Origin of the sequence: Sphingobacterium sp. N143, from assembly GCF_030325625.1 — a bacterium.
Lineage (GTDB): Bacteria > Bacteroidota > Bacteroidia > Sphingobacteriales > Sphingobacteriaceae > Sphingobacterium.
Window position 1 is genome coordinate 493941 of sequence record NZ_JACAIS010000002.1, and the last position, 196640, is coordinate 690580.

The following is a 196640-nucleotide window of genomic DNA, read 5'->3' on the forward strand; positions in this document are numbered from 1 at the left end:
AACATAATTGTTATCGTTCAGGTATTTATTCGCAAAGTCGACCACATCTTGTTTGGTGATCTTATTCAGCTCATCGGCATAACTTACCACAGAAATCCAGTCCTGACCTGAGGTAAACGCATCCATCAGTGCTTCAGCACGGTCCCCATAGCTTTCATGCTGTTTGATCTCATCTTTCTTCGCATTATTGACAATCGCCGTGATCAGCTCTTCCGAAAATTCACCTTTCCGCAGCTTCGCCAATTCTTGTAACAGTAGCTGTTGCACCTCTTCCAGGCTCTGCCCTTGTCCCGGGTTCCCTTGTAAAAGCAACAACGAATAGTCCTTTAACACATAAGGGAAGGCTCCTGCGCCCAGTAATTTCTGGTTCTTTACCAGGTCCAGATCAATCAGACCAGCAGAACCATTGGTCAAGATCTGGCTCATGAGATTCAATAGCTGTGCATCTTTGGTTGCTGCACCAGGAAAGCGGAATCCCATGAGCATAAATTCAGCATCCGGTCCCTTTACTTCCCGAACAACAGGGGTTAAGATTGGTTTCTCGGGATCAAAGGTGTATGGTGGCACCTCCTTCTGTTTCATAAATGCAAAACTTTGATCTACCTTTTTCACCACTTCGGTAGGATCAAAATCACCAGACATAATCACCCCCATATTATTGGGCACATAATAGGTATTAAAATATTCACGGATAGCCTTTAAAGATGGATTTTTCAAATGTTCCACAGTACCTATCGTCGTCTGTTTACCATAATTGTTATTTGGAAACGCTGCCGCAAACATAGCTTCAACGGCTTTACGGCCATCCTTATCCAAGCTGATATTTTTTTCTTCATAGACAGCCTCGAGTTCGGTATGGAACAAGCGAAGGACAGGATGCCTAAACCGTTCGGCCTGTACAGCTAGATACTTATCCATCACATTACTTGGAATCTGTTCCTGGTACACGGTCTGTTCAAATGAGGTAAATGCATTTGTACCTTCGGCGCCCATTGAAGCCATCAACTTATCGTATTCATTGGCAATGGCATACTTCGCAGCTTCGCCCGAAACACGATCAATTTCTTTGTAAATTGCTTTACGCTGTGTCTCATCTGTAGTACCGTTGTACTTTTCATACAATGCATCGATCTGGTCCAGCAAAGGTTTCTCCTTAGCCCAGTCTTTAGAACCAAACTTATCCGTTCCCTTGAACAGCATATGTTCCAGATAGTGGGCCAATCCAGTATGATCTTTTGGATCAGTTTTGCTTCCGGCTTTTGTGGCAATATACGTTTGAATACGCGGTTCTTTCTTGGTCGGGCTTAAAATAACGGTTAATCCATTTTTGAGCTTGTAAAACCTCGAATGGGTAGGGTCATTGGTTACGTATTTATAGGTATACCCGCCTTCAGATGCTTCTTGCCAATTAAATTTGGCGTTTTGGGCAAACAAAGCACCCCCTGCTGTTGTTAGAGCAAACGTAACAGCAGTAATTTTAAATAGATTTTTAATCATATTTCCTTTTTCTTTTCAATTCAAACTTAGATAAATTGCTTTTCATATGCAATACAGTGACCAACATATAAAGACATTAATCGATTTACCTACAGTGGATTTATAAACACGACTCTCCCTTTGCTGCCACGATATTGTGAAGAAAGGAAATTATATTGTTACAATGGTATATCATTCTTATTTTTGCAGAAATTTAAAAAAACGCTAAACGTTTTACTTCATGAGATCAGAAATACTTGTTTTTGTGATCTTTGTGCTTCTTTCCTTTCGTACAACAGCACAGGTCACTCCCCGAATAGAAAATCAAAAAGATACATCAGCACATCTTGCACCCGCAAAAACAAGATTGATCTTTCAGCTTGAACATGAGAGTGGAGGCGAGCTTAAATTCAATGAAAGAACCAAGGAGACACTCGCAGATTCTTATTACAGTGGCCTCAACTTTCGTGTTGGCTTTCAGACACAGTTTCAGGATTCATTAAAGAGCATCTACAACGAACTGTACAACTACCCTATTTATGGAGTCGGCATCTACAGCAGCACCTTTGGCCAGGAGCACCTTGGGCGCCCCTTTGCTGTTTATGGCTTTGTTGCCATACCAATCAAACCAAAGGTCAATAGAAGATGGAATTTCAATTACAGAATCGCATTGGGCCTTTCGGGCCGGTTCAATCCATATAATGAAGAGGAGAACCCATTCAATCTGATCATAGGGAGCAAAAACAATGTATTTATTGATTTTGGACTCCAGGCCAATTACAGATTAAGCAGAAAATTCCAGGTGGGTGCAGGTGTGGCGTTCCATCATTTCAGCAATGGTGCCCTGGCCTTGCCAAACACAGGGATTAATTTACTTCCGTTGAGTCTTTCCGTGGCCTATACGCCGACAAGCAGACCATTTGATTTCCGGAAAAGCACCATTCCAAAAATGGAAGATACGGAAGAGCTCCACTTCAACTACGCCTTTGGCTTCAAACAGATCGACCGTGAGCATGATAGTCAATATTTCAAATCTACCTTGGGGGCTTATTACAGTAAGCATTTCGGATACAAATGGCGTCTTGGTGCCGGAATGGATGTATTCTATTCAGCCAGTGGAAATGACGAAAAAGTAGCCGGTGAAAAAGCAGGTAAATTCTCAGCCCTGTTTTCATATGGCCCTGCATTCTATATTGACCATGTGTTAAACTCGAGATTATATATCAATGGAAATGTTGGTGTATACCTGCACCGCAACAAGTTCAATGGCGAGAGCGTCCCAGTATACCTTCGAGCCGGAGTTCGCTACAAAGTATACAAAGACTTCTTTGCCGGAGTTTCCATCAAAGCACATGGCGGCAAAGCAGATTTTATCGAATGGACCACTGGCTATGGATTTAAGTTAGGGAAGAAACGTGCAGAAAAGGCAGATGGAATAGATTAAGAATCAGGGCAACCAAGAGAAAAAGAAAAAATTGATATAAAAAAAAGCGTTCGTGATGAACGCTTTTTTGTTGTGGGGATTACTGGATTCGAACCAGTGACCCCTACCTTGTCGAGGTAGTGCTCTAAACCAGCTGAGCTAAATCCCCAAATGAAAAAAAAGCATCAATGCCTGATGCTTTTGTGGAGGCTACTGGATTCGAACCAGTGACCCTCTGCTTGTAAGGCAGATGCTCTGAACCAGCTGAGCTAAGCCTCCGTTTTGGAATGGTGGAGAATACTGGATTCGAACCAGTGACCCTCTGCTTGTAAGGCAGATGCTCTGAACCAGCTGAGCTAATTCTCCGACTTTGTATGGTGGAGGCTACTGGATTCGAACCAGTGACCCTCTGCTTGTAAGGCAGATGCTCTGAACCAGCTGAGCTAAGCCTCCATACTTTTTTAAAGAACGCCGTTCCCTAATTGCGTGTGCAAATATAGCTTAAAAATTCTATTCTCAAAATTATTTTCAAAGATTTTCTCCCCTAAAGACCACAACAAGCTAAAAAACACCCACATAATTTTCCCCCGGATTAATCATAGAACTTCCACGAAACACCAAATCTAAAGTTGGCCGTATTCATCGGATAACGTCTGACCGTATAGTACCCATGTGGATAAAAATTCTGATTTAAAAAATTATAACTCAGAAACATATTCACACGCTGTATATTGGCTGTCAACCATAGATCCATGATCGGATATGTTGAAAATTCGATTTGTTGATAAGCATTGTAAAACTGTCCTGTTCCCATCGAATAATTTGGATTCGCATAAGGTGTGTTGAATTTGGCATCGATACCAATGCTATAGTCAATGACTTTATAAAAGAGATTGCTATAATAAAGGCTATGCCAGGTATATAGTTCTGGGACCGCCAATACATTCTGTTGGTCAGTCTTTTGATACACAACCAGATTGTCAAAAGTAAAACGACGGATTTTGAATTTTTGCCCAACCGTCACTTTCAACAGATTAGCTTTATCCAGTTGGGTCGGATTGATCCATTTATCCTTTTTAGGGTCATTTTGCGCATTTGACAGTTCCGCAAAATAAGTATAATTATTCATCAGGAAATATTCCACTTTTCCATGAAAGCCCAATGCAGGGTTCGCATATTGGAAACCGAGGTTCTGGATTTTTATCTTTTTCAGATCCAGGTCATTCCATTTTCCATAAGTATAGTTCAGGTTATTAAAAACCATTTCTGGAGACTTATTTTGCGAGTAGGCAGAAAGCGTCACCTTACCAATCTTATCCCCCATAGAGATATCGGCCTTTGCTTCATATAAGAAATCACCAATATTATGACCGAAAACGATCTGATTCGCTTTTAAACTAAAATCCAGGCGATCTGAAAACTTATAGCCAAGTTCCCCTTTCACGATTCCGTTTTGATAGAACTGGTCAAAAGCAGTACTATCCGGTAATTTTTTCTTGGGTTCGGGATATAGTGACGGATTGGTATAATAACGCATAGAGTCTATCTGGGTTTGTTCCACCCAGTTCATATCATGCTGGAAAGCCAAATTCAGTTTCGCCTCATTCTTAAAAATTGATTTTCCACGCAGAAAAAAGTTATACTCAAATTCATTGGACACATTGGTAATGGCCGTTTTATCATTATTTAAGTTCAGCGCCTGGTTGTTATAAGGTAATGCCGCATTTCCATCAGCTAAATTCTTAAAAAAACCATAGGTCTGCCTTCTGACCCGGGTATTATGCGCCATGCTGTTTGTCGGATAGATCTGCATGGTCGGCTTCCCTTTGTCTACTGTATCGAGACGACCGAGGTAAAGCGACTGGCGCAAGAACAAAGAATTGTCGCCCCATTTCGTCCTTGGCGTATTGGCTTTACTGGGATCATACAATTTCGGGATAAACCGGTCCGGCGCCTGCCTATTTTCAGGAGCAAAAGGCAGGTTCTCTATCAAGGAGCCATTTTCCATAGCTTCCAGTCGGTTAAAGACCGCACTCACCAACATGTTGTATCGGTTATTTTTTGACTCATACCAGGATGATACCGAAGCCTTCATGTCGGAATATTCCTGAGCCAGATAATAACCGTCCGTCTTCGTTGAATGAAAATCTACGTTCATGTTCCATTGTGGTGTGATATTCTGTGCCACCCTGGCCCGAAAGACCTGATCATCAAAAAAGAACCCTACGGCCGACAGTTCCGAATAACGTGCCCGTGCCCTAAAATACTGAACAGAGTCCGGGTTCAATAGATAGCGTTCCAATGCGGTAAAGCCAGATTGAAACCCAATTGTTTTCTTGGGCTGAAACAACAAGTCACGTGTCGCCAGGCCGTAAGACCCCAGATTCACGCTAGGATTCCAAGGTAAATTTTGAGGATTATAGTACTGATAGTTATGATGTGAAGTATCTATTTGTCGCGTATATGTCCCTTTCTTTAACATGTCCAATGTGGCGTAACGAATATATTTTGAAGACAGGATCACAGAATCCTTTTTTCCATCTTCCTTGGCTCTCGCTGAATCCAGAGCACTGCTCCATTCCTCTGTGCTTTGTGCCATCAGATCCATGGAACAAACCAGTAAGACACACAGTGCGGCTAATACGCGTACGATCAACTTCATCTAAAATAAATATATAGTCTAAATTTACTGCAAAGCTATCAATTCTTTCAAAATTAATGTCATCTTAGGTTCCGCTTTCTCTGCCACTATCACGATTTCTTGTAGAGAGACCGGTTTTAGCCGATCGTGAAAGCCTTCGTCCGTAACAACAGAAATAGCAAACACCGGAAGCGCCATGTGATTAGCCACAATAACTTCGGGCACAGTACTCATCCCCACCACGTCACCTCCAATAAGCCGCATATAACGATACTCAGCCTTTGTTTCCAGATTCGGCCCCGGAGAAGAAACATACACCACCCGATGTGCAGAAATAGCATGTTTTGAAGCGATTTCGAGTGCCTGTTCAATCATTTTATGGTTATAGGGCTCGCTCATATCCGGAAAACGCGGTCCAAATTCAGCTAAGTTTTGTCCCCGCAAAGGATTGTCAGGCAGCAGGTTGATATGGTCTTCAATGATCCCCAGGTCCCCGTTCCTGATTGCCGGATTTAACGATCCTGCGGCATTGGACACAAAGAGCTTCTGCACCCCCAGAATTTTCATGATACGAATTGGAAAGGTGATCTGCTGCATATCATAACCCTCGTAGTAATGCAAACGTCCCTGCATGGCCACAACTCTTCGTCCGCTCAATTTTCCAAAAATCAATTTGCCTGAGTGGAACTCAACTGTAGAAATAGGAAAATTAGGAATATTCGAATACATCAGCTGATATTCGATCTCAATCTCATCAGCCAGTTTACCTAAACCAGTACCTAGGATGATACCGAATTCTGGAGTAAAATCTCCAATTTTTCTACGGATGAACTCCGTAGTCTCGTTTATACTGTGATACATACGTACAAAAAAACTAAGTAACTCAAACTTAACTTAATTTTTCTGCACGTACAAATCAAATATAAAGACTTAATGATGTGAAAGCGCTCCTTCACTCGCCTTGCCCGGTGAGCTGGCCAATAGCATCAAAAAGGTGATAAAACCATTGATAATAATTAAGTCCAGTCCGATAACATAGGGCGTATACACCTCAATGACATATGTTTTCAATATGTATAGCAATGTCGGTGAGAGCACACAGATATAGGGAACAGCTTTATCGAGGACAGCATTTTTGGTGAAGATGCCAAAAACAAACAGCCCCAATAATGGACCATAGGTATAACTGGCAGCGGTAAATATGGCATTGACCACCGAATCATCATTGATCAGCTTGAATATAAGAATCACCAGCAACATCACAATTGAAAAAGCGAAATGTACATAATTACGTTTTTTAACAAGAACAGGATCGTTCGGATTTTCCTTTTTATTGAAATTTAAGAAATCCACACAAAAAGAAGTCGTCAACGCTGTAAGGGCGCTATCGGTTGTGGCAAATGTCGCTGCAGTAAGCCCCATCATGAAGATAATCGCCGGCACGATGGCCAGATGGTTCAGGGCAATCTCAGGATAGAGATAATCCCGTGTGGCCAATTGTGACACGTCAATACCATTCTTTTCTGCATAGATATAGAGCAGTGCACCCACAGCCAAAAAGAAAATATTGATCACCACAAATACACTGGTGAAGGTAATCATATTCTTCTGTGCTTCTTTGATCGTCCCCATGGAGAGATTCTTTTGCATCAGGTCCTGGTCAAGGCCCGTCATGGCTATCGTGACAAAAATCCCCCCTAGAAACTGTTTCCAAAAATTCGCTTTGGTACTGACAAAATCATCCCAGAAGAAGATTTTGGAATAACTACTTTCTTTTACCGCTTCAAATGTGTCCACAATTCCAAAATCAAGACCTTTTGCCATAAAATAGATCGAAAGAATAACTGCTGTCACCAGAAATGTTGTCTGCAAGGTATCCGTCACAATGATTGTCTTTAAGCCCCCTTTATTGGTATATAGCCAGATCAGCACCAGGCAAATGATCACCGTAATGGCAAAGGGCACATTCCAGGTATCAAAAATAAAATGCTGCAGAACGATAGCGACCAGATACAGGCGGAAAGCTGAGCCTATGGTCCGGGAGACCAAAAAAATAGCTGCCCCTGTCTTGTAGGTCGTATGACCAAAGCGTTCTTCCAGATAAGTATATATCGAAGTCAGCTTCATTCGGTAATAAAGGGGGAGAAGCACATAGGCAATGATCACAAAGCCCACCGCATTACCGAGGACGAATTGGAAATAACTGAATTCTGAAGCCCCAACTGCCCCTGGGACAGAAATAAAAGTCACCCCCGAGAGTGCAGTCCCGATCATCCCGAAAGCGACCATATACCATTTTGAATTCCGGTTCGCAACAAAAAATGTTGAATTGTCAGAAGATCCTTTTGAAGTAAAGTGGGCAACAGCTAATAAAACCGCAAAATAGATAACGATAAAGGACAATAATATGATAGGTGACATAATTCGTTTTTAATAGGTGATTTTGTATAGAAGTGTTTTAATGTGTCGCTTGATAGGCCTCAATGGCTTGTCTGACATTGCCAAACTGTTCCAGCAATGCTGCAGCCTCTTCCTCCGTTGCTCCCGTCTGATCCATAATGATACGCACACCCCGTCCCACTAATTTGTGGTTTGACAGCTGCATGTCGACCATTTTATTTCCTTTGACCCTTCCCAATTGAATCATGACGGCCGTACTGAACATATTCAGCACAAGTTTCTGGGCGGTACCTGATTTCATCCGGGTGGATCCGGTCACAAACTCAGGTCCTACGATAACTTCTATTGGATACTGTGCGACAGCAGCAATTGGAGATCCGCCGTTACAGACAATACAGCCTGTCACCAGCCCTTTCTCATTCGCCTTTTTCAGTCCACCGATCACATAGGGTGTCGTACCAGAAGCCGCGATACCGATCACAATATCATTCTCATCGATGTCATAAGCCTCCATATCCTTCCATGCTTGTTCCATATCATCTTCAGCAAATTCAACAGCCTTACGGATAGCCGTATCCCCCCCAGCTATCAGTCCTATGATCCACTCAAATGGCACTCCATAAGTCGGAGGTAACTCAGATGCATCCAAGACGCCCAACCGACCGCTCGTACCTGCACCGATGTAAAAAGTCCGGCCTCCGGCCTTCATCTTCTCCACAGTAACCTTCACCAATGCTTCAATCTGAGGAATTGACTGTTCAACAGCTAGTGGCACAGATTTATCCTCATTATTGATATTAGTCAATAATTCATGTACAGACATCTTGTCCAAATCCTGATAATTCGAATCTTTCTCCGTTGTATTAACCATTCTTAATCTATATAGTAAATTCTTTATTTCATTAAATCGGGCACATCCACAAATCGATAACCCTTTTCTTTTAATCTCTTGATGATATCATCCAGATGATGATATAATTTATCTTGCCGCCGGGGGTCTGTTCCCATATGAATCAATATCAAAAAACCCCGGAGCCCAAATCGTGATTCATAAGACCAAAGCTGCTCCATAATTGCCACCGAAGAAAGGTAACGCTTACCCATTTCTGGATAAGTATAATCTGCTGCTGTCCGCAATCCCGGTGTATAATTGACAGAAAGCAGTCCCATATCCTTAGCCCACGCTACAGTCTGGCGATTATACCACTCATACGAAGGAATATAATAACGCAAGTGATCCGTATGTATTCCCAGCGCCTCCAATTCCCTTAAATTATTGCTCAGATCACTAACAAAAGAATCCTGACCGACCAATAATTTATCCCGATGTGTCCAATCGCTGACCAGAAGATGCTTATCAGAATGTCCTGACACCATATGCCCATCGTGCAGCATCTGCTGGACATAAGGTTTAAACGCAGGATTCCGCATATAATCGCCCGTCAAGAAGAAAGAGCCTTTTACATGATTGAGCTTCAAGCTATTCAGTATTGTTGGTGTCCCTTCAGAAAGATCATGGCCTGTAAAGACCAAAGCTATCTGCCTTTTCGTGGTATCACCACGAACAAGGGCACCATAGCGATCCCATACTACTTTTTTGCATCCGGCTCCTCCAGGGCCTTTCCTTCTTTTGCTGCCAGCAGATAGATCAGTGCGGCAGTACCGTCCATTGTTGGTTCATTGGTACTATAATCGCCATAATCATCATGATAAACAGCTAGGTCACTTTGAAAGTCCGCATAACCATCTGGATTATTCAGCTTGATGCCGATCAAGTTACGGTAAGTGGATGCCATAATAGGGCCATCGACTAAACCGCCATCAATCGGATGCTTGCCCAAATATGTAAAAGCCGAATGTGGGTCAACTGGTGTATCACCCCATGAAGGCAATCCATAAACCATGCTCGTCCCCCAAGGATTTGTACCAAAAAGCCAATCAAAATTGGCCTGGGCCAGCTCATCAAAACGTCCATCATTTGTCAGTTCTTTATACCATAGACATTGGATCGCAAAAGATGCCGTCAGATTATTGCTGCACCAGATAAAAGGGACTCCCCTTAAAAATGCATTCTGCTCCGCCCTACGGTTGACTTCTTCGATACCCTGCCTATAATAAGAAACAATTTCCTCGCGATCTTGCCCCTTTAATACTTTCGCCAATTCATAATGTCCCAGGTTGATAAATGGGTACCATTGATAATGTGCCGCTGTATCCTCTATCATCCAAGGAGTAATTTTCTCCTGCCGCGCATAAGACATGGCCTCCTTGGCAAACTTCTTCTTCTTCGTGACCGACAGTGCCATTGCTGCTGCCAATTGCATATCATCCACCCAGTTATCTTCGGCGTAGATATAAGGCGATTTGACAGAAACAGTCTGTGTTACCCCAGGTTTCAGGTTGGCATAAGCATAAGCGGTCCCTGCTTTCTTAGCGAGCAGTTTGGCATATCGCTTATCATCCTGACCAAACAATGTTGCACCCAAGCGAAAGGCACTACTAAATTTCCCGGCCGTAGAGCTTGTTCCGGTCGTGTTATTCATAAACTTACCACGTTGCTGCGGTTGGCCATCAATAAAGTACACCGGCCGTTCAGTTCCGCGGCCATAAAAAGGATCTTCTCCAGGCATACGCATGCTGGCATGATCCCGGTCATCTGCAATCTGATTATACATCTGATCTGCTTTTGGATGCATCTTGAGCAGCCAGTCCAATCCCCATTTTGCTTCATCCAGCACATCTGCCCGCCCATTTTTTCCATCCAGGCCATTCGCCTGTTTCTGATCTCCAAACACATGCGGAAAATCACGATAGGCCGCCAGCAGGTGAAATGTAGCATTTGCTGAGGTCGTGGCATACTGTAAATAATCAGAAGCATCATGCCATCCACCACCCGCATCAATACGCGAACTATCCGCGATGCCGGCTTTTCCAGCATACAGCGTAAAACCATCATGCGTATGGCAGCTATCTTTCAGGAACGGATTGAATAAAGTACGTTGTTGGCGCATATAGCGCAAGACAAAGTCTGCAGCTCCGGCATATACATCCCTGGCAATTCTAAAAGCAGGGGACTTCACCTCCCCAGCCTGTATATAAAACTGCCCAGTATCCCGTACCGCAGAAAAATCAAAACGAAAACTCTGTACAAAAGGTCCATAAGCACCGTAATCTTTTCCGACCGGGTGAACATAAACCGCTTTACCTGTCTGTGCATTTTTTACTTCAAAAGAACGAAGCTGCCTGATTGATTTCCCGCCCCATACGGCGACCTTTTTACCGGCCGGCGTATAGCCCAATTGGTTTATTCTAATCCATGCATTTTGCTGTGCTTTCGCAAAGTTACAAACAAAACATGCAAAAACAAGCAGAAAAGCTTGACGTAAATTTAAGAAGTTTAGACATTTTTTTATCATAATAAGGCATTTATTTTCAAAAAGATCATTTCAATCGATTGCTTAAAATTGTAATGAGACTATCTTACCATCCATCGTGCTTGCTATCACGGAGTTCTGACCGTTTATTGCGACCGGATTAACCATGCCATTGGAAATTTTATATTGCCACAAGACTTCGCCTGTTTTTGCTTCTACAGCTGACAGCAAACCCGAATGACTCGGCACAAAAACCAGTCTGCGGTTGGTCTTTATTGCTGAGGGAGTCAATTCATAAGGAAGTTTTAGCGCTGATCTCCAAACTACTTCCATATTGTCTGCCGAGCAGGAAATCCCAAGCAGGTCTCCGTCCATTGTTTTTACATATACTTGCTTCTTGGTTGCAGCAAGCCCCATGGATTCCCGCACCCGTATGGTATCTTTTTTTTCACGCCATATTACAGCGCCGTTCTTAGCATTAAGGGCTGTCATATATCGATCCGGTGCAACCACAAAAACACGGTTATTGACCCCCACCGGATTACAGGCTGCCGCAGAAAACATACGGTTAGCATGCCCATTATTCCATTCCCAGGCGAGTTTTCCAGTTTTTGCTTCAAGTGCATAAAATCCATTTCCCCATGAACCAAAAATAATATTGCCCCGATAATAGGTAGGTAAAGTTGAAACAAATCCATTTACATGGTCAAAGCTCCATTTCAATGCACCGGTCTTTACATCCAATGCCCTGAATTTACCATCCGAACCACCAATAAAAGCTATACCATCCCGGATCAAGGGCGAGCCCAGCACAGCTTTATCTGTCTGCACCTTCCAGCGGAGTTTTCCGCTTTGAGCATCCACCCCATAGATACAGTGGTCTGAAGAACCAGCGACCACGATGCCTTTCCAGACCGCCGGTGTGGAATAGACTTTCCCTCCTGTACGGAATGCCCACAATTTTTTACCAGATTTCAGGTCAAGTGCAAAGATATCACCAGCCGTATTGGAGCTGATGACCCGCTCTTTATAGACCGTCAATCCGGCACCGATATCACTTGCATCTTCAAATGTCCAGTTTACCGTTACCTTGTCGGCATACCTGTCATTGACAGCGTAGCTGGGACGTGGGTAGGTCGCTGTTTCATTTTCAAAATGATGATCAAACAAGGACACAACCAACCAAGGGTTATCCTGCGTTCCTACACCCGGAGTACGCTCCTGATAAATTGCTTTCCCTCCCCCTATAGTGACAATATTATATCCTCCGATGTTTTTATTGGCACGCAGGTTAGAGCGTCCCATCACCCCCGGAATCCCTTCCCAGCTGTAAGCTGAATTATTATGACCATGACCACATAGTGCCAGTTGCACATTCCGCGTCTTGACACGCTTCAGTGCATCAAACCAATTATTCAGGGATGAGTCCTGCGGATAATGGTTAATATAGATCAACGGGGTATTCCGGTCCGGATTTGAAGCAAAAATAGAATCCATCCACACCAAGTTCTCACGCGGAATCTGCCCGGGACTCATCCGCATATTCGGACCGGAGTTGGTTCCGATAAATTCAAACCCTTTATGTTTGAAGAAAAACGTCTCGCCACCAAAAACCGTACGAAAGGTATTTGCGCCATTTTCCGACCAGTTGCCATCATGATTTCCAGGAATCACATACCAGGGCAACTGCAAACTATCCAGTATCTGCTTCGCCAGCTTCAGTTCATGATCCGCACCAAATTCGGTAATATCCCCTGAGAGAATCACAAAATCGATATCCCGTACTGTGTTTAAATCTTTTACCGTACGCCGCAAATCCTCCTCACCCGTGGCTCCTCCAACATGCGTATCGGTGACATGAGCAAACTTAAAGGACTGCTGTGCAAAGGCGATGTTAAAAACGCACAATAATGCATAAATAATCCCAATTATTCTTGATTTCATGGTTGGTATTTTCTTAAAAATAGCATTTTCATGCATAAATATAAAATAAAGTCGCACAAAAAAAGCCTTGCCCAACCAAGTGGACAAGGCCAAATAAATATCAAAATAAAATTACCATCCTTTCGTCTGGGTCAATTTATAGCCTTTTGCAGCATATTCATTGACCTGTTCCAACCCTACAGGCGACATATACGAACGATCCGAAAAAGCCTCCCTGTTCTCCGCAGTCTCAACAAGATAGTAACCAATCATCTGTCCTGCATTCGTACCGTCATAAGTGATTACCTTATTATTGGCATCTACCACTTTAAACACTCCTTTTTTGCTTGCGTCCAACAATGCAGGAATATCTTTTTGGGCGTCGATCCAAGGACCGCGGAAATAATCCGGATTTTTATCAAAATTCATGTAATCCAATTTTTTCCATCGTTTGATATCCAGCAAACGGAGTCCCTCGTACACAAATTCCATCCGGCGCTCCCGACGTATTTCCCAGGTCAATGGAGACACATCAGCATCTCTGGATGGGTCATTGGCGATTGCACCGATCTGTAATGGCGCAGTTTTTTGAACGCCTTTTGCTGTTGCTGCCGCATCCAAAGGACGATTACGGATTGCATTAATCGAACGGTCAATATCAGCCTGCGTCACTGCCGCACCCCCAAAAGCTTCCGCTAAGATCTGTTTTGCTTCAACAAAGTTGAGCACAACCTCAGCCAGCCGGATTACTGGCGCATCAGATGTATTGGTACTTGACCCCCATGCAGGTGGATATTTACTACCTAGATAGGTTAACGCTTCTCGTGACGCAAATTTAAAGGCATAAAATAATGTTGATGACGATGTCAGTGGTTTTTCGAAGAAGGAAGCCTCAAAACGCGGATCACGCGTAAGGGACAAATCCTTGATGGAAAAACTAGCCGCATTGGCCACTGCCGAACCCTGCCATGGCTTTCCATCGTTACAAATAAATGATTTTACCAACACTAAATTCGGTGCATTTGTCTGTCCTTCCGTACCATTACTATAAGACCCCACACTATGAGTCACACTTTTCGTAGCGTCATACGCACGATACATGATCACTTCCTGGTTTGCACTTAGATCCTCTGAGGCAAATAAGCTCTTAAAATCACTGGTAAATTTATATGAGCCAGCATTCATGACTATTTCTGCCGCTTTTTGAGCCAGTTCCAGATATTTCTTCGCTCTTTCTTTGTCAATATTATGGTAGTGCAAGAAAGATCCTTCAAATAACATATACCGCGAAATAAATGAAGCCGCAACATATTTATTCAGGTACTGCTTACCATCGCTGATCCGCATATTTTCCAATACATACTGAAAGTCTTCATACACCTTATCCATGACCAGGCCCCGATTATCCCGGTCTTTATACAACAGATCCGTTTCGTTGTCTTTGAGTTCCTTGTCATAATAAGGCACATCCCCAAACACCTCCACCAGTCGGCTATATTCCGAAGCCCTGAAAAAGCGCGCCACAGCCATCCAATGGCGGTATGTCTCTTCATTAATATTCGGCTTGGTCACATTTTCTATACGGTCAATAAAAATATTCGCCTTTCTGATATACACAAAGTTCCATGTCGGCCCCGAATACTCGCGCAGCATCTGCGGTGTTTCCATTAAAGCAATTGTACTTGCAAAATCATTCTTACGTGTGGAAGGAACCGTATTTTCAAAATTATCCTGGATGTTCTTTTTTGTCAGGTCATCTGAAAAGGTATACCCTGTCACGGGTGCGTAAGCTGTCGCAAAGCCTGAGTTATAACCCGTGAAAAAATTCGGATAAAATCCATTCGCATATAAGCGCAGCGCCAGTTCATTCCCCCAGCTACTCTGATCCTCAATACTGGTAAGCTGATCCCGATCCAAGACGTCTTTATTGCACGAAGACAGCAACAATGTTGTGCCCAGTGCCAAAAAAGCTATTTTCTTTGTAAGTTTCATTTTCGTAAATTTTAGAAGTTAACCTGGACACCAAAAGAAACCGATTTGAACATTGGTGTTCCGACACCTGTCCGTCCCGAGTTATAATTCTTGTCATTAAATATAGAAAATCCATTGATCGCCTCTGGATCCACCGGAAGCCCATTCAGTTTATCAAACGTAAAGAAGTTTTCCAACGAGGTATAGATTCTTGCCGATTTGATATAGGCTTTATTTGTCAATGACGACGGCAATGTGTACCCCAACGTGATATTCTTGATACGCATGTAAGACATATCCAACAGATAGCGGGATTGTTTGACCATATTATTCGCATCATTGCTCGCTGCATTATTAAAAGCTCTAGGATAGAATGCAGCGGTATGGTCTGCTGACCAGAAATCATCTGCAATTGCCGAAGGCATAGCACCATCAGACGAATTGAAACCCGGAATGGTCAAAAATCCATTTCCCCAGATCTGACGTTTGCCGACACCCTGTAGAAATGCGGAAAAATCAAAACCTTTGAAGTCCATTCCCAGACGGAAACCATACTCATAGCGTGGTGTCTCATTACCGATAACTTCTAAATCGCCATGATCACTCAGCGTTTCCGCCCCCTTATTGATTTGCCCATCGCCATTCAGATCCACAAATTTTACGTCACCAGGCCCGAACTTAAATTTACTGTCGGTAGCAAAAGTATTATAGGCCGCATTTGGATCCGACAATTTGTTCATTTCTTTATCTGCAACGGTTACCTGAACGATTTTTCCATCCGCACCGTATTCAAAGTCAGCAGCTTGATATAATCTGTCAGTACGATATCCCCAGATTTCACCAATATCTTTTCCAACATAATAATCCGAGATCACCTTGGTATCCGTATATTTCAGGATTGTGGATTTCGCATCAGACAAGGTTCCACGTACATTAAAACCAAAACCATTTTCGAAGCGGTGGTTAAAATCCAATGCCAATTCCCAGCCCTGCGTGCGCAGCGCACCAAAATTCCCTTGTGGTGGTGGAGCGCCAAAGGTAGCGCTGACATTACCGCTAGGCACGATCATATCTTTCGTGTCGCGACGATACCAGTCAAACACAAGTCCAAACTTATTCTTGAACATGCGCATATCCAGACCGATATCTGTCGTTTCGATACGTTGCCAGCCAAGAGTACTTAATACAGCCGATGGCGTGCCAATGTTATAATATTTGCTTCCGTCTGCTCCGAGCCAGTTGATCTCTCCCGGAATCATGGTCGAAGTATACAAACTAGGCAGCACAGTCTGGTCACCGATCGACCCCCAAGATCCCCTAAACTTCAATTGATTCAAGGTCGGCTTGGCCCATTCCATAAAACTTTCCTCCGAGGCTACCCAGCCTGCCGAAAAGGATGGAAACCATTGCCATTTCAGATCTTTAGGGAATTTCGAAGAACCATCGTAGCGGATATTCGCTTCGATCAGATACTTATTTTTGTAAGCATAATTAACACGGCCAAAATAACCTAGCTGAGCTTCCCACAAAGCGTCACCCTTTGCTTGCTGCGAAGAAGTGTTCACCCCAAATCCCAATTGTGGATGTTTAATATCAAGCAAATTGAAGGTTTGGGATGAGTTCATGTCATAATCCAGCGTAACACGGTTGATACCTGCCAAGAATTTAAATTCATGATCATCATCAATATTCAGGTTATAGGTTGTAACCGCATTGATGGTATTGTTACGACGGTTACCCGCGGCACGTAAATAATGATCCGGATTGGCTCCATTGGCGGTATACATATAGTAATTCAGATCATAGGCAGCCATTGCCCCGGCAGCACCAGCAGCAACAACCTGTCCATCTGAATTGACATATACTGGATTTCCAGCGGCATCCTTACGAGCCACACCAGCAATCCAGGAATCTGCCGCAGTAAAACGGGTACCGGGCTGCGTCGTAATTTCTTCCTGGTTTGAGAATGTATAATCAAAATCTACCTTCCAGTTTTTCATGATATTCACTGTAGCTCCCAAATTCAGATTCAGGTAATTATTTTGAAAACTAGCGGTATTTGCCGAGGAAATTTCACTCCATGGGCTCCGGATCATCTTACCGTTTTCATCATAGCCCATTGGATACAAGGAGCTCCAGCGGTATAAATATAACCAAGGATCCGCCGTTGTTGAACTTGTTGTATACGGATATTCTTTTTTGCGTCGCGAGACCATTGCCCCCCCGCGCACGGTTACATATTTATTCAATTCCGTAGACAAGCGCAATGCTGCATTTGTCCGTTTGAACCGGTCATGATCGGTGGGTTTCATCATCCCCGACTGGTTCAGCAAGCCCATACTTAAGGTATAATCTGTCTTTCCAGAAGTACCGGAAACACTCAGATCATGCTGCGATGTGGGAGCCGCCTTACGGATCATATAATCCTCCACGTTGTAGGTCCGCACACCATATTTTTTAGTTGGTTCAGCAGGATTCACATACCAGTCACGTCCATAAACCGTGGGATCGTTGACCCCGATAGAGCCTCCATATTTCTGTTTCCATTCCAGAGCCCGTTCATAGCTTGGACGATTAACCTTATAAAAAGCGCCTGCTTCTGTTTCACCGATCCTTTCTGCAGCCTCCAGCGAATACTTCAGCGCATTTACATCGCCCATATTATAATCTACCGCTGAATTTTGGAATGAAAAGTTATTGTTGTAGCTTATATTAAACGTGTCACCACCTTTTGCTCCTTTTTTAGATGTGATCAACACCACGCCAAAAGCAGCTTTCGCACCATAAATTGATGCCGCCGCCGCATCTTTCAGCACGGTAATCGACTCAACATCAGCGGGGTTCACCAACTGAATACTAGGAATCTCCACATTATCCAATAAGATGAGGGGGTTGGACTGCCCTGCAATCGAACCGATCTGTCCCCTGATTTTCATCACAGGATCAGAACCGACCTCACCACTTGGCACAACCACTGTTAAGCCAGGTGTCGTCCCCTGAATACCACGCCCCACGTCAGCAATGGCACGCCCTTGCAGATTATCCTTTACACTAATAGATGAAACCGCACCGGTCAGGTTGCCTTTCTTTTGCGTACCATAACCAACCACGACCACCTCTTCCAACGATTGATTATCATCAACCAATGTTACATTCAGTGAATTCGATGTCACTGTAACATCTTGTGCCACATATCCCACGGAAGAAAAACGCAATTTGCTCCCCACCGCAGCCGTGATCTTAAAATGTCCCTGCTCATCAGTTTTGGTAGATGCACTGCCGCCAATTACTGACACGCTTACTCCTGAAACTGGCCCCTTTCCATCCGTTACAGTACCCTGTACCGTATTTTGAACCCCTGCTTTCAGCAGACTTGTTGTGTTAAGGCTGCTCAAAACACCTTCTTTCTTTACGAAAGAATAGGATTCAGAAGGAAAACTCAATCCAAGTGCAACAGAAAATAGTACAAATTTTCTCATTGATATAGAGTTTTAAAAAATAAATGATTCTAGTTAATATTGTTAGTTTTTGCTGTTCAAAAAACTGATTTCCCAGCCCATCGGCATTTTAAAATCCTGTTTATTCAAAATCAGGATATAGCAGATATTTTTTACGCATATGCTTATAAGATGCTAAGTCATTCGCCCAGGAAGCCCTGATCTCTTCCTCAGACTTCCCTGCCAGAATCTGTTTCCGCAATTGATCGGTACCCGCAAGTTTGTCGAAAAATTCAGGTCTCGCAAAAAACGTGGATTTATCAGGTGTCTTTTGATAAAAATCAAGTATATACTTTAATGTAAATTTTTGGCTGTCAGGATCGAGTGCCCGCAGATCAACACCGTAATTTATCACATCTTTTCCCTCAACATGTTTCGCCATACCATGACGCTCTCCCGGTGTGAACGTAAAGGAGCCATAGACCGGATTTGTATACCCCAGTACCTGAAAGGGCCAGTCTGTCCCGCGTCCCACAGAGATATCAGTCCCTTCAAACAGGCAGAGTGAAAGATATAAGCGGACCGAAAGGTGATTAGGTAAGCTTGGTGAAGGGATTACAGGCAGGCTATACATCTTTTTATGATCCCAGTTTTGAACTTTTACGATTTGGATATCTGCCTGACGGCCATTTTCAAGCCACTTTTGGCCATTGATCATCATAGCCAGCTCACCAATGGTCAGACCATGGATCATCGCGATCTTATGCCAGGAAACATTCGATTTAAACTTATCATCATGTCTCACAGGGCCATCAACCTGGTCTCCGTTCGGATTTGGACGGTCCAATATGATCAATTTCTTATGGTGTTTTGCACATAATTCCATCACATGATGCAAGGACGTGATATAAGTATAAAAACGAGCGCCCACATCCTGCAGGTCAAAGATCATCACATCAACGGAATTGACGATGGAATCCTGTTTCTTGTTACCTCCATACAAGGTATATAAAGGCAGACCTGTCTTCTGATCGACATCATTACCAAATTTCTCCCCGCGTTCGACATCTCCCCGAAACCCATGTTCAGGCGCAAAAGCAAATTTCAGATCGACCTTATTTTCGATCAATATATCCACCAAATGTTTTTTGTCATGCCCCACAATAGAAGTTTGATTTCCCATAATGCCAACTTTCTTACCTGCCAATTGCGGTAAGTACAAGGCCAGTTGGTCCGCTCCTGGTACAACTTGGTCTGTTGTGCTTTTTGCAACTTCAGCATCCGCAGGCTTGTTGAGCTGGGCAGCATGCCGTGCATGTCCACAAGAAATGAAGGTAACAATGGATACCACAAGGGTTAATTTGAATAAGGTAAATTTCATCATAAATAGATTTTTTGACCGCGCATAAATGCAGTTTTATGCGTGGGTAATTGAAAATCAGAATAAAAGTAAGTAGAACTTTCCGTTTTTTAAACTAAATAACTCATAAAAACGCAAAAGATAGTAAGTATTCACTTACTATAAGTACTCGAAATTAAAGCTAACAACATACAAAAAAGCTTAATGCAACCCCGCAAAATAAATCATAAAACACTATATACAAGCATATTAAATAATAAAAAACATTGAAACTATAATCATTTATGCTTTATTAACGGATATTTTGCTCTATACCATAAGCAGTAGTTAACATTTCATTACAATTACGCAAAACACAGCAAACATGCAAAAAAGTAATATATTGTAACACCGCCATCATCAAGCGCTATATCATGTAAGAAATACCAGCAAGCTAAAGCATAAATAAAAAGGTCATGGCAAATCTACCATGACCTTTTTATTTATGCTATCACAATGGGACCAACTCTCCTATTGAGGCAGTGGTCTCAACTTTAGATCCACCAATTTTCCCCTGAGTGTATTCATAAATTCATCTCCTGGATCATCCTTACTGGTCATATACTTCGGATCAGTTTCTTTCCACCAGGATGTCTTTTTAAAACGTTGATATTCATGATGCCCGATAACATATTCGACAGCATACTTCTTACTGAGGTAGCGAATAAGTTCTTCATTCGCTTTTAACTGCGCGTCAGTCAGCGGATGCTGGCGGCCGCCTATATTCTCAATACCAATCGCACAATAGTTGAGACCGATAGTATGCCGTGCAAAAATAGTATCCGGCAAAAATTGATAGATCGTTCCGTCACGATCGACCACAAACTGGGAAGAGACATTCAGAGCGCTTGCTTTTGTCAGCTCTGGCCGACCTGGAAGCCGCACGGGATTGAAGGTGTTAAAGGTAGCATTCACGCTATTATTAGCAGTCCAGTGCACAACGATCATTTTGGGTTGTATAACTGGATCCGACTGCCTCAAGCCATGTCGGTTTTTCAGATAATCCAGAGACAGCTGTGCCCGCTCCTGATTCCAGATGATGGGTTTTTGCACGATTTCGGGCGATTGGGCAAAAATTACAAAAGGGATGACCGCCAAAAAGAACGATATAAAATATTTCATTGCACTTATATTTAGATAAAGAAAGCCGCAGTTGCGGCTTTCAAATTTAACTTATTCTTTGATATCCCACCAAACCGGGAACGACCAGATATCGTCGCTTAGTGCATTTGGATGTGAAGCTTTTAAATTGTCCGCATTATAATTGATCTCATGGGAAACCTGACGAACCCTTCTGAACTGTTTTCCCTGAGGAATTTTTATCTGAGCTGCAGCAGTCACAGTATATTCATAAGGAACAGCCCAGCCCGGATAGACAGAATTGCTAAAGTCATAGCGTCTCATGTCATTCCAGTTTTGCTGCGAAAACGATAGGGCGATAAATTTTTGGACCATAATCTTAGGCAAAGTTATATCTGCGGCCGTACCGATACCATTCTTTAAAAAGTCATCAATTTTCGTCTGTTCCATCGGAGACTTACTTGGATTAATCTTACCATACGAATTCAGTTTGATATTCATTAAATCCATATGCGCTTTAATCCCTTCCTTGTAAGCATTGAAAGCTCCCGCCCGGTCGCCCTTGTTAAATAGCACTTCAGCTTTGATAAAACACATTTCAGGATATGCAACAAGATGAGTAGGTGCATCTGGACGTGAGTAGAATGTACCCGAGGCCGCAACGGTTCCATCGTCCCATCTCCGAATATCAGATACATCGGCATCATATCCTATAGAGCTACTTCTGAGCGACACGTACACTGTATCACCCCAACGGGCAGTATTTGCGCTATTGATATACCAGGAATGTGGAGCAACCTTTCTTCCATTGCTTTCGATCTCCTCACTTTTATCATTATAAGATGAAGCGACCGGCCCAGCATTCATGCGTATATTCGATTGCATATCGACACCTTTCGTACGGACAAATCGCTTAGGGACTCCAAATTCGGCCCAGGGAAGCATTTTATCTGCACGAGGATCTTCAACACCTTTATTATCAAAGTTGGTCAATATATTTTCATACCATTTGGTCACAAAAGTATTTGAATTCATCCCCGCGTTATTGAATACAATCGAGGTTTTTACCGGATCAGCAAAAAGGATATCTCCAATATTATCTGTTGGATCATCCATATGGGCAATGACCGTGCTTTCCCCGATCGATTTCGCTGCTTTATCTAATGCCGCCAGTATCTCATCAGGTTTATACAAGCTGGTTTTTTTGGATAAATTATTTAACCATCTTGCTTTCAAGCCATAACACATCTTCAACCATTTACTGACATCCCCTCCGTTCCAGCTATCACCTGCTGATAGCGGGGCAGCAGTTTCAGGCTGAACCATATTGAAGTATTCAATGGCTTTGTCGATATCAGCCAGGCACCCCTCATAAATTATTTTTCCGCTATCAAATTTCGGCGTATTTACGGTGCTTAGCGCCTCGGTATAAGGCATCTCACCATACCAGTCTGTCATGAGCATAAAACCCATCGCACGCACAACCCGGAGTGCTCCTAAGTAATGATAAGCATTTTCAGCTTGCGCCTTCTCCTCCATATCCTGGAAGTTGGCTCCAGCCCCCACAAAAAAGAACTGATAGGGCGTAGTTGACATACCCGACATCGGATTCCATCCAGCAACCATACTATTTGATGCCGTACTATTACTGAAAGTCAGTTGCTGTGTCACAAATCCCGCTCGAGTACCCGCGGTCCCCTGTGCATATAAATAATAATGCTGTATCCAGGCTAGACGGCTTTGCACCGAAGCAACTGTACTTGACGGTGTATTCGGATCCACATTGATATCTAACCAATTTTTACTACAAGATGAAAACAACGTTAGAACCAACAGAAATGAGACTATTTTCTTATATTTATTCATGACTCTGCTATCTTAAAATCTAAAATTTACACCAAACATAACCCCAGCTGTACTTGGCACCCCATTATAATCGATGCCAACTGAACTGGATCCGGTGACTCCAGATCCTGCTGCCGATGCTTCGGGATCCAGTCCTTTATAGTTTGTCAGCAACCACAGGTTAGTTCCTGTCAAGGTCGCTGTCAATCCCTTCACAACCTTTGAAATACCGGCATTCTTCAGCACACCATCAGAAAAATTATAGGCAACCGAAATATTACGCAGTCTTAACCAATTTGTTTTTACCATAAAATTGGCACTCTCCCGCGCATAAAAGTCGCTCCAATAATCCTGGATGATTTTTCTTCCGCTCGTTTCCGTACCCTTAATATTGTACATTTCGTCTGCTAAGAAGGTAAATGTTTTATCCTCAAAAACAGGAGCTTCGTCTGTCCCGCCATTACGAACTGCACCTGTCAGCACTAATTGGTCCCGCTCTTCCGTGCGTTTACTCATACCGCTAACGGTCATCGCATAGTCAGTACCATTGTAGATATCCCCACCTATGCGGAAATCAAATAAAAACGAAAGATTAAAGTTTTTATAAGTTAGACTATTATTGAACCCACCTGTCAACTTGGGCTCACGGTTCCCGATATCATATGTGGTCTGATTATCACTCACAGGCATTCCTGTATTGACATCTAATACGACCTTTCCATCTGGTGTACGTGTCCACTTCGATCCCGAAATGCCCATAAAATTACCGCCGTTAAAAGAGGCCGCTTTTGCATTTCCAACTTGCACATCCGTTACATAAAGAATATCCACTCCAGCCAATAAGTTATCTACCGTTCCTTTATTCCTGGACATATTCAACGTAGACTCCCATACAAAGTCTTTCTTCATGATTGGCTTACCCGTCAAGGATAGCTCCATTCCTTTATTGTAAATGTCGCCACCGTTCACTGAGATAAAAATATATCCAGTCGATTGTCCTAGACGTGGAGAAAGGATCTGATTGTATGAATTGTTGGTATAATAGGCATAATCTATCCCTAACCTTCCCTTAAAGAAACGCAATTCAGCTCCCACCTCAAACGAACCTGTTGTTTCTGGTTTTAAGAATGGATTTCCTTTTTGCCAGTTATTGCCAGCACCAACAATTCCACCTAAATATTCCACAGGTTTCCACAGGTATGTATTGGTCACATAAGGATTCGCATCTTTACCCACCCTTGCCCATGAGGCACGTACCTTACCAAAGTCCAACCAATCCGGTCTCGCATCTTTCAGCATTTCCGTAAATACAAAACTACCACCGATGGATGGATAAAAATAGGATCTGTTTTCAACAGGTAAAGTCGATGTCCAGTCATTTCTTCCTGTAACATTCAAAAAAAACATATTTTTATACGAAGCTCTTAATTCGCCATATAGACCAAATAGACGTTTTTTTGAATTTGTAGAAGTAAATTGTTTATTCGCTGCAGCAATATTTTCAAAACTATAGAAATCGTCAACTTCAAAGTGATATCCCATACGCCGATTCGTAGCTATTTTGGTCTGTTCAGAGAAAAAGCCAACCAAAGCACCCAAATCAAAATCACCTACTTTTTTATTGAAATTTGACATTAGATTCGATGACCAATAATTATATTTCAAATCACTTTCCGACATCATCCCTTTCTGCCAAGGTTTCTTAATCGCACCACCACTACCAATAATAGTCGAATTTTTTGTCAGGTAACTATCCATCCCCACACGATACGAAAGACTCCACCAATCAAAAATAGGCATCATCGCATTGATACTACCCGTAATCCGCTCCGTATTATCTCCCAGTATATTTTTATTGATTGTCCAATATGGATTTTCCACATCATCTTCTAAAGGTTGGCGCCCCTCAAACATCCGATATTTAGTACCATTATCGTTCAGATACTTTTTCATGTCGTCGCTGCGGGACCAGCCGTACAAAGATTCCATTGCACCAGTTCCCCCAGAGCCCCACAATCCTGCAGAAGTCAAGGTTTTATCCGTATTGGCAAGTGAATACCCCACATTTGCCCCAACAGTCAGTTTACCAAACTTTTGATCCCCATTAAACCGAAAAGTCGTCTTATCAAAACTGGTATTAGGGACAATACCCTTCTGGTCAAAACGGGAACCCGACAGGTAAAACGACCCATTTTTATTACCGCCCGATAGATTAACAGTATTATCAAAAACGGTCGAATTTTGAAAAAAATCTTTTACATTGTTATAAACGATATCATTATCCCCAAACTTCTCCCCCCAGGATTGTGTAGTATAATCATCTAACAAACCGGCACTATTGTAATAACCACGTTTATATTTACCTTGCTGTTCAGGCAATCGATTGACCCAATTATTGGATACCCGGCTTGAAAAACCGATTTCAGTTCGTCCTTCCTGCCCCTTTTTTGTGGTAATGATAATAGCACCAGCAGCAGCCCTTGAACCATACAAGGCAGCAGCAGCAGGCCCTTTTAATACCGAGACATTATCAATATCTTCTGGATTGATGTCCATGACACGATTGCTATTGGAAGTCGCAGTTGCTTGAGCACCATCGAAGGCACTATTTCCTCCAATAACGGTAGAGTTATCATAGATCACACCATCCACAACAAACAAGGGTTGGTTGTCGCGTTCTAAAGAGGTACCACCCCGTAAAATGATCTGTGCTCCAGCACCTGCCGAACCGGAGGCCTGCGTTACATTAACACCGGCAATCTTACCTGCCAAGGAATTCACCACATTGGCGGTCTTGTTCTTCATCAATTCATCAGCCTTGATATCCTGTACCGCATAGCCTAGTGCTTTCTTCTCCTTCTTGATCCCCATTGCAGTCACAACCACTTCTTCCAAGGCTTCCTCACTGCCTGAAAGCGCAATATTTACCGTCGTCGCTGCACCAATAATTTGTTGCTTTTCCTGCGACCCCACAGCCCTAAAGATCAACACATCACCCGGTTCAGCCTGAATGGAAAAACTACCGTCCGGGTTGGTCTGTGTACTATTGGATTTACCTTTGATGCTTACCGTGACGTTTGCCATAGATCCACCATCTGCAGCATTCGTGACTTTACCCGTAACAGTTTTGGTCTGTGCCCACAAACTGGTAGAAAGCATCACTCCCGAACAAAATAAGAGTAACTTTTTTTTCATGGTATTTAGTTAGTTGTTAATAATTGATTCATAACGGGAGGTTCCAGCCCGAAGGTTTATTTCAATTACAATACAATACTATAAAAAGCTACGTATTTATGCAAGTTTATGCACAACTATTTGAGAAAGAAATAAAAATAAAAGAGTTAACGCAAAATTTACACAAAAAAAAGCCCCAAAACGGGCAATAAATCGATATAAAAACGCATACTATAGCAATAATATGAAAAACTTCCTCCCATACCCTTAATTTTCCCCACCAACAATCCCAAATAAAAGCCACGATAGATTAACTATCGTGGCTTTTATCGGATATTATTTTTAAAACACGGATTAAACAGCAGGTAAGCGCACCTGACCGTGGGGTATTCCAACAGCAATTACTTCTTCAGTGCGATCTTAACATCAAAATGCGCTTTGATATAAGCTTGCTGTTCCTCCGAATCCATTTCCAAATCCTGAATGGCACGGTCTCTTTCTTTGTCGACTTCCATTTTGATCACGCATCGATAAAACCGAAATACATCTTTCTCCGTTTCCAGTATCAGCCGTGGCACACGGGTCGGCTTACCTGTCTCGTCCTTGGCAACCATCGTAAAATACGAAGAATTACAATGTTTTGTCTCCCCTGTCTGTATATTCATGGCTTCAACCCGAATACCTACCTCCATCGAAGAATTGCCCACATAATTTACTGAAGCAATCAGGGTGACCAGTTCCCCCACCTCAATTGGCTTCAAAAAATCAACCTTTCCGACGGAAGCCGTCACACAATAGTGTGCCGAAAACTTGGATGCAACGGCAAAAGCGATCTGGTCCATCAATGATAAAACATATCCCCCATGTATTTTTCCGCCAAAATTAGCATTAGACGGTAGCATCAACTGCGAAATACGGATCACAGAATCGCTAACGGTTTTATAGATTTCTTCCATAACAATAAATTTACTCCGGACAGATCAAAATTCAAAACAAAATTACGGTGTTCCAGGCAACCACGTGGTTTTTAACCAAAAAGAGACAAATATCCCGTGCACAGGCGCATCCCATAAATAGGGCAAGTTTATAACAGGCAAAAAGCAAAAGGGGTATCCGAAATAATCAGATACACCTTTTTCAGATAATACAAAAGTTCTTTATTTGATTTTTTCAGCGATATAAGGACTTTCGTTGCTCAGACGATCGATCGCTTTTACTGCAATGTACTGCAATTTTTTATTATTCAATGCCGTTGGAACATCTTTTGTTGTCACACCGGGCTCCAATATTTCATATTGCCACTCACCACCATAATTTAAATAGAGCACCCATTTGGCAACCTGATCAATCTGTTGGTGCTGCCATTTTAAAAATACATTATTGCCTTGTGGGGTCAGTAACAGCGTAGGTTTCAGTAAAGGGTTTGCATTCAGCCAGGGTGTTGTAGGCACGAGGGCTTTGGAGCGGTAAGGGCCATTCGCAAGCGCCTGGGTCATCGCCGGATTTTTCGTTAATCCAGCCAAGCTCCAGTGGATCACTCCATCGCGGTTGTCTGGCAGAATACTGCGCGCGGCCGCTACCTGATTGACAATTTCCTGGACATATTCAGGGCTACGCTTTCCAACCGTATTGATACCCGGCCAAAGGTGACGTCCCATGGTATTTTCGCTTTCCCACCACTTCAACAAAGCCGTATAACTTTGTCGGGCAGGCTGAATAGGCCAATAGAGCTGCGGAGCAAAATAATCCACCCAGCCCTTATTCAACCAAAGTTTGGCATCGGCATAGAGCATATCGTATTGGCTCGATCCCTGGATCCCTGCCGGAAAACCAGGTTTCCAGATCCCAAAAGGACTGATACCGAATTTTACAAAATTCTTTTCCCGTTTGATGTCCTTATAAATACGCTCGATAAACGTATTCACGCTATTTCTCCGGAAATCGCCACGGGACAGTGTGCCACCATTCCGTTTAAAGGCATTATAACTTTCCGAATCCGGAAAATCCTGACCACCGTTATACTCCGCATAGGGATAAAAATAATCATCAAAATGTACACCATCAATATCATAACGTTTCACAATATCCATCACCACACGCGCAGCATGATCTTGCGTGGACTGTTTGGAAGGATCAAACCAATAATAGCCTTGTCTCAGCTTGACGACAGATTCGGGCATCTTACGCGCCATGGAGGCCGAGGTCACCGCCCCTCCGGTTGTATGATGCGCTCGGTAAGGGTTCAGCCAGACATGCAGTTCGATTCCTCTTTTATGTGCCTGTTCGACCCAAAATTCAAGGGGATCATAATACGGAGAGGGTGCCTGACCTTCAGTTCCGGTCAAAAAATAAGACCAGGGTTCAAGATCACTTTTATAAAAAGCATCTGCCGAAGGACGTACCTGAAAAATAACCGCATTGAAATTATTGTTCTTTAGAAAATCCAGAATACCAATAGCTTCCTGCTGTTGCTCAGCAGTACTCAGGTTATTCTTGCTCGGCCAATTGATATTGGCCACAGAAGCCACCCAAGCAGCACGGAACTCACGTGGCAATGCAGGAAGATCAACGACGATGTCCTTCTTTTTCTCAGCAACAGGTTGTTCCTTGGCTTGTTCTTTCTTCTCTATCGTACCTTTTACACGTTCTCTTTTCGGAACTGAGGGTGGGTCTTTTTTTACAATTTCAACATTGGTGTTGGTATTGACGGGTTCCTGCTTTTTGTTTTTCTTGGACGAACAAGAAGAAAAAAGAAGGAAGGCCGTAGCTAACAATAATAGGGAACGTTTCATCAATCTATAGAAATAGTGTTTCTTTCAAAATAACCTCCAAAACTAAGCTAAATTTTAATAGAAAAGAAATTTGGTGGCCGCTCATGCGCTGTCTGAACACATGTATAACGAATGAAAATACATTTAGTATGCATTTATCCGGTTGCGTAACAAATTTTTCACAAATAAGTTAAAACCGCAATTCCCCTTTAAAGATGACGTATTTTAATTTAAAGTCGTCGGTAAATACGATCAGGTTGGCTAAACTCCCCAGGTTAAGGTTCCCGATATCGCTCCTATGGATCAGTTTGGCGGGATATAAAGTCGACATCCGTATAGCCTCATCCAACGGAATACCGACCTGCTGTACGCAGTTTTTGACGCCCTCAAACAAGGAAATAGCTGCCCCCGATATCGTCCCATCAGGCAAGGCATAATAGCCATCATTCAACACATGCTGATAAATTCCCTTATCGCATGCAGCCACTGCATCGGTGATCATAAACAACCGTTCACCCATCTGCTTTTTGGCAATTTTGACAGCCTCAAAACTCACATGGTGTCCATCCACAATAATACTCGCACAAGCCGTGGGATGATTGAATATCGCCCCTACCAATCCCACTTCCCGATGGTGCAGGGAAGACATCGCGTTAAACAAGTGTGTACTTGTCGGAATCCCCAAGTCATAGGCTCGGGTCCCTTCCTCAAACGTTGCATTGCTATGGCCCACACTGAGCAACAACTGATAACCTTGCAAATATTCCAGTACCTCCGGCGCCATACATTCCGGCGCGATGGTCATCATTTTGACGACCTTGTTTCCAGCGAGCAGCTCTTCGATCAGTTCTCTTGTGGGACTGATGATCAGCTCTTCAGGATGTGCACCTCTTTTTGTAGGATTCAAAAAAGGCCCTTCCAGGTGCAAGCCCAGGAAAGCATCATGATGAAATCCCCCTGCCACCTGTATAGCTTCCTTAAACACTGCCATCGTATTCGTCGCCAATGTCATCATATATGAAGTTGTCCCCTTGTTGATCAGCCCATCAGAAATCCGTTCCAATGCCCCTACACTCAGTTCAGCAGAATATAAATCCTTCCCATCACCATATAATTGGAGGTCGATCAGACCGGCACAGATATTGGCCCCCTGTACATCCAAGTGCTCATATCCCGGAGGAACATGCGCTGCATCCACTAAACCAGCGATCCTTTCTCCTTCCAGAAGCAAAGCCTTTTTCTCGGCAACCTCTTCTCCGGTGTAGATCTTACCACCGGTTATTGCAATTTTTTTCATCTGTATAACTTGTTTTAATGGTCATGAAGTCGTCAAGCACATATTTATTACGCAGGCTTTCCCAACACAAAAAGCAGCTGGCAAGCCCCGTCTATTAAAGTTAGGACTTGTATCTGGATGCCCAAAGTTTTTGCTATTTTAATTTTAACTTTTTAATTTACTGTCGTAACTTAGTTCCATGTACTTTTTTAGAAAGCGCAACACTGACCGCCCGACCAATGGCAGTATCAAAGCCATGCATATCATTAATGCAACGGCCATCATTGTCTTTTTATTGGGCCTGATCTATAAAATATTTTTTTCATCCTAAACACAGCATTCATGTCAAAAAAAGAGATCTTAAACACAGACAAAGCTCCTGCGGCAATAGGCCCTTATAATCAAGCAATCAAAGCGGGGAATACGCTCTATGTATCCGGGCAGATTCCACTGGTCCCTGAGACGATGGAACTGATATCATCAGGTGTAAAAGATGAAGCACATCAGGTTTTAAAAAATATAGAGGCCATCCTGACACATGCAGGATATACATTTCAGGATGTCGTCAAGGCCTCCATTTTTTTAAGTGACATGGGCAACTTTAGTCTTGTTAACGACGTTTATGCTGAATACTTTAAGGAAGCACAGCCCGCGCGGGAATGCGTGGCCGTCAAGACCTTGCCAAAAAATGTCAATGTCGAAATTTCAGTCATCGCCTGGAAAGATTAACCCGTGGTAAATAACAAAGCAAAGCAGGGCCGCGGAAAATATTTCTTCGCGGCTTTTTTTGCCCCTTTCATCTGGGGGTTCATGTCCATACCAATCCGGTGGATACGGGATTATCCTGCCGAAGATATCCTCTATTTCAGGATAGTGACAGCCTTACTCGTCCTCTGGCTGTATCTCCTATTATTCCGAAGAAAGGCCATGGCAAGAGATATCCAAAAGTTTAAAGACTGTTCAAAATCGGATCAGGTACGACAGGTAGGCCTTACCCTATTGGCTTCCCTATTGATATTTGGTAACTGGTTTACCTATATCTATGCCGTCAACCACGTCAGTATTCAATCCGCGGCACTGGCTTATTTAACCTGTCCATTGATTACAGCGGCAGCAGCCTATTTTATCTTAAAGGAAGAACTCCGCCCCTTACAAAAGGCGGCATTGCTGGTCGCCTTCGGCAGTGTCTGCCTGCTGGCCAATGGCTCTCTTCGAGATGTTCTTTGGGCCATTACCATAGCCACCTGTTATGCTTTTTACTTGATTGCACAACGGATATCAACCGGATTTGACAAGCTTCACCAACTGGCCATTCAATTGGCTATATGCGCATGTTTTGTTATACCGCGGCTGCTATACAATCATCATGACATCCCTACACAGCCGCTATTCTGGGTCACGATATTATTTATTGCCATTGTATTTACCATCATCCCGCTCTTTTTAAGCATGTATGCTTTGATTGGTATTTCATCAACCACCACCGGTGTATTACTGTATATCAATCCCTTGATTGCATTCTCTTTGGCAGCAACGTACTTTCAGGAAGCTGTTTCACCCATCAAATATGTAGCTTACAGCATTATCTTGATTGCGATTATTATTTTCAACTGGAACAACATCAAACAGATGGAGAAAAAATCATCTTAAAAAGAATCCCATTACCGATTCATCGCGCCATCGCTATCAGGAAACGCCTTCTATTCTTTGCAGGACGGATGGCCAACAGACACTTATCATCACTACAAAAAAGATACAAAACGCATTGAATATTAAAAACCACAAAAACATAACTTAGTAAAAAACAGACAATTAAACAGAAAAACATTTGATTTGTATCACATTTGTTTCATAAAATTTTTGATTTTTCATCAACAATAGTAAATTAGTGTTCAATTATGGGGGATCACACACTCCCTAGTTCCTCTCTTTTAGGTATTGAATAGCATATAAACTATCTTGTTTTGCTCTCCATTCATTGTTCAATACTGTTTATCCTAACCGACATGCTAAATGGAATTAGCCCATTACACTGAGAAAAATCTACTGTTATGGAAATATGTATATAAAAAACTGAATATAACACATATACTACATGAATAACAAATTATACACGACGCTAAAGGTGCTCGGCATTGTACCAACAATGCTCTTCTCAGCAACTTTACTGCATGCGCAAAGCAACCAAATAAAGGGAACGGTTGTTGACGCTAAAACCAAAGCTCCTATTGCTGGCGCTACCATCAAAGTATTGGGCACTGCCACGGCAAGCTCTACAGATGCCAAAGGAACATTCCAGATTAATGTTGACGACAAAAACCGCGTCTTAAATATCAGTACGATTGGTTACGAAAACAAGACCATCACACTAGCACCTGGTGAAACCACACTGACGGTAAGTCTTGACGAACAGACACAACAACTTGAAAGCGTCGTGGTCACCGCACTTGGTATCAGCCGGGAGCAAAAATCACTGACTTACTCTACCCAACAGGTCAAAGGCGAAGAGCTGAATAAAGTAAAAAGTACCAACTTGGCCAATAACTTGAATGGTAAAGTTGCCGGGGTCAATATCGCCTCCAGTTCTTCTGGTCCAGGTGGTTCTGCAAAAGTAATTTTACGGGGTAACAAATCTGCTTCTGGCAACAACCAGGTTCTCTATGTCGTGGATGGGGTGCCAATCAATAACCAGACCCTGGCCGCCCAGCCTAACGATGTGTTCGGTGGGCAGCGTGACGGTGGGGACCCAATCGCAATGATCAATCCCGAAGATGTCGAAAACATATCGGTACTTAAAGGCGCTTCGGCGGCGGCACTATATGGTAGCCAGGCAGCCAACGGAGTCATCCTGATCACCACCAAATCCGGCAAACAGGGACGTACAACCATCAATTTCTCCTCCAGCGCCCAGATCGAACAAGCCGTATCCTTACCTGAATTCCAGAGTCAATATGGTCAGGGATCACAAGGCAAAAACAGTAATACCAGTGTATTCAGCTGGGGGGACAAAACCGATGGAACCAACCATAACAATGTGGATCAGTTTTTCCGCACCGGAAGCAATTTCACCAATTCATTGACACTGTCAGGTGGTAACGAGAAAAATCAAACCTATTTTTCCTATGCAAATACACTTGCCAAAGGGATACTTCCGGAAAATGACCTGACGCGTCACAATTTCAACCTCAAGGAAAGTGCGACTTTCTTTGATGATAAATTGACCGTGGAAGGTAGCGCCAACTATATTACACAAAAGCTGGACAATGCCCCTACATCAGGTTTCTATTACAGTCCCCTGGTTGGCCTTTATCTGTTGCCCAGAAGCTTGAATATAGCAGACTACAAAAACTACGAAACTTTTAATCCAAACCGTAATCTCAACGAACAAAATTGGTTTACACTCTCGGATGATGAGACTACACAACAAAATCCGTGGTGGATCGCCAACCGCAACTCAACCCGATCTACCAGAAACCGCTTGCTCTTGAACGGTAGTGCAAAATACAAAATCGCACCTTGGATCAGCGTACAGGCCCGAGGTAGTATAGATCGTACCAGCGAGGTCTGGGACCGCAAAGCTTATGCCGGCACACAACATATCCTGGCACGTGAAAATGGTGCTTATAGCTACACCAATACCACCATCACCCAACAATATGGTGATGTGGTCGCCAATATGAACTTCAATATCAATGATAAATTTCAGATCACTGGCTTAGTCGGAACCAGTATTACCGACTGGAAAACAGAAGGTACAGATTTTAACAGTGGTAAAGACGGATTAAAAATCCCGAATCAGTTCTTTATCCAGAACACAACCACACCTGTCACCTCAACCTTATCTGCCAATAGAAGACAGTTACAGTCAGTCTTTGCCTCTGCCAATCTGGCCTACGACAATTGGATCTACCTGGATCTGACTGCAAGAAATGACTGGTCAAGTACTTTGGCCTTTACAGGCACCAAATCGTTCTTCTATCCATCTGCAGGGCTGGGTATCGTACTGAATGACAAGCTGAACCTACCTGAATTTGTCAACATGGCCAAAATACGTGGATCTTACGCCGTTGTAGGTAACGATCTACCGCCATACACCACATTGTTGACCAATACCATGAACCCGTATGCTGTGTTGACGATCAACGACATCGCGTTCCTAAAAACCTTGAAACCAGAGAAAACCAAATCCTTGGAAATTGGTACGGAATGGCGCATGTGGAACAACCGCTTGAATGTAGACCTGACTTATTACAAGACAAACACCACCAATCAGTTCTTCAAAATTGCGGCCGGAAATGCCTCACTTAACAACTACTATGCGGTTAATGCAGGTGATATCCAGAACCAGGGGGTAGAAGCTTTGGTATCATTGGATGCGATCAAGAATGATCAATTCACATGGACAACGAGCCTCAACTTTACGTACAACAAAAATAAGATCGTCAAGCTTGCTGATGACATTACCGAATTCACATTAACAGGTGAAGGACGGAATAACTTTGCTTCCAAGCTGGAAGTGGGCGGTTCTTTTGGAGATATCTACGGTCAGGATTTTGTTCGTGATGACCAAGGAAGAATTCTTATCTCAGAAGATGGCATCCCACAAAAGAACAACGTATATACGAAGCTCGGCAATTCCAATCCGATCTGGCAAATGGGCTGGAACAACAGTTTCAATTATAAGAACTTCAATCTGAGTTTCCTGATCGATGGCAAATTTGACTACGAGGTCATGTCTGTGACTCAATCGTTGCTTGACGGCTATGGCGTATCGAAAGCCAGTGGTGATGCACGTGCAAACGGCGGAGTTGCCGTCAACGGTGTCACACCAAATGGAACAGCAGTCACCAATGTCGATGCCGAGCAATGGTATACCTCCACAGCCGGCATGGGACCTGTCAGCAGTCAATACATTTACGACGGAACGGTTGTCAGGCTGCGCGAACTAACATTCGGTTATGATTTCAACATCAAAGACAGCTTCTTTAAAAAACTTCGAGTCAACGCCGTAGGAAGAAACCTTTTTTACATCTCGAAAAAAGCACCATTTGACCCAGAAGTAACCATGTCAACCGGCAATTCGCTCAGTGGTGTGGATATCTTCATGATGCCTGCGACACGCAACTATGGTTTAACATTAAACGCAACTTTCTAAACGATCAACAATGAAACTGAATATAAAAAATATATCCAAAATCTCCCTGTCACTTTTACTCATCGGTGGTTCACTGAGTAGCTGTACAAAGAATTTTGAGGATTACAACAAAAACAATGTGGGTGTTACGGATGATGACCTGAAAGGTGACGGCCAGGATCTTGTCCTGTTCTTTCGCAACTCACTGATGTCAATCTACAATTTTTCGGGCGCAGGCGACCCGAACTCCTATCAGGTACAGCAAAACCTGAATGCCGATGTGTATTCTGGATTTTTCATGTCCCCTACCCCGTTCAATAGTGGTCAGAACAACCTCAACTACGCCATGGTAAGTGGTTGGAATGGCGAACCCTTCAAAGTACTTTATCTGAATGTGATCAAATCCATTGATAAATTACAGAAGAATGGTCTTCCCGAAACATACCCTGCATTATGGGGAGCAGCCTTGGTCACAAAAGTGGAAGCCGCAAGCCGTGTGACAGATATCTATGGTCCCATCCCTTATAGTCAAGTGGGTCTTTCCAACACGACTCCATATGACAAACAATCGGAGGTTTACAATAGCTTTTTCAAAGAGCTTGACGAGGCTGTAGTGGCATTAAAATCCTACAAAGCTGATAGCCCCATGGCTGAAAAAATCGACCAGATTGACTTGGTGTTTCCAAATACAGACAATCAGGTCCGTTTTAAAAACTGGCTCAAAATAGCCAACTCCCTCCGCTTGCGCCTGGCAATGCGCTTGGTTAAAGTAGATGCCCAATTAGCAAAAACACAGGCCGAGAAAGCATTGGATCCAGCCAATGGCGGTGTCATGGAAACCAATACGGAAAACTTTAAGGTGACCATTCCTGCTGACGGGACTTACAGCAACCCGATCTGGTTCATTTCCAAAAACTGGGCCGATACCCGCATCAATGCAACACTTTCATCCTACATGGTCGGACTGAAAGATCCGCGCACCGCTAAATATATGTCTCCGGTCACCCCTGCTGCAACAGATACCGAACTGAATAAATTCAAAGGTAAATATATTGGTATCCGTGCCGGTGCTGACAATATTGAAAAAGATAAGTACCAAAAACTTTCGGCATTGAATACCGAAGGGACAACACCAACGTTCCTAGCGACAACAGCACCCGTATTGATGACCGCTGCAGAAGTATATTTCCTACGTGCTGAAGCCGCCTTACGAGGCTGGACAAATGCCGGTGGGACAGCACAGTCCCTTTATGAAAAGGGGATTGAAACTTCATTCGCACAATGGGGTGTCACAGCAGGTCTGAGCACTTACCTGAACGACAATACAAGCAAAGCCGCTGCTTACGTAGACCCTTTTAATGCCAAGAACAATGCTGCTGCACCGAGTAGCTTGACCATCAAATGGGATGAAGGCGCTACCAAGGAAGAAAAACTGGAACGCATCATCACCCAAAAATGGCTGGCGATCTTCCCCGAAGGACAGGAAGCTTGGAGTGAATTCCGCCGTACAGGATATCCACGCCTATTCCCAGTGGTTGTCAACAACAGTGCCGGACTGATCGACAGCAAAGTGCAGATCCGTCGATTGCCATTCCCACAAAATGAATACAACACCAACGGAGCCGAAGTACAGGCCGCCATCTCTTTATTGGGAGGACCTGATAACGGTGGCACCAGACTCTGGTGGGATGTCAACAAGGGTAATTTCTAATCGGAGAGCATCCGGAATAAATGTTCAAACGGGGCTATTCAAAACTTGGATAGCCCCGTTTTTTATATAATTTTTACTATCCTGTTCAACGCAAGATCACTATCAACCACCGTGTCTATAATTTACTCTAGTTTAGGCAATATTCGTTTTCACCTGCGGTGAATATAGGCAGATAGCCCGATCGTAGATACTTTGCAAATAGCGGTAGAGGTCTCATAGCGGAAGTAGTCCTCAGACTGATCTCTCGGTTGTAGCAAAGCGCAACGTTCCGTTCAATCATTAATTTTTCGTAATTTAGCCATTCAACAAGAATGGCTGAATTAAGTTTAATTACCCCCATCGAATACCTCAAAGGTGTAGGTCCACAAAAGGCTGATGTACTCAAAAAAGAGCTGCAGGTATTTACCATTGGGGACCTATTGACGCAATATCCTTTCCGATATATCGACCGTACGGAGTTTCATAAAATTCGGAAGCTCCATCCCGATATGATGGCTGCACAGGTCTTAGGCCGCCTAGTTTCGTTACAGCTCGTGGGCGAAAAAAGGACGAAGCGGCTGGTAGGCTCTTTCAAAGACGAAACTGGTTCCATGGAACTCGTCTGGTTCCAGTCCATCCCCTGGCTCCAAAAATCATTGAAGGTGGGGTCTGCCTATATCATCTACGGTAAACCCACTGAATTTAATGGGCAGCTGTCGATCACCCATCCCGAAATGGATCTATACAATCCGCAGGTCAAACAGGTGGGCAATATGAGCCTACAGCCCGTCTACTCCTCAACCGAAAAGCTTAAAAAGTTTAACCTCGACACCAAGGGGATCCAGCGCCTCCAGCAAACGGCACTCGAAACCGTCTATCGGGGGATCAACGAAACACTTCCACATGAGGTGCTTGCAAAACATCAGTTGGTCTCAAGGCAGCAGGCCTTGGCCTCCATCCATTTTCCAAGCAACCAGCAGGAGCTGAATCAGGCGATCAAAAGAATAAAATTTGAAGAGCTTTTCTTCATTCAGCTCAAACTGCTCAATAATAAGCAGCTCAATACCCAGAAGTTTAGAGGCCAGCGGTTCAGTCAAGTCGGTGAAAAATTCAATACCTTCTTTAATGAGCGTCTTCCATTCCCTTTGACAGGAGCCCAAAAACGGGTCATCAAAGAAATACGTATCGACACCAATACCGGTGCCCAGATGAACCGTCTTGTACAGGGCGATGTTGGCTCCGGAAAAACAGTTGTTGCCTTGATGAGCATGCTGCTTGCCGTGGACAACGGCTTTCAGGCCTGTATGATGGCGCCAACAGAAATCCTGGCCACACAGCACTACCATGGACTCAAACAGCTCGTCGGCGAGGATATCGTCAGCATCAAGCTGCTGACCGGATCCACAGGTACCAAAGAACGCCGGCTGATCCACCAGAGCCTGGAAGACGGCAGCCTGAATATTTTGATCGGTACCCATGCCATAATTGAGGATAAAGTACGTTTTAAAAATTTAGGCTTTGTCGTTATTGATGAACAGCATCGTTTTGGTGTGGAACAGCGGGCAAAACTCTGGCGAAAGAATCTTATTCCACCGCATATGTTGGTCATGACAGCGACACCAATTCCACGGACACTGGCGATGACCATGTACGGCGACTTGGACATCTCGGTCATCGACGAACTGCCGGCAGGGCGGAAACCCATCAAGACTGTTCACTTTTTTGAAAGCTCTCGTTTGCGGATGTTTGGTTTCATGCGTGAGGAGATCGCCAAAGGCAGGCAGGTCTATGTGGTATATCCCCTCATCAAAGAAAGTGAAAAACTAGATCTAATCTATCTGGAGGCAGGCCTAGAAAACTTACAACGCGAATTTCCGCTGCCACAGTACAAGATCAGTATTGTTCATGGCAAAATGCCTGTAAAAGATAAAGACTTTGAGATGCAGCGTTTTGTCAAACATGAAACGCAGATCATGGTCGCCACCACTGTTATTGAAGTGGGGGTCAATGTTCCCAATGCCTCGGTAATGGTCATTGAAAATTCAGAGCGTTTTGGACTATCTCAGCTGCACCAGTTGCGTGGTCGTGTAGGTCGAGGTGCCGAGCAATCTTTCTGTATCCTGATGTCGGGCAATAAGCTGAGTAAAGAAGGACGGTTAAGGCTGGATACCATGGTGCGTACCAATGACGGCTTTGAAATTGCCGAAGTGGATTTACAGCTGCGTGGCCCAGGCGATATATCGGGTACACAACAGTCGGGTGTACTTGACCTCAAGATGGCGAATCTAGCCACGGATCAGGCATTGCTCACAGAATGCCGCAACACCGTCATTGCCATCTTTAAAGAAGACCCAATGCTCCAGAGTGAAAAGAATCAGTTGCTCCGGAGTTATTTGGCCAGAAAATCAGATGGTATTGCCTGGGACAAGATTTCTTAATCGCATGTCATTTTCGCAATAAAAATCGGTTAGTCAAGGCCGGGCTTCCTAAAAGCCCCTTATCTTTTTTGTATATAAAACCAAATTTATTTACTTTTGCATCATTATGAACATGATATAGGAAAATATCCCTTCTTTTACTAGGCAAAAGATGGCGACCGAACGCTTACATATTTTGAGTTGCCCTGGTAAGCAAATCACTAGAAACTTATTGGTGAATGAGAATTATGTCCTCTTAGGCATCACTCTTGTTTGGTGCACAAACGCATAAATTCTTAAATTTACCTTTTCAAACAAAACCGAGCTTGCGAGCTCATCGAAGATCATTAAAAAGTGAACGTAATAGACAGAAAAACGGAGACCGGAGATACGCCGAACGTGGAATGTTTTCAATGCGTCACACGAACTACTTAATTGTACAAAATGGCCAGATTTAAAATACACGATACAGCAATAAAACCCGAAACAGCCGTCCTGGTAAGTGTCATCACACCAAGCGTGACGGAAACAAAAGCAAAGGAATACTTAGAGGAACTGGAATTTCTGGTGCAGACTGCCGGTGGTGAGACCAAAGGCATGTTTACACAGAAACTAGGTTTCCCCGACCGTGCGACATTTGTCGGAAGTGGAAAACTGGAGGAGATCAAGGCTTTTGTTGAAGCCGAGGAAATCGACATCGTCGTCTTTGACGATGAGCTGTCTCCTTCCCAGCTGCGCAATATTGAAAAAGAACTGAAACGCAAGATATTGGATCGTTCCAATCTGATCTTGGACATCTTTGCCCGACACGCCAAAACCGCCCAGGCGAAGACACAAGTGGAATTGGCACAGTTACAATACCTTTTACCACGTCTGACGCGCATGTGGACCCACTTGGAACGTCAACGCGGGGGTATCGGTATGCGTGGTCCTGGAGAATCACAGATCGAAACCGATAGACGGATTATCCTGGATAAAATTTCCTTGTTCAAAGAACGCCTTAAAGCCATCGACAAGCAAAATGAGACCCAGCGTAAAAACCGTGGTGAAATGATCCGCGTAGCCTTGGTTGGCTATACGAACGTTGGAAAATCAACGATCATGAATATGATCTCCAAGTCTGACGTGTTGATCGAGAATAAACTTTTCGCCACATTGGATACTACGGTGCGTAAAGTTGTTATCGACAACCTTCCTTTTCTGCTGTCCGATACCGTAGGTTTTATCCGTAAGCTACCGCACCATTTGGTGGAATGTTTCAAATCCACGCTGGATGAAGTTCGGGAAGCCGACGTACTCATCCATGTGGTCGACATCTCACACCCCAACTTTGAGGATCATATCCAGGCGGTAAACGAAACATTGAAGGATCTTAAGGCGCTGGACAAGCCGGTGATTACCGTATTCAACAAAATTGACCTGTACAAACCGGCCATCGAAGAAGGACACGATGGTGAGGAAATTGAGGTCACATTGGATGATTTCCGTAATTCCTGGATGGCGAAAAATTCAGACCCGGCGATCTTCCTGTCAGCAACAAACAAAACGAATATCGAAGAGTTCAAACAAAAGCTTTACGATATCATTGTGAAGATGCACAATGAACGTTATCCTTACAATAATTTATTGTATTAATTTTGACAAACAATGGTGTGAATGAGCTTTGTGCCCATTCACATCTTAAAAAAAATAAGAAATGAACAAAGAGGTGCAGTTTCAAGATTGGGGCCTTGTCGATTATCAAGAAGCCTGGGACAGACAAGAATCCATCTTTAAGGGAGTATTGGACATCAAGCATGACAATAGGGTCAATGCAGCAAGTACCATGACACCCAATTACCTGATTTTTACCGCACACCCTCATGTCTATACCCTTGGAAAAAGCGGCCATGAGGAATACCTCCTTTTGGATGAAAAGGGACTGGAAGAGAAAGAAGCCAAATTTTATAAAATCAACCGTGGCGGTGATATCACTTATCATGGCCCGGGTCAGATCGTCGGCTATCCGATCCTGGATCTCGACAATTTCTTTACTGATATTCACCTATATCTGCGCACATTGGAAGAGGCCATCATATTGACTTGCGCTGATTATGGCATCGAAGCCGGAAGGTATCCAGGGTTTACAGGTGTATGGATAGAACCCGATAAGCCCACGGCACGCAAGATTTGCGCCATGGGGGTACGCGCTTCACGCTGGGTGACCATGCATGGCTTTGCTTTCAATGTCAATACGGATCTCGATTATTTCAGTAATATCATCCCTTGCGGCATCGACGATAAGGACGTCACCTCATTAAAGCGTGAACTTGGCAAAGAGGCCGATATGGAAGATGTGAAAAACAAACTTAAAGGCCATATCGCTAAGCTGTTTGAAATGCAGATCATCTAATTCAGGATTTCAGTATTTTTTGAGGCCCTTTGGAAGCGGGATTTTGATCTCCGTTCCAAAGGGCTTTTTTCTTAACTTGTCTGATCATGAGCACAAAAGAGCCTTCCATCGCCAGCACAGCTGTTGTTGCCTGTAAACATGAAGGATGTATTTCAGCCTATCTTCACGAATCGGCGAACGTCAACAGTAATACATGCACTCATAGCTGGCCAACTTCCCATCGACAAAGCGGAAAATAAATAATCCCGCATCCCCATTCTGCATACGGTACACATGGGGCTCCGAAATCCAATCCGCGGAAAGCAGCTCGCCAAAATGGTTTACAAAATCCTTTTCACCGTAATTGCCATCCATATGCTCTGCCCCCAGGATCAGCTGTTCACCATCACGAAAAAATAGCTTGTACATCGATCCGGCAAGCAGCCCTTTATTATTTTCCTCGAAAGCAACGACCATATTCGGACCTGCATAGCCATACTGAGGTTCCCAGCCACATTCCGGCATGTCGGGAATTTCAGCAACCCGTCGCAAGGCCAATTGTTCCATCTGGGTATCTGTGATCTTCCCGTCCGTTAAGGATATTCCTTTCCACTCAAAATGCAATTTCAGGGCTTTTACTTTTGCCGCGTAAGCCGCAGCTTGAAGCTCATGTTGAAATTTATTGGCCAACAACAATTCAAAATCTATATCCACTTTGACATCCACCACGCCTGCATTGGCATATGACTCTTTCCAATAGGTAAGCGCCTGCTTTAAGTGCGGATAGGTTGTCCAGGCGATTTCACGCAACCGGCCGACCTGTGCCAGCTCTCTCTCCTGATCCTTTCCTTTCACCGCCAAATAGGCTGTGAGTACCTGCTCGTAGGTCAGTTCGGCACCTAAAAATTTCATTTGTATATATTCGGGGTTTTCATGAAAATGGTCACCAACATAGACCCAACCATCCGTATAGAGCGGAACATAGTCAATGCATACCATTTCGTTGAGTCCTGCCCTACGCACTGCGGTGCTTGCAGTTGACGGGGACCTGCGCACACGCAGTTGCGCCACCTGCACATAGTAGTGCGGGCATTGTCCACCACTGTTACCTCGGTAAAAATATTGCAAGGGCTCACCGGGAGACTTCTTCCCAAACATCGCTTTCTGCAACGGCTGCCGTGCTATAAATCCAATATCGCCATTGCTGACCTGCACCTTGTACTGCGTATCGCTAGAGTCCAGCACATACACCGGAGCTTCGGTCGCAAAGATTCCCATGGGGTCCTTCTCGTTGCCACTTTCAGCGTACAGGTATCCCCAGGTTGAGGTGTAACGCGGATGCTCGCCCGCTGGCTGCGCGACAGCCTGCTGCAAAGACCAGCAGACAAGAAAGCAATGTATAATGAATACTTTTTTCAACATAAAACCTAATTCCTTTAATAGGTGGAGCTGCTGGTTCTATTTACATCAACAGCAGGGAACAACCTTCAAATGCATCAGCAGTATTTGCGGTTGCTGATCAGGCAAGCTCCTTCAGCATACGAAAATAACACAAAAAAGAAATCCCTGAAATCACCGGAATCAGGTATTTTTTGTCAAGGCCTACCTGTGCGGCCAACGATCCATTTGTAAGTAAAATCGATGTAAAGATTAACCCTAGGCCTTCGATGCGAAAACGCATATTGATATAATGAACTAATTTACAATAAGTTTACTTCCCGTTCAATAAACTCACCTGCCCTTCTAAAGAATGGATTGTTTTTTCCTGTGCCTTGATCGTTTGCTCCAAGGCATTGACCAACTGTCTATAGATTGCAAGGCCTTCCGTGGCAGGAGGAGCTGTTTCAGCAGGTGGGGCACTTGCCACATCCCTGCCGTCCTTCCGCATCATATTTCCTTCGCCCATCAACAACCAGCCTGGACAAATTTCCGGATGGCGGGTCAATATGGCAATCATCGCATCCGAGCTCAGGGCGGTATGCTTTTGCCCGCCCTTAAAATTTGCATAAGACAGCCCTACATCTTTAAAAAATTCAGTCTTACTGATCCCTTTCGTCTCGGCAATCAGCAGCACACGTTCCTTAACATTCACCCTTACTTCTCCTTTAAAAAATCTCTTGTACTTCAGTACATGTATCGAACTGGTCATCAGCCCCGGATAGCTCGTTTACAACAAATAACCGCATTACAAATAAAATGAACCTGTTTAGGATAAAAATCTATTTATTTTTCAATAATGCGACCTCCCGCTCAAAAGAAGACAATAATCTCTCCAAAGACATTATTGTCTTCTCCTGTGATTTTATCGTGATATTTTGAGAAGCAACCACCTGTTTTAAGGAACTAATAACAGCATTGGTAATCCCTTCCAATTCAGGGCTTAAGTAGGTTTCTTCATCCTCTTTTGTCACAGGTAGGGCTTTCAACATATCTCCCTCTCCCTTAAGTAACCATTCAGAAGAATACAGCGGATATTTCTCAACAATACTGACCAGCCATTTCGATTGTATATCAGTACCATTAGCCAGCGCACGAGTAAAAACCCCCTTACTAGCTCCAATAGTTGCTTCAAAAGCAGATACACTCATTCCCTCGCGATCTGCCACAAGCTTAATTCTCTTCAAAACAGAACTCATTTATGAAAATTTTAATATTAAAAACTTGTTTTGATTAAAAATAGTTCCTAAATTAGCTTTATAGAAGACAATTATAAACTAGCCAATTAAAACCAAAACATTCCTAGCATGAAAAATACGCAAAAGAAACTAAAAGCGAAACATTTCCGCTATTTAAGTAAGGACGTCATCAAAAACCCGATGACATATCTGGAGGATTTTTTTGTCCATGAAACAAGCATTGGCTATTGGGAAAAGGAAATAAATCTGTTGATAAATGCCGCAGCGGTTCCAGAAATGGCAGATCGTAATCATGCTGAGCATGGATATCAATGCAAACTCATGGTCAAGCAGATCGAAGTTGCCTATGTCATTTTCTATCAACAGCAGCTCCCTATACAAGATACCCCATTGGATTTCTTGCCAACACGTAATGATTACTACAATTATGTATTTAATGCTAAATACACAACCCTTGGAAGGTCATCCCCAGTGGACACGATCAGTAAATTCTTTTCGTACCAGTCGCTTGAAAAGTGGTATGGAACGATGGATGACATCATGCATTACTTAACCGTATCCGATTCGGGCAATTATGAATACTTTGGGGATCAAATTATTGCTATTCGAGAGCTATTAATCCGTCTGGCATTTGCCATGTGGGAAATCCATCAGGGCATAGAAGCTTCCGAAAAGGAAAACAAACTACCACAGTTTGAAGATATAATTGATACCTAATATTAGAAAACATCGAAAAAGATAAACAACACACAAACGATTCGGATAGCTTCTTCGTAACAGGCAATCATTTTTGACTAGACTAAAACGATACTGACCAAATCCTTTTGACCGGAGCAGTAGATGAATCGCCAACCAAACAAACCAAATAACTATGACCACCACACTTACCCCTATTATCGAAGCAATCCTTCGTGCCGTAGCTGTCGATGAGATCTACCAATGGACTTATAACCACGACGGCAAAACCTACCACATGCTGCAGGTTAATCTCATGTCGCATGTCGGAATTCGATTTTCTGATGCCCATAACTTGATCAACAAAACGGTCAAACAGTGCCCCGAACTGTATGTCAATGTCAACTTCACACATGAAATACAACAAAAAATCAATCAAGGCCTGGGGCGGGCATACCTGATCTGCCAGCCAGAAAATCGCATCTATCACAACCCTGTGCAGGAAATCACACTTGTATTACCAAACAATACCGTGGAAGAGGTTGTTGAGAAAACAAGATCATATATCGATAAAGAAAAAAGTAAGATCCGATCCTTCATAGATGGCTCCGGCTTCTATTTAGAACATAAAAATCATGCGCATGCAGCCTTCATGCTGCACCAGGCGATAGAGCTTGGATTTCGAACGATAGAGAATATCCTCCTCAATGAGGACAAAAAATCCCATTCACTAAAAAATCACATAAACTATCTCAAAGTATTTGACTCAGCATTGGGCAAGTTAGCGGAAAACAATGCAAATAAGCAGGCTTTAGACAAAATTGATAAGGCTTATATCGATTATCGGTATCAGCAGGACTATATTGTTGACGAGGATCTGTTGGAAACAGCTTACCAGATAGCCTTACAGTTATTAAATTGGCTCTATGATTATAGTGAAATACTTTTCAAAGAGATCAGGACAAAACTCCGCCCCCATCAAACAGAAAACTGTAAGATCGAAAAATGCAAAAACAACCTTGATTTATACAAGAAAAGCTATTGCAATACACATTATCGAGACCTGATTCTAAATGCGTTAGAATACCATTGCACACCTGCCTTGGTCGCTTGCTTTGGTTATGACTCGGATCATCATAAATACCATAATGCGCTCCAAAGTATCAAACAGGATCGCATCGCACATGCTTATTATATTTTTGTCGCTTACGATAGTTTAAATGCTGAACTCAGCAATTTAACACAGCTGATTACAGATCTACTCCCCAAGAATGTCACGCTTACGCTCCTCGTGGAAAACACAGCGTTTTTTACCAAACAGCTCTCAGGCGGCCACCCTTTTTTCCTTTCACTCCTGAAAGTAGGTGACATCTGGTTTCAGCACTCCGCAATAGCGCAGATCGATTTGGATAGCATCACAGCGCCCCAGCTCGACATTGAATATGTACACAAACAATGGGAGAACCGCTATAACAATGCCTGTTGCCTGTATTATGCTTTTGAAAACAATGTACCTCGAAGAGCCGAACCGGTATATTACGCGCTCTCCCAAGCGTTGGAACAGATCTGTCTCGGTGTCATCAATACCGTTCTCCAATACAAACCGCAGCGTGTCAGCATTCCTCTTTTGATGCAACTCTGTAAATTAATAGCTCCTGATGCACACGCAGCTTTTTGCCTGGACAACGAAGATCATCTTACTACTTTCAAAAAAATAGCCCAGGCACAACAACAATTTAGATACAACGCCAATTACCAGGAAGATCCACGCCCAATTATAGGATTGCAGGAGTTGACAAAAAGATTTATCGATCGATGTAATGACGAAATGGAGCGTTATTTTGAAAAATTAAACAGTTAACACGCTGCGCATTTTATAATACAAAAAAATCAATATATATTTGCGCAAACAGTTTAACCAAATTATATTTAATCCTAGAAAATTATGATACCAGACTTATCGAAGGAAGGTATTCTCGATTACGATGCTATCCGTAAAATAATAATAGATTTCGTTCCAACAATTGCAATTATCCGATATGGGGAATGGGTATTTTCAAACACAAAATCGAGGCAGGTTGCTTCTGAAAAGAAACACAGTTCATTAAACCTTTTAGTAATACTAGATGCTGTTCATAGCAAAAGGAATGAATCTGATTTGATCAGCTGTCTACAAAACAGGTTACTTCGTATCACAAAATCAACAGTTTTAATTCATAACCTTGATTTCGTCAATGAAGGGCTATCTTGGGGGCAAGATTTTTTTATTGATATAATCGAGAAGGGAATTACTATTTTCAAGACAAACAACTTTTTACTAAGCACGTATTTTAGAATAAGCCCCAAATTAAGATTACAGCATATTGAAAAAGTCTACAAAAACTTCCACTTAAAAGCTTCAGTATTCCTTGACCTAGCAAATGTGGCTTACTCAAAAAAAAACATTCATATCAGCATATTTATGATACATCAGTCAACAGAACTATTAATGCGGAGCATACTAGTTACACATACGCGTTTTGATCCCATGACTCATAATTTATCGAAATTGGCAGCATACTGTAGGCATATTACCCCTCAAATAAATAATATATTCTTTTCTAAAGGGGAAAATGACATAGAAGAAATGAAAGACTTCCGGGCATTGCAAGAAAGCTATATTTTCGCCCGCTATAAGTTAGATTATCACATCGACAAAAAATTGGTAAAAAGACTATTCAGAAAGGTAAAAAAATTAGAACGACTAAGCGCATCATTACAAATTCGATTGTACAATAAGCTTTCAACGCAATTCTGAATTACGACGGAATATCAACTTGAATGTTATAAAATGTCAAATTCAGATATAAGTATGTCAAATAATTCACGAATAATCGGAAGTATTCCGATTATTAAATAACTATTCTACAAAATAGGTTCTCTGCTGGCATGAAAAATTGAAACAACGTAAATAGTTTGCATACTTTCATCAAACCAGTATATAATAACAAATGGAAATTTATGCAAAGGTGAACATCACAAATTACCCCGACCTTGGATTTGATATAATTCAGGATTCTTGACAATAAACTTGAATTGCAAGTTCAGCTCTTTTAAAAATTGTTTTGCTAGCCCTCGTTTTTGAGAATTATACCAATCACAAGAGTGATATAATTCATCTTCCGCCCGCTTTAAAAGTTTAAGCGTATAGGTCATTCAGCTTTTTTTTAAGATCCTCCCAATCTATTGCTGGGGTCTCCCCTTCTAAAAATTCTTTTTGAGATTGCTCAAAAGAGGCCATTTGCTCAGCAGAAAATGTATTCGTTTCAGACTGTTCATTGATTTGATATTTAATACCAAAGCGATCAAGTATTTCTTTAAGAACTTTAACATCCTTCTTATTCGATATTTCAGCAGTAATTGTAGTCATTTGTATCAAAATTAAATACTTACCTCAACTATACGATTAAATTAGAGAAAATTCACCAGCTAAAAAATGTAGAAACTTAGAGCCTGTAAAATTTTACCGAAATATTATGACGGGCAATTGAGCATTTATCTGTACCCTAAATTTCATCCAACTCTGTACCTGAATTTCAAGCTGTACCCTTGTTAAATTAGCAAAAAAGATATATTGCCATGACAATCGTACATCATCCGTTTTCTGTCAGACAGGTCGATCTTTCTGACCTCTTCCCATTGCAGGAGATTCTTACGAAAAAAGCAGCTCAGCACTATATGCCATTTCTGTTGTTTATTCAACACGAAACCACCGTAGCCGTTGCATCGGTGGTAATAACGGCGAACAATCAACTGACACTAGAAATCTCCGCCCGTCCGACAGTCCCGGAACATCTCAAGGGTATTTTCAGGGAAAAAGCCACACATTATTTTGAGCATCAGATCCACCCGATGTTTGGTACAGAAGAGGCTCTGAAAAAAGGTATCCGCAGGTTCAGTGATTGGGTAGATCAAAACAGAAACAGTAAATTAGCATAAGCATGGAACAGCAACTGTTATATAAGAAAATTGCAAATATCGTAGAGAACCAGATCAAGAACGGTTCTTTGGCCTATGGCGACCGCCTACCCTCTGTTCGCAGCGCCCAAAAACTTTACAATGTAAGCCTGAACACGGCAAAAAGCGCTTATATGGAACTGGAAAGCAGGTCCCTCATTGAATCACGGCCCAAATCAGGCTTTTATGTCAGCCTTGCGGGACAACGACGTATGTCCATCCCTTCCGTTTCTACGTTGAAAATCGATGAAAAGAAACAGGATCCCGCGGCACTGATAGACAAAGTATTTCACTCCCTGGGAGATAAGGAAATCACGCGCTTTTCATTGGGACTCCCCAGTCCTTCACTGCTCCCCATCCAAAAGCTCAACCGATGCATCCTCGAATCGGCTCAAGAGCTGCATGATTATGGCGACCATTACGGCCAGGTGCAGGGCAGCCCCAACCTACGAAAAGAAATCGCCAAATGGTCCCTCGTGCTGGAAGGAAAAATAAGCGATGAAGACCTGATCATCAGCTCTGGTGCGATGAACGCCATCTACAGTTGTTTACGTGCTGTAACCAAACCTGGTGATACCATAGCTGTGGAAAGCCCCTTGTATTTTGGGTTTATCCAGGCTTTTCAAGTATTGGGACTGAAGACCATTGAAATCCCAACACACCCCATCACGGGTATTGAGCTGGAGGCCCTGAAAAAGGTCATCCATAAAATCGATGTTTGCTGTTTTGTCTCGAATTTCAGTAATCCGCTGGGTGCGCTCATGCCAGATGAACATAAAAGGGAGCTTGTCAAGCTCTTGGCTTACCATCATATTCCACTGATCGAGGACGATCTCTATGGGAATGTTTATTTTGGGGCATCAAGACCACGTCCCTGCAAATATTTTGATGAAGAAGGTTTGGTGATGTGGTGTGGTTCTGTCACCAAAGTCCTGGCCCCTAGTTTTCGGATCGGCTGGGTAGAACCAGGCCAATATAAAGACAAAGTACTGAAACAGAAACTCGTTCAGACAATCTCCCAACCGGCCATATACCAAGAGGCAGTCGCCAAATTCCTACAGATCGGTCGCTACGACCATCATCTCAATAGCTTCAGAAAAAAACTGTACAGCAACTACATTAATTTTAGGAACAGTATTGAAGCCCACTTCCCAGAGAACACGAAAATGTCACAGCCTAAAGGTGGCTTTGTGCTTTGGTTAGAACTGGATCCGAAAATAGATACTACCGTACTCTATGATTATGCGATCAAACAAAAATTGAGCTTCGCTCCGGGAAGGATGTTTACCCAACATGACCAGTTCAAAAACTGCATCCGTCTCAACTATGCCGTGGACTGGAATGAAAAGACGGCACATGATCTCATGCGATTGGGGCGTTTCTTCAAAGCAGTACAGTGATTGGAGATCAATCCCAATCTATTTCATCACCATCATTGGACCGGAGGGGTGGCAGCAGATCATTTGAGTCTTCTTGTGAGAAGGTTAGGAGCTCACCATCACGTATTAAAATGGCATCGACCAGTTCTGTGGCCATCAGTGTAGCATCATTAGATAAAAATGTATCTTTTTCATTCGCCTCCATCAACCAGCACCTGATGGTACACAGGCACAAGATTACGACGTCTTGGCGGTCGCCCAGCGAAAAAGATACCGTACGGTCTTTCCGCACGTGATCACGCTGCAGCTCCAAATTTTTACTGACATGAATTTCCATGTCGTTCCGGTCATTGATCTGAATCACGATGCAATACAATTTGATCACAAGTTTAGCCAGTCGACTATTTATGTTTTCAAATTTCTGCAGACTATCTAATGGCACTCTTACCTCGATACTATTTTTTCCCTTATCAAACTTCGATGCTGGGTTATTTACAAAAAACTTACCCAAACTGGTTTTTAGCGAAAAACGAAAGCCTTTTAGTGATGATACATCGCCATAGCCTAAGCGAAGACTGCCCAAATCATGACTCTGGTCATTACGCACAGCTTTATAAAGTGCCTTCTGGAGACGGGTATACGTGAAACGGTCACAGGATCGTTCCTGAATTGGCTTCAGTAGTTTATACAATCGACTGGCAAGTTTATTGGTATATTTAAAATCGTCGCCTGCCAATTGGCTTAATTCACTTACGTTATAGTCTTTCCCTTGTTTTCTATTGGGGTTTTTAGGATTTTCAAAAGAACCGAACATAATTCCCTCGCCTAATTGGTTATGCTTAAAAATACAATTATAATTCAGCATACACAAATAGAGTCCCCTCAATTCCCTTCAAGTGCCCTTAAGTCCCTTCAAGTGCCTACCATGTTCGGCTAAGCTTCGTCTGTGGTTCGGGATTGCCAGGTCCCTCCTTTGGAGCTTGTTCGACTGCTGTTCGACCTGGCTTCGATTATTGTAAGCCAACAAGGCAAACAATAATCAAAAAGCATCCGAACAGCGGGCGAAGCATTCCCCTAGGAGTCTCGTAGCTATACCAAAGAACTCCCGTACAATTGTCGAATAATTGTCGAAACCACATCAAACAGGTTCAACTCAGTTAACAGCTCTTCAATCACTAAGATCCGGCCAACATGCAGCTCAAAACACCTGCTTTAAGTATGCATGGACCATACCAAGTATATACTGCAAAGGCACCTTATCGGTGCCCTTGAAATTAAAAGACGAAGTGCTTTTACTTCGCAGAGAGAAAAGAATCTTTTTTAACGGATCGTTTCAAAGAATTTTTTAGTCTTATAGAAAGCCAACAGCCCAATAATACCAATCATCAACCATAAAAAGTCAACGACAAAGAGATCACGTTGTCCATTGCCAAAGGTATCCCACAGCCAATGACCGGTGACAAAACCATTGGTTATCGGTACCACAAAAGCTAGTATGCTACCAACCAGCAAGGTCTCCCGATTGGTTCTTTTAATACTTTTCCGAACAATATAGTAAACAGAGTATATCAGCCAGCTGTAAAAATAGACCCGATAGATAAAATCTTGGTCAACCGGTGCACTTACTTTAATGGCAATAAAGGTAATCGCTGTCACCGGCAGCATCGTCAGGCAGATTGCTGTAAAGACATTGGCCGCCCAAAAATTAAATTTCCGTTTCCTTGGAATGACATTGTTTTTGTCCCGGGCAACCAGCCAAATCAAAATACCTGAAATAATGACAAGACAGCCCATCACACCAAGGATAAAATAGATTGCCTTCAATGGATACCCTCCATAATCGCCATAATGTAATCTGTACAACAGGCTTTTGACATGATCGGTATAGGTCGCATCATCCAAAGGTGATTTTCCCGCAACAACTTTCTGATCAGCCACTTTGACTGTAAGCACGCCAGAGCCGGCAAAACTTTTATTGAAATGCGGTTCAAGCTCCATGATGACATGCATGTTCGAATCTGCATAGTTCTTTACGGTAATCCGCTGAAAATCACTTTCAGGCCATTTTTTCTTGGCCATGTCCAAAAACGGCGCTATCTTTATCTCCCCCGCTAAGGGTTTATAGGTATAATCATAATTTGTCGCTGCCGCCAGGCCGATATCTTGGTACATTTTCTCCTGGTTGCCTTCGTAAAGCAATTTGCTGAACGGTAACGCCAGTACAGAATTGACGATGAGAAATGCTCCGGTAACGGCAAAAATAAACTGAAACGGAAATCCGATCACACCCAATGCGGTATGCATATCGGTCCACACGGTTTTCCATTTACTGAACGGTCGGAAGACAAAGAAATTGGATACGATTTTTTCCCAGTGCAGCAATAAGCCTGTAATAATCGCAAACAAGAATATGAATGCCGTGATACCAGCCACCAGATAGCCAAAAGGAGCAATCCCCACCCGGATGGGTACTTGGTTGAGCTGTGCCAAGAAATGGAGCCGAAATAAAAATTCGCCCATATCATAGTCCTTCACATAATCGCCCGCCCGCTGGTTAGCAAAGTTATACGTGAAATTCTTCGTATCACCAACAGCTCCTCTTCGCCGGCCCTTCTTTGCCGCCCCCTGTTCATCGGCACCTATTTTTGCCAGGTTTTCTTTGTTTAATATACTATCGTTGGACGCACTGACCCCGACATAGGCCGAGGTCTCTTCCCGATACATGTAAAAGGTAATATCACGTCCATGCAGGTTGGAACTTTCTTTGAGGGAATCCAAAAGCCCATCAAATTGCCGATGGTCCTCCTGATGGGTCTTATAGGAGGTACCGTGTTGCCATGCGGCGATTTCATCTCTAAAAAATGCAAATGATCCCGCAAAGAATATAACATACAAAAGTGCACAGATAATAATGCCACTGATGGTATGTGTGTTAAAATAGATATTATAGTTTCTGATATTCATGGCGTTACATTTTTAACAGATAAGGCAAGGAGAAGGCTACAGTCAGCAGTATATATATTCCCCATATCTTCCAACCATTTTTACAGAGAAAAGCTAACAGAAGCAGAATAGCCCACAGGAGGTAGCCTGTAAAGCCCGCGGTCATGACCACATCCTTTTTTTCAAAAATATTGGTCAAGAAAACGTGAAAGGAAAGCATGACGAAATACCCACCTATAAATCCGGCAGTGATTTTCAGAAATCGCTGAAAGGGTGAACTAAGGTATTTTTTGTTTGCAGGCATAAACGGGTCTTTTAAGTGATCAGAAATTCAAGACAGAGACTAAACAGGTATAGTCCTAGGACATGATATCCCTTCAGATAACGATAGGGGTTCAACAATACCGCGAGGCTCAGCATACACATGAAATAGGCAAAAAATGCAAAAAAACCGGCTTCTCCGCCCTGTAGATATAGGACAATACCAAATGGAAAAAGAAGCAACAGGATGCTCAGGATGCGCACAAACAATGTTTGTGCGCAAAGTTTCTTTAACCAAGTTGGTCGCGGACCAAATTTCACTTTTCTACTGCTGTTGTAAAAAAGGTAGGCCCCAAGAAGAATAACTATTAAAAGTGTGCTATACATCGTAGTAATGATTTATATAGAATCGCTCCGTTAAAATTTATACGTTACCCCCAGTCGGAAATTTCGTCTTGCTTCGACGATATAGGAATAATAATCCACTCCACCGGCTTTTATCGCTGCCGCATTGGCACGGGTGAAAGAACCTGCTGTCAGCAGTTTCCGGTTGTCCAAAAGGTTATTGACCATAACGGAAATATTGTATTTTCCTTTCTGATAGCTGATTCCGCCATCCGTACGCAGATAATTTTTAAAATTGCTCTCTTTTGTTGTGCCTATGGCACGGTCAAACATCCCCTGTACACTTCCCATAAGCCCCAGACCGCGCAAAGCTCCTTGCTGCAAGCGGTAGGATACCCAGGCATTGGCGGTATGTTTTGCCGTATTAGGGGTAATATTTCCAATATTTTCTTCCTTTGTATCCTTGGATATTTTTGAATCTGTCAGTGCGTAGTTCGCATTGACATTTAGCCCTCTCACGATCTCACCTGTAATATCAAATTCGATCCCCTTGGAGGTTGTCTCACCGATCTGCATGGAAAAGAATCCGCCATTTGGGTTTGGATGTGCGGAATCCTCCACCAGTGCATTCTTTCTTTTGATTTGATAAGCACTCAAAGTTGAAATCCATTTTCCTCCACCCCATTCTTTCTTCACACCGGCTTCCATATTGTTACCACGTATTGGTCTAAAGGCATTTCCTTCCCAATCTGTTCCTGACACAGGAACAAAGGACTGATCAAACAATGCATACACGCTTGCCGAAGGAGTGATCATATAGTTTATCCCCGCCCTTGGGCTCCAAATCTTGTCCTTTGCCGGATCCGCACCTGTCTTTGAAACCACACTAGAAGAAGTAAAACGTAATCCCAAAGATAATTTCAAACGGTCTTCGAGGAATGCCATCTCATCATGTACATAAAAAGATGTATATGATGAAGTGGTGATATAATTTTGGCTCTTGGCCCGTTCTTTAATGTCCAAAGTACGGTCAACCTTTGGAAAAACAGATTCAGGAATACCATAAACAGGGTTGTAAACATTTAATGGTTCTCCGGGAATACTTGGCAACAACGAGCTAAAATCGCCCCAGAATTTCTTGTTGCCATAATCCACACCAGCTAAGATCCTGTGTCTGATATTTCCCGTGCGCTCCTCACCATTAAAAGAGAATTGACCAAATTTATTTTCACCATGCTCATCGGCAGTATTATAGTAGCGCGGCATATCTCCTTCTGCTGTCATATAGTTCAACCAGGTACTGGTGGCTTTCATATCAAAGTTAAAATAAGCCGCTTGAGCATGGAATTTCCACTTCTGGCTAAGTTTTCGATCAAGATAAATATAAGCACTATGGTCTCTTAACTTTCCTGGTTCCATCCCTGGGTCTCCATAAAAAAAGTCATTGGCAATATTTGGATCCGCAAAACCTTTTGGCGAAAAGGTATAGTTTCCATTATTCAGGTAAGAAGACCCCTGAAAGGTATATTCTGCTGTTATTGCCGTCAATGAATCGATATTATAGGTGATTACCGGAGCGACGACAAGACGTTTACTATTATTATATTTGGTAAAGAAGCCTTTTTTCTGAGCAGCTACATTCAGGCGGTAAAGCAATTTGTTACTTTTCGTAATCCGACCATCCAAGTCCACTGCGCCACGGTACAGATCAAAACTTCCTGTATTGAATGTCGCCGAACCTTTGGTATGGCCGGTCGGTTTCTTGGTGACCACATTGTAGAAACCTCCCGGTTCGCCACTTGCCAGCATAAATCCTGCCGGTCCCTTCACAAATTCGATGCGCTCGATCATGCTGGCATCTTCGGCCGTAGGGCCCCAGGAAGCTTCGATATTCATGCCGTTACGAAAGGCCGGGATCTTGGACCCCCGCATACGGATATTGGCATACTGATTGTCCCAATGTCCCTGCCGGGTCGCTCCACTGATATTCCGTGTAATACCATCCACAATATCAAAAACCTGTTGATCGGCCATCAGGTCCGAAGAAATGACCTGGATATTCTGTGGCAATTCCAGGATCGGCGTCTTGAGGCGTAATGATCCTGATATACTGTCAAATTTGTAATTCTGGTAATATTTTCCATATACAGATACCTCATCAATGGATTCGGACTGGTCATCTAACCTGATCTGCCCTAAGTGCTGGTCTTCCTGTCTGAGGTTTACCTGGACTTGCTTTTTGCTGTAACCAAAAGCATTGATATCCACTTTATAATCATCTGGTGATAGCTTATCGAACACAAAGCGGCCCTGACTATCGGTACTGGTCGTTAGTCCCAAACTCGTTAAACGGATGGTTGCACCTGAAATAGGTTCGGATTTTTCATTGATAAGTATTCCGTCGATCGTCAGTTTACTTTGGGCCTGGGCCAGCGAAAAAACAGAACTGATCATAGGAATCGCCAGGAAGGATAACGTTTTATTCATGAATAGTTTAATAGTAGATGTATGATATAAATGGATTGATACTAAATATGAGATTTAACATCAATCCATTAAGTAATAGGTATTGCAAATTTATTTTACTTCTAAGAAGGTTGTACTTCCTTGCCACGATGATGTGTAAGGTTTTCCTTCATGTTCACCGCCTTTTTCCGCATAGGTGCTTGCTTCAAGTACATAAGCCCCAGGCCAGACGGCCTCAAATGTGAGCAATCCATTGGCATCGGCCACAAATTCTTTCCCCCAGCCAGTAGATGAGAAAACGGAAACTTTTGCATTTGGAACGACTTGCCCTAAGCTCGTGATCTTAGCCTGAAGGGTTTCTCCTTTTTTGATAGGGGCAGCATGTAATAATTCGATCTGCAGCGGATTTTTTAGTGGGCTGTAATCCAGTGCACTTGCCTTCCCCACAACCACCGGCATCAGGGAAGAAAACTCATACTTGGTCTGACCGCCTAAATCTTTGGGGGCTTTTACCACGGATAGGAAATAAGTGCCTTGAACGGTCGGTTGAAATGAACCGCTGAAATGATCCCCATTATCGGTCAGTTGGAGTTTGACAGGTTCTTTTCCTGGAACATGCAGCATGAGAGCAAAGTCTTTAACGTCGGAATACCACTTTTGGATCTGGTCTCTTTCATTGGTCACATACTCACCATAGTATACTTTTACTTGATGAGCCTGGTTTAAGTTACCATAGGGTGCAGCCTCAATCCAAAGGGCATGAGCGCTGCTGATGTTACTGCTTAACAGTACTGTAAGAAATGTGAAGAGCGAAATTAAAATTTTCATAATATGTTGATTGATGCTTATAGTTCTTCAACTTATTATGGAAGATTTCACAGGTAAAAACGAATTGGCAATGAATAGAATCATAAAATTCGTTATCTTGCGGATTCTTCCATATCATGTATCGGGAGCAACTGTAGCAGCATGGCTGTTACAGTCAACTACATGCAGTTGCCGCTGCCTGTAGATTTGCGCCATGTGATAGATTGCCGTCTATCGCATGGTGCTTTTAGCTCATAATCAGTCAGATCATAAGATCTATTATTTAGACTGATTAAAAACAAAGCAAATATAACAGGAATTATTTGTTTATCAACTATATTTTAAATTTTTAATTATCCGGTTTTCTTTTACCTTTTTTCGCGGCAGCCAAAGGCTCTCCCCTGCAAAAGATATTGCCTCCAGAAATTTCCTGTGTTTTTGATATCCGCTAGCGAATAGTTTGTGCGCTTGGAATAAGGTGGGTTATATCAAACAGTTCGGTCTCTTGATAACGTGTGGCCACATGGAGCCTGATATTATCGCAATGGGGTTCAAAGGTCTGATGCACGAGCTCAACTGTATTATTTTCACCGGAGAGGTGTGTGAGGATCAAGTGTTTAAGACGATCACTCTTATGCTGACTGAACAGTTCGAGGGCAATCCTGTTGGAAAGATGCCCCCATCCGCTGCTGATCCTATTTTTCAAAAAGTACGAATATCGTCCGGTATGCAGCATATTTTCATCATAATTGGATTCCAGAAGCAGCACATCGGCATGCTGGATAACATGCTGTACATTTTCACAGGCTCGGCCAATATCCGTCAGTACACCAATATTATGCGTTCCATCGGAAACAAGGAAACTACAGGGTTCTTTGGCATCATGATATTTGGGAATACCGTATACTTTGAGTCCACCAACTTCAACCACTTGGTCAGGAGTGATAATACGCACCATATGTGGGGGCAGATGCAGTCGGGAACCATCGTAACTGCCCTTGGTGATATAGACCGGCAAATTATACTTCTTCGCGAAGACGGACAAGCCTCTAATATGGTCTGAATGTTCGTGTGTTATAAAAATTGCCTTGATGTGGGTGGGGAGAATCCCCAGGTTGTGCATCCGCAGATGAATATGCTTACTATTGATTCCAGCATCAATCAGAATCGCCGAATCATCTTTGGCGATATAATAACAGTTTCCATTACTACCGGAGGCAATTGCACAATATTTCATCTATAAGGGATAATTTTTCATTGAAATACAACCTGTTGTTCTATGCCACTGCCATGAGCAGCGGGATACGGCCGCAAAAGAAATACTGCGGCCCTAGATTATGCTGTGATGATCTCATCACGGAAACAAAGATACAAAAAACAAGAACTTTAGAAAGCTGTTAACATTCAGGTAAACTCAATGGAATGTGCACCGCCAGGCCTCCATCTGCTGTCTCCTTATATTTGGCATTCATATCCAGTGCGGTTTCCCACATGGTCTTGACGACGGTATCTAGGCTGACCTTTGCTTTGTCCGGATTGGATTGTAGGGCCAATTGTGCTGCAGTAATGGCTTTTATCGCCCCCATGGTATTGCGTTCGATACAGGGAATCTGCACCAGGCCACCGATCGGATCGCAAGTCAATCCAAGGTGATGCTCCATGGCGATCTCTGCGGCCATTAGAACCTGCCGTTGTGATCCGCCCAGCACTTCGGTCAATGCCCCGGCAGCCATGGCTGATGAAACACCGATCTCGGCTTGACAGCCGCCCATCGCAGCTGAAATAGTGGCATTTTTCTTGAAGATAGAGCCGATTTCAGAGGCCGTGAGAATAAATTGAATGATCTTCTGTTCCCGCATGCCATCGTGAAAGGTGATGAAATATTGCAGCACGGCTGGGATAACACCTGAGGCCCCGTTAGTAGGCGCTGTGACAACACGGCCAAAAGACGCATTTTCCTCGTTCACGGCTAGTGCAAAGCAACTCACCCAGTCCAGAATATATTGAAAATTCTGCCCACCTTCACGGATGGCCACAATCCAGGATGCATAGTCTTGATAAGTGCGTCCCTGCATCAATTTTTTGTTCAATTTGGCCGCCCTGCGTTCTACATTCAGTCCCCCCGGCAGCGTTCCTCCGGTATGGCAGCCACGGTAAATGCATTCGTGTATTGTCCGGTAGATATTCAGGACACCGGCAATTGTTTCACTTTCTTCACGCCAGGCACATTCATTTTCCAGGACAAGTTCCGATATTTTCAGTCCTGTTTTCATGGTCCAATGCAACAGCTCCTGCGCGGTGTCTACAGGAAAAGGAAGATCCACTTCTGACAGTACGCTCTCGGTATCATTTTCCTGAACCACAAAACCACCCCCGATGGAATAATAGGTTTCCGTGATCGCCTTACCATTGGCCAAGAAGGCTTGAAAGGTAACTGCATTGGGGTGAAAAGGCAGGCTCTCGGTATATAGGAAGAGAAGATCCTCCTGGTAGGAAAATGGGACAGTCCGCTCACCGGCAACTTCAAGCTCGCCAACAGCTTTTATGTGTTCCACTTTTGGCGTGACCCTGTCCACATCAAATGTCACGGGATCATCACCACTGAGCCCAAGCAGAACAGCAATATCAGTACCGTGTCCGGCCCCAGTTTTCGCTAAAGACCCATAGAGCAAAATCTTGACCTGCTCCACATCGCTCAATACCCCCTTTGTCCGGAGGACATTGGTAAATTGTTGGGCCGCACGCCAAGGTCCTAAGGTATGCGAACTCGATGGTCCGATACCAATTTTAAACATGTCAAAAACGGAAATTTGTTCTTTGCTCATCATCTTTATTATTGCGCTCAGCTTGCCATTCACAGCTTTCGCGAAAACCGCATCTAAATTAGCACAAATAAAGTACAAAGTTGCTTGTATTTACATTATTATCAATTTGAAAACCAAGCTCACATTCTTTTAACAAGTATCCAACAAACATCTTACATTTTTTAGGGAAAAAGTAAGAAATGCTTCCCTATCTTTGCTGGCTATAATTTATAGAATGACGGGAAAAACATATTTATATTCTTATTTTGCTTTTTTTATTTGTTTATTTTCAATTAAAACATATTCCCAACAGCTCCCTAAACGGGAATTTCGTGGTGTCTGGGTCGCAACCATCGGTAACATAGACTGGCCTTCTGTTAAAGCGGGTAATGATGTTGCACGGCAGAAGCAAGAGTTTATCAACTTACTGGAACAACACCGGAATGCAGGCCTGAATGCCATCATCCTGCAAGTGCGTCCGGCAGCGGATGCCTTTTATGCGAAAGGACGGGAACCTTGGAGCAGGTACCTGACCGGGAAGCAGGGGCTTGCTCCCTCACCATTCTATGACCCCTTGGAATTTGCCATTGAAGAAGCCCACAAAAGAGGGATGGAGCTCCATGCCTGGTTTAACCCTTACCGGGCATCAACCACGTTGAACCCGGCCCATTTCTCTGACGACCACATCACCAAGCGCCATCCCGAATGGTTCTTTACCTATGCCGGAAAGAAGCTTTTTAATCCGGGCATCCCGGAGGTCCGTCAATATATCATCGATGTCATCATGGACGTTGTCAAGAATTATGATGTGGACGGTATTCATTTTGACGACTATTTCTACCCCTATCCCGATAGCAGAAATACACCTGTCCCGGATCAGATCACCTTTGGCCGGTACAGCAATGGCATTAAAACGATCGACGACTGGCGGCGTAACAATGTCAATCTACTTGTGCATGAACTTGGTGCCGCCATTAAAAAAGTAAAACCTTATGTCAAATATGGCATCAGTCCTTGTGGGGTCTGGGATAACAAGGAAAATAATGCTGAAGGATCCGAGACACGGGGCTTGAGTGCTTACCGCGAACTCTATGCCGATGGTGTAAAATGGATGCAGGAAGGATGGATTGACTATATCAATCCACAGATCTATTTTCCTTTCAAAAACCGAGCAGCAGCTTATGAGGTATTGGTTTCCTGGTGGCAAAAACACAGCTATGGGCGGCATTTTTATGTCGGTCATGGAGCCTATAGGGTGACCGAACATAAAATCGGCTGGACTGACAAAAGCCAAATCCCGAGGCAGGTACGGCATTTACGTCAAGAGCATGATGTCGATGGCAGTATATATTTCAGCTCCAAATCACTCACCGACAATCTGGCGGGCCTGCAGGATTCTATGCGGAATGACCTATACCGCGCTCCGGCATTACCACCGACGATGCCCTGGCTGGATAGCATCCCGCCTCATGCACCATTTGGCTTATTGGTTAAATCATCACCAAACCGCAGGCTGAATACGCTTTTCTGGCAGAAGCCGGATACTGCACCTGATGGTGAATCTGCCTATGGGTATGTGGTTTATCGCTTTGCTGTAGGTGAACAGGTCAATATCAAAGATCCGAATAAAATTATTTTTATCACCTTTGACAGCAACAAACTTCAGTATACGGACGACGACATCCAGCCACATCATGCCTATAAGTATGTGGTCACCGCCATCGACCGGATGAAAAATGAAAGCAAACCATCGGACAGCAGGGAGGTCAACGAAGTATTATAAGCTTTTGCACCGTACATGCAAGAAATAACCCTCAAGGAATCGCAATGCCGAATTAGCGGAGCGCCCCTGAGGGTTATTTTATAGGATGGCTGTTAGGCCGGATGGGTTCAAAGTAAATTATTTACCTTGTCCGTTTTTAAACTTCTTATTGATGGTGACAGGTAGTTTTCCTTTCGGAACATTTTGCCCCAATATAGTTTTTGCAGCGGCTTTCTGCATAAAAGCATCATTTTGATAAGCCAATAAGATCGTTTTTGCTTTCTTGGATGCCTCGAAACCATCTAGCGCATAGGCATTGGTAAAGCAGGTCAGGATGGATTTTTTTGCAAATTTTTTCATCAGCCCCTGCACCTCTTTATTCAGGGACATGGTAGGCCGTGGACGGACTCTGGTATCATGCACGGCGATAATGTATTGTTTATTCTTCTTGATTTCTTTACGGATACGCTTGATATCATCTTTACTCATGCTGTCGGTGATGAAATATTGGGTTTCATTTGACAGTGCATTGGCCAATTCATTTTGAAATTCCTGGTTGGAACTGATCCCCACATTGATAATCGCTGTGGGCAGGTCTTTATTGAATGACCTGATTTTTTCTGTGGATTTCAGTGCTGTGACCGCTGCATTGGCCAGTTCATCGATCAGCTGAATAGTCGATGTACGATGTAGGTCGGCATATAAGTTCTGCCTTGAAGTAACCTGATATTTATCCAGTCCCAACCATAATTTCGCTGCCAATACGCGTTTGACACGGGCATCAATATCGGTCTGTGCGATACGGCCTTCGGCTATCGCTTTTAGGATAAGGTCGATGGCACGTTTGCTATTTTCGGAAACCTCCAGCAGGTCGTGCCCCGCAATGATCGCCTGTACATCAGCCTCTCCGTTTGGAAAAAATTTCTTTACGCCGTTCATATCCATCGCATCGGTCACAGTAAGCCCTTTAAAGCCCAGTTCATTGCGCAACAGGTCAGTTACAACCTTTTTGGAAATAGAGGATGGCATATGGGGTGTATCGTCTAAGCTCGGAATGTTCATATGGGCCACCATGACTGCGGGAGCCCCTGCTTTAATGAGTTCTTTAAAAGGGTAGAGCTCCAGGCTGTCTAACCTCGCTTTATCAAAAGGCAACTGAGGAAGATCATGATGTGAATCCACATCTGTATCACCATGGCCAGGAAAATGCTTGATCGATGCTAAAATGCCACCTTCAACCATACCGTCCATGTATGCTTTCGCCTTTTTTGCCACATTATATTTGTTATCGCCAAAAGAACGGATACCGATTACCGGATTTTTGGGATTATTGTTGATATCGACATCAGGAGCAAAATTGAAATGCATCCCCATACGATGGAAATCAAGCGCAACCTCACGCCCCATACGGTAAATCAGTTGATCATCCTGTATGGCTCCTAAAGTCATCTGGTAAGGAAAAGACAGTGTCGAATCTGGCATACGCATTCCCAATCCCCATTCGCCATCAAAAGTCACCAGCAAAGGCACCTTGGACAAGGATTGATAACGGTTGAACATATCAACATGCCGTACTGGTCCCCCCTGAAAAACAACAAGACCACCCAAATGTTCATCTTGCACGACCCGGGCTACAGAATCAATGTATTGCTGACCAAGATTTGTATGCGCACGGACCAAAAAAAGCTGGGCGACTTTTTCCTTCGGTGTCAAGGTATGAAATACGGAATCTACCCAAGCATGCGGTGAATTGATGTATTTTACAAAATCTTTCTTATCCTGAGCTTTCAAAAATGAAATTGAGCTGGCCAATGCCAATAGTCCCAGGCTGAGTTTTTTGAACATAAATTAGTTGTATAATGAATTAAAATAGAGTACTAATAACGTCATAATTTTGGATAAAATGAAATTGTTTTTGCAATAATTTAATATAAACACGCATAAAGACGCATTTTCACCGCGAGCAGGATGCTTGTCTTAACCTGGGATCAGAGCCGGGATCAAAAGAATCCCATTGTCCAGCCCCAAATGGATCAGAGCTAAATCAAATTATATTTTTTTTCAAGAAAGAGTGTCAATTCGATAGTTTGTTCCAGTTCACCAATGGCTTCTTTTTTCCATAAGGTATCGATGATCAACAGCAGGAACTGTGTTTCAAATTCAGGGCTTTCGTAGCCAAGTTCTTTAAAAGCCCGATGGATGATCGGTTGCACCGGTTTCATGAATTGTTCGTGTTGTTGCTTGGAGAAAGGATGATGCGACAGGCGTTCCTGCAGTTTCCAAAATATAGGTTCAGCACTGACCAATTTACCTGGTAAATTGATCATCGTGCGCAAAAACTCTTTCGGCTCACGATAGGTCATCATCCCCCGGTGATGGGTAAGCACCTTTCGATACCCAGACTTGATCAAATAGACTAAAAGGGCATCTTTATTGCCAAAATGCTTGAAGATTAAGGCTTCTGAAACACCTGCATTTTGTGCAATGGTTTTGGTAGACGTATTGGTATAGCCCTGATCAGAAAAAAGTAATAAGGCTTCTTTCATAATACGTTCTTTCCTACTCAAAACACTCTCTTTCATATACGATAGTTGTCCAGTTGATTCTAATTCTACTGCAAACTTAGATATATTGCTTTTTATATGCAATATAATTGCGCGTTATATAAAACAATATATCGGTCTCCCCGCTGCCGCTGAGCATCTTTGTTAGATGAGGATATGTATCCAATTTTTCCCTTCACTTAAGCTTATTGTAACTAAAATGATAATAATTCGTAACAAATAGTCCCTTAAATTTGGGGGGGACAAACAATAAACGTCAATAATACATTAAATTAAGCCAATATTCTAAATTAATGAACGCCAATATCTGGGTCACCGTTGTCGTATTTTTCTATTTACTGTTGTTGGGGACAAGCGTTTTTGCTCAACAGCATATTGCGGGGAAGCTCTTGGACAACAGCACTTCAAAGCCTATTTCGGGTGCCAGCGTGACGATTATTTCACGTAAAGATTCCAGTAAATTTCAATTGCCAACAGATATTGTAGGCAGATTTAGCAGCGGCTCATTACCAAACGGAGCGTATATGATCCTGGTGCAGCCTATGGGTTATTCGGCAGACAGCAGCCAGGTTATACTGACCGGGGAGCCAGTTGACGTTCTGTTCAAGCTCAACAATTCAGAAATCGTTCTGGATGAAATCAATATCACGCCCAGTACTGTTCAGGTCAAGGGGGATACCCTGGAATTTGACACCAAAAAATATGTGACACAGGATTTTGCAGATGCCGATGAACTGGTAAAACAGATCCCAGGCGTAGAGATTGACGAGGATGGCAATGTGAAGGCACAGGGAGAGGCCGTCAATAAAATTATTATTGATGGCCGCGAATTTTTCAGCACTGACCCGAAAGTTGCCCTCCGGAATTTACCGGCCGATGTGATTGCCAAAGTACAGATCATAGATGACAAGACCGAGCAGGCCAAGTTCAGCGGGTTTGATGATGGCACGCGGATGAAGGTTATCAACATTGTCACGAAGCCTGAGAAGAGAAAATCCTACTTTGGCAAAATTTCAGGCGGTGTCGGCCCAGAGGAGAAATATGCCATCAACACACAGGTGACAAAAATGAATCCCAAACGTCAATATTCAATCGACATCAATACCAACAACGTCAACCAGCCAAATGGATTTTCCCCCAGGGGAAATAACCGTGGCCGGACAGGACAGGGCATCACAACCCGCTTTAATGCAGGATTCAATTACCTGGATCGTTTTTTTGGGGAGCGGATGGATTTCAATACCAACTATGCCTATCATTATACGGACAACAATATCATCAGCCAGAATAAAACAGACTATACGGCTGGGAACCGGGCCAACCAGCTAACCAACCAGGAACAATTGGGCAACACCTATACAAACAACCATGCTTTGTCAATCAGAGCCAACTGGAAGATCGATTCTCTCCAAAAACTGGATTTCCAGCCCCGTTTTTCTTATCAGAGCGACAATAGGCATAATAGTTCCATGGGCAATACCTTACTGAACCTCACGGAAATACTCAACAGCTCCCAGCGTGACAACAAAAGTCTTGGTGAAAATTTCAATTGGGGTGGGGACCTGACCTATATGCGTCGGCTGGGCAAGCCGGGGCGCACGATCAGTTTAAATCTCAATGGCTCCTTCAGTACCAACAAAAGCAATGCAGCCAACTATGCCTTAAACTCCTATTACCGTGATGGAGCATTCGACCGCGTGGATACCGTTGACAATAGAAACTACAGCAAGGGTGACAACAATGGTTTTCGTTCGAAAGTAGCTTACACGGAAATGCTGGGCAAATATTCCCGCATACAGGGAAACTATACCTTTCGGAATACTGCCCGATATTCTGACCGAAAGACATACGAATTCCTGGCAGAAACGGGGCAAGTGGGGGAATTAAAGGACCGTCTTTCCAATGAGTTTCGCAACGATTTCTTGTACCACAGTGCGGGTCTATCCTATTTATTTAACAAAAAAGACAGCATCCGTTTTCAAATTGGGCTGGACTACCAAAATGCTGCACAGGCCAATGACCGGATATTACCCAGTATACTTGCCACGAAGAGTCACTTCAACAGCCTGCTGCCCAATGTAAATTTCCAGTACAATTTCACAAAAGAAACCCGAATTGAGCTACGCTATAATGCAAAGACCAATACGCCAAGCATCGAACAACTTCAAGATTTTATAGACAACCAGAATCCGCTGCGCATCAGTTCCGGAAATCCCAACCTCAAGCAGGAATATGACCATAATCTTGTCATGCAGTTCCGGTCGATCAACAAAGCTTCGGGCAGAAGCTTTACCTCGGGGTTTACAGCTGATTTTATCCAGCATAAAATCAGCAACACGATCTTTACCACAGACTCGGCCTTTACGATTGCGGAAGATATTGTACTGGGGCCGGGGGGACAATACAGTAAACCGGAAAATTTTGACGGGGTGTATAACCTCAGATGGCATAATAGCTTTGGCTATCGCATCGAACCGCTCAAATTGAACATCAACCTCAACAACAACCTGTATTTTAATCAAAACTACACCTTGCTGAACTTTGAAAAAGTAGATGCAAAAACATATGGCATAAACCAGCGCATCGGCGTAAATACGGCATTCAGCAAAGAACTTATCATCGGGTTGGATTATAACGGAAATCTATCCTATTCCAAAAATTCAGCTACCGAAACATCAAATTATTCGGTCTACAGACATACTGTCGGCAATTCCATCGCCTTGACCTTATTGAAAACCTGGACGTTAAATTCAACATTTAATTACTTATACAATGGCAGCATCTTGAATGCGGCAAGTACCACGAGTTTATTATGGAATATTGCCATCGGAAAGAAGCTGTTCAGGCGTAGAAATGCAGAAGTCAACCTAACGGTATTTGACCTCTTAAATGACAATAAAAACATCAACCAGCAGATCAACGATCTTTGGGTACGTGTCTCGCAATCCAATGCTATCACACGCTATGCCATGCTGAGTTTTACTTACCACATCCGGGGCCTGAGGGGAAAAGGGGGCAAACACTAAAAATCAATCGACCGTAAGCATGTAACCCACCCCCCTGACATTGGTAATCTTGACCCGACTGTCCTGACTCAGGTATTTCCGGATACGACTGATAAATACATCTAGGCTCCGCCCCGTAAAATATTTGTCATGACTCCAATAGGCCCGCATAATATCTTCTCTGGAGATGACTTTGTCTTTTTGCTCGTACAGCTTACGCAGCAGCTCACTTTCACGAAAGGATAGTTTGAGCACCTCTCCCTGGTAGGTCAGCTGATGTCTCAGGCTATCCAAGGTATAATCCCCGATCATCAGTTTTTGTCCAAACAACATCTTGGGGCTATTTTTAAGCAGGGACTCAATCCGCACGACCAGTTCCTCAATCTTGAATGGCTTCTTCACATAATCGTCACCACCAATACGAAATCCTTTAACGACATCTTCTGTCTGTACCTTGGCAGTCAGGAAAATGATCGGGACCTGCGTATCAAGTTCTCTGATCTTTGCTGCCAGGGTAAAGCCATCCATGACCGGCATCATGACATCAATAACCAAGATATCGGGCTTGGCGGATCCGAAGGATTCCAGGGCCTCATGCCCATTGCTGCAATGGACCACAGCAAAACCGTTTGCCTCCAGGCTATCTGCTACAATCATCGCCAGGCTTGGCTCGTCTTCTACATATAAAATATCAATCATGGTAACTATGCGTATTGAGTACTTAGATTTAGACTGTTCAAGCCTAAGGCTTACCAACTTCGTCTTTTATCCTTGTCCGTTATTCTTTGTTCTTTGCTTCTTGTTCTACTTATATCCAAACATCAGTGATCCTTGGTCCCGCGTTTGGGTAAGCGAATGACAAATGTACTTCCTTTGTCCAATTCACTTTGCACAGTAATCCGTCCTTCATGTCTTTTGATCACTTGTTTAACATAGGCAAGCCCCAATCCAAAACCTTTCACGTCGTGCAAATTTCCGGCCGGCACCCTAAAAAACATATCAAAAATCTGCTTGTGGTATTCTGCGGGGATTCCTTTTCCATCATCCGAAATACGGATCTGGACATCGTCCCTTATCTCCTGTATATCGACGATAATATTCGCTTGGTTGCCGGTATATTTAATAGCATTTTCCAGTAAATTATTGATCACATTCTTGAGATGGGATTCGTCGCCGTGGATCTTAATTTCTGTGGGATTGGCAAGCAGTTCTATAACCACTGTCTTGGTTTTATTAAGCTGAGCTACTTCAATGGCACTTTTTGCCATGGCTACCATATCGAAATCCGAAGGTTGCAGCACAAGCCCTCTGGTCGCATCAATGTCCATCTGTAGCACCTTTTCGATCATATTGGACAGATGCTCGAGCTCTCGTTTAGAAATATTCAGATAGCGGTTCATCTTTTCCCTATCATCTTGGACACCATACAGCTGAATAGCCTCCACAGCTGCCATAACGGTAGATACTGGAGTTTTGAGTTCATGGGTCATATTATCCACAAAGTTTTTACGAAGCTCGGCCATCTTGTTTTGTGTCAAAATAGTCTTCATCAAATAGAAAAAGGTACCTAATAACAGACCTATCAGCAGAAAAGAAATCAGCAATTGCCAGCTGAGACTATAGAGCAGGTACTTCCAGTCTTCTTTGAATTTGACAACCAGAAATTCACTTTTGGCAGGATTAACCATCATGGGCCGGGTCCAGGCCAGATTTTTTGCCCTGTATTCGCGCCTAACATCCTTGATTTGTCTATGTGGGATGTTGACTGTACTCAATTCATAAGGAACTGAAATCCCTTTGTTATTTAATGATTCTTTGAATTTCGTATCGATCAGGTTCAGATTACCTGCATTCATTTCAAAGTCGCGGAACAAAAAGGGTGGTATAATTGCATTTTGGTTTTCGCGGTCTTTGACATATATTTTTCTTTTCCTGTCATGATTAGTCCCGGGAACAGGTCTGGCATGGGGCATTTCGGCCCGTACACGGGCTAAGGCGCTATCAAGTGTCGCCCCGGGGAGCAAGGGTTGCAGTTCTTTCTTTACATTGTTGAGCAATTGCACCTGGTCTCCTTCCGGGCCTTCCATCCGGTGGTCCCCATTCTCCGCCTGATACACCTCCTGGACGGCATTGAAAAGTGAACGTTCGGCAGTCGATAGGAAAAGATCCCGGCGATCGGTATAACTACCATAAAGCCAAACCCCCAGCACGATGGTAATCCCCATGCCGATCACAACAATCAATGTGATCAATAATTTAAATCTTCTACCCATAACGAAAACAAATTTAAATTACTAGATTTGCAATCGCTGTGGTAATTAACCATATTTAACAAAATATAACACTGATTAACAGTAAGCATTGATTACTTTTGCACTATTCAAAAATTAATATGATCAAAGACTTTAAGAGACGTAGTATTCAATTTTTACTTCCACTTTTTACACTGGCTGCTTTCGTTGGTTGTAATAAGGATATTTCACTCTCTTTGGACAACTCCAGAGATGAAACTATTGGTGTAGTACCGATTGATACGGTTTCCGTCAAAGTTTCTACTTATCAATTGGATAATATTCCAACTTCTGCGACTGGAACAATGCTTGTTGGGAAAAACAGCAATGCCATTACCGGTAGCGTCAAGTCAACCGCTTATATGCGCTTAGGTGTAGGAACGGTCAGTAACTCCTCCATTCCTGATGATGCGGTATTGGATTCTGTGACATTGGTCCTCACGCCGAACAAATATTATTACGGGGATACGACACAAGTACAGAAGGTGTCTGTGCACCGCGTACTGGAAGACATTACACAAACACAGATAGACCTGACAAAACCTGCTGACGAACGTCCGGTTTTTGTTACCACGGCATCATTATTCAGCAAGCAGAAATTTGAATACGAACAATCTCCGCTAGCGGAACTTTCCTTCAGCCCTCGGGTAAAATCAATTGATTCATTATTCTTTAAGTTCAATAACAGCATCAGCAACGAGTTGTTCACGATGATTAAGAATAATGATAACCGGATCCAGAACAGCACCAGTTTTCAGGAATATTTCAAAGGCCTGGCATTGGTTCCTGACGATAATAACACCGCCATGGTCGGATTTAAAGATACCGTATATCTACAGGTCCATTATTCCTTCCTGAATAATGAAGGGACAAAGTCTGTGGGTAAACAATATTTTTCTATCGACAACAAAGCTTTCCAATACAATCAGATTGAATCGGATCGTTCCGGAACCAAGTTTGCACCGATGACCTTGGCTAATCCGCAGATCTCGAGCAAACAAACCGATGGTTATGCTTTTCTGGAAGGTTCGACCGGGGTTGTAGCAAAAATCGAATTCCCTACGTTATTAGAATTAGTGAATAACCCATCGATTGCGATAAACAAGGCAGAACTTGTTATCGAAGCTGAAAATGGGGCCTTAGCAACGTTTACACAACCCCAGAGTTTGGTGTTAATGATCGCTAATAACAGTGGAAACCCTGTAAGCTTATTGACATCTCCTTATGGTACCACTACACAACAGGTTCCTTTGGTTCCGGGTGATGATTTTGGATCGAATGGTAAATACACCTTTAATTTGATTGAATATTTAGCAAAAATTAAAACAACGGCATACAAAAACACTTCATTATATCTATCTTTACCAACATCGGGGTTGTTTTCAAGTGGAAACAGATTAATATTGGCAAAAGATAATGATAATGATCCCAAAATTAAATTAAACATCCTTTATACTAAATTTTAATAATTTATGAACAAGAAAAATTGGCTACTCGTTTTATTAGCTTTTGTATTTACAGTTACAACTTTCTCTTCTTGTAAAAAAAGTGACGACGACACTTCTGATAAATCAGATGAGTGGTTTGAAAAAGCGGCATTTAAAGGGCCACAAACTTCATCTGCTGCAAGCTTTTTAATAAATAATGTTGCATATGTTTCTACTGGTTTAGCAAGTAACGCAGGTGGTAAACCCTTCCGTGTTCAAGATACTTATGCTTATGATGTAGCATCAAATACTTGGGCGGAGAAAACACCATTTACTGGAGTTGCCAGAAACGGTGCCATCGGTTTCTCCATTGGTAATGTTGGTTATGTTGGTGGTGGTAATGACGGAACGAACAACCTAAAAGATTTTTATAAATTCGATCCTGCTGCTGATGGTGGCAAAGGAGCTTGGTCTCCGATTGCTCCACTTCCTATTGCATTATCAAATGCGGTAGCATTTACGTTGAACGGTGCAGCATATGTTGGAACAGGTGAAACTGTTATCAATGGTGGTACGACTAACACAAATGAGTTCTATAAATATGACCCATCTGCTAATACATGGCAAGCAATCAATGATGCTCCATTTTCTGCTAAAAGAAAAGCGGCATTCTCTTTTGTTTTAAATAATGTTGCTTATGTAGGTGGTGGTATTTCAAACGGTTCATATCCAAAAGATTTCTACAAATTTGACGGTAGCAAATGGACTAAATTGAATGATCTAAACAGAAGTGACAACTCGTATACTTACGACTTAACACGTTCAAATGCTTCAGCATTTGCAATCAATGGTACTCCATTTGTCGTAGGTGGTTACAAAAATGCGGTTATTAATAGTGTTTGGAAATACAATGTAGGTGGTGATTATTGGACAAACGATAACGGTGCTTTTGCAGGATCGGCTCGTCAAGATGCAGTAGGTTTTGCTGTAGGGAACAATGGTTACATCACAACAGGTCTTAACGGTTCAACCCGTTTTGACGATACTTGGATGTTTACTCCGATTTATTAATCGAAATAAATTCAATATAGAAAAAGGGATGAAGTAGCTACTTCATCCCTTTTTTATTGTATATACCCTGCCCCCTATCCGAAGGGACTTTCCATCTGTACCTGTTGCCCCTTTATCGGGCAGCCCCAGATTCTTCTGGGCCTTACGGTTTCGAAAGATATCTTCTGGAACACAAAGACCTGCACATAAAAAAGCCGTATCCTTGATACGGCTTTTTTATGTGCAGGTCGGTCAGCTGTCCGTTACCGTTCAACTGCCTTAATTTCATAGAGGGTATTCCATAATTTCCCAGTCACAAACAGTCGTTTGCCGGCATGGTCATAAGCAATACCGTTGAGCTCATTATCGTAGGCCGCAGTATGTTCATAAATCCCCACCAGATTGATTCTTTCTTCAACAGCTCCTGTCTCCGGATTGATGATGGCAATCACATCCTTCTGATAGACATTGGCATATACTTTACCATCGATATATTCCAGTTCATTCAGCGAATCCACAGGGCCGTTCTCATCATAAACACCAATAACATGCAATTCTTTACCTGTCGTTTTATCTAGAAAGAATAGCTTATTGGACCCGTCCGATTTGATCAAATGCTTGCCGTCATAGGTAAGGCCCCAGCCTTCTTTACTATTTCCATATTTGAAAGCGCTTTCTTTTGTAAACGTATTTTTATCAAACACATAACCTTCTCCTTGCTCCCAGGTCAACATAAACAGTTTATTGTCGACCAGGGTCATTCCTTCGGCAAAAGTTTTCTCATCGAATTTGATTTCCTTCAGTACTTTTCCTGTTTTTAGGTCTACTTTACGGAGATTCGATTCACCATAGCGGCCATTTGACTCGTATAAAATCCCATCTGCAAACTGAAGGCCTTGGGTAAATGCCGCAGTATCGTGTGGAAATTTATTAACGATTTCAAAGCCGTAGTTCTTCGCACTCGCCGGAACCACATAAAATGTGCTTGATACCGAATCGGATTTACCACCGCTGTAGACTAAGGCGGAGATATTACGTGAACCATAAGCCATGTTGTTCGTTTCTACAGTGATCGCGACCGTATCCGTTGAGGACCCTACATGCTTATCATCGACAAAATAAGCCACCGAATCCATGGTAACAGATTCAAATTTCAATTTTAACTGCAATTGGCTTCCCTTTAAAACGGTTTGATTTGTTTCGGGCATCGCAAACTCCAAAGCTGCCTTTTTCGATTTACACGAGGTAAATGCAAGTGCTGCAATCGCAATAAAATAAGTAATCTTTTTCATCTATATCTAATTAGTGATAAGTGTTTGTTTTTCCATGAAAGCAAGCACTTGGTTATTCATTCGCGTTTATCTTCAATCGTACCCTCGGGCCATACTACCACCTGTATGCTGCTCCTGATCAACTATCCCAAAAGGCATCTTTGATATGGGTAAGCTCTATCTCAGGACCTTTTTTTACAGCAATGACATCGAACCGTACTTCCCCAATATAGGCTGTCTTTAGTATGTATGCCTGGGCGGCACGAATCAATCGCCGTTGCTTCTGCACATCCACAAATTCCTGTGGAAGGCCAAATTCCGTACGACTACGTGTTTTTACCTCGACAAATACCAAGGTACGCTGATCCATGACGATCAAATCTACCTCTAAATTCTTAAATCGCCAATTTCTTAACACTATTTTACAGCCCTTTCCGATCAGGTATTCCATAGCCATTTGTTCACCATCTGCGCCTATTTCAAGATGCTTAGCCATATCATTTCTTTTATTTCACGATTGTATTTCCCAGAAAACCGCCCAGTAGGCGCTCTGCCTCCTTCAATTTTTGATATTTAAAGATCAGCACTTCGAGGTTAGCAACGTCCTTTTCGTGTTTCATCTCTTCACGGATATGGTGCATTTCGACTTCAATTTTACGTTTTTTTATCCGGTATATGGCCGTGACAACCAATTGTTTCAGATGTTCGTATTCTTGGGAAACGTAGATCTTACGTTTATCGTCGTTCCAATTTTCACTCAGCGCATATTTACTGGCCACACAATTGATGGCAAGTTCCGAAACCGCAGCATCTGCATTGGAATAAAATTGTTTTGCATCCGGTATTTCATAGTTTTCAGCAGCATCACGGTAGGCCTTTAGGATAAAGGCCGCTGCTTTATCTTTAAATTCGATATCCCCGATATTACCCAGCAATACACCTGCAACAGGGATATTGCCATCACCTTCCCAAGTGGCCAGATAATCTCCATAATTGATCAGAATACGCACGATTTCACGTTCCTGCAGAATTTCGGAGGTCAACTGTACATGAGGCTCCACGCTGCCCCCTGCAGGCATCCCGGCCCGTTCCTCCTCGGTCATGAAGAAATCTGGTGGTGGACCATCCATTCCCATAGCTGGTATACCCGATGCTGGGGGGGGATTCTGTGGCTTCCGGGCGGCCTTCTTTGCCCTATTGAGCCGGATCTTATTTAGTTCGGCCAGCAGGATACGCTCTTCGATATCCAACAGACTGCTACATTCCCGGATAAACACAGAAACTTTGATCTCATCAGGAATCAAGGCGATACTCTCCACAACATCCCGGATTACCTCAGCCCTCTTGATCGGATCATTGTTGGCATCACGAAGTAAAATATTGGTTTTATAGAAGATAAAGTCCTGCTGATTTGATTTGATATATTCCTTAAAGGCAGTAGCCCCAAACTTTTGCACATAAGAATCCGGGTCATTACCATCAGGGAATAGCAATACTTTGACATTTAAGCCTTCTTCCAGCAGCATATCGGTGCCCCGAAGTGAGGCTTTTATACCAGCTTCATCGCCATCATAGAGTATAGTGACATTCTTGGTGAACCTGGAAATTAATTTAATCTGCCCCGTGGTCAATGAGGTTCCAGATGAAGAAACCACATTTTCGACCCCGGCCTGATGGACAGACAGAACATCGGCATAACCTTCAACCAGATAGCAGTTATCTTCTTCCATGATGGCCTTTTTGGCAAAATTCAACCCATATAATACATCTGATTTATGGTATATTTCACTTTCAGGCGAGTTGACATATTTGGCGACTTTCTTATCTGTCTTAAGTGTCCGGCCACCAAAACCAATAATGCGTCCGGTCAGATTATGGATAGGAAACATCACCCGCCCACGGAAACGATCGTAGAGTGACTTGTCATCACGTTCGATCGCCAGGCCACTGGCGGCAAGATAACTGGGATGGAAGCCTGCCTGCTGAGCACTATCCACCAAAGCCGTCCATTCTTCAGGCGAATACCCCAGTTCAAATTTCTTGATGATATCCTCGCGGTACCCACGTTCTTTGAAATAGTTGAGTCCAATGACCTGCCCCATTTCGGTTTTCCAAAGCTGTTCCGTAAAAAATTTACCGGCCCAGGCACTCAGTACATATAGGCTCTCACGTTTATCCTGCGCTGCCAGCTGGGCCGGAGACCGTTCCACTTCCTCAATCTGGATCGAATATTTATCTGCCAGATAACGGATAGCTTCCGGGTAGGAAAACTTTTCCAGCTCCATGACAAATTTGAGTGAATCACCGCCCGCCCCACAACCAAAACATTTGTATATTCCCTTGGATACGGATACGTGGAATGAGGGGGTCTTTTCATTATGAAATGGACAATTTCCGATCAAAGAGGTCCCCCGTTTCTTTAAATCAACGAAGTCGCCCACCACTTCTTCTATCCGTGCTGTTTCCAGTACTTTGTCAATAACTTCTTGTTTTATCAAAACTGCTCCTATTTTTAATGTAAAAATAGCATAAATCTGAGATTTTTTTATCGGTATACCATTATTTGTCGGGATATAACCAGACCTGCATGTTGGAGTGAGCCTTATAACTTTCGATTTTGCATCTTCCTGATAAAACACTGCTGCTGGCAAGGCATAAACAGGATGTGTTATATGGCCCGTAAAAGACAAACCGAGCTTGCATATAAAAAGCAATTTATCTAAGTTTGTTGTTCAATTTATAGCTGATTAAGATCATCAAAATGAGCAAAACCATTAAGAAAATATGCTGTATCGGAGCCGGTTATGTAGGTGGTCCGACCATGTCCGTTGTCGCTAAACAATGTCCACATATTGAAGTCACGATTGTGGATGTCAACGCGGCACGTATTGCTGCATGGAACGACATTAACCTGGACAATCTTCCGGTTTATGAACCTGGCTTACAGGAAATCGTCGCTGCAGCACGTGACCGTAACCTGTTTTTCTCGACTGATATTGAAAAAGCTATTGATGAGGCTGACATGATTTTTATTTCCGTCAATACACCGACCAAAAATTATGGGAAGGGTAAAGGCATGGCTGCGGATTTAAAATATATCGAGCTCTGTGCACGTCAGATTGCTGCAGTGGCCAAAAATGATAAGATTGTGGTGGAGAAGTCTACACTTCCGGTGCGTACTGCCGCTGCATTGAAAAGCATCCTGGATAATACAGGCAATGGCGTGAATTTTCATATTCTGTCCAATCCGGAGTTTCTGGCTGAAGGGACCGCAATACAGGACCTGATCAATCCCGATCGTGTGCTTATCGGTGGGGAAAATGAAGAGGCCCTAGCTGCCCTGGTCGGGATTTATGCTCATTGGGTAGACCGCGACAAGATCTTAACGACCAATTTATGGTCTTCGGAACTGTCCAAATTGACCGCTAATGCTTTTTTGGCCCAGCGTGTCTCTTCCATCAATTCGATATCTGCCCTTTGTGAGAAGACCGGTGCCAATGTCGATGAAGTTTCGAAAGCGATTGGCATGGATACACGGATTGGTGCCAAATTTTTGAAAGCATCAGTCGGATTTGGCGGTTCCTGCTTTCAAAAGGATATCCTCAATCTTGTATACATTGCACGCAGCTATGGGCTCACGGAAGTCGCAGCATACTGGGACCAGGTGATTTTAATGAATGACTATCAGAAACAGCGATTTGCAGATAATATTATCCAGACTTTATATAATACTGTTTCTGGAAAAAAAATAGCGTTCTTAGGCTGGGCATTCAAAAAAGACACCAATGATACCCGAGAATCGGCAGCAATCTATGTCGCAGACTATTTATTGAACGAACAGGCCGAAATTACGGTATACGATCCGAAGGTATCTGCCGAACGGATCTATGCCGACCTCGACTATCTGAACAGCCGCTCCTCAGAAGAGAACAGGGCCCTGGTCAAGGTGGTCAATACTCCTTATGAAGCCTGTGACGACGCCCATGCTATCGCCGTCTTAACAGAATGGGATGAATTTACCACCTATGACTGGCGCAGGATTAAGGAACAGATGAAAAAACCGGCATTTGTCTTTGACGGACGTAAGCTCCTGGACCGTAAGAAACTGGAAGGTCTTGATTTTAAATATTACGCCATAGGCGAGTAAACCGAATCAATACATAAAAGGAACCCTCAGTGATACCGCCCTGAACCGGACGGATATACTGAGGGTTTTGTTTGTGCCTGTTGTCAACGCATAAGGAAAGAGAGATGAAACACAAGCGATACAACAGGACTTTTTATCTTAATTATTTAGCATACCATAAAATTCGTTCATATAATACGACTCCTGAAGGGCATCCCTAAAGTTTTGCCATTGCTCCTCATCAAAGGAAAATACAATATCAGGATACGGCGTCTTCATGATCAAGCGGAATTCACCATCCGGAAACGTGCTGAAGAAGAGTTCGTCACCACTGCTTTTCGTAATATTCAGAAAGTCTAAAAATTTATTCCGCGTAAATGTCAGTACAAAACTCTGTTGCCAGATATAATACGTTTTACATTTATGGCATACACTAATATGGGTATCTCCACGTTGACTTAGCATCTTGGTATCACACATCTTTTATTGTATTTATTTAGACTCATTATAAATAATATCCAAATGTAAGCATTGTTTTTAGAATAACAAGTACTTAAACAAAAAAAAGGCGATATTTTTTTTATATCGCCTTTTTTTTGTTTAATGGGGATTAGTTCAATCCTCTTTTTTTCAATAGATATTTTGGATCGGGATCTGCGCCTCTAAATATACGGTACATTTTTGCAGGGTCGTCTGTCCCCCCCTTTTCAAGGATGTTTTTACGGAAGGATCCCGCAGTTGTCTGATCATACAGGGATTTTTCTTTAAAAGCTGCGAAGGCATCAGAATCCAGTACTTCAGACCAGATATATGCATAATAGCCTGCTGAATACCCACCGGCGAAGATATGCTGGAAATAGGTACTTCTATATCGTGGTATGATAGCATCCATGATACCGATTTTTTTCATCGCTGACTTTTCGAAGGCATTGATATCCTTAGAAATTTCTTTTGTCGTTGCATGATAGTCCATATCGAGCAGTGCTGCCGAAAGATATTCTACTGTTGCAAAACCTTGGTCAAAGGTGCCTGCTTTTTCCATTTTCTGAATCAATGAATCTGGCATAGCCTCTTTGGTCTTGTAGTGTTTGGCATATGTTTTTAATACCTCTGGATCAGCGGCCCAATTTTCCATGATCTGTGAAGGCAATTCGACAAAGTCACGTGACACTGAAGTTCCGGCCATTGATCTGTATCTCACATTGGAAAGAAGTCCGTGCAAAGCATGTCCGAATTCATGGAAGAGCGTTGTGGCTTCATCAAAGGTCAGCAATGCTGGATTTTTTCCTACTGGCTTGGTAAAGTTACAGACGATTGAAATGACTGGCGCAACACGTTTGCCATCTTTAGTGGATTGATTACGGTATGAGGTCATCCAAGCTCCACCTCGTTTTGATTCACGCGGGAAGAAGTCGGCATACAAAAGACCAAGATGTGAACCATCTTTATCTTTCACCTCATATACTTCTACTTCTTCATGATAAGTAGGTACATTGTTCAACGCTACAAAGGTTAAGCCATATAATTTATTGGCTACCGCAAAGGCTCCTTCACGGACCGCAGGCAAGCTCAAATAAGGTTTGATTTGATCTTCATCTAAAGCAAAGCGTTTTTTGCGGATGATCTCCGTATAATATCTCCAATCGTAAGGAGCTACAGCAAAGTCACCGCCTTCGGCTTTAATCTCGTTGGCAATATCAGCTTCCTCACCTTTTGCTTTTGCCAAAGCCGGTGTCCAAAGTTTATTCAATAATGCATAGACATTCTCGGGATTTTCTGCCATGGATTCTTCCAGCACATAAGCCGCGTGCGATGCATATCCCAGTAATTTAGCCTTTTGGAGACGCAGGTTGACTATCTTCTGAATAATTTCTTTATTATCGTTGGTATTATCATGATTACCCCGCATTTGATAGGCCTCCCAGATCTGTTTTCTCAGTTCGCGGTTTTTGGCATACTGCAGAAAAGGCATAATTGACGGGTTCTGTAAGGTAAATACCCATTTATCTTTTTTCCCTTTTGCTGTCGCTTCTTCTGCTGCTGCGATTTTTAGGGATTCGGGCAGGCCTTCCAGCTGACTGGCAGAATCCACAACCAGTTCATAGGCGTTTGTTTCAGCCAACAGGTTCTGTCCAAATTGTGTTGTCAATGTAGAGAGTTCTGCATTGATTTTTTTCATTTTTTCTTTGTCAGCATCTTTTAGATTGGCGCCAGAACGTACAAATCTTTTGTAGGTTTCTTCCAAAAGTTTACTGTCCTGCGAGTCCAGGCCAAGTGTATTGCGGCTATTCCAGACCTCGTTGATCTTACCAAATAATTTGGTATTCATCGAAATTTCATCGGAGTGGCTGGATAATATCGGGGCCAGATCTTTGGCGATTGCTTGGATGCTATCGTTTGTATTGGCACTATTCAAATTATTAAATACTCTGGAAACATCCCCCAACAGGCTACCGGCATTTTCCAGTGCTACGATCGTATTTTGGAAAGTCGCCTTATCGGAATTATTGACAATGGAGTCAATCTCTAAATTATGGACTTTGATGGCCTCTTCAAAGGCAGGTCTAAAATGCTCAGTTTTGATCTTGTCAAAAGGTGGAACATTAAAAGGCGTTTCATAGGCTAATAAAAGAGGATTATCTGTCATCGTTTTTTTCTCCTCACAACCAACAATTGCAGTTGCCACAATCATTAAAAATGGCAAAAGTTGTCTTTTCTTCATATTGTCTGATTATTCCTGATTTTTTTCAAAGATAATAAAATTAGCCAAATACGCAGTGCTTATATTCAATCGTGGAAGACTGCAAAAAAACGTCATCCTATTGTAAAACAAAAACTTATTCGTCAACTTGTTGAAAATATTATATCAATTTTAGTAAAAATATTTTAATGAGCGATATTAACCGTTTCTTTTGGAGATGTGCGGGGGTACATCAAGAAACTCTTGAAAAGTATCCTGAAGAGCATAGCAAGTACACAGCCATAGGTGCTACTATTTTCTTCACGGGATTATTTGCCAGTCTTTCTGGCGGCTATGCCATGTATTTTGTATTCAGTGGAGGGCCCCTGGACTGGCTCCTGGCGATCGTATTTGGCCTGATATGGGGGCTGGCCATTTTCAATATGGACCGCTATATCGTCCTGAGCATCAACAAATCGAAAAGTGGTCTTATCCAGCTGTTACAGGCACTGCCCCGAATTTTGCTGGCGATTCTGATCGGCCTGGTCATTTCTCGTCCATTGGAACTGAAGATTTTCGATAAAGAAATCCGCGAGAATCTGCGGGTGCGCTTTTTAGCGGATCAACGGGCCAAGATAGACACGATCAATAATACGTTCAATAAGAAATATGCACGCGAAATTGGTCTACTACAGACCATGACCCTAGAAAAGGATTCGCTGGAATCCAGTATCAAAACGGACCGCACAAAACTGAACTATGAAATCTTTGGGAATAAAACGACGGAAACATCGGGCGTAATGGGTTATGGTCCGTACGCCAAGATGAAGGAAGAAGAGCTAAAGAAGAAAGAAGCTTACCTGGACTCCTTAAGGTATAAAATAGGAGGACAACAACATGCGATCCGCGAGAAGCAGAAATTTGAGGGTATATTGGATCAAAAAGTATTATCGAATATATCCTTGGACAGTGCTGTCAACGTCGCCGGTTTTGCTGACCGTAATGCTGCTTTAGGGAATTTACGGTATGATGCCAATGGAAAAATAAACGAATCCAATGCCAATGCCGTATTTTTCATTGCCTTGCTTTTTGTGTTTCTGGAATGTCTGCCGGTCATTGTAAAACTGCTTGCCGGACGGGATCCTTATGACAACGAAGTCGAGAACCTCAGAACGCTTCATAACTACGAATCGGACAGCCATTTGGTCATCGAGAAAGAAGCTATTGACCGCTTGAAAGACACTTATGTGGATGTTTCGATCAATAAACGAATGAAAGAGCTGTAAAATTACTCTTCCTCCAAAAATTTGCTGTCAATCTGCTTGTTTGCCTTTGCTCCCAGGCGTTTCAATTTTTCTACTTTCCCGATCACATTACCGGAGCCTGTGGATAGCTTTTTGGTTGCATCTTCATGGCTCTTCAGTGCTCGTTCAAGCTGATTTTGCACTTGTTCCATATCGGCCAGAAAGCTCACAAATTTATCGTATAAGCTTCCGGCTTCTTTTGCAATTTCAATGACATTTCGCGTCTGACGTTCCTGTTTCCATATACTGGCTATGGTGCGCAGGGTGGCCAAGAGGGTGGATGGGCTAACAATAACAACTTTCCGGTCCCAAGCATCACTAAATAGGTCCGGTTTTTGGGCTACAGACATACTCAATGCTGATTCAATAGGCATAAATAGTAAAACGAACTCGGGGGATTCAATCCCATAAAGTTCGTGATAGTTTTTAGCGGACAACTCCTTGACATGATTTTCGACAGATTGCACATGCTGTTTCGCGAAAATAGCACGGTCCTCATCTGTCTCTGCGTTGACCCAGCGCTCATAGGCAACCAATGAAACTTTGGAATCAATGATGAGGTGTTTTTCCTCTGGAAGATCAATGATTGCATCGGGCTGCATGCGTCGCCCCTCGGCGTCCATTAAGGAGACCTGTAGCCTGAACTCGCGGTCTTTCATTAACCCTGAACGCTCCAGGACCCGCTCTAGGATAACCTCACCCCAATTTCCTTGCTTTTTAGTGTCTCCTTTCAGAGCTTTGCTGAGACTGTTGGCCTCATCCTTAATCTTGAGACTCTGCTCAACGAGCTGTTGGACAACCCCTTTGAGGGAATTTCGCTCTGCAGCCTCCTGGTTATAGTTCTTATCAACCTTCTCCTCAAATAGTTTGATCTTCTCTTTTAAAGGGTCGAGGATCAAGCCCAATGAACGATGATTTGTTTCGGTGAATTTCTGGGTTTTCTCTTCCAGTATTTTATTGGCAATGACCTGAAATTCATTGTTAAACTGCCGTTTTATTTCTGCAATTTCATTTTTTTGTTCCTGAAATTTGTCTAATTGTGCTTCGTAAAAGGAACGGGTACTTTCCAATGAACGTTCTGCGACGAGCAGATTTTCCCGCTCTTTATCGAGTTCTTCTCTTAGCATCATGCGCTCCTCGAGAAGGCTTTGCTCCCGTTGCTGCGATCGTGCAAGTTCAATTTTCAGTGCTTCCACTTCTTTGCTGTACTCCTTATCAATGGATGGGCCAGCATTCTTTTTTAAAACCAATATGATCAGAATGACCAACAACAACACAATGCCTGCGAAGAAGAATATTTCCATGATTTAATATATTTTCGGACACAGCATCTCCAGTTTTTCTGGCAGCTGCATATGCTATTGACAAATTTAATTAACCTCCAACTGCGTTTCAAACCCTGCGTTGAGGGGGTAAATGGGGTCGTATTTTTCTGTTTACTGCAATTTTTGATGTGTTTTCCACCATAAATCGGGCATTTCTCCAGATACCGCCATTTGATAATCTTCGTACCGACAGGGGACGAGATAATAGCGTTCATTAACGGATTTGGATCCAAAATAGGGTACCTGCATCCACCAGCGGTCTGATTTTTTGCTTTTTACAAAGACCAGCTCATGGGCTTCATTTTCGAGTGTGGTGCGATAAATAATATACGAGGATTTAGGGTATAAAGGGGTGTCTTGCTTACGGTTATAATATCCATCGATAAAACACCAGATCATTTGGGAAACCAGCATTGCGGTCTGCTCCATAGGATCAAACGTGGGGTTGAATTCATAAAAACCGATCGATGAACATTTATCTGACATACCTGCATATCGAGCCAACTGACAGGCTTCATCGCCATATAAACCATTTGGTATGGCATTGGCATTTCCCGGAGCCTCAGAAGCTCGGATCGCTCCAATATCAAAGCTAATCATGTCTGCTGCACGGATGAGCGGTTCGGACTGATCCATCTTGCCTGCAATCATTCCAACCCGTGTTGCATTGAAAAAAAGCTTGTCATACATGTTAATGGATTCCTTGCTCACCAGATAAGTTTGATAGGCAATCGCATTTAGGTTAAACAAATAATCCGGCTGATGGAGAATAATATGGTTGACATAGGAACGTGAGTTCAGTTCCACATTTTCAGCCTCTTCCTGGTTAAGATCAAAACGGGCATCCACGATGGCAAGCTCTACCTTCCGTTCCAGGTTTTGGTAGCCCAAGTACTGCGCATAGGTCAGATCCTGTCCGCCGCCGATGATAATCGGCAGGATGTCAGCCTTCACCAATTCTTCCACCACAGCTTTTAAAGCGACATAGGTATCTTGAATCGTATTCCCGGCCCGGATATTGCCCAAATCAACAATATTCATCTTATAATCGCCCTGATAGAGCGAATAAAGATGTTTGCGCACCGCATCTGGCGCTTTATCTGTGCCGTTATTATTGATTGATGCCCGATCTTCCAATACTCCCAAAATAGCCAATTGGGGTTTCTCATCCTCTTCCCATGCCGGAAAATCTGTCTCATAAGCCCGAATAACATTCCCGAGCTGGGAGCTTAAAAAACCATGTTCAGGAGAAATATTCGTTATGGAGATCGGACTAAAAAATACGGACAATGATGACATATGCTATAATTTGTTAACACGCCTTATATTTCAAGGCGCAATTCACACAAATATCCATTTATTAACTAACTTTTGAAAACATTATTTTTAACAGTATCTTTATCAAGTGATATTAATAACTGGAGGAACAGGTTTTTTAGGGTCTACACTGATCAGACAATTGATAGACCAAGGGATTGACGTCATTGCTATTAAACGAGCGCAATCGACGATTCCGGCCTCTTTGTTATCCTCGTCGTTAATTCAATGGATCGATGCGGATATCAATAATTATTTTGAGCTGGAAGATGCTCTCGAGGGTGTCACCAAGGTATTTCATTGTGCTGCGTTAGTTTCCTATCAGAAGAAAGATGCCAAAACGCTTTTTAAGGTCAATGTGGAGGGGACAGCAAACATTGTCAATCTTTGTTTGGAAAAAGGCATCCGTTTGCTCCATGTTAGCTCCATTGCAGCCTTGGGCACAAGCAAGGATCATCTACCGGTATCAGAAAAGGACCATTGGGAACATAACCCCACAACCTCCAACTATTCACTTTCAAAATATCAGGCTGAAATGGAAGTCTGGCGCGGAATCACGGAAGGCCTCGAGGCTGTCATTGTGAATCCTTCTGTTATATTGGGAGCTGCGGCCAAGGACAAAGGATCCGGTGCGATTTTCGCCATGATCAATAAGGGACTAAAATTCTACCCAAAAGGCAGCATCGGGGTAGTCGATGTGGAAGATGTCGCAACGATCATGATCCGGTTAATGGAAAAAAGCGATGTTAACGCTGAACGCTATATCATCAACCACCTGAATATCCCGAATAAGGATCTGTTAAGTGTTGCCAGTGTATTGATGCGCAGGCCTGAGCCTACGATTGAAGTCTCCGAAACATTACTTCAAATTGCATCAACTTTTTCCAGCATGCTCTCGGTCTTCAAGAAATCAGATTCTTCCCTTACGAAAGAAACAGCGGCGGCATCGAGTGCAAAATTACAGTATTCCAATGCCAAGGTGCAATCCCTGTTGAACCATTCTTACCGCCCTTTGGAGCAGACATTAAAAGAAATTGCAAATTTGTACAACAAACAGTAAAACTATAACATATTAAACAACCAAACCCTGAACCCATCGTGAGCTTTACAAGCTGTCCATTCGCAGTAGTATGCATACATGATAGTTTCATTTCTTAAACAACGTATTCCAATGAAAAACTATTACATCATTGATTTTGATAGTACCTTTACCCAGGTGGAAGCACTCGATGAACTTGCCAGAATTTCACTTGAAAATCATCCTGACCGTGAATCAATTTATAATGAGATCGAAAGATATACCAATCTGGCTATGGAGGGCAAACTTTCCTTCCGGGAAGCATTGGCCGGCCGTGTCAAGCTACTGAATGCCAACAGATCCCATCTAGATAAGCTGGTATCTCACCTGAAGAAAAAGGTATCCACCTCATTCTCCCGGAATCGTGAGTTTTTCAAAAAACATGCAGATACGGCATGGATCGTGTCTGGAGGGTTTAAAGAATTCATCACTCCTGTTGTTACCCCATATCATATCAAGAAAGAAAATATTTATGCCAATACATTTAAGTTTGATGATGAGGGCAATATTATTGGCTTCGATGAAGAAAACCCATTGTCAAATGAGGGCGGCAAGGTGCAGCTGTTAAAGCAATTGAACATTGAAGGCCGGCTCTTTGGGATTGGTGATGGTTATTCGGACTTTCAATTGAAGGAGTCGGGTTTAATTGAAAAATTCTTTGCCTTCACCGAGAATATCCAACGTAAAAGCGTGACTGAAAAGGCAGATTTTATCACGCCGAGTTTTGATGAATTTTTGTATGTCAATGATTTACCGCGTGCTATTTCTTACCCTAAAAACCGTATCCTTTGTCTGATCGTCGGTGATGTTCCTGAAATAGCAGCCCATATCTTAAAAAGAGATGGTTTCTCAATCCGCACCAAAGATACTTTCGAAGAAAAATATGTCAAAGATGTCGGTATGCTCCTACTTGGAGACCATATCGATATCAGCGATGAACAGCTTCAACGTGCCGACAAACTGAAAACCATTGGGTATTTGGGTGATATCAAAGGTCATATCAGTAGGGATATCTGCAATGCCAAAGGAATTGTGGTATTTGACGATAAGAAAAACAAGAAGAAAAATTCAGAATTCATTCCCCGTCGTATGGCTGAATTTATCAATAATGGTGATACTTACTTAAGTCGTAACTTTCCAAACCTGATATTACCCAAAGTCAAGCAGGTCACCCGATTATTGCATATTCATAAAAATGTTCCGGGTATCATGGCGCATATCAATAAGGTATATGCGCAAAACAACATCAATATCGTTGCACAGTTCCTCATGACCAAAAGTGATATAGGCTATGCTGTAACCGATATCCAGGGTGAATATGACAAGGACCTCTTGAAACAACTGAAACAAATTGAGAATACCATTAAGTTTAGAATATTGTATTAATTGGGGCATGGAGGTTGTGAAGGTGTAACCTTTGTAACCTCCATAACTCCAATAACCACCATCATATACATCCCCAATATGTCTCTACATCAAGATATCGAATTGAAAAAAGCTGTCCTTGACTTGGCCCAAAAAGAAAAGGACAAACTCCTTGTGCGCCTGATCAGCAAAGATAAGATGCTGATGAAACAGCTACATTTTCAATTGCTGGAAGATGAATTTGATCTGGAGGAACGGATTGAAAAATTACGCAAGCAGCTGCATCAATTATTTGACATGGGTACATGCCAAATTGCCAACCTGCCACAGCATAGCAACTTTATTGCCCTCAGTAAGCTGGTAAAACAAGCAAGTGGCCTGGTCAATGAGCATGAGAAAGTGACCAAAGACAAAACCAGTGAAGCGGAGTTCCGCTTTTATATCCTAAAAAGAGTCATCCATGATTTTGACCGGTTATTTGACTCATCTTATCAATCTGCAGCCCATAAATTGCATAAATATATTACAGGGCGTATCAAACATGCTGTGGGCAAATATGATAAACTGCATGAAGACTTCCAGTTTGACTATCGGGAAGATTTTCAGCTTACGCTACATGCTTTTGCTAATACCACACTAAAAAGCTATCTTAGTGAACAGCGAATCGAGCTTGACCTGAATTAATATGAGAAACAGCAAAAATTGGATTAAAATCGGATCTTATCGTGTAAGTGCCTATGAACAGTATAAACTCTTATACTTAATTACATTGCTGACATTATTGGCATTCGCTTACTTATTTTATCTCATCAAGTAAAAGCTACTGTCTGCGGGGAGGCTGGGGTAGAAATAGTCCTGTTTTCAGCGGATGGGGAACTTGTCTTTTTCATTATGGGCTGCATTTCTCAATGCTGTTTTACCAAAAAACTTAGCACCACATACCGTATACTTAAGACTAATTAATTAAATTCGCAATTATTCGAAATTTTTGCTCGTGGGAATTCAAGAAATACTAGAAAAATATAGCCAAAGCGAACCTGTCCAATCGCTGACCATGGCCATGCAGTCCAAGAATCCAAAGATCCAACTCAAGGGGCTTATCGGATCATCAGATGCATTTGTTGCCGTGTCCTCTTATAAGTTGCAAGAACGTCCAATGGTTTTTATACTACCGACACATGAGGATGCTTCTTATTTTCTGAGCGACCTGGAGAGTCTATTGGACAGGCAGGTACTTTTCTTCCCCTCTTCTTACCGCAAGGCCTTTGATTTTACACAGACGGATTCCGCCAATGTCTTACAACGTGCGGAAACATTAAGCTCCCTCAATCATACGTCAGAATTACCTAAAATGGTCGTCACCTACCCCGACGCTATCGCTGAAAAAGTAATCAATCGGACCGATCTCGAAAAAAACACGCTTGAAATCACAGAAAACACAGCTTTGAGCATAGATTTTATCAATGAATTTTTGATTGAATATGATTTTGAACGGGTAGATTTTGTCTATGAACCGGGGCAATTTGCCATTCGTGGTGGTATCGTCGATATTTTTTCTTTTTCGAATGATCTCCCCTACCGTATTGAATTTTTTGGTGATGACATCGAAAGCATCCGTACATTTGACATTGAATCCCAATTATCGGTAAACAAAATCCATAAGGTAACAATCGTACCGAATGTGCAGGCAAAATTTCTGACATCTCAACATATTTCTCTACTGGAGTATATTGATCAGGATGCCTCCATATGGATCAAGGATGCCCAGTTCACCTTAGATATCGTCAAGGACGGACTGAAAAAAGCAAAACAGCTGTGGTTGGGTTTGTCCGACAAGCAGAAGAAAGAAAATCCTGAATGGAATAATCCTGAAAATGAATTTACGGATGAGAAAAATCTGAATGCGCTATTTTTTGACTTCCCTGTCGTTGAGTTTGGAAAACAATTTTTCTATAAGGCGGATGTCAGCCTGAAATTTGACATTCATCCGCAACCATCCTTTAACAAGGACTTCAACCTCTTGATCCATAATTTTAAGGACAATGAAAGCCACCATATTCAGAATCTGATTTTCTCCGATTCTACCAAACAGATCGAAAGAATTTATACGATCCTGGAAGATTTGGATAAGTCGACCACTTTTATTTCAATACATAAGGCCCTTCGGGAAGGATTCCGGGATGACAGTTTAAAATTGGCTTGTTACACGGATCATCAGATATTTGACAGGTATTACAAATATAAACGGAAGAAAGCATACGAGCGTTCACAGGCCATCACCTTGAAGGACCTTCGGGATCTTAAGCCCGGTGATTTTATTACACACATTGATCATGGCGTCGGTCGATACGGTGGACTTGAAAAAGTCGATGTCAATGGCAAATCGCAGGAGATGATCCGTTTGATCTATGCAGACAATGACCTGCTGTATGTCAATATCAATTCGTTAAATCGAATTTCAAAATATTCGGGCAAGGAGGGTACAGTGCCCAAAATGAATAAACTGGGTACAGACGCATGGGATAAGTTAAAGAAAACCACGAAAAAGAAGGTCAAAGACATTGCACGCGACCTGATCATGCTGTATGCTAAACGAAAAGCACAGCATGGCAATGCCTTTTCTCCGGACAGCTATCTGCAGAATGAGCTTGAAGCTTCGTTTATCTATGAAGACACACCTGATCAGGAAAAGGCAACGACAGACGTCAAAAAAGATATGGAATCACCGCATCCAATGGACCGTCTGATCTGTGGTGATGTGGGTTTCGGAAAAACAGAGATTGCTATCCGCGCGGCTTTTAAGGCAGTCGCTGACAGTAAACAAGTCGCCGTATTGGTCCCTACAACAATCCTGGCCTTACAGCATTACCGCACCTTTACAGAACGGCTCAAAGACTTGCCCTGCACGATCGATTATATCAACCGTTTTAAGACAAGCAAACAGATCAAAGAAACACTGTCGAGACTTGCTGATGGGAAGATCGACATCATCATCGGCACACACCGGCTGGTCAGTAAAGATGTTAAATTCAAAGACCTAGGTTTAATGATCATTGATGAGGAGCAAAAGTTTGGTGTGGCGGTAAAAGAGAAACTAAAAGTGATGCGTGCTAATGTTGATTCGCTCACGCTCACAGCGACGCCTATCCCACGTACCTTACATTTTTCGCTTATGGGAGCCCGGGATCTCAGTATCATTTCCACACCTCCTCCCAACCGCCAGCCGGTACAAACTGAGCTCCATGTATTCAATGAAACGCTGATCGGAGAGGCGGTGAGTTTTGAACTGGACCGTGGGGGGCAGGTATTCTTTATCCACAACCGTGTAGCTGACCTACCCCAACTGGGCAGCTTAATTCGCAAACTGGTGCCTGGAGCACGTGTGGGCGTGGCGCATGGCCAGCTTGAAGGAGATGAGCTGGAGGATGTTATGCTCAAATTTATCAATCACGAATTTGATGTCTTGATTGCAACAACAATTATCGAAGCAGGCCTGGATATCCCAAATGCCAATACAATCATCATCAACCATGCCCATATGTTTGGCTTAAGTGATCTGCATCAGATGCGTGGCCGTGTGGGCCGTTCGAATAAGAAAGCATTCTGTTATTTACTCAGTCCACCATTATCGACATTGACAACGGAGGCCTACAAACGCCTTTCTGCCATCGAGGAATTTTCCGAGTTAGGATCTGGATTTAATGTAGCCATGCGTGATCTCGACATCCGTGGGTCGGGGAATTTATTGGGGGGTGAGCAATCGGGCTTTATTGCCGAAATCGGTTTCGAAATGTACCATAAAATTCTTGATGAAGCCATTCAGGAGCTTAAAGAGGATGAATTTGCGGCCGTTTTTGCTGATGAAAAAGAACGTAAATATGTGTCTTTTACTCAAATCGATACGGATCTTGAAGTACTGATCCCTGATGAATACGTGACCAATATTACCGAACGTTATAATCTCTATACAGAACTGTCAAAGCTCGAAAACGAACAGGAACTCGCTGCTTTTGAAAAAGAGCTCGAGGACCGCTTTGGTCCTATTCCGCGGGAAGTATTCGAGCTATTCAACACTTTACGCCTGCAATGGTTTGGAAAAACCATCGGATTCGAAAAAATCTCTTATAAAAAGAATACACTCAAAGGCTATTTCGTCAACAATCCGAAATCGACTTATTTTGAGTCGGATCAGTTCGGACGTGTACTTTCCTTTGTCCAAAGCCATCCGGAAATCAGCAATCTCAAAGAGGTGAAAGGGCAGCTGCGACTCGCCCTAAGCAATGTAAATACCATCACATATGCACTGAATCTTTTAAAAGAGATGCTATCATGATCAGGCTCTAACCTTGAATATAAATAAAATCTACTCATTGCGTAGATTTTATTTATATTTGGATATACTAGAGCAATAGACATGACAATCAATACCGAAACGATCCTTATCCATGAGGGCCAGCAATTCAATGAAACCGCTGCCGTAACGGCTCCTGTTTATCAGACATCAACGTATGTTGCCGACGCTGATCCAGCTGCATATATCAGGGCTGCAACTGAGCCCAAACACCCCTATTTTTATCATCGGCATGGTAACCCGACGAATAGCCAGGTTGCAGCTATTATAGCCAAGTTGGAGAAAACCGAAGATGCGCTTGTATTTGCTACCGGGATGGCTGCCATCAGCACCGCCATCTTAGCGATCGTTAAATCAGGGGACCATATTGTCGCACAACATGCACATTATTCAGGCACTTCCATTTTTTTTAAGGAGTTTCTGACTGATTACGGTATTACCGTGACCGTAGTAGACCAGACCGATACCCAGGCATTTGAGCAGGCTATACAAGCAAATACCAAACTCATTTATGTGGAAACGCCATCTAATCCAAACCTGAATATCACGGATTTAAAAGCTATTGGTGCCCTGGCCCAAAAACATGGGATCTCCAGCATGATCGATAACACCTTTGCATCACCGATCAACCAGACGCCCAAGGATTTTGGCATTGATATCATTGTCCATAGCGCGACCAAATATCTCGGCGGACACAGCGACCTTACGGCAGGCATCGTCTGCGGTCCGTTGGACTACATCGCCAAAGTGTGGAAACGGTCTCTGGCACTGGGAGCCTCGCTTGCACCTTTGGATTCATGGCTGCTGCTACGTGGCATAAAAACATTAAGCTTACGGGTTAAACAGATCAATGCAAATGCCCTTCAGCTTGCCGAATTTTTGGACCAGCATCCAAAGGTTAAGCAGGTAAGCTATCCGGGACTATCCAGCCACCCACAACATGAGCTGGCTGCCCGTCAAATGTCAGGTTTCTCGGGAATGTTATGTATTGAGATCGATGGTGCCACTGAAGAACAAGCATTTAAAAACGCACAGACTTTGATCAACAGTTTACAGCTATTTATTAATGCAGCAAGTCTCGGTGGTGTTGAGTCTCTGGTCGTCCATCCTGCCAGCATGTGGGGTGGCCATCATACAAAAGAACAAAAGGAAGCCTCGGGCATTACATTAGGAATGCTACGCATATCTGTTGGTATCGAACATATCTCAGATCTAATTGGGGATTTTGAACAAGCCTTGGAAAAAATCTAACTTCACTGGCTTGAGGATCTTGAAAGCGCCGATCACTTGTCCATGTGATCGGCGCTTTTGTTTAGCTCAGCGTTTAGAGCACCTGTGTACCATTGGCAATCTTCACCGGAATCACCGATAGTTCTTTGCCGAATTTATGCTGATATTCTTTTTCTAAAGCAGGCAATAGGGCTGGCAATACGCCTTCTTGAACTATATTGATAGTACAGCCACCAAAACCACCGCCCATCATCCGGGCGCCAATGACCTCAGGAAACTGTCGGACATAATCAACCAGATAATCCAGCTCTGGACAGCTTACCTCATAAACTTTGCTCAGCCCTTCATGGCTCTGAAAAATATATTGGCCCAACTGTACCATATCGCCGGAACGTAATGCAGCACAAGAATTTTCGACCCGCTCATTTTCCCGGACAACAAAACTTGCTTTGGCATAGATATCTTCATCCTTATCCTTGACCAATTCATCCAGCATTTTGATGGTTACATCTCTCAAATTCTTAACATCAGGATACTTTGCCCGCACCCATTCGGAAGCCTGTTCACATTGTTGACGACGGGTATTATACGCTGTAGAAGCCAAAGAATGCTTTACATTGCTGTTCAACAAAACCACTTCATATCCTTTCAGTTCTAATGGAACATATTCAAACCCCAGGCTGCGGCAGTCCAATTTGATGACATTTTTTTCCTTACCAAAGGCAGAGGCAAATTGATCCATGATACCACACATAACACCGGCATAGGTGTGTTCGGCCTTTTGGGCGATCTGTGGGATATCAATCTGCGCAACATGTAACCCAAACAGTTCGCTCAGGGCTAAGGTAACAGCGCACTCCACAGCAGCAGAGGATGACAACCCGGCTCCAAGCGGAACATCGCCATCAATATAGAGATTAAAACCGCCCAATGTCGATCCACGTTTTTGGAATTGGTCCACGACCCCAAGAATATAGTTTGGCCAATGTTTTTCCGATATGGCAATATCGGCAAGGCTGACTTCATGACTTTCCTGATAATCTTCTGCATATAAGACGATGTTATCATCTGCACGTTTGGAAACCGCTACATAAATCGCTTTGTCAATCGCCGCTGGCAATACAAATCCATCGTTATAATCGGTATGCTCGCCAATAATATTAATACGGCCGGGAGAAGAAACTACAATCGGATCTCCTGGGTATAGGCTTTTAAATTTATTTATAATCGTTTCTTTTGCTATCATTTTACTTAGATTTATAATGTATAGTAGCACAATTGCGCAATTGTTCTGCGGCCAATTCAGGTGTGATATCCCGCTGTGGGTTTGCCAGCATTTCATAGCCTACCATGAATTTCTTAACGGTTGCCGAACGTAACAGGGGTGGATAAAAATGCATATGCCAGTGCCACTCTGGATGGTCTCCATCGTTTACCGGTGCCTGATGCATACCCGCAGAATAGGGAAAGGAGGTCTTGAAAAGATTATCATAACGTGTGGTCAGCAGCTTGAGTATAGCAGCAAAGTCTTCTTTCTCTTTTTCCACAAATTCAGCAATATTTTGGACCGGTCGCTTACTGACAATCATTGTTTCATAGGGCCAGGCGGCCCAAAATGGGACCAAAGAGACAAACGAATCATTTTCATCGATGATGCGTTCTTTTTTTCGCAGCTCAGCATTGATATACTCCGACAAAACCGTCCGCTGATATTTGTCAAAATATTTCTTCTGCTGCACACATTCTTTTTGAATCTCCACTGGCAAATGATTTTGTGACCAGATCTGTCCATGTGGATGGGGATTGCTACAGCCCATGATCGCTCCCTTATTTTCAAAAATCTGAATATACCGGATCCATTCTATCCTAGAGAGTTCCACAAATTCTTTTTGCCAAAGGTCTATGACGGCTTTTATGGCGGGTTGCTCCATCTCAGGGAGGGTAAGGTCATGACGTGGCGTAAACGCAATCACTTTACAGATCCCTTTTTCTGTCTCGGCTATAAATAGCTCGTCTTCATTGAATTCCTGCTGACTGGTATCTTTCAACAAGGCTGAGAAATCATTGACAAAAACAAAACTTTCTTTGTAATCTGGATTGATATCGCCGTCTGCCCGTTTATTGGTCGGACATAAGTAACATTGTGGATCGTATGCCGGTCTATTATCTCCTGGAAGATCTTCCACCTGCCCCTGCCATGGCCGCTTGCTACGATGTGGTGATACAAGGACTTTTTCGCCGGTAAGAATATTCACACGTGTATGGGGAGAGTCCCCAAAGTTTAAAGTTGATTGCATATCATGTATAACTGGTGTACAGAATACACAATATTAGCTATATTAAGTAAAAAGTTAAAATTAAAACGGAAAAAAGGTAAAGATCAGTAACGAGCTATCTATCATAGCCTATAATTAAGCCTTGAATTTCGGGTCTTCAGTCTTTAAAAGCTCAAATATGGTAATTTCTGGGAGAATTCCGACTCTTCCAGGGTAGCCTAAGAAACCATAGCCCACATTGACATATAACCGTTTATTTTGCTTCTCACGATACAATCCTGCCCATTCTTTATAAATATACTGTACCGGACTCCATTGCAGCATCTCCGAACGAACACCAAATTGCATACCGTGTGTATGCCCCGCAAACATCACATCTATATCCGTATCCAATACTTGAGCTCGCCAATGCGAGGGATCATGTGACAACAACAGTTTTACCTGCTGTTCTTCGGTACCTGTCAATGCTTTTTTGAGATCGCCATGTTTCGGGAAGCGGCCAGTACCCCAATTTTGTACCCCTACAATACATAGTTCTTCGCCGTCCACCTTGATTTTACGGTGTTCATCCATCAACAAATCCCAGCCCATCGTTTTATGGACATCCATGACATCCTTTAAATTTTTCCGTTTTGCAGCAGAGTCCTCTTTTCCATAATAGTAATCACCATAATCATGGTTGCCTAAAGTAGAAAACACCCCCAGATCAGACTTGACACGCGCAAAAATATCCTGATACTCCCGCATCTCTGATGCTTGGGAATTTACAATGTCACCGGTAAAGAAAGTCATATCCACTTTTTCTTTCAGCAACATATCAATCCCACCATTGACGGCAGTTTTATTATAAAAAGATCCTGAGTGCACATCAGAAATCTGTGCAATGGTCATCCCGTGAAATGCTTTAGGCAGGTTAGGCAGATATAAGGGGACTCGTCGCACCCGGTAATCATATGCACCGGAGATAATCCCCCAACTCAGTGGAATAAGGGGTGATGCGCCAATTAATATCCCCGCTTTAGTGAGAAATTCTGACCGACTGATACCTTTTACAGGATTCTCCGGTAGAGGTTCTCCAGCATCTTCAACAAGATCTTCAACTGAATCTTTCTTACTGAACAAGTGCTTTACCCAAACTCCACCGCGACGGATATCATCAATCAATAAAATTAAAAAGAAAAAAATCTTTGAGGCGGCTGTCAAAAAAAATGCGACTAAGATCACAGACCTAATGATCAACGGAATATTATATTTGGCTGATATAAAAACGCCTAGGAGCAACAGGGCTGAATATGACCACCATAATATGGTGAATATTTTTGTTTTGGGAAATTTAATCTTTGTGGCCCGAAGGGCAAAAAAGATATAAAAATCTAATATAAGTAATACACAGGCATTGACTAACAACATCTTCAACTAATTTTAATTCCGGGCATTAAGCGCCAATTGTTTTAAAGACTCTATCCATTTGGGATCATCGTTGAGACTTTCGACCAGACAGACTTCCTCTCCGCCTAAATTCTTGAATTCATTAGCATATTCCACGCCAATTTCATCGATGGTCTCTATACAGTCAGCAACAAATGCTGGACTGAAGACCAGCAGCTTTTTATATCCTTTGTTGGCAAGATCATGCAACAAATCCGATGTATACGGCTGGATCCATGGTTCTTTCCCCAGCCGGGATTGAAAACAAAGGGAGTACTGTTCTTTTTTTAACCCCAGCTTATCCACGATCGCTTGTGTTGTTGCATAGCATTGTGAAACATAGCAATAAGAATTGACAGTTGTTTTACACGCGTCACAACCCAACTCAGGGCATTTTAGCTTGCCCGAAGGATCCACTTTTCCTAATTGCCTAACGGGAAGTCCATGGTAGCTGAACACAAAGTGATCGAAATGGGCCAAATCGTGCTTGCGGGCATGATCGGCAAAAGTTTCGGCCATTAGTTCATCTGTACAAAAATTGCTGACAAAGCTAATCTCCGGCAAATAATTCCACTTACGGATGAGTTCCATCACACGGTCGATCACCGAGCCGGATGTGGCCGAAGCATACTGCGGAAATAAAGGGATGACACGCACAGATTCCAGGAGCATACCTTCCATGTTTTTTAATGCGGACTCAATGGATGGGTTTTGGTAGCGCATAGCCAATTCCACATGATATTCCTCTCCCAGTGCCTGCTGCAGTAAATCCCGCTGTAGGATACTGTAATACATCAAAGGAGAACCGGTCTCTTTATCCCAAATTGTTTCATAAACTTTGGCGGATTTTGGTGCACGTGTACGGGCAATGATTCCTTTCACCAATAATGTCCTTTGGAGATAGGGAATATCAATAACACGAGGATCCATTAGAAACTCGGTCAAATATTTCTTTACATCTGGGGTAGTTGGACTATCGGGTGTACCTAATTGTACTAAAAGAATACCTTTTTTGGCCTTAATGCTCATAGTTTACAAAAATAATCAAAAAAAGCCTGTACTAAGGGAGTACCCTAATAATATGAAATATCTATGACGGGCATAGGGATTATAAGGCTTCCAGCACTGTTTTTACTTCTTTCATCAGCCACATTGGAGTAGATGTTGCACCACAAATACCAATCCGGTCGTTTGCAGCAAATACACGTATATCCAACTCGGCGGGGTCTGAAATAAAATAGCTTTCAGCATTGGCTTTTTGACAGACCTCAAATAGGACCTTCCCATTGGAGGATTTCTTCCCAGAGACAAACACTATTTTGTCATATTGCCTTGCAAAAGTACCCAGGTCTTCATATCTGTTGGATACCTGACGACAAATCGTATCATTGGCCTTTACCTCGTAGCCGCGCTTGATCAATTCGTCTTTGATGGCGTAGAACTTGTCCACACTTTTGGTCGTCTGACTATACAATGTAAATGAACTCGGTAGCTCCACATCATCCAGTTCGGCAATATCCTGGAATACCAAAGCTTCATTGTTTGTCTGCCCCTGTAGTCCGACAACCTCGGCATGCCCGTGTTTTCCAAATATCAGGATCTTCTCATCTTGATCAAATGAGGTCTTAATCCGGTTCTGTAATTTAAGCACAACCGGGCAGGAAGCGTCAATGAGTGTTATATTATTTTCTAAAGCAATGCGATAAGTCTCAGGTGCTTCACCATGTGCCCGGATCAGAACCTTCTCATTCGACAGGGTCGGTAAGACAGCATGATCAATGATGCGCAGTCCTTTGGCTTTCAAACGAGCGACTTCTTCGTCATTATGCACAATATCTCCTAAACAATAGAGGTAGCCATCTTCCTCCAAAATCTCTTCCGCCATATCAATAGCGTACACCACTCCGAAGCAAAAGCCAGAATCTTTGTCGATATCTACTGTTAGATTTAATGCCATAGTAATACAAAGTTACATATTCAGATCGAATATATTCATGCAAGCATTTCTTTGCTGCTGATTTTTATTCCTTATCACGATCAACCAGGTAGGGCTATTGTTGCTTTCTTTCTATAGAATAAAGGCTTAACAGCCCCCAAGAAGCCAAGAATGGCATCAATGCTGCTAATGAAAGAAGGCTCCATAAAGGAATAAATTGTTTCTATATGGTTCTAATTAAATTGCATATAAAAAGCAATTTATCTAAGTTTGCAGAAAAATTAAAATAATGGCAACTAACAGAACTTTTACGATGATCAAACCTGACGCGGTAGCGAATGGTCACATCGGAGCAATCTTAAACGATATCATTGCTGGTGGTTTCAAAATCATTGCGATGAAATACATTCAGTTATCAGAAGAAACTGCAGGTGCATTTTATGCAGTGCACAAAGAACGTCCATTCTACGGTGAATTAGTAAAATTTATGACTTCAGGTCCAATTGTTGCTGCCATCCTAGAGAAAGACAACGCAGTGGAAGATTTCCGCACATTAATTGGTGCTACCAACCCTGCTGATGCTGCTGAAGGCACCATCCGTAATAAATATGCTAAATCTATCGATGCAAATGCGGTCCATGGTTCTGATTCTGATGAGAATGCGGCTATTGAAGGAAATTTCTTTTTCTCTCAATTTGAAAGATTTTAGTACCTTATCAAAAACACACAGAAAAGGTTGTTCTTCACACAGGAACAACCTTTTTTGTTATTTTCATGCTGTAGCTCCACATTAAAGGCTTATTCTCGATCATTCACCTAGGATACCAGCTCAACAATAGATTATCGCCACATAAATCCGCCTATTCTGAAAAAGCGAAGCAGCTTATTAATCGCTGTCAGGGCCGGTTTCTTAATTTTCCACTTTAGTCCGCTGATGCCAGTGGGAGCGGCGTCAAAATCCTGCACCGTGGCCCTTCCTGTTTTCATATGTGTGGGTGCTTCCCTGCTATGCTTTTCGATAACTAAAATACTATCATAGTAATGCAATGAATTGGCTGAGCGGGTAAATTCATTGACTTTCAAACTTCGTTGCTCGGAATGATATGCATTGATATAATCAATAAAGTCTTTGCTATATTCTATAAAAGTGCCATTTCGCTTATGTCCGCCACCATAAAAAACCTGATAGGATGTATGGAGGTCCTCACATAAATAGACACCATTATCTTTGACATGGCCAAACAGTTCTTCGAATGTGATAATCTGCTGTCGCATGGTATGCCCGCCATCATCTACAAGGATATCGACTGGAGGGATGGCGGCCTTCACTTGGCGCAGGAAGTTTCGGTCCGATTGAGATCCAATAAATATTTCAACATTCTCCTCTTCCAACGCCTTACAGTTTGGATTGATATCTACACCGTAGATCTTTGCCCTGTCTCCAAAATAATTCTTCCACATCTGCAGACTACCGCCCTGAAAAACGCCGATCTCCAGCACAACAATCTCCTTATCTTTGAACTGGCGGAAATGGCGATCGTACACATCGAAATAATGCAGCCATTTGTTGATCAGCTTTGCATCGTTATTCCGGAAATATTCCTCTAATTCGTTCATATTAGACACTATAGATGGTTTAGATAATTTTATCTATTGAATCTAGCTAAATATTATCGGAAAGGCAAGTTTTTTCAAAGAGGAATCAACTCTTAATCAGGCAAAAACATCCCATTATCTGAATTCTGTGGCTTTTTAAGGGATTCGGCATTATTAAAATAGAATGAGCTTATCGAAATTTAAGTAACAATGAAAGTTTATATTTTTTTTAATTGCCAAACAGCCATTTTATTCGAAATAGAGCATAATAATTGGGACGACGAGGGGCACTTAATGCTAACCCGCATTATTAGTCGTAACAGGATCTGGTGTTGATAAAGATTTAAACGTTAAAAACTTCTTTTTCCCAGGTATTCGTCTTCTTTGGCTGTCATCTTTGCTTTATCCGCTGGTTTTTTATCTGGAAAACCACATAAATGCATAACGCCGTGAATAATAACACGATGCAATTCATCACGTTCGGCTACACTGAATTTTTGAGCATTTTCCTGTACACGTTCTATACTGATAAAAATATCTCCCGCGATGGTCTCTTCATCTTCGGACGAGTCAAAGGTGACAATATCTGTATAGGTATCGTGATTTAAATATTGCTTATTGATTTCCAAAAGATAGGCATCCGAAGATAGGATAAAACTGAGTTCACCAACGCGTTTAAACCCTTCTGCTTTAATTGCAGCAGTAATCCATTGCCGTATCTTGCCCTTCTCTTTTAATTTGAAATCTGTATCTTCAGTAAAAAACTGTATGCTACTCATCTTATATAATTTTTTCTAGAACCAATGAAACTATGTACTTCCTTCCTGGAATGTGCTCCTGAAAAATCAAGACAATCCCTTTCTTCTTATTTTACTTAAAAACTACGGCTATCCATATAGCTTTGCAAAATGATCGTTGCGGATATAGTATCCACCAAACCTTTCTGTTGGCGGTCTTTCTTCTTTTTACCACTTTGCGCAATAGCAGCTGATGCCATCTTTGAGGTAAACCGCTCGTCAACTTCCGCCACGGGAATTGCTGGGTACGTTTTTTTCAGCTTGCGTACAAATCCAAGTACATGTGCTGCCGATTCTGAATCTGTACCATCCAGCTGCCTTGGCTTGCCAACCACAAACGTTTCGACCTGTTCGGTCTGGAGATAGGTTGTCAAAAACGTCCAGATATCCTGCGGATGTACGGTTGTCAGCGCTGTTGCAATGATTTGCATTGGATCGGTCACTGCAACCCCGATTCGTTTCGTACCATAATCAAATGCCATTAACCTCATGGATATATCTTTTTTACAAAAGTACAATTTAGATATTAGTTATTGAGATATGCGTATGTAGATTTTGGTTGTTTGCTCATTTTATTTTTCACTCATAAAACTATAACTTTGGTAGACTATAAAGCAGAAAACATTGTATATAATTTTTTGGCGGATGAAAAAAACAGTTATTGCCAGCCTTCTTGTTGCTTTTGGCCTACATACTCAGGCGCAAAACAGCTATGAGCATCTCATCTTGGAGCAACGACAGGAAAAGGCTCAAGAGTTGGCCAAAGAGCAATATGGCCCATTAAAGGCTGAGCAGGTTGCATTTCTGGATTACTTTCCAGTAAGTGCTCAATATAGGACTAAAGCCAAAATTGAAGTCTTATTTGATGAACCCATCTTCCGCATGCCAACGTATGATGGTACAAGCAATGAATACAAGCGATACGGGGTTCTGACATTTCAATTAGCCGGAAAAGAATGGACTTTAAACATTTACCAAAGTGTCGCATTATTTCAAAATCCTGCTTATCGGAAACATTTGTTTTTACCATTTTTGGATGAAACAAATGGCCTGGAGAGCTATAGCGGAGGGCGTTATATTGACCTATCCACAGATGATATCGAAAATGGTGAAATAGAGATAGACTTCAATAAAGCCTATAATCCCTATTGTGCCTACAGCAATGGTTACCGTTGTCCAGTACCTCCAGTAGAGAACAATTTAGCAATAAAAATTATGGCCGGAGAAAAAGCCTTTCATAAACCCAAAAACGAGAGACCAGTAAACCTGAACGCTGGCCAAGAATTCAGCGATACTGATAAAAAAATCATTCAATCAGGATCCGAAAATGAGCTTCTTCGCGTATTGCAGACCACATCCGAAAAAGATCTCCAAGTGCTGAAGGCAACAAGTAGCGATATCAAATACAACGACCCTTTGATTGATGTTCTTTCACAACGCATGTTGGCCACTGTGCGAGATCCGCAACATCCCGGTGTGGGGATTGCTGCCCCACAAATTGGCATAAACAAGAACCTTATCTGGGTGCAGCGCTTTGATAAAACCGATCAGCCCTTTGAGTTTTATGTAAATCCGAAGATTCTGTGGCGGTCAAAATTAAAACGAAAGGGAGCTGAAGGCTGTCTTTCAATTCCAGATCGCAAGGAAGATGTTTTACGGAGTTATGCCATTCGACTGCAGTACATCAATAAGGAAGGGAAAGTTATTGAGGAAAATATCGAAGGCTTTACCGCAGTTATCTTTCAACATGAAACAGATCATCTTTTTGGCATATTGTTTCCTGACCGTTTAGAGGAGCAGGCAAAAGAGCTGTATGCGCCTTTGAATGATAAGATCGATTTCTCCATTCCGCCCAAAACACTGACTCCCTAAGATTTTTATTTTTTCGGCTGAAAGGCGAGAGAAATTCGGATGGGATTAAAAAAAGCCCCATGAATTAATTCATGGGGCTCTTATAATGGAATTCTACATACGTTATATTAATCCTTTAGCTGCCAGTAGCTCTGCTACTTGAACAGCATTTGTTGCAGCACCTTTACGCAAATTATCAGCCACCACCCACATGTTCAATGTATTTGGCTGTGATTCGTCACGACGGATACGTCCTACAAAAACTTCATCTTTACCATGGGCATCTTTTGGCATCGGGTATTGAAGAGATGCAGGATCATCAACCACGATGCATCCGCTTTGAGCGGCTAGAGCTGCGCGCACATCGTTCACATCAAAATCATTTTCGAACTCAATATTCAATGATTCGGAGTGCCCGCCCATTACTGGGATCCGTACAGTTGTTGCCGTAACTTTGATCGAATCATCACGCATGATTTTGTTTGTTTCCAGGATCATTTTCATTTCCTCTTTTGTATATCCGTTTTCTTGGAAAACATCAATATGTGGAATGACATTCAGATCAATCGGATAAGGGTATGCTTTCTCACCATCTTTTCCGGCGCGCTCATCCATCAATTGATTGACAGCTTTGACACCAGTACCTGTTACAGATTGATAAGTCGAGACAACGACACGCTTGATTTTATATTTATCGTGCAATGGTTTTAATGCCACCACCATTTGTATAGTTGAACAGTTCGGATTTGCGATAATCTTATCATCAACTGAGAGCACATCGCCATTTACTTCAGGAACGACCAATTTCTTTGTTGGATCCATACGCCAAGCCGAAGAATTGTCGATCACCGTGATTCCTGCTTCGGCAAATTTTGGGGCAAACTCTTTGGAAGTATCACCACCTGCGGAAAACAGGGCAACATCAGGTTTCAAAGCAATAGCCTCAGATGGTGTAACCACCTTATACTTCTTTCCCTTGAATTCAATTTCCTTACCCTTGCTGCGTTCTGAAGCTACCGGAATCAATTCTGTTACTGGGAAATTTCGCGCCGCCAACACGGTTAGCATCTCAGTACCTACAAGGCCTGTTGCGCCGACTACTGCCACTTTCATTTTTGTTTGTGTTTTAAATTGTGTATATAAAAATTTATTATTTGATAGTTGATTTTGTTTTTAGTTGATTCTCGAAGAATGAATTCATCAAATTTAAAAAATATTCCCTAATTCTACTATTAAAATAACAAAATATTACTCCTTCCGCTAACAATGTCACAACAATTATCATTTTCCCACCCGAAATTATAAAAACTGGAAATAACCTTGACTGTCTATCCCGTAGAAATCTTGTCGATGCCAATTCAAAAAAAATAAAAATTTTCAGTAGTCATTCAAAAAAAAAGAACAAACGATTGAAACGGTTTAAAATCTCATAAAAACTGCGCCAAGAGTCTATAAATTAACATTTTTAGATTGAAACTGCATCCCCTCAGCAGTTGACAGATACTGAAAAGCCTTTATATTTGCATCATGAAAGAAAGCATTATTATCATTGGTGCAAATGGCCAAATCGGTACAGAATTGGCAATCGCCTTGCGTAAAAAATTTGGAGCAGAAAATGTTGTGACCACTGACATCAGAGAACCACAGACTAAGAGCTCCGACGAGAATTTTGAAATCGCAAATGTGCTTGACAAAAATGGTCTCGATACATTATTTCAAAAATATAAACCCACTCAAATATATTTATTAGCAGCCATGCTTTCAGCAACAGGTGAGAAATATCCTGAAAAAGCCTGGGAGCTAAACATGAATGGCTTATTGAATGTACTTGATTTAGCGGTCACTTATAACGTTTCAAGGATATTCTGGCCAAGCTCAATTGCTGTCTTCGGGCCACACTCTCCAAAAATAAATACCGAACAATACTGTGTCATGGACCCTAACACGATTTACGGCATCAGTAAACTCGCTGGAGAACGATTGATTGAATGGTACCAAGAGCATCGTGGATTGGATATCCGCAGTGTACGATATCCTGGTATTATCTCATGGAAGACTGAACCAGGAGGCGGTACAACAGATTATGCAGTCGATATTTTCTATGAGGCCTTGAAAACAGGAAATTATACTTGTTTCCTATCTGAAGATACAGCATTGCCGATGCTGTATATGGATGACGCCATCCGGGGTACACTGGAACTGATGGATGCTCCAAAAGAAAGCTTAAGTATCCGTCATAGTTATAACCTTGGCGGTATTACCTTTACTCCAAAAGAACTGGCACAAGAAATTAAAAAAATTCTTCCTAATTTTACAATCTCTTACACAGCGAATGACCCAAGACAGCAGATCGCCGATTCGTGGCCTGCAAGCCTGGATGATTCCTATGCAAGCAAAGACTGGAACTGGAAGCCAGCATTTGACATCCAGAAGATGACAGTCGATATGATTGAAAATCTTAAAAACAAAATATAACAATGGGAAGAGCTTTCGAATTCAGAAAAGAGCGGAAATTCAAACGCTGGGCTAAAATGGCCGTACAATTTACACGTTTAGGTAAAGAAATCGCTATGGCGGTTAAGGAAAGCGGCCCTCACCCTGAAACTAACTCGAGACTTCGCACAGCAATACACAATGCCAAAGCTGTCAACATGCCTAAAGACCGCATCGAAGCGGCAATTAAACGTGCATCGGAAAAAGATTCGAAAGGTTATGAAGAATATGTATATGAAGGATATGGACCCCATGGAGTTCCTGTTTTAATTGAAACAGCGACAGACAATACAAATCGTACCGTAGGAAATATTCGCAGCTATTTTACCAAGGCCGGTGGTTCGTTAGGAAAAACAGGTTCTTTGGATTTCATTTTCCAACGCAAATCCATTTTTCGCTTTGCAGCTACTGAAGAACTGGACCTGGAGGAATTAGAATTAGAGCTAATCGACGGTGGCCTGGAAGAACTGTACGTAGAAGCTGATGAGGAAGGTAATGATGTGGCTGTAGTTCAAACTACTTTTGAGGATTTCGGAAATATGCAGAAATTGCTTGAAGAAAAGGGCATTGAAGTAACCTCCGCGAAATTGGAACGTATCGCTTTATCTCATTCCGATATTACGGAAGAACAAGCTGCCGATGTATTGAAAATGATCGATAAGATCGAGGAAGACGATGATGTTCAGGCTGTATACCACAATATGGCCTAAGCAATAAATACCTTAAAAATAAAAAAAGAGAGCGCTTGTCGCTCTTTTTTTATCCCATATTATATAGACTGACCTGAAGGGATAAGCCCCTTCGGCAGAACAACAGACAAATTCATTAAGGTTTTTTGTGCAAGTCCTTAGGCCCGTCAGAAAAATTACTACATTTGTAATAGACTATATCAAACTCATAACAGAATGACTTTTGAAGAATTTTTCGCAAAAAAGAAAATTGATTTAAAAGCTTTAAAAGCTGCAGATGAACCTCTATTTGAAGAGTTCAAGGCTCACTATTCTGCTATGGGGGAGAAAAGCTTTGATCATAGCAAAAAGTTTTGGTTCAATAAGCTTCGAAAAAACTTTCACTTAGTAGAAGAAGAACCTATCGTCACCAAGACTCCGGATAAACAGGATACGGCTCCTGCTTCAGTCAAAACAGCAAGTCCAACAATAAAAGCAACGGGTTTCAAACCTCGGTTTAAAGTCTCGGGAACATCTGAAAATGCAACACGGAAACCAGAGTTGCCTCAACAGGCTGCTACAGAACCGTCAAAACCTGCCGGATTCAAACCAAGATTCAAAGCTGCTGTGACAAAGACGGATAATGCCGAAACAGCGAAACAGGAAAAGCCAGAGGAAAATACCGTAAACGACGGTCCGGAAAACACCACTGAAAACAAAGAAAAACCAGCTCTGGAAACCCCTACGAGCAAACCCACTGGTTTCAAACCACGGTTCAAAGCTGGGGTGACAAAGACCGATAATGCCGAAACAGCGAAACAGGAAAAGCCAGTGGAAAGTACCGTAAACGACGGTCCGGAAAACACCACTGAAAACAAAGAAAAACCAGCTCTGGAAACCCCTGCGAGCAAACCCACTGGTTTCAAACCACGGTTCAAAGCTGGGGTGACAAAGACCGATAATGCCGAAACAGCGAAACAGGAAAAGCCAGTGGAAAGTACCGTAAACGACGGTCCGGAAAACACCACTGAAAACAAAGAAAAACCAGCTCTGGAAACCCCTGCGAGCAAACCCACTGGTTTCAAACCACGGTTCAAAGCTGGGGTGACAAAAATTGATAAAAAGGAAGAATAATTTTCATTACATTTAGGCTGATTTTTTTAGTTAATTTTTAAATTCCGATTAAAACCCAAATACAATGTTAAAGGAAGAAAGACAAGCATTTATCATACATCAGATTAATCTACATAATAAAGTTTTATCTTCGGATCTCAGCGTTCAGCTTAATGTATCTGAAGATACCATTCGACGAGACTTGAATGAGCTTGCGGAAAACGGCAAGGTTCTAAAAGTATATGGTGGAGCGCTTTCAAAATCTTTTCAATTTCCTTTTCAAGATGGCAATGTTTACGCTAAGGAAGCCAAGAAAGAGATTGCCAAGAAGGCAAGTTCATTGATCTCCAATGGTATGACGGTGCTGGTCGGAGGCGGAACGACACTAATCGAACTTGCCAGAACAATCCCCGATCATCTGCAATGTACATTTTTTACAATCAGTCCCTTGGTTGCTTTGGAATTAGCGGAGAAGCCTAATCTTGAAGTTATTTTGGTCGGCGGAAAATTGTCCCGCAACACCAATATTGTATCGGGAGCACAAGTGGCAAATGAACTGGCAGATCTGAAAGTCGATTTATGTCTGCTGGGTACGAACTCTCTTTCTGTAGAAGATGGTGTTACAGATTCTGACTGGGAAGTTGTACAGATCAAGCGTGCAATGATCAAATGTTCTAAAAAAGTTGCCATTCTTAGTATAGCAGAAAAGTTAAACTCAGTTCAAAAGATGAAGGTGGTTCCACTACGTGATATTTCTTATCTGATTACGGATATCAATCCAACAGATGTTTCCTTAAAAGAATTTGCGAATACAATTGCAATACTTTAATATTGCCGCTCATTTAATTTAGCATGTCATCTCATCAGGAAAATGACTCTTTAAAATCAAAAACCACAAAAGGACTATTATGGGGGGGAATGGCCAGTATCGTCCAGCAGTTCTTGAGCTTTGGCTTTGGCATCCTCCTAAATCGTAAACTAACAGCGGAAGATTACGGTTTAGTTGCCATGATTACCATATTCTCCGTTCTTGCTTCTGCATTTCAGGAAAGTGGATTTGTTTACGGCATTGTCAATAAAAAGGAGGTCCAACATAAAGACTATAATGCCGTATTTTGGACAAGCGTCGGAATCGGTACATTCCTTTATATCGCCTTATTCTTGGCCGCTCCCCTGATTGCCCTATATTACAATCAGCCCGTGCTCATTGATCTAAGCCGATTTACCTTTCTTTCGTTTTGGCTTGGAAGCTTTGGCATTGCCCACAACGCCTATCTGTTTCGGAATTTAAAAATCAGAGAAAGAGTGATTACGGGAACTTTTGCTCTTGTTGCATCCAATGCCTTAGGCGTTTACTTGGCATACAAGGATTTTTCTTATTGGGCCTATGCCATACAGATCGTGTCTTATAGTGGCTTTAATATGCTTGGTTTTTGGTATTTCTCCAAATTCAGGCCCAATTTTGCCTTTGACTTCAAACCTATCCGGGACATTCTCGGCTTTAGTAGCAAAATTTTGGTAACTAATATATTTATTAATATCAATAAGAATATATATGCTGCGGTTCTTGGACGGCATTATTCGGCTGAGGAATTGGGATATACCGTGAACCCCAACAGATGGAGCATCATGGCACAAAATGTCCTGACCAATATGGTCAACAATGTGACTCAGCCCATCCTACGTGAAATAGAAGATGACAGGGACAGGCAGATCCGGGTATTTCGCAAATTAATTTCTTTTACGGCCTTTTTGGCATTTCCAATGTTATTTGGCTTAACAACAGTCGCACAGGACTTCATTACTATAGCCATCACCGAAAAATGGGCGCAAAGCGCGATCTTTCTTCAGATCTTTTGCATTGGTGCAGCCTTTGATTCTGTCAGCAATGTATTTTCCAACTTGATTATCAGCAAAGGCAAGTCCCAGATTTATATGCGCAATATTATTGTTTTTGGCCTGCTTCAAATTGCTATTTTAGTCTTTGGCAAATCCCTTGGTCTCGAAATATTAATTGCACTGACCTCGGGATTAAATGCCTTGTGGATATTTATTTGGTATAGGTCTGCTAAGCCTTACATGAACTACTCATTCCGTTATCTCTTTGAGGATGTCTTTTCATATGCGTTATTAGCAGGAGCCAGCTGCCTGGTCGCACATTACACGACCCTATCGATCAGCAATCTTTACCTTAGGTTTGGCAGCACGATTATATTTGCTGTTTTTACGTATATTATTATCAACAGAATCTTTAAACCGAGTATTTTGTTGGAACTCATCAATTATTTCATCAAAGTTATCCGAAAAAAATAAATGGTCAAGATCCTGTCTATTATCGTTTCATATAATTTTGAGCCCTGGATTCACAAGTGCTTAACGAGCCTGCTGGATTCTAGTTATCCAACTGATATCTTAATCATCGATAATCATTCCAATGATCACACCACCCGCATTGTAAAGGAAAATTATCCTACTGTCAGATTGATAGAATGTAATGAAAACCTAGGCTTTGGAAAAGCAAATAATCTTGGACTAAATATAGCACTAACAGAAGAATACGATTATGCATTTCTGATCAACCAGGATGCCTGGCTAGACCGGGATTGTATTGCGAACATGATCAAGATAAATAGCAAACAGGTCGGAATTATCTCTCCCATTCATTACGATGGCACGGAGAAAAAACTTGACCATGGATTTTCGGTATATACAAAACATACGAAAACAGATAACTCGTATCGAACAGCGGCATTTGTTAATGCAGCTTTCTGGCTGATACCCAGGGATGTCATCAAAAAAGTCGGCGGTTTTTCACCTATCTTTTTTCATTATGGAGAAGATAAAGATTATGCTAACCGCATCGGTTTTTATAAATTAAAGATTGTATTAGCTGAAGATGCAAAAGCTTACCACGATCGACAACAGCGTCAAACGGATCTAAAGGCATTCCTAAAAAGTGAATTTGTCTATCATCTGACTGAATATTGCAATATCAATTACAGCTTTACGAAAGCTTTTTCAATGGCCATACTGGCAAGTTTGAAGAAAATGATCTCTTCGCTGTCCAAAGGCCGGTTTTTTGAGGCAAAAAGCTATATGAACATTGCTTTTAGACTGCTGGGCAAAACTTCTGAAGCGCGCAAAACACGTCAAACCAATGCCAAAGCATTCACTAAAATTTTTTGATACATGAACAGCCTTGCTCCAGTTTTACTCTTTGTATACAACCGTCCGGAACACACGATGAGGACACTTGCTGCTTTGGAAAAAAACAAATATGCAGACCAAACAACACTGTACATTTATTCTGATGCTTGCAAAAACGAAAAATCTTTATCGGCTGTTACGGAAGTTCGGAAAATCATCAGGAAACCTTGGAATTTCAAGAAAATTGAAATTGTGGAACGGGATAAAAATTGGGGGTTGGCCGCAAATGTAATCGATGGTGTGACAACGATAGTCAACCAGCATGGGAAAATTATTGTTTTGGAAGATGATCTGGAAACCTCCTTCTTTGCACTTGATTATTTTAATAAAGCACTCGATCATTATAAAGACGAACAGCGAGTGATGCAGATCAGTGGATATGGATATCCTTTAAAAAATCTGGATAGTCTACCCGAAACATTTTTTTTTCGGGTAGCCAATAGTTGGGGTTGGGCGACCTGGGATCGAGCTTGGCAATATTTTAATCCCAATATGGATGAACTTATTGCAGGTTTCACTGAAGAGCAGGTCCATCAATTCAGTATAGAAGGAAAGGAAAATTTTTGGAAACAAGTGCAGGAATTTAAAGCGGGTAAAATCAATTCCTGGGCTATCCGATGGTATGCTTCGGTATTCAAAAAAAATGGACTAGTTTTGTATCCAAGGAATTCTATGACACAAAATATTGGCAACGATGGTTCGGGTACGCATACGGCGGCAGAGTCAACCTATCAAGTTTGTCTAGCGGATCGCCCTGTAAGTTATTTTCCTACGGAAATCACGGAAAACAAACAGGGATATCAAGCTATTAAATATTTTTATGCACATCGAAAGGGATCTTTACTTAATCGGGGGATCCGATTCCTGAAAAAGAAAATTAACGAATTCAAAAAATAGCTATGTCTCCTCATCCTAAATTTTCGATTATTACTGTCGTTTACAATAATGTGCGGGATATTGAATATACGATAAAATCTGTCGTCAATCAGACTTATGATCATATTGAATACATCATTATCGATGGTGAATCAACAGATGGCACATTGGATGTTATCCAAAAGTACAAGGATAAAATCGACATACTGCTTTCCGAAAAAGATAAGGGTATTTACGACGCCATGAACAAGGGACTATCCTTAGCAACAGGCGATTACATCCTTTTCCTGAACTCTGGCGATGAGATATATGACCTTAACAGCATTGAAAACCTGGCTAAGCTGAGTAATGATGCCGATATTTTATATGGCGAAACAATCTTGGTCGATGACAAAAGGGAAATTATCGGTGAACGAAGACATAAGGTTCCGGCTCATTTTGACTGGAAAAGCTTCCGTTATGGAATGAACATCTGCCACCAGGCCATCTATATAAAGCGCGACATTGCGGAACCTTATGATCTTAATTACAAATTATGTGCTGATATTGACTGGGTAATCCGCTGCGCAAAAAAAGCAAAAAATTCAGTTAATTCACATCAATATGTAGCGCGTTATCTGGTTGGAGGAATGTCCAAACAGAAACATAAAGAATCATTGAAAGAACGCTTCGAGATTTTCAAAAACTACTACGGGAGCATTCCGAATTTATTTAATCATGGAATCATTGCTTTGAAAGCGATATGGTACCGAATTAATTATGGAAAACCGCAAGACTAATGCTAAATCCTGAAATCCTAACTGAACTTGTTACAGTCAAGATGCCATTTGGCAAATACCAAGGTTACACCTTATGCAATCTTCCGGAGCCTTACCTTGTATGGTACCATCAAAAGGGATTTCCGAAAGGAAAACTTGGGCAACAGCTGGCGACGCTTTATGAGATTAAACTCAATGGTCTGGAATATCTCTTGGAACCTTTGAAGAAAAGGTGACGAAGGTCATTTCCTAGCACTTATTATTTTTTGTAGCTTTGCAGTGAAATTTATTTTTGCATTAAACGCCGTTTGCAGCGGTATCAATGAATAATATGGCACAATATCAAACTTTGCTGTACTACTGCTACAGCCCTATCGAAAACGCAGAACAATTTGCGGTAGATCATCTTGAATTTTGTAAATCAATTGGCCTAGTCGGCCGTATCATTGTTGCAGATGAAGGTCTTAATGGTACTGTTTCTGGTACTATAGACAGTTGCAAACAATATATGGATGCCATCTATGCTGATGGCCGTTTTAATAAAACAGAATTCAAAATAGATGCTGTAGACGAACCTTCCTTTATTAAGATGCATTGCCGTTACAAACCAGAAATCGTCCATTCCGGTTTAAGAGATCCAAAACAGATCGATCCGAACCTTCAAACGGGCATTCACCTGGAGCCTAAAGACTTCTTAGCGATGAAAGATCAAGAAGATGTGGTTGTACTGGATGTACGCTCAAATTATGAGCACAATGTTGGCCGGTTCAAAAATGCGGTCACATTGGATATTGATAATTTTCGCGAGTTTCCAGACAAAATCAAAGAGCTGGAACAATATAAAGGAAAGAAAATATTAACCTACTGTACTGGTGGCATCAAATGTGAAAAAGCATCTGCACTTTTATTAAAAGAAGGTTTTGAGGATGTGTATCAATTGCATGGTGGAATTATTAAATATGGCAAAGAAGCCGGGGGCGAAGATTTCGAAGGCCAATGTTATGTCTTTGACAACCGTGTCACAGTAGATGTTAACTCGGTCAACCCATCTGTGGTATCAACCTGTTTCAATTGTGGTAAACAGACGACCAAGATGATCAACTGCGCCAATCCGGTATGTAATGAGCATTTCACGCAGTGTGACGAATGCGGATGGGAAATGGAAGGCTGTTGTTCTGTTGCCTGCAAAGAAAGTCCGAATAAACGGGAATATGATGGAACAGGATACTATGTTAAAGTTCCTCAACCTGTTAATGTAGACAAAATCAGCAAAAGAAAACATAAGAATTTTCCGCCTAAAGTGAAGGTCGAAGATTAATTCAATAAAACATAAAAAAAGTCGGTAACTGATCAAATTACCGACTTTTTTATGTTTTAAGATTGCTTTACTTAGCAAACATTCCCGCTATGGAGTCCAGGATATTTCCTTTGGATTGGCCATCGTTACTTTTGTCAAAAAAGCTACCAGCCAAGCCGCCCAACATATCGGTCATACTAGCACCTGTGGAAGCCTGTTGTGTTTCTTGTGCAGGTTCTTCCTGTCCGCCACCCAAAAATGAACCAAGGATCCCCCCTAGCATACCGCCGCCGGCACTCTGCTGTCCGCCGCCACCTAAAACAGATCCGATCAGGTCACCAATACCACCACCGCTGGACGCCTGTTTTTGTTGTCCTAGATAACTCATGACAATAGGTGCTAATGTTGCCAAAACACCAGTTACCTGCGCTGGACTGATACCAGCTTTATCGGCAATATTCTGTGTCACCACCTCTGTATTTTGCCCAAACATATGGTTGACAATCTTGTTTCCGTCATCAGATCCACCCTGACCAAATAAATCACCTATCTTATCGAAGATACCGCCACCACTATGTTGATCGATCGCTTTGTCGATGTTTTCTGCTTGACCTTTGTTTTTTGCATTGTAATTCAATGCCGCAATCATTAAGGGTACTGCTGCTGCCACAATCCATTTTGCCTTGGATTCACTGACACCGGTCATCTTAGAAATGGCTTCTATTGCTTTAGAGCCAACTCCGCCTGTAACTAAGTCTGTTAAGTTCATAAGTCTTCGTTTATAGTTATAATGAAGATAACAATTTTTTCTGAAGAGTTTAGAAAATATATACGAACAACACAACGCCCTGTGGAGTGTTAACTACACAGGGCGATTACATCATCAATCGTTCAATCTAATAACTCTTATAGATCGCAATATCATCCAGGCCGAGCCTTCCATTATTAATGACATTGTTGCTGGTCCCCAATCCAAGCTTGGTAATCCTGAAACGGACAGCTCCTTGAACATTCATTAAAAATACAGCTTGCTTCGCATTTAAACTCTCAGAGGTTGGGTGTGCATCTGTAATAGGCTCTCCTGTTTGTAACCAAGTCGCTCCTTGATCAGTAGAATATTCCAGCTTAAACGTGCATGACCGATCCGTATAATAAGAGCCATACCAAAGCGTCACTTTTGAAGCTCCATTTGGCACATCAAAGTTCATTTGTACATGACCGTCCACACTTAAATTCTGTTGCATGCGTATCGCATTTTTACCTGATACAATACGATCACGTCCAGCAGTAGTACCTAGTATCGCTTGATAAAGTTTCCATTGTCCTGTTGGGAAAACTACATCATTTTTATCTTTCATATCATAACTTCCTTTCACACTCGCGTCTACGGCATCAAAAGTCTCCGGCCATCCAGCATATAGTTTACCACTTGCATAAGCCATGTCGGAGTAGTCCTGCATTCGGATTTGCAATTTATCGTCCTGTCTAAATGCAATTCCTCTAAATGATGCACTTGGAGCAATCGGCTTGGTTGCAAATGTCGCATTGTACTCGGTATGCAAGGTTATCTCATTTTTATCTCCATCAATTAGAATCTTATCCCCTTTAAGAACTGCTCCGGTCTCGGGTTCAGGTTCAACATCAGCGGTGACATCAATATATGTAGACTCAAATTCATCAAATCTTGACTTGAGGTTTTCAACAGAAACTGCTAACGGACTTACGCTATTGTTTGAAGAATAGACTGAAACTTGTTGGTTGTCGACCGTTGAAAGCAGCAATATTCCTTCTTTCCTCATCAACTTGGTCCCATCGATATTGATCTGGACCGAATCACCAAATTTGAATTTAGAAGCATCGGCAACTTCAACCAGTACTCCTCTCCGCTGATTCCGCCAAATATTTTGGACAGCAATAGTATTTTCTGGCAGGTTTTTATTTTCTGCTTTAGAAACGACAAGAGCTCTAATATATTTGGCTCCGAGTGCGTTAGATTCATTGAGTTGCAAATCTGCATCTTTATAGAGGCTACGAAGTGTGTATAATGATATTTCTGGATTTAACTCTCCGATAGCTTCATTGATATCTTCTTTACAGCCCATTAGGAGCGTTGACATTGCCAACACAGCCCACATTACTAACTTTAACTTTTTCATTGATTAGTTGATTTCAGGTTGCCACCACATTTTTTCATTTACTCCATCTCCTCCCATACGATTGACAGCATCTTGATAGTTCTCTTTATTTAACGATTGCACAATTATCGGATAGTTTAGACGGACCGGCATCTTACCTTTATTTAACAAACCAGGTCCTTTGTACAAATCCAACAATTGTGTTCTACGATATTCATACCATTGTTGAAAATCGGTAAACATCATCGCAAAGTACTTTTGCAGATGTACTTTTTTCAAATTTTGAATATCAGAATCCATAGCAGAAAGAGCTATTTTTGAATTCGTCAGATAGGTCTCTGTTGCTGTTGTACCCCAAAATTCCATTGCAGCGTTAACACCTTTTGTATAAGCTTCAGAAGCGTCCAAATTGATATATCCTCGAAGTGCACATTCAGCTATTATAAACTGTAGCTCAGCATAATTCATGATATTTCCCATACGAGAATCTGATTTTAATGCAACTTGGAGCGTCGACTGACGGTCAGGTACATTTCCCCGTTTATATCCAGATTGCATTCCTCCATAAACGCCGAGTGTTTCTTCGGTGGCCCAAATCTTCAGACGAGGGTCTTTTAATTCCAACAAATTGTTAATGAGAAACTCTGAATATCCTCTATTACCATTGAAATCAATGTCCCTTGCATTGAAATTAGGATTCATATAAGGTTGAACATTTGTATAATATAATGCCGCCGTCTCAGCATTGCTTTCCATAATTGGATATTCGTCCACATTAGTCTCCAATATTTCCTTGATCTTAGCAACAGCATTACTTTCGGTTTTATGTGCTACTCGCAATAATAATCTTAGATACAATGAGTTTCCGAACTTCCTCCATTTAGCAGGATCAGAGTTATAAATAGGATCCATCGCAGTATTTGCAGATTCTACAGCAACATTCTCTTTCAACAAGCTATTGGCCTCCTCAAGTTTTCTAAAAACATCTTTATAAATATCTGCCTGCAGATCAAATTTAGGCGTAAGGTTGGCCTCAGAAAACCCCTTATTACTATCAAAGTAGGGGACATCACCATACATGTCAGTCAATAAGGAGCTTACCCAAGCGTCCAAGACAAGGGAAATACCCATATATGTTTGATAACCATATTGTTGCGCTACCTGTGCTTTTTGATAGATATCACGAATATTGGTAAGCTGTACATACCAGTTTGACCAAGTCGACTCAGATTCAGAAGGTCTGATCTCATAACGTTGTATTTCCAAGCCATCATTTACCGTAACGGTGACCTGCATTAACTCATTATTGATTCGCAAATTACGTGAAAGGTTAGTTCCTAATACACTGACCAAAGCCGGCGCTATTAAGCTTTGTGGTGCTGCAGCAGAAATTGCATTGGGATTGGTATTCTTTTCAACAAAGTCTTTGGTACAGCCCTGAAATACAAGACTTCCTACCATCAATAAACTTGCTATACGAATATGTTTTTTCATATCGACAATAATTAAAATGAAAATGATAGATTCACACCCATTGTTCGCGTCGAGGGAAACTGAGCAATTTCAGCACCCTTTTCAATTCCACTGGAATTTAAAGAAGCAAATTCTGGATCAAAGGCAGGCCATTTAGTAAAAACAAAAAGATCTCGACCATACAAACCGATAGATGCCTTTTCAATCTTATAACGACTTAAAAAAGATTTCGGTAATGAAAAATCTAATCTAACTTCTCTAAGTTTGATAAAATCTGTTGAAAAGGTATTAGCCTCAATGTTATCACGATTAAAATGTTTGGCATAATAATCTCCTGCCATTGCAACCACTGTATTTTTACTAAAGCTTCCATCAAGGTTTTGCACAACACCATCGCCAATAATGCCTGTATATCGTCCAGGAAGAGTTTTCTTCAATTTACCTTCTTCCATCAGTACCGCATGCGTTAATGAGTAACCTACCCCTCCGAATTGGCCATCAAACAAGAAGTTAAATCGAAAGCCTTTATACTTGAATTCGTTTCCCCAGCCAAATTTTGTAGTCGGGTTAGGATTTCCTATATATATATTTTCAGATCCAAGTACAGGCAGCCCATTTTCATAGATAATTTTACCTTCATCATTCCGCAGATAACCCCAGCCATAAATATCACCAAATCTAGCTCCTGGTATGGCTAAGATTGTCCCTCGACTACCGAACAAGGTAGAAAGCGCGAGTTGTCCTTCTAAAGCAGCAGGTATAGAAATCACTTTGGAGTCATAATTGGTGAAGTTTCCATACATATTCCAATTCAATTTATCCTTACTCTTTATAATATCCCCTGATAAAGCTACTTCAATACCCCTAGTTCTAGCTTCACCTGCATTGGTATACTTGGTTCTATATCCGCTGGATGGATCTACGGGCGTTTTAATTAGCTGCTTGTCTGTTGTCGTACTATAAACGGTAAGATCCAACCTTATCCGGTCCTTAAACATCCGAAAATCTGTCCCTAGTTCATAGGATGTCGTACGCTCAGGTTGTAGGTTTTCATCTGGGACCATCGTCGGGTTAGCCAGTCCACCATTAAAACCTATCGCACTTTCATAAACATATGAATTTCCATAAGGCTCTTGGCCTCCACCACCGACACCTGCCACAGATGCGCGCAATTTCCAATAATTGATTGACTTTGGCAATTCAAAAATCTGACTTAAGATCAAGCTTGAGTTAACTGATGGGTAAAAAAAGAAAGGAACCTTACCTGTAACAGGAGAAGCTAATGTACTTGCCCAGTCCACACGTCCAGTAAAGTCAATAAAATACTTTTCTTTATAACTATAATTGGCCAAACCATAAATACTATGTATAGCTATTTCTTTTCTATAAGGCCGATAAAGCACTCTTTCCCGTGCATTTGCAAAGTTATATTGATTTGGATAAATTAAACTATTTGCAACTGCATCGTCCTTAATATACTTTTTGTTCATCAATGCCCCTCCTGCTGAAACACCAAAACGGTGATCTTGAGAACGCTGATTATTGTACTGTAAGAGGAAATCAGAATTACGCTCTTCTGCATAAATTGATTGCTCCCGATAGTAGCCATACGCATATTTATATGTATCAAATGGTCGAGATTGCTTCCGTTTATCATAGCTCATATCGATTCCTGTACGGAGCATCAAGCTAAGTTCTTTATTAAACTTATAATCCACTTGTACATTGCCGATAAGATTATTTTTATTTTGTGCATTGACCATATCATATGAGATCGTCTTTGGGTTGTCCAATAGATTAGAAAAAGGTGTCATCTGTTCGATCCCCTCCTTACCAGGAAGCCAATTCTGATTTAGCCAGTCTGCATTGACGTTCGGAACAATACCACGAACGAAATACATATAACTCTGATTATTGTATCCACTATTAGGCAGGTTATCAGACCCCCTATTATTAAAATTGAGCTTTGTTGACAAAGTTAATTTATCCGTAATTTTATTACTAAACTGTAACGCAATAGTATGACGGTTATATCCCATATTGGGAATAATCCACTTATTGGTTACATTGGTATACGAAAAACGTGCTGTTGTCTTTTCTGTCGAGCCCGAAGCACTAATGGAATTTGTTGAGGTCAGTTCTGTTTGAAACAAGTCCTTTCGATTATTTTCATAGGGTCGCCAAAGCGTTCGTTCCGCAGGTGTCTGTCTATAATAAGCAGGATCGTATTGATAGAAATACTGACCATCAAATTTTGGTCCCCAAGCAGAAGAGGTACTAAAAGTGCTAGCTCCATCCTCCGACTGCCCATAGGAATAATATAAATCTTGCCCCACTGCGCCCTGTCCATATTCATACTGATAATCGGGCCATCTATTAATGGTTCCGATAGCGGTATTCGAATTAACAGTCACTCCTATTCTATTCTGTATTCCCTTTCCTTTTTTGGTGGTAATGATCACTGCGCCACGGGCACCTCTATACCCGTATAATGCGGCAGCACCAGGCCCCTTCAGGACAGAGACAGACTCAATATCTTCAGGATTGATATCAGCCAATGAAGACCCAAAGTCGACTGGTGAATCTCCATCCAAATAATTAGAATTTCCTGTCCCAGTCATCTCTGTTCCCCCTCCCATGATAATACCATCCACAACAATCAACGCATCATTAGAACCGGTCATCGACGTTTCGCCACGCAGGATAACTTTATTTGACCCTAATGGTCCTGCTCCTGATTTTACTAAGTTTAAACCAGCAACTTTTCCGGTTAACGCATCGGTCCAGTTGTTCGAAATAGCGTTTGTTAACTCTTCACCTTTTACAGTACTAATGGAATAACCCAGCGCTTTTTCTTCACGTTGTATACCCAAGGCTGTCACTACAACTTCGCTCAATGCCTCAGATGTAACATTCAACATAACCTGTACATCTGATTGTCCGGTAGTAAAACTTTTTGTCTGGGCTTCATATCCAATCAGCTGAAACCGTATTGAAGCTCCTGCTTCAACCTCTAGCTCAAAATGACCAGAACGGTCCGTTGTACCTTTCGCTACTCCACCAGAAAGGATAGATACTGAACTTAATGGTTCCTTTGTCTTGCTGTCTACAACTTTTCCTTTGATCTTAATCTTCCCCTGATTAAAATAATGACCAGCATCATAACTATGTTCCAAAGGAACAGCAGCCATAGCTAAATCTATATTGCAAGCAATTAGCAGCGCTGCAAATAGCACTTTTGAGGTGGAGTGCCTTAGATTCATCTGAATAGGGTTAATACTAAACATAGATATTGGTGTAATTGTTAATTTTCAATTATGGGACAAAAGTATATTCTTAACAAAAAGTTTATTTTAACTTAATGTTTTCTTTGTGTTAACAATTGTTTCGATTTATCTTTCCTTTACGAAATGACTTCGATTATATCATGTAAAAATGCATTGTACTCCTTTTTGACAGGAACTTCACGCATTAGGTCTATATAAAACTTTTTTTGGTTATTTCTTTAAATTCAATATCGAAAATAATCAATATTTTCTAAAAAACGAAATAAATCGAAATAATTTAAAACATCACCCAACATTAAAGAAACAAAACACAAAACTCTTATTCAGAATAAGTTGTAGAAAACATTAAAAAAGTCTATAATAAAAAAGGTTCAAACTTTCATTTGAACCTTTTTTATTATAGACTTTTGAAAAAATCAATTTGGTTATGCTTTTTCAAAACTCCATTTCACATAATTGATATTCTTATCGTCTGCTAGATATTTCTTTTCATAATAGGTTTTGATAGACAAAACATGGTCAACAAGATCCGACTGATATAGATCCGTAGTTTCTTTATATTTCTTAAGTTTCAGGTCATCTATTTGCTCCAATGTATACGCATAGAAGCCGTCATTATCTGTCTTAAGATTCATCATCCCCGCCGGTTTCATAATAACCTGGTAGCGGTCCAGAAACTTTGGCCCAGTCAACCTTTTCTTTTCTCTACTATCCTGTGGTTGCGGATCCGGAAAAGTAATCCAGATCTCATCAATCTCATTTTCTGCGAAATGTTCGAGAATAGTTTCTATCTGTATCCGTAAAAAGGCAACATTCTTAATCCCCTCTTCCAATGCTGTCTTTGCTCCTCTCCAAATACGGTTTCCTTTAAAGTCAATACCAATGAAATTTTTTTCTGGAAATAATTTGGCCAAATTAACCGTATATTCTCCTTTACCACAAGCTAGTTCCAGTATGACAGGATTAGTATTTCCAAATTGTTTTTCGGCCCATTTTCCTTTATATTCCTTGCCTGCATCAAGCTGGATCACGTTCTCAAAAGTCGCTACCTCGGCAAATTTACGTAGTTTATCCTTTCCCATTTTTTAATTAAATATCCCGCAAAAATAATCTTATATTCCCTCTAAAAAAAATAAATCTTGATGGTAGAGAGCAGATCGACAATTTGCTTTTTTATATGGGTAAATTATATTGCATATAAAAAGCAATTTATCTAAGTTTGCAGGACTCAATAACTTATCGTGGAAAAAGACGCTAAAATATATGTGGCAGGCCATCGAGGAATGGTCGGATCAGCAATACATCGCAAATTGACAGAACTTGGTTACAGCGATATCATCACCCGGACATCTCAGGAGCTAGATTTACGTAACCAACAGGCGGTAGCTGATTTCTTTGACCAGGAAAAACCTGCCTATGTTTTTTTAGCTGCAGCCAAAGTAGGCGGAATTATGGCCAATAACACTTATCGTGCTGATTTCATTTATGAAAATATGGCTATACAGAATAACGTCATTAAATCATCTTATGACAATGACGTTAAAAAGTTGATGTTTCTAGGCTCAAGCTGTATTTATCCTAAAATGGCGCCTCAACCACTGAATGAAAACATGTTATTGACCGGAACTTTAGAGCCTACAAACGAGCCTTATGCCATCGCTAAAATTGCAGGCATTAAAATGACAGAAGCTTTTCGGGATCAATATGGATGTAATTATATTTCGGTAATGCCGACCAATCTCTATGGAATCAATGATAACTATCACCCACAGAATTCACACGTTTTACCAGCCTTGATCAGAAGATTCCATGAAGCAAAAGTAAATCATCTTGATGAAGTGGTGATTTGGGGAACTGGCACACCTTTAAGAGAGTTTCTTTTCTCGGATGACCTGGCAGATGCGTGTGTTTTTTTGATGAATAATTATAACGAGAAGCAGTTTGTCAATATTGGTATTGGCGAAGATCTCAGCATAAAAGATCTGGCTATCCTCATCAAAGAAATTGTAGGATTTGAGGGTGCAATTTCTTTTGATACAACAAAACCTGATGGAACACCGAGAAAATTAATGGATGTATCCAAACTTCATGCTTTGGGTTGGAAACATAAAATCAATCTCAAGGAAGGGGTCAAATTGGCTTATGAAGACTTTCTGAAGAAAGAGTCAAAAGCCGGCTAAAAGCCTTGTCTACTAATATGTCTCACTGTATGAAGGGATCCCATATTCATTCACATCTTCCTTCACGATCGGCTGACCATCAATTTCTGAAGCTTTCTTTTTCTTCTTTTTAGGCCGAATAAAATGAGTAAGTTTACTCAGCAGTGCACTGATTTTATCTTGATTAATCTGTCCAACAGCACGTTCTGATAGCAACAACATCAGTGCTTTCTTTAACACGCCTGACTTTTTCAAGAATAGTTTATTCATCACAAAGGGAACTCCTATACGTAATGTTTTGGTTAGCCAGTCTGCATCTTGATTATTACTTTTCGCGAACAACTGCTGAATGAGGTTGACTCCGGGTATATTATCTTTTAAAGCATTAAAGAAACGAACCGGAGCTTCGATTTTATGATTAAACAAAGTAAACTGCGTCTTAAGATAAGCTTCTTGCTCATTTTTGAGCTCTTTCAACCGAGCGATTTCTGCTTTAAGCTCCTGTAAATTGCGTATTTTCGTCTGCTTGTTATTCATTGATCGTCCCTTCGTTATCAAATTTTTCCTTTTGTCTCAGCTCTTCTTCTTCCTCCTCAATCTCATCATTCCATTTAGCCAAAAAACGACGAATGGAAAGATCCATAAATTTTGACTCTAATGCCGGCTCAAAAACCCGAATCAGTACAATAATGACCAAAAAAATACCTGCAGTTGCCAAAAAACCAAGCGAGTTGCTGCCCAATAATTCACCTAACCAAAACCCGAGGGCCAAACATAGGAAAAAGAGGACGAATAGCGTGAATATTAATTTGGTAGCATCAACCACCAAGCTCGCAATCAAACGCGAAGAGCGTTCAATTGTTTTTAGCTTAACAAGCTTAAATTGGGAATCGACATACTCTTTGGTCTTTTGAAAAGTACCACTAAGTGAAAATTTTTCTTCTTCCATGCATCATCTTAATTTATTTAGGCTATTTCAAAAGTCTTTTTAACAGACCCGGATATTTACCAAAGCATACTGTGTGATCTTTTGAAATAGCCTACTATTTTATATATATCCACAAATCATCCTTGCGGACAACTTGCAACCTATGCATGTTCGATGATATCATCATCTACTATTTCTTCAGCTTGGTTCAATTTACCCTTCAAAGTGGAAACAATTTTTTCCTTAAAATCATTTAATTGATCGAATTGTTCTTCTGCTCTCTCACGAATAGCATCACTCAAATCGCTTAATGAATCATTGATTTTATCTCTTGTATCTGACCCTTTGTCTGGAGCAAACAAAACTCCCAAAGCTGCACCTGCAGCAAGACCCGCTAACAACGCCAAAGCTACTTTACTTGTGTCATTCATTTCTTTTTCGTTTTAAAGTTCTAATTCTATTACACGATGAATCTAGTCTTCGATAATAATACAATTTATAGAGCAAATCGTTTGCCAAACACCGTATTTTATCCATTATTTACCAAAAACCGGACATTACAATATAATCATTTTCCTGCAGTTTTCTATCGGTTCCGGTGAATTGTCCATTCTCGCTCCAAGCTATTTTTTTATTTAGTATCTTTAAATCAACCTATTATAAAATTATGTTAAATAAAACTTATTGCAGTGCAGTCCATGGAATTGAAGCAAGCACCATTACTGTAGAAGTCATTGTTTCTACAGGACTCCATTACTATATCGTTGGGCTCCCTGACAATGCTGTCAAAGAAAGCCTGCGCCGTGTCGAAAGTGCCATTACTTCCTGTCAACTTCACATGCCCAGGCAAAAAATTGTAGTCAACTTGGCACCTGCGGACATCAGAAAAGAAGGATCTAGCTACGATCTATCTATTGCTGTCGGGATCCTCGCTTCCTCTGGCCAATTGAGGAATGAATTATTGGAGCAGTATTTAATCCTAGGTGAACTATCTTTAGATGGAAGCATAAAACCCATTCGCGGTATTTTGCCTATTGCGTTACAAGCGAGAAAAGAAGGGTTCAAAGGCATTATACTCCCACAGGAAAATGCCTCAGAAGCCGCCATCGTTACAGAAATTGAGGCCATTGCAGTAACAAACCTGACAGAAGTAGTTCAATTTCTCAATAATTCAAAAAAAATTGATCCAACTAAAATTGATATTCAGTCAGTCTTTCAAACTGGAGTCAACAAATATGAAGTTGATTTTTCAGATGTTCACGGACAGGAAAATATTAAAAGGGCCCTGGAAATTGCAGCAGCTGGGGGACACAATGTTATTTTAATAGGTCCTCCGGGTGCAGGAAAGACAATGCTGGCAAAAAGATTACCCACTATTTTACCTCCACTAAATATGGATGAATCCCTTGAAACAACAAAGATTCATTCTGTCTCTGGGAATCTTAAAGCCAAAGATACACTGCTTACCACACGTCCTTTTCGTGCTCCCCACCATACAATTTCTGATGTTGCCATGGTAGGCGGAGGAAGCAGTCCACAGCCGGGAGAAATATCCCTTGCCCATCACGGTGTATTATTCCTGGATGAGCTGCCAGAATTTAAACGAAGTGTTTTAGAAGTTATGCGTCAACCTTTGGAATCCCGCAGCATCACGATCTCAAGAGCAAAGCTAAGCATCGATTACCCGGCAAGTTTCATGCTGATCGCGGCCATGAATCCATGCCCTTGCGGATATTTTAATCATCCGGAGAAGGAATGTATATGTAGTACAACAACCGTCCAACGTTATTTAAGTAAAATATCAGGGCCCCTTTTAGATCGAATCGATTTACATGTAGAGGTTACACCTGTCCAATTCGATGCATTGAGCTCATCGCGTTCAGCAGAAAATAGTGACTCAGTCCGTAATCGTGTCATCCAAACCAGAATGATCCAGAAACAACGGTTCGAACATTATCCTGAAATCCATTGTAATGCTCAAATGAGTACTAAACTAACCAGAGATATCTGCCATATTGATAATTCAGGTATAAAATTACTTAAAACGGCCTTGGACCGTCTAAGCCTATCTGCTAGAGCTTATGACAGAATATTAAAAGTCGCCAGGACTATTGCAGATATGGAAGGTAGCACAATAATCGAAAATCACCATCTTGCTGAAGCAATCCAGTATAGAAATTTAGATCGGGAAACTTGGGGTGGCAAATTTTAAAATTGCGCCAAGCAATGCTTTATAACCCAGGGGAAGCATATAATTGTCAAAATCAAACCAGATAATGCACCAAAGAAATGGGCATCGTGATTAATTCCATCCTGTCCCTTCTTCGAAGCCCAAATACAGTAACCTAAGAATAAAAACGCAAATAAATATGCGGGCATAGGTATTATCATCATGACCCCAATCGTCATTTTGGGGTTAAAAAGAATATAACTGAACAGTACTGCGCAAATTGCTCCGGAAGCACCTAGACTATAATATCCGGGATTATTTTTCTGTTGAACAATTGTCGGAATGTCACTTAAAACCAAACTTCCTAAATAAATAACAGCAAACAACAGGTGTCCATATGGGCTCGCTTGTGCCAACATTTGCTCCAAGCCGAAGGCGAAATAGTAAAACGTAATCATATTGAACAGCAAATGTCCCCAATCTTTATGCACAAAGCCACTTGTCAATATGGTATAGAGTTTTTGCTTTCTGGAAATACTATAGGGATGCAACATCAATTTGCCATAAAGCTGCTCATTAGAAAAGGTATAAACACTTGTAACAAGTGTGAAAAAGAAAATAACACTAGCAACAGGTGTTTGTTGTAAATAAGTTAATAGCATAATAACTAGAAGCGGTCTTCTAAAAGTAAAACATAAAGTTCTTTTGGTCCATGTGCCCCCAATACGAGTCTTTTTTCAATATCTGCTGTCCTTGATGGCCCAGTAATTGTTGAAATCATAGTAGGGATTTCCTGACCGTAACGTTTTTGCATATACACAAGAGCATCTTTCAGGTCCCAGACGAGTTGAGAAGCTTTAGCAACGACAATATGAATAGGAGGATAGATACTCAATCGGCGTCCGGAAGCATTCGCATTGCTTACCATGATACTACCATTACGTGCAATTAATGCTTCACAGGAGGTAATACTTGCATTTGCTCCCTCAAAGTCCTTTTCCGTTTTAATGAACGGAAAACCATAGGGACTTAATAAATTCTGGATCCCCTGTTCCCAAGCATAAATGTTCTTAATATTGTTAACCTCTGTCAATGTAATCAGATGTTCAATCAAACCGATTTCACCATCGCAATAAAGAAACTTACCTCCTGCTGCTGTTAGCTCACGGACAAAGACAATATCCACTAATTCCTCTTCTGTTTTATAGAGTGGTGTTTCTTTGAAATTAGGATGCGGATTATCATTTTTTTGCAGTAATGCCTGACGTATCCGTTTTAACATTACCTCCTTCGCAGTGGCGTTCTTCACATTCATGATGCAATAACAATATAAATGCCGCGCTAGGCTTAACTAGCGCGGCAAAAGCTGAATTTAATTTAAATTATTTGACGAATTGTCCAACCGCTGCTCATCCCTTGAACTCGCTTCCTCAGGATGAACATCTAATGGAAGATCTGTTTGTGGCACGCCACCACCTTCAGCTCCATTGACAAACTCATCATATGTGGTCTTCGTCTCAAAAGGACGTTTTCCAAGTATTTCTTCTAAATCAGATTGGAAAAGAATCTCTTTTTCCAGGAGTTTCTCAGCAATTTTAATCAAGCCGTCACGTTTATCCAACAAGAGTTGCTTTGTACGGGCATAGACATCATTAATCAGGTTACGGACTTCAGCATCGATAAGCTCTGCCGTTTTGTCAGAATATGGCTTCTGAAAAGAAGCTTCCGAGCTATCCCGAAAAGATACATTGCCGACTTTATCGTTCATACCATAGATCGCAATCATTGCATAAGAGAGTTGTGTAATACGCTCCAGGTCGTTTTGAGCACCTGTAGAGATTCTTCCAAAAGTAATATCTTCGGCAACACGTCCGCCCATAGTCATGCATAAGCTGTCGATCAATTGTTCTGTGGTATATAAGAACTGCTCGCGGGGTAAGTACTGAGCATAACCTAAAGCTGCCACTCCACGAGGGACAATAGACACTTTCACCAAAGGATCTGCATGTTCCAAAAACCAACCAGCAATAGCGTGACCAGCTTCATGATAAGCAACAATACGTTTTTCTTCTGGTGATATAATCTTATTCTTTTTCTCAAGACCACCGATCACACGATCTACCGCGTCCTGAAAATCCTGCATATCTATTTCAGGCTTATTTTTACGCGCCGCAATCAGCGCAGCTTCGTTACAGACATTGGCGATCTCAGCTCCTGCAAAACCCGGGGTTTGTGCAGAAAGTTTTTTAGCATCTACCTCAGCCGATAATTTCAAAGGCTTTAAGTGTACTTTAAAGATTTGTTCTCTGCCAATTAAATCTGGCTTATCGATAGAGATCTGACGGTCAAAACGTCCTGGACGCAATAAAGCTGTATCTAATACATCAATTCGATTCGTTGCAGCCAAAATAATGACTCCTGAATCCGTACCAAAACCATCCATTTCAACCAGTAATTGATTGAGTGTATTTTCTCGTTCATCATTTCCCCCCATCATGGAGTTTTTACCACGTGCACGACCAATAGCATCAATCTCATCAATGAAGATAATACAAGGGGCTTTTTCTTTGGCCTGCTTAAATAAGTCTCGTACCCGAGATGCGCCGACACCAACAAACATTTCAACAAAGTCCGATCCAGATAAGGAGAAAAATGGCACCTGCGCTTCACCAGCTACCGCCTTTGCTAGCAAGGTTTTACCAGTTCCAGGAGGCCCTACAAGAAGCGCTCCCTTAGGGATCTTACCACCAAGATTGGTATATTTACGCGGGTTCTTCAAGAAATCCACGATCTCCATCACCTCTTGTTTTGCTTCCTCCAGACCTGCAACATCATTGAACGTAATATTGATCTGTGATTCTTTGTCAAATAGCTGGGCCTTGGATTTTCCAATATTAAAGATGGCACCACCGCCACCACCGGCTCCACCGCCCATACGGCGCATTAAGAATATCCAGATTGCTGCCAGAACTAACAATGGTAGCATAAATGTAACAAACCAACTCGCCCATGGATTAGAACGGTCGTCGTATGTCAATTGCACTTTCGGAGTACCTTGGGCCAGTTCAGCTTGTGAAGCGGCTAATTTCTTCTCCAGCACATCAGGAGAAGCATCCTTAAAAATATATTGTGGTCCTGCATTCTCCTGTCCTGACAGACTTGGAATAGGGTCGTTATTTTTGGTTACATCTTTAAAATTGGGATTGTCCTTCCAACCTTTTTTAAGATATACTTCGACCTCAACAAGATCATTCTTCTTATAGGCAACCAGGCGCTCCACAGCACCAGTATTCAACATTCGTGTTTCAAAATCACTATAGCTAATCTCCTTAGCCGGGCTTTCTCCAAAAACGTATTGTAAGGCAAAAAAACCTAAAAACATGGCAATCATAAGCCACACAAAATTAAATTTTGGCGGTTTTGGGCTTACCTTACTACTCGGGATTTTTTTCATTATATCGTAATTATATTTTCTTTATAAATTATTTTATCGGGGCTGTACTAAGCACTTTGGAAATGCTGAACTTGCGCATCTCCCCATAACTCCTCAATACCATAGTGTGCTCTTTTTTCGGCCTTAAAGATATGCACAACCACATCCACAAAATCTAAAATCAACCATTCTCCATTTGCTTGTCCTTCTTTATACTGGGGTTCTTGGCCAAAAACTTTATAGACTTCCTCTTCCACACTCTTCGCGATCGCATTGACCTGAATGTTGGAATCAGCATGACAAATTACAAAATAATCAGAAACAGAACTGTGAAGATCTCTTAAATCCAGACGAACAATTTCATTTGCCTTCTTCTCCTGCATACCGTGAACGATAATTTCTGATAGACGTTGGGACAATTCTGAACTTTTATTTTTACTCATTAAAAAATATGATAGTTTTGACTTAATATTTATTTAATACTTTCAGTTTGCAAAATAACAATATTTCGGGACTTATCATTGGTCAAAATACAATATATCTTGACAAAGTCGCCTCTACAAACGATTACCTAAGAGAATTATTGTCAAATTTCAAGCCACTAGCAGAAGGTACTGCCATTTTAGCAGAAGATCAATTTCAGGGGAAAGGACAAAGAGGAAGTACATGGACCAGTGAAGCAGGAAAGAATCTAACCACATCCATTCTTTTAAAACCCCATTTTATATCGATAGAACAGCAATTTGCACTGTCTGCAACAATTGCTATAGCTATTGTTAAATGGCTAAGAAACAAAACAAATCAACCTGTTCATGTAAAATGGCCAAATGATATTTACATTGGCACAAAGAAAATTGCGGGCATTCTTATTGAAAATAAATTGAAAGGTAGTAAAATAGACGCTTCAATCATCGGAATTGGCCTAAATATTAACCAATTAAATTTTGGCGATGCGACTACAATGACTTCGCTTGCATGCATAACGGGCAAGCAGGACTATATCATTAAAACACTTGCAATAGAGTTATTCAATCAAATCCAACAGGAATATCTTCATCTGTATACGCAAGGTTATCAAACTCAATTAGACCGTTATAACGACTTCTTATTTTGGAAAGGGCAAGAAAAACAGTTCCTTGTTTCTGGGGTAAAAAAGACAGGCATCATACAGGGAGTGGAGATCGATGGTAAACTACAGGTATCTTTCGACAGCAATACACAAAAATTTGATATTAAAGAAATCACGCACCTTATCACTTAATCTTTACAAAAAAAAGATAGGCCATTTCAAAATTGTCAAACCTTTATTTTAAATTTGTCTTGCAGAACAATTAAACCTTTATAAACATTAACAATCAAAGGAATATAACAACTGCAATAATTGTATAGGAAAATGAAAAAATTAGTAATGTTAATAACTGCAGTGATTTTTGCAGTTACTGGAGCTTTCGCTCAAATTCACAAACCCGTTAAGTGGACTGTAGCTAGTAAAAAATTAAACAACAAAGAGGCTATGGTCTATGTAAAAGCTACTATTCAGAACGGCTGGCACATTTATTCACAAAATGTAAAAGATGGCGGACCAATTCCAACCTCCTTCAGTTTTGCTAAGGGAGCAGATTATGCGGTAGTTGGCAAAACTGCAGAGCCAAAGCCAAAAGTAAAGCATGAAGAAGTATTCAAAATGGATGTTGGCTACTTTACAAATGAGGTCATCTTTCAACAAAAAGTAGCATTGAATAAAGGAACAGCGACTGTAAAAGGTACAGTAGAATGGCAAGCCTGTGATGCGTCACAATGTCTGCCTCCTGACGAATATGCTTTTGCTGTGACAATCAAATAGTAAAAATGATTCTACACGGATAAAATAATAAGGCGATTTTCATCGCCTTTTTTTATTTTTGAAACTAACATCAGAAATATATACGCATGTTAAAAAATACCTTTATTCTACTCGTAATTGCTTTTCTTGGTCTTTCCTTAACACCAACTACTTCTCTGTATGGACAAGATAGTTTAACCAGTACGGAAGGCCTTCAATTTGAATCATCACCTGATACTTCCACTGCTGCTGAAATTGAACCTATCCCTGACGATCTGACCTTTTCCGAAGCCCCAGACACATCCATAGGTCAGGATAGCAGCAAATTGGATCAGGCGACAATAAATAGTACCTCTGATCATTCGGACGCTGGGAAAAAGTCTCTTTGGAGTATCTTCATAGCAGGATTGGTAGGTGGTTTTGCCGCATTATTAATGCCTTGTATATTCCCTATGCTTCCATTGACAGTCAGCTATTTTACAAAGCAATCGGGCAGCCGTGCAAACGGCATTAGCAAAGCTTTACTTTATGGCCTTTTCATAATTGTGATCTACGTTGCTTTGGGAATGATTATTACGATTGCTTTTGGATCAGATGCGCTCAATGCTTTATCAACCAATGGGATATTCAATTTTCTATTCTTTCTATTATTAGTGGTTTTTGCTGCTTCATTTTTCGGTGCTTTTGAAATCACTCTGCCAAGCTCATTTGTCAATAAAATGGATGCTAAATCAGACAAGGGGGGGCTTGTAGGCCTTTTCTTCATGGCATTCAGCCTTTCGCTCGTATCGTTCTCTTGTACAGGGCCTATTATTGGCACTTTATTGGTTGAGGCTGCCTCAAAAGGCGAGCGTTTGGGGCCGGCGATCGGTATGCTTGGATTTTCTATTGCACTGGCCATTCCTTTTGGTTTGTTTGCAATGTTTCCCTCCATGCTTAAGTCCTTACCAAAATCAGGTGGATGGCTAAACTCCGTCAAAGTAGTCCTTGGTTTTCTAGAACTCGCCCTAGCCTTAAAGTTTCTATCCAATGTAGATTTGGCTTATCACTGGAATTGGTTAGACCGAGAAGTATTCTTATCGTTATGGATCGCCATTTTCGGATTGATGGGCTTATACTTAATTGGGAAAATCAAGTTTTCACATGACAGTGATTTAAAATTTCTATCCGTACCTAGGACCATTCTTGCGATCATAGTATTCTCCTTTGTTATATACATGGTCCCAGGGTTATGGGGAGCCCCTTTGAAATCAATTTCCGCATTCTTGCCACCTTCTGCCACACAAGATTTTGACCTTTCTGCTGGCATATCCGCAAGCACAGCGGTTCAAAGTGATGGTAAAATCAAAAAATACGCAGAGATATTTCATGAACGTGGCACACCAAAAGGATTTGATCCATACTATGATTATGATCAAGCCCTAGAAGCTGCTAAGGAATTAAATAAACCTGTATTAATAGATTTTACAGGATGGAATTGTGTGAATTGTCGGCAGATGGAAGCAAATGTCTGGACTGATCCTGCTGTAGCAAAATTATTGAAAGAAGAATTTGTTATGGCAGAGTTATTTGTAGATGACAAAACAGAGCTACCTGAAAACGAACAATTTGTTTCTAAATATAGCGGTAAGAAAATTAAAACAATAGGCAAAAAGAATAGTGATTTTCAAGCCTCAGCCTTTAACAGTAATTCTCAACCTTTATATGTCATTGTGGATGCTTCTGGAAAGGTACTGGTTCCTCAAACGGGTGCCAATTATAATATTGCAGAATATAAAGCTTTTTTACAAAGTGGAATAGATGCATTTAAAGCAAATAAATAAACAGTATTCTGGATTTCAGACAAATCTTAAATCTAAAAAACACAACGATGGGATTCCAAAATTTGTGTTATATTCATCTCAATATAATTGTATATAAACACAAATTTAGCTAAGTTTGGGTACGTATGAGTAACATTAAAAAAATTGCTGTTTTAACATCTGGAGGCGATGCTCCGGGAATGAATGCTGGTATCCGTGCAGTTGTAAGGGCGGGAATCTATAACAATCTTGAAGTATTTGGTGTACGCAGGGGATACGATGGCCTGGTTAACGGTGAAATTATCCCCATGGATGCTAAATCCGTAGCTAATATTATACAACGTGGTGGTACCATTTTAAAAACCGCTCGCAGTGAGGCTTTCAAAACTGTTGAGGGCCGTCAACAAGCCTATGACAATTTACGCAGCCATGGTATTGATGCAATGGTCGTTATCGGTGGAGACGGAACATTCACTGGTGCATCTAAATTTATTGAAGAATTTGATTTCCCAATAATCGGTCTTCCTGGAACAATAGACAATGATTTGGCAGGGACAGACTTTACCATTGGCTACGATACAGCAATCAATACAGTTATTCAGGCAGTGGATAAGATCCGTGATACGGCAGAATCTCATGATCGACTTTTTGTCATTGAAGTGATGGGGCGGGATTCAGGGCTTATAGCTGTCCGCTCAGGAATTAGTACTGGTGCTGAAGCGGTGCTGGTCCCAGAATTTGAAGTAGACTATGATGCTATCATGAAAAGGCTGGATATGACCCGTAAGAACAAATCCTCCCGAATTATTATTGTTGCTGAAGGCGATAAAGAAGGCGGAATGGTGGTTTCTGAAAAAATAAAGGAAAATTTCCCCCATTATGATGTAAGGCTATCCATTCTAGGCCATATCCAGCGCGGTGGAAGTCCGACCTGTATGGACCGTGTCTTAGCCAGCAGACTAGGCGTTGCTGCTGTAGAAGCCTTAATTGAGGGCCGCAGGGGCGAAATGGCAGGATTGATCTGTAGCGAAGTAAAATTCACTCCATTTAAAAGTGCAATTAAACATCATGTAAAGCTCAATGAAGATCTGTTACGGATTATTGAAATACTTTCCCTATAAAGAGTAATCAGTGGTTCAACGTACTGAGGGGCCATTAAAAAAAACCGAGTGTAGCATATACACTCGGTTTTTTTTTGACTACCTTACCACCAAGGCTATTTCAATAAACGGTTTAAATAATCTTGAGACACAACAGGTAATTGAATAGCCTGCCCTGCTTTGGCCATAGAATCGGCAAAATGATTTGTGCTGCTGATTGCCTGCTCATAGGCGCTAATTACCTGTTCGGATATGTGCAGCGATTTTGGGTCTTTAATATCAACTTGATATTGGTTTCCTTCTAGGTGAACATGATGATAAAAGCGATAAGCAGCTGCCTTCAATAATCCCAACTCCTGCTGTGATAGCTCATCTATGCGTGCATTAGGGGGTAGAGTAACATCTATAAATTCATTCCCTTTAGCTAACTGTTCAATAGAATGGTCCAGTGGAATTGAGCTCAATGCTTCAAGGTTGACCACGGGAATACCTTTATCCTGATTTGACCTACATGCCGCAGTCATGATTACCAGGAAGATGATTAAGGTCAGTTTATTCTTCATTTATAAAATTTGTGTTAAGCCGATTACTATCCGGCAGTGGATCTGCGTAGATCTTCGTACTAAAAATTATAAGGACCTCACCGACAAAGATAAGTTACCTAAGCCGAAACTAAAAACGCCGATCTAGAAGCGCTCCCAGATCGGCGGTACTGTCTCTCACCTAATCAGCAAATTCGGCTTTATACAGTCAATTATTTTAACAATTCGGCTAATTTCGCTTCTAAAGCCTCTCCTCTTAAATTTGAAGCAACGATTTTGCCAGATGGATCAATCAGAAAATTTTGCGGAATTCCACGGACCTCATATAATTTTACCGGAGCAGATTTCCAGCCTTGCAGGTCAGACACATGTGGCCATTGTTGCAAGTTATCATCATGAATTGCCTTCATCCATGCGTCTTTTTTGCCTGGGTTATCCAGCGACACTCCAAAGACAGTAAATCCCTTTTCTTTGTATTTATTGAATGCGGCAACAACATTCGGATTCTCATGACGACAAGGGCCGCACCAGCTCGCCCAAAAATCCAACAATACATATTTTCCTCTCAAGGAAGACAATGAAATATTTTTACCAGTAGTATCTGGCAATGTAAAATCCGGAGCAATTGAACCGATAGCAACCGCTTTTAATTTCTGAATACGCTCTGCCAGTTCTTTTCCCTTTTCGGAATTCTTCAGTTCAGGAGACAGCTTCTCAAAAGAAGTAACATATTCATTTACGTTTTCTCCACTTACATTTTCCGAAAGCAAATCCAGGGTATACCAGCTTTTTGGGTTTTTATTGATAAACTCAGCATCGGCTTTACCCATTCGCTCAGAAATCTCTCCAGCTTGCTTTTGTAAACCTTCGATAAATTTTGGATCTTGCTTTTGCGCCTCTGACGCCGCATAATACTGTTGATTTAATGCTTCAAATTCATCTGCATAAGGTTTTACAAAAGCCTTATATTGTGTAAAATCTTCATTAATCGTTGTACCAGTAATTGTCGCATCTTTAAATCCTTTGGATGCATCTACTTTGATCACGCCTTTGGACAAATACAACTGAGCTGTTTCAGGTTGTTTTTGACTATTTCTTAACTCTGCAAAAGATAATCCCTCTGGAGAGTAGATCATTATGCCTTTTGTAGGAGCTGCAACCTCACCATTAAATTTAAATTCTCCTTTTACTACAGTTGCAGAGTCTGTCTGACGTGTTCCATTTGTAGCATATTGCATAAACACTTTGGCTTTATCGGAAGAAGCATTTACTTTTCCAGCTACCGTGAAGCTTTCTTGCGCCATTAATAAGGCTGGTAAAAAGCTTAAACCCATTAATATTCCCTTTTTCATAATTATATACTTCTCATAAATGTAAAACATTTCCTTTGCACAAACACGCTATTTAACATTATTTAGCAAAATGCTACCAGCGTCCGGAAGCTCCTCCTCCACCAAAGTCTCCCCCACCAAATCCTCCAAAGCCACCACCTGAGCCACCACCAAAGCCACCGCCTCCACGATTGCCACCTCCAAGGCCATTGAGCAGTGTCCACCAAAATATATCTGATGATCCCCGTCCATTCATCACGCGGCCACCGCCTTTTCCTCCACCTCCACGATTGGAAAATAACACGATCAGGAATATCACAACAATGATCACAAACAAGACAGAGCCTGATCCACTACCTTTTGGCTGTTTCGGATCAGCTTTATATTCACCTTTTGCATAGGAAATCAAAGAATTCGTTGCTTTGTCAACACCACTATAATAATCGCCCTGACGAAAAGCAGGTTTAATATCCTTCTCAATAATACGATAGGCAATAGCATCAGGCACTGCCCCTTCGATACCATAACCCGTTTGGATCGTGACTGCGCGGTCTCCCAAAGCGGCTAAAAGTAAAATACCGTTATTATATTTTTGATTACCAACTCCCCATTTTTTTGCCAAACGAACAGCATAATCTGAAATATCATAGCCACCAGTAGAAGTCATCATAACAACAGCAATCTGAGTAGATGTCGAATCTTCAAAAGCCAGAAGTTTTTGCTCCAACATTTGCTTTTGACTGGCTGTCAGTGTATTCGTATAGTCATTCACAAGGCGATTAGGGGGCTCCGGAAAATCTTGTCCAACGGCCATAGGAATGGAAAGTACCCAAAGTAACAGGGCCATAACCGGGACCCGCATCAAAAAAAATAATTTCGATATAAATTTCATCTGTATTAATTTGCTATTAAATGAGGATGTCTAACGGTCTCCAAAAACAATATCATTGGGAAGTTCATTGATATCGTCGTGTTCACGAGGGAAAAACTTTGCCAATTGTTTGCCGGCATGTTCTATGCCCTTGATTAGCCCCTCAACGATGTGATTTCCTCTGAATTCCTCTACCATAACATCCTTCGTGCAGTTCCAAAAATCGCTTTCAACTCTTTCGTGGATTCCTTTGTCTCCAATGATAGAAAATTTGTGGTCTTCTAGGGCGACATAAATCAGAACCCCATTTTTCAAGGCCGTCCTATGCATCCCCAATTTTGAAAAATAATGGGTTGCTCGATCTTGTACTTCTTCTGGACAATGATTTTCAATCACGACCCGGATTTCTCCCGAAGTTTCACCTTCTGCCAAATTTATGGCATGAACTACTTTCTCTTGTTCCTCTGCATTTAAAGCCATAATATATCCATATTTATGTCAAACGTTTCCCGATTGCGCATGAATCTATCAAGACGACGCTGAACATTTAAAACAGTTTATATAAAAAATGGATGACGGGCTCAATACGCAAGCCGCATCATCCATCATTTCATTCACATCTAAAAAGAAGATTAATTAGAATGATACCGTTGGTGCTTTGTCTGAACCTGGTGCCGCAGTAAATGTGCCTTTTGCTTTAAATCCAAACATACCCGCCATTAGGTTATTAGGAAAACTACGGACAGTTGTATTATATTGTTGTACGGCTTCATTATATGATCTGCGTTCAGTGGAAATACGGTTTTCTGTTCCTTCCAATTGCGCTTGTAATTCCAAAAAGTTTTGATTTGCTTTCAAATCAGGATATGCTTCAACTGAAGCTAAAAGGCGGCTCAATGAACCACTGAATTCATCCTGCACTTTCTGAAATTTGGCGATATTTTCTTCAGATAAATCATCAGCATTAATGGTAACCGATGTAGCCTTAGCTCTTGCTTCAACAACTGCAGTTAGGGTGCTTTCTTCATGTTTTGCGGCACCTTTTACCGTGTTGACCAAATTCGGCACTAAATCTGCCCGGCGTTGGTAGGCATTTTCAACCTGAGCCCATTTTCCTTTAACGTTCTCATCTTGTGAGACCATCGTATTGTAACCACATGAGTTTAATGATACTAATGCAAAAAAACCACACAGGGCCACCAAAAATCTTTTCATTTTCATTGTTCAAAGAATTAAATACTATTCAAATTATCTATAGTTATACTATCAAAGCATATACCAAGCTCTCACTAAGATAAGAATATTTTTATTTCCAAATCTGCAAATACCCAATATTCCTTAACTTTGTTCTGGTTTTGGGATAAAAACCCAGCCCTTTGATCGTATGCAAAAAGAAATTGAAATTGCGATCCCTCCAGAAAGGATCGAGGACAAACAATATATTCTACAACAGGGTATAAAGACTTTACGACTGAAACCTCAGCAAGTCAAAGGCTTTAAAATTCGTAAACGTTCTATTGATGCTCGCAGTAAACAGGTTGTTTACAGAGCCCGTGTCATATACTACATTGATGAACTTCCACTGCCTGATATTTATGAGAATCATTTTCAATCCGTCCAAATGGCAAAACCTGTCATCATCGTTGGCGCTGGCCCAGCAGGCCTATTTGCGGCAATTCGTTGTATTGAGCGTGGGCTTAAACCCATCGTTATCGAAAGAGGGAAAAAAGTACAGGATCGAAGACGTGATTTGGCAAAGCTGAACCGGGAGGGGATCGTAAATCCAGAGTCCAACTATTGTTTTGGTGAAGGTGGTGCAGGAACATATTCTGATGGAAAACTATATACCCGCTCCAATAAAAGAGGTGACGTAGATAAAGTGCTCAAACTCTTTGTATCTCATGGAGCAACAACTGACATTTTAGTCAACGCACGCCCGCATATTGGCACCAATAAATTACCCCATATTATTGAAGCCATGCGTGAAAGCGTACTGGAATTTGGTGGTGAATTTCTTTTTGACCAGCGCGTGGATGATATTTTAACGTCCTTTGGGCAAGTCCGTGGAGTCAAATTGGCCAATGGAGAAGAAATCAAAGCTGATCATGTTATTGTGGCGACAGGACATTCTGCAAGGGATATGTTCGAGTTGTTCCATCGCAACAACTGGCTGCTCGAGGCGAAAGCCTTTGCTTTAGGTGTTCGCATCGAACATCCTCAGGCAATAATTGATCAAGCACAATATCATTGCCAGATCAGGCACGAACATTTGCCTCCTGCTTATTATAGCTTGGTTGAACAAGTGAATGATCGTGGGGTATTTTCGTTTTGTATGTGTCCTGGAGGAGTCATTGCCCCTTGCGCCACAGGTCAGGATGAGATTGTTGTAAATGGCTGGTCCCCTTCCAAACGCAATAATCCGCATGCTAATTCAGGTACAGTTATTCAAATCAACCTAGAAGATGTCCCAAACGCGCTAAAAGATCCTTTTGCCCTGCTCAATTTTCAAAAAGAGATTGAACAACAAGCTTTCATTGCCGGCGGAGGTAAGCTTGTCGCTCCAGCACAACGCATGGTTGATTTTGTTGAGGGTCGCATATCTATGGATCTCCCCGACAACTCGTACAAGCCAGGTACAAGGTCGGCCGACCTCACTCAGGTCTTACCGGATTTTGTTCATCAAGCATTGCGCGGCGCACTTCCCATATTTGGGAAAAAGATGAAAGGTTATTATACCAATGAAGCTATTCTGGTCGGTGTAGAATCCAGAACATCATCCCCCATACGCATCCCAAGAAATAAGGAAAATCTACAACACCCTCAGGTAAAAGGACTTTACCCATGTGGAGAAGGAGCCGGCTATGCTGGCGGTATTATCTCCGCCGCAATTGACGGAATAAATTGTGTCGATGCAATTGATTTAAGTTAAGATTTTTTGTTTTTTCTCTTGCAGAATAACGGGAAATGCCTTACTTTTGTAGCATCAACGCGAAAGTAGCTCAGTTGGTAGAGCACAACCTTGCCAAGGTTGGGGTCGCGAGTTCGAATCTCGTCTTTCGCTCCAAATAAAAAAGCTTCCAAGATTTTGGAAGCTTTTTTATTTATGCTCATTGCATATTAAGGTTTCTTTGGAGCTAGTCCCATAATTGAGGGATTAAAAAAAGACAATGCCCCCACCAATACCACAATAAGCCCTGCAATAACAAATGCTGTCGCGACACCAATTGCATCGGCAATAAAACCTGTAAACAGTAATCCTATCATACTTGGCAAAATTGCTATACTAAAATAAAGTGAAAATACACGCCCGAGCATTTCCGTAGGGACTTGCTCCTGAATAATTGTCATAAATGAGGCTGAAAAAATAGACATCGACATTCCTCCTAATCCGGTAAGAACAACAAAAGGGATAAACCAGTGTGAAGGAAACCACCCTGATATGGCAAAAGTAACACCCAACACCATATGCATACAATTGACCAGTACAACTTTGGACACCGATACATTAACAAGCCCAAGAAGGCTCCCACCTACTAACATCCCCACTCCCCAAATAATCTCAATAATGCTCATCTCCCATTTATCGCCACCATAATGTCCTATAGTCAATAACGGGAACATAATTGCTACCGGCATAATACAGCATGTCGCTATCATGGCATACAAGAACAACATCCTTAACCCTTTATTATGATATATAGCATTCATTCCTTGTTTAAGATCATCCAGAACAGCGGAGATGGAAGATTTGGAACCGGACTGAGCCAGATGAGGGATAGTCACAAAAAACAAGGATGTGATTGCGACTGCGGCACCTAGCACATCCAGATACAAAACCTGTGCAATAGAAAAATAGCTAATAGCCAGGGTCCCCAATGCAGGTCCTGCAATATTGCTCACTGATTGCAACATCTGATTAATACCCGATACGCGTAATAATTTATCTTCAGGAACCAAAAGCGGGGCTATCGCCTGCATTGCAGGTGAATGAAATGCTGATCCAATTGATCGACAAGCCATCAGCAGGTAAATGAGAAACATATTGGTACCATCACTTTTTAATACAAAGGTCATTGCAAGCGTGCACAGAGCAATAAAGCCGTCAGCAAAAATCATCACTTTCTTCCTATCCCACCGGTCGATAAAAACGCCCGCAAATGGTCCTATAATCGCCTGTGGCAATAGTCCTGCTATAGCGGCAAAAGCCAGTACTTCAGCAGATTTATGTGTCAAACTTAACCATATCATGATGGAGAAATTGACAGCTGAACTAGACAATAGGGAGACAAATTGCCCTATCCATATATAACAATAGGTACGAAACCAGTTATTTTTTTCCATAAAAATTTAACTAAAAAATACAACATGTGTATAGTTGAGACTAACCAACACATTAAAATACAGCGTTAATAAAATAATCTGAATCAACTCAAAACAAAGTAGGATAGTACTTCTGATTGCAGTAAAAACAGATCCTCCTAGAAATAGTGAAACGCAAATGGGCTATAAAACCCAAGGTTTATAAGCGTAAGTTGTATATAAAGACGTGTACATAGCAGTACAAAAGTAAGAAAAAGATCGATAAGACCATCAATAAATACGCATAAGATATGACGTAACCGATCTCCCACAGAAAAAAGCAAAAAAGAGCGCCTATCTGACCGATAGGCGCTCTTTATATACGATATAAGTTATTTTTAATTTGTTCTTAAGCTTTCCTCTACCAATTCTTCCACGTACTTCCGAACAACTTCATTTGAAAAACGGGTGGTTACATCAAAAGCAAAAGCATGCACCAGAAGAATCCGTGCCGATTCCTCGCCTATTCCCCTAGCCCTTAAATAAAACAATGCCTCGTTGTCAAATTGGCCTATGGTACATCCATGCGAACATTTGACATCATCTGCAAAGATCTCCAATTGTGGTTTTGTATATACTGCTGAATTATCTGACATCAACATATTATTGTTCTGTTGAAATGCATTGGTCTTTTGGGCATCTTCACGAACAAAAATCTTTCCGTTAAAAACAGCGGTAGATTTATCCTGTGTAATATTTTTGTACCATTCGTAAGATTCACAATGTGGTTTAAGATGATCTACTATTGTGTGATTATCGACCAATTGATCTCCAGCAGTCAGGTTGATACCATATAAATGGCTCTCTACATTCTCCGCATCCAGACGTACATTGATATTGTTTCGGATAAACGAAGCCCCTGGAAAATTACAGTTATAATTATTATAAAGACTATATTTTTCCTGGTATACCTCTGTATGGTTAAAGTAACGGCTTGCAGACTCTGCTACTTGAAGGTAATAATGTTGAACTTTAGCATTCTCCTTGACAACAATTTCCGAAACCTTATTGTGAACATTGCTTGCAGCACCTTCAGCTGTAATGAAACTTTCAATAAGCTCAAGTTCTGCATTTGGCTCGACAATAATCAGGTTACGTGTTTGTGCAAAAAAATCTTCCTTACCAGTCGCCACGTGGATAATCTGTATCGGCTTATCAAGTACCGCTCCCGCTTCCAAATGGATGAATACGCCATTCGTAAAGGCTGCAGTATTAAGAGCCACCATAATATTCTCGGATTTATCTGCATATTTCGCAAAATGTGCCTGAAAAGCTGGTTCTGCGACAGCGTCATCCATCGGGATGACAGCAAGCCCTTTTACTTTTTCCAACTCACTTACCGCCAATACATACTGACCGTTCACGAGAATAATGCGATAAGCATCCAAATTTGGTATTTCTCCTGCACTAAAATCCAGGTCTTCAATATCCACATCTACATCAAGGGCATAAGGCTTACTGGTAATACTGTGGATGTTTGTATATTTCCATTCTTCATTCTTAACTGTGGGAAAGCCTGCACTTTCGAAACGCTCGAATGCGCGTTGGCGGGCCTCAGCAAAAAAAGATGGCTCATTTGCCCCCCCTTGTTCTCTGAAAGCTCCCAACACTTGTTGAAGTAATGATTCTGAAACTAATGTACTCATGTTATTTTTTAATCAAATCGCCTATTTTCTCTTCTAATCCTATTTTACCGATGTAAAAAGTTAGGCGTTTTGTGTATCATATTCTTTTAACCAATCGTAACCTTTTTCTTCTAACTCTAAGGCTAATTCCTTAGGTCCGGATTTCACGATACGACCATTGTACAATACGTGAACGAAATCAGGAACGATATAATCCAATAAACGTTGGTAGTGCGTAATTACAATAAAGGCATTATCTTTGGAACGCAATTGATTTACTCCATTGGCAACTATACGAAGAGCATCAATATCCAATCCTGAATCTGTTTCATCCAAAATCGATAATTTGGGGTTTAGCATCGCAAGTTGAAAAATCTCATTACGTTTTTTTTCGCCGCCTGAAAATCCCTCATTCAAAGAACGGTTAGCTAAATTAGCAGAAAACTCAACCAGTTTTTGTTTATCTTTTACCATCTGCAAAAACTCTTTCGCTTCCATCGGAGGCAAGCCTTTATATTCACGGATATCATTTACCGCAGTTTTCAGAAAATTGATATTTGATACGCCAGGAATCTCCACCGGATATTGAAAAGCTAAGAACAGCCCTTCACGTGCACGATCCTCTGGTGAAAGATCCAATAAGTCAACGCCGTCCAACAAGGCAGTTCCTTCACTAACCTCGTATGATTCACGACCTGCTAATACATTACCCAAAGTACTTTTCCCAGCTCCATTGGGTCCCATAATTGCATGAATCTCTCCTGCTTTTACCTCTAGGTTTAATCCTTTTAATATTTGTTTGTCTTCTACAGACGCATGTAAATTTTTAATGCTTAACATTTTATTCGTATTGTGAGTATTGAGCTTCTTGATATTCATCGAGCATACTCAATTATTTTATATCTATCCTACTGAACCTTCTAATGAAATTGCCAATAATTTTTGTGCCTCTACAGCAAACTCCATTGGCAGCTGATTTAATACCTCTTTGGCATAACCGTTAACGATCAATCCGACCGCTTTTTCAGAATCTATACCACGTTGATTAAGATAAAACACTTGATCTTCACCAATTTTTGATGTAGTAGCTTCGTGTTCCAATTTTGCTGTTTTATTTCGGTTTTCGATATATGGGAAGGTATGAGCTCCACATCTATCCCCTATAAGCAATGAGTCGCATTGGGTAAAGTTTCTTGAATTATCAGCATTTGGCCCTATCTTCACCAATCCACGGTAGCTATTATGACTTTTCCCTGCAGAAATACCCTTAGACACAATTTTGGACTTCGTGTTCTTACCCAAGTGAATCATCTTCGTACCTGTATCAGCAACCTGATAATTACGGGTCATTGCTACTGAATAAAACTCACCAACGGAATTGTCTCCTTTTAGGATGACGCCAGGGTATTTCCATGTAATTGCAGAACCGGTTTCCACCTGAGTCCAGGAAATCTTGCTATTATCACCTTTACAGATACCTCGTTTTGTGACAAAATTATAGATACCACCTTTGCCATCCTTATCACCCGGGTACCAATTCTGTACTGTGGAATATTTAATCTCCGCATCTCTTTCAGCAATCAGTTCAACAACAGCAGCATGCAGCTGATTCTCATCCCGCATAGGTGCAGTACAGCCTTCTAGGTAGGAGACATAAGCACCTTCATCCGCAACAATTAATGTGCGCTCAAACTGACCTGTATTCTGTGCATTAATTCGGAAGTACGTAGAAAGTTCCATAGGACATTTCACTCCTTTAGGCACATAAACAAATGAGCCATCAGAAAAAACTGCAGAGTTTAATGCCGCGTAGATATTATCTGTCTGCGGAACTACTGTTCCTAAATATTTCTTTACTAAATCTGGATGCTCTTGTACAGCCTCCCCAAACGAACAAAAGATAACACCTTGTTCTTTCAGTTTCTCACGAAAAGTTGTTTTCACAGATACTGAGTCAAACACAGCATCAACAGCAACTACACCGGCCAGAATCTTTTGCTCATCCAGCGGGATACCCAGTTTTTCAAAAGTGGCGACCAATTCCGGATCAACCTCATCCATTGAATTGAGCTGTGGTTTGGCCTTAGGCGCGGCATAGTAGGATATATCCTGAAAATCAATATCGGGGGCTTTGAAATTTTGCCATGTAGGCATCTTCAACGTCAAAAAATGACGAAACGCTTTCAATCTCCATTCCAATAGCCACTCAGGTTCATTTTTTTTTGCCGAAATAAAACGAACCGTTTCCTCTGTAAGGCCTTTGGCTGCAATTTCCATTTCGATATCCGTCGTGAACCCGTATTTATATTCTTCGAGCTCCAGCTCTTTTAACAAATCGTCGTCTTTAGTACTCATATTGCGCTCTCACGGTTTAACTAATTTGGGAGGTTCTTCCTCCGCAACTATCGAACTGCAAAGTTACGATTTCAAAGCCAATAAAACAGTATTTTATACACCTATACAATGCTATTTTTAATAAAAAAATGACATTTATCACTCTATTTAATCAAAATGCACACATTTCAAACGATTATGACAGTCAAATGATTTTGCATAAATAATATCTATAAGTAAAACTGTAAATAATAATCAAAATCAATTTATCGTCAATAATTTTGTATATTTATAAAATTCCAAATATAATTTTGTATATTTACAAATACTATTGATTATTAAGACTTAAGATATGCCATTTGCACCGGACAAAACTGATTTAAAAATTCTCAAGTTATTACAAGAGAATGGTCGTATTACCAATTTACAACTGGCTTCCAGTATTGGACTTTCACCAGCCCCAACTTTAGAGCGTGTCAGAAAACTGGAAAACTCGGGATTTATTAAAAGTTATCATGCTTTTGTGGATGAAGAAAAGTTAGGATTAGGCATCAAATCCTTCATACAGATTTCGTTGGATTTCCATACACATAATGCAATACCAGAATTTGTAGCGGCAGTAAAAATGATCCCTGAAGTAACTGAATGCCACCATGTCACTGGAAACTGTGACTTTATGCTGAAAGTTTATGTAAAAGATATTAAAGCCTATGAAGGAGTCATCATGGAAAAGATTGCAAAGATTCCATTTGTAAAAACATTTCAAACAATGATGATTATGTCAACCAGCAAAAAGGAACCTATCATTCCTTTGGAATATTAAACAAAACCGCTTATGAAAACATCATCCCGATACCATGATTTTGCGATGATTCTTGCCTGGCCCGATGCAACAATCCGTGGCGATGAAGCATGGATGATGTTTTTCAAAAAAATAGGCCTTGTCAAGAACCTCAACTTTAAAGTTGGCCATACAGGTATTGTTTTGATCGAACGAGACAGCGGCAGTCTACATTTTTATGATTTTGGCCGCTATATTTCACCTCGTGGATATGGGAGGGCCCGTTCAAAAGATTCAGACCCCAAGCTTACCATTGACTTCAAAGCAAAGATCGAAGGGAACTGTATTCTAAACTTATTAGAAATTGTCCTTCATTTTGAAAAAATGAAGGAGGCCATGCAAGGATTCGGAGACCTTTATTTCTCGGTCGTACAAAACATTGATTTCCGTTCCGCAAAAGCATTTGCGGACGCATGGGTGTTACGCGGATCATACCCCTATGGAGCAGTGGCCAGGAACAACAATAACTGCTCTCGATTTATTACAAGACTTCTCATCCAGACCACAGAGCGGTTTCATTTCTGGCACCCCATCAATTTTCCTGAAACGATCAAAGCCAGCCCGATGAGCAATATCGTCAATTCTTCTTCAGATCGTCTTATCTATAAATACTCTGAGGCGGAGGGTCTACGTACTCTAAAAATGTGTAGATTTTCATCCTTAATGTTCTTATTCGAAAAACTAAGTGCCAATCTCAAACAAAAGCTCGCAAGTACCTTACCGGAAGATATCACAATTGGTGGAATGATACAAAAAGACAAACCCCGAACCATCCCAACCGAAGCCCAGTATTTGGGCGGTGTGGGCGAAGGCGCCTGGTTTCATATTGAACCTGTCGGAAGCAACCAAGCTGTTTTTCATCGCTTTACCATAAAGGGAGAACTTGAATATAGTGTGCTCGGAAAGGCCCTTGAACCAATCGATTTCAATATTCCTTATCAAATCAGTTACGATAGTCACCTTTTATTTAGCCATCTTCAGCAAAATGGAAGGATAGTCCGCTTTGAGCATATTCGCGTCCTCATGTTGGGCGAAACAAGATCTTCCACTAGAGATCAATATGCCTAAGGCAAATGCCAATCAATGGGCGTCTTACCATGCTCTACCAAATATTTGTTTGCCTTTGAAAAATGCTTACTGCCAAAGAAGCCCCGATATACTGAAAGAGGCGATGGATGTACAGACTTCAAAATAAGATGTTTACGTGCATCAATTAAAATACTTTTCTTCTGCGCATAACTTCCCCATAATAGAAAAACAACATGTTCACATCGCTCAGAAATGGCGTGTATAATACTATCGGTAAAAACTTCCCAGCCTTTTTTTTGATGAGAGCCTGCTAAATGCGCCTGTACGGTCAGCGTCGCATTAAGTAATAATACACCTTGTTTAGCCCAAGAGGTCAAATCACCTGACCGAGGTTCCACAAAGCCTGCTATATCCTCCTCCAGCTCTTTGAAAATGTTTTTTAGCGATGGGGGCAAAGCGACTCCGTCTGGGACTGAAAAAGACAATCCATGTGCCTGACCATCGTTATGATAGGGGTCCTGTCCCAAAATAACGACCTTAACCTGGGGTAAAGGCGTCAACCTAAACGCATTCATCACCAGCGGCGCAGGAGGGAAAACCTTTGTCCGCCGACGCTCTTCCTGAACAAAGGCAGATAATTGTTTCATATAGGGCTGACTGAATAAAGGTTTAAACACTGGAGCCCATGAATCATCGTATAACTTTTCCATAGACCAAACTTAGATAAAGTTGCATGCAATGACAAATTTAAGAGGTTGTATCTATTCATAAGCACTTTATCAAATGTGATCAAGACGACTCATTTCCATCAGCCAGAAGGCGCCTTTCCAAATGGAAAACATAATTTTACAAAATAACCACTTTAACAAGTTGCTTAACCGATGAAATTAATGGATATTTGCAGAATTAAATTGAACACGAATATTTTTTAAACAAAGATTTATGTCAAATCTCGTTAGAATCATTATTTGCAGTGCATTGCTGATTGGGACAGTAGCTTTATTTTGGACAGGGAACTGGGGATGGGGAATTTTAGGCATCTTGATCACTATTTTAGGCTTTGTCACTGTTTTCTTTCATGAATACATGCTTATTGCGCAATGGTATATGCGCAAACAGAATATGGCCACAGCCGAAAAATGGTTAAGGAAAATCACAAATTATGAAAAACAGTTAATTCCACAACAACATGGTTATTATAATATGTTGATTGGATTAATTGAATCCCAACGGGCTCCAATGCAATCTGAAAAATATTTTAAGAAAGCTTTGGCACTTGGGCTACACATGGATCACAACATTGCTTTGGCGAAATTAAGTCTCGCTGGGGTCGCCATGGCAAAACGAAATAAGCGGGAAGCTGAAAAATTACTACAAGAAGCTAAAAAAGCTGATAAAAACAAGTTATTAGCAGATCAGATCAAAATGATGAAAGATCAGATGGGCATGCTGGACAAACAGCAGATCAGATATAACCGATAAACAAATCGGCTCTTCAATAAAGAAAAAGCGCTATAACCGAGTGGTTATAGCGCTTTTTTGCTATCGCAGTTATTTGACAGTTATTTCTTCAAAACAATTGGCACATCCAAGAATTTCCCCTCTTCCTCACTACTTTCAAAAACAAGCTTTACATTTGCCGGCTCATCCGACTTTTTCCAATCCTTCACAATGATCTGAATGTCCACCGGCCGATCCTCCTCCAAAAGATAATGCAGATAATTTTGCTTATCGTCAAATGCTATCAGAACATTCCCCATACGGATTGAGGAGAAGAAATGCGACTGCTCTTTCTGGTCTAAAATCTGCGTCGAAAATGTGTTCATCTTAAATTCACGCGGCACCCTGCTATATGAGATTGCGAATAGGTTAATTACCAACTCACTTGTACTTTCATCCACATGAAAGTCCTTTACATCAAACTGAATATCATCTACCACCAGCAATGAATCCGCAGATTGCGCCTGAAGAGTCCCCCAAGCAAAACATAGAAGGATCAAAATGATGGAACAACGAAAAATTCTACTCATAGATTATTTTAGTTAAAAAGCCCCCATATGGTGGCTTTTATGTTGAAAATTAATGATGCTAAGTTATGCCCGCAACCGGTCGGCAGACCGAATCAATTTATCATCGCGCCTTACACCGCCTAATGCCAAGGCACAAAATATAATTGATATCGGTAACAAAAAGAAGCCAACACCAATATTACCTGTCCCCAAGAATTGGTTAACAGTAGAAAGATGTGTACTTGCCGAAGAATAAAGCCAAAGGGCAAAGAAGATAATAGCTATGATTTCTACCCAAATAAGCAAAATCTGTATCTTGCGTTGCTTAAATTTGAATATCGTAAATATGGGAAGTGCTCCCAAAAGAACGGTCACTATAGTCTGTAAGATATAACCAAACCCACCTTCGTGAACTGGCTGTCCAGCGGCAACACCATAAATACCTGTCACCTTAACATTCTTTCCCAAACCAACTAAATCACTATAATTTACATAAGGGAATAAAAACAAGCCGAATATAATTAATCCTGCCACTAACAAATAAACAGTTTGGATACGTTGAATCATATTTTAATGTTTGTATATCAACAAATATAATAAGCTTTCTTTCTATTTAGAAATTAGAACAATCGAAAGCATCATTTTGTTGCAACTTTCGCACATGCTTATAGCTCAGTTTAATTGAAATCATCTCCAAAATACTGTAACCTGTACAGATCACATTATCTAGTCCATTCGCTCATCAATTAGGACCCGATATAAAAACAGATGGAAATTGCCTATTAAAGTTCTTTTCAGAAAGCACTATCTTTGCAAAAAAAGTGAATACATGTTATATATATACGGCGCAACTGCACATGCTAAAACTGCAGTCGACATTGCAGAAGATTTGGGCATCGAGATTGGTGGTCTTATTGATAAATCATTATTGATCGAAGATGTATTTGATTATGAAGTCCAACTCCACCATCAGATGAAAGATGCTACTGAGGATTTTTTTGTTGCAGTCAAAAACCCGGGGCTACGTGAAAGAATTGTATCAGAAAACCCTGAATGGAATTTTCAGTCGTTGATTCATCCCAGAGCCTATGTCTCCAAGAGGGCCGAGATTGGTGAAGGAAGTATTATTCTTCCTGGAGCAACGATAGCTCCCGATGTACAGATTGGCAACCATTGTATCATATCCGGGTCGGCAGTGATTGAAAGCAATACCATCATTGAAGATTTTGTTAATATTGGGCCAAATGTCTCTATCGGTTCAAATGTACTTGTAGGCCGAGGTTCAGAAATTAAGGCAAACACACGAATTGAAGACGAGGAAACCATCGCCAAAGAAAGCATTATCTAGTCGCTAGATCAATCATGTTCAAAAAAGCGCATGGCACATTTATCAAATCCCTGCAGAATGAAATTGTAAGTCGTACAGTTTTTTGTAGTAACCATCAAAAGACAGGAGTTCCTGATGCGTTCCAATTTCCTTGATCTCCCCTTTGTCTAGTACAATAATCTTGTCCGCTTTCTGAATAGTGGACAAGCGATGGGCAATAACAATGGACGTTCTCCCCTTCATCAGATTATCAATTGCCTGCTGAATCATTTCCTCAGTTTCGGTATCCACTGAAGAAGTCGCCTCGTCCAAAATCAAAATTCGGGGATCATGCACTAACGCCCGTATAAATGAAATCAATTGTGCCTGACCAGCAGAAAGTGTGGCTCCGCGCTCTTTAACATCATAATCATAACCTCCAGGAAGCCGCATAATAAAGTCATGAGCACCAACCTCTTTCGCGGCTTCGATCACCTGCTCTCTTGAAATGGACGGATCCCCCAAGGTAATATTATTAATCACACTATCCGAAAAAAGAAACACGTCTTGCAATACTGTAGCGATCGTATTTCTAAGATAATCCAGGTCGTAATCTTTGATATTCACATCATCCAGCAAGATTTCACCTTTATTTATTTCATAAAATCGGCTTAGGATATTTATAGTGGATGATTTACCGGCACCCGTTGCACCCACCAAAGCTAGCGTTTCACCGGGATTGACACTAAAATTAACATCTTTCAGCACCCAGCTCTCATCATTATAGGCGAACCAAACGTTTTTAAATGTAATTTCTCCTTTAATTTGGGCCGGTTTCAGCTCCCCTGAATTAGGTGTCATTTCATCTGTATCCAAAACTTCAAAAATACGTTCAGCACTAACCATACCCATCTGCAGTGTATTGAATTTGTCGATAAGCTCCCGGATAGGCCTAAAGATCATATTGATGTACATGATAAAAGCTACCACAACACCTGGAGAAATCACATCAGCCATGATCTGCTTGGCGCCAAACCAGACCAGTAGCCCCAGTGCAATTGCCATGATAATTTCCAGCACAGGAAAAAAGATTGAGAAATACCAGTTTGTGCGGATATGTGCGTTTCGATGCTGCGCATTGATTTCCTTAAACTTATTGATCTCTTGCTCTTCTCGAGCAAAATATTGAATAATCCCCACCCCGGTAATATGCTCCTGGAGAAAGGTATTCAAGTTGGAAACCCATTTTCTGACATCTATAAACGCCGATTTCATAGCTTCCTTAAACACATAGGTTGCTGCAATCATCAAGGGCATAGGAATCAGAACAATGAGCGTCAGTTTCCAGTCTGAATAAAACATGACAACTAATATGACAACCAACTGCAGTAAATCTCCAATGATCTGGATCAATCCTTCAGAAAAAATATTGGAAAGCGTTTCTAAATCTGAGATTGTCCGCGTTATCAACTTTCCTAAAGCTGTACGGTCGAAATATTTAAGGCGCAACTGAACAATATGATTGAAGACCTGGATCCGGATATCGCGAATAACCGATTGTCCAAGCGTATTCGTCATTAAGGTATGGTAATAACGTATCAGGGTTTGCACAATAACCAAAGCCAGCATGGCAATCAACATATAGGTTAATCCTTTCGTATCGAAATTAAGGATATAATTATCCAATGTATGCTGAATAAGCATGGGCAAGGCTGGCGCCACAGCGGCTAATAATATCGTTAAGACTACCGATATCAAAAACGCAACATGATAGGGCCGCATATAGCGACTCATCCGTTTTAACAAATTGATATCATAGGTTTTACCTGTTACTTTATCTTGACTCACGCTAATTTGGTATATAAGGGTATGCTACCTCAGTTAAATATAATCCATGTGCCGGGACAGAAACTCCTGCTTTTCCCCGGTTTTTACTTGCGATGACTTCTGGTATATATGTCACCGGCAAGCCTTTCAATCCGATTTCCAATAAAGTCCCTACAATAGCACGAACCATATTGCGCAAAAAGCGATCAGCAGTAATGTGAAAAACTAGGCGTTGTTCAGTATGCCAGACCCATTCAGCTCTACGAATATCGCAAATATTTGTAAACACCTGTGTATGAGATTTACTAAAGCATTCGAAATCCTGCCTGCCCAATAAGAATTTTGCTGCTTCATTCATCTTGTCTACATCAGGGCGGTCACGCATAAAACATGAATAAGGATAAAGGAAAGGGTCTTTATGAAAATGAAGATGATACTCATACGACCGATGGGTCGCATCAAACCGGGCATGGGCATCATCCTCCACCTCAATCAATCTTTTTACCGCAACATCAAAAGGCAGCAATGCATTGAGTGAGTGGATAAAACGATCCGCTTTTTCCAATATCCCCACTGGAGCAGCATCAAAATGCGCATACAATTGCTTAGCATGAACACCTGTATCCGTCCGTCCTGCGCCGATAGTTTCTATAGGCTCCCTTAACAAGGTCTCCAGTGCCCTGTTCAAAACCTCTTGCACTGAAACCGCATTATTTTGAATCTGCCAACCATGGTAAGCCTGCCCGAAGTAGGCGATTTCTAAGAAAAAACGTCTTTTATCCATTATAAGACACAAAGGTACATTTTTCCAAATGAGCTCCCTTTTTTAAAGGGATTATTTTGCACATTTTTGATATTATTTATCCTTCCATGACAAAACTATTCATTTGGCCGGAAAGATCCATTTTGTCCTCGACCTGAGATCTCCAACGGACTTAAATCTTAGTTTTTCAAGCATGACAGCATTGCGCCCGCCATGATATGGACTGTCCTATCGGACATACATGAACAAAGCAAGTCAAACACGAAGGTTCGCTCTAAATAACATAAGATGTTGAGACTATAATATTTCTACCAAATGTTCAAAAGCCATTCCACGCGAAGCTTTCAATAATACTGTCGCACCGACAATCCGATTTGCCCCCAATGCTTCTTTTGCCTCAACAGTGGTTTCATAAAAAGCTGCACCAGCGTGTTTATGTTCGTAAAACGCCTTCCCAACAAAGATTTTCCATTCTGCGTTGATCGATTTTACCTGCTCAACAACGCCCTGATGCTCTGTAAAGGATTCTGCTCCCAATTCAAACATGTCCCCCAATATAATTGCTTTTTGTTCCGCTTCTATAATACGGATATTGTCCAAAGCGGCCGCCATACTCGTCGCATTGGCATTATAATAATCACAGATTACTATATTATTTTTGGTTTTCATAATCTGCGACCGGTTATTAGTGGGAATATAGCCTTCAATCCCTTGGTTTATTTCCTTCGCAGGGACATTAAAATGTACCCCTACCGCAATAGCTGCTAAAAAGTTTTCTGTATTATAAGACCCCGTCAATTGGGTATTTACAATGTAGGCCTGTTGTTCACCTTTGTTCTTCCAGGCTATTTGTAATAATGGGTCTGCTTTCAAGAGTTTCCCATTGATGTCGTTACTGTCAGAAAAACCATAAGTCACAACCTTACTGATTTGACGAGATGAGGCCATTTCTTTCAGGTGCGTATTATCAGCTTGTAAAAATAATGTCCCGTCGTGGTCCTGTAGCCAATCATAGAGCTCTCCCTTTGTTTTTTTCACTCCTTCAAAAGAACCAAAACCTTCTAAATGGGCCTTTCCTACATTGGAAATCAAACCATGTGTTGGCTCTGCAATTGCACACAGAAAGGCAATTTCTTCCAAATGATTGGCTCCCATTTCTATGATAGCAAACTCAACAGAATCATCTATGGCCAGCAGCGTTAATGGTACACCAATATGATTATTCAGATTCCCCTGAGTTGCATAGGCATTGTACTTTTGCGAAACAACTGCATATAATAATTCTTTTGTGGTCGTTTTCCCATTTGTGCCTGTAACTCCAACAACAGGGATATTCAACTGTTTCCGGTGATAATTTGCGAGTTTTTGAAGGGTATCCAGAACATCATCTACCAGAATATACCGCTCACCTTTTTGGTACACCTCCTCATCAATGACGACATAGCTAGCTCCCATTTCCAGTGCTTGGTCAGCGAAAGCATTTCCATTAAAATTCGTGCCTTTCAGAGCGAAAAACAGACTGTTCTCCTCAATTTTGCGAGTATCAGTCGTAATGTTTGGGTATTGTTTATAAATCTGATATAGCGATTGGATGTCCATGTTAAGAAATTTGATAAACAAACTTAGAGAAATTGCTTTTTATATGCAATTTAATTACGTCTCCCTTCGAAAAACAATGTCATTGAATGTACCTTTCCATTGAGCAGACCATTTATTTGAAAAAATAAAACTGATTATGCCAATTCTGTGCGGAAGAAGCAATACGCCTGTAAAAAATAAATGCGCAAACGTGACCGATAACGTTTGCGCATTTATTTTGACCGATTTTCTTTAAGGAAGCTTTTAATATTGGTAATTTCATTGACCAATTAAACATTTTGGAATGCGAGCGATCATACTTTCTTTTTGCTTACTGCCTTTTTTTCTTTTTGCTTCAACAGTAAAAAGTTATGATTTTGTCGTGGCAAAAGATGGCTCGGGTGACTTCAGAACAATTCAGGCTGCAATTAATGCTGTCCCCGATTTTCGAAAGAAAGAAACGAAGATCTATATCAAAAATGGCATCTATCAGGAGAAGATTATCCTTCCTGGCAGCAAGCAACATGTCACCTTGATCGGAGAAGATAAGTTCAGCACTATTCTGAGATATGACGACTATGCGCAGAAGAAAAATAGTTTTGGTGAAGAAAAGGGAACATCAGGATCTGCCAGTTTCTATGGTTACGGCGATGATTTCACCGCTATCAATCTAGCTTTTGAAAATAGCTCCGGTCCAGTGGGGCAGGCCGTGGCGGCCTGGATTGCTGGCGACCGTAGTCTATTCATAAACTGCCGTTTCCTGGGATTCCAAGACACCTTGTATACCTACGGAAAAGGTACAAGACAATTATATTATCAATGTTATATAGAGGGCACAGTCGATTATATATTTGGTTCTGCTACAGCCTGGTTTGAAGACTGTCAACTTCATTGTAAGGACAACGGGTACATTACTGCTGCCTCCACGCCAAAACATAATGAGTTCGGATATATATTTAACCGTTGTCAAATTATAGGAGATAAAAAAACCAAGATTTTTTACCTTGGCCGTCCTTGGCGGCCTCATGCAAAGGTAATCTTTATGCAGTGCAATCTTCCAGCATTTATTGCGGCTGAAGGTTGGCACAACTGGGGCAAACAGCCCAATGAAACAACCGCATATTTTGCAGAATATAAAAACACAGGGCCAGGTTCCTTGTCACAAAATCGTGTCAAATGGAGTCATCAATTGACGGACCAAGAAGCTGACATCCTTAATTTTCAACGTGTGTTCAACGATTGGACGCCAAATCTTTCACTTGATCGATAGGTAATGACCGGTAACGATTGCATAAGTTTTTCATCAAAGTTAAGAACAAAGAATGTACAATTGCTTTTACAAATAACCATTTTTAAATCAACATGCAAAAAATGAATTCATTAAGAAAGCAATATTGCCGTTCATTAAAATCAATCTTTGGATTGCTTTTTAGCTTGCCCTATCTTTGTATGTCTCAAGAACCTGCACGCCCTGTTGTACAACAAGTTTCTTTCAAAAATGACACACTCAATATCATTGGTCATGGCGCTAAAGGAGATGGTCAATTCCTTAATACGGCCCCAATCAATAGGGCTATCAAAAGCTGCAGTGAACACGGCGGCGGTGTAGTATTAATTCCCTCAGGACTTTGGTTAACAGGCCCTATTGAGATGCACAGCAATGTCAATCTACATCTCCAACGGGATGCTGTTTTACTTTTCACCACCGATTTCAACCAATACAAACTCGTTGAGTCCAACTGGGAAGGAGAACCTGCGTGGCGCAATCAAAATCCAATATCCGGTAAAAATCTTAACAACATCGCTATTACCGGCAATGGCATTATCGACGGTAACGGCGATGCATGGCGCATGGTCAAAAAAAGTAAAATGACTGCATCCCAATGGCAGAACCTTGTTGCTTCTGGTGGCACAGTAGACGATACGGGTAATATTTGGTATCCTTCTGAAAGTTCCTTAAGAGGAGCACAGGAAAAGAAAGCCGGTGTTATCCGTCCAGGCACCACTGCTGAGGATTTCAAAAACGTCAAGGATTTTCTACGCCCCAACCTTCTTGTTTTCACCAACTGCAAGAAAGTTTTACTGGAAGGTGTTACCATACAAAATTCTCCGGCCTGGAATATTCATCCGTTGATGTGTGAAGATCTAACATTGCGCAAGCTTTCGGTACGCAACCCATGGTACGGACAAAACGGAGATGGTGTTGATGTAGAATCTTGTAAAAATGTGCTCATCGAAGATTGTACATTTGATGTCGGCGATGATGGTATCTGCATTAAGTCTGGCCGTGATAAGGCCGGCCGTGATCGCGGTATGCCAACGGAAAATGTCATTATCCGCAACAACGTCGTCTATCATGCACATGGTGGATTCGTCATTGGCAGCGAAATGAGTGGCGGGGCCCGCAATATTTGGGTAGATGATTGCTCTTTTATTGGAACAGATATCGGACTTCGTTTCAAAACAACACGTGGGCGTGGTGGCGTAGTGGAAAATATATTTGTCAATAACATCAATATGATTGATATCCCCGGAGAAGCCATTCTATTCGATATGTACTATGCAGCAGTAGATCCCGTGCCCATGTCTGGAGAGAAAAGACCTAAGGTGAAACGTGTAACTCTTCCTGTTACCGAAGAAACACCGCAATTCAAAAACTTCCATATTAAAAATATCAAAGCTAAAGGAGCCTCCAAAGGAATTTTCTTCCGTGGTCTTCCGGAGATGCATATTCAAAATATCCTGATTGAGGACGCAACCTTAGAAGCTACTAAAGGTATCGAAATCATCGAAGCTTCACAGGTCAACTTAAAAAATATCACCTTAAAAACATTAGAAAACAACCCATTGATTCATATATATAATAGTAATGATATCAAGCTCGAAAACATCCAATCCATCACAGCACCAGAGCTGCTCATCCAGATTGCAGGACAACAAAGCCATAATATTATGCTGTCAAAATCCAGCACAAAGGCAATAAAAGCAGTCAGCCAGTTTATAGAAGGAAGTACAGACAAATCTCTAACCATCAAAAATTAAACACACGATGAGAAAGCTATTTTTATTTCTTTTAAGCTTAACAGCTCTTGTTCCACTTTCCGGATTTGGACAACGGAAACCTCTTTCTGAACAGATGGCACTGACAGTGCTTGACAAAATGTATCCCGATTCTCTTTTTAACCGAACTGAAAAATTCCCAAAATGGTCCTATGACATGGGGGTAATTTTCGAGGGTTTAACCGATGTGTGGCGAAATACTGGAAATTCCGATTACTTTAAGTATATGCAATCCCGTATGGATGCTTATCTGAGCATTCCCGATTCCATCAAAAACTATAATGTTACTGACTTCAATATTGACAATATCAAAAATGGGACTACGCTACTGACACTTTACAAAGTGACTGGAAAAGAAAAATACCTTAAAGCATGCCACCAATTGTACGAACAGTTAAAGAAGCATCCACGTACCAACGAAGGAGGTTTCTGGCATAAGAAAATTTATCCCTATCAAATGTGGTTGGATGGCCTATATATGGGCCAGCCCTTCTATGCTGAATATGCAAGCTTAATGAATATTCCTGCGGCTTTTGATGATATCGCCAACCAATTTGTCTATATGGAAAAAAATGCTCGCGATACAAAAACCGGGTTGCTATACCATGGTTGGGATGAATCCAGAAAAGAACGTTGGTCAGATCCCAAAACTGGCCTATCGCCTCATTTCTGGGCAAGAGGCATAGGCTGGTATGCCATGGCATTAGTAGATGTATTGGACTATTTCCCCCTTGATCATCCACGTAGACAGGAACTATTGGATATCTTAAATAGAACTTTAACGGCAGTAGTAAATTATCAGGATGCCAAAAGTGGCGTATGGTACGATATCGTTGATCTGGGGACAAGAAAAGGTAACTACCTGGAATCCTCTGCTTCAAGTATGTTTGTATTTGCATTGGCTAAATCTTTGCGCAAAGGATATATTCCAGCCACATTCCAGAAGAATCTAGATCGTGGTTACAAAGGACTTGTAAAGGAATTTATTTCTGTTGCGGGAGAAGATCGGGTGAACCTCAATAAAACGGTACAAGTATCTGGCTTGGGCGGTAAAAAGTACCGTGATGGCAGTTTTGACTATTATATGAGCGAGCCCGTTATTACCAATGATCCTAAGGGAGTAGGTGCATTTATCCTTGCCGCCTCAGAAGCCGAGTTTGTGCAAGCGCAAAAAGGAAAAAAAAGACATACTGTCACGCTGGACAATTATTATAACAATGAATATAAAAAAACACCATCTGGTGATCTTAAACCATACCATTATCTTTGGGATGGCGATGACAATAATGGATTTTCTTTGCTCGGCAGGATCTTCGAGAAAAATGGGGGCAATTTAACGACATTAAAAACTGCTCCTACAGTTCAGAATCTGGCACAATCAAGTGTCTATATCATTGTGGACCCAGACACTGAAAAAGAAACTAATCAGCCTAATTTCATGAATGAAACAGATGCCAAACAGATTGCCAAATGGGTACAAAGTGGAGGCGTCTTGGTTCTCTTATTGAATGACCATGGCAATTGTGAAATAAGTAAATTTAATACACTATCGCAGCAATTCGGCATTACGTTTAACAACGACAGCCGTAATCGTGTCAAAGGGAATGAATTTCAAACTGGAGCAATCCTGATTCCTAGAGGAAATGCAGTGTTTCCAAATACATCCAAAATATATGTCAAGGAGATTTCAACACTGCAGGTAAAATCACCCGCACAAGCGCTGATCAAGGATCAGAATGACACGATAATGGCAACTGCAAAATATGGTCGGGGAACTATTTTTGCCATTGGGGACCCATGGTTGTATAACGAATATACAGATGGCCGCAAACTACCAAAGGAATACCAGAATTTCAGTGCGGCAAATGACTTAGTACATTGGTTATTAAAGCAGGCCATCAAATAAGAACGTCATGAAAATAGCATATTCCATTGTCTTCTTTTTGGCTACACTTCAGGGGAATTATCCTGCACAAGCACAGGCGAACCAAGATTTGCTTGCTGATAAAATATTGGCTTACCAACTTCCTAACGGGGCTTGGCCAAAGCAACTCGTAGACCACAGTGTGGTAAATTACCAATTGCCACTGAACAAGGAATTGCTGCAAAAAATCAAAGAAACAGGCGTCGATCACGCCACCCTTGACAATGGCGCCACGACGCGAGAAATAAACAGCTTGATCAAGGCCTTCCATATTACGAAACATCAAGCTTATCTGGAAGCAGCCGAAAGAGGAATAGATTATATTCTTTCTGCTCAGTATGACAATGGCGGCTTCCCGCAATATTATCCAAATAAATCGCTGTATAGAGCACAGGTCACGTATAACGACCATGCGATGATCAATGCACTACTTGTCATGGACCATATTGCCCGCTCCCGGAACGGATTTGAATCCGTAGACCATGTTTATAGAGCAAGGGCTCAAAAAGCCGTGGCAAAAGGAATAGACTGTATTTTAAAAACCCAGGTTATCCAACACGGTCATCTAAGTATCTGGGCTGCACAATACGACGAAAAAACATTGACACCAGCTCAGGCCAGAAAATTTGAGCCTGCTTCATTAAGTACAAGTGAATCCGTTGCCATAGTGCGCTTTCTCTTGCAACAACCAGTGACCCCAAAAATCCAACAAGCAATAGAAGGCGCAATACAATGGTTCAAACAAAATGATATCCGAGGATCACGCTTTGATCGGGTAAAAAATGAAATAACGGGAAAGAATGAACGCAAGCTTATTGCTGACAGCTCTTCAGTTATTTGGGCCAGATTCTATCATCTTGACAGCAACAGGCCACTCTTTGGGGATCGAGACAACTCCATCAAATATCATGTGGATGAAATCTCGGCAGAGCGAAGAAATGGATATGCCTGGTTTGGTAATTGGCCTAAACAGCTGATTCAAAAAGAATATCCAACATGGAAAAAACAACATAAAATTCAATAATAGTAAATAATAGCAATCCGATGCTACTGACAAAAAATAACATACAAAAAATTACTTCTGATCTGGTTAGCAAACCAGTGGAAGCGTCCTACCTATATCCCGAGAAGATCCTCCAATTTGGCACAGGGGTATTGCTACGTGGGCTTCCTGATTATTTTGTTCATAAAGCTAATCAACAGAACTTATTCAATGGAAGGATCTTGGTCGTCAAATCCACAAGTTCTGCAGGTGCGGATGCTTTTGATCAACAGGATGGCCTGTATACCATATGTATCAAAGGACTGGAAGATGGAAATGAAGTTTCAACATATCAGATCAACAATACCATATCGCGTGTCTTTGCTGCAGGTCAACATTGGGGGGAAATATTGAAAAGTGCTGAAAACCCAGCCCTTGAAATCGTTTTTTCCAATACAACAGAAGTCGGCATCGTCATGAGTGAGGACCGTATCAATGATACACCTCCGGCTTCTTTCCCGGGTAAACTTTTAGCTTTTTTATACCATCGATATAGCTATTTCAATGGTGATCAAGGCAAAGGTCTAACAGTGGTTCCCACAGAACTAATTACCGACAATGGTAGCAAACTACAAACCATCGTTTATGATCTGGCCAAGCTGAACGGGCTTCCAACAGCATTTATCGACTGGCTAACAATGGCCAATGATTTTTGTAACACCTTGGTTGACCGCATCGTACCAGGAGCTCTACCTCCAGTCGACTATGCAAAAACAACCGCACTATTGGGTTATGAGGATCAACTGATGATCATGGCAGAGCCATTCCGCCTGTGGGCAATAGAAACGTCTTCTGACCGTGTACGACAAAGGCTATCTTTCGCACTTGCCGATCCAAATGTACTGCTTGTCCCCTCTATTGAAAAATACAAAGAAATTAAACTTCGGCTGCTCAATGGCACACATACCTTGAGCTGTGCTGTCGCTCTTTTATCTGGGTTCAAAACCGTAAAAGAAGCCATGCAAAATGCATCATTCAATCGTTTTATAAAAAAATTGATGCAAGAGGAAATCGGTCAGTCAATCTTAAGTGATCAGATTATCGCCAAAGATATCAATGATTTTTCATTAAAAGTTATCGACCGTTTCGCTAATCCATATCTCGAACATAAATGGGAATCGATCGCCTTGAACTATACTTCTAAAATGGCTATGCGCAATATTCCCTTGCTAGAAAAATGGTATGCCAGGACAAGTGAGGTTCCCCAGTTTTTTAGCCTGGGATTTGCAGCTTATCTCTATTTCTTAAAATCACAACGAAAAGAGGGCAATTATTATAGGGCTATCGATGGACGGGAAATCCAGCTTCAGGACGAATCCGCTTCCCTACTATACAATGCCTGGCAACAGCCTGATACGGTAGTACATACTATACTTTCAGATATCAGCTTATGGGGCTGTGATTTAACAAAATTCCCGAACTTTGAACAAGATGTCGCCCAGAAATTAGATCAGATCATTCAAGATGGGACAATCAAATCCCTAATAGTTTTGGAGCATGAAAAATAAAGTATTAAAAATCCACCCGAAAGACAATGTCTTGGTGGCACTGCAAGATTTGAATAAAGGCGATGCAATTGCCTTCGAAGGAAAGCATTACATTCTTCAAGAAGATATTCCTGCCAAACATAAGTTTTTTATGCAGGATATGCAATTTGGTGATGAAATTCGTATGTATGGCGTTCTTGTGGGGAAAGCTCAGTTTGATATTCCAGAGGGAAGTATCATGAATACCGACAATACAAAACATGCCGTCGAACCTTATCACTTCAGACCTTCGCATTATCACTGGGAAAAACCGGATATCTCAAAATTTGAAAACCGAACATTCAATGGTTATCTTCGTAAAGATGGCCGCGTAGGAACTGCAAATTATTGGCTATTTATCCCTACTGTATTTTGTGAGAACCGCAACCTGGACGTCATTAAAGAAGCGTTGTATAATGAGCTTGGTTACTCTGTAACCGACAAGTACAAAAATTTCACTCATCAGTTGCTAAAAGCCTATGAAAAAGGAGAAGCCTTAGACACTTCTTCGCTGACGCAATTAAATAGTGTCACAGATCAGAGTAACCGCATTTTCAAGAACGTAGATGGCATCAAATTTTTAAATCACCAGGGTGGTTGTGGAGGCATCCGTCAAGACGCGGCAGTATTAAGTAAACTGTTAGCGGCCTATGCTGATCACCCCAATGTTGCTGGCGTTACAGTATTAAGTTTGGGCTGTCAAAACTTACAGCTTACGGACTTAATCAACGATATAAAACTGCGAAATCCGGATTTTGACAAACCTTTATATGTATTTGAACAGCAACAGTCTAAAAGTGAGGAGCTGCTGATCAAGGAAGCTATATTACAAACTTTCATTGGGCTCACACAAATCGATAAATTTTCAAGAGTACCTGTACCATTGAATAAACTGACCCTTGGGGTAAAGTGCGGTGGAAGTGATGGCTTCAGTGGTATTTCTGCCAACCCAGCCGTAGGCTATACTGCAGATCTACTCGTTGCCTTGGGGGGGAAAGTGCTGTTGGCCGAATTCCCAGAATTATGTGGTGCCGAACAGAATTTGATAGACCGCACATTAGATCCACAGGCGGCAAATAAATTCATTGACTTAATGACGGCTTATAGCAGTGCCGCTGAGGCTGTTGGATCAGGTTTTTATATGAACCCATCGCCCGGAAATATTCGTGATGGTCTGATTACCGATGCCATAAAAAGTAATGGTGCTGCCAAAAAAGGGGGAACTTCACCCGTTGTTGATGTATTGGATTATACTGAAGAGGCCACAAAACCAGGGCTCAACCTTGTATGTACACCCGGCAATGATGTAGAAGCAACAACAGGTAAAGCGGCTGCAGGAGCAACACTTATCTTATTTACTACTGGTCTCGGTACACCAACGGGCAACCCTGTTTGTCCTGTCATTAAAGTTGCCACAAATAATGTTTTGGCACAGCGAATGGCGGATATCATTGATATCAATACTGGACCTATTATTGATGGCGAAAAATCCATTCATGAAATGGGGGAAGATATATTAGAATATTGTATCCGCGCAGCCAGTGGTGAGATTATCCCTAAGGCTGTATTATTGAACCAAGACGATTTCATTCCTTGGAAACGAGGTGTAAGCTTATAAAATTAGTAATTACTATGAAAACTTTTTTAGACGACAATTTTTTATTGAGCACGCAGACAGCAGAAAAGCTGTATCATAATTATTCAAAGCATTTGCCGATCATTGATTACCATAATCACTTGATTCCGGAACAAATTGCAAACGATGTCAAATTTGACAATATCAGTCAGGTTTGGCTTCATGGCGATCATTATAAATGGCGTGCTATGCGCGCAAATGGTGTTCAGGAACGCTATATCACTGGTGATGCCTCAGATGAAGAAAAATTCCTCAAATGGGCAGAGACTGTCCCTTATACTTTACGAAATCCCCTTTATCACTGGACACACCTCGAATTACAGCGCTATTTTGGGATTACAGATCTGCTGTCACCAAAAACAGCTGCTAAAATATATGCTGAGACGGGGAATAAACTTAATCAGGACAGTCATTCGGTCCGGGGATTGCTTAAAATGATGAATGTGGAAGTAGTATGCACCACGGATGATCCCATTGATAGCCTGGAATACCACCAACAATTTGCCAAAGAAAAAGAATCATTTCAGATGCTTCCAGCATTTCGTCCTGATAAGGCGATGAACTCGGATGACCTTACTGCACTTAATCAATATATTGATAAACTCGAAGAAGTCAGCAATAGCCAAATCAGCAGTTTCGCTGACTATCTTAAAGCTCTCAAATCAAGACACGATTTCTTTGCCGCAAATGGATGTAAAGTATCTGATCACGGACTGGAACAAATCTATGCTGAAGATTATACTGTACAGGAGGTCACAGCAATCTTTGATAAGATTAGGACCAATAAAGAAATTTCTTACACCGAAAGCCTGAAATTCAAATCAGCTATGTTAATCTATTTTGCAGAGTGGGATCATGAAAAGGGCTGGGTGCAACAATACCATCTTGGTGCTTTACGCAATAATAATGCCCGCATGCTACGTCTCAATGGCCCCGATACCGGTTGGGATTCCATCGGCGATTTTAGCCAGGCACGTACATTGTCAAAATTTTTGAATAAATTAGACAACCAAGATAAGCTGACCAAGACAATTTTGTATAATCTCAACCCAGCAGATAATGAACTTATCGCAACGATGATCGGCAATTTCAATGATGGTTCTATTAAAGGAAAGATTCAGTTTGGTTCGGCATGGTGGTTCCTGGATCAAAAAGACGGTATGACCAAGCAGATCAATGCCTTGTCAAATATGGGTTTGCTCAGCCGGCTTGTAGGTATGTTGACAGACTCGAGAAGCTTTCTCTCCTTCCCAAGACATGAATATTTCCGAAGGTTAGTGGCCGACATTTTTGGACAGGACATCGAAAATGGTGAAATACCAAATGATATCGAATGGGTAGGGAAAATCATACAAGATATCAGTTATAACAATGCAAAAGAATATTTCGAATTTTAATGAAAATGCAAGGTAAAGTATTAAGTTTCGGTGAGTTGTTGTTGCGGATCTGTCCTGATATAGAACAAGATTGGGTTCAGCAACATCAGTTGCCATTCTATGTCGGCGGAGCAGAATTGAATGTCGCCACTGCATTGGCCTTATGGAATGTACCTTCTTCTTATTTGTCGGCCATTCCGCAAAACGCAATTTGTACGGGAATTGATCAATATTTACAGCAGAAAAATATAGACACCTCAGCTATGCTATGGACTGGGGACAGATTAGGCATTTATTACCTTCCCAAAGGAAAGGACTTGAAAAATGCCGGTGTTATTTACGATCGGGCCAACACCTCTTATGCACAACTTAAAGTAGGGGACATTGATTGGGACATAATTTTTGATGATGTCAAATGGTTTCATTTCTCTGCAATTTGCCCAGCCATCAGCCAGGACATTGCTGAACTTTGCCTACAGGCTGTTCAAAAAGCACAGGCAAAAGGGATCTTTGTCTCCCTTGATCTTAATTATAGGGCAAAATTGTGGAAATATGGCAAATCCCCCAGAGATATCATGCCCAAAATCGCGGCGCATTGCAACCTGATCATGGGCAATATATGGGCTGCACATATGATGCTGGGCACAGAAATCGACGAACAATTCTTAACCCATTCATCTGGATATCAAGAAGAAGAGTTACTACAACAGGCAGAAAAAACAAGTAGAGAAATTATTGCGAAAAATCCACTTTGTCAATATGTGGCCAATACTTTCCGCTTTGACTATCAAAATAAAGGTATTTCATATTATACCACCTTATTTGACAAGGATAATTTAATCAAATCAACAGAATATGTTGCTGAGGAGATCTTGGATAAGGTAGGGAGCGGCGATTGTTTCATGGCAGGACTGATTTATGGCCTGTACTCCAACCTTTCACCAAAGGAAACCCTGGAATTTGCCACCCTTGCAGCCTTTGATAAGTTATTTATTGCCAGTGATGCAACAACGAGTACAGTGGAAGATATAAAAAATAGAATGACAGCATGAGTTTGAAAGATAAAGTATTAGCAAAAATTATAGAACAAGGAACACTCCCTTTGTTTTTCCATTCCAATAAAGAGGAGAGTATTGACATTCTCCGCACATTATACCGAGCAGGCATACGTGTCTTCGAATTTACCAACAGGGGACCAGAGGCATTTGATGTCTTCAAAAGCTTGGTTTTGGCAAGAGATATGGAGATGCCGGATCTATATCTTGGAATTGGTACCATCAAATCTGTTGAAGATGCGCAGAAATTTCTTCAAATTGGTGCAGATTTCATCGTAGCTCCACTAGTGAACCCCGCAGTCGGAGCACTGGTCCATCAGCAAGATAAACTATGGATTCCTGGCTGTATGACTCCAACAGAAATCTATACAGCACAGCAACAAGATGCAGCATTGATTAAGTTATTCCCTGCAAATATATTAGGGCCGGCATTTATGTCCGCCATACGAGAACTTTTTAAAGACCAGAAATTTATGCCTACGGGAGGTGTAGAAATTGAAATGGAAAATCTAAAAGCTTGGTTTAAATCTGGCGTATGCGCCGTCGGAATGGGGAGCAAGCTTATTGATCCAAAAAATACAGTCAACTTATTCGAAAACACCAAACTAGCACTCGAATTCGTTTCAAAAGCACGATAAACAATAACAATAAACGATTAAACCCATTATGATTAACACAGAGAAAAAGGGTAATTACCGTTGGGTAATATGTTCCCTCCTATTTTTTGCGACGACAATCAACTATTTGGACCGTCAAGTACTTTCATTGACCTGGAAAGACTTTATCGTTCCTGAATTTCATTGGTCCAATACAGACTATGGTAATATTACGGCGCTATTTTCTATCTTTTATGCTGTCAGTATGCTTTTCGCAGGTCGTTTTGTAGACTGGCTAGACACTAAAAAAGGTTTTTTATGGGCTATCGGAATCTGGTCGGTGGGTGCCATACTACATGCATTTTGTGGCATAGCAACTTCAGGTATTGTTGCCGGACAATGGTTTGTAGGTTTTGAAGGAGCAAAAGAAGCTATTTCTCATGTTAATAATGCCGGTTTGATCATTAGTGTCAGCGTTAACCTTTTCATTTTCGCACGCTTTATTTTAGCAGTTGGCGAAGCCGGAAATTTTCCTGCGGCAATCAAGACTACAGCAGAATATTTTCCTAAAAAGGATCGTGCCTTGGCAACAAGTATTTTCAATTCAGGTGCAACAATTGGGGCATTAGCCGCCCCATTGACTATCCCTATCATCGCGTCACATTGGGGCTGGGAGATGTCCTTTATTATTATTGGAGCCCTGGGTTTCGTTTGGATGGGATTCTGGATTTTTCTCTACAAAAAACCACATGAAAACCCGAAAGTAAATGCTGCCGAACTGGCTTATATCCATCAAGATGACCATGAACATGAACCACAGGTCACTCAAACTGAAGCTACAAAACTTCCCAAAACAACAATATCTGAATGCTTGCGCTATAAGCAAACCTGGGCGTTTGCCTTTGGGAAATTCATGACAGATGGTGTCTGGTGGTTTTTCTTGTTCTGGATGCCGGCTTATCTTTCCTCCGTCTATGATATTAAATCTTCAGATACGGAAGGACAACTGGCTATATTTGTTTTATATGCTATTACGATGTTATCCATATATGGCGGTTGGCTGCCAACCTATTTTGTTGATAAAAAAGGGATGAATGCATATGAAGGCCGTATGAAAGCCATGCTATTATTTGCTTTTGTACCCTTGGTCGTCCTATTTGCACAGCCCCTTGGCCATATCTCCTATTGGATTCCAGTCATTTTAATTGGTTTTGCAGGTGCTGCACACCAATCTTGGTCAGCAAATATCTTTTCAACCGTGGGAGATTCTTTTCCAAAACGTTCTATAGCAACTGTGACGGGAATTGGTGGCCTTGCTGGTGGCCTTGGTGCTTTTGTAATCAATAAAACATCCGGTTGGCTGTTTGATTATGCCAAAGAAACGCAAATGAATTTTATGGGATTTAAAGGTGAAGAAGCAGGCTATTTTATTATTTTCTCCTTTTGTGCCATCGCCTACTTAATTGCATGGATCGTAATGAAAGCGCTTGTACCTAAACTTATTTTAATAAAAAATTAACAAATATTGCAAAATTTGTAGTATATTAGCAACATCTTTATAAATATCAATCTAAACCATTTTTAAAACAATGAGCTTAAACTTAGAAGGTATCTTCTACGAGGAGAAAGACATTCCCGCAGAATTTACGCTCGACGAGCAGGTCGACCAGAGAGAGTTCCTGTCTAATGGAGAAATGATTTCTTGGACGGGTCAGGTAAACGAAGTATTCTCACCAATTTGTGTGAAAACAAAGGATGGTTTGAAGCGAAAACGCATTGGTAGCTTCCCTGTTTGTACTGAAAAAGAATCCACAGAAGCTCTAGATGCTGCTGTAAAAGCATACGACAACGGACGTGGAGAATGGCCAACAATGAGTGTTGCCGATCGGATTACCTGTGTTGAAAATTTCACACAAAAGATGATTGCCAAAAAGGACATTGTTGTCAAGCTTATCATGTGGGAAATCGGCAAATCTTATGCTGATTCTGTCAAAGAATTTGATCGTACAGTAGAATACATTTATGCGACTATAGACGCATTGAAAGATATCGATCGCGATTCCTCCCGTTTTCAAGTTGAACAAGGAATTATTGCGCAAATCAGAAGATCTCCTCTTGGCGTCGTCTTATGTATGGGGCCCTTTAACTACCCATTGAATGAAACGTTTACAACATTGATCCCGGCATTGATCATGGGAAATACCATGTTGTTCAAACCACCAAAACATGGTACTTTATTGCATTACCCTTTATTGGAGGCTTTTAGAACAAGCTTTCCGAAAGGTGTGGTAAATACAATATATGGTCGTGGAAACAAGATTGTTCCAAGTTTGATGCAATCCGGAAAGATCAATGTATTGACCTTAATTGGCTCGAGCCGTGTTGCCGATGAACTCAAAAAGTTGCATCCCAAAGTTAACCGCTTGCGCGCAATCTTAGGTTTGGACGCTAAAAATGCAGCTATCATTACGAAAGATGCAGACTTAAATTTAGCAGTTTCAGAAACTGTTTTAGGATCACTTTCATTCAATGGCCAACGTTGTACAGCTTTAAAAATTATTTATGTACACCGCAGTCTTGCACAGGAATTCCTAAAACGTCTTTCCGCAGAGGTATCAAAACTAAAATACGGTATGCCTTGGGAAAAAGGAGTTTCTTTGACACCTCTTCCTGAAGTCAACAAACCTGCTTATTTGACAGAATGCATCGAAGATGCTAAGGCATATGGAGCCAAGGTAATTAATGAGCATGGTGGGCAAACCCTGGAATCATTCTTCTATCCAGCCATTGTTTATCCCGTAAATTCACAGATGAAACTTTACCGGGAAGAACAATTTGGTCCAGTCATCCCAGTCGTACCTTTTGATGACCTCGAAGAACCTATTGAGTACCTTATCGGTTCATCACACGGCCAGCAAGTGAGTATCTTCAGTAATAATGCGGCTGTTGTATCTTCTCTGATCGATCCTTTGGTGAACCAAGTAAGCCGCGTCAATATCAACTGTCAATGTCAACGGGGGCCAGATACATTCCCATTCACTGGAAGAAAAGACAGTGCCGAGGGAACATTGTCAGTAGTAGATGCTTTACGCTCTTTCTCAATCCGTTCGTTGGTAGCGACAAAATTTACCGATGAAAACAAGAAACTATTGAATGAGATCGTAAGCGAGAATAAATCAAATTTCTTGAGCACAAAATATATCTTCTAAGAAGATATATATCCTAAAAAACTGTTTGTTGCGGTAAAAACCGCATCAAACAGTTTTTTTTACGGATTCATTGCTTGTCGATCAGCTCGGCTTTAAGTGGAAGTCTCAAAGCCTTGATTCCCTTGGCAACCAAGTCAGCTACTGCGCCAGCTCCAATAGGACTCAGATGTGTATCATCCTGTTTCCCATCCGGATAATTCGGATCCCCTTTTTTGACATACAGAAATAGGTCCTTACTTTTTTCATCACCGTAGCTCGTGAGAAGCTTATTGGTCTCCTCTTCCATATCGATCAAAGGAACATCCATATTTTTTGCAACCTTTCTAGTTACGTCGGGATAATCCCCATGCGTTTTCATCAATACTCCATTTTTGAACTTCCGCCGGGCGATTGGTGTCAAAAGAACAGCTACCCCACCTTTTTTCCGTGTTTCAGTTATATAGAAAATTAAATTTTGTTCAAACTCCATTAAAGAAGTACCGACATTGGGTTTATCCACTTTTTCATCATTGTGTCCAAATTCAATAAAGACATAATCTCCGGCGTCCAGATTTTCAACGATAGGCTTCCAATGATCGACCGTATCCGTGCTATTGCCAATGTCCTGTTTAAAGGATTTGGAACTACGCCCATTCAATGCCCGGTTATCCACTTTCACCGCCGCACTGAATAATTTTGCGAAAGCCATTCCCCACCCGGTTTCTGGAAAAACTCGCTCTTGCTTATTCGCCGCAGTCGAATCACCTATGATATAAATCGTCGTCCGATCATGTGATTTAAAAGCGAATAGAATACTCAATATTGCCATATAGGCCGAAAAAATTTTTAAGTTGGTTATCATACATCAAGTTTACAAAGGATATTTCATTTGTTTATATAGAAGCACAAAAAAGCTATGCAAACGTTGCCGGCAACGTTTGCACAACTCGAAAATTAGGTTTTATAATTTTTTTTGACTAATATTATAGTCTATTTGCCGGTTATGAAATTCGAAAACTATACAATCAAAGACATTGCTAAAGCACTTAATTTATCGACATCAACTATTTCAAGAGCTCTTAGAGATAGTTATGAAATAAGTCCTGAAACGAAAAAGGTTGTATTGGAATATGCTGAGAAGATAAATTATCGGGCCAATCCTATAGCGAGAAGCCTGAAAGAACGTCGAAGTCATTCTATTGGTATTATCGTTAGTGAGATCGCTAATAATTTCTTTTCACAGGTCATCAACGGGGTAGAATCGATTGCTTATGACAAGGATTTTCAGATCATCATTTCGCAGACACACGAGTCCTCCGAAAGAGAGCGCCTCAACGTGGAATACATGACCTCTAGGTCGATAGATGGCCTGTTGATCGCCCTGTCTTCAGAAACCGAGGATATATCCTATCTGCATAAATTAAAGGACCGCGGCTTCCCTATTGTTTTTTTTGACCGGATTCCCCAGCAATTTGACACCTACAAAGTTATTGTCAATAACCAACAAGGTGCGTACGATGCCACACAGCACTTGATCAAACAGGGAAAACACCGGATAGCACATTTGACCAGTTCAAAATCACTGTCCATAACAAAGGACCGACTAGATGGTTACAAAAAAGCGTTGATGGCCAATCATATTGAATTTGACCCGCGTTTGGTCAAATATTGCCAATATGGCGGTCTACACCTGGATGAAATCCAAAAATCCATTGAGGAGCTTGTGCAGGTAGATTTTGATGCTATTTTTATTTCTGGAGACAAATTGACTACAGGATACTTACATATTGTCCAGGGAAGTAATTTTAAGCTGCAAGAAGTTGCAATTGCTGGGTTTACAAATTCAAATGTCGTCGATTTATTTACAAGTAAGGTCACTGCAATCCGTCAACCTGCATTTGAAATGGGAAAAATTGCCACTGAATTACTCATTAAATTGATAGAAGCCAAGCACCCAATTACAGAATTTGAAACACAGATTCTTCCCACGGAGTTAATAAAAAACGATTAAATAATAAAAACCGTAAGGATAGCTTCCTTACGGTTCACGCAAGCGCAACAGCTCGCTACTGAGCCCGCTCCTTTTCCTCGTTGCTGGTATCTTTTTTACGATAATTATTCTTTAAGTTCCCAAATTTATAGGAGTAAGTTAGTCGCACAACCCGACGATCTTGATATTGCCTGATTTTGGAATCAAAAGAACCAAAATTAGTCGTTACATGCTGGTTTCCCGTATTAAAAAGGTCACTAACAGCCAATTTTAAGGAGCTCCGTTGATCTTTAAACGTTTTTGTTGCCCCTACTTCCATATCCCATCGGCCATTTAGATCATACACATTATATTTAAACGGGGAGAAATACCGGATATTTACATTTGCAGAAAGACTTTGTCCCAGTTTCAGGTTATGCATAGAAGTTGCCTGCACAAGAAAGGATTTTCTGTTCACAGGAAAACCTGCGATCATGCCATCAAAATTAAAATAAATTCCGGTGACGTTATTGTTCATGCTCCAGATTTTCCCTATCGAAACAGGGACATTAAGGTTCAGATAAGCGGTTAAGTTTTTTCCTAAATTCTCCCGTATCACCCAAGTCTGATTTTTGATCGAATCCTGGCCCATACTCTCAACAATCGCATCCTTAACATCGTTGATACCAAGTGTTACATTATAACGTTGAAGCATGGTGTAACTCAATGTAAATTCATTCGAAAATTGGGGATTCAAATAAGGATTTCCCCGCTCAAATGTCAACTTGTCAATGAAGTAGTCAAAAGGATTCAATTGCCTATAATTAGGTCGTGTGATTTTCCGAGCATACCCTAAGGAGATCATATGATTCTCATTGAGCGAATAACTTAAGTTTGCGTTTGGAAACAACTTAAAATAACTACGTTTCACCTGCTTATTCAAAGTCAATGAATTACCATCTGAAAAAGTATATTCCCCTCTTAAGCCAGCTTTAAGCGCCCATTTCCCTATACTATTATTATAATCTAAATACCCGGCTGCGATCTGCTCCTTGTAAACAAAATGATTGGTCCGTTGCACATTGTTTGTCCAGGTGTTATTTAAAAAGTCTTCAAATGTAAGGTCATTATCTGAATTCACATTGGAATATTTAGCCCCCATTTCAAGCTTTGACACCTTTGATAAAGGGTGCTCATAATCCAATTTAGCGACATAAATATCGATTCCGATCGGCATGCCACTACGTTGGATTTCTTCTGGAGAAATTGCATGCATGTCAAGATCATAAAATTGATTATGGTAGTTTACCTGTTTGCTGCTCTTAAATTTACTCCAGTCTAAATCCAACGTCAGTTTCCGTCCATTAGAGTCTATTTTAAACTCATTGTTCAGGTTAGCCGAATAACGATCAAACAGCTCTTTGAAAGCAGATGTTGAAACCAGAATCGAATCAAATGCCGTAAAGGATTTCCCAATATTGGTCTTACTGTCATTATCATTATATTCGGTATTATTAGATCCATTAAATTGGACCGTCAAGGTATTCCTTGGAGATGTTTTTTGTTCTACCCCGAAACGATAAGAATGATTCCGTTCTTCTTCATCCAATATTGACTTTTGATTGAAATAAGTTTTTGAGCCTTCATTCTGAATTACTCTGTCCAAATAAAGCTTGCGGTATGCTTTTTCATCAGAATATGCGTAGGATCCAAACACTGTTGTGTTATTCTTTTTATAATTTAATGCTAAAGAGCTGTTTCCCCTGAATTTTTCACCACGTCCTGCCGTTAGGTTAACGGCACCGTTAAATCCTTCCATACGGTTCTTTTTAAGGACAATATTAATCGTTCCAACAGCTCCCTCGGCATCATCTTTTGCGGACCTGCTGGTGATCACTTCGACGGATTTAATCTGGTTTCCATCTGTACTTTTCAGAAAATTCAATAACTGCTCACCTGACATATAAGTCTGCCTTCCATCAATAGTTACCGACACGCCTGACTGCCCCATCAACTGCAGGTTATTATTATTGTCCAAGCTCACACCGGGCGCACGTTGCACGATATCCAATGCATTATTGCCGGCAGCCAGCGGGGAATTTTCTACATTCAGAATTAACTTGCCCGGCTTACTTTCGACCATCGGACGTTTTCCTTCAACAGTAACCTCCTGCAGTTTTCTGTTATCCGCTTTCAGCTGTATCACCTTTCCCTCATAATCAGCCTTACCAATAGTAAAAGAGTCACTTTTACTTGATATATAGCCTACCATTTTGATATCAATGGAGTAAGTTCCGGGATGTACCCCCGAAAATTCATACTCCCCATCTTCATTGGTCACCGCAGCTTTTAAGATTATAGCAGTGTTGGCCTTCATCAGATATGCTGTAGCTAGTGCTAAGGGCAAGTTATCTTCTGACTGAACTTTACCGCTGACCTTTACCTGTGCCTGAGCCCAGGAAACGATCAAAAAATTCAAAAGCAAGAGGTAAAAATATTTTTTCATTAGGATAATTGTTTTTAAATGGCAACAGCTGTCATGATCAAATCATGCTCTCCTTCTGGAGCATTCTTTCCAGATCATGACGGTTTATAAAAGTATTGGCTCGTATAATTTGTCTTCCGCCCTTTCGAGGCGGAAGACTTCATTCGTTGTTATTTCTTTTTTATCTGAACGGAAGCTCCGTCTTTAGCAATATTAATGATCGTATCTCTTCGGATGACAATAGATGTATCATTAATAGCAATCGCATTGCTATCTGCGTCATGGTCTTCGTCATCACTTGATTTTTTTGATGGCAGGGCACATTTAAGCCCAAGTGAGGTCACTACAAACTCAACCTCTTTCACCTCACCTAAATCTTTATTATAACGATCACGGCATTCATAAAATGAGATATCACGCAGTTTATCTTCCAGATTATCATTGATAAGCAGCTTTGTGCCAACAGGCAAAAACAGGGTAACATTTACTTCTTGGTCACGGTAGCGTTCCCCTTCGTTCAATTGGAAAGCATTATCAAAAACCAATGAACTGGTATCCTGTCTTAAAGCATAATTGATTTTAGCAGCCCGGTCAGTCGCTGACTTGTAGGTATTTCCTTTAGCAGAATACTCATATCGTACATAAGGTTCTTGTAAAGAGTCGATACGTTCTATCCGAATATGAATATTACGTCTCAAATAAGAAGAAAAATTCTCGCTTCGTATTCCAAGGCTACTTTTCACACCATTTTTTAACCGTATGACCCTAACATCATTCTCATTCAAATAATAGATCGATTGCTTTTGCAAAGGTTTCTCCTCCACAATGGTACTGGATTCCCGAAATTCCTTCGCGACTGAAGTTGAATAGTAGATAATTCCCCCAATAGATACCAACCAAATCAAAAATAAAGTTGTAGTCAGGTAATTATTCATGGGCTTCTTTTCAAACAACACCCGCAAAAGCAAATAGAACAATCCTGCAAAAGGAATAAACACAGAAAGGAAACCAGCAATCAAAGCAAAAGGAACATCACTTGGATTCATTAAATAGAAAGGACCTGAATCATCCATTACATCTGGAATCACATTCACAATCGCTAAGGCAAAGAAAATCAATCCAATGATTAGTCCGATGAGCGTCAGTCCAACCACAATGACAAAAAATACCCCAATTATTTTAACAATTATTTGAAGTAGTTTGGCGATCCCATCACCTGTACGATCAATCCCCCGAGAAAATGTTTCCTTCACACCGCTCATTTCTTCGTCAAATGAGCGCTTAAAATTATGAATATTGGGCGCTTCACCACGCATCTCCATTTTATCGGCTCTGGTTACAGCTACCGGCATGACAATCCACAAGATCACATACACCAACATGCCTGATCCTCCGATCACAACAAACAACGCAAAAAGTAATCTGACCCATTTAGCCTCAATTCCAAAAAAATGACCGAGACCACTACAAACTCCACTAAAAACCCTATCATCGGGATCTCGCATTAGCTTTTTCCCAACCTTAAAGTCATCTGGATTTGTTTCATGCTGAAAAGAAGTATAGTCTTCCCGGTTCTCAGACTCAAAGTCGCTCACTCTTCCCATTTGATCAATAACAGCATTGACATCTTCCATGTTCAATACTTCCTTACTACCCGCCTGAATCTTTTCAGTGAACATCTCAGCGATACGATTTTCAATATCCTCCAAGATCTCACGGCTGTCCTCTGACTGACCAAAATGCTTTTTTATATCAATCATGTACGAGCGCAGAACCTCATAAGCATCTTCTTCAATATGGAAGACGATACTATTTATGTTGATAATTATTGTCTTATTCATCGTTATTATCTTTAACTGGTTTAGTTGAATCATTGTTCCTACCCACCAACGAAGTGTTTACAGCAAACACCAGTTCATTCCAGGTAACGTCCAATCTTGAGAGGACTTCAAGCCCTTCTTGGGTAATTTCATAATATTTTCTAGGCGGACCTGAAGTAGACTCCTTCCATATGTAGCTCAACAGTCCATTATTTTTTAGACGTGTTAAAAGCGGATATAAGGTTCCTTCCACAACCAATAATTGAGCTTTCTTCAGTTCGCTGATAATATCGGAGGCATAAATTTCTCCTCGAGAAATTATGGATAGGATACAATATTCAAGTATCCCCTTCCTCATTTGGATTTGTGTATTTTCAGCTATCATAACAATACAAAGATATATGTATTTTATGGTACTATGCAATACATAGTACCATATAAAACAAAATATATAGCATAACAATCTAATTATCAGGTGAATAATTTTTTAAATTATATTCATTTCCTTTCTATCAATAAATTTTTGGATATTTATCCCCATGATCAAAATCCTACTGGACTATAAATGGTGTTTTATTTGGGCCATTATAGTCATTATTTTGTGCACTCTCCCAGGCAATAATTTTGATGGAGTTCCGGCTTACCCAGGGATGGACAAGTTGGTTCATTGTGGTATGTTTTTTGTTTTCTGCACACTCATGTACAATGGTGTCATCCAACAATTTAGCGGTAAGCCAACAAAATGGATACCTATTTTTGTCGTAACGATCATGGGGTTCTTATTTGCCGGATTAACGGAACTACTCCAATTATACATTTTCACTTATCGCAGCGGCGATTGGTGGGACTTATTTGCGGATTCCGTAGGTATCGGCATGGCAGGATTTGCGTATCTTTTAAACTATGTCAACAACAGGCGGTACTAAAATGAGCTTCTAACTACCGCTAGCTCATTTTAAGCTCGTGCCAGTGTTGCAATAGACACCCGGCAATCAAATGACTCCAGCAGGGCTAGGGCAGCCGAGCTGATCGTTGCCCCAGTTGTCAGCACATCATCAACAAGTAAAATATGTGTCCCATACGGTATCATGACCGGATTGCAGGCAAAAATATCACTGACATTTTCATACCGTTCGAGCCGTCCCTTACCTGTTTGGCTGCTGGTTGATTTATTGCGGATCAAAAGGTCCTCCCTCAAGGGTATATGCATTGCCCTTGCAATTCCCCGGCCAAAATAGCTGGATTGATTATACCCTCTTTTACGAAGTTTACCAGCATGTAACGGTACAGGAACAATCAAATCAAGGGTTGTATATTTCTCCGCCTCTAAAAGCTTCAAACCGTATTGATAACCGAAATACTCGGCCAGAAATGGTTGTTTATTATATTTAATTTGATAAATCAAGTGTTCCACGCGACTATCTTTCTGCAATAATAAAAAAGAACAAGCTTCTTCGATAGGAACTTTTCCCCAGAGTTGCCTTGCAGTATCATTATCTGAATATTCGTGAAAATTTGTATAAGGTAGATGAAAATCACATTCCACACAAATGCAGCGTTCTTGATATTTTAACACGCAACCGCAGCATCCACATTCTTTTGGAAAAAATATAGATACAAAATCGTCAAAAAGTCTACGTAAATCGGAGCTCATTTGATTAATTCACCTTACCTTAAAGATAGGTACAAATACCCAAATTACACTTCCGACCCTTCTTTTTTCTTTTCTTTAATAGCCAATTGACCACATGCTGCGTCAATATCTTTTCCACGGCTGCGTCTTACATTGGTAATAATCCCCTGGCTTTTGAGATAATTGGCAAAAACATCAATTTTATCTGCTTCTGCATTCAAAAAGTCTGCAAGAGCTATCGGATTATACTCAATTAGATTGACCTTGCAAGGAACATGTTTGCAGAATTTGGCAAGCTCTTGAGCATCTTCCAATTCATCATTGAAATTATTGAATACAATATACTCGAAAGTAATTGGATTCTTGGTTTTAGCGTAAAAGTATTTCAACGATTCGGCCAATGCTTTCAGGGAATTTTGCTCATTAATAGGCATGATCTCATTACGCTTCTTATCATTGGCTGCATGCAACGAAAGCGCCAAGTTAAAACGGACTTGGTCATCCCCCAATTTTTTGATCATTTTTGCAATACCCGCAGTCGAAACAGTAATTCGTTTAGCAGCCATATTGAGGCCATCGGGCGCGGTGATGCGCTCCACAGACTTCATCATATTAGCATAGTTCAATAAAGGTTCTCCCATACCCATATAGACGATATTTGTCAAAGGTTGGCCATAGTTCTCCTCCGCTTGTTTGCTAATTAATACAACCTGATCATAGATTTCATCAGCATTGAGATTACGTTTCCGATCCATATAGCCCGTAGCACAGAATTTACAGGTCAGACTACAGCCGACTTGAGAGCTCACACAGGCAGTCATTCGCTCTGGCGCTGGAATCAATACTCCTTCGATGATATTACCATCATATAGCCTAAAACTACTTTTGATGGTCTTATCTGAGCTGATCTGTGATTCCTTTACTTTTACAGCGTTAATCGTAAAATTCTCTTTCAGTTTTTCACGTAAGGTCTTGCTCAGATTGCTCATCTGATCAAAATCCACACAAGATTTTTCCCAAATCCACTCATAAATCTGCTTTGCACGAAAGCCCTGCTCCCCGAATGCCGTGAGCTGCTCTTTGATCTGATCCAAAGACAAACTCCTGATATCTATTATTTTACTTTTTTCAACCACGGTACAAAGATAAGAATAATTAAGCGACAAAAAATCCCGTTCTAAGGAAATAGAACGGGACAACTGTTATGTATGTGTTTTAAAATAGGTAGATACAAAATCTATTAGCCATGAATGGCTTCTTTATTTCCATATGATTGAATCAATTTGCCTTCAAAATCCAACCATTCTTTCCAACGCTTGTCCACATCAACATCTATGCTATACTGTCGGGCAAAGTTCAAGAATGTGGTATAATGGTTAGCCTCAGATACCATAAGATCATAGTAAAATTTTGCCAGTTCCTTATCTTGAATATTCTGTGACAGCACTCTAAAACGTTCACAGCTACGGGCTTCAATCATTGCTGCAAAAAGCAAGCGATCAATAAAGGCCATATTTCTACTGCCATCTTTTTTAGAAAATTTCATGAGCTGTCCGACATAATCGTCTTTCCGCTCACGCCCAAGCTTATAACCACGTTCTTTGATAATATCGATAACCATCTTGAAATGTTCCATTTCTTCAATAGCTATAGCCGTCAATTCATGGACCAATTCTTCGTGTTCCGAATTGTTGGTAATCAATGATATGGCATTCGATGCCGCTTTCTGTTCACACCACGCATGATCAGTTAGAATTTCCTCCAAATTTCCTTCTGCGATATTTGCCCATCGCGGATCCGTTAATAACTTAAGTCCAAGCATCTTACTCTTCAACTACAATTTACATTCTTTGCAAAGGTAGGGAATATCTGTCCTTAAAAAAAATGACACAATGCTCTTTTAAACGTCTTTATTCAGTACCTTCCGAATTTCCGGAGCTATTTTTTCCCCAAATATTTCAATGGAACGTAACATTTCTCGATGTCCTGGGGCTCCAACGTCCATATGGGCAGAAAAACGCGTCAATCCAAATTTCTCATGGATCGCTAATATTTTATCTACGGCGTAAGCTGCATCCCCAACAATAAGATGCCCTCGCGATGACCTTCCAAAATCATATTGTGTACGTTGATAAGGCGGCCAGCCCCGGCTTGAGCCAATACGGTCCATCTGAGCAGAATAGATTGGATAGTAATAATCCGCAACCTGGGTATTATCATCGCCAAAAAAAGCATGCATATGTACCCCCACCTGAAACTTGGACATATCATGTCCATTATCTTCGTAGGCTTGGCGATACATTTCAAATAAGTGATCAAAGCTCTCGTACATACCTCCAATGATCGCAAACATAACAGGTAAGCCTAATTTTCCGGCACGGATAACTGATGAAGTGGTACCGCCAACCGCAACCCATATCGGCAAAGATCCTTGTTTAGGCCGTGGAAATACCTCTTGATTAATCAAAGGAGCTCGAAAATTTCCGCGCCAGGTTATTGGATTTTGTTTGTTCAGTCGAAGCAACAATTCCAGCTTCTCCTCAAACAAATCGGAATAATCCTTCAAGTCATACCCAAATAGTGGAAATGATTCAATAAAAGATCCCCTTCCCGCCATCAATTCCGCCCGTCCATCAGACAGAAGATCTACCGTGGCAAAGTCCTGAAACAATTTAACTGGGTCAGCAGAACTCAGTACCGACACGGCACTGCCCAGCTTAATATTTTTGGTCACTGTAGCAGCTGCAGCTAATACAATTTCTGGAGCCGCAACAGCATAATCTGCACGATGATGTTCTCCTATCCCAAAAAAATCCAATCCAACCTGATCCATCAGCTTGACCTCTTCAATGATTTCTTTCATCCTATCTTGAGGTACTTGGATCTGCCCAGTAATGGGGTCAATCCGAGAGTCACCAAACATTCCTATTCCTAATTCCATACATATTTTATTTTAATTCAATCAAAAATACCATCTTCTTTTTTCAAATTATTTGATCTAGGACAAGAAATCATGGAGCGCTATTTATCATTCGGTTTCATCACTTTAATTAACGCCGCCGGAAGCTGTATAAGATCAAAATCATTATCAAAGATGAGGTATTTACTCTCCCAAAATGTTGCGTATTTCTCTTTAAAATCACGCAAGCTCTGAAAACGTTTAAAATTCCCCAATCTTGCCGAAGCAAATTTCATGATCTTTTCCGCAGGGCTATCTGTTGTTCCCAGTCCGGTCATTGGCACCATCCCAAGATTCAGATAACTGTAATGTTTCGCTTTCCCGTAAGCAATCAGTGCGACAATTAAGGCATCCATACTTCCTCCGGGGGCATCAGGTGATTTTCGAATCATATCATAGGTACACTCATCTTTAGCATAATCTGGAATGACATTTAGAAAGCCCACAATTTTTTCTGTTTTATCCTTTAACACAATAATATCTTGCGAAGCAAGTGCTATCTCATCAAATCCCCCTTGAGCAAAAACCATTTCCTTCTTATTAAACGCGCTTAGCCATTCTTCAGAAACTCTTCGAAGTTCCCGAAGAACCTCAGTCTTCTGAGGGGCTTTCAGCACCATTGTTGCAAATCCTTTTTTTTGAATCATATTCAACCCGTTCCGCAAGGACTTTCGATCCCGACCATCCAGCTTAAAGGTTTCCAACTCCAATATCGCCTCTTGTCCAATGATTATTTTTTGTTTATGAAGAGCCGAAAAATGGACTAAACTATTTTCATCAACACGATAATAAATAGCTTTCAATCCATTTGTATAACAATACCGGTCAAATTCCCGGATAAGCTCCTCCTTGTCCTCCGGCTCACAGACAGGCTCATCCAATACTACCGCAAACTCATTGGCCAATCGATAAGCCGTAAATCCTTCCGAAACTTCCGAAAAAAAGAGTGACTTATCCTTCCCTAATTTAAAGAAATCCATTGGAGATTGCCCAAACTCCATCAATAGCTGCTGAGCCCTTGCAAATTCAGATCCGTCAGCATCTTCATCGTTGATTAAACGGGGGCGAGCCAGTGCATAAATTAAAAGTAACCAGCAAAAAAGCCCCAATACCTGAGTAATGCGCAAAAACTCCTGGCCAAAGCTGGTTTTTGGCATCAGCTCATCATCGGCAAATAACAAAAAGCTTCTCGCCGTGTGATAGATCGATTGCCGCCATGTAAACTCAACACCAAAATGCTGTTTATCGATAAAATAAAAGCTCAAAGCATCAAACAGACATACGCCAAACATAGCAAAGACAAAAGTTACAAACCCAATCCTAACCCAACGGATATTGCTTTTGATACGATATTGCTTATAGTTTATCGCTAATAAGGTCAGTGTAAACAACGCTATTGAAGCTTCTTCATAATCCAGGGCCTTAAATACATGTCCGAAAAGTGACAGTACACTGAACACAATGGCTATCCAAAATGCAATCCGAAAACCTTTGATCAGATAAGCTGCAGTAACCAGAAGCCCCACGCCCAAAACCAATACCATAAATTTAGACGCATGAATTGTTTCTGCAGGCAAATAAAAACGGTCTAATTTCATACGTTCTGCCAATGGTGGCGTCAATACCGATACAAGATTGACCATTCCCAAAAAGAAGATCAGTAATGCGGGCCCTATCCGTGCCAAAAGCTGCTTCCCACGCCAAGCGAAAGCAAGCAGCCCCAAAAGTAAAGGGAGCCAAAACTCAAATGTACGGTACAGCATGGTAATCCCCAGTCCCTCAGCTTGAGAATAACCATATGCCTTGAAAATATAGAGCATGGTTAACTCTACTGCTCCCAGCCCCCTAAGAAAAGGGGAAACAATCATTAATACAACTGAAACAGTATATGCTATTGCGGCAGCTTCGAAAGAATGGTCCAGCCCTAAAGCATACATACTTACAAAAGCGTGGGCTATACCACAACACTCCACGACCGTTGAAACGACCATAGTCCCCAATAGATACTTCAGCTTCACTTCTCCAGAAAATATCTCATCGATATTAGAAGCTACTGCTGGGAACTTTGACTCCACCCACCGATAGATTCCCCGATGGGAACGAAATGACCATACAAATCCAAATACAGTCCCCAAAAGCAGCCCCAAAATCAGTAATGATATCCATGCATCGCCAAAATTCTTGTTATTCCAGACCGTATATAATATCACGGGGACCCCGATCAAAAATACTGTAAGAAGACCAACATAACCATATATTGCGCCAGCCTGATGAATCTGTGTTGTACTCAAGTTTCTTTTACGTAACTGCGTCGTTGTATAAGCAAGGGAACTGATACCACCGGCTGGAAGAAATACACTAAGCAAGTTTCGTTTCAGAAAAAGGTCTATTGCTATTGACAAATTGATCGAAAGTCCAATTGCCTTGAAGCTTTGTATGTACATCAACCCCTGCAAGAAGATGTACAAAATAGTGATCCCCAATCCCACCATGACCCAGGTCAAATCAGCCATCCTTAATTGGGGGAGGATAGCCCCCAGCTCCTTTCGTTCATTTCTGAAAAACACAAAGGCCAATAAAATGACCAATATTGCTATCAGTTCCTTCCAATAGGTCTTGGGTGAAAAATGTCGGATTCGCTGAACAATAGTTTTGCCCATATGATCGTTTAATGATTAATAACCTTAAAGTATATTATAAACACCCAATAAAGCTAATCGTTTGAAAATGACAAATTGTTAAGTTTTCATCAATTCTTTTGACATTAATCAGTAATTTTCCGCCATGAAAGAGAAAAAGGTTTTGTTCATAGGACTAGTGTGGCCAGAGCCAACATCTTCTGCGGCCGGTTTTAGAATGATGCAGTTGATCGACACTTTCATCAACCGGTCTTATCAGGTTACCTTTGCCTCTGCTGCTGCTAAATCACCTTATAGTGCAACATTAAAAGCAAGTGGTGTCCATGAGCAAGCTATTGAACTGAATAGCGCAAGTTTTGATTCATTTATCGCTGATCTTCAACCTGATATTGTTATTTTCGACCGTTTTATGGTTGAAGAACAATATGGCTGGCGGGTCGCCCAGCAATGCCCGGATGCACTCCGTATTCTCGATACGGAAGACCTTCATCTCTTAAGACAGGCAAGACATACCTGTATCAAAAATAAGGACGATTTTTCTTTCCAAGAATTATTTACAGACACCGCAAAAAGAGAGATTGCTTCCATCCTTCGTTGTGATCTTTCATTAATCATTTCCGAATCCGAAATGAGAATCCTGACGCAAATATTCAGAATCTCACCCGATATACTATATTACCTACCGTTTCTTGAGAATGAAATTACTGCCGAGCAAATAGAAACTTGGAAACCTTTTGAGAAACGAAAAGACCTTTTATTTATTGGCAATTTTATCCATGAACCTAACTGGCATACCGTCCAATACCTAAAGAACCAGATTTGGCCCAGGCTCCGTAAGTTATTACCAAAAGTAGAATTGCATATTTATGGGGCATATGCAACGCAGAAAGTACTTCAACTAAACAATCCCAAGGAAAATTTCTACATTAAAGGCCGGGCCGAGTCAGCACATCTCACGATGGAAAACTACAGGGTGTTGGTCGCTCCGATTCAGTTTGGCGCAGGAGTAAAGGGGAAATTTATTGATGCCATGCAAACCGGAACTCCATCAGTCACGACGACTATTGGGGCTGAGGCCATGAAAGGCAACCTAACATGGAATGGTTTTATTGAAGATGACCCCGACACTTTCTGTCGGAAAACAATGGATCTATATGATGATGAGATCGTCTGGAAAACAGCACAGAACAACGGTATCCGTATCATCAATGAACGTTATGAAAAGCGAAAGTATCAAGCCGATTTCATGACAAACTTATCCCTATTAAAAGCGCAGATCGATAAACACAGACAGCAGAACTTTATTAGCCAGATCCTGTTGCACCATACTTTACAAAGTACTAAATATATGTCCTTATGGATTGAAGAAAAAAATAAACAGCAGCATATTTAATCTACCTCACGCCACCAAGGAGCATATACAGTATCTAATTTATTCAAATAGACCAGTTCTCCCAACTGGGGGGTTATGACTGCTATATGCTCTTTATTTGCGATCTCGTAAAATTTCTCCATCGGCTCCTTCCAGCCATGCATAGCTAAGGCAAATTTCGAAGAATGGATAGGCAAAGTGACTTTAGCTTGCAGATCTTTTATCTCAGCGCCCCATTCTTCAGGCAAAGAATGAATGTAGTGCCAAGCATCATTGTATTGCCCACTTTCTAAAACAGCTAGGTCAAACGGGCCAAATTGTTCACCTATGGTTTTAAAATGCTTTCCATAACCACTATCCCCTCCTAGAAAAAGATTATACTTTAGGGTTTTTAGCACAAAAGACGTCCATAAGGTATTATTTCTAGTAAAACGTCTTCCCGAAAAGTGTCTTGCTGGGGTAAAGGTAACCTCAAAACCAGGAGCAAGCTTCATCTGGTCATACCAGTCTCCTTCAATAATTTGATCCGGACTATAGCCCCAGGATTCAAAATGTGCCCCCACACCCAGCCCACAAACAACATGCCCAACTTGATCTTTCAATTTCACCACTGTTTCATAATCAAGATGATCATAATGATCATGTGAGATCAACAGATAATCAATCTTGGGAAAGTCCAAAGCAGTATAATCCACTGTCATTTTGAAAGCTTGGTTACTTCCCGGTATTGGTGAAGCATTTTCGCTGAAGACGGGGTCTACCAAAATTAATTTGCCATCAATCTGTAATAAATAAGATGAGTGCCCAAACCAGATGATCAGATCTTCTTTAGGTAAGTTGCTTAAATCGCATCGTTTGCTGGGCAATGGGTTCAGCGGTTTCAAACCTGGCGTTTTCTTAAAAAGGAAATCCCACATCAAAGTGACTACATTAACATCGCTCTTTAAAGATGGCGTAACCTCCAGGTTATGAAAAACACCATTTCTGAAATTTGGCGATTGCTTCATACGTTCCAGTCGCGCTCCTTTAAAACTTCCGCCAAACATGGGATGAACAAAATAATAGAGTATCCCACTGATCATAACAATCACCAGAAGCCCTAAAACCATCCATGCCATGCTCTTCATTAAAATTTATTCTTCCACATCATAGATTCAACAGGGCGGATCGTCTTACCGTTATACTTCGCATTGCCTTTCGTATTATAAAACGTCTCGATCTCTCCTTCAACCGAGAAATAGATCAGCTGTCCAATCGGCATTCCGGCATATACTCTGACCGGCTGAGCAACAGAAATCTCCAGGGTCCAGGTATTGCAAAAGCCAACATCTCCTTTCCCTGCTGTTGCATGGATGTCTATGCCTAAACGCCCAGTGCTGGATTTCCCCTCCAAAAAGGGGACATGTTTATGTGTCTCTGTATATTCCAGCGTAACCCCCAAATACAATGTATTCGGTTCCAGTACAAAACCTTCTTCCGGAATTTCAAAATGATGGATTTCATTATGTTGCCTCGCGTCCAATACGCGATCTGCGTAGGTTGCTAAATATTTTCCCAGGTGCACATCATAGGAATTTGTTCCAAGGCACTTGCGATCAAACGGATGAATGACTATACTGCCATTTTCAATCTCTTCAAGAATTCTTTTATCAGATAAAATCATGTGTATCAAATATAACAAAAGCACCAGGCAATGCTATTCAAAGTCAAAAGTACGGTTCTCCTGCAAATTTTACCTCATTTTTTTTTCGAAAGTAGATCTGTGATAATCAAGTGTCTCTTTGCTGCAATATAAAGGAGAATATTTCGCTCGGCTCGGCAGGGCAATAAGCCAAATCTTATTCTATTCATATTATTAAATCCGGTCAATTCCTGCACATCACAGGGTAGTATCGCTCAAAATCTTGGCTTATGGCATTTTAAAAGAACCCGCACCTTTGATGGTGAAAGTTCCGTTTATAATCGTATAATAATTTGCAATTTGTTTTTTAAATTTGAGTATGAGTCTAGTGTATTTACGTGAAATAGATAACCAAACCAAATTTGCGATTTGGCGCATTGAAGAATCGGATGATGATTTATTGTCCAAGCTTCAATTGGATGAACGTGAAAAAGCTAAATTAGGCTCCTTTAATAAAGGCAAGCGAAGGTTACATTGGCTGGCGACACGCGTCCTTTTGCGGACACTTTTAAATACAACACATTATATCGAATGCCCCTCCGATGCAAATGGCAAACCCTATCTCGCCAATTTTCCACAGAAGATATCCTTGTCCCATTCTTTTGATTATGCTGCAGCCATGATCAGTACAAAAGGAGAAGTCGGCATTGACATGGAAATTATCAAAACAAAAGTGGAACGCATCCAGCATAAATTTTTAAAACCCCTTGAACTAGATTTCATTGCCAAAGATCATTCACGTTACGAGCAGTTATATGCCTGTTGGTGCGCCAAAGAAGCGATCTATAAACTGCAAGGGAATTCAGGTGTATCATTTCTACATAACATGACTATCCTCCCTTTTGACTACCAAAAACAAGGTGTATTGAAACTAGTGCTCGAAAATAACCAAAGCCAATGTACATTCGAAGTACATTATGAGAAGTTCAATGAATATATGCTTGCATACGCAGTAGAATAAGCATTTTTAAAAAATAATTTTTCTCAATTTCAATGCATTAGCGATCAGACACAACTTTTTTTTTGCACTTTTTAAAAAAGCTTCTATATTTGCAGCATTGAAAAGAAAATGGCCCGTTCGTCTAGGGGTTAGGACGCAAGATTTTCATTCTTGAAACAGGGGTTCGATTCCCCTACGGGCTACAGAAAGGCATCATAGAGAGCCAATAAGATTCAAAACCGCACTTAATTATATTAAGTGCGGTTTTTTGTTTTATGGGTTTCTTTGCGATTCTCGAAAATTGATCCAAAAGAACCCGGCAAGAGCCCCTGAAAATTTCTCCCGGTACGCCTTATTTGGTGTTTTGTTGTATTATTTTAACCTTTTTAAACCACGACCAGCATGTTACTATATGAGATTGTGCCCGGCATTTATACTCGTATTTTGTAACTGATGATAAGCCTGTGTGTCGTCCTTTTATAGGTTTACAGATTGTCCGACACTGAAAAAAGGTTACAATTTTTGAGTGATGAAAATTTAGATATTTTTAGGCCTAATTTGGTTTAACAATTTAAAACCATCTAATTGAATTATTCTGCACAATAAAAGGTCTACAGTTCTCTATTTTATTGTCCCGATGTTTGATTAGATATTGAATTATGAGGTACATTTAAAAATTTAATATTTCCATTCAATGCTTTCGCGGTACTATATCGTATTTTTTATTTGTTATATTTAAATGCACATCCAGAACATCAACATGTTCGTTAGTAACATTCGAGTCTTTCAATGCTGAAGATAGTAGTACTGGATATAAAGGCATTACACCAGACTTTATTATTAATGAATCTATAGATAAAGACTTTGGCGATATTGATGAAAGCTTACTAAATGGTGCTCTTTCAATAATGTTCAATGATAAAAGAAATAGTGTGAAAAAAAAAACAATCAAGTCATCTATTTGGAAATCAACCACTATCTGGATGTATTAAAATCAACAATTTAATTCTTAATCAACTATAAATTTCTGTTTATGAATCAGTCAAGGATCTATAGTCAAAAATTCCTTCAATCGTGGATTTGGATTGGTCTTCTTATTTCTACAATTATTTTTTCTTTTGTTTTTTATTCAGCAATAAAGAAAGGTGATGAGATATTTTGGTTAATATATTTGTCGGTGATAGCAGTAGCTATTCTCTCCGTTTTTATCATATTCCTTTTCGGTAAGCTGCAAATCAATCTTATCGGAGAAAACTTCTATTATCGATTTATTCCATTTCATTTCAGATGGAAATGCATTCCTCTAAATCAAATTATTGATGTTTCAGTAATAAAATTTGATGCGATAAGCGATTTTGGTGGGTGGGGTTTAAGAAAGGAAAAAAATGGAATAAAAGCGCTAATAATAAATGGGGATATGGGTATAAAAATTGATCTTAACACTGGAAAGAGCATGATTTTCGGAATTCAAAATGAAGAGATTGCCTTTTCTCTAATAAAAGAAATTAAAGAAAATAGGAACCTTACTTCAAATTAGGAAATTGAAAGATTAGCCATTGGAGATTGATGCAGCCGAATCTTGAATATTAACAGCAAAGTTTAGGATTTTTAAACTAGTTAATATGAAAATCTATGGATATTGACGTTCTAGAGAAGATCTTTCTGTTCCATCTACATTTGTATTTGGTACTTAAATCTCTTATCTTTAGATATAAAGCACTTGCAGCTAAAACATATATCAAACCAGTGAGTTATTCGGGGAGTAGGGAAATAGAAGGTTTGTAAATAACTGATAAATAGATTGATGCAAGTAGGGTTCGATTCCCCTACGGGCTACTGAATTAATAATTAAAAGACCTGCAAATATTTGCAGGTCTTTTTTAGTTTTCTGTATCCATTCTTCCATAAGACTGTCCATCTGGTCAACACTCCTTTTTGCAATCAATTATTCTGCTCATTTTATCAAGAACGATATCTCCAACTTTATCCGTAGCAAAATATTTTACCCCTTAGACCATCAGCACATAAGACTAAAAATAACATCAATTAAAAAATGACCCATATATTATTGATAATAAATTATTTATACTATATTTATAATAATCAAATTTAAACTTAAAAATTAATCTAATGGTATCAGGTAGAGACTTCCAAGCATGGAACAACCACGATAGAGGCGGTTATTCCGACTCTTACACAGGTGCCCAGGGACAGGACAACCTCAATGCCAACGACAATTCGTTGGAAACCGCGGCCAATACATGGGTCATTATCTTTGACAAACCAGGTTACACGGGCAACTGCAAAAAAATCCCGCCGAGCAAATATATTGACAGTCTGACAAATACGAATCGTTATGACAATAATGGCAAAAAGGTTGGGGACTGGAAAAATCATATGCAAAGCTTTATCCTCTACAAGCAGAAACCTGCTTTTTGGGACACAGGCTCTGACTATACACAACCAGATAAATCACAGCTTTTCATCCTGCACGACGCTCAGGCATGCATGGCAGAAAATGATGATTTTATGGGGGCCAATCGTATATTTTCCGCCCCATTTAATGGTCCCAGTACGACAAACATTGGCTATACGACAAACAGTATCCAGATGTCAGGGATCAATTCGATCAGCTCCTTGAAAACAGGCCCAAACGCATGGTTGATCATTTTTAGCAAAACAGGAGCCCAAGGAGACTTTAAAAAGGTTAATCCAGAGACAACATACGGTCAATTAAGCGCTGTGAAGCGTACAGATATTGCCGGCGACCAACAAGGAAATTGGGAAAATGAGATTGACAGTTTTCTTTTATACCCAGCCGAGCCTGGCTTTTGGTCTACCAAATACCAGCGGGTCTATGTCGATTTCGAAACACTCTATAAACTGTACCCCGATCCCAGCAGCAAAGCAACGGATAATGACGTCGCCTATGTTGTAGGAGACTCAACCTATAAAATTGACGAGCCCGAATTCATCGACCAATCTACCACGCAGCAGCTATCAGTCTACCTCATCGATGATACAACCGACTTACCGACAGATGGCTGGACGAAATACCATGTTTATCAGCAACATGAAAACACGGGATCCTTCGACGATAAAGCTGAATACGACATTTATTTTGACAATAATGGACGATTGGTTTCAATACAACGCTTCCAGTGGTCATCGAAAGGCGCCTTTCAGGTACCACAAACGCTGATAAAAAGTGTTGATCTGATCGCTTGGTATGTAGGAACGGCATCATCGCTGGTATCATTTGGTGTCGGCGAAGAAGTAGCCGCCACCTTTGTCAAGATCTTTGATTTTGTTTGTAACGTATTCAACAAAATTGCAAATGTCGTTTACAAAGCCACAGACAATGGTGGTCAATTTTATTTCCTGCCGGTGATCTGCCATACACTGAATCGTATTTGTACAACGGTCGCAACACCATTTAACCGTCCAGTATACCCCGAGAATGATCCGAGAAATAATTACAGGATGGCCTTTAGTAACAGTGGGTTTCCAACCGCATTGGGCAATGCACTAAATGGTAATGGTTCGGCAAAGGGTTGGGCACAAAGTACCAGCGGGAAAACCAGTACATTCAACCAAGTGGTAGAGTTTACTTATCAAAACACCCCTTACCGTACCTGGTATCAAGAATCTTCCATTTCATCGCAACTGGGACTTTTTGTCTCCTGTAAGATTGATTATGAAATCGATGGCTCCAAAGACGACCATATCATTTTACTGATGGGATTTGCTATTACTTCTACCAGCCAACAAACACCAGTGATCAGTTTTGCTCAGGTCATTGTACAGTTTACCGATGGTTCAAATACCAATATCCAGTCCAATGCATTCAATGTGGATGTGATCAATGCCGTATACAATGACCTAAAAAGTAAACTTTCAAGTGTATCCATGGACGATGACCAGAAAGGCCGCCAATACATTGCTGAAATAACGCAAGCGAACATGATTGCAATAAATGCCTGTGTGAGCTATCATTAATAAAACAAGAAGAACCTGTCATGGCAGGTTCTTCTTAATACCATAGTTGGTTAAGTCTTAAGCGCCTAAAATCTTCGCTTTCTCCTGATCAAATTCTGCCTGATTGATAATTCCGGCATCCAGCAGTTCTTTTAAATCAAACAATGCTTGTTTCTTAAGCCCCATATCCATTCCGGATTTAGCTTCGGGCGCCACCTTTTTTCCTGGAGTCACCGGACCATCCTGAACAGCATTGGTTTTTGCCCCAAAATCGATCAGCAAGGCCGTGATCTCATTAAATCCCTGTATATTCGAATAATCAATCGGCTTTTGTTCAAGCACATTTGAAATATCCGCAGATGCCCCATTGGACAAAAGATAGCGTAAAACATCTTTCTTACCATATGATGCAGCATAATGCAAAGCGGTATTTCCAGAGGCATCCTGTTTATCTATGGCCGCCCCACTATCTAATAATTGTTTCACTAAGGACAAATAGCCCATTTTTGTAGCCGTTTGTAATAGTGTTTCACCAGCATAATGTGGCTCATATCCTAAAATAAGGGTACGTCCACCTGTCTGGGCGATCAGCTTTTCCAGATATTTTCCGTCTTTTCCGTCAAAGGAATCTACAGGACGCGCATAGTCCGGCGATAAGCCGCGGTCAAGAAACAATGCCAACAGTTCCTTTTGGTTGCTGTTACACACATACCAAACCGGGGAGATACCTTCTGCAGATTCTGCAAAAATATTACTTCCCTGTTCCAGCAATTTTTGGGCTAGAATACGATTACCAGTTTTGACCGCCAGCAACAGGGGCCCCTCACTCAAGTCATTCAATACGTTCACAGCAGCTCCGTTGTCCAATAAGATATTTACAATTGGAACTGCCCCCAAAGCCACAGCAATATTCAACGGTGTATTCCCCGCCTTATCTGTGATGTCCAGATTCGCCCCTTTCCCAACAAGCAATTGGACCACGGATGGATACTTTGCCTGTACAGCCAGTAGCAGGGGGGGCTCGGCCTCATTATTCAAAACATTAACGTCCAGTCCAGCTGTAATCAGATTTTCGACCATATCCTGCTGCCCGGTACGCGCTGTAATATGAAGTAAACTATTCCCTGAAAAATCATTGATGTGGATATCGGCTCCCTTATCTAATAAATAAGCCGCTGTCTGTTTTTGCTTCTGCAGTAAAGCAAAGTACAATGGTGTCTCGCCACGATGATCCTCATAATCAATGGCAGCCCCTGCCGCCACTAATTTCTTTACTAGATCCAAATATCCCCGATGTGCAGCGTAATGCAGCGCAGTACGCCCCAGTTCATCAGTATAAGATACATCCACCTGCTCCTTTTCCAATAAAATTTCTGCAATCTTGCGTTTACCACCTTCGCAAGCAACTATAAATGATTGAGACATAAATATTTCTTGTGTTTTATTGTTTCAATAACCACTCCACTGTCTTGACCTTGAGGTTATCTTCCATGGCATAATCAACAGCCTTTTTATCCATCCTATTTTCTACTTGTGGATCTACCCCCTCACCAACAAGATATTTCACCTTTTTATAAAGATCCCGTGCTTTATTTTCATCGTAATTGATAGCCACCTGACAAACCTTATGCAGCAGTGTATTTCCATCGTTATCAGTATAATTTAAGTCCAGGTATCCTTTTCCTGCCACATCTTCCAGTGTACCAGCGGATCGTTCCACAAGCCAATCAACCCCGGTTTTTTCTTGCTGATACCAAAGTGAAGCCTCCGTGAGATCGGCCCCATGTTCCAATAATAAGATTAAAATTCTAAGGTTTTGATCACTATCAGTGCTCATCATTCGCAGAAAAGCATTGAGAAGATTTTCACCTTGCTTATTGACGCTATGAAAATCTGGAGTTCCGTAATTTAGAAGCTTTTCCAAAAGGTCCGCGTTGAATTGCCTGACCGCAGCATAATAAAAAACACTTTCGCCATGCCAATCTTTTAAATTTGGATCCGCGCCGGCATCCATTAACATGGTAGCAGCCTCCATCTTTAACGTATCAGCCGCCATATGCAAAGCCGTTTTTTGCTCGACATTTCCGAGATTGGGATCAATTCCCTCAGCTAATAACCAACAGACAAGTTCGCCAATGCGATCCGCCGGCTGCATGCGTAGACTGCAGACTTTAAACAGCAATGTCTGTCCATATTGGTCTACCCTATGTAAATCTGCACCCGCATCGACAATAGCTTTCAACAGCCCAATCGGCGCACTTTCCCGTAAGGCATACTCAAGAAGTGTGGTACCAGCAACCTCTTCATTAATATCTTCAATCTGCTGGAGATAACTGCCTAGCCATGTTACATAAGTATCAAGCATATCTCCATTCATGACCAATGGTTTTACCAAGGTATTGATCACCGTCGTATCAAAACGATTGTAATCGTATAGATCTGTCGATATAAGGCCCTTGTCAACAAACTTATCTAAAATACTATAATGCTGATGTCTGATCAATTGACTAACCGCACTGTTTAATGCATAATCCTGAAATTCTGTTTTTCCTGTTGCCTGCGCAATAATCCGTTCCATTGCCTCGATATCACCTTTTCCAGAACAATCGGTAAGCGCTCTCAACTCATCATTTGTCATTAGTAATTTTTATTTATAATCAAAAGAAAGGCAGTGAATTGCTTCAAATACTTGTGAGCTACTACCTAAATGCTGTATAAAATAGGCCACATACACGGGCTTGATATATTCGGGTTTCACGAGCGTACGCGTATGATGCTATAGTCAATATATAAAAAACGGTCTAAAACAAGAAATAGTATACAGAACATACCGACTGTTGGGTGCAGAGATCAGCCTATATTTTCGTTTGCCGTTGATATGAAACGGATAGCATAAAGCCCCGGCATCTTCCGGGTCATGTCGCCCAGGAAATAGAATGTCTATTACTTAAATTCTGGAGCTCTCTTTTCTAAGAATGCCGCTACCCCCTCTTTGAAATCTGCTGTGCCGAACAAGTGCCCAAATGCATCCATCTCTACATGGTTACCTTTCCGAGTTTTGTCTTCAGCTGCATTAATAGCATCTATGGCTTGGGTTACAGCGGAACGAGAACGTGTGAATATTTTCTGCAGAATAGTTTCAGCGCGCGCCATGAGTTGCTCTTGAGGGACAACCTCATTAACCAATCCTATAGCAGCAGCTTTTTGAGCATCAATCATATCGCCGGTTAAAATCATTTGCATAGCATGTCCCTTTCCTACCAATGCGGGAAGACGTTGCGTTCCACCATAGCCAGGGATCAACCCCAACGAAACTTCCGGGAGCCCCATTTTAGCACTTTCAGTAGCTATCCGTATATGACAGGCCAAAGCCAATTCAAGGCCACCTCCCAAAGCATATCCATTTATTGCCGCAACAACAGGCTTTGGGGCCCCTTGGATAAGATCCGAAAAAAGAATATGCCCACGCTCACTTAAGGAGCGTGCCTGAATAACGGATAGATCGGTAAATTCTTTTATATCCGCTCCCGCAATAAATGCCTTCTGCCCGGCCCCAGTCAATATTATACCCCGAACTAGGTTATCAGCATTGAAATGCATAAAAACATCCTGCAATTCATCAAGAGTAGCCTGATTAAGAGCATTCAATTGAGCTTCACGGTCGATCACGATATAGCCAATACTATCTTTGACCTCGCATCTTAAATTCGAATATTGGACCATAATAATTAAAAATTAAAATGTAACGATGCAGTGAAGGTATCTGCTGGAATGCCTTCTCCACCTTTGTAACTTAACCTCTTTTTATACTCTAATCTAAGTAATTTAAAAATATTATCCACACCCACCAATCCTTCAATATAAGGTTTGTTTCGCAATGCCCTAGTCTGAACAATCCCGTCTTTATCTGGTTCAAAACGAACATTTCCAGGGGTAACGAAAGGATTATTGATATCGCTCAATTTTCCGTAAAATGCTTTGAAACCTGTAAGCTCACGCCATTTTAGCCTCTTGAACAAAGGAATTCTATTAAAGAAAAATCCATTCCAATTGTGATGATAGGTCAACTTCAAAAATTGATCCGACACAAATTCCGAGCTTGCCATCAGATCAAAATTTACTAAGGGACCTGCTTTATCTTTGGTGACTTCGGGCAGTTCCAATAAAGTATAAGGGAGATGTTTGCCCCAGATTCTTCCACCCGAAAACTCGAAATCCGCCTGACCCGCCGGAGATAAAAACAACCTTTTGAACACACTGAACCGTAAAGCATTGTAATTATAATCGGCTCCCCAGAAGCCTTTCAACCCTTTATTGTATTGCAAAGTAAATATTGGATATTTGTTCTCAACCGTCCCACGGTCCAGATTATGATAAGTAAATTCCTCGTTTGGGGCCCAGCGCAAAATCAGCTGCAGATCATTGGTATTCACCATACGAATGGTATCCGGAACAGGTAGATTGTTAATATAATATAGATCTCCGCGGGGTTGTCGGCGGGTATGCGTAAATGCTGTTCCAATGCTAACATGATTGCCGAATTCAATTAAATGGTCCAGCCTATAAATATCATTGAACTGCCATTTATTGGGTCTGTTTCTTCCAAAGGACCTAAAAAAGCCATCCCCTTTCAAAAATCCCAGGTTACGTCCCGGCTCCATCACATCATGTTGAACAGTAAAGCGTAGATAGTTTGCCGGAAACTGGACAATACGTTCGCCATTTAGCGTAAATGCAGTACTCAGGTAATACTTCAACGCCTTATCTTTATCACCGTAGGCAACATACCCCTCCATAAATGCTTTCTCCGAAAACAGACGTGTGGTACGGCCGCTCAACCGAAAACGATTGCCCTCATAATTATTTCGACTATAAAGGTATTCCAAAGGACCGAACTCAAATTTCCCGACATTATAATATCCTTTTGCCAATAAATAACCCAGTGCTACCAAACGGTTGAACGAACGCATATTTTGAACCGAATCAACTTTTTGATATGCTCCGAGTTCGGCCGTACTTAACGGCGTCGGTCTGATTTGAACCATTGGAATATTTGGGGCAGACTGGAGTAAATATCGCTTCTCTACTGGAACGCCAGCAAAACTTTCAGCGGAGATTGAATCCGTACGATGCCTTAAAAATTGGGTTTCTCTCCGCCCATATAAAACATCCGATTTACGTGCACCAAATAACATTTTCAGATCGGCATGTATAGGGATCATGCTGCCATTTTTAAACTCCTGATAGCCCAGGTCAATCTGTATGTCATTGATCCAATTGATATTTGCCCCGCGCCCAATATTCAAGGTCGCCTGTTGAACGGCATATCGCGTATCGTCAGAAATCCACAGTACCCCATAGAAGAGCAAATCAATATTTGATTTGCCTTCAAAATGAAGTTCGATATAATCCTTACCCTCTATTTTTACAGTATCCTGAATATGATATTTATAGAATGCTGTCGCTCCAGTTGCTATTGGGCTCAACACACCCTTATTCACAATCTGAATCGTATTTCCATAGAGATCCACATCACGTAGGAGTGTCTGGAACCGGGTCTGCCAATTATCATTGTTAAAAAAACGAGGGTTCAGTTCCGTTTGATTATGGCTGGTGATAATTTTCTTACTGCGGTTAGGATCATGCGAGGAATATACATTGGCATAGTTTTCTTCCAGATAGAATGGAGAAATGGTCAGCCCCCTAAATACCGTCGAATCTACATTTTCAAAAAGAAACCTAAATTGTTTCGGAAACTTCTTTGCTTTATCCACAGGATCAACGAAACCAAATTGGGTCTTTTCATATTCATCAAAACGAATTTCTGGAATACGGCTATAATGATTTTGTGACTTATGGGCAATGACTTGTTCTATCAATGCAATCGCAGGGTCTTTGGGTTTTCTTTTTTTTCGGCTGATAACAACCTCGTCCAGGGTATTGTCCTTTGCGGTAAGGTTGACTACCATCAATGAATCGTGCAAGTGGCCAATATCAACTATTCTACGTTCATAGCCAACCGCCCCAAACCCCAATTGTCGATATTGCTTAATATGCTGGACTTTAAAATATCCCAAAGTGTCGCTTACACTGCCTACATCCTCACCGATCCAATGGATAGACACGCTGGAAATACCTTTACCAGTTTGCTCATCGATCACCTTCCCACGGATAAACTCTTGTGCGATCACTTGACTTCCGATGAGAAGGTATAGCAACACACACACAAAATAAGCTGAAAAAGATTTAACACACACTTTAAACACCATCTAAAAACTGATAGGATTTCCTCTTCCCAATATACAATTTGTATTCAAGAGTTATATCATTAAATATAAAAAAAGCATAACGAAATCGTTATGCTTCAGTAAACAACATTAAAGGTATTGAAGTTGCTACATTTGAGTGGACATTAAGTTAAGAGAATTTTAATAACTTAAGAGACTTATGTCAAGAGAAAGAAAAGTTTATACCAAAGAGT

The 196640-nt window shown here is 41.3% G+C and carries 156 protein-coding genes and 6 tRNA genes (1 of these 162 only partly in view); 67 read left to right on the forward strand and 95 right to left on the reverse strand.

The features are described 5' to 3' along the window. Window positions 1-1497 carry the 5' portion of a M16 family metallopeptidase gene (locus HX021_RS05620; RefSeq protein ID WP_286589090.1) on the reverse strand. Its footprint begins 1449 nt before the window's first position, so the window shows 1497 of its 2946 coding nt (coding positions 1-1497); it begins with the start codon at window positions 1495-1497; its stop codon lies beyond the left edge, outside the window. A 220-nt stretch (window positions 1498-1717) separates the two neighbouring features. Between HX021_RS05620 and HX021_RS05625 the strand changes: the two genes are divergently transcribed. Beyond that, the gene (locus HX021_RS05625) at window positions 1718-2920 is read left to right on the forward strand and encodes an acyloxyacyl hydrolase (protein WP_286589091.1); all 1203 of its coding nucleotides are present in this window, start codon (window positions 1718-1720) and stop codon (window positions 2918-2920) included. 73 nt (window positions 2921-2993) lie between these two features. Here HX021_RS05625 and HX021_RS05630 read toward each other — a convergent pair. From HX021_RS05630 to nagA, 20 genes are all read right to left on the reverse strand, one after another. Continuing rightward, window positions 2994-3068 (reverse strand) — tRNA-Val (locus HX021_RS05630). 35 nt (window positions 3069-3103) lie between these two features. Beyond that, window positions 3104-3178 (reverse strand) — tRNA-Val (locus HX021_RS05635). A 9-nt stretch (window positions 3179-3187) separates the two neighbouring features. Then, window positions 3188-3265, reverse strand: a tRNA-Val gene (locus HX021_RS05640). Window positions 3266-3274: 9 nt separating this feature from the next. Next, window positions 3275-3352: transfer RNA gene (locus HX021_RS05645), tRNA-Val, on the reverse strand. A 139-nt stretch (window positions 3353-3491) separates the two neighbouring features. Next, on the reverse strand, window positions 3492-5561 hold the full coding sequence (locus tag HX021_RS05650; RefSeq protein WP_286589093.1) for a putative porin: 2070 nt from the start codon (window positions 5559-5561) through the stop codon (window positions 3492-3494). Window positions 5562-5585: 24 nt separating this feature from the next. Beyond that, window positions 5586-6401 (reverse strand): purine-nucleoside phosphorylase, encoded by an 816-nt coding sequence (locus tag HX021_RS05655; RefSeq protein WP_286589095.1) that lies wholly within the window; start codon window positions 6399-6401, stop codon window positions 5586-5588. Between the two features lie 69 nt (window positions 6402-6470). Then, a complete protein-coding gene (locus HX021_RS05660; RefSeq protein WP_286589096.1) occupies window positions 6471-7961 on the reverse strand; it encodes a sodium:solute symporter in 1491 nt (496 codons plus the stop codon). 37 nt (window positions 7962-7998) lie between these two features. Further along, entirely contained in the window at window positions 7999-8838 is an 840-nt protein-coding gene (gene murQ / locus HX021_RS05665) for an N-acetylmuramic acid 6-phosphate etherase (RefSeq protein WP_286589317.1), read from the reverse strand. After that, the gene (locus tag HX021_RS05670; protein ID WP_286589097.1) at window positions 8835-9473 is read right to left on the reverse strand and encodes a polysaccharide deacetylase family protein; all 639 of its coding nucleotides are present in this window, start codon (window positions 9471-9473) and stop codon (window positions 8835-8837) included. Before HX021_RS05670 ends, murQ begins: the two co-directional genes overlap by 4 nt. A 56-nt stretch (window positions 9474-9529) precedes the next feature. After that, window positions 9530-11356 (reverse strand): glycoside hydrolase family 9 protein, encoded by a 1827-nt coding sequence (locus HX021_RS05675; RefSeq protein ID WP_286589099.1) that lies wholly within the window; start codon window positions 11354-11356, stop codon window positions 9530-9532. Window positions 11357-11398: 42 nt separating this feature from the next. Then, window positions 11399-13258 (reverse strand): outer membrane protein assembly factor BamB family protein, encoded by a 1860-nt coding sequence (locus tag HX021_RS05680; protein ID WP_286589100.1) that lies wholly within the window; start codon window positions 13256-13258, stop codon window positions 11399-11401. A gap of 111 nt (window positions 13259-13369) precedes the next feature. Continuing rightward, entirely contained in the window at window positions 13370-15229 is a 1860-nt protein-coding gene (locus tag HX021_RS05685) for a RagB/SusD family nutrient uptake outer membrane protein (RefSeq protein WP_286589101.1), read from the reverse strand. Window positions 15230-15240: 11 nt separating this feature from the next. Next, entirely contained in the window at window positions 15241-18687 is a 3447-nt protein-coding gene (locus tag HX021_RS05690; protein ID WP_286589102.1) for a SusC/RagA family TonB-linked outer membrane protein, read from the reverse strand. A gap of 100 nt (window positions 18688-18787) precedes the next feature. Continuing rightward, window positions 18788-20029 carry an exo-beta-N-acetylmuramidase NamZ family protein gene (locus tag HX021_RS05695; protein ID WP_286589104.1) on the reverse strand — a complete coding sequence of 414 codons (1242 nt, stop codon included), beginning with the start codon at window positions 20027-20029 and terminating at the stop codon, window positions 18788-18790. 486 nt (window positions 20030-20515) lie between these two features. Beyond that, on the reverse strand, window positions 20516-21166 hold the full coding sequence (locus HX021_RS05700) for a peptidoglycan recognition protein family protein (RefSeq protein ID WP_286589106.1): 651 nt from the start codon (window positions 21164-21166) through the stop codon (window positions 20516-20518). A 51-nt stretch (window positions 21167-21217) separates the two neighbouring features. Next, window positions 21218-22990 carry a SusD/RagB family nutrient-binding outer membrane lipoprotein gene (locus tag HX021_RS05705; protein WP_286589107.1) on the reverse strand — a complete coding sequence of 591 codons (1773 nt, stop codon included), beginning with the start codon at window positions 22988-22990 and terminating at the stop codon, window positions 21218-21220. Window positions 22991-23002: 12 nt separating this feature from the next. Continuing rightward, complete coding sequence (locus HX021_RS05710; protein ID WP_286589108.1) at window positions 23003-26164, reverse strand: SusC/RagA family TonB-linked outer membrane protein; 3162 nt, start codon at window positions 26162-26164, stop codon at window positions 23003-23005. A 380-nt stretch (window positions 26165-26544) separates the two neighbouring features. Further along, window positions 26545-27099: an acyl-CoA thioesterase gene (locus HX021_RS05715; RefSeq protein WP_286589110.1), complete on the reverse strand. Its 555-nt coding sequence runs from the start codon at window positions 27097-27099 to the stop codon at window positions 26545-26547. Between the two features lie 201 nt (window positions 27100-27300). After that, entirely contained in the window at window positions 27301-28935 is a 1635-nt protein-coding gene (locus tag HX021_RS05720; protein ID WP_286589112.1) for a glycoside hydrolase family 10-like protein, read from the reverse strand. Between the two features lie 169 nt (window positions 28936-29104). Then, complete coding sequence (gene nagA, locus HX021_RS05725; protein WP_286589114.1) at window positions 29105-30211, reverse strand: N-acetylglucosamine-6-phosphate deacetylase; 1107 nt, start codon at window positions 30209-30211, stop codon at window positions 29105-29107. Between the two features lie 178 nt (window positions 30212-30389). Here nagA and HX021_RS05730 point away from each other — a divergent pair, with 178 nt between their 5' ends. From HX021_RS05730 to lipB, 8 genes are all read left to right on the forward strand, one after another. Continuing rightward, window positions 30390-30521: a DUF6728 family protein gene (locus tag HX021_RS05730; RefSeq protein ID WP_286589116.1), complete on the forward strand. Its 132-nt coding sequence runs from the start codon at window positions 30390-30392 to the stop codon at window positions 30519-30521. Window positions 30522-30532: 11 nt separating this feature from the next. After that, complete coding sequence (locus HX021_RS05735; RefSeq protein WP_286589118.1) at window positions 30533-30919, forward strand: RidA family protein; 387 nt, start codon at window positions 30533-30535, stop codon at window positions 30917-30919. A 3-nt stretch (window positions 30920-30922) separates the two neighbouring features. Continuing rightward, window positions 30923-31840 carry an EamA family transporter gene (locus HX021_RS05740; protein ID WP_286589120.1) on the forward strand — a complete coding sequence of 306 codons (918 nt, stop codon included), beginning with the start codon at window positions 30923-30925 and terminating at the stop codon, window positions 31838-31840. 445 nt (window positions 31841-32285) lie between these two features. After that, entirely contained in the window at window positions 32286-35345 is a 3060-nt protein-coding gene (locus tag HX021_RS05745; protein WP_286589123.1) for a SusC/RagA family TonB-linked outer membrane protein, read from the forward strand. A gap of 10 nt (window positions 35346-35355) precedes the next feature. Then, complete coding sequence (locus HX021_RS05750) at window positions 35356-37035, forward strand: SusD/RagB family nutrient-binding outer membrane lipoprotein (protein WP_286589124.1); 1680 nt, start codon at window positions 35356-35358, stop codon at window positions 37033-37035. Between the two features lie 311 nt (window positions 37036-37346). Then, window positions 37347-39452, forward strand: coding sequence for an ATP-dependent DNA helicase RecG (recG, locus tag HX021_RS05755; RefSeq protein WP_286589126.1), 2106 nt, complete (start codon window positions 37347-37349; stop codon window positions 39450-39452). A 423-nt stretch (window positions 39453-39875) separates the two neighbouring features. Continuing rightward, complete coding sequence (gene hflX, locus HX021_RS05760) at window positions 39876-41066, forward strand: GTPase HflX (RefSeq protein ID WP_286589128.1); 1191 nt, start codon at window positions 39876-39878, stop codon at window positions 41064-41066. Window positions 41067-41127: 61 nt separating this feature from the next. Next, window positions 41128-41823, forward strand: coding sequence for a lipoyl(octanoyl) transferase LipB (gene lipB, locus HX021_RS05765; RefSeq protein WP_286589130.1), 696 nt, complete (start codon window positions 41128-41130; stop codon window positions 41821-41823). Between the two features lie 180 nt (window positions 41824-42003). Here lipB and HX021_RS05770 read toward each other — a convergent pair whose 3' ends face one another. From HX021_RS05770 to HX021_RS05780, 3 genes are all read right to left on the reverse strand, one after another. Next, the gene (locus tag HX021_RS05770; RefSeq protein ID WP_286589132.1) at window positions 42004-43224 is read right to left on the reverse strand and encodes an SH3 domain-containing protein; all 1221 of its coding nucleotides are present in this window, start codon (window positions 43222-43224) and stop codon (window positions 42004-42006) included. A gap of 289 nt (window positions 43225-43513) precedes the next feature. Next, window positions 43514-43951, reverse strand: a complete 438-nt coding sequence (locus tag HX021_RS05775) for a hypothetical protein (RefSeq protein ID WP_286589133.1) — start codon at window positions 43949-43951, stop codon at window positions 43514-43516. A gap of 70 nt (window positions 43952-44021) precedes the next feature. Next, a complete protein-coding gene (locus HX021_RS05780) occupies window positions 44022-44426 on the reverse strand; it encodes a hypothetical protein (RefSeq protein WP_286589135.1) in 405 nt (134 codons plus the stop codon). 120 nt (window positions 44427-44546) lie between these two features. Here HX021_RS05780 and HX021_RS05785 point away from each other — a divergent pair, with 120 nt between their 5' ends. From HX021_RS05785 to HX021_RS05795, 3 genes are all read left to right on the forward strand, one after another. After that, window positions 44547-45155: a hypothetical protein gene (locus HX021_RS05785; RefSeq protein WP_286589137.1), complete on the forward strand. Its 609-nt coding sequence runs from the start codon at window positions 44547-44549 to the stop codon at window positions 45153-45155. A 154-nt stretch (window positions 45156-45309) separates the two neighbouring features. Then, window positions 45310-46974 (forward strand): HEPN domain-containing protein, encoded by a 1665-nt coding sequence (locus tag HX021_RS05790; RefSeq protein WP_286589139.1) that lies wholly within the window; start codon window positions 45310-45312, stop codon window positions 46972-46974. 84 nt (window positions 46975-47058) lie between these two features. Then, window positions 47059-47910 carry a HEPN domain-containing protein gene (locus tag HX021_RS05795; RefSeq protein ID WP_286589141.1) on the forward strand — a complete coding sequence of 284 codons (852 nt, stop codon included), beginning with the start codon at window positions 47059-47061 and terminating at the stop codon, window positions 47908-47910. Between the two features lie 381 nt (window positions 47911-48291). On the opposite strand, the gene HX021_RS05800 is transcribed toward HX021_RS05795, so the two are convergent. Then, on the reverse strand, window positions 48292-48522 hold the full coding sequence (locus tag HX021_RS05800; protein WP_286589143.1) for a DUF2683 family protein: 231 nt from the start codon (window positions 48520-48522) through the stop codon (window positions 48292-48294). A 209-nt stretch (window positions 48523-48731) separates the two neighbouring features. On the opposite strand from HX021_RS05800, the gene HX021_RS05805 reads away from it, so the two are divergent. Together HX021_RS05805 and HX021_RS05810 are read left to right on the forward strand one after the other, a co-directional pair. Further along, window positions 48732-49091 carry a hypothetical protein gene (locus HX021_RS05805; protein ID WP_286589144.1) on the forward strand — a complete coding sequence of 120 codons (360 nt, stop codon included), beginning with the start codon at window positions 48732-48734 and terminating at the stop codon, window positions 49089-49091. A 2-nt stretch (window positions 49092-49093) separates the two neighbouring features. Continuing rightward, window positions 49094-50509, forward strand: a complete 1416-nt coding sequence (locus tag HX021_RS05810) for an aminotransferase-like domain-containing protein (RefSeq protein WP_286589146.1) — start codon at window positions 49094-49096, stop codon at window positions 50507-50509. Window positions 50510-50516: 7 nt separating this feature from the next. Here the strand turns inward: HX021_RS05810 and HX021_RS05815 are convergent, their stop codons facing one another. The 8 genes from HX021_RS05815 to HX021_RS05850 all read right to left on the reverse strand — a co-directional run bounded on the left by HX021_RS05815 (window position 50517) and on the right by HX021_RS05850 (window position 60135). Then, a complete protein-coding gene (locus tag HX021_RS05815; protein WP_286589148.1) occupies window positions 50517-51353 on the reverse strand; it encodes a hypothetical protein in 837 nt (278 codons plus the stop codon). 455 nt (window positions 51354-51808) lie between these two features. Further along, window positions 51809-53452 carry a PepSY-associated TM helix domain-containing protein gene (locus tag HX021_RS05820; RefSeq protein WP_286589153.1) on the reverse strand — a complete coding sequence of 548 codons (1644 nt, stop codon included), beginning with the start codon at window positions 53450-53452 and terminating at the stop codon, window positions 51809-51811. A 4-nt stretch (window positions 53453-53456) separates the two neighbouring features. Next, entirely contained in the window at window positions 53457-53735 is a 279-nt protein-coding gene (locus HX021_RS05825) for a hypothetical protein (RefSeq protein WP_286589155.1), read from the reverse strand. A gap of 11 nt (window positions 53736-53746) precedes the next feature. Beyond that, window positions 53747-54079 (reverse strand): hypothetical protein, encoded by a 333-nt coding sequence (locus HX021_RS05830; RefSeq protein ID WP_286589156.1) that lies wholly within the window; start codon window positions 54077-54079, stop codon window positions 53747-53749. Window positions 54080-54109: 30 nt separating this feature from the next. Further along, window positions 54110-56524 carry a TonB-dependent siderophore receptor gene (locus tag HX021_RS05835; RefSeq protein WP_286589158.1) on the reverse strand — a complete coding sequence of 805 codons (2415 nt, stop codon included), beginning with the start codon at window positions 56522-56524 and terminating at the stop codon, window positions 54110-54112. Window positions 56525-56614: 90 nt separating this feature from the next. Next, complete coding sequence (locus tag HX021_RS05840) at window positions 56615-57331, reverse strand: DUF4198 domain-containing protein (protein WP_286589160.1); 717 nt, start codon at window positions 57329-57331, stop codon at window positions 56615-56617. Window positions 57332-57758: 427 nt separating this feature from the next. Beyond that, window positions 57759-58547: an MBL fold metallo-hydrolase gene (locus HX021_RS05845; protein WP_286589161.1), complete on the reverse strand. Its 789-nt coding sequence runs from the start codon at window positions 58545-58547 to the stop codon at window positions 57759-57761. Between the two features lie 160 nt (window positions 58548-58707). Next, window positions 58708-60135, reverse strand: a complete 1428-nt coding sequence (locus tag HX021_RS05850) for an L-serine ammonia-lyase (protein ID WP_286589318.1) — start codon at window positions 60133-60135, stop codon at window positions 58708-58710. A 214-nt stretch (window positions 60136-60349) separates the two neighbouring features. On the opposite strand from HX021_RS05850, the gene HX021_RS05855 reads away from it, so the two are divergent. After that, entirely contained in the window at window positions 60350-61897 is a 1548-nt protein-coding gene (locus HX021_RS05855) for a glycoside hydrolase family 10-like protein (RefSeq protein ID WP_286589162.1), read from the forward strand. Between the two features lie 117 nt (window positions 61898-62014). On the opposite strand, the gene HX021_RS05860 is transcribed toward HX021_RS05855, so the two are convergent. Together HX021_RS05860 and HX021_RS05865 are read right to left on the reverse strand one after the other, a co-directional pair. Beyond that, entirely contained in the window at window positions 62015-63721 is a 1707-nt protein-coding gene (locus HX021_RS05860) for a glycoside hydrolase family 3 protein (protein WP_286589163.1), read from the reverse strand. Window positions 63722-63915: 194 nt separating this feature from the next. Beyond that, window positions 63916-64458, reverse strand: coding sequence for a TetR/AcrR family transcriptional regulator (locus HX021_RS05865; protein ID WP_286589164.1), 543 nt, complete (start codon window positions 64456-64458; stop codon window positions 63916-63918). 275 nt (window positions 64459-64733) lie between these two features. Here HX021_RS05865 and HX021_RS05870 point away from each other — a divergent pair, with 275 nt between their 5' ends. Then, entirely contained in the window at window positions 64734-67466 is a 2733-nt protein-coding gene (locus tag HX021_RS05870; RefSeq protein WP_286589166.1) for a TonB-dependent receptor, read from the forward strand. A 3-nt stretch (window positions 67467-67469) separates the two neighbouring features. Here the strand turns inward: HX021_RS05870 and HX021_RS05875 are convergent, their stop codons facing one another. Both HX021_RS05875 and HX021_RS05880 read right to left on the reverse strand, forming a co-directional pair. Next, complete coding sequence (locus HX021_RS05875; protein ID WP_286589167.1) at window positions 67470-68144, reverse strand: response regulator transcription factor; 675 nt, start codon at window positions 68142-68144, stop codon at window positions 67470-67472. Window positions 68145-68266: 122 nt separating this feature from the next. Then, window positions 68267-69718 carry a sensor histidine kinase gene (locus HX021_RS05880; protein ID WP_286589169.1) on the reverse strand — a complete coding sequence of 484 codons (1452 nt, stop codon included), beginning with the start codon at window positions 69716-69718 and terminating at the stop codon, window positions 68267-68269. Between the two features lie 119 nt (window positions 69719-69837). Here HX021_RS05880 and HX021_RS05885 point away from each other — a divergent pair, with 119 nt between their 5' ends. Then, the gene (locus HX021_RS05885) at window positions 69838-71202 is read left to right on the forward strand and encodes a DUF4270 family protein (protein ID WP_286589171.1); all 1365 of its coding nucleotides are present in this window, start codon (window positions 69838-69840) and stop codon (window positions 71200-71202) included. A gap of 6 nt (window positions 71203-71208) precedes the next feature. Beyond that, complete coding sequence (locus tag HX021_RS05890; protein ID WP_286589172.1) at window positions 71209-72234, forward strand: Kelch repeat-containing protein; 1026 nt, start codon at window positions 71209-71211, stop codon at window positions 72232-72234. Window positions 72235-72476: 242 nt separating this feature from the next. On the opposite strand, the gene HX021_RS05895 is transcribed toward HX021_RS05890, so the two are convergent. The 3 genes from HX021_RS05895 to dnaG form a co-directional block, all read right to left on the reverse strand. Then, window positions 72477-73505: a glutaminyl-peptide cyclotransferase gene (locus tag HX021_RS05895; protein ID WP_286589173.1), complete on the reverse strand. Its 1029-nt coding sequence runs from the start codon at window positions 73503-73505 to the stop codon at window positions 72477-72479. A gap of 118 nt (window positions 73506-73623) precedes the next feature. Next, window positions 73624-73980, reverse strand: a complete 357-nt coding sequence (locus tag HX021_RS05900; RefSeq protein ID WP_286589175.1) for a YraN family protein — start codon at window positions 73978-73980, stop codon at window positions 73624-73626. A gap of 10 nt (window positions 73981-73990) precedes the next feature. Continuing rightward, on the reverse strand, window positions 73991-75982 hold the full coding sequence (gene dnaG / locus HX021_RS05905; protein ID WP_286589176.1) for a DNA primase: 1992 nt from the start codon (window positions 75980-75982) through the stop codon (window positions 73991-73993). Window positions 75983-76245: 263 nt separating this feature from the next. Here dnaG and HX021_RS05910 point away from each other — a divergent pair, with 263 nt between their 5' ends. Beyond that, window positions 76246-77631, forward strand: coding sequence for a nucleotide sugar dehydrogenase (locus tag HX021_RS05910; RefSeq protein WP_286589177.1), 1386 nt, complete (start codon window positions 76246-76248; stop codon window positions 77629-77631). 138 nt (window positions 77632-77769) lie between these two features. Here HX021_RS05910 and HX021_RS05915 read toward each other — a convergent pair whose 3' ends face one another. Together HX021_RS05915 and HX021_RS05920 are read right to left on the reverse strand one after the other, a co-directional pair. Then, a complete protein-coding gene (locus HX021_RS05915) occupies window positions 77770-78090 on the reverse strand; it encodes a hypothetical protein (protein ID WP_286589179.1) in 321 nt (106 codons plus the stop codon). Between the two features lie 130 nt (window positions 78091-78220). After that, the gene (locus HX021_RS05920) at window positions 78221-80332 is read right to left on the reverse strand and encodes a M3 family metallopeptidase (protein ID WP_286589181.1); all 2112 of its coding nucleotides are present in this window, start codon (window positions 80330-80332) and stop codon (window positions 78221-78223) included. Between the two features lie 167 nt (window positions 80333-80499). Between HX021_RS05920 and HX021_RS05925 the strand changes: the two genes are divergently transcribed. Next, window positions 80500-81576, forward strand: coding sequence for a DUF4407 domain-containing protein (locus tag HX021_RS05925; RefSeq protein ID WP_286589182.1), 1077 nt, complete (start codon window positions 80500-80502; stop codon window positions 81574-81576). Window positions 81577-81578: 2 nt separating this feature from the next. Here the strand turns inward: HX021_RS05925 and HX021_RS05930 are convergent, their stop codons facing one another. Both HX021_RS05930 and HX021_RS05935 read right to left on the reverse strand, forming a co-directional pair. Next, the gene (locus HX021_RS05930; RefSeq protein ID WP_286589183.1) at window positions 81579-82898 is read right to left on the reverse strand and encodes a DNA recombination protein RmuC; all 1320 of its coding nucleotides are present in this window, start codon (window positions 82896-82898) and stop codon (window positions 81579-81581) included. A gap of 132 nt (window positions 82899-83030) precedes the next feature. Beyond that, on the reverse strand, window positions 83031-84218 hold the full coding sequence (locus HX021_RS05935; protein ID WP_286589185.1) for a formimidoylglutamase: 1188 nt from the start codon (window positions 84216-84218) through the stop codon (window positions 83031-83033). 106 nt (window positions 84219-84324) lie between these two features. Between HX021_RS05935 and HX021_RS05940 the strand changes: the two genes are divergently transcribed. The 5 genes from HX021_RS05940 (at window position 84325) to HX021_RS05960 (ending at window position 92281) form a co-directional block, all read left to right on the forward strand. Then, entirely contained in the window at window positions 84325-85296 is a 972-nt protein-coding gene (locus HX021_RS05940) for an NAD-dependent epimerase/dehydratase family protein (protein ID WP_286589187.1), read from the forward strand. 111 nt (window positions 85297-85407) lie between these two features. Beyond that, the gene (locus HX021_RS05945; RefSeq protein ID WP_286589190.1) at window positions 85408-86700 is read left to right on the forward strand and encodes an HAD-IB family phosphatase; all 1293 of its coding nucleotides are present in this window, start codon (window positions 85408-85410) and stop codon (window positions 86698-86700) included. Between the two features lie 78 nt (window positions 86701-86778). Further along, window positions 86779-87363, forward strand: coding sequence for a hypothetical protein (locus HX021_RS05950; protein ID WP_286589192.1), 585 nt, complete (start codon window positions 86779-86781; stop codon window positions 87361-87363). Between the two features lie 310 nt (window positions 87364-87673). Continuing rightward, complete coding sequence (mfd, locus tag HX021_RS05955) at window positions 87674-91012, forward strand: transcription-repair coupling factor (RefSeq protein ID WP_286589194.1); 3339 nt, start codon at window positions 87674-87676, stop codon at window positions 91010-91012. Window positions 91013-91093: 81 nt separating this feature from the next. After that, entirely contained in the window at window positions 91094-92281 is a 1188-nt protein-coding gene (locus tag HX021_RS05960; protein ID WP_286589196.1) for a trans-sulfuration enzyme family protein, read from the forward strand. Window positions 92282-92354: 73 nt separating this feature from the next. On the opposite strand, the gene galK is transcribed toward HX021_RS05960, so the two are convergent. The 5 genes from galK to HX021_RS05985 form a co-directional block, all read right to left on the reverse strand. Continuing rightward, on the reverse strand, window positions 92355-93506 hold the full coding sequence (gene galK / locus HX021_RS05965) for a galactokinase (RefSeq protein ID WP_286589198.1): 1152 nt from the start codon (window positions 93504-93506) through the stop codon (window positions 92355-92357). Between the two features lies 1 nt (window position 93507). Continuing rightward, window positions 93508-94557, reverse strand: coding sequence for a UDP-glucose--hexose-1-phosphate uridylyltransferase (locus HX021_RS05970; protein ID WP_286589200.1), 1050 nt, complete (start codon window positions 94555-94557; stop codon window positions 93508-93510). Window positions 94558-94671: 114 nt separating this feature from the next. Next, window positions 94672-95946 (reverse strand): metallophosphoesterase, encoded by a 1275-nt coding sequence (locus HX021_RS05975; RefSeq protein WP_286589202.1) that lies wholly within the window; start codon window positions 95944-95946, stop codon window positions 94672-94674. Window positions 95947-95958: 12 nt separating this feature from the next. Further along, entirely contained in the window at window positions 95959-96993 is a 1035-nt protein-coding gene (gene hemH, locus HX021_RS05980; RefSeq protein WP_286589203.1) for a ferrochelatase, read from the reverse strand. 79 nt (window positions 96994-97072) lie between these two features. Further along, window positions 97073-97921 carry a 4-hydroxy-3-methylbut-2-enyl diphosphate reductase gene (locus HX021_RS05985; RefSeq protein ID WP_286589205.1) on the reverse strand — a complete coding sequence of 283 codons (849 nt, stop codon included), beginning with the start codon at window positions 97919-97921 and terminating at the stop codon, window positions 97073-97075. Window positions 97922-98189: 268 nt separating this feature from the next. Between HX021_RS05985 and HX021_RS05990 the strand changes: the two genes are divergently transcribed. Continuing rightward, window positions 98190-98609, forward strand: a complete 420-nt coding sequence (locus tag HX021_RS05990) for a nucleoside-diphosphate kinase (RefSeq protein WP_286589207.1) — start codon at window positions 98190-98192, stop codon at window positions 98607-98609. A gap of 131 nt (window positions 98610-98740) precedes the next feature. Here HX021_RS05990 and HX021_RS05995 read toward each other — a convergent pair whose 3' ends face one another. From HX021_RS05995 to ruvX, 3 genes are all read right to left on the reverse strand, one after another. Next, window positions 98741-99517 (reverse strand): class I SAM-dependent methyltransferase, encoded by a 777-nt coding sequence (locus HX021_RS05995; protein WP_286589209.1) that lies wholly within the window; start codon window positions 99515-99517, stop codon window positions 98741-98743. A 329-nt stretch (window positions 99518-99846) separates the two neighbouring features. Continuing rightward, complete coding sequence (ybeY, locus tag HX021_RS06000) at window positions 99847-100275, reverse strand: rRNA maturation RNase YbeY (protein ID WP_286589211.1); 429 nt, start codon at window positions 100273-100275, stop codon at window positions 99847-99849. 95 nt (window positions 100276-100370) lie between these two features. Beyond that, window positions 100371-100784 (reverse strand): Holliday junction resolvase RuvX, encoded by a 414-nt coding sequence (ruvX, locus tag HX021_RS06005; RefSeq protein ID WP_286589213.1) that lies wholly within the window; start codon window positions 100782-100784, stop codon window positions 100371-100373. A gap of 154 nt (window positions 100785-100938) precedes the next feature. Here ruvX and def point away from each other — a divergent pair, with 154 nt between their 5' ends. After that, on the forward strand, window positions 100939-102165 hold the full coding sequence (def, locus tag HX021_RS06010) for a peptide deformylase (protein WP_286589214.1): 1227 nt from the start codon (window positions 100939-100941) through the stop codon (window positions 102163-102165). A gap of 102 nt (window positions 102166-102267) precedes the next feature. Here def and HX021_RS06015 read toward each other — a convergent pair whose 3' ends face one another. Then, complete coding sequence (locus HX021_RS06015) at window positions 102268-103257, reverse strand: aspartate-semialdehyde dehydrogenase (protein ID WP_286589217.1); 990 nt, start codon at window positions 103255-103257, stop codon at window positions 102268-102270. A 414-nt stretch (window positions 103258-103671) separates the two neighbouring features. Between HX021_RS06015 and HX021_RS06020 the strand changes: the two genes are divergently transcribed. The 10 genes from HX021_RS06020 to trhO all read left to right on the forward strand — a co-directional run bounded on the left by HX021_RS06020 (window position 103672) and on the right by trhO (window position 112577). Next, on the forward strand, window positions 103672-104619 hold the full coding sequence (locus HX021_RS06020) for an NAD-dependent epimerase/dehydratase family protein (protein ID WP_286589219.1): 948 nt from the start codon (window positions 103672-103674) through the stop codon (window positions 104617-104619). A 2-nt stretch (window positions 104620-104621) separates the two neighbouring features. Continuing rightward, a complete protein-coding gene (locus tag HX021_RS06025) occupies window positions 104622-105347 on the forward strand; it encodes a YebC/PmpR family DNA-binding transcriptional regulator (RefSeq protein WP_286589220.1) in 726 nt (241 codons plus the stop codon). Window positions 105348-105542: 195 nt separating this feature from the next. Then, window positions 105543-106439, forward strand: coding sequence for a hypothetical protein (locus HX021_RS06030; RefSeq protein ID WP_286589222.1), 897 nt, complete (start codon window positions 105543-105545; stop codon window positions 106437-106439). 64 nt (window positions 106440-106503) lie between these two features. After that, window positions 106504-107247, forward strand: coding sequence for a DeoR/GlpR family DNA-binding transcription regulator (locus tag HX021_RS06035; protein ID WP_120260408.1), 744 nt, complete (start codon window positions 106504-106506; stop codon window positions 107245-107247). Window positions 107248-107270: 23 nt separating this feature from the next. Further along, complete coding sequence (locus HX021_RS06040; protein ID WP_286589223.1) at window positions 107271-108731, forward strand: lipopolysaccharide biosynthesis protein; 1461 nt, start codon at window positions 107271-107273, stop codon at window positions 108729-108731. Continuing rightward, the gene (locus HX021_RS06045) at window positions 108732-109604 is read left to right on the forward strand and encodes a glycosyltransferase family 2 protein (protein WP_286589225.1); all 873 of its coding nucleotides are present in this window, start codon (window positions 108732-108734) and stop codon (window positions 109602-109604) included. 3 nt (window positions 109605-109607) lie between these two features. Further along, window positions 109608-110522, forward strand: a complete 915-nt coding sequence (locus tag HX021_RS06050) for a glycosyltransferase (protein ID WP_286589226.1) — start codon at window positions 109608-109610, stop codon at window positions 110520-110522. A 2-nt stretch (window positions 110523-110524) separates the two neighbouring features. Continuing rightward, window positions 110525-111280 carry a glycosyltransferase family 2 protein gene (locus HX021_RS06055; RefSeq protein WP_286589228.1) on the forward strand — a complete coding sequence of 252 codons (756 nt, stop codon included), beginning with the start codon at window positions 110525-110527 and terminating at the stop codon, window positions 111278-111280. Continuing rightward, window positions 111280-111495 (forward strand): DUF3820 family protein, encoded by a 216-nt coding sequence (locus HX021_RS06060; protein WP_286589230.1) that lies wholly within the window; start codon window positions 111280-111282, stop codon window positions 111493-111495. The genes HX021_RS06055 and HX021_RS06060 overlap by 1 nt, the downstream gene beginning before the upstream one ends. A gap of 95 nt (window positions 111496-111590) precedes the next feature. Further along, the gene (gene trhO / locus HX021_RS06065) at window positions 111591-112577 is read left to right on the forward strand and encodes an oxygen-dependent tRNA uridine(34) hydroxylase TrhO (RefSeq protein WP_286589231.1); all 987 of its coding nucleotides are present in this window, start codon (window positions 111591-111593) and stop codon (window positions 112575-112577) included. 67 nt (window positions 112578-112644) lie between these two features. Here the strand turns inward: trhO and HX021_RS06070 are convergent, their stop codons facing one another. The 5 genes from HX021_RS06070 to trmB form a co-directional block, all read right to left on the reverse strand. Further along, the gene (locus tag HX021_RS06070; protein ID WP_286589233.1) at window positions 112645-113325 is read right to left on the reverse strand and encodes a DUF937 domain-containing protein; all 681 of its coding nucleotides are present in this window, start codon (window positions 113323-113325) and stop codon (window positions 112645-112647) included. A 127-nt stretch (window positions 113326-113452) separates the two neighbouring features. Beyond that, window positions 113453-114712, reverse strand: coding sequence for a DUF5689 domain-containing protein (locus tag HX021_RS06075; RefSeq protein ID WP_286589235.1), 1260 nt, complete (start codon window positions 114710-114712; stop codon window positions 113453-113455). 3 nt (window positions 114713-114715) lie between these two features. Further along, on the reverse strand, window positions 114716-116185 hold the full coding sequence (locus tag HX021_RS06080; RefSeq protein WP_286589236.1) for a SusD/RagB family nutrient-binding outer membrane lipoprotein: 1470 nt from the start codon (window positions 116183-116185) through the stop codon (window positions 114716-114718). An 11-nt stretch (window positions 116186-116196) separates the two neighbouring features. Further along, window positions 116197-119427, reverse strand: a complete 3231-nt coding sequence (locus HX021_RS06085) for a SusC/RagA family TonB-linked outer membrane protein (RefSeq protein WP_286589239.1) — start codon at window positions 119425-119427, stop codon at window positions 116197-116199. 449 nt (window positions 119428-119876) lie between these two features. Further along, on the reverse strand, window positions 119877-120533 hold the full coding sequence (gene trmB / locus HX021_RS06090; protein ID WP_286589240.1) for a tRNA (guanosine(46)-N7)-methyltransferase TrmB: 657 nt from the start codon (window positions 120531-120533) through the stop codon (window positions 119877-119879). Window positions 120534-120692: 159 nt separating this feature from the next. Between trmB and fcl the strand changes: the two genes are divergently transcribed. Continuing rightward, a complete protein-coding gene (gene fcl / locus HX021_RS06095) occupies window positions 120693-121631 on the forward strand; it encodes a GDP-L-fucose synthase (RefSeq protein ID WP_286589242.1) in 939 nt (312 codons plus the stop codon). Between the two features lie 12 nt (window positions 121632-121643). Here the strand turns inward: fcl and HX021_RS06100 are convergent, their stop codons facing one another. The 3 genes from HX021_RS06100 to HX021_RS06110 form a co-directional block, all read right to left on the reverse strand. After that, entirely contained in the window at window positions 121644-122147 is a 504-nt protein-coding gene (locus HX021_RS06100; RefSeq protein WP_286589244.1) for a hypothetical protein, read from the reverse strand. Then, window positions 122140-122559, reverse strand: a complete 420-nt coding sequence (locus tag HX021_RS06105; protein WP_286589245.1) for a phage holin family protein — start codon at window positions 122557-122559, stop codon at window positions 122140-122142. The genes HX021_RS06100 and HX021_RS06105 overlap by 8 nt, the downstream gene beginning before the upstream one ends. Window positions 122560-122699: 140 nt before the next feature. Further along, window positions 122700-122969: a YtxH domain-containing protein gene (locus tag HX021_RS06110; protein ID WP_172396004.1), complete on the reverse strand. Its 270-nt coding sequence runs from the start codon at window positions 122967-122969 to the stop codon at window positions 122700-122702. Between the two features lie 236 nt (window positions 122970-123205). Between HX021_RS06110 and HX021_RS06115 the strand changes: the two genes are divergently transcribed. Next, window positions 123206-124750 carry a YifB family Mg chelatase-like AAA ATPase gene (locus HX021_RS06115; RefSeq protein WP_286589246.1) on the forward strand — a complete coding sequence of 515 codons (1545 nt, stop codon included), beginning with the start codon at window positions 123206-123208 and terminating at the stop codon, window positions 124748-124750. Here the strand turns inward: HX021_RS06115 and HX021_RS06120 are convergent. The 4 genes from HX021_RS06120 to rsfS are packed head-to-tail and all read right to left on the reverse strand — an operon-like array spanning window position 124747 to window position 128584. Further along, a complete protein-coding gene (locus tag HX021_RS06120; protein ID WP_286589247.1) occupies window positions 124747-125370 on the reverse strand; it encodes a rhomboid family intramembrane serine protease in 624 nt (207 codons plus the stop codon). The genes HX021_RS06115 and HX021_RS06120 overlap by 4 nt on opposite strands. Window positions 125371-125375: 5 nt before the next feature. Further along, a complete protein-coding gene (locus HX021_RS06125; RefSeq protein WP_286589248.1) occupies window positions 125376-126023 on the reverse strand; it encodes a LutC/YkgG family protein in 648 nt (215 codons plus the stop codon). Between the two features lie 57 nt (window positions 126024-126080). Continuing rightward, complete coding sequence (gene ftsH, locus HX021_RS06130) at window positions 126081-128162, reverse strand: ATP-dependent zinc metalloprotease FtsH (RefSeq protein WP_286589249.1); 2082 nt, start codon at window positions 128160-128162, stop codon at window positions 126081-126083. Between the two features lie 47 nt (window positions 128163-128209). Further along, window positions 128210-128584: a ribosome silencing factor gene (gene rsfS / locus HX021_RS06135; protein WP_286589250.1), complete on the reverse strand. Its 375-nt coding sequence runs from the start codon at window positions 128582-128584 to the stop codon at window positions 128210-128212. Between the two features lie 47 nt (window positions 128585-128631). On the opposite strand from rsfS, the gene HX021_RS06140 reads away from it, so the two are divergent. From HX021_RS06140 to pfkA, 4 genes are all read left to right on the forward strand, one after another. Then, complete coding sequence (locus HX021_RS06140; protein ID WP_286589251.1) at window positions 128632-129402, forward strand: biotin--[acetyl-CoA-carboxylase] ligase; 771 nt, start codon at window positions 128632-128634, stop codon at window positions 129400-129402. A 132-nt stretch (window positions 129403-129534) separates the two neighbouring features. Beyond that, window positions 129535-129984 carry a protein-disulfide reductase DsbD N-terminal domain-containing protein gene (locus HX021_RS06145; RefSeq protein ID WP_286589252.1) on the forward strand — a complete coding sequence of 150 codons (450 nt, stop codon included), beginning with the start codon at window positions 129535-129537 and terminating at the stop codon, window positions 129982-129984. 86 nt (window positions 129985-130070) lie between these two features. Then, a complete protein-coding gene (locus HX021_RS06150; RefSeq protein ID WP_286589253.1) occupies window positions 130071-131786 on the forward strand; it encodes a protein-disulfide reductase DsbD family protein in 1716 nt (571 codons plus the stop codon). 125 nt (window positions 131787-131911) lie between these two features. Further along, on the forward strand, window positions 131912-132886 hold the full coding sequence (gene pfkA, locus HX021_RS06155) for a 6-phosphofructokinase (RefSeq protein ID WP_286589254.1): 975 nt from the start codon (window positions 131912-131914) through the stop codon (window positions 132884-132886). 95 nt (window positions 132887-132981) lie between these two features. Here pfkA and HX021_RS06160 read toward each other — a convergent pair whose 3' ends face one another. From HX021_RS06160 to HX021_RS06180, 5 genes are all read right to left on the reverse strand, one after another. Then, window positions 132982-133428, reverse strand: coding sequence for a hypothetical protein (locus HX021_RS06160; protein WP_286589255.1), 447 nt, complete (start codon window positions 133426-133428; stop codon window positions 132982-132984). Between the two features lie 191 nt (window positions 133429-133619). Continuing rightward, window positions 133620-134759 carry a TlpA disulfide reductase family protein gene (locus HX021_RS06165; protein ID WP_286589256.1) on the reverse strand — a complete coding sequence of 380 codons (1140 nt, stop codon included), beginning with the start codon at window positions 134757-134759 and terminating at the stop codon, window positions 133620-133622. Between the two features lie 73 nt (window positions 134760-134832). Next, the gene (locus HX021_RS06170; protein WP_286589319.1) at window positions 134833-135600 is read right to left on the reverse strand and encodes a TPM domain-containing protein; all 768 of its coding nucleotides are present in this window, start codon (window positions 135598-135600) and stop codon (window positions 134833-134835) included. Window positions 135601-135660: 60 nt separating this feature from the next. Continuing rightward, a complete protein-coding gene (locus tag HX021_RS06175; protein ID WP_353621020.1) occupies window positions 135661-136089 on the reverse strand; it encodes a TPM domain-containing protein in 429 nt (142 codons plus the stop codon). A 156-nt stretch (window positions 136090-136245) separates the two neighbouring features. Then, window positions 136246-136824 (reverse strand): LemA family protein, encoded by a 579-nt coding sequence (locus tag HX021_RS06180; RefSeq protein ID WP_286589321.1) that lies wholly within the window; start codon window positions 136822-136824, stop codon window positions 136246-136248. A 169-nt stretch (window positions 136825-136993) separates the two neighbouring features. Here HX021_RS06180 and HX021_RS06185 point away from each other — a divergent pair, with 169 nt between their 5' ends. Beyond that, on the forward strand, window positions 136994-138538 hold the full coding sequence (locus HX021_RS06185; protein ID WP_286589257.1) for an NAD(P)/FAD-dependent oxidoreductase: 1545 nt from the start codon (window positions 136994-136996) through the stop codon (window positions 138536-138538). Window positions 138539-138597: 59 nt separating this feature from the next. After that, window positions 138598-138673: transfer RNA gene (locus HX021_RS06190), tRNA-Gly, on the forward strand. Between the two features lie 53 nt (window positions 138674-138726). On the opposite strand, the gene HX021_RS06195 is transcribed toward HX021_RS06190, so the two are convergent. The 4 genes from HX021_RS06195 to sufB all read right to left on the reverse strand — a co-directional run bounded on the left by HX021_RS06195 (window position 138727) and on the right by sufB (window position 143948). Further along, complete coding sequence (locus HX021_RS06195) at window positions 138727-139950, reverse strand: MFS transporter (RefSeq protein ID WP_286589258.1); 1224 nt, start codon at window positions 139948-139950, stop codon at window positions 138727-138729. A 356-nt stretch (window positions 139951-140306) separates the two neighbouring features. Continuing rightward, window positions 140307-141614: a Fe-S cluster assembly protein SufD gene (gene sufD, locus HX021_RS06200; RefSeq protein ID WP_286589259.1), complete on the reverse strand. Its 1308-nt coding sequence runs from the start codon at window positions 141612-141614 to the stop codon at window positions 140307-140309. Window positions 141615-141674: 60 nt separating this feature from the next. Continuing rightward, entirely contained in the window at window positions 141675-142472 is a 798-nt protein-coding gene (sufC, locus tag HX021_RS06205) for a Fe-S cluster assembly ATPase SufC (protein WP_502958994.1), read from the reverse strand. 24 nt (window positions 142473-142496) lie between these two features. Beyond that, window positions 142497-143948: a Fe-S cluster assembly protein SufB gene (sufB, locus tag HX021_RS06210; RefSeq protein ID WP_286589260.1), complete on the reverse strand. Its 1452-nt coding sequence runs from the start codon at window positions 143946-143948 to the stop codon at window positions 142497-142499. A 331-nt stretch (window positions 143949-144279) separates the two neighbouring features. On the opposite strand from sufB, the gene HX021_RS06215 reads away from it, so the two are divergent. Next, window positions 144280-144750, forward strand: a complete 471-nt coding sequence (locus HX021_RS06215) for an Lrp/AsnC family transcriptional regulator (protein WP_286589261.1) — start codon at window positions 144280-144282, stop codon at window positions 144748-144750. 12 nt (window positions 144751-144762) lie between these two features. Next, the gene (locus HX021_RS06220) at window positions 144763-145836 is read left to right on the forward strand and encodes a DUF6695 family protein (protein WP_286589262.1); all 1074 of its coding nucleotides are present in this window, start codon (window positions 144763-144765) and stop codon (window positions 145834-145836) included. Here HX021_RS06220 and ung read toward each other — a convergent pair. Further along, window positions 145833-146507 (reverse strand): uracil-DNA glycosylase, encoded by a 675-nt coding sequence (gene ung / locus HX021_RS06225; RefSeq protein ID WP_286589263.1) that lies wholly within the window; start codon window positions 146505-146507, stop codon window positions 145833-145835. The genes HX021_RS06220 and ung overlap by 4 nt on opposite strands. A 232-nt stretch (window positions 146508-146739) precedes the next feature. Here ung and HX021_RS06230 point away from each other — a divergent pair, with 232 nt between their 5' ends. Then, window positions 146740-147279, forward strand: a complete 540-nt coding sequence (locus HX021_RS06230) for a tetratricopeptide repeat protein (RefSeq protein WP_286589264.1) — start codon at window positions 146740-146742, stop codon at window positions 147277-147279. Between the two features lie 80 nt (window positions 147280-147359). Here HX021_RS06230 and HX021_RS06235 read toward each other — a convergent pair whose 3' ends face one another. Next, entirely contained in the window at window positions 147360-147827 is a 468-nt protein-coding gene (locus tag HX021_RS06235; RefSeq protein WP_286589265.1) for a hypothetical protein, read from the reverse strand. 63 nt (window positions 147828-147890) lie between these two features. Beyond that, window positions 147891-148373 (reverse strand): DUF4293 domain-containing protein, encoded by a 483-nt coding sequence (locus HX021_RS06240; protein WP_286589266.1) that lies wholly within the window; start codon window positions 148371-148373, stop codon window positions 147891-147893. 262 nt (window positions 148374-148635) lie between these two features. Here HX021_RS06240 and HX021_RS06245 point away from each other — a divergent pair, with 262 nt between their 5' ends. Beyond that, window positions 148636-149154 carry a PglD-related sugar-binding protein gene (locus HX021_RS06245; protein WP_286589267.1) on the forward strand — a complete coding sequence of 173 codons (519 nt, stop codon included), beginning with the start codon at window positions 148636-148638 and terminating at the stop codon, window positions 149152-149154. 42 nt (window positions 149155-149196) lie between these two features. Here the strand turns inward: HX021_RS06245 and HX021_RS06250 are convergent, their stop codons facing one another. The 3 genes from HX021_RS06250 to HX021_RS06260 all read right to left on the reverse strand — a co-directional run bounded on the left by HX021_RS06250 (window position 149197) and on the right by HX021_RS06260 (window position 153301). Next, window positions 149197-150960 (reverse strand): ABC transporter ATP-binding protein, encoded by a 1764-nt coding sequence (locus HX021_RS06250; protein ID WP_286589268.1) that lies wholly within the window; start codon window positions 150958-150960, stop codon window positions 149197-149199. A 1-nt stretch (window position 150961) separates the two neighbouring features. Continuing rightward, window positions 150962-151723: a tRNA pseudouridine(38-40) synthase TruA gene (gene truA, locus HX021_RS06255; protein WP_286589269.1), complete on the reverse strand. Its 762-nt coding sequence runs from the start codon at window positions 151721-151723 to the stop codon at window positions 150962-150964. Window positions 151724-151999: 276 nt separating this feature from the next. After that, a complete protein-coding gene (locus tag HX021_RS06260; RefSeq protein WP_286589270.1) occupies window positions 152000-153301 on the reverse strand; it encodes a UDP-N-acetylmuramoyl-tripeptide--D-alanyl-D-alanine ligase in 1302 nt (433 codons plus the stop codon). A 283-nt stretch (window positions 153302-153584) separates the two neighbouring features. On the opposite strand from HX021_RS06260, the gene HX021_RS06265 reads away from it, so the two are divergent. The 11 genes from HX021_RS06265 to HX021_RS06315 all read left to right on the forward strand — a co-directional run bounded on the left by HX021_RS06265 (window position 153585) and on the right by HX021_RS06315 (window position 168704). Continuing rightward, complete coding sequence (locus HX021_RS06265) at window positions 153585-154550, forward strand: pectinesterase family protein (protein WP_286589271.1); 966 nt, start codon at window positions 153585-153587, stop codon at window positions 154548-154550. A gap of 101 nt (window positions 154551-154651) precedes the next feature. Further along, a complete protein-coding gene (locus HX021_RS06270) occupies window positions 154652-156322 on the forward strand; it encodes a glycoside hydrolase family 28 protein (protein ID WP_286589273.1) in 1671 nt (556 codons plus the stop codon). A 7-nt stretch (window positions 156323-156329) separates the two neighbouring features. Further along, entirely contained in the window at window positions 156330-158246 is a 1917-nt protein-coding gene (locus HX021_RS06275) for a glycoside hydrolase family 88/105 protein (RefSeq protein ID WP_286589275.1), read from the forward strand. 7 nt (window positions 158247-158253) lie between these two features. Then, window positions 158254-159288: a pectate lyase gene (pelA, locus tag HX021_RS06280; protein WP_286589277.1), complete on the forward strand. Its 1035-nt coding sequence runs from the start codon at window positions 158254-158256 to the stop codon at window positions 159286-159288. Window positions 159289-159308: 20 nt separating this feature from the next. After that, a complete protein-coding gene (locus HX021_RS06285; protein ID WP_286589278.1) occupies window positions 159309-160814 on the forward strand; it encodes a tagaturonate reductase in 1506 nt (501 codons plus the stop codon). Next, window positions 160804-162450 carry a UxaA family hydrolase gene (locus HX021_RS06290; RefSeq protein WP_286589280.1) on the forward strand — a complete coding sequence of 549 codons (1647 nt, stop codon included), beginning with the start codon at window positions 160804-160806 and terminating at the stop codon, window positions 162448-162450. Before HX021_RS06285 ends, HX021_RS06290 begins: the two co-directional genes overlap by 11 nt. 14 nt (window positions 162451-162464) lie before the next feature. After that, entirely contained in the window at window positions 162465-163865 is a 1401-nt protein-coding gene (gene uxaC / locus HX021_RS06295) for a glucuronate isomerase (RefSeq protein ID WP_286589282.1), read from the forward strand. A gap of 5 nt (window positions 163866-163870) precedes the next feature. After that, complete coding sequence (locus HX021_RS06300) at window positions 163871-164896, forward strand: sugar kinase (protein ID WP_286589283.1); 1026 nt, start codon at window positions 163871-163873, stop codon at window positions 164894-164896. Beyond that, a complete protein-coding gene (locus tag HX021_RS06305) occupies window positions 164893-165537 on the forward strand; it encodes a bifunctional 4-hydroxy-2-oxoglutarate aldolase/2-dehydro-3-deoxy-phosphogluconate aldolase (protein WP_286589284.1) in 645 nt (214 codons plus the stop codon). Before HX021_RS06300 ends, HX021_RS06305 begins: the two co-directional genes overlap by 4 nt. A gap of 28 nt (window positions 165538-165565) precedes the next feature. Continuing rightward, window positions 165566-167014, forward strand: coding sequence for an MFS transporter (locus tag HX021_RS06310; RefSeq protein WP_502958995.1), 1449 nt, complete (start codon window positions 165566-165568; stop codon window positions 167012-167014). Between the two features lie 70 nt (window positions 167015-167084). Continuing rightward, the gene (locus HX021_RS06315; RefSeq protein WP_286589286.1) at window positions 167085-168704 is read left to right on the forward strand and encodes an NADP-dependent glyceraldehyde-3-phosphate dehydrogenase; all 1620 of its coding nucleotides are present in this window, start codon (window positions 167085-167087) and stop codon (window positions 168702-168704) included. Between the two features lie 67 nt (window positions 168705-168771). Here the strand turns inward: HX021_RS06315 and HX021_RS06320 are convergent, their stop codons facing one another. Then, window positions 168772-169545 (reverse strand): rhamnogalacturonan acetylesterase, encoded by a 774-nt coding sequence (locus tag HX021_RS06320; RefSeq protein WP_286589287.1) that lies wholly within the window; start codon window positions 169543-169545, stop codon window positions 168772-168774. 141 nt (window positions 169546-169686) lie between these two features. On the opposite strand from HX021_RS06320, the gene HX021_RS06325 reads away from it, so the two are divergent. After that, window positions 169687-170694 carry a LacI family DNA-binding transcriptional regulator gene (locus HX021_RS06325; protein ID WP_286589288.1) on the forward strand — a complete coding sequence of 336 codons (1008 nt, stop codon included), beginning with the start codon at window positions 169687-169689 and terminating at the stop codon, window positions 170692-170694. Window positions 170695-170749: 55 nt separating this feature from the next. Here HX021_RS06325 and HX021_RS06330 read toward each other — a convergent pair whose 3' ends face one another. The 3 genes from HX021_RS06330 to HX021_RS06340 all read right to left on the reverse strand — a co-directional run bounded on the left by HX021_RS06330 (window position 170750) and on the right by HX021_RS06340 (window position 175342). Next, window positions 170750-173158 (reverse strand): TonB-dependent receptor, encoded by a 2409-nt coding sequence (locus HX021_RS06330; protein ID WP_286589290.1) that lies wholly within the window; start codon window positions 173156-173158, stop codon window positions 170750-170752. Window positions 173159-173307: 149 nt separating this feature from the next. After that, on the reverse strand, window positions 173308-174978 hold the full coding sequence (locus HX021_RS06335; protein ID WP_286589291.1) for a PspC domain-containing protein: 1671 nt from the start codon (window positions 174976-174978) through the stop codon (window positions 173308-173310). Beyond that, window positions 174971-175342 (reverse strand): PadR family transcriptional regulator, encoded by a 372-nt coding sequence (locus HX021_RS06340; RefSeq protein ID WP_046673104.1) that lies wholly within the window; start codon window positions 175340-175342, stop codon window positions 174971-174973. The genes HX021_RS06335 and HX021_RS06340 overlap by 8 nt, the downstream gene beginning before the upstream one ends. A 154-nt stretch (window positions 175343-175496) precedes the next feature. On the opposite strand from HX021_RS06340, the gene HX021_RS06345 reads away from it, so the two are divergent. Beyond that, window positions 175497-175883, forward strand: coding sequence for a VanZ family protein (locus HX021_RS06345; protein ID WP_286589297.1), 387 nt, complete (start codon window positions 175497-175499; stop codon window positions 175881-175883). 29 nt (window positions 175884-175912) lie between these two features. Here the strand turns inward: HX021_RS06345 and HX021_RS06350 are convergent, their stop codons facing one another. From HX021_RS06350 to HX021_RS06370, 5 genes are all read right to left on the reverse strand, one after another. Beyond that, complete coding sequence (locus tag HX021_RS06350; RefSeq protein ID WP_286589298.1) at window positions 175913-176611, reverse strand: ComF family protein; 699 nt, start codon at window positions 176609-176611, stop codon at window positions 175913-175915. Between the two features lie 44 nt (window positions 176612-176655). After that, window positions 176656-177726, reverse strand: coding sequence for a dual-specificity RNA methyltransferase RlmN (gene rlmN / locus HX021_RS06355; protein WP_286589299.1), 1071 nt, complete (start codon window positions 177724-177726; stop codon window positions 176656-176658). Window positions 177727-177830: 104 nt separating this feature from the next. After that, window positions 177831-178412 carry a MiaE family protein gene (locus HX021_RS06360; RefSeq protein ID WP_353621021.1) on the reverse strand — a complete coding sequence of 194 codons (582 nt, stop codon included), beginning with the start codon at window positions 178410-178412 and terminating at the stop codon, window positions 177831-177833. Window positions 178413-178490: 78 nt separating this feature from the next. Then, on the reverse strand, window positions 178491-179531 hold the full coding sequence (locus HX021_RS06365; protein ID WP_286589301.1) for an Atu2307/SP_0267 family LLM class monooxygenase: 1041 nt from the start codon (window positions 179529-179531) through the stop codon (window positions 178491-178493). Window positions 179532-179611: 80 nt separating this feature from the next. Further along, a complete protein-coding gene (locus HX021_RS06370; RefSeq protein ID WP_286589302.1) occupies window positions 179612-182209 on the reverse strand; it encodes a phosphatidylglycerol lysyltransferase domain-containing protein in 2598 nt (865 codons plus the stop codon). Window positions 182210-182333: 124 nt separating this feature from the next. Between HX021_RS06370 and HX021_RS06375 the strand changes: the two genes are divergently transcribed. Then, the gene (locus tag HX021_RS06375; protein ID WP_286589303.1) at window positions 182334-183581 is read left to right on the forward strand and encodes a glycosyltransferase; all 1248 of its coding nucleotides are present in this window, start codon (window positions 182334-182336) and stop codon (window positions 183579-183581) included. Here the strand turns inward: HX021_RS06375 and HX021_RS06380 are convergent. Both HX021_RS06380 and dcd read right to left on the reverse strand, forming a co-directional pair. Continuing rightward, entirely contained in the window at window positions 183578-184678 is a 1101-nt protein-coding gene (locus tag HX021_RS06380; RefSeq protein WP_286589304.1) for an MBL fold metallo-hydrolase, read from the reverse strand. The two genes, HX021_RS06375 and HX021_RS06380, sit on opposite strands and share 4 nt — an antisense overlap. An 8-nt stretch (window positions 184679-184686) precedes the next feature. Continuing rightward, the gene (dcd, locus tag HX021_RS06385; RefSeq protein WP_286589305.1) at window positions 184687-185223 is read right to left on the reverse strand and encodes a dCTP deaminase; all 537 of its coding nucleotides are present in this window, start codon (window positions 185221-185223) and stop codon (window positions 184687-184689) included. Window positions 185224-185560: 337 nt separating this feature from the next. Here dcd and HX021_RS06390 point away from each other — a divergent pair, with 337 nt between their 5' ends. The 4 genes from HX021_RS06390 to HX021_RS06405 all read left to right on the forward strand — a co-directional run bounded on the left by HX021_RS06390 (window position 185561) and on the right by HX021_RS06405 (window position 190180). Further along, complete coding sequence (locus HX021_RS06390; RefSeq protein ID WP_286589306.1) at window positions 185561-186202, forward strand: 4'-phosphopantetheinyl transferase family protein; 642 nt, start codon at window positions 185561-185563, stop codon at window positions 186200-186202. A 110-nt stretch (window positions 186203-186312) separates the two neighbouring features. Beyond that, a tRNA-Glu gene (locus HX021_RS06395) sits at window positions 186313-186384 on the forward strand. Between the two features lie 830 nt (window positions 186385-187214). Continuing rightward, window positions 187215-187718, forward strand: coding sequence for a hypothetical protein (locus tag HX021_RS06400; RefSeq protein ID WP_286589308.1), 504 nt, complete (start codon window positions 187215-187217; stop codon window positions 187716-187718). A gap of 593 nt (window positions 187719-188311) precedes the next feature. Continuing rightward, window positions 188312-190180 carry a hypothetical protein gene (locus HX021_RS06405; RefSeq protein ID WP_286589309.1) on the forward strand — a complete coding sequence of 623 codons (1869 nt, stop codon included), beginning with the start codon at window positions 188312-188314 and terminating at the stop codon, window positions 190178-190180. Window positions 190181-190237: 57 nt separating this feature from the next. Here HX021_RS06405 and HX021_RS06410 read toward each other — a convergent pair whose 3' ends face one another. The 4 genes from HX021_RS06410 to HX021_RS06425 all read right to left on the reverse strand — a co-directional run bounded on the left by HX021_RS06410 (window position 190238) and on the right by HX021_RS06425 (window position 196380). Next, window positions 190238-191584, reverse strand: a complete 1347-nt coding sequence (locus tag HX021_RS06410; protein WP_286589310.1) for an ankyrin repeat domain-containing protein — start codon at window positions 191582-191584, stop codon at window positions 190238-190240. A gap of 16 nt (window positions 191585-191600) precedes the next feature. Continuing rightward, the gene (locus tag HX021_RS06415; protein WP_286589311.1) at window positions 191601-192797 is read right to left on the reverse strand and encodes an ankyrin repeat domain-containing protein; all 1197 of its coding nucleotides are present in this window, start codon (window positions 192795-192797) and stop codon (window positions 191601-191603) included. 305 nt (window positions 192798-193102) lie between these two features. After that, window positions 193103-193882 carry an enoyl-CoA hydratase/isomerase family protein gene (locus HX021_RS06420; RefSeq protein ID WP_286589312.1) on the reverse strand — a complete coding sequence of 260 codons (780 nt, stop codon included), beginning with the start codon at window positions 193880-193882 and terminating at the stop codon, window positions 193103-193105. A 5-nt stretch (window positions 193883-193887) separates the two neighbouring features. Next, complete coding sequence (locus HX021_RS06425; RefSeq protein WP_286589313.1) at window positions 193888-196380, reverse strand: DUF5686 family protein; 2493 nt, start codon at window positions 196378-196380, stop codon at window positions 193888-193890. Window positions 196381-196640: the final 260 nt, after the last annotated feature.

Excerpts from the sequence above, each read along its gene's own strand:
- HX021_RS05625 (WP_286589091.1), top strand. The coding sequence starts at position 1,718 with ATGAGATCAGAAATACTTGTTTTTGTGATCTTTGTGCTTCTTTCCTTT.
- HX021_RS05650 (WP_286589093.1), bottom strand. The coding sequence starts at position 5,561 with ATGAAGTTGATCGTACGCGTATTAGCCGCACTGTGTGTCTTACTGGTT.
- HX021_RS05655 (WP_286589095.1), bottom strand. The coding sequence starts at position 6,401 with ATGTATCACAGTATAAACGAGACTACGGAGTTCATCCGTAGAAAAATT.
- HX021_RS05660 (WP_286589096.1), bottom strand. The coding sequence starts at position 7,961 with ATGTCACCTATCATATTATTGTCCTTTATCGTTATCTATTTTGCGGTT.
- HX021_RS05675 (WP_286589099.1), bottom strand. The coding sequence starts at position 11,356 with ATGATAAAAAAATGTCTAAACTTCTTAAATTTACGTCAAGCTTTTCTG.
- HX021_RS05680 (WP_286589100.1), bottom strand. The coding sequence starts at position 13,258 with ATGAAATCAAGAATAATTGGGATTATTTATGCATTATTGTGCGTTTTT.
- HX021_RS05685 (WP_286589101.1), bottom strand. The coding sequence starts at position 15,229 with ATGAAACTTACAAAGAAAATAGCTTTTTTGGCACTGGGCACAACATTG.
- HX021_RS05690 (WP_286589102.1), bottom strand. The coding sequence starts at position 18,687 with ATGAGAAAATTTGTACTATTTTCTGTTGCACTTGGATTGAGTTTTCCT.
- HX021_RS05695 (WP_286589104.1), bottom strand. The coding sequence starts at position 20,029 with ATGATGAAATTTACCTTATTCAAATTAACCCTTGTGGTATCCATTGTT.
- HX021_RS05700 (WP_286589106.1), bottom strand. The coding sequence starts at position 21,166 with ATGAAATATTTTATATCGTTCTTTTTGGCGGTCATCCCTTTTGTAATT.
- HX021_RS05705 (WP_286589107.1), bottom strand. The coding sequence starts at position 22,990 with ATGAATAAATATAAGAAAATAGTCTCATTTCTGTTGGTTCTAACGTTG.
- HX021_RS05710 (WP_286589108.1), bottom strand. The coding sequence starts at position 26,164 with ATGAAAAAAAAGTTACTCTTATTTTGTTCGGGAGTGATGCTTTCTACC.
- HX021_RS05715 (WP_286589110.1), bottom strand. The coding sequence starts at position 27,099 with ATGGAAGAAATCTATAAAACCGTTAGCGATTCTGTGATCCGTATTTCG.
- HX021_RS05720 (WP_286589112.1), bottom strand. The coding sequence starts at position 28,935 with ATGAAACGTTCCCTATTATTGTTAGCTACGGCCTTCCTTCTTTTTTCT.
- nagA (WP_286589114.1), bottom strand. The coding sequence starts at position 30,211 with ATGAAAAAAATTGCAATAACCGGTGGTAAGATCTACACCGGAGAAGAG.
- HX021_RS05730 (WP_286589116.1), top strand. The coding sequence starts at position 30,390 with ATGTACTTTTTTAGAAAGCGCAACACTGACCGCCCGACCAATGGCAGT.
- HX021_RS05735 (WP_286589118.1), top strand. The coding sequence starts at position 30,533 with ATGTCAAAAAAAGAGATCTTAAACACAGACAAAGCTCCTGCGGCAATA.
- HX021_RS05745 (WP_286589123.1), top strand. The coding sequence starts at position 32,286 with ATGAATAACAAATTATACACGACGCTAAAGGTGCTCGGCATTGTACCA.
- HX021_RS05750 (WP_286589124.1), top strand. The coding sequence starts at position 35,356 with ATGAAACTGAATATAAAAAATATATCCAAAATCTCCCTGTCACTTTTA.
- recG (WP_286589126.1), top strand. The coding sequence starts at position 37,347 with ATGGCTGAATTAAGTTTAATTACCCCCATCGAATACCTCAAAGGTGTA.
- hflX (WP_286589128.1), top strand. The coding sequence starts at position 39,876 with ATGGCCAGATTTAAAATACACGATACAGCAATAAAACCCGAAACAGCC.
- lipB (WP_286589130.1), top strand. The coding sequence starts at position 41,128 with ATGAACAAAGAGGTGCAGTTTCAAGATTGGGGCCTTGTCGATTATCAA.
- HX021_RS05770 (WP_286589132.1), bottom strand. The coding sequence starts at position 43,224 with ATGTTGAAAAAAGTATTCATTATACATTGCTTTCTTGTCTGCTGGTCT.
- HX021_RS05775 (WP_286589133.1), bottom strand. The coding sequence starts at position 43,951 with ATGACCAGTTCGATACATGTACTGAAGTACAAGAGATTTTTTAAAGGA.
- HX021_RS05785 (WP_286589137.1), top strand. The coding sequence starts at position 44,547 with ATGAAAAATACGCAAAAGAAACTAAAAGCGAAACATTTCCGCTATTTA.
- HX021_RS05790 (WP_286589139.1), top strand. The coding sequence starts at position 45,310 with ATGACCACCACACTTACCCCTATTATCGAAGCAATCCTTCGTGCCGTA.
- HX021_RS05795 (WP_286589141.1), top strand. The coding sequence starts at position 47,059 with ATGATACCAGACTTATCGAAGGAAGGTATTCTCGATTACGATGCTATC.
- HX021_RS05800 (WP_286589143.1), bottom strand. The coding sequence starts at position 48,522 with ATGACTACAATTACTGCTGAAATATCGAATAAGAAGGATGTTAAAGTT.
- HX021_RS05805 (WP_286589144.1), top strand. The coding sequence starts at position 48,732 with ATGACAATCGTACATCATCCGTTTTCTGTCAGACAGGTCGATCTTTCT.
- HX021_RS05810 (WP_286589146.1), top strand. The coding sequence starts at position 49,094 with ATGGAACAGCAACTGTTATATAAGAAAATTGCAAATATCGTAGAGAAC.
- HX021_RS05815 (WP_286589148.1), bottom strand. The coding sequence starts at position 51,353 with ATGCTGAATTATAATTGTATTTTTAAGCATAACCAATTAGGCGAGGGA.
- HX021_RS05820 (WP_286589153.1), bottom strand. The coding sequence starts at position 53,452 with ATGAATATCAGAAACTATAATATCTATTTTAACACACATACCATCAGT.
- HX021_RS05825 (WP_286589155.1), bottom strand. The coding sequence starts at position 53,735 with ATGCCTGCAAACAAAAAATACCTTAGTTCACCCTTTCAGCGATTTCTG.
- HX021_RS05830 (WP_286589156.1), bottom strand. The coding sequence starts at position 54,079 with ATGTATAGCACACTTTTAATAGTTATTCTTCTTGGGGCCTACCTTTTT.
- HX021_RS05835 (WP_286589158.1), bottom strand. The coding sequence starts at position 56,524 with ATGAATAAAACGTTATCCTTCCTGGCGATTCCTATGATCAGTTCTGTT.
- HX021_RS05840 (WP_286589160.1), bottom strand. The coding sequence starts at position 57,331 with ATGAAAATTTTAATTTCGCTCTTCACATTTCTTACAGTACTGTTAAGC.
- HX021_RS05845 (WP_286589161.1), bottom strand. The coding sequence starts at position 58,547 with ATGAAATATTGTGCAATTGCCTCCGGTAGTAATGGAAACTGTTATTAT.
- HX021_RS05850 (WP_286589318.1), bottom strand. The coding sequence starts at position 60,135 with ATGAGCAAAGAACAAATTTCCGTTTTTGACATGTTTAAAATTGGTATC.
- HX021_RS05855 (WP_286589162.1), top strand. The coding sequence starts at position 60,350 with ATGACGGGAAAAACATATTTATATTCTTATTTTGCTTTTTTTATTTGT.
- HX021_RS05860 (WP_286589163.1), bottom strand. The coding sequence starts at position 63,721 with ATGTTCAAAAAACTCAGCCTGGGACTATTGGCATTGGCCAGCTCAATT.
- HX021_RS05865 (WP_286589164.1), bottom strand. The coding sequence starts at position 64,458 with ATGAAAGAGAGTGTTTTGAGTAGGAAAGAACGTATTATGAAAGAAGCC.
- HX021_RS05870 (WP_286589166.1), top strand. The coding sequence starts at position 64,734 with ATGAACGCCAATATCTGGGTCACCGTTGTCGTATTTTTCTATTTACTG.
- HX021_RS05875 (WP_286589167.1), bottom strand. The coding sequence starts at position 68,144 with ATGATTGATATTTTATATGTAGAAGACGAGCCAAGCCTGGCGATGATT.
- HX021_RS05880 (WP_286589169.1), bottom strand. The coding sequence starts at position 69,718 with ATGGGTAGAAGATTTAAATTATTGATCACATTGATTGTTGTGATCGGC.
- HX021_RS05885 (WP_286589171.1), top strand. The coding sequence starts at position 69,838 with ATGATCAAAGACTTTAAGAGACGTAGTATTCAATTTTTACTTCCACTT.
- HX021_RS05890 (WP_286589172.1), top strand. The coding sequence starts at position 71,209 with ATGAACAAGAAAAATTGGCTACTCGTTTTATTAGCTTTTGTATTTACA.
- HX021_RS05895 (WP_286589173.1), bottom strand. The coding sequence starts at position 73,505 with ATGAAAAAGATTACTTATTTTATTGCGATTGCAGCACTTGCATTTACC.
- HX021_RS05900 (WP_286589175.1), bottom strand. The coding sequence starts at position 73,980 with ATGGCTAAGCATCTTGAAATAGGCGCAGATGGTGAACAAATGGCTATG.
- HX021_RS05910 (WP_286589177.1), top strand. The coding sequence starts at position 76,246 with ATGAGCAAAACCATTAAGAAAATATGCTGTATCGGAGCCGGTTATGTA.
- HX021_RS05915 (WP_286589179.1), bottom strand. The coding sequence starts at position 78,090 with ATGTGTGATACCAAGATGCTAAGTCAACGTGGAGATACCCATATTAGT.
- HX021_RS05920 (WP_286589181.1), bottom strand. The coding sequence starts at position 80,332 with ATGAAGAAAAGACAACTTTTGCCATTTTTAATGATTGTGGCAACTGCA.
- HX021_RS05925 (WP_286589182.1), top strand. The coding sequence starts at position 80,500 with ATGAGCGATATTAACCGTTTCTTTTGGAGATGTGCGGGGGTACATCAA.
- HX021_RS05930 (WP_286589183.1), bottom strand. The coding sequence starts at position 82,898 with ATGGAAATATTCTTCTTCGCAGGCATTGTGTTGTTGTTGGTCATTCTG.
- HX021_RS05935 (WP_286589185.1), bottom strand. The coding sequence starts at position 84,218 with ATGTCATCATTGTCCGTATTTTTTAGTCCGATCTCCATAACGAATATT.
- HX021_RS05945 (WP_286589190.1), top strand. The coding sequence starts at position 85,408 with ATGAAAAACTATTACATCATTGATTTTGATAGTACCTTTACCCAGGTG.
- HX021_RS05950 (WP_286589192.1), top strand. The coding sequence starts at position 86,779 with ATGTCTCTACATCAAGATATCGAATTGAAAAAAGCTGTCCTTGACTTG.
- HX021_RS05960 (WP_286589196.1), top strand. The coding sequence starts at position 91,094 with ATGACAATCAATACCGAAACGATCCTTATCCATGAGGGCCAGCAATTC.
- galK (WP_286589198.1), bottom strand. The coding sequence starts at position 93,506 with ATGATAGCAAAAGAAACGATTATAAATAAATTTAAAAGCCTATACCCA.
- HX021_RS05970 (WP_286589200.1), bottom strand. The coding sequence starts at position 94,557 with ATGCAATCAACTTTAAACTTTGGGGACTCTCCCCATACACGTGTGAAT.
- HX021_RS05975 (WP_286589202.1), bottom strand. The coding sequence starts at position 95,946 with ATGTTGTTAGTCAATGCCTGTGTATTACTTATATTAGATTTTTATATC.
- hemH (WP_286589203.1), bottom strand. The coding sequence starts at position 96,993 with ATGAGCATTAAGGCCAAAAAAGGTATTCTTTTAGTACAATTAGGTACA.
- HX021_RS05985 (WP_286589205.1), bottom strand. The coding sequence starts at position 97,921 with ATGGCATTAAATCTAACAGTAGATATCGACAAAGATTCTGGCTTTTGC.
- HX021_RS05990 (WP_286589207.1), top strand. The coding sequence starts at position 98,190 with ATGGCAACTAACAGAACTTTTACGATGATCAAACCTGACGCGGTAGCG.
- HX021_RS05995 (WP_286589209.1), bottom strand. The coding sequence starts at position 99,517 with ATGAACGAATTAGAGGAATATTTCCGGAATAACGATGCAAAGCTGATC.
- ybeY (WP_286589211.1), bottom strand. The coding sequence starts at position 100,275 with ATGAGTAGCATACAGTTTTTTACTGAAGATACAGATTTCAAATTAAAA.
- ruvX (WP_286589213.1), bottom strand. The coding sequence starts at position 100,784 with ATGAGGTTAATGGCATTTGATTATGGTACGAAACGAATCGGGGTTGCA.
- def (WP_286589214.1), top strand. The coding sequence starts at position 100,939 with ATGAAAAAAACAGTTATTGCCAGCCTTCTTGTTGCTTTTGGCCTACAT.
- HX021_RS06015 (WP_286589217.1), bottom strand. The coding sequence starts at position 103,257 with ATGAAAGTGGCAGTAGTCGGCGCAACAGGCCTTGTAGGTACTGAGATG.
- HX021_RS06020 (WP_286589219.1), top strand. The coding sequence starts at position 103,672 with ATGAAAGAAAGCATTATTATCATTGGTGCAAATGGCCAAATCGGTACA.
- HX021_RS06025 (WP_286589220.1), top strand. The coding sequence starts at position 104,622 with ATGGGAAGAGCTTTCGAATTCAGAAAAGAGCGGAAATTCAAACGCTGG.
- HX021_RS06030 (WP_286589222.1), top strand. The coding sequence starts at position 105,543 with ATGACTTTTGAAGAATTTTTCGCAAAAAAGAAAATTGATTTAAAAGCT.
- HX021_RS06035 (WP_120260408.1), top strand. The coding sequence starts at position 106,504 with ATGTTAAAGGAAGAAAGACAAGCATTTATCATACATCAGATTAATCTA.
- HX021_RS06040 (WP_286589223.1), top strand. The coding sequence starts at position 107,271 with ATGTCATCTCATCAGGAAAATGACTCTTTAAAATCAAAAACCACAAAA.
- HX021_RS06045 (WP_286589225.1), top strand. The coding sequence starts at position 108,732 with ATGGTCAAGATCCTGTCTATTATCGTTTCATATAATTTTGAGCCCTGG.
- HX021_RS06050 (WP_286589226.1), top strand. The coding sequence starts at position 109,608 with ATGAACAGCCTTGCTCCAGTTTTACTCTTTGTATACAACCGTCCGGAA.
- HX021_RS06055 (WP_286589228.1), top strand. The coding sequence starts at position 110,525 with ATGTCTCCTCATCCTAAATTTTCGATTATTACTGTCGTTTACAATAAT.
- HX021_RS06060 (WP_286589230.1), top strand. The coding sequence starts at position 111,280 with ATGCTAAATCCTGAAATCCTAACTGAACTTGTTACAGTCAAGATGCCA.
- trhO (WP_286589231.1), top strand. The coding sequence starts at position 111,591 with ATGGCACAATATCAAACTTTGCTGTACTACTGCTACAGCCCTATCGAA.
- HX021_RS06070 (WP_286589233.1), bottom strand. The coding sequence starts at position 113,325 with ATGAACTTAACAGACTTAGTTACAGGCGGAGTTGGCTCTAAAGCAATA.
- HX021_RS06075 (WP_286589235.1), bottom strand. The coding sequence starts at position 114,712 with ATGAAAAAGTTAAAGTTAGTAATGTGGGCTGTGTTGGCAATGTCAACG.
- HX021_RS06080 (WP_286589236.1), bottom strand. The coding sequence starts at position 116,185 with ATGAAAAAACATATTCGTATAGCAAGTTTATTGATGGTAGGAAGTCTT.
- HX021_RS06085 (WP_286589239.1), bottom strand. The coding sequence starts at position 119,427 with ATGAATCTAAGGCACTCCACCTCAAAAGTGCTATTTGCAGCGCTGCTA.
- trmB (WP_286589240.1), bottom strand. The coding sequence starts at position 120,533 with ATGGGAAAGGATAAACTACGTAAATTTGCCGAGGTAGCGACTTTTGAG.
- HX021_RS06100 (WP_286589244.1), bottom strand. The coding sequence starts at position 122,147 with ATGAATAACAAGCAGACGAAAATACGCAATTTACAGGAGCTTAAAGCA.
- HX021_RS06105 (WP_286589245.1), bottom strand. The coding sequence starts at position 122,559 with ATGGAAGAAGAAAAATTTTCACTTAGTGGTACTTTTCAAAAGACCAAA.
- HX021_RS06110 (WP_172396004.1), bottom strand. The coding sequence starts at position 122,969 with ATGAATGACACAAGTAAAGTAGCTTTGGCGTTGTTAGCGGGTCTTGCT.
- HX021_RS06115 (WP_286589246.1), top strand. The coding sequence starts at position 123,206 with ATGTTAAATAAAACTTATTGCAGTGCAGTCCATGGAATTGAAGCAAGC.
- HX021_RS06120 (WP_286589247.1), bottom strand. The coding sequence starts at position 125,370 with ATGCTATTAACTTATTTACAACAAACACCTGTTGCTAGTGTTATTTTC.
- HX021_RS06125 (WP_286589248.1), bottom strand. The coding sequence starts at position 126,023 with ATGAATGTGAAGAACGCCACTGCGAAGGAGGTAATGTTAAAACGGATA.
- ftsH (WP_286589249.1), bottom strand. The coding sequence starts at position 128,162 with ATGAAAAAAATCCCGAGTAGTAAGGTAAGCCCAAAACCGCCAAAATTT.
- rsfS (WP_286589250.1), bottom strand. The coding sequence starts at position 128,584 with ATGAGTAAAAATAAAAGTTCAGAATTGTCCCAACGTCTATCAGAAATT.
- HX021_RS06145 (WP_286589252.1), top strand. The coding sequence starts at position 129,535 with ATGAAAAAATTAGTAATGTTAATAACTGCAGTGATTTTTGCAGTTACT.
- HX021_RS06150 (WP_286589253.1), top strand. The coding sequence starts at position 130,071 with ATGTTAAAAAATACCTTTATTCTACTCGTAATTGCTTTTCTTGGTCTT.
- pfkA (WP_286589254.1), top strand. The coding sequence starts at position 131,912 with ATGAGTAACATTAAAAAAATTGCTGTTTTAACATCTGGAGGCGATGCT.
- HX021_RS06160 (WP_286589255.1), bottom strand. The coding sequence starts at position 133,428 with ATGAAGAATAAACTGACCTTAATCATCTTCCTGGTAATCATGACTGCG.
- HX021_RS06165 (WP_286589256.1), bottom strand. The coding sequence starts at position 134,759 with ATGAAAAAGGGAATATTAATGGGTTTAAGCTTTTTACCAGCCTTATTA.
- HX021_RS06170 (WP_286589319.1), bottom strand. The coding sequence starts at position 135,600 with ATGCGGGTCCCGGTTATGGCCCTGTTACTTTGGGTACTTTCCATTCCT.
- HX021_RS06175 (WP_353621020.1), bottom strand. The coding sequence starts at position 136,089 with ATGGCTTTAAATGCAGAGGAACAAGAGAAAGTAGTTCATGCCATAAAT.
- HX021_RS06180 (WP_286589321.1), bottom strand. The coding sequence starts at position 136,824 with ATGAAAAGATTTTTGGTGGCCCTGTGTGGTTTTTTTGCATTAGTATCA.
- HX021_RS06185 (WP_286589257.1), top strand. The coding sequence starts at position 136,994 with ATGCAAAAAGAAATTGAAATTGCGATCCCTCCAGAAAGGATCGAGGAC.
- HX021_RS06195 (WP_286589258.1), bottom strand. The coding sequence starts at position 139,950 with ATGGAAAAAAATAACTGGTTTCGTACCTATTGTTATATATGGATAGGG.
- sufD (WP_286589259.1), bottom strand. The coding sequence starts at position 141,614 with ATGAGTACATTAGTTTCAGAATCATTACTTCAACAAGTGTTGGGAGCT.
- sufC (WP_502958994.1), bottom strand. The coding sequence starts at position 142,472 with ATGAATATCAAGAAGCTCAATACTCACAATACGAATAAAATGTTAAGC.
- sufB (WP_286589260.1), bottom strand. The coding sequence starts at position 143,948 with ATGAGTACTAAAGACGACGATTTGTTAAAAGAGCTGGAGCTCGAAGAA.
- HX021_RS06215 (WP_286589261.1), top strand. The coding sequence starts at position 144,280 with ATGCCATTTGCACCGGACAAAACTGATTTAAAAATTCTCAAGTTATTA.
- HX021_RS06220 (WP_286589262.1), top strand. The coding sequence starts at position 144,763 with ATGAAAACATCATCCCGATACCATGATTTTGCGATGATTCTTGCCTGG.
- ung (WP_286589263.1), bottom strand. The coding sequence starts at position 146,507 with ATGGAAAAGTTATACGATGATTCATGGGCTCCAGTGTTTAAACCTTTA.
- HX021_RS06230 (WP_286589264.1), top strand. The coding sequence starts at position 146,740 with ATGTCAAATCTCGTTAGAATCATTATTTGCAGTGCATTGCTGATTGGG.
- HX021_RS06235 (WP_286589265.1), bottom strand. The coding sequence starts at position 147,827 with ATGAGTAGAATTTTTCGTTGTTCCATCATTTTGATCCTTCTATGTTTT.
- HX021_RS06240 (WP_286589266.1), bottom strand. The coding sequence starts at position 148,373 with ATGATTCAACGTATCCAAACTGTTTATTTGTTAGTGGCAGGATTAATT.
- HX021_RS06245 (WP_286589267.1), top strand. The coding sequence starts at position 148,636 with ATGTTATATATATACGGCGCAACTGCACATGCTAAAACTGCAGTCGAC.
- truA (WP_286589269.1), bottom strand. The coding sequence starts at position 151,723 with ATGGATAAAAGACGTTTTTTCTTAGAAATCGCCTACTTCGGGCAGGCT.
- HX021_RS06260 (WP_286589270.1), bottom strand. The coding sequence starts at position 153,301 with ATGGACATCCAATCGCTATATCAGATTTATAAACAATACCCAAACATT.
- HX021_RS06265 (WP_286589271.1), top strand. The coding sequence starts at position 153,585 with ATGCGAGCGATCATACTTTCTTTTTGCTTACTGCCTTTTTTTCTTTTT.
- HX021_RS06270 (WP_286589273.1), top strand. The coding sequence starts at position 154,652 with ATGAATTCATTAAGAAAGCAATATTGCCGTTCATTAAAATCAATCTTT.
- HX021_RS06275 (WP_286589275.1), top strand. The coding sequence starts at position 156,330 with ATGAGAAAGCTATTTTTATTTCTTTTAAGCTTAACAGCTCTTGTTCCA.
- pelA (WP_286589277.1), top strand. The coding sequence starts at position 158,254 with ATGAAAATAGCATATTCCATTGTCTTCTTTTTGGCTACACTTCAGGGG.
- HX021_RS06285 (WP_286589278.1), top strand. The coding sequence starts at position 159,309 with ATGCTACTGACAAAAAATAACATACAAAAAATTACTTCTGATCTGGTT.
- HX021_RS06290 (WP_286589280.1), top strand. The coding sequence starts at position 160,804 with ATGAAAAATAAAGTATTAAAAATCCACCCGAAAGACAATGTCTTGGTG.
- uxaC (WP_286589282.1), top strand. The coding sequence starts at position 162,465 with ATGAAAACTTTTTTAGACGACAATTTTTTATTGAGCACGCAGACAGCA.
- HX021_RS06300 (WP_286589283.1), top strand. The coding sequence starts at position 163,871 with ATGCAAGGTAAAGTATTAAGTTTCGGTGAGTTGTTGTTGCGGATCTGT.
- HX021_RS06305 (WP_286589284.1), top strand. The coding sequence starts at position 164,893 with ATGAGTTTGAAAGATAAAGTATTAGCAAAAATTATAGAACAAGGAACA.
- HX021_RS06310 (WP_502958995.1), top strand. The coding sequence starts at position 165,566 with ATGATTAACACAGAGAAAAAGGGTAATTACCGTTGGGTAATATGTTCC.
- HX021_RS06315 (WP_286589286.1), top strand. The coding sequence starts at position 167,085 with ATGAGCTTAAACTTAGAAGGTATCTTCTACGAGGAGAAAGACATTCCC.
- HX021_RS06320 (WP_286589287.1), bottom strand. The coding sequence starts at position 169,545 with ATGATAACCAACTTAAAAATTTTTTCGGCCTATATGGCAATATTGAGT.
- HX021_RS06325 (WP_286589288.1), top strand. The coding sequence starts at position 169,687 with ATGAAATTCGAAAACTATACAATCAAAGACATTGCTAAAGCACTTAAT.
- HX021_RS06330 (WP_286589290.1), bottom strand. The coding sequence starts at position 173,158 with ATGAAAAAATATTTTTACCTCTTGCTTTTGAATTTTTTGATCGTTTCC.
- HX021_RS06335 (WP_286589291.1), bottom strand. The coding sequence starts at position 174,978 with ATGAATAAGACAATAATTATCAACATAAATAGTATCGTCTTCCATATT.
- HX021_RS06340 (WP_046673104.1), bottom strand. The coding sequence starts at position 175,342 with ATGATAGCTGAAAATACACAAATCCAAATGAGGAAGGGGATACTTGAA.
- HX021_RS06345 (WP_286589297.1), top strand. The coding sequence starts at position 175,497 with ATGATCAAAATCCTACTGGACTATAAATGGTGTTTTATTTGGGCCATT.
- HX021_RS06350 (WP_286589298.1), bottom strand. The coding sequence starts at position 176,611 with ATGAGCTCCGATTTACGTAGACTTTTTGACGATTTTGTATCTATATTT.
- HX021_RS06360 (WP_353621021.1), bottom strand. The coding sequence starts at position 178,412 with ATGCTTGGACTTAAGTTATTAACGGATCCGCGATGGGCAAATATCGCA.
- HX021_RS06365 (WP_286589301.1), bottom strand. The coding sequence starts at position 179,531 with ATGGAATTAGGAATAGGAATGTTTGGTGACTCTCGGATTGACCCCATT.
- HX021_RS06370 (WP_286589302.1), bottom strand. The coding sequence starts at position 182,209 with ATGGGCAAAACTATTGTTCAGCGAATCCGACATTTTTCACCCAAGACC.
- HX021_RS06375 (WP_286589303.1), top strand. The coding sequence starts at position 182,334 with ATGAAAGAGAAAAAGGTTTTGTTCATAGGACTAGTGTGGCCAGAGCCA.
- HX021_RS06380 (WP_286589304.1), bottom strand. The coding sequence starts at position 184,678 with ATGGCATGGATGGTTTTAGGGCTTCTGGTGATTGTTATGATCAGTGGG.
- dcd (WP_286589305.1), bottom strand. The coding sequence starts at position 185,223 with ATGATTTTATCTGATAAAAGAATTCTTGAAGAGATTGAAAATGGCAGT.
- HX021_RS06390 (WP_286589306.1), top strand. The coding sequence starts at position 185,561 with ATGAGTCTAGTGTATTTACGTGAAATAGATAACCAAACCAAATTTGCG.
- HX021_RS06400 (WP_286589308.1), top strand. The coding sequence starts at position 187,215 with ATGAATCAGTCAAGGATCTATAGTCAAAAATTCCTTCAATCGTGGATT.
- HX021_RS06405 (WP_286589309.1), top strand. The coding sequence starts at position 188,312 with ATGGTATCAGGTAGAGACTTCCAAGCATGGAACAACCACGATAGAGGC.
- HX021_RS06410 (WP_286589310.1), bottom strand. The coding sequence starts at position 191,584 with ATGTCTCAATCATTTATAGTTGCTTGCGAAGGTGGTAAACGCAAGATT.
- HX021_RS06415 (WP_286589311.1), bottom strand. The coding sequence starts at position 192,797 with ATGACAAATGATGAGTTGAGAGCGCTTACCGATTGTTCTGGAAAAGGT.
- HX021_RS06420 (WP_286589312.1), bottom strand. The coding sequence starts at position 193,882 with ATGGTCCAATATTCGAATTTAAGATGCGAGGTCAAAGATAGTATTGGC.